Origin of the sequence: Actinokineospora fastidiosa (assembly GCF_014648415.1) — a bacterium.
Lineage (GTDB): Bacteria > Actinomycetota > Actinomycetes > Mycobacteriales > Pseudonocardiaceae > Actinokineospora > Actinokineospora fastidiosa.
On the sequence record NZ_BMRB01000001.1, the window covers coordinates 1,753,655 to 1,980,231 of the forward strand.

228 protein-coding genes (2 of these 228 running past the window's edge) are annotated in these 226,577 nt (G+C 72.7%); 131 read left to right on the plus strand and 97 right to left on the minus strand.

What is annotated here, in order from left to right; all coding sequences use genetic code 11:
* Positions 1-190: the 5' end (the start) of a MarR family winged helix-turn-helix transcriptional regulator gene (locus tag IEY98_RS08435; protein WP_189209645.1), read on the minus strand. The gene continues 251 nt to the left of window position 1, outside the view; only the first 190 of its 441 coding nucleotides appear in the window; its start codon is at positions 188-190; its stop codon lies beyond the left edge, outside the window.
* A 561-nt stretch (positions 191-751) separates the two neighbouring features.
* On the opposite strand from IEY98_RS08435, the gene IEY98_RS08440 reads away from it, so the two are divergent.
* The 4 genes from IEY98_RS08440 to IEY98_RS08455 are packed head-to-tail and all read left to right on the plus strand — an operon-like array spanning position 752 to position 5,134.
* Positions 752-1,555, plus strand: coding sequence for an AfsA-related hotdog domain-containing protein (locus IEY98_RS08440; RefSeq protein WP_189209646.1), 804 nt, complete (start codon positions 752-754; stop codon positions 1,553-1,555).
* A 5-nt stretch (positions 1,556-1,560) separates the two neighbouring features.
* Entirely contained in the window at positions 1,561-3,261 is a 1,701-nt protein-coding gene (locus tag IEY98_RS08445) for an acetyl-CoA carboxylase carboxyltransferase subunit alpha (protein WP_189210143.1), read from the plus strand.
* Positions 3,262-3,264: 3 nt separating this feature from the next.
* A complete protein-coding gene (locus tag IEY98_RS08450; RefSeq protein ID WP_189209647.1) occupies positions 3,265-3,756 on the plus strand; it encodes an acetyl-CoA carboxylase biotin carboxyl carrier protein in 492 nt (163 codons plus the stop codon).
* Between the two features lie 7 nt (positions 3,757-3,763).
* Positions 3,764-5,134, plus strand: a complete 1,371-nt coding sequence (locus tag IEY98_RS08455; protein WP_189209648.1) for an acetyl-CoA carboxylase biotin carboxylase subunit — start codon at positions 3,764-3,766, stop codon at positions 5,132-5,134.
* A 62-nt stretch (positions 5,135-5,196) separates the two neighbouring features.
* On the opposite strand, the gene IEY98_RS08460 is transcribed toward IEY98_RS08455, so the two are convergent.
* Positions 5,197-5,538 (minus strand): DUF1801 domain-containing protein, encoded by a 342-nt coding sequence (locus IEY98_RS08460; protein ID WP_189209649.1) that lies wholly within the window; start codon positions 5,536-5,538, stop codon positions 5,197-5,199.
* Between the two features lie 28 nt (positions 5,539-5,566).
* Complete coding sequence (locus IEY98_RS08465) at positions 5,567-5,959, minus strand: VOC family protein (protein ID WP_189209650.1); 393 nt, start codon at positions 5,957-5,959, stop codon at positions 5,567-5,569.
* Positions 5,960-6,042: 83 nt separating this feature from the next.
* On the opposite strand from IEY98_RS08465, the gene IEY98_RS08470 reads away from it, so the two are divergent.
* Complete coding sequence (locus tag IEY98_RS08470; protein WP_189209651.1) at positions 6,043-6,492, plus strand: MarR family winged helix-turn-helix transcriptional regulator; 450 nt, start codon at positions 6,043-6,045, stop codon at positions 6,490-6,492.
* 363 nt (positions 6,493-6,855) lie between these two features.
* Here IEY98_RS08470 and IEY98_RS08475 read toward each other — a convergent pair whose 3' ends face one another.
* Positions 6,856-7,647: an AfsR/SARP family transcriptional regulator gene (locus IEY98_RS08475; RefSeq protein WP_189209652.1), complete on the minus strand. Its 792-nt coding sequence runs from the start codon at positions 7,645-7,647 to the stop codon at positions 6,856-6,858.
* 230 nt (positions 7,648-7,877) lie between these two features.
* Here IEY98_RS08475 and fabI point away from each other — a divergent pair, with 230 nt between their 5' ends.
* The 5 genes from fabI to IEY98_RS08500 all read left to right on the plus strand — a co-directional run bounded on the left by fabI (position 7,878) and on the right by IEY98_RS08500 (position 12,026).
* Positions 7,878-8,690: an enoyl-ACP reductase FabI gene (gene fabI / locus IEY98_RS08480; RefSeq protein WP_189209653.1), complete on the plus strand. Its 813-nt coding sequence runs from the start codon at positions 7,878-7,880 to the stop codon at positions 8,688-8,690.
* Complete coding sequence (locus IEY98_RS08485) at positions 8,687-9,145, plus strand: MaoC family dehydratase (protein WP_189209654.1); 459 nt, start codon at positions 8,687-8,689, stop codon at positions 9,143-9,145. Before fabI ends, IEY98_RS08485 begins: the two co-directional genes overlap by 4 nt.
* Positions 9,142-9,690 carry a flavin reductase family protein gene (locus IEY98_RS08490; RefSeq protein ID WP_189209655.1) on the plus strand — a complete coding sequence of 183 codons (549 nt, stop codon included), beginning with the start codon at positions 9,142-9,144 and terminating at the stop codon, positions 9,688-9,690. The genes IEY98_RS08485 and IEY98_RS08490 overlap by 4 nt, the downstream gene beginning before the upstream one ends.
* Entirely contained in the window at positions 9,687-10,724 is a 1,038-nt protein-coding gene (locus IEY98_RS08495; RefSeq protein ID WP_189209656.1) for a beta-ketoacyl-ACP synthase III, read from the plus strand. The genes IEY98_RS08490 and IEY98_RS08495 overlap by 4 nt, the downstream gene beginning before the upstream one ends.
* Before the next feature lie 156 nt (positions 10,725-10,880).
* The gene (locus IEY98_RS08500) at positions 10,881-12,026 is read left to right on the plus strand and encodes an ROK family transcriptional regulator (protein ID WP_189210144.1); all 1,146 of its coding nucleotides are present in this window, start codon (positions 10,881-10,883) and stop codon (positions 12,024-12,026) included.
* Here the strand turns inward: IEY98_RS08500 and IEY98_RS08505 are convergent.
* Positions 12,010-12,267 (minus strand): hypothetical protein, encoded by a 258-nt coding sequence (locus tag IEY98_RS08505; RefSeq protein WP_189209657.1) that lies wholly within the window; start codon positions 12,265-12,267, stop codon positions 12,010-12,012. The genes IEY98_RS08500 and IEY98_RS08505 overlap by 17 nt on opposite strands.
* Before the next feature lie 360 nt (positions 12,268-12,627).
* On the opposite strand from IEY98_RS08505, the gene IEY98_RS08510 reads away from it, so the two are divergent.
* From IEY98_RS08510 to IEY98_RS08570, 13 genes are all read left to right on the plus strand, one after another.
* Entirely contained in the window at positions 12,628-14,151 is a 1,524-nt protein-coding gene (locus tag IEY98_RS08510; protein WP_189210145.1) for a sugar ABC transporter ATP-binding protein, read from the plus strand.
* On the plus strand, positions 14,151-15,161 hold the full coding sequence (locus IEY98_RS08515) for an ABC transporter permease (protein WP_189209658.1): 1,011 nt from the start codon (positions 14,151-14,153) through the stop codon (positions 15,159-15,161). Before IEY98_RS08510 ends, IEY98_RS08515 begins: the two co-directional genes overlap by 1 nt.
* 49 nt (positions 15,162-15,210) lie before the next feature.
* Entirely contained in the window at positions 15,211-16,260 is a 1,050-nt protein-coding gene (locus tag IEY98_RS08520; protein WP_189209659.1) for a substrate-binding domain-containing protein, read from the plus strand.
* A gap of 46 nt (positions 16,261-16,306) precedes the next feature.
* A complete protein-coding gene (locus IEY98_RS08525; protein WP_229786684.1) occupies positions 16,307-17,494 on the plus strand; it encodes a Gfo/Idh/MocA family protein in 1,188 nt (395 codons plus the stop codon).
* Positions 17,495-17,685: 191 nt separating this feature from the next.
* On the plus strand, positions 17,686-22,821 hold the full coding sequence (locus tag IEY98_RS08530) for a ThuA domain-containing protein (protein WP_189209660.1): 5,136 nt from the start codon (positions 17,686-17,688) through the stop codon (positions 22,819-22,821).
* A 62-nt stretch (positions 22,822-22,883) separates the two neighbouring features.
* Positions 22,884-24,044 (plus strand): inositol-3-phosphate synthase, encoded by a 1,161-nt coding sequence (locus tag IEY98_RS08535; protein ID WP_189209661.1) that lies wholly within the window; start codon positions 22,884-22,886, stop codon positions 24,042-24,044.
* Positions 24,041-24,871, plus strand: a complete 831-nt coding sequence (locus IEY98_RS08540; protein WP_189209662.1) for an SCO3242 family prenyltransferase — start codon at positions 24,041-24,043, stop codon at positions 24,869-24,871. Before IEY98_RS08535 ends, IEY98_RS08540 begins: the two co-directional genes overlap by 4 nt.
* A complete protein-coding gene (locus tag IEY98_RS08545; RefSeq protein ID WP_189209663.1) occupies positions 24,868-26,244 on the plus strand; it encodes an EboA domain-containing protein in 1,377 nt (458 codons plus the stop codon). The genes IEY98_RS08540 and IEY98_RS08545 overlap by 4 nt, the downstream gene beginning before the upstream one ends.
* Positions 26,241-27,104: a TatD family hydrolase gene (locus IEY98_RS08550; RefSeq protein WP_189209664.1), complete on the plus strand. Its 864-nt coding sequence runs from the start codon at positions 26,241-26,243 to the stop codon at positions 27,102-27,104. The genes IEY98_RS08545 and IEY98_RS08550 overlap by 4 nt, the downstream gene beginning before the upstream one ends.
* Positions 27,101-28,174 (plus strand): metabolite traffic protein EboE, encoded by a 1,074-nt coding sequence (gene eboE, locus IEY98_RS08555; protein ID WP_189209665.1) that lies wholly within the window; start codon positions 27,101-27,103, stop codon positions 28,172-28,174. The genes IEY98_RS08550 and eboE overlap by 4 nt, the downstream gene beginning before the upstream one ends.
* On the plus strand, positions 28,171-29,520 hold the full coding sequence (locus IEY98_RS08560; RefSeq protein ID WP_189209666.1) for an alkaline phosphatase family protein: 1,350 nt from the start codon (positions 28,171-28,173) through the stop codon (positions 29,518-29,520). Before eboE ends, IEY98_RS08560 begins: the two co-directional genes overlap by 4 nt.
* On the plus strand, positions 29,517-30,521 hold the full coding sequence (locus IEY98_RS08565; RefSeq protein ID WP_189209667.1) for a sugar phosphate isomerase/epimerase family protein: 1,005 nt from the start codon (positions 29,517-29,519) through the stop codon (positions 30,519-30,521). Before IEY98_RS08560 ends, IEY98_RS08565 begins: the two co-directional genes overlap by 4 nt.
* A gap of 9 nt (positions 30,522-30,530) precedes the next feature.
* The gene (locus tag IEY98_RS08570) at positions 30,531-31,376 is read left to right on the plus strand and encodes a sugar phosphate isomerase/epimerase family protein (protein ID WP_189209668.1); all 846 of its coding nucleotides are present in this window, start codon (positions 30,531-30,533) and stop codon (positions 31,374-31,376) included.
* Positions 31,377-31,567: 191 nt separating this feature from the next.
* On the opposite strand, the gene IEY98_RS08575 is transcribed toward IEY98_RS08570, so the two are convergent.
* The 8 genes from IEY98_RS08575 to IEY98_RS08610 form a co-directional block, all read right to left on the minus strand.
* Positions 31,568-32,212 carry a Tat pathway signal sequence domain protein gene (locus IEY98_RS08575; protein WP_189209669.1) on the minus strand — a complete coding sequence of 215 codons (645 nt, stop codon included), beginning with the start codon at positions 32,210-32,212 and terminating at the stop codon, positions 31,568-31,570.
* Between the two features lie 139 nt (positions 32,213-32,351).
* Positions 32,352-34,373, minus strand: a complete 2,022-nt coding sequence (locus IEY98_RS08580; RefSeq protein WP_189209670.1) for a hypothetical protein — start codon at positions 34,371-34,373, stop codon at positions 32,352-32,354.
* Entirely contained in the window at positions 34,373-35,746 is a 1,374-nt protein-coding gene (locus IEY98_RS08585; protein WP_189209671.1) for a hypothetical protein, read from the minus strand. The genes IEY98_RS08580 and IEY98_RS08585 overlap by 1 nt, the downstream gene beginning before the upstream one ends.
* A 274-nt stretch (positions 35,747-36,020) precedes the next feature.
* Entirely contained in the window at positions 36,021-36,800 is a 780-nt protein-coding gene (locus IEY98_RS08590; RefSeq protein ID WP_189209672.1) for a succinate dehydrogenase iron-sulfur subunit, read from the minus strand.
* On the minus strand, positions 36,800-38,551 hold the full coding sequence (gene sdhA, locus IEY98_RS08595; RefSeq protein ID WP_189209673.1) for a succinate dehydrogenase flavoprotein subunit: 1,752 nt from the start codon (positions 38,549-38,551) through the stop codon (positions 36,800-36,802). Before sdhA ends, IEY98_RS08590 begins: the two co-directional genes overlap by 1 nt.
* 10 nt (positions 38,552-38,561) lie before the next feature.
* Complete coding sequence (locus IEY98_RS08600; protein WP_189209674.1) at positions 38,562-38,972, minus strand: succinate dehydrogenase hydrophobic membrane anchor subunit; 411 nt, start codon at positions 38,970-38,972, stop codon at positions 38,562-38,564.
* A gap of 5 nt (positions 38,973-38,977) precedes the next feature.
* On the minus strand, positions 38,978-39,391 hold the full coding sequence (sdhC, locus tag IEY98_RS08605; protein WP_189209675.1) for a succinate dehydrogenase, cytochrome b556 subunit: 414 nt from the start codon (positions 39,389-39,391) through the stop codon (positions 38,978-38,980).
* Between the two features lie 151 nt (positions 39,392-39,542).
* Entirely contained in the window at positions 39,543-40,001 is a 459-nt protein-coding gene (locus IEY98_RS08610) for a MarR family winged helix-turn-helix transcriptional regulator (RefSeq protein WP_189209676.1), read from the minus strand.
* 76 nt (positions 40,002-40,077) lie between these two features.
* Between IEY98_RS08610 and IEY98_RS08615 the strand changes: the two genes are divergently transcribed.
* From IEY98_RS08615 to IEY98_RS08645, 7 genes are all read left to right on the plus strand, one after another.
* Positions 40,078-40,443, plus strand: coding sequence for a cupin domain-containing protein (locus IEY98_RS08615; protein ID WP_189209677.1), 366 nt, complete (start codon positions 40,078-40,080; stop codon positions 40,441-40,443).
* A 203-nt stretch (positions 40,444-40,646) separates the two neighbouring features.
* Entirely contained in the window at positions 40,647-41,693 is a 1,047-nt protein-coding gene (locus IEY98_RS08620; protein ID WP_189209678.1) for a BMP family lipoprotein, read from the plus strand.
* Positions 41,694-41,766: 73 nt separating this feature from the next.
* Positions 41,767-43,311 carry an ABC transporter ATP-binding protein gene (locus tag IEY98_RS08625; protein WP_189209679.1) on the plus strand — a complete coding sequence of 515 codons (1,545 nt, stop codon included), beginning with the start codon at positions 41,767-41,769 and terminating at the stop codon, positions 43,309-43,311.
* Complete coding sequence (locus IEY98_RS08630; RefSeq protein WP_189209680.1) at positions 43,308-44,426, plus strand: ABC transporter permease; 1,119 nt, start codon at positions 43,308-43,310, stop codon at positions 44,424-44,426. Before IEY98_RS08625 ends, IEY98_RS08630 begins: the two co-directional genes overlap by 4 nt.
* A 62-nt stretch (positions 44,427-44,488) precedes the next feature.
* Positions 44,489-45,676, plus strand: coding sequence for an ABC transporter permease (locus IEY98_RS08635; RefSeq protein ID WP_189210147.1), 1,188 nt, complete (start codon positions 44,489-44,491; stop codon positions 45,674-45,676).
* Positions 45,673-46,056: a cytidine deaminase gene (locus IEY98_RS08640; RefSeq protein ID WP_189209681.1), complete on the plus strand. Its 384-nt coding sequence runs from the start codon at positions 45,673-45,675 to the stop codon at positions 46,054-46,056. The genes IEY98_RS08635 and IEY98_RS08640 overlap by 4 nt, the downstream gene beginning before the upstream one ends.
* 5 nt (positions 46,057-46,061) lie before the next feature.
* Positions 46,062-47,336 (plus strand): thymidine phosphorylase, encoded by a 1,275-nt coding sequence (locus IEY98_RS08645; protein ID WP_189209682.1) that lies wholly within the window; start codon positions 46,062-46,064, stop codon positions 47,334-47,336.
* A 550-nt stretch (positions 47,337-47,886) separates the two neighbouring features.
* Here the strand turns inward: IEY98_RS08645 and IEY98_RS08650 are convergent.
* Positions 47,887-48,549 carry a DUF429 domain-containing protein gene (locus tag IEY98_RS08650; protein ID WP_189209683.1) on the minus strand — a complete coding sequence of 221 codons (663 nt, stop codon included), beginning with the start codon at positions 48,547-48,549 and terminating at the stop codon, positions 47,887-47,889.
* A gap of 78 nt (positions 48,550-48,627) precedes the next feature.
* Here IEY98_RS08650 and IEY98_RS08655 point away from each other — a divergent pair, with 78 nt between their 5' ends.
* Entirely contained in the window at positions 48,628-49,161 is a 534-nt protein-coding gene (locus IEY98_RS08655) for a D-alanyl-D-alanine carboxypeptidase family protein (RefSeq protein ID WP_189209684.1), read from the plus strand.
* A gap of 4 nt (positions 49,162-49,165) precedes the next feature.
* Positions 49,166-49,792 carry a TetR family transcriptional regulator gene (locus tag IEY98_RS08660; protein WP_189209685.1) on the plus strand — a complete coding sequence of 209 codons (627 nt, stop codon included), beginning with the start codon at positions 49,166-49,168 and terminating at the stop codon, positions 49,790-49,792.
* Here the strand turns inward: IEY98_RS08660 and IEY98_RS08665 are convergent, their stop codons facing one another.
* Entirely contained in the window at positions 49,793-50,530 is a 738-nt protein-coding gene (locus IEY98_RS08665) for a TetR/AcrR family transcriptional regulator (protein ID WP_229786686.1), read from the minus strand.
* Between the two features lie 66 nt (positions 50,531-50,596).
* On the opposite strand from IEY98_RS08665, the gene IEY98_RS08670 reads away from it, so the two are divergent.
* The gene (locus IEY98_RS08670) at positions 50,597-52,105 is read left to right on the plus strand and encodes an MFS transporter (RefSeq protein ID WP_189209686.1); all 1,509 of its coding nucleotides are present in this window, start codon (positions 50,597-50,599) and stop codon (positions 52,103-52,105) included.
* A 939-nt stretch (positions 52,106-53,044) separates the two neighbouring features.
* Here the strand turns inward: IEY98_RS08670 and IEY98_RS08675 are convergent.
* Positions 53,045-54,334, minus strand: a complete 1,290-nt coding sequence (locus IEY98_RS08675; protein ID WP_189210149.1) for a hypothetical protein — start codon at positions 54,332-54,334, stop codon at positions 53,045-53,047.
* A gap of 235 nt (positions 54,335-54,569) precedes the next feature.
* On the opposite strand from IEY98_RS08675, the gene IEY98_RS08680 reads away from it, so the two are divergent.
* On the plus strand, positions 54,570-55,658 hold the full coding sequence (locus IEY98_RS08680) for an adenosine deaminase (RefSeq protein WP_373292343.1): 1,089 nt from the start codon (positions 54,570-54,572) through the stop codon (positions 55,656-55,658).
* Here the strand turns inward: IEY98_RS08680 and IEY98_RS08685 are convergent.
* The 19 genes from IEY98_RS08685 to IEY98_RS08770 all read right to left on the minus strand — a co-directional run bounded on the left by IEY98_RS08685 (position 55,648) and on the right by IEY98_RS08770 (position 74,306).
* Positions 55,648-56,877 (minus strand): SatS C-terminal domain-containing protein, encoded by a 1,230-nt coding sequence (locus IEY98_RS08685; protein ID WP_189209688.1) that lies wholly within the window; start codon positions 56,875-56,877, stop codon positions 55,648-55,650. The two genes, IEY98_RS08680 and IEY98_RS08685, sit on opposite strands and share 11 nt — an antisense overlap.
* A gap of 91 nt (positions 56,878-56,968) precedes the next feature.
* Complete coding sequence (locus IEY98_RS08690; RefSeq protein WP_189209689.1) at positions 56,969-57,478, minus strand: YbaB/EbfC family nucleoid-associated protein; 510 nt, start codon at positions 57,476-57,478, stop codon at positions 56,969-56,971.
* Positions 57,475-57,885 (minus strand): YbaB/EbfC family nucleoid-associated protein, encoded by a 411-nt coding sequence (locus IEY98_RS08695; RefSeq protein WP_189209690.1) that lies wholly within the window; start codon positions 57,883-57,885, stop codon positions 57,475-57,477. Before IEY98_RS08695 ends, IEY98_RS08690 begins: the two co-directional genes overlap by 4 nt.
* 41 nt (positions 57,886-57,926) lie before the next feature.
* A complete protein-coding gene (locus tag IEY98_RS08700) occupies positions 57,927-58,466 on the minus strand; it encodes an MOSC domain-containing protein (protein ID WP_189209691.1) in 540 nt (179 codons plus the stop codon).
* Positions 58,463-59,560: a bifunctional WXG100 family type VII secretion target/C40 family peptidase gene (locus IEY98_RS32455; RefSeq protein WP_229786687.1), complete on the minus strand. Its 1,098-nt coding sequence runs from the start codon at positions 59,558-59,560 to the stop codon at positions 58,463-58,465. Before IEY98_RS32455 ends, IEY98_RS08700 begins: the two co-directional genes overlap by 4 nt.
* Complete coding sequence (locus IEY98_RS08710; protein WP_189209692.1) at positions 59,557-59,880, minus strand: hypothetical protein; 324 nt, start codon at positions 59,878-59,880, stop codon at positions 59,557-59,559. The genes IEY98_RS32455 and IEY98_RS08710 overlap by 4 nt, the downstream gene beginning before the upstream one ends.
* Positions 59,881-59,941: 61 nt before the next feature.
* On the minus strand, positions 59,942-60,784 hold the full coding sequence (locus IEY98_RS08715) for a class I SAM-dependent methyltransferase (protein WP_189209693.1): 843 nt from the start codon (positions 60,782-60,784) through the stop codon (positions 59,942-59,944).
* The gene (locus tag IEY98_RS08720; RefSeq protein WP_189209694.1) at positions 60,760-61,815 is read right to left on the minus strand and encodes a zinc metalloprotease; all 1,056 of its coding nucleotides are present in this window, start codon (positions 61,813-61,815) and stop codon (positions 60,760-60,762) included. The genes IEY98_RS08715 and IEY98_RS08720 overlap by 25 nt, the downstream gene beginning before the upstream one ends.
* A gap of 12 nt (positions 61,816-61,827) precedes the next feature.
* Positions 61,828-63,930 (minus strand): lantibiotic dehydratase, encoded by a 2,103-nt coding sequence (locus IEY98_RS08725; RefSeq protein WP_189209695.1) that lies wholly within the window; start codon positions 63,928-63,930, stop codon positions 61,828-61,830.
* Positions 63,931-64,728 carry a hypothetical protein gene (locus IEY98_RS08730; protein WP_189209696.1) on the minus strand — a complete coding sequence of 266 codons (798 nt, stop codon included), beginning with the start codon at positions 64,726-64,728 and terminating at the stop codon, positions 63,931-63,933. It lies immediately after the preceding gene.
* A complete protein-coding gene (locus IEY98_RS08735) occupies positions 64,728-65,621 on the minus strand; it encodes an MbnB/TglH/ChrH family RiPP precursor modification enzyme (RefSeq protein ID WP_189209697.1) in 894 nt (297 codons plus the stop codon). The genes IEY98_RS08730 and IEY98_RS08735 overlap by 1 nt, the downstream gene beginning before the upstream one ends.
* A 15-nt stretch (positions 65,622-65,636) precedes the next feature.
* Positions 65,637-66,239, minus strand: a complete 603-nt coding sequence (locus IEY98_RS08740) for a LysE family translocator (protein WP_189209698.1) — start codon at positions 66,237-66,239, stop codon at positions 65,637-65,639.
* 25 nt (positions 66,240-66,264) lie between these two features.
* Positions 66,265-68,295 (minus strand): B12-binding domain-containing radical SAM protein, encoded by a 2,031-nt coding sequence (locus IEY98_RS08745; protein WP_189209699.1) that lies wholly within the window; start codon positions 68,293-68,295, stop codon positions 66,265-66,267.
* Positions 68,296-68,363: 68 nt separating this feature from the next.
* Positions 68,364-68,495: a TglA family RiPP precursor gene (locus tag IEY98_RS32460; RefSeq protein ID WP_229786688.1), complete on the minus strand. Its 132-nt coding sequence runs from the start codon at positions 68,493-68,495 to the stop codon at positions 68,364-68,366.
* A gap of 267 nt (positions 68,496-68,762) precedes the next feature.
* Positions 68,763-70,217 carry a peptide ligase PGM1-related protein gene (locus IEY98_RS08750; RefSeq protein ID WP_189209700.1) on the minus strand — a complete coding sequence of 485 codons (1,455 nt, stop codon included), beginning with the start codon at positions 70,215-70,217 and terminating at the stop codon, positions 68,763-68,765.
* Between the two features lie 155 nt (positions 70,218-70,372).
* Positions 70,373-71,233 carry an aldehyde dehydrogenase family protein gene (locus tag IEY98_RS08755; RefSeq protein ID WP_189209701.1) on the minus strand — a complete coding sequence of 287 codons (861 nt, stop codon included), beginning with the start codon at positions 71,231-71,233 and terminating at the stop codon, positions 70,373-70,375.
* The gene (locus tag IEY98_RS08760; protein WP_189209702.1) at positions 71,226-72,656 is read right to left on the minus strand and encodes an aldehyde dehydrogenase family protein; all 1,431 of its coding nucleotides are present in this window, start codon (positions 72,654-72,656) and stop codon (positions 71,226-71,228) included. The genes IEY98_RS08755 and IEY98_RS08760 overlap by 8 nt, the downstream gene beginning before the upstream one ends.
* Before the next feature lie 3 nt (positions 72,657-72,659).
* The gene (gene deoC / locus IEY98_RS08765; protein ID WP_189209703.1) at positions 72,660-73,622 is read right to left on the minus strand and encodes a deoxyribose-phosphate aldolase; all 963 of its coding nucleotides are present in this window, start codon (positions 73,620-73,622) and stop codon (positions 72,660-72,662) included.
* 42 nt (positions 73,623-73,664) lie between these two features.
* Positions 73,665-74,306 carry a DUF1707 SHOCT-like domain-containing protein gene (locus tag IEY98_RS08770; protein WP_229786689.1) on the minus strand — a complete coding sequence of 214 codons (642 nt, stop codon included), beginning with the start codon at positions 74,304-74,306 and terminating at the stop codon, positions 73,665-73,667.
* A 42-nt stretch (positions 74,307-74,348) separates the two neighbouring features.
* Here IEY98_RS08770 and IEY98_RS08775 point away from each other — a divergent pair, with 42 nt between their 5' ends.
* The 6 genes from IEY98_RS08775 to IEY98_RS08800 all read left to right on the plus strand — a co-directional run bounded on the left by IEY98_RS08775 (position 74,349) and on the right by IEY98_RS08800 (position 77,778).
* Positions 74,349-75,125 carry a methyltransferase domain-containing protein gene (locus tag IEY98_RS08775; RefSeq protein ID WP_189209704.1) on the plus strand — a complete coding sequence of 259 codons (777 nt, stop codon included), beginning with the start codon at positions 74,349-74,351 and terminating at the stop codon, positions 75,123-75,125.
* 10 nt (positions 75,126-75,135) lie between these two features.
* Positions 75,136-75,759 carry a uracil phosphoribosyltransferase gene (gene upp / locus IEY98_RS08780; RefSeq protein WP_189209705.1) on the plus strand — a complete coding sequence of 208 codons (624 nt, stop codon included), beginning with the start codon at positions 75,136-75,138 and terminating at the stop codon, positions 75,757-75,759.
* A gap of 172 nt (positions 75,760-75,931) precedes the next feature.
* Positions 75,932-76,471, plus strand: coding sequence for a DUF3558 family protein (locus IEY98_RS08785; RefSeq protein WP_189209706.1), 540 nt, complete (start codon positions 75,932-75,934; stop codon positions 76,469-76,471).
* Between the two features lie 207 nt (positions 76,472-76,678).
* Entirely contained in the window at positions 76,679-77,167 is a 489-nt protein-coding gene (locus tag IEY98_RS08790; protein WP_189209707.1) for a DUF3558 family protein, read from the plus strand.
* 27 nt (positions 77,168-77,194) lie between these two features.
* Complete coding sequence (locus IEY98_RS08795) at positions 77,195-77,401, plus strand: ribbon-helix-helix protein, CopG family (RefSeq protein ID WP_189209708.1); 207 nt, start codon at positions 77,195-77,197, stop codon at positions 77,399-77,401.
* Positions 77,398-77,778 carry a type II toxin-antitoxin system death-on-curing family toxin gene (locus IEY98_RS08800; RefSeq protein ID WP_189209709.1) on the plus strand — a complete coding sequence of 127 codons (381 nt, stop codon included), beginning with the start codon at positions 77,398-77,400 and terminating at the stop codon, positions 77,776-77,778. Before IEY98_RS08795 ends, IEY98_RS08800 begins: the two co-directional genes overlap by 4 nt.
* Here the strand turns inward: IEY98_RS08800 and IEY98_RS08805 are convergent.
* Together IEY98_RS08805 and IEY98_RS08810 are read right to left on the minus strand one after the other, a co-directional pair.
* Positions 77,775-79,013 carry an extracellular catalytic domain type 1 short-chain-length polyhydroxyalkanoate depolymerase gene (locus IEY98_RS08805; protein WP_189209710.1) on the minus strand — a complete coding sequence of 413 codons (1,239 nt, stop codon included), beginning with the start codon at positions 79,011-79,013 and terminating at the stop codon, positions 77,775-77,777. The genes IEY98_RS08800 and IEY98_RS08805 overlap by 4 nt on opposite strands.
* Entirely contained in the window at positions 79,010-79,684 is a 675-nt protein-coding gene (locus IEY98_RS08810; protein WP_189209711.1) for a polysaccharide deacetylase family protein, read from the minus strand. The genes IEY98_RS08805 and IEY98_RS08810 overlap by 4 nt, the downstream gene beginning before the upstream one ends.
* Before the next feature lie 136 nt (positions 79,685-79,820).
* Here IEY98_RS08810 and IEY98_RS08815 point away from each other — a divergent pair, with 136 nt between their 5' ends.
* From IEY98_RS08815 to IEY98_RS08825, 3 genes are read left to right on the plus strand one after another with little or no spacing between them, the layout of a single operon-like run.
* Positions 79,821-80,240, plus strand: coding sequence for a MerR family transcriptional regulator (locus IEY98_RS08815; protein WP_189209712.1), 420 nt, complete (start codon positions 79,821-79,823; stop codon positions 80,238-80,240).
* A complete protein-coding gene (locus IEY98_RS08820; RefSeq protein WP_189209713.1) occupies positions 80,213-81,199 on the plus strand; it encodes an aldo/keto reductase in 987 nt (328 codons plus the stop codon). The genes IEY98_RS08815 and IEY98_RS08820 overlap by 28 nt, the downstream gene beginning before the upstream one ends.
* A 51-nt stretch (positions 81,200-81,250) precedes the next feature.
* Complete coding sequence (locus IEY98_RS08825) at positions 81,251-81,670, plus strand: nuclear transport factor 2 family protein (protein ID WP_229786690.1); 420 nt, start codon at positions 81,251-81,253, stop codon at positions 81,668-81,670.
* Positions 81,671-81,765: 95 nt separating this feature from the next.
* On the opposite strand, the gene IEY98_RS08830 is transcribed toward IEY98_RS08825, so the two are convergent.
* The 3 genes from IEY98_RS08830 to IEY98_RS08840 form a co-directional block, all read right to left on the minus strand.
* Positions 81,766-83,262, minus strand: a complete 1,497-nt coding sequence (locus IEY98_RS08830) for an FG-GAP-like repeat-containing protein (RefSeq protein WP_189209714.1) — start codon at positions 83,260-83,262, stop codon at positions 81,766-81,768.
* Between the two features lie 112 nt (positions 83,263-83,374).
* Positions 83,375-83,824 (minus strand): flavodoxin family protein, encoded by a 450-nt coding sequence (locus IEY98_RS08835; protein ID WP_189209715.1) that lies wholly within the window; start codon positions 83,822-83,824, stop codon positions 83,375-83,377.
* A gap of 5 nt (positions 83,825-83,829) precedes the next feature.
* Complete coding sequence (locus IEY98_RS08840; protein ID WP_189209716.1) at positions 83,830-84,255, minus strand: hypothetical protein; 426 nt, start codon at positions 84,253-84,255, stop codon at positions 83,830-83,832.
* Positions 84,256-84,319: 64 nt separating this feature from the next.
* Here IEY98_RS08840 and IEY98_RS08845 point away from each other — a divergent pair, with 64 nt between their 5' ends.
* The 3 genes from IEY98_RS08845 to IEY98_RS08855 all read left to right on the plus strand — a co-directional run bounded on the left by IEY98_RS08845 (position 84,320) and on the right by IEY98_RS08855 (position 85,574).
* Positions 84,320-85,147 carry a helix-turn-helix domain-containing protein gene (locus tag IEY98_RS08845; RefSeq protein ID WP_189209717.1) on the plus strand — a complete coding sequence of 276 codons (828 nt, stop codon included), beginning with the start codon at positions 84,320-84,322 and terminating at the stop codon, positions 85,145-85,147.
* Positions 85,148-85,149: 2 nt separating this feature from the next.
* On the plus strand, positions 85,150-85,302 hold the full coding sequence (locus tag IEY98_RS08850; protein WP_189209718.1) for a DUF397 domain-containing protein: 153 nt from the start codon (positions 85,150-85,152) through the stop codon (positions 85,300-85,302).
* Between the two features lie 119 nt (positions 85,303-85,421).
* Entirely contained in the window at positions 85,422-85,574 is a 153-nt protein-coding gene (locus tag IEY98_RS08855) for a DUF397 domain-containing protein (protein WP_189209719.1), read from the plus strand.
* An 18-nt stretch (positions 85,575-85,592) separates the two neighbouring features.
* Here the strand turns inward: IEY98_RS08855 and IEY98_RS08860 are convergent, their stop codons facing one another.
* Entirely contained in the window at positions 85,593-85,979 is a 387-nt protein-coding gene (locus IEY98_RS08860; RefSeq protein ID WP_373292344.1) for a winged helix-turn-helix transcriptional regulator, read from the minus strand.
* An 85-nt stretch (positions 85,980-86,064) separates the two neighbouring features.
* On the opposite strand from IEY98_RS08860, the gene IEY98_RS08865 reads away from it, so the two are divergent.
* Positions 86,065-86,853, plus strand: coding sequence for an NAD(P)H-binding protein (locus tag IEY98_RS08865; RefSeq protein WP_189209720.1), 789 nt, complete (start codon positions 86,065-86,067; stop codon positions 86,851-86,853).
* A gap of 100 nt (positions 86,854-86,953) precedes the next feature.
* Entirely contained in the window at positions 86,954-88,015 is a 1,062-nt protein-coding gene (locus IEY98_RS08870; RefSeq protein ID WP_189209721.1) for a cobalamin-independent methionine synthase II family protein, read from the plus strand.
* On the opposite strand, the gene IEY98_RS08875 is transcribed toward IEY98_RS08870, so the two are convergent.
* Genes IEY98_RS08875 through IEY98_RS08890 form a run of 4 tightly spaced genes read right to left on the minus strand, consistent with a single transcriptional unit; the run spans position 88,008 to position 91,786 of the window.
* On the minus strand, positions 88,008-89,621 hold the full coding sequence (locus IEY98_RS08875; RefSeq protein WP_189209722.1) for a phospho-sugar mutase: 1,614 nt from the start codon (positions 89,619-89,621) through the stop codon (positions 88,008-88,010). The genes IEY98_RS08870 and IEY98_RS08875 overlap by 8 nt on opposite strands.
* Positions 89,618-90,436, minus strand: a complete 819-nt coding sequence (locus IEY98_RS08880; RefSeq protein WP_229786691.1) for a purine-nucleoside phosphorylase — start codon at positions 90,434-90,436, stop codon at positions 89,618-89,620. The genes IEY98_RS08875 and IEY98_RS08880 overlap by 4 nt, the downstream gene beginning before the upstream one ends.
* A gap of 10 nt (positions 90,437-90,446) precedes the next feature.
* Complete coding sequence (locus tag IEY98_RS08885; RefSeq protein ID WP_189209723.1) at positions 90,447-90,875, minus strand: ABA4-like family protein; 429 nt, start codon at positions 90,873-90,875, stop codon at positions 90,447-90,449.
* Positions 90,872-91,786, minus strand: coding sequence for a hypothetical protein (locus tag IEY98_RS08890; RefSeq protein ID WP_189209724.1), 915 nt, complete (start codon positions 91,784-91,786; stop codon positions 90,872-90,874). Before IEY98_RS08890 ends, IEY98_RS08885 begins: the two co-directional genes overlap by 4 nt.
* 112 nt (positions 91,787-91,898) lie before the next feature.
* Between IEY98_RS08890 and IEY98_RS08895 the strand changes: the two genes are divergently transcribed.
* Positions 91,899-92,534 (plus strand): MerR family transcriptional regulator, encoded by a 636-nt coding sequence (locus IEY98_RS08895; RefSeq protein ID WP_189209725.1) that lies wholly within the window; start codon positions 91,899-91,901, stop codon positions 92,532-92,534.
* Positions 92,509-92,961 carry a GNAT family N-acetyltransferase gene (locus IEY98_RS08900; protein WP_189209726.1) on the plus strand — a complete coding sequence of 151 codons (453 nt, stop codon included), beginning with the start codon at positions 92,509-92,511 and terminating at the stop codon, positions 92,959-92,961. The genes IEY98_RS08895 and IEY98_RS08900 overlap by 26 nt, the downstream gene beginning before the upstream one ends.
* A 37-nt stretch (positions 92,962-92,998) precedes the next feature.
* Here the strand turns inward: IEY98_RS08900 and IEY98_RS32465 are convergent, their stop codons facing one another.
* On the minus strand, positions 92,999-93,514 hold the full coding sequence (locus tag IEY98_RS32465) for a helix-turn-helix domain-containing protein (RefSeq protein ID WP_229786692.1): 516 nt from the start codon (positions 93,512-93,514) through the stop codon (positions 92,999-93,001).
* A 180-nt stretch (positions 93,515-93,694) separates the two neighbouring features.
* Here IEY98_RS32465 and IEY98_RS08910 point away from each other — a divergent pair, with 180 nt between their 5' ends.
* A complete protein-coding gene (locus IEY98_RS08910; protein WP_189209727.1) occupies positions 93,695-93,868 on the plus strand; it encodes a hypothetical protein in 174 nt (57 codons plus the stop codon).
* 91 nt (positions 93,869-93,959) lie between these two features.
* On the opposite strand, the gene IEY98_RS08915 is transcribed toward IEY98_RS08910, so the two are convergent.
* Positions 93,960-95,696 (minus strand): glycerol-3-phosphate dehydrogenase/oxidase, encoded by a 1,737-nt coding sequence (locus tag IEY98_RS08915; protein WP_189209728.1) that lies wholly within the window; start codon positions 95,694-95,696, stop codon positions 93,960-93,962.
* A 221-nt stretch (positions 95,697-95,917) separates the two neighbouring features.
* Between IEY98_RS08915 and IEY98_RS08920 the strand changes: the two genes are divergently transcribed.
* Positions 95,918-96,658, plus strand: a complete 741-nt coding sequence (locus IEY98_RS08920) for an MIP/aquaporin family protein (RefSeq protein ID WP_189210156.1) — start codon at positions 95,918-95,920, stop codon at positions 96,656-96,658.
* 18 nt (positions 96,659-96,676) lie between these two features.
* Positions 96,677-98,191, plus strand: coding sequence for a glycerol kinase GlpK (glpK, locus tag IEY98_RS08925; RefSeq protein WP_189209729.1), 1,515 nt, complete (start codon positions 96,677-96,679; stop codon positions 98,189-98,191).
* Positions 98,192-98,709: 518 nt separating this feature from the next.
* Here glpK and IEY98_RS33060 read toward each other — a convergent pair.
* The gene (locus IEY98_RS33060; RefSeq protein ID WP_258904903.1) at positions 98,710-98,835 is read right to left on the minus strand and encodes a hypothetical protein; all 126 of its coding nucleotides are present in this window, start codon (positions 98,833-98,835) and stop codon (positions 98,710-98,712) included.
* Positions 98,836-98,994: 159 nt separating this feature from the next.
* Entirely contained in the window at positions 98,995-100,398 is a 1,404-nt protein-coding gene (locus tag IEY98_RS08930; RefSeq protein ID WP_189209730.1) for an NAD(P)H-quinone dehydrogenase, read from the minus strand.
* Between the two features lie 116 nt (positions 100,399-100,514).
* Here IEY98_RS08930 and IEY98_RS08935 point away from each other — a divergent pair, with 116 nt between their 5' ends.
* Positions 100,515-100,979 (plus strand): gamma-glutamylcyclotransferase, encoded by a 465-nt coding sequence (locus tag IEY98_RS08935; protein WP_189209731.1) that lies wholly within the window; start codon positions 100,515-100,517, stop codon positions 100,977-100,979.
* 77 nt (positions 100,980-101,056) lie between these two features.
* Positions 101,057-101,626: an AMIN-like domain-containing (lipo)protein gene (locus IEY98_RS08940; RefSeq protein WP_229786693.1), complete on the plus strand. Its 570-nt coding sequence runs from the start codon at positions 101,057-101,059 to the stop codon at positions 101,624-101,626.
* A 4-nt stretch (positions 101,627-101,630) separates the two neighbouring features.
* Here the strand turns inward: IEY98_RS08940 and IEY98_RS08945 are convergent, their stop codons facing one another.
* From IEY98_RS08945 to IEY98_RS08955, 3 genes are read right to left on the minus strand one after another with little or no spacing between them, the layout of a single operon-like run.
* On the minus strand, positions 101,631-102,569 hold the full coding sequence (locus IEY98_RS08945; RefSeq protein ID WP_189209732.1) for a hydroxymethylglutaryl-CoA lyase: 939 nt from the start codon (positions 102,567-102,569) through the stop codon (positions 101,631-101,633).
* Complete coding sequence (locus IEY98_RS08950) at positions 102,556-103,074, minus strand: PH domain-containing protein (RefSeq protein ID WP_189209733.1); 519 nt, start codon at positions 103,072-103,074, stop codon at positions 102,556-102,558. The genes IEY98_RS08945 and IEY98_RS08950 overlap by 14 nt, the downstream gene beginning before the upstream one ends.
* A 48-nt stretch (positions 103,075-103,122) precedes the next feature.
* Positions 103,123-103,935, minus strand: a complete 813-nt coding sequence (locus IEY98_RS08955; RefSeq protein ID WP_189209734.1) for a biotin--[acetyl-CoA-carboxylase] ligase — start codon at positions 103,933-103,935, stop codon at positions 103,123-103,125.
* Between the two features lie 173 nt (positions 103,936-104,108).
* Here IEY98_RS08955 and IEY98_RS08960 point away from each other — a divergent pair, with 173 nt between their 5' ends.
* From IEY98_RS08960 to IEY98_RS08985, 7 genes are all read left to right on the plus strand, one after another.
* Positions 104,109-104,303 (plus strand): hypothetical protein, encoded by a 195-nt coding sequence (locus IEY98_RS08960; RefSeq protein ID WP_189209735.1) that lies wholly within the window; start codon positions 104,109-104,111, stop codon positions 104,301-104,303.
* 37 nt (positions 104,304-104,340) lie between these two features.
* On the plus strand, positions 104,341-105,978 hold the full coding sequence (locus IEY98_RS08965; RefSeq protein ID WP_189209736.1) for an acyl-CoA carboxylase subunit beta: 1,638 nt from the start codon (positions 104,341-104,343) through the stop codon (positions 105,976-105,978).
* Positions 105,975-106,181, plus strand: coding sequence for an acyl-CoA carboxylase subunit epsilon (locus IEY98_RS08970; protein WP_229786694.1), 207 nt, complete (start codon positions 105,975-105,977; stop codon positions 106,179-106,181). Before IEY98_RS08965 ends, IEY98_RS08970 begins: the two co-directional genes overlap by 4 nt.
* A gap of 488 nt (positions 106,182-106,669) precedes the next feature.
* On the plus strand, positions 106,670-108,226 hold the full coding sequence (locus IEY98_RS08975) for a DHA2 family efflux MFS transporter permease subunit (RefSeq protein WP_189209737.1): 1,557 nt from the start codon (positions 106,670-106,672) through the stop codon (positions 108,224-108,226).
* Between the two features lie 11 nt (positions 108,227-108,237).
* The gene (locus tag IEY98_RS08980; RefSeq protein ID WP_189209738.1) at positions 108,238-108,849 is read left to right on the plus strand and encodes a Maf family protein; all 612 of its coding nucleotides are present in this window, start codon (positions 108,238-108,240) and stop codon (positions 108,847-108,849) included.
* A 105-nt stretch (positions 108,850-108,954) separates the two neighbouring features.
* Complete coding sequence (locus IEY98_RS33360; RefSeq protein ID WP_373292360.1) at positions 108,955-109,038, plus strand: putative leader peptide; 84 nt, start codon at positions 108,955-108,957, stop codon at positions 109,036-109,038.
* Positions 109,039-109,087: 49 nt separating this feature from the next.
* The gene (locus IEY98_RS08985) at positions 109,088-110,428 is read left to right on the plus strand and encodes a dicarboxylate/amino acid:cation symporter (protein WP_189209739.1); all 1,341 of its coding nucleotides are present in this window, start codon (positions 109,088-109,090) and stop codon (positions 110,426-110,428) included.
* A 46-nt stretch (positions 110,429-110,474) separates the two neighbouring features.
* On the opposite strand, the gene IEY98_RS08990 is transcribed toward IEY98_RS08985, so the two are convergent.
* Positions 110,475-111,161 carry a hypothetical protein gene (locus IEY98_RS08990; protein WP_189209740.1) on the minus strand — a complete coding sequence of 229 codons (687 nt, stop codon included), beginning with the start codon at positions 111,159-111,161 and terminating at the stop codon, positions 110,475-110,477.
* 136 nt (positions 111,162-111,297) lie between these two features.
* On the opposite strand from IEY98_RS08990, the gene IEY98_RS08995 reads away from it, so the two are divergent.
* Positions 111,298-113,058 (plus strand): acetyl/propionyl/methylcrotonyl-CoA carboxylase subunit alpha, encoded by a 1,761-nt coding sequence (locus IEY98_RS08995; protein ID WP_189209741.1) that lies wholly within the window; start codon positions 111,298-111,300, stop codon positions 113,056-113,058.
* A 37-nt stretch (positions 113,059-113,095) separates the two neighbouring features.
* On the plus strand, positions 113,096-113,488 hold the full coding sequence (locus IEY98_RS09000; RefSeq protein WP_189209742.1) for a DUF1707 SHOCT-like domain-containing protein: 393 nt from the start codon (positions 113,096-113,098) through the stop codon (positions 113,486-113,488).
* 3 nt (positions 113,489-113,491) lie between these two features.
* Here the strand turns inward: IEY98_RS09000 and IEY98_RS09005 are convergent, their stop codons facing one another.
* Positions 113,492-115,402 (minus strand): SpoIIE family protein phosphatase, encoded by a 1,911-nt coding sequence (locus IEY98_RS09005; RefSeq protein ID WP_229786695.1) that lies wholly within the window; start codon positions 115,400-115,402, stop codon positions 113,492-113,494.
* A 61-nt stretch (positions 115,403-115,463) separates the two neighbouring features.
* Between IEY98_RS09005 and IEY98_RS09010 the strand changes: the two genes are divergently transcribed.
* The 4 genes from IEY98_RS09010 to IEY98_RS09025 all read left to right on the plus strand — a co-directional run bounded on the left by IEY98_RS09010 (position 115,464) and on the right by IEY98_RS09025 (position 118,411).
* On the plus strand, positions 115,464-115,976 hold the full coding sequence (locus tag IEY98_RS09010; RefSeq protein WP_189209744.1) for a GNAT family N-acetyltransferase: 513 nt from the start codon (positions 115,464-115,466) through the stop codon (positions 115,974-115,976).
* 130 nt (positions 115,977-116,106) lie between these two features.
* Positions 116,107-116,445 carry a transcriptional regulator gene (locus IEY98_RS09015; RefSeq protein ID WP_189209745.1) on the plus strand — a complete coding sequence of 113 codons (339 nt, stop codon included), beginning with the start codon at positions 116,107-116,109 and terminating at the stop codon, positions 116,443-116,445.
* A complete protein-coding gene (locus tag IEY98_RS09020; RefSeq protein WP_189209746.1) occupies positions 116,442-117,641 on the plus strand; it encodes a PPE domain-containing protein in 1,200 nt (399 codons plus the stop codon). Before IEY98_RS09015 ends, IEY98_RS09020 begins: the two co-directional genes overlap by 4 nt.
* A gap of 17 nt (positions 117,642-117,658) precedes the next feature.
* Positions 117,659-118,411, plus strand: a complete 753-nt coding sequence (locus IEY98_RS09025; protein WP_229786696.1) for an ESX secretion-associated protein EspG — start codon at positions 117,659-117,661, stop codon at positions 118,409-118,411.
* 183 nt (positions 118,412-118,594) lie between these two features.
* On the opposite strand, the gene IEY98_RS09030 is transcribed toward IEY98_RS09025, so the two are convergent.
* On the minus strand, positions 118,595-120,253 hold the full coding sequence (locus IEY98_RS09030) for a serine/threonine-protein kinase (RefSeq protein ID WP_189209748.1): 1,659 nt from the start codon (positions 120,251-120,253) through the stop codon (positions 118,595-118,597).
* A 248-nt stretch (positions 120,254-120,501) separates the two neighbouring features.
* On the opposite strand from IEY98_RS09030, the gene IEY98_RS09035 reads away from it, so the two are divergent.
* From IEY98_RS09035 to IEY98_RS09080, 10 genes are all read left to right on the plus strand, one after another.
* On the plus strand, positions 120,502-120,684 hold the full coding sequence (locus tag IEY98_RS09035; RefSeq protein ID WP_189209749.1) for a hypothetical protein: 183 nt from the start codon (positions 120,502-120,504) through the stop codon (positions 120,682-120,684).
* A gap of 90 nt (positions 120,685-120,774) precedes the next feature.
* A complete protein-coding gene (locus IEY98_RS09040) occupies positions 120,775-122,601 on the plus strand; it encodes a methylmalonyl-CoA mutase subunit beta (RefSeq protein WP_189209750.1) in 1,827 nt (608 codons plus the stop codon).
* Entirely contained in the window at positions 122,598-124,781 is a 2,184-nt protein-coding gene (scpA, locus tag IEY98_RS09045) for a methylmalonyl-CoA mutase (RefSeq protein WP_189209751.1), read from the plus strand. Before IEY98_RS09040 ends, scpA begins: the two co-directional genes overlap by 4 nt.
* Positions 124,774-125,757, plus strand: a complete 984-nt coding sequence (meaB, locus tag IEY98_RS09050; protein WP_189209752.1) for a methylmalonyl Co-A mutase-associated GTPase MeaB — start codon at positions 124,774-124,776, stop codon at positions 125,755-125,757. The genes scpA and meaB overlap by 8 nt, the downstream gene beginning before the upstream one ends.
* An 89-nt stretch (positions 125,758-125,846) precedes the next feature.
* Complete coding sequence (locus IEY98_RS09055; protein WP_189209753.1) at positions 125,847-126,095, plus strand: hypothetical protein; 249 nt, start codon at positions 125,847-125,849, stop codon at positions 126,093-126,095.
* A gap of 258 nt (positions 126,096-126,353) precedes the next feature.
* A complete protein-coding gene (locus tag IEY98_RS09060) occupies positions 126,354-127,673 on the plus strand; it encodes a M20 family metallopeptidase (protein ID WP_189209754.1) in 1,320 nt (439 codons plus the stop codon).
* A 79-nt stretch (positions 127,674-127,752) separates the two neighbouring features.
* Positions 127,753-128,187: a YbaB/EbfC family nucleoid-associated protein gene (locus IEY98_RS09065; protein WP_189209755.1), complete on the plus strand. Its 435-nt coding sequence runs from the start codon at positions 127,753-127,755 to the stop codon at positions 128,185-128,187.
* Positions 128,184-128,492: a WXG100 family type VII secretion target gene (locus IEY98_RS09070; RefSeq protein ID WP_189209756.1), complete on the plus strand. Its 309-nt coding sequence runs from the start codon at positions 128,184-128,186 to the stop codon at positions 128,490-128,492. The genes IEY98_RS09065 and IEY98_RS09070 overlap by 4 nt, the downstream gene beginning before the upstream one ends.
* A gap of 2 nt (positions 128,493-128,494) precedes the next feature.
* Positions 128,495-131,347: a glycohydrolase toxin TNT-related protein gene (locus IEY98_RS09075; protein WP_189209757.1), complete on the plus strand. Its 2,853-nt coding sequence runs from the start codon at positions 128,495-128,497 to the stop codon at positions 131,345-131,347.
* Complete coding sequence (locus tag IEY98_RS09080; protein WP_189209758.1) at positions 131,344-131,613, plus strand: hypothetical protein; 270 nt, start codon at positions 131,344-131,346, stop codon at positions 131,611-131,613. The genes IEY98_RS09075 and IEY98_RS09080 overlap by 4 nt, the downstream gene beginning before the upstream one ends.
* Here the strand turns inward: IEY98_RS09080 and hisN are convergent.
* On the minus strand, positions 131,599-132,369 hold the full coding sequence (gene hisN / locus IEY98_RS09085) for a histidinol-phosphatase (protein WP_189209759.1): 771 nt from the start codon (positions 132,367-132,369) through the stop codon (positions 131,599-131,601). The genes IEY98_RS09080 and hisN overlap by 15 nt on opposite strands.
* Positions 132,370-132,402: 33 nt before the next feature.
* Here hisN and IEY98_RS09090 point away from each other — a divergent pair, with 33 nt between their 5' ends.
* Entirely contained in the window at positions 132,403-133,077 is a 675-nt protein-coding gene (locus IEY98_RS09090) for a response regulator transcription factor (protein ID WP_189209760.1), read from the plus strand.
* 1 nt (position 133,078) lies between these two features.
* Positions 133,079-134,356 (plus strand): sensor histidine kinase, encoded by a 1,278-nt coding sequence (locus tag IEY98_RS09095; RefSeq protein ID WP_189209761.1) that lies wholly within the window; start codon positions 133,079-133,081, stop codon positions 134,354-134,356.
* Here the strand turns inward: IEY98_RS09095 and IEY98_RS09100 are convergent.
* Genes IEY98_RS09100 through IEY98_RS09110 form a run of 3 tightly spaced genes read right to left on the minus strand, consistent with a single transcriptional unit; the run spans position 134,353 to position 137,773 of the window.
* Positions 134,353-134,859, minus strand: coding sequence for a GtrA family protein (locus IEY98_RS09100; protein WP_189209762.1), 507 nt, complete (start codon positions 134,857-134,859; stop codon positions 134,353-134,355). The genes IEY98_RS09095 and IEY98_RS09100 overlap by 4 nt on opposite strands.
* A gap of 26 nt (positions 134,860-134,885) precedes the next feature.
* Positions 134,886-135,422, minus strand: a complete 537-nt coding sequence (locus IEY98_RS09105; RefSeq protein ID WP_189209763.1) for a GtrA family protein — start codon at positions 135,420-135,422, stop codon at positions 134,886-134,888.
* A gap of 56 nt (positions 135,423-135,478) precedes the next feature.
* Positions 135,479-137,773 carry a sigma-70 family RNA polymerase sigma factor gene (locus tag IEY98_RS09110; protein WP_189209764.1) on the minus strand — a complete coding sequence of 765 codons (2,295 nt, stop codon included), beginning with the start codon at positions 137,771-137,773 and terminating at the stop codon, positions 135,479-135,481.
* Between the two features lie 157 nt (positions 137,774-137,930).
* Here IEY98_RS09110 and IEY98_RS09115 point away from each other — a divergent pair, with 157 nt between their 5' ends.
* The 4 genes from IEY98_RS09115 to IEY98_RS09130 are packed head-to-tail and all read left to right on the plus strand — an operon-like array spanning position 137,931 to position 141,673.
* On the plus strand, positions 137,931-138,752 hold the full coding sequence (locus IEY98_RS09115; RefSeq protein ID WP_189209765.1) for a GGDEF domain-containing protein: 822 nt from the start codon (positions 137,931-137,933) through the stop codon (positions 138,750-138,752).
* A gap of 17 nt (positions 138,753-138,769) precedes the next feature.
* The gene (locus tag IEY98_RS09120; RefSeq protein WP_189209766.1) at positions 138,770-139,948 is read left to right on the plus strand and encodes a 5-(carboxyamino)imidazole ribonucleotide synthase; all 1,179 of its coding nucleotides are present in this window, start codon (positions 138,770-138,772) and stop codon (positions 139,946-139,948) included.
* Positions 139,949-139,978: 30 nt separating this feature from the next.
* Complete coding sequence (purE, locus tag IEY98_RS09125; protein WP_189210159.1) at positions 139,979-140,467, plus strand: 5-(carboxyamino)imidazole ribonucleotide mutase; 489 nt, start codon at positions 139,979-139,981, stop codon at positions 140,465-140,467.
* A gap of 51 nt (positions 140,468-140,518) precedes the next feature.
* Entirely contained in the window at positions 140,519-141,673 is a 1,155-nt protein-coding gene (locus IEY98_RS09130; protein ID WP_189209767.1) for an acyl-CoA dehydrogenase family protein, read from the plus strand.
* 212 nt (positions 141,674-141,885) lie between these two features.
* Here IEY98_RS09130 and IEY98_RS09135 read toward each other — a convergent pair whose 3' ends face one another.
* Entirely contained in the window at positions 141,886-144,177 is a 2,292-nt protein-coding gene (locus tag IEY98_RS09135) for an NACHT domain-containing protein (protein WP_189209768.1), read from the minus strand.
* A gap of 436 nt (positions 144,178-144,613) precedes the next feature.
* Here IEY98_RS09135 and IEY98_RS09140 point away from each other — a divergent pair, with 436 nt between their 5' ends.
* Entirely contained in the window at positions 144,614-145,609 is a 996-nt protein-coding gene (locus IEY98_RS09140; protein WP_189209769.1) for a right-handed parallel beta-helix repeat-containing protein, read from the plus strand.
* Here IEY98_RS09140 and IEY98_RS09145 read toward each other — a convergent pair.
* Genes IEY98_RS09145 through IEY98_RS09155 form a run of 3 tightly spaced genes read right to left on the minus strand, consistent with a single transcriptional unit; the run spans position 145,599 to position 147,840 of the window.
* A complete protein-coding gene (locus tag IEY98_RS09145) occupies positions 145,599-146,312 on the minus strand; it encodes an SAM-dependent methyltransferase (RefSeq protein ID WP_189210160.1) in 714 nt (237 codons plus the stop codon). The two genes, IEY98_RS09140 and IEY98_RS09145, sit on opposite strands and share 11 nt — an antisense overlap.
* 44 nt (positions 146,313-146,356) lie before the next feature.
* Positions 146,357-146,851, minus strand: a complete 495-nt coding sequence (locus tag IEY98_RS09150) for a type II toxin-antitoxin system death-on-curing family toxin (RefSeq protein WP_229786697.1) — start codon at positions 146,849-146,851, stop codon at positions 146,357-146,359.
* Positions 146,848-147,840: a toll/interleukin-1 receptor domain-containing protein gene (locus IEY98_RS09155; RefSeq protein ID WP_189209770.1), complete on the minus strand. Its 993-nt coding sequence runs from the start codon at positions 147,838-147,840 to the stop codon at positions 146,848-146,850. Before IEY98_RS09155 ends, IEY98_RS09150 begins: the two co-directional genes overlap by 4 nt.
* Positions 147,841-147,954: 114 nt before the next feature.
* On the opposite strand from IEY98_RS09155, the gene IEY98_RS09160 reads away from it, so the two are divergent.
* Complete coding sequence (locus IEY98_RS09160) at positions 147,955-148,464, plus strand: DinB family protein (RefSeq protein WP_189209771.1); 510 nt, start codon at positions 147,955-147,957, stop codon at positions 148,462-148,464.
* 119 nt (positions 148,465-148,583) lie between these two features.
* Positions 148,584-148,811 carry a hypothetical protein gene (locus tag IEY98_RS09165; RefSeq protein ID WP_189209772.1) on the plus strand — a complete coding sequence of 76 codons (228 nt, stop codon included), beginning with the start codon at positions 148,584-148,586 and terminating at the stop codon, positions 148,809-148,811.
* Here IEY98_RS09165 and IEY98_RS09170 read toward each other — a convergent pair.
* From IEY98_RS09170 to IEY98_RS09185, 4 genes are all read right to left on the minus strand, one after another.
* Positions 148,752-149,531 (minus strand): SDR family NAD(P)-dependent oxidoreductase, encoded by a 780-nt coding sequence (locus tag IEY98_RS09170; protein WP_189209773.1) that lies wholly within the window; start codon positions 149,529-149,531, stop codon positions 148,752-148,754. The two genes, IEY98_RS09165 and IEY98_RS09170, sit on opposite strands and share 60 nt — an antisense overlap.
* The gene (locus IEY98_RS09175; RefSeq protein ID WP_189209774.1) at positions 149,528-150,190 is read right to left on the minus strand and encodes a TIGR03089 family protein; all 663 of its coding nucleotides are present in this window, start codon (positions 150,188-150,190) and stop codon (positions 149,528-149,530) included. Before IEY98_RS09175 ends, IEY98_RS09170 begins: the two co-directional genes overlap by 4 nt.
* Positions 150,191-150,199: 9 nt before the next feature.
* Positions 150,200-151,375, minus strand: coding sequence for an LCP family protein (locus IEY98_RS09180; protein WP_229786698.1), 1,176 nt, complete (start codon positions 151,373-151,375; stop codon positions 150,200-150,202).
* A gap of 103 nt (positions 151,376-151,478) precedes the next feature.
* Positions 151,479-153,002 carry an LCP family protein gene (locus IEY98_RS09185; protein ID WP_189209775.1) on the minus strand — a complete coding sequence of 508 codons (1,524 nt, stop codon included), beginning with the start codon at positions 153,000-153,002 and terminating at the stop codon, positions 151,479-151,481.
* 162 nt (positions 153,003-153,164) lie between these two features.
* Here IEY98_RS09185 and rfbB point away from each other — a divergent pair, with 162 nt between their 5' ends.
* Positions 153,165-154,148 carry a dTDP-glucose 4,6-dehydratase gene (gene rfbB, locus IEY98_RS09190; RefSeq protein ID WP_189209776.1) on the plus strand — a complete coding sequence of 328 codons (984 nt, stop codon included), beginning with the start codon at positions 153,165-153,167 and terminating at the stop codon, positions 154,146-154,148.
* Positions 154,145-155,026 carry a dTDP-4-dehydrorhamnose reductase gene (gene rfbD, locus IEY98_RS09195; protein ID WP_189209777.1) on the plus strand — a complete coding sequence of 294 codons (882 nt, stop codon included), beginning with the start codon at positions 154,145-154,147 and terminating at the stop codon, positions 155,024-155,026. The genes rfbB and rfbD overlap by 4 nt, the downstream gene beginning before the upstream one ends.
* Here rfbD and IEY98_RS09200 read toward each other — a convergent pair.
* Both IEY98_RS09200 and IEY98_RS09205 read right to left on the minus strand, forming a co-directional pair.
* Positions 155,016-156,095, minus strand: coding sequence for a glycosyltransferase family 4 protein (locus tag IEY98_RS09200; RefSeq protein ID WP_189209778.1), 1,080 nt, complete (start codon positions 156,093-156,095; stop codon positions 155,016-155,018). The two genes, rfbD and IEY98_RS09200, sit on opposite strands and share 11 nt — an antisense overlap.
* 44 nt (positions 156,096-156,139) lie before the next feature.
* Positions 156,140-158,629 (minus strand): glycosyltransferase, encoded by a 2,490-nt coding sequence (locus IEY98_RS09205; protein WP_189209779.1) that lies wholly within the window; start codon positions 158,627-158,629, stop codon positions 156,140-156,142.
* Between the two features lie 96 nt (positions 158,630-158,725).
* Between IEY98_RS09205 and IEY98_RS09210 the strand changes: the two genes are divergently transcribed.
* The 4 genes from IEY98_RS09210 to IEY98_RS09225 are packed head-to-tail and all read left to right on the plus strand — an operon-like array spanning position 158,726 to position 160,887.
* A complete protein-coding gene (locus IEY98_RS09210) occupies positions 158,726-159,181 on the plus strand; it encodes a DUF6346 domain-containing protein (protein WP_189209780.1) in 456 nt (151 codons plus the stop codon).
* Between the two features lie 58 nt (positions 159,182-159,239).
* Positions 159,240-159,665, plus strand: coding sequence for a YbaB/EbfC family nucleoid-associated protein (locus IEY98_RS09215; RefSeq protein WP_189209781.1), 426 nt, complete (start codon positions 159,240-159,242; stop codon positions 159,663-159,665).
* A gap of 12 nt (positions 159,666-159,677) precedes the next feature.
* Positions 159,678-160,004: a type VII secretion target gene (locus IEY98_RS09220; RefSeq protein WP_189209782.1), complete on the plus strand. Its 327-nt coding sequence runs from the start codon at positions 159,678-159,680 to the stop codon at positions 160,002-160,004.
* Position 160,005: 1 nt separating this feature from the next.
* A complete protein-coding gene (locus IEY98_RS09225; RefSeq protein WP_189209783.1) occupies positions 160,006-160,887 on the plus strand; it encodes a hypothetical protein in 882 nt (293 codons plus the stop codon).
* Here the strand turns inward: IEY98_RS09225 and IEY98_RS09230 are convergent.
* Entirely contained in the window at positions 160,884-161,747 is an 864-nt protein-coding gene (locus tag IEY98_RS09230; RefSeq protein ID WP_189209784.1) for a glycosyltransferase family 2 protein, read from the minus strand. The genes IEY98_RS09225 and IEY98_RS09230 overlap by 4 nt on opposite strands.
* Positions 161,748-161,770: 23 nt before the next feature.
* On the opposite strand from IEY98_RS09230, the gene IEY98_RS09235 reads away from it, so the two are divergent.
* The 3 genes from IEY98_RS09235 to IEY98_RS09245 all read left to right on the plus strand — a co-directional run bounded on the left by IEY98_RS09235 (position 161,771) and on the right by IEY98_RS09245 (position 164,890).
* Entirely contained in the window at positions 161,771-162,799 is a 1,029-nt protein-coding gene (locus IEY98_RS09235) for a glycosyltransferase family 4 protein (protein ID WP_189209785.1), read from the plus strand.
* 61 nt (positions 162,800-162,860) lie between these two features.
* Positions 162,861-164,012, plus strand: coding sequence for a glycosyltransferase family 4 protein (locus tag IEY98_RS09240; RefSeq protein WP_229786699.1), 1,152 nt, complete (start codon positions 162,861-162,863; stop codon positions 164,010-164,012).
* A gap of 20 nt (positions 164,013-164,032) precedes the next feature.
* A complete protein-coding gene (locus IEY98_RS09245) occupies positions 164,033-164,890 on the plus strand; it encodes a glycosyltransferase family 2 protein (RefSeq protein WP_189209787.1) in 858 nt (285 codons plus the stop codon).
* Here IEY98_RS09245 and IEY98_RS09250 read toward each other — a convergent pair.
* The gene (locus IEY98_RS09250) at positions 164,887-165,249 is read right to left on the minus strand and encodes a hypothetical protein (RefSeq protein WP_189209788.1); all 363 of its coding nucleotides are present in this window, start codon (positions 165,247-165,249) and stop codon (positions 164,887-164,889) included. The two genes, IEY98_RS09245 and IEY98_RS09250, sit on opposite strands and share 4 nt — an antisense overlap.
* 82 nt (positions 165,250-165,331) lie before the next feature.
* Positions 165,332-166,426 (minus strand): mannose-1-phosphate guanylyltransferase, encoded by a 1,095-nt coding sequence (locus IEY98_RS09255; RefSeq protein WP_189209789.1) that lies wholly within the window; start codon positions 166,424-166,426, stop codon positions 165,332-165,334.
* 54 nt (positions 166,427-166,480) lie between these two features.
* Here IEY98_RS09255 and IEY98_RS09260 point away from each other — a divergent pair, with 54 nt between their 5' ends.
* Positions 166,481-167,380 (plus strand): DNA-3-methyladenine glycosylase family protein, encoded by a 900-nt coding sequence (locus IEY98_RS09260; RefSeq protein ID WP_373292362.1) that lies wholly within the window; start codon positions 166,481-166,483, stop codon positions 167,378-167,380.
* Between the two features lies 1 nt (position 167,381).
* Here the strand turns inward: IEY98_RS09260 and IEY98_RS09265 are convergent, their stop codons facing one another.
* The 6 genes from IEY98_RS09265 to IEY98_RS09290 form a co-directional block, all read right to left on the minus strand.
* On the minus strand, positions 167,382-167,702 hold the full coding sequence (locus IEY98_RS09265) for a hypothetical protein (protein ID WP_189209791.1): 321 nt from the start codon (positions 167,700-167,702) through the stop codon (positions 167,382-167,384).
* A gap of 90 nt (positions 167,703-167,792) precedes the next feature.
* Positions 167,793-168,155, minus strand: coding sequence for a GntR family transcriptional regulator (locus tag IEY98_RS09270; RefSeq protein WP_189209792.1), 363 nt, complete (start codon positions 168,153-168,155; stop codon positions 167,793-167,795).
* Complete coding sequence (locus IEY98_RS09275; protein WP_189209793.1) at positions 168,152-168,688, minus strand: NUDIX hydrolase; 537 nt, start codon at positions 168,686-168,688, stop codon at positions 168,152-168,154. Before IEY98_RS09275 ends, IEY98_RS09270 begins: the two co-directional genes overlap by 4 nt.
* Complete coding sequence (locus IEY98_RS09280; protein WP_189209794.1) at positions 168,685-170,013, minus strand: coenzyme F420-0:L-glutamate ligase; 1,329 nt, start codon at positions 170,011-170,013, stop codon at positions 168,685-168,687. The genes IEY98_RS09275 and IEY98_RS09280 overlap by 4 nt, the downstream gene beginning before the upstream one ends.
* Complete coding sequence (gene cofD, locus IEY98_RS09285; protein ID WP_189209795.1) at positions 170,006-171,004, minus strand: 2-phospho-L-lactate transferase; 999 nt, start codon at positions 171,002-171,004, stop codon at positions 170,006-170,008. Before cofD ends, IEY98_RS09280 begins: the two co-directional genes overlap by 8 nt.
* A 35-nt stretch (positions 171,005-171,039) precedes the next feature.
* The gene (locus IEY98_RS09290; protein WP_189209796.1) at positions 171,040-171,789 is read right to left on the minus strand and encodes a site-2 protease family protein; all 750 of its coding nucleotides are present in this window, start codon (positions 171,787-171,789) and stop codon (positions 171,040-171,042) included.
* Positions 171,790-171,945: 156 nt separating this feature from the next.
* Here IEY98_RS09290 and IEY98_RS09295 point away from each other — a divergent pair, with 156 nt between their 5' ends.
* Together IEY98_RS09295 and IEY98_RS09300 are read left to right on the plus strand one after the other, a co-directional pair.
* Positions 171,946-172,329, plus strand: a complete 384-nt coding sequence (locus IEY98_RS09295) for a WhiB family transcriptional regulator (protein ID WP_373292345.1) — start codon at positions 171,946-171,948, stop codon at positions 172,327-172,329.
* 85 nt (positions 172,330-172,414) lie between these two features.
* Positions 172,415-175,756, plus strand: a complete 3,342-nt coding sequence (locus tag IEY98_RS09300; protein ID WP_189209797.1) for a glycosyltransferase family 2 protein — start codon at positions 172,415-172,417, stop codon at positions 175,754-175,756.
* Here IEY98_RS09300 and IEY98_RS09305 read toward each other — a convergent pair.
* A complete protein-coding gene (locus IEY98_RS09305) occupies positions 175,753-176,217 on the minus strand; it encodes a metallopeptidase family protein (protein WP_189209798.1) in 465 nt (154 codons plus the stop codon). The two genes, IEY98_RS09300 and IEY98_RS09305, sit on opposite strands and share 4 nt — an antisense overlap.
* Before the next feature lie 108 nt (positions 176,218-176,325).
* Between IEY98_RS09305 and IEY98_RS09310 the strand changes: the two genes are divergently transcribed.
* The 8 genes from IEY98_RS09310 (at position 176,326) to IEY98_RS09345 (ending at position 183,272) form a co-directional block, all read left to right on the plus strand.
* The gene (locus tag IEY98_RS09310) at positions 176,326-176,685 is read left to right on the plus strand and encodes a DUF3499 domain-containing protein (RefSeq protein ID WP_189209799.1); all 360 of its coding nucleotides are present in this window, start codon (positions 176,326-176,328) and stop codon (positions 176,683-176,685) included.
* Positions 176,686-176,743: 58 nt separating this feature from the next.
* Positions 176,744-178,093, plus strand: a complete 1,350-nt coding sequence (locus IEY98_RS09315; protein ID WP_189209800.1) for a phosphomannomutase/phosphoglucomutase — start codon at positions 176,744-176,746, stop codon at positions 178,091-178,093.
* Positions 178,094-178,202: 109 nt separating this feature from the next.
* Complete coding sequence (locus tag IEY98_RS09320; RefSeq protein ID WP_189209801.1) at positions 178,203-178,400, plus strand: Trm112 family protein; 198 nt, start codon at positions 178,203-178,205, stop codon at positions 178,398-178,400.
* The gene (locus tag IEY98_RS09325; RefSeq protein ID WP_189209802.1) at positions 178,397-179,494 is read left to right on the plus strand and encodes an SIS domain-containing protein; all 1,098 of its coding nucleotides are present in this window, start codon (positions 178,397-178,399) and stop codon (positions 179,492-179,494) included. Before IEY98_RS09320 ends, IEY98_RS09325 begins: the two co-directional genes overlap by 4 nt.
* A gap of 16 nt (positions 179,495-179,510) precedes the next feature.
* Entirely contained in the window at positions 179,511-180,719 is a 1,209-nt protein-coding gene (gene manA / locus IEY98_RS09330) for a mannose-6-phosphate isomerase, class I (protein ID WP_189209803.1), read from the plus strand.
* A gap of 67 nt (positions 180,720-180,786) precedes the next feature.
* The gene (locus IEY98_RS09335; protein WP_189209804.1) at positions 180,787-181,713 is read left to right on the plus strand and encodes a cation diffusion facilitator family transporter; all 927 of its coding nucleotides are present in this window, start codon (positions 180,787-180,789) and stop codon (positions 181,711-181,713) included.
* 53 nt (positions 181,714-181,766) lie between these two features.
* Complete coding sequence (locus IEY98_RS09340) at positions 181,767-181,982, plus strand: hypothetical protein (RefSeq protein WP_189209805.1); 216 nt, start codon at positions 181,767-181,769, stop codon at positions 181,980-181,982.
* Between the two features lie 21 nt (positions 181,983-182,003).
* Positions 182,004-183,272 carry a glutamate mutase L gene (locus IEY98_RS09345; protein ID WP_189209806.1) on the plus strand — a complete coding sequence of 423 codons (1,269 nt, stop codon included), beginning with the start codon at positions 182,004-182,006 and terminating at the stop codon, positions 183,270-183,272.
* Here the strand turns inward: IEY98_RS09345 and IEY98_RS09350 are convergent.
* Entirely contained in the window at positions 183,269-185,587 is a 2,319-nt protein-coding gene (locus tag IEY98_RS09350) for a hypothetical protein (protein WP_229786700.1), read from the minus strand. The genes IEY98_RS09345 and IEY98_RS09350 overlap by 4 nt on opposite strands.
* A 108-nt stretch (positions 185,588-185,695) precedes the next feature.
* Between IEY98_RS09350 and ahcY the strand changes: the two genes are divergently transcribed.
* The 6 genes from ahcY to IEY98_RS09380 all read left to right on the plus strand — a co-directional run bounded on the left by ahcY (position 185,696) and on the right by IEY98_RS09380 (position 193,065).
* On the plus strand, positions 185,696-187,174 hold the full coding sequence (ahcY, locus tag IEY98_RS09355) for an adenosylhomocysteinase (RefSeq protein ID WP_189209807.1): 1,479 nt from the start codon (positions 185,696-185,698) through the stop codon (positions 187,172-187,174).
* 357 nt (positions 187,175-187,531) lie between these two features.
* Positions 187,532-188,287: a lantibiotic dehydratase C-terminal domain-containing protein gene (locus IEY98_RS09360; RefSeq protein WP_189209808.1), complete on the plus strand. Its 756-nt coding sequence runs from the start codon at positions 187,532-187,534 to the stop codon at positions 188,285-188,287.
* 42 nt (positions 188,288-188,329) lie between these two features.
* A complete protein-coding gene (locus IEY98_RS09365; RefSeq protein ID WP_189209809.1) occupies positions 188,330-188,959 on the plus strand; it encodes a dTMP kinase in 630 nt (209 codons plus the stop codon).
* A gap of 50 nt (positions 188,960-189,009) precedes the next feature.
* A complete protein-coding gene (gene mtrA, locus IEY98_RS09370) occupies positions 189,010-189,687 on the plus strand; it encodes an MtrAB system response regulator MtrA (RefSeq protein WP_189209810.1) in 678 nt (225 codons plus the stop codon).
* Positions 189,688-189,694: 7 nt separating this feature from the next.
* Complete coding sequence (gene mtrB / locus IEY98_RS09375; protein ID WP_189209811.1) at positions 189,695-191,341, plus strand: MtrAB system histidine kinase MtrB; 1,647 nt, start codon at positions 189,695-189,697, stop codon at positions 191,339-191,341.
* Positions 191,338-193,065: an LpqB family beta-propeller domain-containing protein gene (locus IEY98_RS09380; RefSeq protein ID WP_189209812.1), complete on the plus strand. Its 1,728-nt coding sequence runs from the start codon at positions 191,338-191,340 to the stop codon at positions 193,063-193,065. The genes mtrB and IEY98_RS09380 overlap by 4 nt, the downstream gene beginning before the upstream one ends.
* Before the next feature lie 49 nt (positions 193,066-193,114).
* On the opposite strand, the gene hpf is transcribed toward IEY98_RS09380, so the two are convergent.
* Together hpf and IEY98_RS09390 are read right to left on the minus strand one after the other, a co-directional pair.
* Positions 193,115-193,738 (minus strand): ribosome hibernation-promoting factor, HPF/YfiA family, encoded by a 624-nt coding sequence (gene hpf / locus IEY98_RS09385; RefSeq protein ID WP_189209813.1) that lies wholly within the window; start codon positions 193,736-193,738, stop codon positions 193,115-193,117.
* A gap of 1,513 nt (positions 193,739-195,251) precedes the next feature.
* Complete coding sequence (locus IEY98_RS09390; RefSeq protein WP_189209814.1) at positions 195,252-195,911, minus strand: ComF family protein; 660 nt, start codon at positions 195,909-195,911, stop codon at positions 195,252-195,254.
* A 232-nt stretch (positions 195,912-196,143) separates the two neighbouring features.
* On the opposite strand from IEY98_RS09390, the gene secA reads away from it, so the two are divergent.
* The gene (gene secA / locus IEY98_RS09395) at positions 196,144-199,023 is read left to right on the plus strand and encodes a preprotein translocase subunit SecA (RefSeq protein ID WP_189209815.1); all 2,880 of its coding nucleotides are present in this window, start codon (positions 196,144-196,146) and stop codon (positions 199,021-199,023) included.
* A gap of 73 nt (positions 199,024-199,096) precedes the next feature.
* A complete protein-coding gene (locus IEY98_RS09400) occupies positions 199,097-199,465 on the plus strand; it encodes an HAD-IA family hydrolase (RefSeq protein ID WP_268244571.1) in 369 nt (122 codons plus the stop codon).
* Here the strand turns inward: IEY98_RS09400 and IEY98_RS09405 are convergent.
* Positions 199,442-200,200 (minus strand): TrmH family RNA methyltransferase, encoded by a 759-nt coding sequence (locus tag IEY98_RS09405; RefSeq protein WP_229786701.1) that lies wholly within the window; start codon positions 200,198-200,200, stop codon positions 199,442-199,444. The two genes, IEY98_RS09400 and IEY98_RS09405, sit on opposite strands and share 24 nt — an antisense overlap.
* Positions 200,201-200,234: 34 nt before the next feature.
* Here IEY98_RS09405 and IEY98_RS09410 point away from each other — a divergent pair, with 34 nt between their 5' ends.
* The 3 genes from IEY98_RS09410 to pruA are packed head-to-tail and all read left to right on the plus strand — an operon-like array spanning position 200,235 to position 203,718.
* Positions 200,235-201,524 (plus strand): wax ester/triacylglycerol synthase family O-acyltransferase, encoded by a 1,290-nt coding sequence (locus IEY98_RS09410; RefSeq protein WP_189209818.1) that lies wholly within the window; start codon positions 200,235-200,237, stop codon positions 201,522-201,524.
* A 4-nt stretch (positions 201,525-201,528) separates the two neighbouring features.
* Positions 201,529-202,032 (plus strand): DUF6912 family protein, encoded by a 504-nt coding sequence (locus IEY98_RS09415; protein ID WP_189209819.1) that lies wholly within the window; start codon positions 201,529-201,531, stop codon positions 202,030-202,032.
* 57 nt (positions 202,033-202,089) lie between these two features.
* The gene (gene pruA, locus IEY98_RS09420) at positions 202,090-203,718 is read left to right on the plus strand and encodes an L-glutamate gamma-semialdehyde dehydrogenase (RefSeq protein WP_189209820.1); all 1,629 of its coding nucleotides are present in this window, start codon (positions 202,090-202,092) and stop codon (positions 203,716-203,718) included.
* 59 nt (positions 203,719-203,777) lie between these two features.
* On the opposite strand, the gene IEY98_RS09425 is transcribed toward pruA, so the two are convergent.
* A complete protein-coding gene (locus IEY98_RS09425; protein WP_189209821.1) occupies positions 203,778-204,623 on the minus strand; it encodes an SCO4651 family lipoprotein in 846 nt (281 codons plus the stop codon).
* A gap of 173 nt (positions 204,624-204,796) precedes the next feature.
* Here IEY98_RS09425 and IEY98_RS09430 point away from each other — a divergent pair, with 173 nt between their 5' ends.
* On the plus strand, positions 204,797-205,525 hold the full coding sequence (locus IEY98_RS09430) for a helix-turn-helix domain-containing protein (RefSeq protein ID WP_189209822.1): 729 nt from the start codon (positions 204,797-204,799) through the stop codon (positions 205,523-205,525).
* A 295-nt stretch (positions 205,526-205,820) separates the two neighbouring features.
* Here IEY98_RS09430 and rsgA read toward each other — a convergent pair whose 3' ends face one another.
* Together rsgA and aroA are read right to left on the minus strand one after the other, a co-directional pair.
* Positions 205,821-206,855 carry a ribosome small subunit-dependent GTPase A gene (rsgA, locus tag IEY98_RS09435; protein WP_189209823.1) on the minus strand — a complete coding sequence of 345 codons (1,035 nt, stop codon included), beginning with the start codon at positions 206,853-206,855 and terminating at the stop codon, positions 205,821-205,823.
* Between the two features lie 2 nt (positions 206,856-206,857).
* Positions 206,858-208,120 carry a 3-phosphoshikimate 1-carboxyvinyltransferase gene (aroA, locus tag IEY98_RS09440; RefSeq protein ID WP_189209824.1) on the minus strand — a complete coding sequence of 421 codons (1,263 nt, stop codon included), beginning with the start codon at positions 208,118-208,120 and terminating at the stop codon, positions 206,858-206,860.
* 104 nt (positions 208,121-208,224) lie between these two features.
* On the opposite strand from aroA, the gene IEY98_RS09445 reads away from it, so the two are divergent.
* Together IEY98_RS09445 and IEY98_RS09450 are read left to right on the plus strand one after the other, a co-directional pair.
* Positions 208,225-208,983 carry an SOS response-associated peptidase gene (locus IEY98_RS09445; RefSeq protein WP_189209825.1) on the plus strand — a complete coding sequence of 253 codons (759 nt, stop codon included), beginning with the start codon at positions 208,225-208,227 and terminating at the stop codon, positions 208,981-208,983.
* A complete protein-coding gene (locus IEY98_RS09450) occupies positions 208,980-209,591 on the plus strand; it encodes an alpha/beta hydrolase family protein (protein WP_189209826.1) in 612 nt (203 codons plus the stop codon). The genes IEY98_RS09445 and IEY98_RS09450 overlap by 4 nt, the downstream gene beginning before the upstream one ends.
* A gap of 1 nt (position 209,592) precedes the next feature.
* On the opposite strand, the gene IEY98_RS09455 is transcribed toward IEY98_RS09450, so the two are convergent.
* A complete protein-coding gene (locus IEY98_RS09455; RefSeq protein ID WP_189209827.1) occupies positions 209,593-210,522 on the minus strand; it encodes a pentapeptide repeat-containing protein in 930 nt (309 codons plus the stop codon).
* Positions 210,523-210,561: 39 nt separating this feature from the next.
* A complete protein-coding gene (gene ybaK / locus IEY98_RS09460) occupies positions 210,562-211,038 on the minus strand; it encodes a Cys-tRNA(Pro) deacylase (RefSeq protein ID WP_189209828.1) in 477 nt (158 codons plus the stop codon).
* A gap of 179 nt (positions 211,039-211,217) precedes the next feature.
* Here ybaK and IEY98_RS09465 point away from each other — a divergent pair, with 179 nt between their 5' ends.
* Positions 211,218-211,826: a sigma-70 family RNA polymerase sigma factor gene (locus IEY98_RS09465; protein ID WP_308425862.1), complete on the plus strand. Its 609-nt coding sequence runs from the start codon at positions 211,218-211,220 to the stop codon at positions 211,824-211,826.
* Between the two features lie 35 nt (positions 211,827-211,861).
* Positions 211,862-212,107 (plus strand): mycothiol system anti-sigma-R factor, encoded by a 246-nt coding sequence (gene rsrA / locus IEY98_RS09470; RefSeq protein ID WP_373292346.1) that lies wholly within the window; start codon positions 211,862-211,864, stop codon positions 212,105-212,107.
* Positions 212,108-212,148: 41 nt separating this feature from the next.
* Here rsrA and IEY98_RS33365 read toward each other — a convergent pair whose 3' ends face one another.
* Positions 212,149-212,223 carry a 50S ribosomal protein bL37 gene (locus IEY98_RS33365; RefSeq protein ID WP_096498094.1) on the minus strand — a complete coding sequence of 25 codons (75 nt, stop codon included), beginning with the start codon at positions 212,221-212,223 and terminating at the stop codon, positions 212,149-212,151.
* A 115-nt stretch (positions 212,224-212,338) separates the two neighbouring features.
* On the opposite strand from IEY98_RS33365, the gene IEY98_RS09475 reads away from it, so the two are divergent.
* Positions 212,339-213,814, plus strand: coding sequence for a sensor histidine kinase (locus IEY98_RS09475; RefSeq protein WP_189210166.1), 1,476 nt, complete (start codon positions 212,339-212,341; stop codon positions 213,812-213,814).
* A gap of 80 nt (positions 213,815-213,894) precedes the next feature.
* Here the strand turns inward: IEY98_RS09475 and IEY98_RS09480 are convergent, their stop codons facing one another.
* Together IEY98_RS09480 and IEY98_RS09485 are read right to left on the minus strand one after the other, a co-directional pair.
* Positions 213,895-214,149 carry a WhiB family transcriptional regulator gene (locus tag IEY98_RS09480; protein ID WP_189209830.1) on the minus strand — a complete coding sequence of 85 codons (255 nt, stop codon included), beginning with the start codon at positions 214,147-214,149 and terminating at the stop codon, positions 213,895-213,897.
* 221 nt (positions 214,150-214,370) lie between these two features.
* The gene (locus IEY98_RS09485) at positions 214,371-215,285 is read right to left on the minus strand and encodes a diacylglycerol/lipid kinase family protein (protein ID WP_189209831.1); all 915 of its coding nucleotides are present in this window, start codon (positions 215,283-215,285) and stop codon (positions 214,371-214,373) included.
* Positions 215,286-215,573: 288 nt separating this feature from the next.
* On the opposite strand from IEY98_RS09485, the gene IEY98_RS09490 reads away from it, so the two are divergent.
* Positions 215,574-215,966 carry a hypothetical protein gene (locus IEY98_RS09490; RefSeq protein WP_229786702.1) on the plus strand — a complete coding sequence of 131 codons (393 nt, stop codon included), beginning with the start codon at positions 215,574-215,576 and terminating at the stop codon, positions 215,964-215,966.
* Here the strand turns inward: IEY98_RS09490 and IEY98_RS09495 are convergent.
* A complete protein-coding gene (locus IEY98_RS09495; RefSeq protein WP_189209833.1) occupies positions 215,957-216,427 on the minus strand; it encodes a GNAT family N-acetyltransferase in 471 nt (156 codons plus the stop codon). The genes IEY98_RS09490 and IEY98_RS09495 overlap by 10 nt on opposite strands.
* A 12-nt stretch (positions 216,428-216,439) precedes the next feature.
* Positions 216,440-216,994, minus strand: coding sequence for a histidine phosphatase family protein (locus IEY98_RS09500; RefSeq protein WP_189209834.1), 555 nt, complete (start codon positions 216,992-216,994; stop codon positions 216,440-216,442).
* Between the two features lie 38 nt (positions 216,995-217,032).
* On the opposite strand from IEY98_RS09500, the gene IEY98_RS09505 reads away from it, so the two are divergent.
* Positions 217,033-217,494 carry a hotdog fold domain-containing protein gene (locus IEY98_RS09505; protein WP_189209835.1) on the plus strand — a complete coding sequence of 154 codons (462 nt, stop codon included), beginning with the start codon at positions 217,033-217,035 and terminating at the stop codon, positions 217,492-217,494.
* On the opposite strand, the gene IEY98_RS09510 is transcribed toward IEY98_RS09505, so the two are convergent.
* Entirely contained in the window at positions 217,491-217,760 is a 270-nt protein-coding gene (locus tag IEY98_RS09510; RefSeq protein ID WP_189209836.1) for a hypothetical protein, read from the minus strand. The genes IEY98_RS09505 and IEY98_RS09510 overlap by 4 nt on opposite strands.
* An 81-nt stretch (positions 217,761-217,841) precedes the next feature.
* On the minus strand, positions 217,842-218,249 hold the full coding sequence (gene sodN / locus IEY98_RS09515) for a superoxide dismutase, Ni (RefSeq protein ID WP_189209837.1): 408 nt from the start codon (positions 218,247-218,249) through the stop codon (positions 217,842-217,844).
* 138 nt (positions 218,250-218,387) lie between these two features.
* Here sodN and IEY98_RS09520 point away from each other — a divergent pair, with 138 nt between their 5' ends.
* Positions 218,388-218,642 (plus strand): S26 family signal peptidase, encoded by a 255-nt coding sequence (locus IEY98_RS09520; RefSeq protein ID WP_189209838.1) that lies wholly within the window; start codon positions 218,388-218,390, stop codon positions 218,640-218,642.
* Here IEY98_RS09520 and IEY98_RS09525 read toward each other — a convergent pair.
* On the minus strand, positions 218,639-219,232 hold the full coding sequence (locus IEY98_RS09525) for a dTDP-4-dehydrorhamnose 3,5-epimerase family protein (RefSeq protein ID WP_189209839.1): 594 nt from the start codon (positions 219,230-219,232) through the stop codon (positions 218,639-218,641). The two genes, IEY98_RS09520 and IEY98_RS09525, sit on opposite strands and share 4 nt — an antisense overlap.
* 359 nt (positions 219,233-219,591) lie before the next feature.
* On the opposite strand from IEY98_RS09525, the gene IEY98_RS09530 reads away from it, so the two are divergent.
* The 3 genes from IEY98_RS09530 (at position 219,592) to IEY98_RS09540 (ending at position 223,936) form a co-directional block, all read left to right on the plus strand.
* The gene (locus tag IEY98_RS09530) at positions 219,592-220,776 is read left to right on the plus strand and encodes an NAD(P)-dependent malic enzyme (protein WP_189209840.1); all 1,185 of its coding nucleotides are present in this window, start codon (positions 219,592-219,594) and stop codon (positions 220,774-220,776) included.
* 63 nt (positions 220,777-220,839) lie between these two features.
* On the plus strand, positions 220,840-223,377 hold the full coding sequence (locus IEY98_RS09535) for a bifunctional diguanylate cyclase/phosphodiesterase (protein ID WP_189209841.1): 2,538 nt from the start codon (positions 220,840-220,842) through the stop codon (positions 223,375-223,377).
* 73 nt (positions 223,378-223,450) lie between these two features.
* On the plus strand, positions 223,451-223,936 hold the full coding sequence (locus tag IEY98_RS09540) for an SRPBCC family protein (RefSeq protein WP_189209842.1): 486 nt from the start codon (positions 223,451-223,453) through the stop codon (positions 223,934-223,936).
* 153 nt (positions 223,937-224,089) lie between these two features.
* On the opposite strand, the gene IEY98_RS09545 is transcribed toward IEY98_RS09540, so the two are convergent.
* Positions 224,090-225,517: a bis-aminopropyl spermidine synthase family protein gene (locus tag IEY98_RS09545; RefSeq protein WP_189209843.1), complete on the minus strand. Its 1,428-nt coding sequence runs from the start codon at positions 225,515-225,517 to the stop codon at positions 224,090-224,092.
* A gap of 144 nt (positions 225,518-225,661) precedes the next feature.
* Here IEY98_RS09545 and IEY98_RS09550 point away from each other — a divergent pair, with 144 nt between their 5' ends.
* Positions 225,662-226,577: the 5' portion of an ABC transporter ATP-binding protein gene (locus IEY98_RS09550; RefSeq protein WP_189209844.1), read on the plus strand. Its footprint extends 224 nt past the window's final position; only the first 916 of its 1,140 coding nucleotides appear in the window; it begins with the start codon at positions 225,662-225,664; its stop codon lies beyond the right edge, outside the window.

Consider the following 226,577-nt stretch of genomic DNA (forward strand, 5'->3'; position numbering starts at 1 on the left):
CCGCGCAGATCCTCGCCAGTTGCGCCCCGGACGCGCCGGGGAGGTAGGAGAGGACCAGCAGTCCCGCGTACTGCGGCACAGTGAGGTCGAACGCGCGCAGAGCCGCGGCCTTGGCCGTGGTCAGCGCCTGCTCGGCACGCTTGATGGCGTGACCGGGGCGACGGGCGATCTCCGCCTCCAGGTCCGCCATGCCAGACCGTGTATTCAAGCCAGCCTCCTGTTACGAATCTGACTTATGATAGGGCGCTGTCGATTGCGGCCACAACCGCGCCCGAGGGTGTTCCCCGGATGGCGTAGATCAAGTAAGGTCCCTGGCGTCGCTGCGGCGCGGGCGCCGCTGTGTCCGGACAACGTGAAGGACGCTCATGAACAAGCGATCGACCGGGCGGCGCAGGCGCCCCCGATTACCGGCCGTCGGGCCTATCGTCCGACGATTCCCTGTCTCCGCCATGACCGCGGTCCTATCGCTGCGCGCGTCCACGACGTTAGCGGCTACCCGAGGGTGCCGCCGAACGGGGTAGCGTCAGTCGGCTGTCGGATGGCTGTCATTCAGTGGTTTGTCAGCGCTTTGTCCAGGCGCTAACGATAGTAAAAGCCTTGTCCGACAACGTATGTGGGGGCTCGGAGCGCGGTCTGGACGTGCTTGACTTCGGGTACGCAGCGTGGTCATCATTCTGATGGGACTCAGCCATACGAAGACAAGTTCGTATCCTGATACAGCGCAGAGGTTTAACACGAGGGGACCGCAGACATGGACGTGCAGCACAGGCCAACGATCCACCTTGTCGGGGAGCGCTTCTCGGCCTTCGCCGCCAACGACGGCGTGGCCACCGTCAACCGGTTCATCGGAAACATCCGCGGTGGTTTATATGACGATCTGCCCCATCCCGTGCGGCTCGGCGCCGGTCAGGGCGTGGACGCGTCCGACTGGGAGGTCGTGGCCGCGGAGCTGGCCAGGCGGGGGCTGCTGAGCGGGTTCCACCTGCCCGCGGTCCCGGTCGTCGTGCCCGCCGACCTGGTGCACAAGCGCAGCCAGGAGAACGTGATGCTGGCCGACGCCCGCCGCAGGGGCCCGTCGCGGCTGGCCGCGCGGCTGAACCTGTCCGACATGAACGAACTGGTCCTCGACCACGTGACCGGCCAGCACGTCGCGGGCATGGTCCTGATCGAGGCGGCCCGCCAGCTCATGCACCTGGCCAACCACGAGCTCGTCGTCGACGGCGACGCCCACTCCTTCGTGCTGTGCTCGCTGGCCGCGGGCTTCGAGGGCTACGTGTTCCCGCTGGGCGTGGACCTGGAGTGCGCGCTGACCCGGCTGGACACCTCCAAGCCCGCCCGGCAGGACTACAGCGCCGAGGTGCTCATCAGCCAGGGCGGGCAGACCCGGGCGCGGGTGCGCGCGGAGTACCAGATCGTGCGGACCCGCTCGCTGACCCGGCAGGAGGCCATGCTGGCCGCCAAGGCCGCCGCGTCGGCCGAGCCGGACGTCCCGCCCCGCGTCTGCGCGGCCCCGGTGGCCCTGCGCGGCGAGCGCGTCCCCACCACCGCGTCATGACCGACATGCTCAGCCGCGCCGAGGAGATCCGCGCGCGCATCCGCGACGTCCCCGCCGGGACCTGGGTCAAGTGCCCCGGCTGCCGGGCAGGCGCGCACCGCGACCGGCTCGCGCGGCACCAGAACACCTGCCCCGAGTGCGGCCACCACTACCCGCTGACCGCGGGCGAGCGCGTCGACCTGCTGGTGGACACCTTCACCGAGCACGACGCCGACCTGCGCCCGCTGGACCCGCTGGAGTTCGTCGACAGCAAGCCGTACCCGGCCCGGGTGCGCGACGCCGCCCGCAAGACCGGCCGCCAGGACGCCGCGGTGTGGGGCGTCGGCTCGGTGCTGGGCCACCCGGTCGTGCTGTGCGTGCTGGACTTCGGCTTCATGGGCGGCAGCATGGGCGCGGTCGTGGGCGAGAAGGTCAGCCGCGCTGCCGAGCACGCGCTGGCCACGCGGACCCCGCTGGTCGTCTGCTCGGCCTCCGGCGGCGCGCGCATGCAGGAGGGCGTGTTCTCCCTGCTGCAGATGGCCAAGACCGCCGCCGCCCTCCGCAGGCTGTCCGACGCTGGCGTGCCGTACGTGTCCGTCCTGTGCGACCCGGTCTACGGCGGCGTGAGCGCGTCGTTCGCCAGCCTGGGCGACATCATCATCGCCGAGCGCGGCGCCCGCGCGGGCTTCGCCGGGCCGACGGTCATCGAGCAGACCATCCGGCAGAAGCTCCCGCCCGGCTTCCAGACCGCCGAGTTCCTCCTGGAGAACGGCCACATCGACGCCGTCGTCGGCCGCGCCGAACTCCGCCTGACCATCGCGCGCGTCCTGCGCTGGCACGCCGCGGCGACGTCCCCGCCCGAGCCGTCCGACACCGCCCACACTGCGGGAACCCCCGTCTCCGGTGCTCCCGCCGGGAGCGCGTGGGACGTGGTTCGGCTGGCGAGGGAAGGTCGCAGGCCGCACTTCGCCGAGTACGCCGCCGGGGTGTTCGACGACTTCCTCGAACTGCGCGGCGACCGGTCCAAGGAGGACGATCCGTCCGTCGTGGGCGGACTGGCCCTGTTCGACGGGGCCGCCGTCGTCGCCATCGGGCACCGCAAGGGCAGGGGGACCGCCGAGGGCGTCGCCCGGAACTTCGGGATGCCGCACCCCTCCGGCTACCGCAAGGCCGCCCGGCTGATGCGGCTCGCCGAGCGGGTCGGCGCGCCGCTGGTGACGTTCGTGGACACCCCCGGGGCCTACCCCGGCATCCGCGCCGAGCAGGAGAACCAGAGCGGCGCCATCGCCGACAACCTCGCGCTGCTGGCCGGGCTGCGCACGCCGGTCGTGTCCATCGTGGTGGGCGAGGGCGGCAGCGGCGGCGCGCTCGCGCTCGGTGTCGCCGACCGGCTGGTCATGCTGGAGAACACGATCTACTCCGTGATCAGCCCGGAGGGGTGCGCGTCCATCCTGTTCAAGGACGCGGGCCGCGCGCCGGAGGCCGCCGAGGCGTTGCGGCTGACCGCGGCGCACCTGCACGCCGCGGGCGTGGCCGACCGGATCGTGCCCGAGCCGCCCGGCGGCGCGCACACCGACCACGAGGCGACGTTCGCGGCCGTGCGCGCCGCGCTGAGCGCGGAACTGGCCCCGCTGCGGCAGGTCCCGCTCGCGGAGCTGCTGGACCGCAGGTACCGCAGGCTGCGCTCGGCGGGCACCTTCGCCGACGCCGACACCGAAAGGCTGTAGATCATGTCACCTCTGGACGCGGCCCAGCTCAGCGAGGTCCCCCGGCTGAACCGGCGCACCGCGCAGACCGACGAGGTCGCCGCCGCGCTCGCCGGGGCGGGGCAACTCGCGGAGATCCTGCGCCGCACCGGCGCTGCCCGGATCGCGGTGACCGTCGGCGACATCCAGTGGGAGGTCGAGGCGCCCACGGCCGAGACGACCGTGGTGGCCGCCGCCGCGCCCGCGCCGGAGCCCGTCGCCGACGCGGTGGCGCTCGGCCACGACCTGACCGCCCCGCTCGTCGGCGTGTTCTACCGCCAGCCCGGGCCGGGCAAGGCCCCGTACGTCGAGGTGGGCGACCGGGTCGAGACCGGGCAGCAGGTGGCCATCGTCGAGGCCATGAAGATGCTCAACGAGGTCGTCGCCGACCGGCCCGGCGTCATCGGGGCGGTGTACCCGGCCGACGGCGACGTCGTCGAGTTCGGGCAGCCGCTGTTCCGCATCGACCCGGCGTGAGGCGGACATGGTCGACAAGATCCTGGTCTGCAACCGCGGCGAGATCGCCGTCCGGGTCATCCGGGCCTGCCGCGAGCTGGGCATCCCCAGCGTCATCGCCTACTCCGCCGCCGACCGCGACTCCCGGGCCGTCGCCCTGGCCGACGAGGCCGTGTGCGTCGGGCCGGGCCCGTCGCCGCGCAGCTACCTGAACGTGCCCGCGCTGATCCACGCCGCGGAGAAGACCGGGGCCGACGCCGTGCACCCCGGCTACGGGTTCCTGTCCGAGGACGCCCAGTTCGCGTCCGTGTGCCAGGACCTGGGCATCACCTTCATCGGCCCGCCGCCGGACGTCATCACCGCGATGGGCGACAAGACCAACGCCCGCCGGGCCATGGCCGCCGCCGGGCTGCCGCTGCCCTCGGGCAGCGAGGAGCCGCTGTCGGGCGCGACCGAGGCGCTGGAGCGCGCCGCGGCCGTGGGCTACCCGGTCATCCTCAAGGCCGCCGCCGGGGGCGGCGGCAAGGGGATGCAGGTCGTCCACCGCGCCGACGACCTGCCCGCCGCGCTCGCCGAGGTGCAGCAGACGGCGCGCACGATCTTCCTCGACGACCGGGTCTACCTGGAGCGGTTCGTGACGGGCGCCCGGCACGTGGAGGTCCAGGTCCTCGGCGACAACCACGGCACCATCGTCCACCTGGGCGAGCGCGACTGCTCGATCCAGCGCCGCCAGCAGAAGCTGGTGGAGGAGTCGCCGTCCACCGTGCTCAGCGAGTCGATGCGCGCGGAGATCTGCGCCGCCGCGGTGACCGGCGCGGCCGCGGCCGGGTACCGCAGCGCCGGGACGGTGGAGTTCCTGGTCGCGGGCGACGAGTTCTACTTCATGGAGATGAACAGCCGCATCCAGGTCGAGCACCCGGTGACCGAGGTCCGCAGCGGCATCGACCTGGTGGCGTGGATGATCCGGGTGGCATCGGGCGAGCGATTGGCGTTCACCCAGGACGACATCGCGCTGTCCGGCCACGCGATCGAGTGCCGGATCAACTCCGAGGACGCCGCCCGGGACTGGGCGGGCTCCTTCGGCCGCCTGGAGCGGTTCGTCCCGCCCGCCGGGCCCGGGGTGCGCGTGGACACGCACGGGTTCCCGGGGTACAAGATCCCGCCGTACTACGACTCCCTGCTGGCGAAGGTGATCGTGCACGCCGACTCGCGCGAGGAGGCGCTGGCCCGCATGGACCGCGCCCTCGCCGAGTTCGACTGCGCCGGTGTGTCGACGACCATCGGCTTCCACCGTGAGCTCATGTCCCACGCGACGTTCCGCGCTGGCACGCACCGGCTCGATTTCGTCGACCGGTTCCTGACCGAGTCCGGGACCCTGCGGGAGGCGCCTGTGGAGTGAATCCGATCGCCGGAATCATGGGTGGCCAGGGCGCGGGAGTCTCTCCCGCGCCCTGGTCTTCTTCACTGCCTGTCCAGCTCGACGGCCTGCGTGATGTAGTCGCCCAGCGCGGCGCGGTCGATGTCGTCGGGCTTCTTGAGCTTGACGTGCCTCGTCTTCTTGCCGACGCCGTCGAGCAGGCCGTGGGCGTCGGTGAACTCGGCGCCGCGGTCGAAGGCGAAGGTGATGTGCGTCTTGGCGGCGCTGACGATCGCCAGGTTCTTGGCGCCCCGCCAGGCGAGGGACCCATAGGCGATCACCTCCTGGGCGTCGGGGGCGTGCTGCTTCATCAGCTCGCGAAGGATGGCCACGGTGGGCCGGTGGGCGGGCGCTACGCGCGTCTCGATGTACTCGTCGACGGTCATGGCGGTCTCCGTTCAGGCGGTTTCCGGTTCAGTTGGCGGGCATGGCCATGTGCATGGCCTCCCAGAGGTGTCCGTCGAGGTCGGTGAAGGCGCGGCGGTAGAGGAAGCCGAGGTCGGTGGGCTCGCCTGCGGCCTGGCCGCCCGCGGCGACGGCGGCGTCGGCCAGCTCGTCGACCCGCTCGCGGCTCTCGGCGCCGACGGCCAGGACCACCTCGGCGCCCGCCTCGGCGATGTCCTTGTTCGTGAAGGACTTGAAGTAGGGCTCGGTGAGGAGCAGGACGGATGTGTGGTCGTTGACGACCATGGCCTCCATGTTCTCGTCGGCGAACATCGGGTTGAAGGCGAAGCCGAGCGCGGTGAAGAAGCCCTTCGCGGCGGCCAGGTCGCGCACGGGGAGGTTGACGAACAGCTGCGTGGTCATGGGGGTTCCTTTCGCGATCACTGGAACCGAGGCTATAGTCATGGGTGTTGATAGTCAAGGATCGTGACTAATTGGAGCCGCCCATGACCCGCGAGCCCGACCTGGCCATGCTCGCAGGCAAGCTGCTGTTCTCCCTGCAACAGGAACTCTTCGACACCCTCGCCGAGCAGGGCCACCCGGACGTGCGCCCCCGCCACGGCGCCGTGCTGGCCTACCTGGACCCCGAGGGCGCCCGCGCGACAGACCTGGCCCAGCGCTCCGGCCAGCACAAGCAGATCGTCGGCACGATCGTCGACGAACTGGAGAAACTCGGCTACGTCCGCCGCGCCCCCGACCCGGCCGACCGCCGCGCGAAACTCGTCGTCCCCACCGAGCACGGGATCGACGAGATCACCAAGGCCCGCGCCATCCTGGCCGCCATCGAGAACCGCCACCGCGAGGAGATGGGAGGGGAGGCGTACGCGGCCTTCAAGGAGGCCTTCCACCAGTTGGTCCGCCGCCAACGGGGGTGGCGGGACGCGGAGGGGAAGTAGGCCGGGCGGCGTGGTGGCTCGCCGGTCCGTTTCGGTGCGGAAGGCGAGCCGACTCATCGGGTCACGCTCGACATGGTCGGGCACGAAGTGCTGCGGGCGACCCGGTGAACCGCCCGTGCCAGGGCGCGATGGGCCTGCTTCGGCGAAGGAGCGCCGTTGTGGGCTCGGGCGGGGCCGTGTTGTCGGAGGCGGGGAGGTGTCGCCGCGGGCCCGTCGGCGGCCGTCGTGCCGGAGGGCCTGCTTTCGGCGAGGGAATGCCGCCGCCTGCTCATCGGGCGGGGTTCGCCTGGGGCCGACTTCTGGGAGGGCGTCGGTCCGGAAGAACGCCGCCGACGAGCGTTGGCGCTCGTCGGCGGGGGTGGGTCAGGAGTTGGTGTGGGCCGGGACCGGTCGGGGTTGGAGGGCGGGGTCGTGGGCGAGGATGGCCATCTGGCACTTCTGCAGCACCGGGGACGGCTCCACGCCCAGTTCGTCCATGAGGCGGTTGCGCATGCGCTGGTACGCCGCGAGCGCGTCGCGCTGGCGGCCGCCTCGGTAGAGGGCGACCATGAGTTGCTGGCACAGCCGCTCGTTCAGCGACTCGCTCTCCACCAGTTCGCTCAGTTCGGCGACGATCTCGTTGTGGCGGCCGATCTTCAGCTCCGCCTCGAACAGCCGCTCCAGCGCCGCGGCGCGGTACTCCTTGTAGCGCACGGCCGCTGCCTGGCAGATGAAGCCGCCGAGGTTGCCGCCGAAGGTCGGGCCGCGCCACAGCGTCAGGGCGTCGCGCAGCTTGGTGATCATCTCGTACGGGCTCAGCGCCGTGTTCGCCCGCACGTCCAGCAGGGCGTGGGTGAAGATGTCGGCGTCGAAGGTGTCGTCGTTGAGGCAGAGGCGGTATCCCGACGGCATGCTCAGGAACCGGGGCGCGGTCTCGTCCGGGTCGACGGACCGCAGCCGCCTGCGCAACCGGCTGATATGCGCCTGTAACGCGTTCTCCGCGTTGCGCGGGGGGTTGTGTTCCCACAGCTCCCCGATGAGCGAGTCGGTCAGGACCAGGCGGTCGTGGTTGACCAGCAGGGCGGCCAGCAGCGTGCGCTGGAACGTCCCGTTGATCTCGACGGGTTCCCCCTCTGCCTGAACCTCGATCGGACCGAGGATTCGGTAGGTCAGCATGGTCAACTCCTGTGGCTGGTCGGGCGACGGCCGGACCGCTGGTACCTTCGAATGCTTCCATGTATCAGGACTCTGATGCAAGGCGTATCCCGATGGTAAACGGATTCGCCGGTGCGGTGCGCGAGGTTTGGGCCGATGTGTCCGCCCTGGTCAGTCCGGCATCAACTCCCCGTCAGGCCGGACGTTGAGCATCGGTGCCGTGCCGAACCGTCAACCCCGATGAGGTAGCGATGTTCCTTCACGGAAAGCGATTGCTCGTCACCGGCGTGGTGTCGACCAAGTCCATCGCCTACGCCGCGGCGCGGCTGGCGATCGAGCAGGGCGCGCAGGTCACGCTGACCGGGTTCGGCCGAGGACTGCGGATCACCCAGCGGCTCGGCGACGACCTCGGCGCCGAGGTGCTGGAGCTCGACGTCACCCAGCCCGACCACATCACCGCGGCCGTGCGGCGGATCGAGGAGAAGTGGGGCGGCCTCGACGGCATCCTGCACTCCATCGCCTACGCCCCCGGTGACGCCCTCGACGGCGGCTTCCTCACCGCCGAGTGGGAGCACGTCGCCACCGCGCTGCACGTGTCGACCTACTCCTACGCGGCGCTGGCCAGGGCGTTCGCCCCGCTGATGCCCGGCGGCTCGATCGTCGGCCTCGACTTCGACGCCAGCGTCGTCTGGCCGGGCTACGACTGGATGGGCGTGGCGAAGGCGGGCCTGGAGAGCGCCAACCGCTACCTCGCCCACGCGCTCGGCCCGCAGGGCATCCGGGTGAACCTCATCGCCTCCGGCCCGCTGCGCACGATCGCGGCGAACGCGATCAAGAGCTTCGGGGTGTTCGAGACCGTCTGGCGCGAGCGGGCCCCGCTGGGCTGGGACGAGGAGGACGCCACGCCCGTCGGCCGCGCGGTCTGCGCGCTCTGGTCGGACTGGCTGCCCGCGGTGACCGGCGAGGTCATCCACGTCGACGGCGGCGTGCACGCCGTCGGCGGGACCGTGCCCGCCGCGGCGGCCGCGCCCGAGCAGCAGCACGAGATAGCCGCGGTCCGATGAGCATCCCGCTGAGCGAGCTGGAGTCCCACGCGGGCCGCGAGCTGGGCGTGTCGGACTGGTACCCGCTGACGCAGGAGGTCGTCGACCAGTTCGCCGAGGCGACCCGCGACTTCCAGTGGATCCACGTGGACCCGGTGCGCGCCGCGGACGGCCCGTTCGGCGGGCCGATCGCGCACGGGATGCTGACGCTGTCGATGCTGCCCGCGATGGTCACCGACACCTTCGCCGTCGACGGCGCTGACCTGATCATCAACAAGGGCTTCGACAAGGTGCGCCTCGGCAAGCCGGTGCCCGTCGGCTCGCGGGTGCGGGGCGCGGTCCGGTTGACCGGGGTCCGGCCAAGGCCCAAGGGCTACACCGAGGTGACCCTCGGCGTCTCCGTCGAGGTCGAGTCCGCCGAGGGCGCTGCCCTCACCGCCGAGATGATTTTCCTGTACCACGCGGAGGCGGCATGATCCCCCAGGCCAGGGCCGCGCTGCGCAAGCTCGCCTCCGGCGTCGCCGTGCTGACCTACCGCGACGGCGAGCACGCCCACGGGGCCACCGTCAGCTCGGTGAGCGCCGTGTCGCGCGACCCGCTGCTGCTGGCGATCTGCCTCGGCACCGGCTCCCGCTTCGGCGAGCTCGTCGGCACGCCCGGCGCGCGCTTCGCGGTCAACATCCTCGGCGCGGGGCAGGCCAGGCTGGCGGGCTGGTTCGCCGACCCGCGCCGCCCGCTCGGCCTGGTCCAGTTCGACTGCGTCGACTGGCTGCCCGACGGGTTCAGCGGCGCGCCGCTCATCGACGGCTCGCTGGCGCGGCTGGGCTGCGAGGTCCGGTCGGTCACGCTCGCGGGCGACCACCACCTGGTCGTCGCCGAGGTCGTCACCGGCGTCCCCGGGGACGGGCCGCCGCTGCTCAGCTTCGCCGGACAACTGCACGACGGGGATCTGCGCAGCCTGCCGGAGCGGCAGGCCCACCCGTACGCCCTTGAGGAGGAACCCATGGGAGCCGCCCGATGACCGCCGCCGTCGTGACCGGGGTGGGCGCCGCCATCCCGCCGCGCGTCGTCACCAACGACGACCTCGCTGGCTACCTCGACACCTCCGACGAGTGGATCCGCTCGCGGACCGGCATCGCGTCCCGGCGCTGGGTCGACCCCGGGATGTCCACCGGCGACCTGGCCGTCGCCGCGGGCGAGCTGGCCCTGCGCTCGGCGGGCATCGATCGGGTGGACGCGGTCGTCGTCGCCACGACCACGCCCGACCGGCTGTGCCCGGCGACCGCGCCGGAGGTGGCGACCCGGCTGGGCATGACGGGTGTCTCCGCGCACGACGTCAACGCCGTCTGCACCGGCTTCCTGTACGGCCTGGCCAGCGCGGTGGGCCTCATCGCCGCGGGCAACGCCCAGACCGTGCTGATGATCGGCGCGGAGGCGTTCTCGACCATCCTCGACCCGCAGGACCGCAGCACCGCGGTGATCTTCGCCGACGGCGCGGGCGCGGTCGTGCTGCGCGCGGGCTCCCCGGACGAGCCGGGTGCGGTCGGCCCGATCGTGCTGGGCAGCGACGGCAGCCTGTCGGACCTGATCCAGATCCCGGCGGGCGGCTCCCGCCAGCGCTCGGCGGGCACGCTCGCGCCGCCGGAGGACCACTTCTTCCAGATGCGCGGCCGCGAGGTGTACCGGCACGCGGTGGAGCGCATGGCGGCCTCGGCGCAGGAGGCGATGGTCAAGGCCGGGCTGTCGATGGCCGATGTGGACAAATTCGTCCCGCACCAGGCCAACAACCGCATCTCGGTCGCCGTCGGCGAACGCCTCGGCCTCGTGCCCGCGCAGACCGTGTCCAATGTGGACCACATGGGCAACACGGCGGCGGCCTCGATCGGCGTCCTGCTCGCGGAGGCGTCGGTGGACGGCGAACTCCACGCGGGCGAACGCCTCCTGCTGACGGCGTTCGGCGGCGGTCTGACCTGGGGCGCCACGACGTTGGTCTGGCCCGCTTTGACCGCCCACATGACGGTCCTGCCGCGTCCGGTCAGCGCGGTGGCGGTGTAGCCACGCGACTCCTCGCCGCGGCAGGCAACGGCGCCCGTTCATCAACCCGAACGGCGGATCCTCCCATCCGGCTGCTGTGCCGGTGTTCAATAAGCGGCACGGGAGGTGGGCGTGGACGGACAGGCGCCGCGGGCGGGGTCGCGGGAGCAGGGGCGCATGCTGGGGGTGCTGCGGGACGAGGGCGCGTTGTCGAGGGTGGCGCTCGGGGAGCGGTTGGAGTTGCCCCGGGCTCGGTTGGCCGCGGAGTTGGGCAGGCTGATCGACGACGGGCTCGTGGAGGTCGGGGGTCCGGCCGCGAGTCGGGGCGGGCGGCGGTCCACGCTGGTGCACCTCGCGGATGACCTGCGGGTGATCGGGATCGACGTGGGGGCGACCTCCATCACCGCGGCCGTCACAGACGGGCGGTGCGAGGTGTTGGCCTCCGCGAGCGAGGAGTGCGACGTCCGGCTCGGGCCCGTCGAGGTGTTGCGGCGCGCCCGCGAGCTGGCCGCGCGCACCGCAGCGCGGGCGCCGGGGCGGCTCATCGGGGCGGGGATCGGGCTTCCCGGGCCGGTCAGCTTCCGGGACGGCATGCCGGTCGCGCCGCCGATCATGCCCGGGTGGGACCGCTATCCGGTGCGCGACGAGCTGGCGAGCGCGCTCGGATGTCCGGTCACCGTGGACAACGACGTCAACGTCATGGCGCTCGGCGAGCGGCACGCCGGGGTGGCGCGCAGCCTGGACGACCTGATCTTCGTCAAGGTGGGCACCGGCATCGGCTGCGGCATCGTCCTCGGCGGACGGGTCTACCGCGGCGTCGCTGGCACCGCGGGCGACATCGGGCACGTGCGGCTCGACGACTTCGGCCCGCCCTGCGCGTGCGGGGAGGTCGGCTGCCTCGAGGCGTACTTCGGCGGCGCGGCCCTGGCCCGCGACGGCCTGACCCTCGCCCGCACCGGCCGCTCGCCCGTGCTGGCCGAGACCCTGGCCGCCACCGGCTCGCTCACCGCGCGCGACGTCGGCACCGCGGCCGCGTCCGGCGACTTCGCCGCGGCCAGCCTGGTCCGCGAGGGCGGGCGCAGGCTGGGGCAGGTCGTCGCCTCGCTGGTCAGCTTCCTCAACCCCGGGATGGTCGTCATCGGCGGCGGCGTCTCCCGGCTCGGCCACGCCCTGCTCGCCGAGGTCCGCAGCGCGGTCTACCGGCGCTCGCTCCCGCTGGCCACCGGCAACCTCCCCATCGTCCTCTCCGAACTCGGCGACGACGCGGGCGTCATCGGCGCTGCCTGGTCGGCGACCGAGCGCGCCTTCATGAGCCCGGCGTGAGGTGCACCGCCCAGTCGCCGGTGGACCGCTGGGCCTCGACGGACACCGTCACCCGCTGACCGGGCCGCACATGCGGCACGTCGATCCCGCCCAGGACGTGGGGCGTGTAGTCCAGGTCATGTGTCTGACACCGGGACCGCCTGCCCGCCCGCAGCCGGGCGCGCACCGCGTCGAACCGCGCCGCCGCGCCGGGGTCCTCGGGCAGCCGCGAGCGCTCGTCCGGCAACTCCGCCAGGTTCACCGGACCACCGCCACGGCTCAGGGTCACCGTGCACCGGCGCCACACCGGCCACGCCTTCGCCAGCGCCCGTCTGCACCAAGTCCTCGCTCGCGCGCCCTGTGGCCTCCTTCGACAGTGACCTCCCCTCGGTCGCAGCCGATGGTTGCGTGGCACAGAAGTGACTGTCACAAACTCGCCATCGGCGAGGATTCGGCAATGTGAAAGACAGGTTTCGGCTGTTAGGCGCACACTTTTGCTGATCATCAGCAAAAGTTGCGCCGGAACGCTGCTCTCTTCGGACTATTGCGAGCGATATCGCTGGTGAATCAGGCTGCCGCCTGTGAGGTCAGCCACCAGGAGGAGGCCGATTTGCTGCTGGCGATGACGGGGATCGGCAAGAGCTTCCCCGGCGTGCGCGCGCTCGACGGGGTCGACCTGGTGGTCGAGCCCGGGGAGGTGCACTGCCTGCTGGGCCAGAACGGCGCGGGGAAGTCGACCCTGATCAAGGTGCTGGCCGGGGCCCACCAGCCCGACGAGGGCGAGATCCGGTGGCAGGGCGAGCCGGTCCGGCTGTCGTCGCCGGTCGCGGCGCTGCGGCTGGGGGTGGCCACCATGTACCAGGAGCTGGACCTGGTGCCCGGCGTCTCGGTCGCGGAGAACATCTTCCTCGGCCACGAGCCCGCCCGGTTCGGCTTCGCGCGCAAGGCCGCGGCGCGCACCGCGACCGCGGCCCTCATGCGCAGGCTCGGCCACCCGGAGATCCACCCCGACCGCGAGGTCGGCACCCTCTCGGCCGCGGGCCAGCAGCTGGTCTCCATGGCCCGCGCCCTGGCCCACGACGCCCGGCTGATCGTCATGGACGAGCCCACCGCCGCGCTGGCCTCCGACGAGGTGGACAACCTCTTCCGCATCGTCGCCGAGCTGACCGCCGACGGCGTCGCCATCGTCTACATCTCCCACCGCCTCGAGGAGATCCGCCGCATCGGCAGCCGGGTCACCGTGATCAAGGACGGCCGCACGGTCGCCACCGGCCTGCCCGCCGACACGCCCACCGCCGAGCTGGTCGACCTGATGTCCGGCCGCAAGGTCGAGACCGTGTTCCCGCACCGCGATGAGACCACTGTGGACCCCACCACCGAGGTGCTGCGGGTGGAAGGACTCAGCCGCAGGGGCGAGTTCGCCGACGTGGGCTTCACCGTGCACGCCGGGGAGATCGTCGGCATCGCGGGCCTGGTCGGCGCGGGCCGCAGCGAGATCCTGGAGACGATCGCGGGCGCCCGCAGGCCCGACAAGGGCACGGTCACCGTCGACGGCAAGCGGCTGCGGCCCGGCAGCGTCGGCGCCGCTGTCCGCGCGGGCGTCGGCCTGGCGCCCGAGGAGCGCAAGAGCCAGGCCCTGCTGCTCGACCTGCCGCTGGCGCACAACGTGACCCTGGCGAGCCTGCCCGCCTACAGCACCGCCGGTTACCTCGACCGCGCGCGCGAGCACCGCGACGCCAAGGCGACCCTGGAGCGCCTCGAGCTGCGCCCCGCCGACCCGCGCAGGCTGGTCGGCACCTTCTCCGGCGGCAACCAGCAGAAGGCCGTCGTGGCCCGCTGGCTGGTGCACGGCTGCCGGGTCCTGCTGCTGGACGAGCCGACCCGGGGCGTCGACGTCGGCGCGCGCGCCGAGCTCTACCGGCTCATCCGCGAACTGGCCGCGTCCGGCGTCGCCGTGGTCCTGGTGTCCAGCGAGGTGCCCGAGGTGCTCGGCCTCGCCGACCGGGTGCTGGTGCTGCGCGAGGGCCACGTGGTCGCCGACCGACCCGCCGACGACCTCACCGAGGCCGCGGTTCTCGACTGTGTCATGGAAGGGCATGTCATGACAGGCAGCGCGCATGCCCTCGACCCCGAGGAGGCGATCTGATGGCCGCGCCGGAGCAGACGGCGGTGCGGGCGGAGACCCCCGCGCCCCTGGCGCCGACCAAGTCCGCGAGCAGGCTCGACCTGCGGCTGGCCGGGCTGCTGGGCGTGTTGGTCCTCCTGTGCGTCGTCGGGTACGTCACCCGACCGGAGAGCTTCCTCACCGAGGCCAACATCTCCACCATGCTGCGCTTGGCCGCCGCCATCGGCGTGGTCAGCGTCGGCATGACGTTCGTGATCATCAGCGGCGGCATCGACCTGTCGGTCGGCTCGATCGTCGCGCTGGCCAGCGTCTGGGCGACCACGCTGGCCACCCAGGCCTACGGCCCGGTCGTGATGGTGCTGTGCGCGCTGCTCGTCGGGCTCGCCTGCGGCATGGTCAACGGGGTCCTGATCTCCTACGGGAAGATAGTCCCGTTCATCGCGACCCTGGCGATGTACGCCTCCGCGCGCGGCCTGGCCGAGCGGATCTCCGGGCGGCGCACGCAGGTCGTCAGCGAGACCGGGTTCACCGACTTCTTCCGCGGCGACTTCCTCGGCGTGCCGATCCTGATCTGGATGCTGGCGCTGGTGTTCGCCGTCGGGTGGGTCCTGCTCAACCGCACCACCTTCGGCAGGCGCACCTTCGCCGTCGGCGGCAACGCCGAGGCCGCCCGGCTCGCGGGCATCGACGTCAAGCGGCACACCGCGCTGGTCTACGGCATCGCCGGGCTCTGCTGCGGCATCGCCGCGATCATGGTCATCGCCCGCACCACCTCCGGCGCGTCCACCAACGGCCTGTTCTACGAGCTGGACGCGATCGCCGCGGTCGTCATCGGCGGCACGCTGCTCAGCGGCGGGCGCGGCACGCTGATCGGCACGCTGATCGGCGTCCTGATCTTCACCGTGCTCAACAGCATCTTCACCCAGAACAACCTCGACACCGACATCCAGAACATCGCCAAGGGCGTGATCATCGTCGCCGCGGTGCTGCTGCAGCGCACGACCTCCCGGCGCAACGCCGACAAGACCTGACCTTCCCCGCACCATCCACTCCACCCGCACACACCGCTGGAGATTCGCCATGCCCTCATTCGACCGCCGCAAGTTCCTGTGGGGCTCCACCGCCGTCGGCGCGTCCGCGGTCCTGGTCGGCTGCACCTCCAACGAGGCGCCCGGCAGCACGAACACCGCCGCCGTCGCGGGCCAGACGGGGGAGAACAGCGCCCCCGGCGCGCCCGTGACCATCGGCTTCTCCGCCCCCGCCGCCGACCACGGCTGGATGGCGGCCATGACGAAGAACGCCCGCGCCCAGGCCGAGCAGTTCTCCGAGGTCACCTTCAAGGCCACCGAGGGCACCAACGACGTCAACCAGCAGATCGCCCAGGTCGAGACGCTGATCAACGAGGCCGTCGACGTGCTGGTGATCCTGCCCTTCGACGGCAAGGCGCTCACCGCCGTGGGCAAGCAGGCGATGGACGCGGGCATCCCCGTGATCAACGTGGACCGGGTGTTCGACACCGCGCTCGCGTACCGGACCTGGATCGGCGGCGACAACTACCGCATGGGCGTCAACGCGGGCAACTACATCGGCCAGCAGATGAAGGCCAAGAACATCGCCAACCCGGTGATCGGCGAGGTCGCGGGCATCGACTCGCTGCCGCTGACCCAGCAGCGCAGCAAGGGCTTCGCCGACGCGCTGGCCGGGCACGGCTTCAAGGTCGGGCCGAGGGTGTCGGCGCAGTTCACCCCGGAGTCCGGCGAGCAGCAGACGGCGAACCTGCTGCAGGGCGCGCCCAAGCTGGACGCGCTGTGGAACCACGACGACGACCAGGGCATCGGCGTGCTGGCCGCGATCGACAGCGCCAGCCGCAGCGAGTTCATCATGGTCGGCGGCGCGGGCTCGAAGAACATGATGGACCTGATCAAGGCCGACTCCGGCGTGGTCAAGGCGACCGTGCTCTACAGCCCCTCGATGGCGTCGTCGGCGATCGCGCTGGCCCGCCTGCTGGGCCAGAGCAAGGGGCTGGGCGACCTCGCCGAGCACGAGGTCCCCGCGTCCATCACCACGTATTCCGCGGTGGTCACCAAGGAGAACGTCGACCAGTACATGGACGTGGGCTTCGATTCCTAAGCAGACCGAACGTCGGAGTGCGCGAGACAGTGACGGAGGGCGAGGGATGGTAGGGGAAATCGGCGTCGGGATGATCGGGCACGCGTTCATGGGCGCCGTGCACTCCCAGGCGTGGCGCAGCGTGCACCGGTTCTTCCCGGTGGCGCTGACGCCTCGGCTGGCGGTGCTGTGCGGCCGGGACGCGGCCCGGACCCGGGACGCGGCGGCCAGACTGGGCTGGGCGGCGGTGGAGACCGACTGGCGGGCGGCGGTCGCGCGGGAGGACGTGCAGCTGGTCGACATCTGCACGCCGGGGGACACCCACGCCGAGATCGCGCTGGCCGCGCTGGCCGCGGGCAAGCACGTGCTGTGCGAGAAGCCGCTGGCCAACTCCGTCGCCGAGGCCGAGGCGATGGCCGCCGCGGCGGAGGCGGCCGCGGCCAAGGGCGTGCGGTCGATGGTGGCGTTCAACTACCGCCGGGTCCCCGCGCTCGGCCTGGCGCGGCGGCTGGTGGCCGAGGGGCGGCTCGGCGACATCCGGCACGTGCGCGCGGTGTACCTGCAGGACTGGCTCTCCGACGAGACCGCGCCGATGACCTGGCGGCTGCGCAAGGACAAGGCGGGCTCGGGCTCCCTCGGCGACCTCGGCGCGCACATCGTCGACGCCGCCCAGTGGGTCACCGGCCAGAACGTCAGCGGCGTCTCGGCGATCTCGGAGACGTTCGTCCGCAACCGCCCGTCGGACGAGGGCAGCGGCGAGGTGACCGTGGACGACGCCGCGCTGTTCCTCGCCCGCTTCTCCGGCGGCGCCATCGGCTCCTTCGAGGCCACCCGGTACGCGCTCGGGCGCAAGAACGCGATGCGGCTGGAGATCAACGGCAGCCGGGGCAGCATCGCGTTCGACTTCGAGTCCATGAACGAGCTGCGGTTCTTCGACGGCGACGACGCGGGCGCCGAGGCCGGGTTCCGCCGGATCCTGGTGACCGAGCCCGAGCACCCGTACGTCGGCGCGTGGTGGCCGCCGGGCCACCTGCTCGGCTACGAGCACACCTTCACCCACGAGGTCTCCGACCTGCTGGAGGCGATCGCGACCGGGAGCGATCCCGCGCCCGGGTTCGCCGAGGGGCTGCAGGTGCAGCGGGTGCTCGCGGCGGTGGAGGACAGCGCGGCCGCCGGTTCGGTGTGGACTCCCGTCGGGACGGCCGGCCCGTCGGGCAACGGCCGGGCGGAGATGACGGGGGCGGCGGTCAGCTGACCCTCGGGGCGCCGCAGCCCCCGGCGTGCGGGCCGGGGGCTGCGGCAGAGGACGGAAAGGAGTCGAAGCCCTTCCCGGCGTTCCCACCAGTGGTGTCGCGATCCCCGCCGGACAACAGGACCGGCGCATGAGATTCACCGGAGAACGAGGAGATCGTACCTGTGCGAGGCAAGAGAAGTCGCAGTCAACCGTTGCGGGCGGGCATAGCCGCGCTCGCTTTCGCCACAGGGCTGAGCGGGTTGGTGCTCACCGCGGCCCCGGCATCGGCCCACGGCGCCCACGTGCTGGTCTTCTCCAAGACCGCCGGGTTCCGCCACGACTCCATCCCCGACGGCGTCGCCGCCATCACCGAGCTCGGCGCCGAGAACGGCATCGAGGTCGAGGCTACCGAGGACGCTGCCGCGTTCACCGACGAGAACCTGGCGAAGTACGCCGCCGTCATCTGGCTGTCCACGACCGGCGACGTGCTGAACGACGAGCAGCAGGCGGCCTTCGAGCGCTACATCGAGGGCGGCGGCGGGTACGCGGGCGTGCACGCCGCGGCCGACACCGAGTACACCTGGCCGTGGTACGGCGAGCTCGTCGGCTCCTACTTCAAGTCCCACCCGCACATCCAGGAAGCCGACGTGCTGGTCGAGGACCACGACCACGCCTCGACCGCGCACCTGCCGGACACCTGGACCCGCACCGACGAGTGGTACAGCTACCAGTCCAACCCGCGCGGCCGGGTGAAGGTCCTCGCCGCGCTGGACGAGACCAGCTACACCCCGACGGACCCCAGCGGCGACCACCCGATCGTGTGGTGCCACGGGATGGGCGAGGGCCGCTCCTGGTACACCGGCATGGGCCACACCAAGGAGTCCTACGCCGACGCCGACTTCCGCGCGCACCTGCTCGGCGGCATCCGCTACGCCGCGGGCCTGGCCGCGGCCGACTGCGCCCCCGACCCGGACGCCCCGCCGACCGACGCCGACTTCGACCAGGTGACCCTGGCCCGCGGCGAGGAGAAGACCGGCGAGCCGATCGCGCTGGCCGTGCTGCCCGACCGCAAGGTCCTGCACACCTCCCGCGACGGCCGCGTCTGGCTGACCACCCCCGAGGCCACGACCACGCTGGCCGGGCGCATCCCGGTCTACAACCACGACGAGGACGGCCTGCAGGGCGTCGCCGTCGACCCCGACTTCGAGACCAACCGCTGGGTGTACCTCTACTACGCCCCGCCGCTGGACACCCCGGCAGGCGACGCGCCCACCGACGGCACCGCGGCGGACTTCGCGCCGTTCAAGGGCCACAACCTGCTCTCCCGGTTCAAGCTGAGCACCGAGGGCGTCCTGGACGTCGCCAGCGAGCAGCAGATCCTGCAGGTGCCCGCCGACCGCGGCATCTGCTGCCACGCGGGCGGCGAGATCGACTTCGACGCGCAGGGCAACCTGTACCTGTCCACCGGCGACGACAGCAACCCGTTCGCCTCCGACGGCTACACCCCGATCGACGAGCGCGCGACCCGCAACCCGGCCTACGACGCGCAGCGCACCTCGGGCAACACCAACGACCTGCGCGGCAAGATCCTGCGCATCAAGGTGCAGGAGGACGGCGGCTACACCGTCCCGGACGGCAACCTGTTCGCGCCCGGCACGGAGAAGACCCGGCCCGAGATCTACGCCATGGGCTTCCGCAACCCGTTCCGGTTCGCCGTGGACAAGGCGACCGGGTGGATCCACCTGGGCGACTACGGCCCGGACGCCGGGTCGCCGAACCCCGCCCGCGGCCCCGGCGGCACCGTCGAGTTCAACCTGGTGAAGGGCCCGGGCAACTTCGGGTGGCCGTACTGCGTCGGTGACAACCAGCCGTTCGTGGACTACGACTTCGCCACCGGGACCTCCGGGCAGCCGTTCGACTGCGCTGCCCCGAAGAACACCAGCCCGAACAACACCGGCCTGGTCGACCTGCCGCCTGCCCAGCCTGCCTGGATCCCCTACGACGGCGGTTCGGTGCCGGAGTTCGGCACCGGCGGCGAGTCGCCGATGGGCGGCCCGACCTACCACTTCGACCCGGCGAACGAGACGGTCACGAAGTTCCCCGAGTTCTACGACGGCAAGAACTTCGCCTACGAGTGGGACCGCGGCTGGATCAAGACCATCGACGTCGGCCCGGAGGGGGAGCGCGGCGCCATCGCGCCGTTCTTCGACTCCATGCAGCTGACCCGGCCGATGAACCTGGAGTTCGGCCCCGACGGCTCGCTGTACGTGCTCGACTACGGCAGCGGCTACTTCGGCGGCGCGCCGGACTCGGCCGTCTACCGCATCGACTACACCCGGGGCAACCACACCCCGGTCGCCCAGCTGAGCGCCGACAAGACCAGCGGCCCCGCGCCGCTGACGGTGACCTTCGACCCGGCGGGCACGTCCGACGAGGACGGTCACGAGCTGACCTACGCCTGGGACCTCGACGGCGACGGCACGACCGACTCGACCGAGGCCGGTCCGGTGACGCACACCTACGACGCCATCGGCCAGTACAGCGCCAAGCTGTCGGTCACCGACCCGACCGGGCTCACCGGCTCGGCCAGCGTGGTGATCAACGTGGGCAACACGGCGCCCACGGTGAAGATCAACGCGCCCGCCGACGGCACGGTGTTCTCCTTCGGCGACGAGGTGCCGTTCTCGGTGACCGTGACCGACCCCGAGGACGGGGAGATCGACTGCTCGAAGGTGACCGTGGAGTACATCCTCGGCCACGACAGCCACGGCCACCCGCTGTCGCGGGAGACCGGCTGCGAGGGCACGATCGCCACGCCGTCCGACGGCGGCCACGGCGCGGACGCCAACATCTTCGGCGTCATCAACGCCTCCTACACCGACGGCGGCGGCGACTCCGGCGCGGCGCCGCTCACCGGCTCCGACGAGATCGTCCTGCAGCCCAAGACCAAGCAGGCGGAGTTCTTCACCACGCACACCGGGGTCCAGGTCGTCGAGGCGGGCGGCGCGGCGGGCAACAAGCGCGTCGGCTACATCGACAACGGCGACTGGATCATGTTCGACCCGGTGAACCTCGCCGGGGTCGGCGGCATCGGCTACCGGGTGTCCTCCGGCGGCGCGGGCGGGATCATGGAGGTGCGCTCCGGCTCGCCCGACGGCCCGCTGGTGCAGTCGGTCTCGGTGGGCAACACCGGCGGCTGGGACACCTACGCCGACATCCCGGTCGCGCCGATCACCGACCCGGGCGGCACGCACCCGCTGTACCTGGTGTTCAAGGGCTCGGGCACGGGCGGGCTGTTCGACGTCGACGAGATCCGCTTCGAGACCGGCGACGTCGCCCCGCGCACGTCGCTGCCCGCTGAGTCGTTCGACGAGGCCGCCGGAATCAGCATGATCGAGGATGCGGCGGCCCAGGACGGTCGACAGGTTGGCGATGTGCACAACGGTGACTGGATCGCCTTCGACGGGATGGACCTGTCGCAGGTGACCGGCATCGGGTACCGGGTCGCGTCCGACACCGCGGGCGGCGTCATCGAGGTCCGCGCCGACGCGCCGGACGGCGAGCTGCTGCAGACCGTCACGGTGGGCAACACCGGCGGCTGGCGCAGCTACGCCACGCTGCCGCCCGCCCCGGTGACCGACCCGGGCGGCGCGCACCGGCTGTACTTCGTGTTCCGCGGCGGCGACGGCCCGCTGTTCGACGTGGACACGATCACCTTCGACGGCACCCTCGTGCGCTCCTGCCAGCCGCAGACGCCGGAGGAGGGCTACCGCAGCCTCTACAACGGCACCGCGGAGTCCCTTGAGGGATGGCGGATGGCCGGGCCGGGCTCCTTCGCGCAGGAGAACTGCTCGATGCGGTCCGTCGGCGGCATGGGCCTGCTCTGGTTCCCGGAGGAGTTCACCGCCTACAGCCTGCGCATGGACTGGAAGATGGCCGGGGACGACAACTCCGGGGTGTTCATCGGCTTCCCCGACCCGGGCGACGACCCGTGGGTCGCGGTGGACACCGGCTACGAGATCCAGATCGACCCGACCGACGCGCCCGACCGCACGACCGGCGCCGTCTACTCCTTCCAGAGCGCCGACATCCCCGCACGGGACGCCGCGCTCAAGCCCGCGGGCCAGTGGAACGCCTACGAGATCACCGTGACCGGCCAGACGATCAAGGTGTTCCTCAACGGCGCGCTGATCAACGAGTTCACCAGCACCGACCCGGCCCGTGACCTCACCCAGGGGCACATCGGCCTGCAGAACCACGGCAACGGCGACGACGTGTGGTTCCGCAACGTGCGCATCAAGGAACTCGACGTCACCGCGCCCACCACCACGGCGACGACCGACCCGGCGCCCGCCGCGTCCGGCTGGCACACCGCCGCGCCGGTCACGGTGACGCTGACCGCGAACGAGGACGGCGCCACCGAGTACCGCACCGGCGCGGAGTGGACGGCCTACACCGGCCCGTTCGCGCTCGGTGAGGGCGTGCACACGGTGGAGTACCGCTCGACCGACGCGTCCGGCAACGTCGAGCAGACCAGGACCCTTGAGGTCAAGGTCGACGCCACCGCCCCGCTGACGACCGCGGGCGCGGGCCCGGAGTGGAACGACGGCGACGTCTCGGTGGCGCTGAGCGCCGCAGACGAGGTCTCCGGCGTGGCGGGCACGGAGTGGAGCCTCGACGGCGGCCCGTGGACGGCCTACACCGGACCGGTCCCGGTCTCCGGCGACGGCGAGCACACGCTGCTCTACCGCAGCCGCGACACCGCGGGCAACGTCGAGACCGACAAGGCAGCGACCATCAAGATCGACGCCACCGCGCCGACCCTGCTGGTCTCCGGCGTGGCGGAGGGCCGGGTCTACGGCGACTCCGCCGACGTGGTGGTCACCTGGTCCGGCGCGGACGAGACCTCCGGGCTGCGCTCGGTCACCGGCAGGCTCGACGGCGCCGCGCTCGCCTCCGGCGATTTGGTCGCGCTGCACACGCTGCCGCTGGGCACGCACGAGCTGGTGGTCACGGCCGTCGACAACGCGGGAAACCGCACCGTCAGCCGAATCCCGTTCGCCACGACCACGTCCCTGCGGGACATGGGCCTGCTCCTCGACCGGTTCCTGGCCACCGGCCGCATCTCCGCGGTGGAGTACCAGGACCTGTCGAAGCAGCTCGCCAAGGCCCGCAAGGCCGAGGCCCGGGGCGACGACCGCAAGGCCGCGCGCGAGCTGGAGAAGTTCAAGCAGCGGGTGGCGACGGTAACGGACCAGGCGGTTCGAGCGGTCCTCACTCGGGACGCCGACCACGTGATCGGCGTCGTGACCGGCGCCGCCGACGGCAGGAGGTCCGGCCGCCGGTAGTCATGGCAGGGTCGGGGGGAGCGGACGGCTCTCCCCCGACCCCCAACGGAAAGGGGAAGGCGATGACCTCGCAGCGCGTTGGCCTCTGGCTGGTCGGCGCCCGCGGTTCGGTCGCGACGACGGCGGTGTGCGGCCTTGCCGCGCTGCGCGCCGGGCTCGCGCCGCCCACGGGCTGTGTGACCGAGCGGCTGGAGGGCGTGTCACTGCCCGCTTGGGACGACATCGTCGTCGGCGGCCACGACCTGGTGTCCACGCCGTACGAGAAGCGGGCCGAGCACCTCGCGCGGGCCGGTCTCCTTCCCCACCACCTGTTGGCCCCCATCGTTCCCGCCCTCCGCGACGCCGACGCGGAGGTGCGGGACGGCTACCACCCGACGACGCACCGCGGGCCGCAGGAGCTCGCGGTGCGCCGTCTGGCCGCCGACCTGGAGACCTTCCGGTTCAAGCACGACCTGGCGCGGGTGGTCGTGGTCAACGTGGCCTCGACGGAGCCGCCGGTGCCGGTGGTGCCGGAGTTCGCGTCGCTGGAGTCGCTGCGCGCGGCGCTGGCCGACCCGGCCAGGGCGGTGCTGCCCGCGAGCAGCGTCGCGGCCTGCGCCGCGCTGCTCGCCGGGTGCTCCTATGTGGACTTCACCCCGTCGACCGGGGTCGCGCTGCCCGCGCTGGACGAGCTGGCGCTGGCCCAGCGCGTCCCGTACGCCGGGCGGGACGGGAAGACGGGGGAGACCCTGCTGCGCACCGTCCTCGCCCCGATGTTCACCGACCGCGCGCTGAAGGTGCTGTCCTGGTCGGGCACGAACCTGCTGGGCGGCGGCGACGGGGCGACGCTGTCGGACCCGGCGCGCGCGGCGAGCAAGCTGCGGTCGAAGTCCGACGGCCTGGCCAGCCTGCTGGGCGGCCCGGTCACCGCGCCGCTGCACATCGACAACGTGCCGGACCTGGGCGAGCAGAAGATCGCCTGGGACCACGTGTCGTTCGAGGGCTTCCTCGGGGCGCGGATGAGCCTGCAGTTCACCTGGACCGGGCTGGACTCGGCGCTGGCCGCACCGCTGGTGCTGGACCTGGCCCGGCTGATGGCGGCCGCGCACGCGGCCGGGATCGCCGGGGTCGTCCCGGAGCTGGGCTTCTTCTTCAAGGACCCGCTGGGCTGGGACGAGCACCGCTTCGACCGGCAGAGCGCCGAGCTGGTGTCGTGGGCGCGCTCGCTGGACGGCCGGCGATGAGGGCCTACGTCGAACTGGTGCGCGCCCCCGCCGCGCTGACCGTGCTCGGGGACACCGTCGCGGGCGCGGCGTTCGGGCCGGGCCTGGGCGGCAGGCGGCTGGCGCTGCCCGCCGCCTCGGTCGCGTTCTACTGGGCCGGGATGGCCCTCAACGACTGGTCGGACCGGACCCTCGACGCCGTCGAGCGCCCGGAGCGGCCGATCCCGTCGGGCCGGGTGTCGCCCGCGGCGGCCCTGGGGGTGGCCGTGGGCCTCACCGCGACAGGCCTCGCGCTGGCGGCCGCGGCAGGCCGTCTGAAGGCCGCGGTGCCGCTGGCCGCGGCGGTCTGGGCCTACGACACCGTGCTCAAGCAGACGCCCGCGGGACCGGCGGCCATGGCCGCCTGCCGGGGGCTGGACGTGCTCATGGGCGGCGGCCGCGCCGCGCTGCCCGCCGCGCTCGCGCTCGGCGGGCACACGCTGGGCGTCACCGTGCTGTCCAAGGGCGAGGTGCACGGCGGCTCGTCCTCGGTGGCCAAGGGCGTCCTCGCCGGGACGGTCGCCTCGGCGCTGGCCGCGACGGCCGGGCGGGCGCGCTCGGTCCGGCACCGGCTGCTGGGCGCGGCGGGCGCCGCCGCGTACGCCGGTCTCGTCGGCAGGGCGCAGCTGGCCGCGGCGAGGGAGCCCACCGCGGCCGCGGTGCGCGGCGCGACCAAGGCGGGCATCCACGGCATGGTGCCGCTGCAGTCCGCGTTGGCCGCCCGTGCCGGGTCCGTCAGGTCCGCGCTGCTCGTGGCGGGCGCGCTGCCGCTGGCCCGCAGGCTGTCCAGGAAGGTGGGGCCGACATGACGTTCGAGCTGGGCTACGGCACCAACGGCTTCGCCAACCACCGCCTGCACGACGCGCTGGCCGTCATCGCCGACCTCGGGTACACCGGCGTCGCGCTGACCCTCGACCACCACCACCTCGACCCCTACGGCCCGAACGTGGCCGCCGAGACCGAGCGGGTCGCCGCCCGGCTGGACGCGCTGGGCCTGCGCGTCGTGGTCGAGACCGGCGCCCGCTACCTGCTCGACCCCACCCGCAAGCACCACCCCACGCTGGTCAGCGACGACCAGGACACCCGCGTCGACTTCCTGCTCCGGGCCGCCGACATCGCCGCCGACCTCGGCGCGGACTGCGTGTCGTTCTGGTCCGGCGTGTCCGATGTGGACGAGGCGACGGCGTGGAAGCGGCTGCGCGACGGCGTCGCCCGGCTGCTCGACGCCTGCCCGAGGGTGCCCTTCGGCCTGGAGCCGGAGCCCGGCATGGCCGTGCAGCACCTGACCGAGGCGCTCACCCTGCGCACCGAGCTCGGCGAGCCGGAGATGCTGGGCATCACCCTCGACGTGGGGCACTGCGTCGCCGTCGAGCCCGACGACGCGGCCACCTGCGTGCGGCAGGCGGGCGAGCTGCTGGTCAACGTGCAGCTCGACGACATGGTGCACGGCGTCCACGAGCACCTGGAGTTCGGCGCGGGGACCCTCGACCTCGCCGCGACCCTGGCCGCGCTGACCGAGGTCGGCTACACCGGCCTGGCCGCGGTCGAGCTGCCCCGGCACTCGCACGCCGCCCCGGACGTGGCGCGCCGGTCGATGGCGGCCCTGCGCGCGGCCATGGACCCGCCGTGGCTGGTGGAGGCGGAGGCGCGGGTGCGCGCCGACGCCGCGGCGATCCGGTCGCTGTTCCCCGCCGTCGGCCGCCACGTCGGCCGCGACGCGGTCCGGCCGAGGGTGGACGCGCGGGGCTGGGTGCACGGCACCGCGGACGACCTGGCGCGGGCCCGGTTGATCGCGGCCCTGCCGGACGCGAGCGAGCTGCCCGACCTGTACCGCTACGGCGACGACGCGGAGAAGCGGGGCGTCCTGCGCGGGCTGCGGCCCTCGACCGACCCGTCGGTGGGCGTGCCGATCGTCCAGGACGCGCTGCGCACCAACGACCCCCGGCTCGTCGCCGCCGCGATGGGCCCGTTCGCCGCGGCGCACCTCGACCGGCACGCCTGGCGGCACGGGGTGCTCAAGTGCCTGTTCATGGGCATCCCGCTGGGCGCGGTGTCGCGGTTGGACGACCTCGCCGACGCCGAGCTCGCCCGCATGGTGGCCGACTTCGCCGCCGAACGCCAGGCCGCCGGGCGCGCTGTCCCGGTCGACGCCACCGACCTGCTGCGAAAGGCCCGCGCATGAGGATCTTCGACCCGCACATCCACATGACCTCCCGCACCACCGACGACTACGAGGCGATGTACGCCGCGGGCGTGCGCGCGCTCGTCGAGCCGGCGTTCTGGCTGGGCCAGCCGCGCACGAGCGCGGCGTCGTTCGCCGACTACTTCGACGCGCTGATCGGCTGGGAGCGGTTCCGCGCCGCGCAGTTCGGCATCCGCCACCACTGCACGATCGCGCTGAACCCCAAGGAGGCCAACGACCCGCGCTGCACGCCGGTGCTGGACCTGCTGCCGCGCTACCTGGGCAAGGACGGCGTGGTCGCCGTCGGCGAGGTCGGCTACGACTCGATGACCCCGGAGGAGGACGCGGCGTTCGCCCGCCAGCTGGAGCTGGCGGTGGAGTTCGAGTTACCCGCGCTCGTGCACACCCCGCACCGGGACAAGGCCTCCGGGACGAGCCGCACGCTGGCCGTGGTCCGCGAGTCGGGCCTGCCGCCGGAGCGGGTGGTCGTAGACCACCTCAACGAGGTGACCGTCCGCGAGGTCAAGGACTCCGGGTGCTGGATGGGCTTCTCCATCTACCCCGACACCAAGATGGACGAGGACCGCATGGTCGCCATCCTCCAGGAGTACGGCACCGACCGGATGCTGGTGAACTCCGCGGCCGACTGGGGCCGCTCGGACCCGCTGAAGACGGTCAAGACCGCCCGGGCGATGCTGGCCAGCGGCTTCACCGAGTCCGATGTGGACAAGGTGCTGTGGCAGAACCCCGTGGAGTTCTACGGCCAGAGCGGCAGGCTGGTCCTCGACGACCTGCCCGGGTTCAGCCCGTCGCCGGAGACGTTCTCCGGCAACTCGGTGCTCAGAGGCGGTGGGCAGTGACCATCTCCTACTGCACCAACGTCCACCCCGCCGAGACGGTCGCGGGCATCATCGAGCAGTTGGACCGCTTCAGCGTCCCGATCCGCGAGGAGCTGGGCGCCGACGTCCTCGGCCTCGGACTCTGGCTGTCCGCGCCCGCCGCCCGCCAGCTGGCCGCCGACCCGGCCGTCCGGCGCGGGCTCCGCCGCGAGCTGGACGCACGCGGGCTGGTCGTGCACACGCTCAACGCCTTCCCCTACCGCGGTTTCCACGAGCCGGTGGTCAAGCACTCGGTGTACCACCCGCGCTGGACCGAGAAGGCCCGGCTCGACTACACCCGCGACTGCGCCACCGTCCTGGCCACGCTGCTGCCGGACGACGCCGAGCACGGCAGCATCAGCACGCTGCCGCTCGGCTGGCGCACCGAGTGGACGCCCGCCGACGACAGCCGCGCCACCGCGGCCCTGGCCGAGCTGACCGAGTACCTGGCCCGGCTGTCCCGCCCGATCCGGCTGGCCGTGGAGCCCGAGCCCGGCTGCGTGCTCGACACCATGGCCGACGCCGTCGGCTGGCTCGCGGGCCGCGTCGACCCCGAGCACATCGGGGTGTGCCTGGACACCTGCCACCTGGCGGTCTCCTTCGCCGACCCGGCCGAGACGGTCCGCCTGATCGCCGAGGCGGGCCTGCGGGTCTACAAGGTCCAGGCGTCGGCCGCCCTGGAGGCACCCGCGGGCCACGCCGACGCGCTGGCCCGCTTCATCGAGCCGCGCTACCTCCACCAGGTGCGCGCGCTCAAGGACGGCGTCGTCCACGCCGCCGACGACCTCCCGGCCGCCTACGGCGCCCTCCCCGCCGACGCCCCCTGGCGCGTGCACTTCCACGTCCCCCTCCACGCCGAGCCCGACGCGCCGCTCGCCACCACGACCGGCGTCCTCCGCGAGGCCGTCGCCGCGCTCGACACCCCGGCCCACATCGAGGTCGAGACCTACACCTGGACCGTCCTGCCGGACTTCCGCGACCACCGGCTGGTCGAGGGGATCGCGGCAGAACTGCGCTGGGCGGCGCACCACCTGGAAGGAGTGCGGGCGTGAAGCCGCTCGTGGTCATAGACGTCGTCGGGCTGACACCCGCGCTGCTGCCGCACATGCCGAACCTGCGCGGGCTGCAGCACCGCGCCGAGCTGCGCACCGTGCTGCCCGCCGTCACGTGCAGCGTGCAGTCGACGTTCCTCACCGGGCTCATGCCCAACCAGCACGGCATCGTCGGCAACGGCTGGTACTTCCGCGACCTCGGCGAGGTCTTCCTCTGGCGCCAGCACAACAAGCTCGTCCACGGCGAGAAGCTGTGGGAGACCGCCCGCCGCCAGCGGCCCGACTACAAGGCCGCCAACATCTGCTGGTGGTACGCGATGGGCGCGAGCACCGACATCACCGTCACCCCGCGCCCGATCTACCACGCCGACGGCCGCAAGTCGCCCGACGCCTACGTCCGGCCGCCGGAGTACCACGACCGGCTCGTCGCCGAGCTCGGCGAGTTCCCGCTGTTCCAGTACTGGGGCCCGACGGCGGCGCTGGCCTCCAGCGAGTGGATCGTCAAGGCGGCCGTCAAGACGCTCGCCGAGCACCGGCCGGACCTGCTGCTGGTCTACGTCCCGCACCTCGACTACGACCTGCAGCGGTTCGGGCCGAACTCGCCGGAGGCCAGGATCGCCGCGCGCGAGGTCGACCAGGCGCTCAAGCCGCTGCTGGACCAGGACGCCACCATCGTCGCCCTGTCCGAGTACGGCATCACCCAGGCGGACACGCCGGTGGACATCAACCGGGCGCTGCGCGAGGCCGGGCACCTGGAGGTCTACACCCAGGCGGGCATGGAGTACCTGGACCCGTGGACGTCGAAAGCGTTTGCGGTCGCCGACCACCAGGTCGCCCACGTCTACACCGACGAGCCAGCCAAGATCAAGGATTTGCTGCGGCAGCTGCCCGGCGTCGACGAGGTCCTCGACCGCGACGAGCAGGCCCGCTACGGCATCGACCACGAGCGCTCCGGCGACCTCGTGGCGATCGCCGAGCCCACCGCGTGGTTCACCTACTACTACTGGCTCGACGACGCCAGGGCCCCGGACTTCGCCCGCGGCGTCGAGATCCACCGCAAGCCCGGCTACGACCCCGCCGAGCTGTTCTTCAACCCGGCCGACCCGTTCGTTAAGGCCAAGGCCGCTGCCAACCTGGCCCGCAAGAAGCTCGGCCTGCGCTACGCGATGAACGTCGTCCCGCTCGACCCCGCGCCCGTGCGCGGCACGCACGGACGGCTGCCCGATCGGCCCGAGGACGGGCCCGTCCTGCTCTGCACCGACGACATCGGCGCCGACCGCGTCGACGCGACCGAGGTGCGCGACCTGCTGCTCACCCTCCAGGGCCTGAAAGGAAACCCGCGATGAGCCGACCCGTCACCCTGTTCACCGGCCAGTGGGCCGACCTGCCGTTCGCGGAGGTCTGCGCGCTGGCCGAGCGGTGGGGCTACGACGGCCTGGAGATCGCCTGCTCCGGCGACCACTTCGAGGTCGACAAGGCCCTCGCCGACGACTCCTACGTCCCGGCCAAGCTCGCCCAGCTCGAGAAGCACGGCCTCAAGGTGTGGACGATCTCCAACCACCTGGTCGGCCAGGCCGTCTGCGACGACCCGATCGACTTCCGCCACCGCGACATCCTGCCCGCCCGGGTCTGGGGCGACGGCGAGCCCGAGGGCGTGCGGCAGCGGGCGGCCCAGGAGATGGCCGACACCGCGCGGGCCGCGCGCAAGCTGGGCGTGGACACCGTCGTCGGGTTCACCGGGTCCAAGACCTGGAAGTACGTGGCGATGTTCCCGCCGGTCTCGCAGGCGGTCATCGACGACGGCTACGCCGACTTCGCCGAGCGCTGGAACCCGATCCTCGACGTGTTCGACGAGGTCGGCGTCCGGTTCGCGCACGAGGTGCACCCGTCGGAGATCGCCTACGACTACTGGACCACCCGCAAGGCGCTCGACGCGGTCGGCAACCGGCCCGCGTTCGGGCTCAACTGGGACCCGTCCCACTTCATCTGGCAGGACCTCGACCCGGTCGGCTTCATCCTCGACTTCGCCGACCGCATCTACCACGTCGACTGCAAGGACACCAAGAAGCGCCTCGACGGCCGCAACGGCCGTCTCGGCTCCCACCTGGCCTGGGCCGATCCCCGGCGGGGCTGGGACTTCGTCTCCACAGGACACGGCGACGTCCCCTGGGAGCAGTGCTTCCGCGCGCTGAACGCCATCGGCTACTCCGGCCCCATCTCGGTGGAGTGGGAGGACGCGGGCATGGACCGCCTGCGCGGGGCCGAGGAGGCCGTCCGGTTCATCCGCGACCTGCAGTTCGACCCGCCGACGGCCTCGTTCGACGCCGCCTTCTCCACCGAACGCTGAAGGAGAGACATGACCACTCGCCGCACATTCCTCCGGGGCGCCGCCGCCAGCGCGGCCACTGTCGGGATAGGCGCCGTCGGGGTGGGCGCCGCCCTGCCCGGGATCGCGAGCGCCCACAGCGGCCGCTCGGGCCGGGTCCCGCGCAACGCCATCAGCATCCAGCTCTACACGCTGCGCGGCATCATGGGCGACGACCCGGAGCCGGTGCTGTCCGCGCTGGCCGACATCGGCTACCGCAGGGTCGAGATGGCGGGCCTCTACGGCCGCTCGGCCGAGGAGATGGCCCGCATGCTGCGCCGCCACCACCTGCACGCCACCTCGACCCACACCGGCCTCGACGGCGACCTCGACCAGGTCATCGCCGACGCCCGCACCCTGGGCCACCGCTACGTGGTCGTCCCGTGGGCCAACTACTCCACGATCGCCCAGTGGGAGTCCTTCGCCGACCGCCTGGAGAACGCGGGCAAGGTCCTGCGCCGCTCGGGCTTCAAGGCGGGCTACCATAACCACGCCCACGAGTTCGCCCTCATCGAGGGCAAGCGCCCGTTCGACGTCATCGCGTCCCGCACGACCGCCCGCAACGTCCACTTCGAACTGGACCTCTACTGGGCCGTCGTGGGCGGGGTGGACCCGGTGGCGTTCTTCCGCCAGCACCACCCGAGGGTCCGCCAGTACCACGTGAAGGACCGCGCCGCCGACGGCGGCTTCGCCGACCTCGGCACGGGGAACATCGACTTCGCCCGCATCTTCACCAGCACCGCGGTGGAGGAGTACATCGTCGAGAACGACCAGCCCGCCGACGCCCTGGTCACCGCCCAGGTGGGCTACGACTACCTGCGCAACCTGCGCTGGTAGCGCCCGGGCGGCCGCGTCGTGAGGTCGTGGCCGCCCACGGCAGGCAGGCAGCGCCGGACACGCGACCGTCCGGGCGGCCCGGTCGCGTCGACCGTGTGCGCACCGCCGCCCGCCAGGCGTCCCCGATGGCGTGGACCCCGTTCGGCCCGATGATCAGGTCCCGATCCTCGGCCGAGGGCGGGTCCACGCCATCACCGCGTCCACTGGTACGCCCGCAGGTCCCTGATCTCCAGGTGGCAGTCCGGAAGCGGGCCCTTCCTGAGCGAGCGGTAGATCCCCCACTTCGGCCGCACCTGGTCGGGCAGCCAGGTGTCCACCCCGGACCTCTCCACGTCGATCACGGCCCGCGCGTCGTCGTGAATCCGCCACCGCACCCACCCGTTCTCCGCCAACCGCATCTCCAGGTCGACGTCCACCCAGCGCTCATACAGCGGGTCAAGCCCCGTCTCGCCGACGAGTTCCCCGCCCACCTTGAGCTCGATCAGCGCAACCCCACGCCGAAGCCGCAGCGACATCACGACCATCGGCAACGTCCCCTTGCCCGGCGCCTTGGTCTGGAAGACATGGGTGAACCCGGTGGTCGCCGCCAGGCCGCGCGGGATGCGCATGCGATAGCTCAACCACCAGGTCTCCCCGTGCCCCAACACCAGCTGCGGCCCACCCGAGGGCGCCCGCATCCCCTTGACCTCCTGCCGCTGCCGATCCCCGGCCCGATCCCGATCCCCGGCGTGCATGGTGAAGCGGTAGACGTCCCCAACCACGGCGATATGCCGCACGCCGGGGTGCGACCCGGCCCGATCGTCCTCGACACCCTCGAAGGCCCCCAACCCGTCCACGGCGGGGGATGGAGACCAGCGCAGCCGCCAGGTCACTAGGTCATCACCACCCGTCGTCCCGCACGTCCCTGCGGACCTCGATCGGTCGCGCAGCCCACCGGCGAGCCCGCACCCTGGGGTGCGGGCTCGCCTTCGGGGGCTACTCCACGGTGAACGGGTAGTACGCCTGGTCGGTCGCCAGCCCGTCACCGGCCACCGCGCGGACCAGCAGGGTGTGGTAGCCCGTGCGGGTCGGGGTGAACGGCAGTTCGGCACGGCCGTCGACGGCCGCGACCACGCCCTCCACACCGTCGAGGACGTACCGGAACTCGGCGGTGCCCGCGAGGACGGAGGAGAACCGGAACACCCCGGCTCCGGACCCGGTGCCGTACCTCGGGTACTCCGCGCTCGTCACCTCCGGCGCGACCCCGTCGACGAAGTAGGACGTCCAGCCCTCTCCCGACCGGGTCCCGTCGGCCGTCGTGGCCTGGGCGACGACCGTCCGCGAACCCGACGTCGTGGCGCGCAGGGTGATCCGGGCGCGGCCGTCGGCGTCCGCCGCTACCTCGAACGGTCCCGTCTCGTCCAGCCAGTACGTGTACGACACGACGTCCGGCAGCGCCGACTCGAACAGCACCTCGTGCTCCGACCCCAGCACCACGTAATCGGGCGCGACCGTGATGATCGGCTCGCCGAGGCTGATGTAGACGTAGGTCGCGGTCACCGGCGAGCGGCGCCCGTCCGCGGTCGTGGTCCACACCTCGATCGAGGCGAACTGGTGGGCGGGGTCGGTGACGCGCAGGGTCGTCTCCGCCGTGCCGTCCGCGCCGACCGGCAGCGTGGTCTCCGGACCGCCGAGGAACCGGTAGGTGAACGTGGCCGCGCCTTCCTGCCGGGCGGTGAACCGCACGGGGAAGTCGGCGCCGATCAGCGCGGGCTCGGCCGTCACCGACGGCGCGATGGACGGCACGAAGAAGTAGTACCTGGCCCAGGTGGAGCCGTTGCCCGCGGCGTCGAGCGCACGCACCTCGAGGTAGGAGGGCCCCGACGACTGCGGGGTGATCGTGACCGTCGCCGACCCGGAGGCGTCCGCGGCGACCCGTGCGCGCGACGCGCCGATGACGCCGTACTCGAACGTCACGACGTCGTCGGACCCCGCCACGGAGAAGGTGAACTCGCCCGGGATGCCCTCGCCGCCCGCCGTTCCGTCCGGGGTGTAGACCGAAGACGTCACCGTGGGCGCGTCGGGACGGACCCAGTCGGTGTGGAACCGGCAGGGCGCCGACCACGCGGAGGTCGCGAGCCCGTCCTCGGCCCGGACCGCCCACGCGAAGGTCGTGCCGTCGCGGAGCATGTCCTCCGGGAACATCACGGAGGCGAACCCGGAGCTGACGTAGGCGGTCTCCTCCCGGCGGCTGTCCGGGTCGTCCTCGGCCCAGAAGGCGAAGCGGGCGTCCATGCCGGAGACCCCGGCCGGGTCCGGGTCGGACACCGCGGCGCGCACCGGCAGCGCGGTGCGGGCGAACAGCAGTGTGTCGTCACAGGGGATACGCCCGTAACCCATGGTCAGGTCGGTGGGCGTGTTCGGCGGCGTGTTGTAGGCGACGGCGACCCACGGCCTGGTCCAGTACGTCCGCCCGTACGCCACGTCGCCCTCGTGGGCCGCGGAGATCCGCACGGCGAACGTCAGGCTGGTCCGCCCGTCCGCGAGCGCCTGCCGCGCGAGGTCGGCGACATCCCGGCGGAGCGCGCCGCTGACGCAGTCCCGGCCGTCCTCGGACCCGGCGACCCTGACCTGCTCGACCGGCTGGTCCGCCCAGGTCGGGCTCCCGCCCGAGGCCACGAGCCCCACCTCGGTCGCCCGCGGCGCAGCGCAGTCGTTGGCCGCCTGCTCGCGCAGCCGCAGCTGTGCGCTGTAGACGGTCGCCTCCGCGAAGCGGCCGATGTCGAAGGTGAAGTACGCCTTGGCGATGTGGTGCTTCCCCGCCTCATCCCGCCACGCCCCGACCCGCGCGATCTCCCCGCCACTCATACCCTCATGCGGCGTCCTCGAGTCGGTCTGCACCCACCCGGTGGGGTAGACGTCGACCGCCGACGGCACCGTGGCCGCCGCGGCAGGCGGGGCGAGCGCCACCAACCCGGCGCCGGTGGCCACCGCGACCAGGACAGTTCTCAGCTTCATCACAACTCCTCGACAGGGCCTGCGAAGTCCAGTGCGGCGACCTGGGACGCGGTTCCGTCCGCGGTCGTGGTCCATGCCCGGAGCACCGGGCCGGGTGGGGCGGGGAACTCCAGCTCGACGACCGCGGTCCCGTCTTCAGCCAGTGGTGCGGTGAGGATGTCTCCGCCGACGGTGTAGTGCACCGTCTTGGCGTTCTCCTGGTTCGCCCTGAACGTCACGGCGAACGGCTCGCCGAAGATCTCGAAGGGCGCCTCGACCGTGGGGCGGGTGTCGCGGACCCAGTGCTGGTAGATCCGCTCCGGGGAGCGGTGGCCCGCCGCGTCCAGGGAGACCACGGAGAGGTGACCGGGGCCGTCCCTGGTGGGGGTCACCGTGACGGTCGCCGTGCCGTCGACGGCGTCGACAGCGCCGTGGGAGACGTTCGTGCCCCAGTACTCGAACCGGACGACGTCGGCCACCCCGTTCGCGGTGAACGTGAACTCGCCTGGGACGCCGACACCGCCGTCGCCCGGGTAACCGGAGGACTCCCGGTACAGGTCCGACGTCACGGTCGGCGCTCGGTCGGGAGCGATCAGGTCCGTGGTGAAGACGCACGTCGCCGACCACGCGGACGCCGTGTGGCCGTCCTCGGCGCGCACCTCGAACGCGTAGGCGCCGCCGTGCTCGACCAGCTCCGCCGGAATGGGCTGGATGAACGGGCCTCCGGGCTCGGGGCTGGTCACCAGCTCCACCCGCGCCGACGGGTCGGCCACCGGCCAGAACGCGGTCCGCGTGCTCACCCAGGTGCCGTCCGGATCGCTGACCCGGCCGACGACACTCAGTGCGCGGCTGCCGGTCAGCAGCGGCTCAGCGCCGCACGGGGTGTCCCGTGAACCGCTGCGCAGGCTCACGCCGGTCGGCACGCCGGGCGGGGTGTTGTAGTCGACAGTGAGCCACGGGTCGACGGCCACCGTCCGTCCGAACGCGACATCGCCCTGGTGCGCGTCGGAGATCCGCACGGCCAGCGTCAGGGTGTCCCGGCCCGCCGCGACCGCCTCCGCCACCGCGGGCCCCACATCCCAGCCGGACCGGCCGCCGCACGTCGGCGAGCTGTCCCGAACCGGCAGCCGACCGCGCTCCTCGGGCTGGGCAGCCCAGGTGACCGGCCCTTCGGGGGTGACGACCCACACCTCGGTCGCGCGCGGCGCCGTGCAGTCGGCGACCGACTCCTCGGTCAGCACGAACGACCCGCCGAACACCGACGTCCCGGCGAACCGCGTGACGTCGAAGGTGAAGTACGCCTTGCCCAGGTGGTGCTTGCCGTGCTCATCCCGCCAAGCGCCGACGCGCGCGTCGCCCTCGGTCACCGTCGCGTGCGGCTGGCGTGAGTCCACGCCCGACCACGACGCAACAGGCACTGACGTGCGTGTCGGTGTGGCCTCTGCGGCGGGTGCGGCGACGACCGCCGCACCCGCGACGAGCGCGACGACGAGTGCGCCGCGCAATGGTCTTTCCGGCACCGGAATCCCCTCGGAGATCGGGCGCGGCCCCAGTCCGCGCCTCAGCAGGCGGATTGTGCCAGTCGGAGCCGGTCACGTCACTCGGATTCGGACAAAAAGAAAACCGTGCCTCCCGAAGCGGGAGGCACGGTTTCCGGCAGGACTGCGGTCAGCGGCGGAACAGCAGGGCGCGCTTGACTTCCTGGATGGCCTTGGTGACCTGGATGCCGCGCGGGCACGCGTCCGTGCAGTTGAAGGTGGTGCGGCAGCGCCACACGCCCTCCGCGTCGTTGAGGATGTCCAGGCGTTCCTGGGCGCCCTCGTCGCGGCTGTCGAAGATGAAGCGGTGGGCGTTGACGATGGCGGCCGGGCCGAAGTAGCTGCCCTCGGTCCAGAACACCGGGCACGACGTGGTGCAGCAGGCGCACAGGATGCACTTGGTCGTGTCGTCGAAGCGCTCGCGGTCGGCGACGGACTGGATGCGCTCGCGGGTGGGCTCGTTGCCGTAGGTGATCAGGAACGGCTTGACCGCGCGGAACGCCTCCATGAAGGGCTCCATGTCCACCAGGAGGTCCTTGTGGACGGGCAGGCCCTTGATCGGCGCGATGGTGATCGTGGTCTGCTTGCCCTTGCGCGCCATCAGGTCCTTCACCAGGACCTTGCACGCCAGCCGGTTCACGCCGTTGATCTGCATGGCGTCCGAGCCGCAGATGCCGTGGGCGCAGGACCGGCGGAACGTCATCGTGCCGTCGATGTACCACTTGATGTAGTGCAGCAGGTTCAGCACGCGGTCGGTCGGGAGCGCGGGCACGCCGAAGGACTGCCAGTTCGGCTCGCTGTCGGTCTCCGGGTTGTACCGCAGCACCTTGACGGTGACGGTGACGGCGCCCTCGGGCACCGGCGGCATCGTGCCGCGGGTCCCGGTCTGCTCAGCTGTCGCAGCGGTCATCAGTACTTGCGCTCCATCGGCTTGTACCGGGTGAAGGTCACCGGCTTGTAGTCAAGGCGGATGTCCGACTTCAGGCCCTCGCCCTGCTTGTAGAACATGCTGTGGCGCATGTAGTTCGTGTCGTCGCGGTTGGGGTAGTCCTCGCGGGCGTGCCCGCCCCGGGACTCCTTGCGCTCCAGGGCGCCCACGACCAGGACCTCGGCCAGCTCCAGCAGGAAGCCCAGCTCGACGGCCTCCAGCAGGTCGGTGTTGAACCGCTTGCCCTTGTCCTGCACGGCGACGTGCTCGTAGCGGTCCTTGAGCGCCTGCACGTCGTGCAGGGCCTGCTTCAGCGTCTCCTCGGTCCGGTACACCGAGGCGTTGGCGTCCATCGTGGCCTGCAGCTCGGTGCGGATGTCGGCGACGCGCTCGCGGCCGTGGTCGGACAGCAGGTGCGACACCTGCTCCTCCACCACAGCGGCCGGGGCGTCGGGCAGGTCCACGAAGGAGCGCCCGGCGGCGTACTCCGCGGCGGCGATGCCCGCGCGGCGGCCGAAGACGTTGATGTCCAGCAGCGAGTTCGTGCCCAGCCGGTTCGCGCCGTGCACCGACACGCACGCGCACTCGCCCGCGGCGTAGAGGCCGGGGACGACGTGGTCGTTGTCCCGCAGGACCTCGCCGTGCACGTTGGTGGGGATGCCGCCCATGGCGTAGTGCGCCGTCGGGTACACCGGCACCGGCTCCTTCACCGGGTCGACCGCGAGGTACGTGCGGGCGAACTCGGTGATGTCGGGCAGCTTGGTCTCCAGGACCTCCGCGCCCAGGTGCGTGCAGTCCAGCAGCACGTAGTCCTTGTTCGGGCCTGCGCCGCGGCCTTCCAGCACCTCGAGGGCCATCGAGCGGGCGACGATGTCGCGTGGCGCGAGGTCCTTGATGGTGGGCGCGTAGCGCTCCATGAACCGCTCGCCGGAGGCGTTGCGCAGGATCGCGCCCTCGCCCCGGGCGCCCTCGGTCAGCAGGATGCCCAGGCCCGCGAGGCCGGTCGGGTGGAACTGGTAGAACTCCATGTCCTCCAGCGGCAGGCCCTTGCGGAACACGATGCCCATGCCGTCGCCGGTCAGGGTGTGCGCGTTGGAGGTGGTCTTGAAGACCTTGCCGAAGCCGCCGGTGGCGAACACGACGGCCTTGGCCTGGAAGACGTGGATCTCGCCGGTCGCCAGCTCGTAGGCCACCGCGCCGGTGCAGACCGGGCCGTTCTCCGTCTCGGTGAGGCAGATGTCGAGCACGTAGAACTCGTTGAAGAACTCGATGCCGTGCTTGACGCAGTTCTGGTACAGCGTCTGCAGGATCATGTGGCCGGTGCGGTCGGCGGCGTAGCAGGCGCGGCGCACAGCGGCCTCGCCGTGGTTGCGGGTGTGCCCGCCGAAGCGCCGCTGGTCGATCTTGCCGTCCGGGGTCCGGTTGAACGGCAGGCCCATCTTCTCCAGGTCGAGGACGGCGTCGATGGCCTCCTTCGCCATGATCTCGGCGGCGTCCTGGTCGACCAGGTAGTCACCGCCCTTGATCGTGTCGAAGGTGTGCCACTCCCAGTTGTCCTCCTCGACGTTGGCCAGCGCGGCGCACATGCCGCCCTGCGCCGCCCCGGTGTGCGAGCGCGTCGGGTAGAGCTTGGTGAGCACGGCGGTGCGGGTCCGCTGCCCCGCCTCGATGGCCGCGCGCATGCCCGCGCCACCCGCGCCGACGATCACGACGTCGTACTTGTGGAACTGCATGTCGGCTTCCCTAATCCGCGCTGATGTTCGGGTCGAAGGTGAAGATCACGTACGTGCCCAGGAGCAGGATCAGCACCATGGAGACGTAGAGCATCATCTTCAGCCAGAACCGCGTCGAGTCCTTGCGGGCGTAGTCGTTGATGATCGTGCGCAGGCCGTTGCCGCCGTGGATCTGCGCCAGCCAGAGCATCGCCAGGTCCCAGACCTGCCAGAACGGGTCGGCCCAGCGTCCGGCCACGAACGCGAAGTTGATGCGGTGCACGCCGCCGTCGAGGATGTTCATGATGAACAGGTGCCCGAGCACCAGCACGACGAGCGCGATCCCGGAGATCCGCATGAACAGCCAGGACGCCAGCTCGAAGTTGCTGCGCCGGGCCGCGGGGCGGCGGGGGCTGCGGGGCTTGTCCAGTGCCATGGTCATCGTGGTCAGCCCCCGAACATCTCGGTGACGGTGCGCTGCATCATGAAGTAGGTGCCGGGGATCATCACCAGCACCCAGACGCCGAGGATCGCCCACAGCATCGGCCGCTGGTAGCGGGCGCCCTTCTCCCAGAAGTCCACGAGCATGACGCGGATGCCGTTGAGCGCGTGGTACAGCACGGCCCCGACGAGGCCGACCTCCAACAGGTTCACCAGCGGCGTCTTGTAGGTCTCGATGATCTCGTCGTACGCGCTCGGCGACACCCGCACCAGCGCGGTGTCGAGCACGTGCGCGAACAGGAAGAAGAAGGTCGCCACACCGGTGATCCGGTGGGCCACCCATGACCACATGCCGGGGTCGCCGCGGTAGAGCGTGCCGCGCGCACCGGTCTTCCCGGTGGTGATGGCCGTGTCGGACATCGGGTACCGGCCCTCCAACGTCGCTGATGGACTCTCGGCCTGTCCGGATGCCTCACGAACCCGGCCTTGACCTGTCGGATGCTAGACCTGTCCGACACCGCGCACCCAACGCGCCGATCCCGTCTGTGACCGACGAGACACGCGCGCGGAGTCACCAGATCGGGCGCAGCGGCGGCGGCGCGTCCCCGGCCAGGGCGCGGATCACCCTGGTCAGGTCGTGCCTGAGTCCTCCGAGATCGTCACCGACACGGGCGGCCAGCTCCGCCTCCAGGGTCCGCATGGTGTGACCGGCCACCATCAGGTGATCCTCGGCACGCCCGGTCAGCACGACCAGTTTCCGCCGCCCGCCCGCCGGGTGCGGCACGCGCCGGACGTAGCCCTTGCTGTCGAGTTCGTCGACGAGCTGCCCGGCCGCCTGTTTGGTGACGCCGAGGACGTCGGCGAGCTCGGTGGCGGTCAGCCCGCCGTGCCGCAGCGCCTGGAAGGCCAGGCCGTGGACCGGCCGCAGGTCGGCGGCGTCGAGCCGGGCGAGGAACTCCCCGAGCACGAGCTGGAAGGCCATCCCGAGCAGGAAGGTCAGCTCGGTGCGCGCCAGCGGGTCCTCGGTCATGCCCCCATCTTGACGGACCGTGTGACAAGTCGCTTTACTCGGATATGAGTAAAGCGACTTTACATAGGAGGACCCGATGATCGTCACGACGACCGAGGACCGGATCACCGCCACCCCGAACGCCACGATGTACGGCCTGGCCGCCCCCAGTGTCGGGTCGGCCGAGCTGAGCACCTGGCGCGTGCGGATGCCCGCTGGCAACGCCGGGCCCGAGCACGTCGTCGACCGCGAGCAGGTGTTCATGCCGGTCAGCGGCTCGGTGGAGATCACCGTGGACGGCGTGGCCGAGGTGTGCGGACCCGGCCAGGCCGCGGTCCTGCCCGCCGGGTCGACGCGGCGGATCGCGGCGCTGGAGGACGTGGAGGCGCTGGTGGCCATGCCCGCGGGCGCGACCGTCACCGCGGATGGCCGCGAGCCCGGCCCGCTCCCGTGGGCGGTGTAGCGGCCCCACCGACGTGGTGGGCGCGGTCGTCCCGTCACGCGCTGTGTCCGGGCGGGCGGGGGATTTGTATTCATCGTCAACGATTGGGTCACGGCGGGCGTTCGGCGCGAGGAGCCTTCGTACCAGCGGGTACGGTTCCGCGAATAGCCAAGTCTCGACCCGGTTACCCCCGGGCGTCTCGGAAGGAGAAAGCCTTGCGCCGAATGCGAGGAGTTCGACTCGCCGCCGGGCTGTTCGCGCTGGGCATCGGCCTGGCGTCCTGCGCGTCGGACACCCAGCCCGGTGGGGACGGGGGCACGTCGGGCGCGCCTGCGCCCTCGACCGTCAAGGTCGGCCTGGCCTACGACATCGGCGGCCGCGGCGACCAGTCCTTCAACGACTCCGCGGCCCGCGGCCTGGACAAGGCCAAGTCCGAGTTCGGCGTCGAGGTGACCGAGCTGGAGGCCGCGCAGGGCGAGACCGACGCGCAGAAGGAAGACCGCCTGCGCCAGCTGGCCGAGAGCGGCCACAACGTGATCATCGCCGTCGGGTTCGCCTACGAGAAGGCGCTGTCGGCGGCCGCCGCCGACTACCCCGAGGCGAAGTTCGCGATCATCGACAGCGCGGCGCCGGAGGCGGCCAACGTCGCCAACCTGACCTTCGCCGAGCACGAGGGCTCGTTCCTGGTCGGCGTCGTCGCGGGCCTGAAGAGCAAGACCGGCAACGTCGGCTTCATCGGCGGCGTCAACACCCCGCTGATCCAGAAGTTCGAGGTCGGCTTCGAGCAGGGCGTCAAGGCCGTCAAGCCGGACGCGACCGTGCAGGTCAAGTACCTGACCCAGCCGCCGGACTTCACCGGCTTCAACGACCCGGCCAAGGGCACCACGGCGGCCAACGGCATGCTCGACGCGGGCGCCGACGTGATCTACCCGGCCGCGGGCGGCTCGGGCGCGGGCGCCTTCGAGGCGGCCAAGGCCAAGGGCGCGATGGGCATCGGCGTCGACTCCGACCAGTACAACCTGCCCGCGCTGGCCAACGTCAAGGACGTCATCATCACCTCGATGGTCAAGAACGTCGACGTGGCGGTCTACGACTTCATCAAGGCGGTCAAGGACGGCCAGTTCAAGTCCGGCCTGCAGGTCTACGACCTCGCCTCCGGCGGTGTCTCCTTCGCCACGAGCGGCGGCAAGATCGACGACATCGTGCCGCAGGTCGAGGAGTACAAGGAGAAGATCGTCTCCGGCGAGATCCAGGTCAAGGACACGAAGTAGGCACCGACCGCGACGGACCCGGGTACTCTGCCCGGGTCCGTTCGGCTTTCCCTGCAATGACAAGGATGCGGCCGTGTCAACCGAGCCACCGGGCGGCGAACCCGCCCTCGCCGTCGAGCTGACCGGGATCACCAAGCGCTTTCCCGGCGTCGTCGCGAACTCCGATGTGAACATCGCCGTCCGTCCCGGCACAGTGCACGCGCTGGTGGGGGAGAACGGGGCGGGCAAGTCCACGCTCATGAAGATCCTCTACGGCATGCAGCGCCCGGATGAGGGCGCCATCGCCGTGAACGGGTCCCCAGTGGACTTCCACTCGCCCGCGGACGCGATCCGGGCGGGCATCGGCATGGTGCACCAGCACTTCATGCTCGCCGACAACCTGACCGTGCTGGAGAACGTCGTCCTCGGCGACGAGCCGCGCGGCGGTCTCGGCCTGGACTTCGCCGCGGCGCGCAGGCGGATCAGGGAGATCTCCGAGGCCTACGGCCTCGGCGTCCGGCCGGACCGCCTGGTCGACGAGCTGGGCGTCGGCGAGCGCCAGCGGGTGGAGATCCTCAAGGTCCTCTACCGGGGCGCGCGCATCCTGATCCTCGACGAGCCGACCGCGGTGCTGGTGCCGCAGGAGGTCGACGAGCTGTTCGGCAACCTGCGCGACCTCAAGGCCGAGGGCCTGACCATCCTGTTCATCTCGCACAAGCTCGACGAGGTGCTCTCCGTCGCCGACGACATCACCGTCATGCGCCGGGGCACCACCGTCGCCAGCGTCGCGCCGGAGGAGACGACCGCGCGCAAGCTCGCCGAGCTGATGGTCGGCAGCGCGCTGCCGGTGCCGGAGCTGCGCGAGTCGACCGTCACCGACCGTCCGGTGCTGACCGTCGCGAACCTGACGCTGGCCGACGCCGACGGCCGCAAGGTCCTCGACGACATCTCCTTCACCATCCACGCGGGCGAGGTCCTGGGCATCGCGGGCGTGGAGGGCAACGGGCAGGCCGAGCTGGTGGAGGCCCTGATGGGCATCCGCAAGCCGGACTCGGGCTCGGTGCACCTCGCGGGCGAGGACATCTCGCGGCTGTCGACCCGCGCGCGGCGCGAGTCGGGCATGGGCTACATCCCCGAGGACCGGCACCGCCAGGGCGTCCTGCTGGAGGCCACGCTCTGGGAGAACCGCGTGCTCGGCCACCAGAGCCGCAGGCCCAGCGCGCGCGGCCCGCTGATCGACCGGCGCTCGGCCAGGGCCGACACCCAGCGCATCGTCGAGACCTACGACGTGCGCACCCCCGGCATCGACGTGCACGCCTCCGCGCTGTCCGGCGGCAACCAGCAGAAGCTGATCGTCGGCCGGGAGATGTCGGGCAACCCGGTCGTGCTGATCGCCTCCCACCCGACCCGCGGCGTCGACGTCGGCGCGCAGGCGGCCATCTGGGACCACATCCGCCGAGCCCGCGCCGAGCACCTCGCGGTGCTGCTCATCTCCGCCGACCTCGACGAGCTGATCGGCATGTCCGACACCCTGGCCGTGATCCTGCGCGGCCGCCTCGTCGCCGACTACGACCCCGGGACCGTCACGCCCCAGGACCTGGGCTCGGCGATGACCGGCGCCGGGAGGGATGCCGAATGAGGACCCTGTCCGCGCGGTCGGTCCTGCTGGGCCTGGCCGCCCCGCTCGGGGCGCTGCTGTTCGCGGTGCTCGTGTGCGCGCTCATCCTGATCGTCTCCGGGCACTCCCCGGTGACCGCGGTCGATTCGCTGCTCACCTCGGCGAGCAGGCCGCGCACCACGGTCAACTCCATCAATAGCGCGATCGGGTACTACCTGGCCGCCGTCGCGGTGGCCATCGGCTTCCGGATGAAGTTGTTCAACATCGGCGTCGACGGCCAGTACCGGCTCGCGGCGATGCTGTCGGCGGCGCTGGCGGGCGCGGCGTTCATGGAGTCGCTGCCCTCGTTCCTGCGGGTGACCATGACGGTCGTGGCGGCCATGCTGGTCGGCGCGGTGTGGGCCGGGATCGCGGCGCTGCTGAAGGTGACCCGCGGCGTCAGCGAGGTCATCACCACGATCATGCTCAACGCCATCGCCACGAACCTGGTGGCCTACCTGCTCAACCCGGACCGGCTGGCCGAGGCGGTGCCCGGGTCGAACAACATCAGCACCCGGCCCATCACCGAGGGCGGGCAGGTGCCCGGCATCGCGATCCCGGGCTCGACCTCGGCGCTGTTCGGGCTGGTCTTCCTGGCCGTCGCCGTGGGCGTGGGCTACTGGTTCCTGTTCGGCCGCACCCGGCTCGGCTTCGAGATCAAGGCGACCGGCCTGAGCGAGTCGGCGGCGGTCGCCAGCGGCGTCAGCGTGAAGAAGATGGTGCTGCTGTCGATGCTGCTGTCCGGGGCGGTCGCCGGACTGATCGGCCTGCCGCAGCTGCTGGGCTCGTCGCACTCCTACGCGCTGGACTTCCCGCCGGGCCTGGGCTTCATCGGCATCGCGGTCGCGCTGCTGGGCCGCAACCACCCCATCGGCATGGCCTTCGCCGCGCTGCTGTGGGGCTTCCTGGACAACTCGTCCACCTCGCTGGACATCGCGGGCGTGCCGCGCGAGATCGTGCTGATCATGCAGGGCGTGATCGTGCTGTCGGTCGTCGTCGCCTACGAACTGGTGCGCCGGTACCGCGTCCGCGCCGAGCAGCGCGACGTCGGACGCGCGCTGGCCATCCAGAAGTCGCCTGAGGAGGTGTCGGTGTGAGCGGCGGACTGGCAGTCGGGCAGCAGACCGCGCCCGCGGCGCGGCGGTCGAGGCTCTCGCCGATGACGTACGCGCTGATCGCGCTGGGCGCCCTGCTGGTGCTCTCCGCGGTCAGGGTGATCACCGGCGCGGGGGACCTGACCTCCACCGGAAGCGTGCAGGCCGCGCTGACCGCGGCCGTGCCGATCGCGATGGCCGCGCTGGCGGGCCTGTGGGCCGAGCGCGCGGGCGTGATCAACATCGGCCTCGAGGGCATGATGGTGCTGGGCACGTTCGGCGCCGGGTACGCGGGCTACCAGTGGGGCCCGTGGGCGGGCGTGGTGTTCGGCCTGCTCCTCGGCGTGCTCGGCGGGCTGCTGCACGCGGTGGCCACGGTGACCTTCGGCGTCGACCACATCATCTCCGGTGTCGCGATCAACCTGCTGGCCCCGGGCGCGGCGCTGTTCCTGTCCAAGCAGTTCTTCGCCGACGCCGCGGGCGGCGGGCAGAAGCAGTCGCCGCGAATCCAGGACGCGGAGAAGGTGTCCGTCCCCGGGCTGCCGGACCTGCTCGGGTCCATCGAGGACAAGCGCTGGTTCTTCGTCTCCGACCTCGCGGGCATCCTGCGCGGCCTGACCACCCAGGTGTCGCTGCTGACGGTGCTCGCCGCCGTGCTGATCGCCGGGTCGGCGTTCGTGCTGTGGAAGACGCCGCTGGGCCTGCGGCTGCGCTCCTGCGGCGAGGCGCCGGTCGCGGCGGAGTCGCTGGGCGTCAACGTCTACAAGTACAAGTACCTCGCGGTCACCGCCTCCGGCGCGTTCGCCGGGCTGGGCGGGGCGATCCTGGCGGTCACCTCCGGGCAGTTCCGGGACGGGCAGACGGGCGGTCGCGGCTTCATCGGCCTGGCCGCGATGATCTTCGGCAACTGGCGGCCCGGCGGCCTGGCCACCGGCGCGGGCCTGTTCGGCTACACCGACGCGCTGGCGCTGCGCGGCTCGCTCGCGGTGCACGCGCTGCTGCTGTTGCTGGCGATCGCGCTGGTCGTGGTCGCGGTGTGGCAGTACCGGGAGGGCGCGCCCGTGTTGTCGGCGGTGTCGGCGGCCATCGGCGTGCTGTTCGCCTGGTGGTACTTCACCAGCGACGGCATCCCGCCCGAGCTGGTGGGCGCGGCGCCGTACGTGGTGACGATCCTGGTCCTGGCGCTGGCGTCGCAACGGCTGCGCGCCCCGCGCGCCGTGGGCGAGGTCTACCGCCGGGGTGAGGGCAAGTGACCGACTGGGACGCGCTGCGCGCCGCGGCCGTCGAGGCGGCCGCGCTGGCCTACTGCCCGTACTCCGGGCTGCAGGTCGGCGCGGCGGCCCTGGTCGACGACGGACGCGTCATCACCGGGTGCAACGTGGAGAACGCGGCCTACGGCGTGGGCCTGTGCGCGGAGTGCACGCTGGCCGGTCAGCTGCGGCTGACCGGCGGTGGCAGGCTGGTGGCCCTGGCCTGCCGCAGCGGCACGGGCGAGCTGCTGATGCCGTGCGGCCGCTGCCGTCAGGTGATCTACGAGCTCGGCGGCCCGGAGTGCCTGGTCGACACCCCGCGCGGCCCGCTGCCGATGACGGCCGTGCTGCCGGACGCGTTCGGCCCGGAACAGCTACCGTGAGCGGCATGCACACCGCCGTGGACGTCATCCGCGCCAAGCGCGACGGGCACAGGCTGACCGACGACCAGATCGACTGGGTCGTCGACGCCTACACCCGGGGCGAGGTTGCCGATGAGCAGATGTCGGCCCTGGCCATGGCGGTGTTCCTCAACGGGATGGACGCCGCCGAGACCGCGCGCTGGACGGCAGCGATGATCGCCTCGGGGTCCACTCTGGACCTCAGGGTGGACCGGCCGACGGTCGACAAGCACTCCACCGGCGGCGTGGGCGACAAGATCACCCTGCCGCTGGCGCCGCTGGTCGCGGCCTGCGGCGCGGCGGTGCCGCAGCTGTCCGGCCGCGGCCTCGGGCACACCGGCGGCACGCTCGACAAGCTGGAGGCGATCCCCGGCTGGCGGGCCCGCCTGTCCGACGCCGAGATCATGGCGCAGCTGGCCGACGTGGGCGCGGTGGTCTGCGCCGCGACGGAGGGCCTGGCGCCCGCCGACCGCAAGCTGTACGCCCTGCGGGACGTGACCGGCACGGTCGAGTCGATCCCGCTGATCGCCAGCTCGATCATGTCCAAGAAGATCGCCGAGGGCGCCGACGCCCTGGTCCTGGACGTCAAGTGCGGCTCGGGCGCGTTCATGAAGACCCCGGCCGACGCCCGCGCGCTGGCCGAGGCGCTGGTCGAGATCGGCGTCGCGCACGGGCGCAGGGTGTCCGCGCTGATCACCGACATGTCCGTGCCCCTCGGCCGGGCGGTCGGCAACGCGCTGGAGGTCGCCGAGTCCGTCGACGTCCTGCGCGGCGGCGGCCCCGAGGACGTGGTGGCCCTGACGGTCGCGCTCGCCCGCGAGATGCTGTCCGTGGCCGGTCTGTCTGATGTGGACCCGGCGGAGGTGCTGGCCTCCGGCCGCGCGTACGACGTGTGGGACCGGATGATCCGCGCCCAGGGCGGCGACCCCGACGCGCCGCTGCCGACGGCCGAGCACGTCCACACCGTGACCGCCGACCGCCCGGGCGTGCTGGCCGCCCTCGACGCCTACGCCGTCGGCGTCGCCGCATGGCGCCTGGGCGCCGGGCGGGCCCGCAAGGAAGACCCGGTCCAGGCCGCCGCGGGCGTGCTGTGCCTGGCCAAACCGGGCGATGTGGTCGGCGAGGGCGCGCCCCTGCTGGAACTCCACACCGACACCCCCGACGCCATCCCCGCCGCCCTGGCGGCGCTGGAGGACGCCGTGCACATCGCCGCCGACGCCCCCGCCCCCGGCCCGCTGGTGCTGGACACCCTGCGCGGCTGAGCCCTCGAGCCGTCCCCGCCGCGCTGTGTCGCGGTGGCGCTGCCGGGCCCGGTCTGTCGGCGGTGGCTGCCCTGAGTCGGAGCGGGCGGCCTCGGGCAAGGTGGCCGTCCTGCGTCTCGCGGCCGACGCCCCGCCCCGGCTCGCTGGTGCTGGACACCCTGCGCGGCTGAGTCCTCGAGCCGTCCCCGCCGCGCTGTGTCGCGGTGGCGCTGCCGGGCCCGGTCTGTCGGTGGTGGCTGCCCTGAGTTGGAGCGGGTGGTCCCGGGCAAGGTGGCCGTCCTGCGTCTCGCGGCCGACGCCCCGCCCCGGCTCGCTGGTGCTGGACACCCTGCGCGGCTGAGTCCTCGAGCCGTTCCCGCCGCGCTGTGTGTGTTGCGGTGGCGCTGCCGGGCCCGGTCTGTCGGTGGTGGCTGCCCTGAGTTGGAGCGGGTGGTCCCGGGCAAGGTGGCCGCCGTGCGTCTCGCGGCCGATGACCCGCCCCTGGTCCTGAAGACCTGCCGCTGGGCGCATGAGCAGTCGGCCGGTTCGGCGTCGTCGTATCCCCGTTGGGCTAGACCCAGATCGCGCAGGGCAGGCCGTCGTCGAAGATCTCGGGCTCCTCGGGGAGCGAGTACGCCTCGCCATCGACCACGCGGCGGGCGGTCCAGGTCAGGATGGCGGCGTCGATGACGTCGGCGACGGTGGCCGTGCGGCCCGGTTCGCCGAGGTCGTCGGGGAGGTGGATGCCCGCCCGGGTGAGGAGCTTGTGCCTGCGGCGGGCGCCCGCCCAGGTGTCCTTGCGGGCGACCAGGGGCTCGCCGTTGAGCGCGGCGAAGCTCACCTCCGGGTGGGCCTCCACCACCTCGTGCGGCGTCTCGCGGACCCACCGGTCGACTTCGAGGATTCTCGGCCGCAGGTCGTAGGCCTGCTTGGAGATGGCGCCGCCGTCCAGGTCGCGGTTGATCGCGGCGGCGGTGGCGCGGTCGGCCGCGGTCAGGGCCCGGCGGGTCGGGGCGATCACGACCGCGGCGCCCAGCGCCTGCGCGGCGCGGACGTCGGCCTCGCGGTGACCGCGGTCCGGCAGGCCGATGGGCATCGCGACGGCCACGACGCGCGGGCCGTCGGCGGCGTCGACCAGTTCCCCGATCGTCGGCGCGTGGTAGGCGGAGACCGTCTCCTCCCAGGCGATGCCGACCCAGCCCGCCGCGCCCGCGGCCACTCCCAGGACCCGCATGCCCCCAGGGTACTTGAGCAGTTGCTCAAACCGCCGCTATGCTCGCTGTTGAGCGGTCGCTCAACATGGGGGTGGGGGATGACCGAAAGACGGCGGGATCGCGTGTACCGCCAGGTGACACGCGCGCTGGCGGTAGCGCTGCTGCCGATCGCCTGGCTGGTCGCGCCCGGCCGGGAGCGGGAGGCGGCCGGGCAGTGGGCGCTGGCGGCCCGGTACCCGGCCGAGGACCTGACGGGCCTGACGGCGGCGACCCGCGCGGCGATCGTGGCGGCGCGGACGCAGGCGCTGTGGCGGGACGGGGTGCTGATCGGGGTCACGTCGGGCTTCCGCGACGCGCAGGCGCAGGAGCGGCTGTACGCCGCGGAGGTGCGCCTGCGCGGCTCGGCGGAACTGGCCCGGCGGCGGGTGCTGCCCGCCGCCCACTCCCGCCACGTCGCCGGGACCGCGGTCGACGTGCGGCCCGACGAGGCCGCCCGGTGGCTGGAGCGCAGGGGCGGGCGCTTCGGCCTCTATCGGGTCTACGACAACGAGTGGTGGCACTTCGAGTACCACCCGGACGGTCCGCCGCGCCGCCTGCCGGATCCGGGAGCGTCCTTCGTGGAGCTACGGTGATGGGGTGGTCGACACCCGCCAACGCCTGATCGACGGCGCCATCGAGGCGATCCGCACCCAGGGCCTCACCGGCGCGACCGCGCGCACCATCGCGGCGACCGCGGGCGTCAACCAGGCGTTGGTCTTCTACCACTTCGGCAGCGTCCACGACCTCCTCAAGGCCGCCTGCCTCGCCGCGACCCGGGCCAGGGTCGAGCCGTTCGCCCGCCGCCTCGACGGGGTCGACGACCTGCGCGGCCTCCTCGCCGTCGGGCGCGCCCTGCACGACGAGGAGCACGCCAGGGGCAACGTGATGGTGCTCGCGCAGATGCTGGCGGGCGCCCAGGCCGATCCCCGCGTCGCCGACGCCGCGGCCGAGGCGCTGCGGCTGTGGATCGGCCCGATCGAGCACGTGCTGGCCCGCCTGCTCGCGGACTCCCCGGTGGCCGACGCGCTCGACATCCCCGGCCTGGCCAGGGCGGTCGGCGCGGCCTTCATCGGCATCGAGCTCTACGACGGCGTCGACCCCGACGGCGCGCGCTCGGCGCTGGACGCGCTGGACCGCATGGCGGTGCTCATCGAGGTCATCGACGACCTCGGGCCCGTCGCCCGCCGGGCGCTGCGCGGCAAGGTGCGCAGGTCCGCGCGCTGATCAGCCCGCGATCCGGGCGACGCCGTCGAGGATGCGCTCCAGGCCGAAGACGAAGTCGGCGTCGGGCTCCTCGTCGGGGTTGTGGTCGAAGGCGCCCGCCGCGATCACCTTGGCCAGCTCGGGGAACTCGGCGGCGTCCACGAGCGCGCGCAGCATGTTGCCGTAGTCGACCATCATCTCGTCGGGGTCGGCGTTGGCTTCCTGGATGTCCGCGGTGAGCATCGCGTAGCTGCGCACGTAGCCGCTCAGGAGCAGCATGGTGCCCATCTTGTGGTCGGAGGTGAACTCCTTCAGCACGCGCAGGCCGGACTCCAGCCACCGCAGCTGCTTCGGCGTCGACGGCGGCCGGTGGATCGGCACGCGCATGATCCACGGGTGGGCGCGCAGCTGGTCGAGGTAGGCCCACGACCACTCGGTCAGGCCCGCGCGCCAGTCGGGCGCGTCGATCTCGGGGGCGGGCCCGCCAGCGTGGTCGATCATCAGCACGAGCAGGTCGTCCTTGGAGTCGACGTAGCGGTACAGCGACATCGGCTTGGCGCCCACCTCGGCGGCGACCCGGCTCATCGAGACCGCGGCCAGGCCCTCCGCGTCGGCCAGCGCGACGCCCGCGGCGACGATGCGGTCGAGGCTCAAAGCGGGCTTCGGTCCGCGGCTGGGGCGCTCCTGTTTGCCCCAGGCGGCGGCCAGATAGCTCGGTAGCTCGGTCATCGTCTCCCGCTCGACGTGGTTGACGTCCATCCTATCTACTGCGTATAACTTACGCAGTAGCGCGTATGACGTACGCAGTTAGAGGGGGTAGTTCCCATGTCCGACCGCCGAGCATGGGCCGGGCTCGCCGTCCTGGTCCTGCCGTGCCTGCTGATCTCCATGGACATCAGCGTTCTGTTCTTCGCCTTGCCCTTCATCAGCGCCGATCTCGGTCCGACCGGGCCCGAGCAGCTGTGGATCATGGACGCCTACGGCTTCACGCTGGCGGGCGGGCTGATCACGATGGGCGCCGTCGGCGACCGCATCGGCCGCCGCAGGCTGCTGTTCATCGGCGCTGCCGCGTTCAGCGCCGCGTCCGTGGCCGCGGCCTTCGCCCCGACGGCCGAGCTGCTGATCCTGACCCGCGCCCTGCTGGGCGTGGCGGGCGCGACGCTGATGCCGTCGACGCTGTCGCTGATCAGGACGCTGTTCCCGGACGACGCCAAGCGCAAGGCCGCGATCGCGGTGTGGAGCGCGGGCCTGACCTCCGGCGCGTTCCTCGGCCCGATCGTCGGCGGGCTGCTGCTGGAGTTCTTCTGGTGGGGGTCGGTGTTCCTGATCAACCTGCCCGCCATGGTCCTGCTGCTCATCCTCGGGCCGATCCTGCTGCCGGAGTCGAAGGGCGCGCCCCGCGGCCGCTTCGACTACCTCGGCGCGGTGCTGTCGGCGGTGGCGGTGCTGAGCGCGGTGTACGGGATGAAGAAGATCGCGGTGGAGGGCTTCTCCGTCGTGCCGCTGGTCGCGCTGGTGGCGGGTCTGGCCATGGTGGTGGTGTTCATCGGGCACCTGCGCCGGTTCCCGAACCCGCTGCTGGACACGACGCTGTTCCGCGAGCGCACCTTCAGCGCGTCCATCGGGATCAACCTGGTCGCGATGTTCTGCTTCATCGGGTCGTCGCTGTTCACCAACCAGTACATCCAGCTGGTGCTCGACATGAGCCCGTTCCAGGCCGCGCTGTGGTCGCTGGCGGTCGTGCCGATCATCGGGGTGGGGATGACGGCATCGGGGATCCTGTCGCAGCGGATGCGGGTGGCCCCGCTCATCGTCGCCGGGCTGCTGGTGCTGGCCGCGGGCTTCACCGTGATGGCCCTCATCGAGGTCGACTCGGGCCTGCTGCTGATCCTGCTCGCCGCGGGCCTGGTGGGCGCCGGTGTCCTGATGACGACCATGCTCACCGGCGACCGCATCCTCGCGGCCGTCCCGGAGTCCCAGACCGGCTCGGCGTCGGCCATCGCCGAGACCGGCAGCGAACTGGGCGCCGCCCTGGGCATGGCCGTCCTCGGCACAGTCGGCGCGGCCGTCTACCACCGCCAGATGACCGACGCGGTCACCGGCCTGCCTGCCGAAGCCGCCACCACAGCCCAGGACACCCTCGGCGGAGCGGTGGCGGTAGCAGCCGCGGTACCTGACGGAGGTGCGCTGCTGTCGGCGGCCAAGGAGGCCTTCGTCAACGGCCTCACCGCAACCGCCGTCGTGGGCGCGGCCTTGGTCCTCCTCCTGACAATCCCCGCCTACCGAGCCCTCCGCGCCGTCCCGGCCCCGGAACGCACCCCAGCAGGCGTGTAGCGGAGGACAGGCCGCAGCCGAGAAGGGAATCCGGCGGCGGCCCGGCCCGGATTCCAGCCAGCGGGGATGATCGGTTGCGACAGCCCTGGCGGCAACGGACCGACCCCCGCTGGCTGGGACGACCGGTCGGCAGCCCTGGCAGATGTGGCAGCGGACCCGGCCCCGCTGGCCGGGACGGCCGGTGCACCGCAGTCCGGAACGCAGCCCTGGCGAACGCGGCGGCCCAGCCCAGACCCGCCGGCTGGGACGAGCGGTGGGCGGTAGGCCACGCGACGTGGCAGCGACTGACCCCACCGGCCGGGTCGGCCGGTGGACCGCAGCCTTCGCGAGCGCGGCGGCGGCCCGGCCGGGACGAGCGGCAGGCCGCGCCCCTTGGCGGATGTGGCAGCTAAGCCTGCCTCCGGCAGCCGGGGCGGCCGGGTGCACCGCCGCCCTGCCGAGTGCGGCGGCGGCCCGGCCGGGGCGGTCGGCGGGCCGCAGCCTTGGTGTTGTGGCAGCGGACCCGGGCCCCGCTGACCGGAACGGCCGGTGCACCGCAGCCCTGGCGGCCGCGACGGTAGTCGGAGCCAGACTCCACCAGCCGGACGGTCGGTGGGCGGCAGCCCTGGCGGCTGCGACCGGCAGGGTCCGGCGCCGGACCCTGCCACCAGTCAGCCGGTGAGCGGCTCCCCTGGCGGCCGCGACGGCAGTCGGAGCGAGATCTCACCCGCCGGGCGGGCGGTGGGCCGCAGTCCTGGCGGCGGCGGTGGTCCGGCCCTGCCACCACGCAAACCCACACCACCACCACCACCACGCAAGCCCACACCACCACCACGCAAGCCCACACCGCAACGCAAGCCCCACCGCCACGGAACCCCACATCAGGCAGAGCTGGCCCCGAAAAGCCGCGCGGGCCGCGTCCCCGGAGGGATGCGGCCCGCGCGGGCTGTCTCCTGCTGGTTACGCGCCTGCGGCGACGTCGTTGTCCTCGGTGTCGTCCTCGCGCTTCTCGATGGCCTTGGTGGGCTTGGCGCCGTTGGTGCGGCGGCGGGGGTTCTGGCGGGGGAGGGTGGTCGGCGGGGGCGGGGTGGGCTGGCTGCCGCCGAGCATGAGTTCGGCGAAGGTGGCCATGGCCTCGTCCAGGTGGCCGCCGATGCGGCGGACCGACTCCTCGTTGCTCTTGCGGACCAGGGACTCCACCGACGTCGCGTCCGGCTGCTTGGTCAGGGTCGCGTCCACCTTGCTGAACTCGGACTTGATGGCCCCGCTCAGCTCGCTGATCCGGCCCGTGAACCCGTCCTCGACCGCGTCGAGGCGGGTGGCCATGTCGTCGAGGCGGGTGGTGACCTTCTCCAGCCGCTCGGCCAGGGACTCCAGGCGGTCGCTGGCGTCCACGGTCTCCTGGGTCTCGCGCAGCGCCTCGCGCAGGGCGGTGGTGGCCTCGTCGAGCTTGCCGTGGACGGCGGCGCCGGTCTCGCCGAGGGACGCGCCCAGCGCCTCGCGAGTCTCGGCCAGCGCGGCGGCGGCGGTGTCGAGCTTGGCGTGCAGCGCGTCGCCGGTCTTGCCGACGCGCTCGCCGACGCCCGTCACCGCGTCGGTCAGCTTGGTCTGGGCGTCGGACACGCGCGCGCCCACGGTCTCGGCGGAAGCGGTCACCTTGCCCGCCACCGCGTCCGAGGTCTCGGCGATCTGGCGGGCCAGCGCGTCCTTGGTCCCGTCGAGGTGCTCGTGCACGCCCTCGTCGACCTCGTCCAGCCGCCCGCGCAGCGCGGTCTCCATGATCTCCACGCGCTCGCGGACCGGGCCGTGCACGTTGCCGGGCAGCGCTTCGAGCCTGCCGTCCTGCTTGTCCAGGTGGTGGTCCAGCTCATCGATGCGGCGGTGGATGTTGGCCAGCTTGTCCTCCAGCCCGTCCATCCGGCCCGCCACGCCCTCGAAGCGGCCAGCGACGCCGTCGAGGCGGCCGTCGAGCTGGGCGAACGGGGTCGCGAGCTTGTCGACGATGCCCTCAACCGCCCGCGAGAGCGCCGCGATCGCGGTGTCCTGGGCCTCCAGCTTGCGCAGCGCGGCGTCCAGCCGCTCGGCCAGCACGGCGGTCTCGGACCGGTCCGGCATCTCCGACAGGCGCTTGCGCACCGCCCCGATCGACTCCAGCGGCGACAGACGCGCGTGGATCTCGTCCAGGGCGTCGAAGATCTGCTGCTGTTCGCTCTCACGGATCTCGGCCGCGCGCGTGAGCATGTTGCGCATCCGGTCGAACGACACCGTGTGGTTGTTTTCGTTCACGGAGGTGACCTTCGTCCTGGGGAGGGGATGTGGAGACGGGAAGGAGCCTAACCACTGCCGGAAGCCGCTCCTACACCACCCGTTGCTATCGGCACTGTCATAACACGCCCGGTTGGACCTTTCGGCGGATCTTGCCATCACCGGAAGTGATCATGCCGTTACCCATCCGAGTGAGCCCTGGCCTGAGTACCGTATGGCCATGTCGACCCCGCTCACCGCGGACACGATCCGCCAAGCCCCCAAGGTCCTGCTGCACGACCACCTCGACGGCGGCCTGCGCCCCGCCACCGTCCTGGAACTCGCCGACGCGGGCGGCTACCGCGACCTCCCGCACGACGACGCCGCCGCGCTCGGCGCCTGGTTCCGCGAGTCGGCCGACTCCGGCTCGCTGGTGCGCTACCTGGAGGGGTTCGCCCACACCTGCGGCGTGATGCAGACCGAGGACGCCCTGGTCAGGGTGGCCGCCGAGTGCGTGGAGGACCTGGCGGCCGACGGCGTCGTCTACGCCGAGGTCCGCTACGCCCCCGAGCTGTTCACCGAGGGCGGGCTCGGCCTCGACCCGATCGTGGAGGCCGTGCAGGCGGGCTTCCGCGAGGGCGAGCGCCGCGCCGCCGCCGCGGGCCGGACCATCCGCGTCGGCACGCTGCTGTGCGCGATGCGCCAGAACGCCCGCTCGCTGGAGATCGCCGAGCTGGCCGTGCGCTACCGCGACTCCGGCGTCGTCGGCTTCGACATCGCGGGTCCGGAGGCCGGCTTCCCGCCCACCCGCAACCTCGACGCCTTCGAGTACCTGCGCCAGCAGAACGCGCACTTCACGATCCACGCGGGCGAGGCGTTCGGCCTGCCGTCGATCTGGGAGGCCATCCAGCACTGCGGCGCCGAGCGGCTGGGCCACGGCGTGCGGATCGTCGACGACATCAAGATCGACGCAGACGGCCGCGCGCACCTGGGCAGGCTCGCGTCGTACGTGCGCGACCGGCGCATCCCGCTGGAGATGTGCCCGACGTCCAACATCCAGACCGGCGCGGCGACCGCCATCGAAAACCACCCGATCGGGCTACTGGCCCGGCTGCGGTTCCGGGTCACGGTCAACACCGACAACCGCCTGATGAGCGGGTGCACGGTGTCGAGCGAGATGGCCGCGCTGGTGGACGCCTTCGGCTACGGCTGGCCGGACCTGCAGTGGTTCACGGTGAACGCGATGAAGTCGGCGTTCATCGACTTCGAGGACCGCCTGGAGATCATCAACACCGTGATCAAGCCCGGTTACGCCGCCCTCATCGGGTGACGAGCCGGTCCTCGAAGTCCTGGACCAGCTTCGACCAGGCCGCGGACTCGGCGTCGAACGGCGCGCTGGGGGCGAGCCGGGTCGGGTCCGGGGCGAGGATGAAGGAGACCAGCCAGCCCAGGCTCTCCGACTGGCTGAGCGCGGTGTCGACGCTGTCGTCCCCGGCCCACTCCGCGGCGTCGGTGAGCAGTTCGACGGCCAGGTCCAGCTGTACGGGGTCGACGGCGTCCATGCCCTCGCCGAGGTCGTCGGCCAGGCCCTGCAGCACGTAGGTGTTGTCCTCGTCGACGTCGATCTCGATGTCGCCGTCGGTGGCCTTGGCCGAGACCTCGTCCCAGGTGGAGACCTTCGCCAGGTCGTTGTCGGAGAAGTCGCCGACGGCGAGGTACTTGGCCAGCGAGCGGGCCGAGGTGGTGACGTCGATCTTGCCGTCGGCGCCGAGGAAGATCGGCTTGTCGTCGAGGTAGCAGCGCAGGGTGTAGTACTCGGACCCGTCGGTGATGATCTTCACGGGGTCGATGCCGACCTCGGCCCAGAAGCCGACCGGGGCCGCGGCGTCGGCCTCGTCCTCGGTCTCCTCGGCGTCGGCGTCCTCCTCGGCCTCGGCCTCCTGCTCGGCCTGGAAGGCGGCCAGCTCCTCGGCGGCCTTGTCCAGCTCCGGCCCGGTGACCTCGGGGATGGTGACGACCTCGTCGAGCGCGTCGAGCAGGTCGTCCCACTTGTCGACGACGGTCTTGGCCAGGTCGTTCCACAGCCGCTCGCCCTCGCGGCCGGTGAACGGGTAGGTGCCCTGGTCGAGCACGGCGAACCCGTCGGCGGAGTCGAGGATCTCGTGCACGTCGTCGAGCTCGCACACGTCGGCCAGCGAGCGGATGATCGAGACGATCTCGGCCAGCTCGCCGATGGTCCAGGTGTCGGGTTCCTCGGCGACCAGCTCGGGCACGCCGACGAGGTCGTACTGGTGGGCCTCGGCGGGCATCAGCTCGGCCACGCCGAGGGCGGGCACGTGGTTCCACGCCGGGTGGTCGATGAGGTCGTGGTCCTCCGCGGTGCGCACGAAGGCGGCCAGGTGGGCGGTGTCCGGGAAGGCGTAGAGGTCCTCGTCGTGGCCGAGGAAGGCCTCCCACTCCTCGCCGTCCTCACGCCAGCGCGGGGCCCACAGGGTGACGAGGTCGCCTTTGGGCAACCCCAGCTCAATGGGGACGATGTCCTGAGCCATGGAAGGTCCTCCTGGTCGGGCAGCGCTCGGGTGCGTCGGCAGCCTACGGGGTAAGGATCACACGGACGAACCTAGGCTCCCACCTGGTTTCTCAGCGGTCCGAGCGCAGGAACGACAGGTCCAGCGACAGCGGGTCGTCGTCGTCGTCGGGGTCCGCCGCGGCCGGGCCGGGTCGCCGCTGGTCGGCGAGCCGCTCGTCGCGGCGGCGCTGGAACTCCTCCGCGGTGATGCTCGGCCGCGCGCCCCTGCGGGCGGGGGCGGCGTGCCCGGAGATCAGCTCGACGGCGTAGGTAAGGTTGTCGCCCAGCAGCGGGGCCAGGCGGTTGTACCCGGCCTGCGTGGCGTCGTCCATGGCCGCGTGCGCGACCTGGACGATCAGCCTGCCCAGCTCCGGGCCCCACCGCACGGCGTCCTGGCGCAGCCAGAGGTCGAGCATCCGGCCGCGGCCGTCGACGGTGACCCGCACGGTCTGGTACTGGTCCTGGGCGGTGCCCTGGACCTCGGCGAGCACCTTCTCGACCGTGGCCAGCGCCTCCTGGCGCGCCCTGCCGTCCTCGATGACCTGGCGCGTGCTGCGCTCAACCGGTTCGCGCGCGGTCATCGCGGCCTGTGCCCGAGCGGATTGTGCCCGAGCGGGTTGTCGTAGTCGGCGTCGTCGTCATCGTCGAGGGGCTCGTAGCCGAGGTCGGCGAGGTGCTTCTCGCCGCCGGGCCCGAGGACGGGCGCGAGCGCGGCGTGCATGGCCCCGCCCGCGCGCCGGGTGGCGTGCGCGGCAACGGACATGATCTGCGCGGCCAGCGCGTCGGCCCCCAGTTGCAGCCCGCGCGGGGTGATGACGATCTCCGTGGGCAGTCCGCCCGGCTTGACCTCGACGGTCACCGAGCCGTCCCCGCTGCTCGCCCGCCCGCTGATCGGTCCGACCCTGGCGGTCCGCTCGGCCGCGTCGGCCCTGGTCCGCTCGACCTTGCGGGCAACCGAGTCCAGCTCGCGGTCGATGTCGATGTCCACGCCCGGAATTTTACGCGCGGTGACCGCCCCGCGACGGCGGTTCAGACGCGTCCGAGGGGCGAGTGCGGCGGCGGCGGGAGGTCGACGGTGATCCGGTCGCCCGGCGCGACGCGCCCGCCCGTGCGGACGACGCCCATGATCCCGGCCTTGCGGACCAGTCGGTCGCCGTCGCGGTGCACGACCTGTTTGAGCAGCCCCGGCTGGAAGGCGTCGATCTGGGCGCAGGGGTTGCGCAGCCCGGTCACCTCGATCACGGCGTCGGCGCCCACGCGCAGGAGGGTTCCGGTCGGCAGCGCGAGCAGGTCGATGCCGACGGTGGTGACGTTCTCGCCCATCTCGCCCGGCCGGACCGTGAACCCGGCGGCGGCCAGCTCGGCGAACAGCTCCTCGTGGATGAGGTGGACCTGCCGCAGGTTGGGCTGGGTCGGGTCGGCCGCGACCCGCGACCGGTGCTTCACCGTGACGCCCGCGTGCGCGTCGCCCTCCACGCCGAGCCCCGCGAGCAGCGTGATCGCGGGGACGGCCTGCTTGCTGAAGCGGTGCTCGCCGTCGCGGCAGACGGCGGTGACGGTCCCGCTCATCCGGTCGGCCGGTAGAAGCCGACGAACGGCATGCCGGAGTTGGTGGTGCGCAGCGGGCCGATCTGGACCGGGTCGCCAGCCTCGATGATCTGCCCGTTGCCGATGTACATCGCCACGTGGCCCTCCCAGCAGACCAGGTCGCCGGGCAGCAGCTGGTCGGCGGAGGGGACCTCGGCGCCGATGTCCTGCTCCCGGGACGTCCTCGGGATGTCGAGTCCGCCCTCGCCGTAGGCGTACTGGGTCAGCCCCGAGCAGTCGAGCCCCACGCCCGGCGACGTGCCGCCCCAGACGTAGGGCACGCCCAGCTGGGAGATCGCCGCCCGCACCGCCCGCGCCGCGGTCTCGTTCGGCGCCTCGACCACGCTGCCGTCCGGCAGGTTGATCTTGACGCCGGTCCCGGGCTGCGGCGGGATGGCCACCGGCAGCCTGCGCTTGGTGACGACGCCGCCGCCCCCGCCGCCGGAGTAGTCCCCGCCGCCGCCTCCGCCACCTCCGCCGCCCCCACCGGAGCGGTCGTTGTACGCGGCGGGCGGCGCGGACGCCGATGAGGTCGTCGTGGAGCCCGAGTCCCCGGTGAGCTTCGTGACGACGCCGCTCAGCTGGGTCATCACGTTCTCGAGGTTCATCGACGTGTCGCCGGTCAGCTGGGCGGCGTACCGGGCGAGTTCGGTGAGCTTGCGCTGCGCGCCCGCGGTGTCGCCCGCCTGCCGCAGCGCGGCCGCGGCGGACAGCAGCTCGGCGGCCTTGCTGTTGAACTCGTCGATCTGCGCCTGGTTGACGCGCTGGCCCACCTTGAGGATCTCGCCCGCCTCGCGCACGGCGGCCTGCACGTCGGCGCTGTAGGTCGACAGCGCCCGGCTGGTCGACGCCTGGGCGGCGACGTCCTGCTCGTAGCGCACGGCGCCCTGGCCGCTCCAGCCGCCGCGCAGCGCGGCGGCGCGCCGGTCGGCGTCGTAACCCGCGGTGTCCACAGTGGAGGCCACGGTCCCGTGCCTGGCGCCGACCCTGTCGATGGCGGCGTCGTCGGTGGCCAGGTGGCGCTGGGCGGTCGCGGCGGGCTGGATCATCGGCTCCAGCAGGTCCCGGGCGGTCACGGCTCACCCGCAGCGCGGCGCAGGTTGCGGGCCTCGTCGTCCTCGACGGCCTCGAAGTTGGTCCACGTGTTGGCCACGGCCTCCACGATGCCGCCGTAGGAGTCGGCCAGCCCGCGCACCCCGGTGGCCTGGCGCTCGCCCGCCGCGCGCAGCGCCGCCGTCAGGCCGACCTCGTCGCCGATCTTGGAGAACGCGCCGTCGGCGACGTCCAGCCCGTCCGCGACACCGCGCAGGTCGTCGGCCAGCGGCCGCATGCCAGCGGTGTAGGCGTGGAAGGCGTCCGCTTCCCCGCGGTAGCCCCCGATATCCGATTCGCTCATCGCATCCCCCTCGACCCGTCTGACGCACGCCGAGCCGCGCTCGCTCCCGCGGATTCCCACCCTAGGACACCGCGCCGCGACTGTCCGCGAAACGGGCCGGGACCGGTCGTTTCCGCGCCACGACCAGGTTCCAGGCCAGACTGAGGTCGGCGACGCCGTCCCGGCGCAGCCGCAGCAGGAGTCCGTCGAGCAGGCGCCGGACCCGCGCGCGGGCGTCGGGCGCGGCGTCGCGGAACGCGGCGTGCGATGTGGGGGCGAGGTGGGCGAACTCGGCCCAGTAGTCGTCGGCGGCGCCGAGCGGCCACGAATGGCCGAACGCGTGCGCGGCGATGTCGTCGAGACCGGCGTCCCGCAGCACGGCCGCGACCTCGCCGACGGTCGACTCGAACGGGCCACGCACCCCGGGCGGCCGGAACATCGACGGGATCGCCGTCGCCACGCAGGACGCGCCCACCGTGATCAGCCTGCACCGCTCGGCCGGTCCCCAGATGTGCACCAGCAGCGCCCCGCCCGGCCGCAGGACGCGGGCGGCCTCGGCGACGACGCGGTCGATGTCGGGCATCGCCCACCACGCCGACAACAGCGTCGCCGCGTCCGCGCTGCCGGTGCGCAGCGGCAGGGCCAGCGCGTCGCCGCAGACGCCGGTGCCCGCCCGCAGCGGGCCGAGCGCGAAGTCGACGCGCACCCCGACCGCCGCGCGCGGCAGCGCCCGCAGGAAGGGCCCGCTGCCGCCCGCGATGTCCACGACCACCGCGCCGGGGCCGAGGGCCAGCAGGCGCGCGGCCGACCGCGCCACGGCCGCCGCGGCGACGCCCGCGCCGTCCCCGACCACCGAATGAACGGTGTCCCAGTGTTCCCTGCCGTGGTAGTCCATCCGCGTCACCCGGCCAGGACGCAGACCCACACCAGCCACAGGACGAACGCGGCCACCGCGGCCCGTCCGAGCACCGTGATCAGCGCGAACGCCGCGTAGCCGAGGGTGGGAAGGCTCCAGCGGGGCGACCGCAGCGCCGCGAAGGAGCGGCTGCGCAGGTTCGCCATGCCGGGCAGGCAGGTGAGCAGCAGGTAGGCGTCGCCGTCGAAACTCGGGATCAGGGTCGGGACGACGCAGACGGTGCCCGCCAGCACCAGCCACACGCCCAGCGTCGCGAGCGGGCCGGACAGCCACAGGGCGACGCCCACTGCCGCGTAGACCAGGCTGCCCAGCAGGCCCGCGGCCACCGTGACCAGCCGGGGCCGCCACGGCAGCGCCGACCACACCCGCTCGTCCGGCTCGGTCCAGGCGAACACGGCCAGGGACCGCAGCCCGATGCCGACCCGGCGCACCGGCACGCCGTAGGCGCGGCAGGCGAGCGCGTGGCCGCCCTCGTGGAACACCGAGGACAGCACGGTCACGACCAGGACGCCGAGCAGGCCCCACCCGCGCAGGGCGTCGGGCACCGCGGCGGCGAACTCGGCGAAGCGCGCCAGGAGCGCCACGACGGCCGCCAGCGACACCAGGCAGGCGAGCACGGCGACACCGCGTCCGGCCAGCCAGGGAGCCCGGCGCAGCAGGGCGTCGAGCACCCGCGTGGGATCGGCAGCGCCGACGTCGACGCGCTCGACCGCGGTGAGCACGCGCAGGGCGCGGCGGGCGGGCGACGGCCGGGCCGTGTCGTCGAGCACGCCGAGGGCGAGGAGCTTGGCCTCGAAGGCACGCATGGACTGCGCCGTCGCCGTGCGCAGCCCGGCGCTCCGGGCGGCCTCGGCCACCTCGGCATACGTCCCGTCACCGGTGAACAGCCGGGCGACGTCCAGCACCGGCCCGCCGAGCACCCAGCGCGCGCGGGCGCGCGGGTCGGTGACGGCGAAGCGGCCGTCGTCGGCGGGCTCGACCACCAGCCGGGCGGGGAACCGGGCGCGCACGGACTCCGCCGCCGTCGCCCGCCCGGTCACGTCGTCCCCCGGTCAGACCACATAGGTCATGCGCAGCTCGCTGGTGTGGACGCCGAGGTCGTCGGCGAACCACAGCCGGTCCGGCCGGGGCGAGAACTCGGTGACGCGCAGCGCGGTCGCCGAGCGCGCCAGCTTGGCGAAGGTGTCGACGGCGATCGGCGACGCCCAGTCGAGGTAGACCGGCTTGGGCTCGGTGTCGACGCGGAAGAAGGCCCGCCGGGGCAGGCCGTGCTCCCCGGCCCAGGCGCGCAGCGCGCGGAAGTCGGCGAAGTCCTCGGCGGGCCGCGGCGCGTCCGGCAGCCCACCGGGGTCCGGCGACCACGAGCGGCGGCGCGCCACGACCCCGCGGTAGGTCAGCCGGGCGGTGGAGTCCCCGCCCAGGACCGCGCCCGCGACCCGGAACATCACCTGCTGCAGATCCGTGGACAGCACGCTGACCATGTCCTCCGTCCGCCCGCTCTCCCGGTCGACGAACCGCACCATCCCGTCCACCCGCCGCACCCGCCCCCGCCCGGCCGGGACGGTCCGCTCCGGCGGACACCGACTGGTCGCCCCGGGAAACACGACCTCGGTCAGCGACGTGCCGACCGGCCAGGCGAACTGGGACCGGTGATAGGCGGAGTCCGTGCCCGCCAAGACGACCCGGCCACCGCAGAACACCCGATCGGCCAACTCCAGTGCGGCGTCGGCTTCGTCGAGGAAGGGAAGGGCGACCGGCTGCACGGCCGCCGCCACGCACGGGTGCACCTCCCCGAGCACCACGTCGCGCCCGGCGACGAGCACGTCCGGCGACATCACCCCGACGCCCAGCACCCCGGCGAACCGCCCGTGATCGGGGAACCGGGCGGCCAGCGCCGCGGCCACCGCGGCCAGGTCGTCGTCCGCGATGTGGTCGGGGCTCTGGGCGGTCGCGGCGACCTCGGCCCACGCGGCGTTGAGGAGCGTCCGCAGGGTCTCGGCGATCCGGCCGCGGACCGGCTCGATCGCTCCCGAGGCGCGCACCGCTTGCAGATAGGCCGGGAAATCGGTGTCCGACGTGCCCTCCGCCGCCTCGCGTTCGGCCGCCACGGCGGCGTAGTGCGCGTGCAGTCCGCTTGCCGCGCACTCGGCGACCAGGCGGTACAGGCGGAGCAGCGGGGGCAGGTCGTCGCGGAGGACGCGGGCGAGGCGGCCGCCCACCCGGAAGCGGACGTTGCGCTCGCAGTCCTCGTACACCGGCAGCCTGCCCGCGTACATGGTCCCCTTGCGCCGCGCGGTCTCCACGCCCGCCGCCGTGAGCACCGCCCGCATGCGGTCGAGCAGTTCCCGCTGCGCCAGTCCCGAGGTCTCCCGCTCGAAGCGGGCGCGCAGGGCCTCCAGCTCAGCGGTCACGGGCGTACGCCCAAGCGCGTGCTCGACAGCGTCTATGCCGCTCCCGGGCGGGATCGACACCTCCCGGCGCAGGACGCCCGCGGCGACCAGGCGGGCGACGCCGTTCTCCTCGGGCGGCGGCGCGCCGTCCCGCACCGCGCGCACGTACCGGGCCGCGGACACCGGCAGCGCGACGCGCTTGCCCACTGGCACGCGCAGGCAGTCGCCGTCGAGGTCGCAGGCCGGGTTCAGCCGGTACGGCGCCGCGGGGGCGGTCGCGGCCAGGGCGTCGGCCACCCCGCGCAGCACCCAGTGCTCGAACCGCACCGAGCGGCGCCGCAGCCTGCCCGCCGCCGGATCGAGGACGTCCAGCGCGATCCCCTCCGGCGCGTCCGGGTCGACCGTTCCCCAGGCGAGCGGGCCGAAGAAGCTGCACGTCTCGTTCTTGGCGCACAACCGCTGCAGGTACGACCACCCCACGCGCAGCCGCTGCCGGGTGCGCACGGTCGGCTTCGCCAGGTCGGCCTCCGCCAGCGCGGCCATCCGGTCGACCACGTCCGCGTTGGACAGGACGAGGGCCTCGGTGACCGCGGGCTCGGTCATCCTGGCCGCCAGCGCGGTCCGCGCCGCGAGGACCGCGCGCCCGAACGCCGCCGGGTCGTCGTACTCGGCGGACCCCGGCTCGGCCAGCCCCGGGCAGGCGAGGTCGTCCAGCCACGAGAACGGGAACCCGGTCGAGCGCAGCCATGACCACGGGTAGAGCATCTAGTCGCTCCCGGGAGCGATCACGACCCCCAGCGCCACCAGCTTCTCCACCAGCCGCCCAGCGGGCATCTCCCCGGCCGCCCTCGGCACGGCCAACCCGCGCACCAGCGCGACAGCCGACTCCGGCACGGCGACGATCCGCCTGCGCAGGTCCGGCGGCGACAGGTACACCAGGAACGTGCGCGGTCCTGCGGGCAGGACGCCCACGCCCGGCTGGCCGCCGCGCAGCCACCCCGAGACGTCCAGCTCGGTCGTCACCGAGGTCACCGCGTCGTTGGCCGCGTACACGCCCGGCCGCGGGGTGAAGTCCGGCGGCGAGTGGGCGGCCCGGACCGTCACCGCCACCGCGGCCGACTCCAGCGCCGCCAGGTCGGCCAGCCCGTGCAGCCCGCCCACCTCCGGGTGCGCGCGCAGGAACTCCAGCACCCGTCCCCCGTAGGTGTAGACGTACGGGCCGAAGTCCCGCCAGCCCACCGAGTCGAGGAACCGCTCGGCCAAGGCGTCGATGTCCACGCCGTTCGCGCGCAGCAGCCGGTGCGTCAGCGGCGCGGCGGTCTCCAGCGCGTTGATGAACGAGCTGGTCATCCGGTAGCGGTAGTTCGCGATGAAGAACCGGGTCCCCGCCGGGGTCTCCGCGTACCGCTCGATGACCTCGCGGTCGGCCGGGCTGAGGCCCAGGGCGTCGGCGCGCTCGGCCAGCGTGCCCGCGAACATCGCCTCCCGCACCGCCTCCTCGCGCATCACCCGGCGCCACGCGTGCCACACGGTCCGGGCGTCGAGCTCGGCTCCGTCGGCCATCACACCGCGCCCCGGACGGCGGTCGCCTTGTCCCAGGCCGCCCGCGCCCTGGCCAGGTCCCGCACGATCATCGGCTCGTCGCCGGTGTCGAGCAGCCGGGTGCTCTCGTGGTGGCAGCGGCCCTGGTACTCCAGGATCACCGCGCCGGGCGTCACCCGCGCCAGCAGCCAGTCCAGCAGCTCCCACACCGGCTCGGGGACCGGGCTGTCGTGCCAGTCGTGGTAAAGCCCGTCGTGCCAGCTCCCGCCCGCCAGGTGCACCGCGATGACGCGGTCGAGGGGGATGGTGTCGAGGTAGTCCTCGATGTCGAAGTCGGCCAGGTTGAGCGAGTTGGCGTAGATGTTGTGCAGGTCCAGGTGCAGGAACGTGCCGGACGCCGCGACCAGCTCCGCCATGAACTCCGCCTCGCGCATGGTCGAGCCCGGGGTCCGCAGGTAGTAGGCGGCGTTCTCGTGCGCGAGCGGCACGCCGTAGAGCTCCTGGAGTCTGCGCGCGCGGTCGGCGACCCGCCGGACCTCGCGCGGGGAGAACTGGAGCGGGCTGCTCCAGATGTCCAGCCAGGAGTCGTCGCCGTAGAAGCTGTGGTTGGCCACCCACGGGCTGCCGATCGCCCTGGTCATCGGCACGTGCCTGCGCACGGCCGGGGTGTCGGCCAGCTCGCCGAAGCCGAAGTCGCAGCCGTAGTTGGAGTGCGCCAGCAGCAGGTGGCGGCTCCTGAGGTCCATCAGCCGCTCGCGGGCGCCGGGCAGGAACACCGTCGGGCCGTCGAGCGGGCCCATGAACGGGTCCAGCAGCACCTCGAACAGGTCGACCCGCAGCGACTCGAACGGGAACCAGTCCAAGATCTCGGGGTTGTACTGGATCCCCACCCCGATCGGGGCCGGTCTGTCCACCTCGTTCCCCTCCCGCTATGCGACCCAGGTCAGCGCGATCGAGACCGCCAGGGCCGCTCCCATCCCGACCTTGAACACCAGCAACCGGCCCGGCGAGGTCAGCCAGTGCCGGATCCCCGAGCCGAACAGCGTCCACGCGCCGACCGCGGGCACGCAGACCACCGCGAACACCGCGCCGACCGACAGCGCCCCGACGACCGGCCCGCCGTCCACGCCGTAGGCCCCGACGGCGCCCACGGCCATCGTCCACACCTTCGGGTTCACCCACTGCAGCGCGGCCGCCTGCCAGGCCGAGACCGGCCGCGCCGCCTGCTGCGCGGGGTCGCCGGGCGAGCCCATCCGCAGGATCTGCCAGCCCAGCCATCCGATGTAGACGGTGGCGAGCACGTGCAGCGCGACCTGCAGCCAGGGCAGCGCCGCGAACGCGCCGCCGAGGCCCGCGCCGACCACGACGATCACCGACGGGATGCCCACGGCGACGCCGACCGCGGCGGGCACGGCGGGCCGCAGCCCGAACCGCGCCGCGACCGACAGCAGCAACAGCGCGTTCGGACCCGGGGTGAACGTCGCGACCACCGCGAACAGCCCTAGTCGCAGCGCCCAGTCCCAGGCGAACACCGCAGTCGTGCCCCTCTTCGTTGTCCTAGGCAAGCAGGCCGACGTCGACCAGGCGGTCGATCGCCCGCCTGCTCACCGCAGGCGCGGCCGGTTGGCCGCGCAGGCGGTCGAGCAGGTCCGCGGTCCGCTCGCTGATCCGGTAGGAGACCGGGACCCGCACGTCCTGGTGGCCCGCCTTGACGGTGAGCGCGATGTGCGTGTCCGCCGTCCGCAGGTCGGCGATGTCGACCTCGGTGCGGCCCCGGTTGGCGATGATGAAGCTGGGCAGGTCGTAGCGGGACCGCATCAGCTCGGCGTGCAGGACCGGGCCGCCGTTCGACCGCGGCGCGGGCGGCAGGCCCTCGATCGCGATCCGGCCCATCCTGGTCTCGTACCGGATCAGCTCGGCCAGCTTGTCGAGCAGCTCCGGGTCGGACGCGGAGATCCGGGGCAGCAGCTCGTCGAAGGTGAAGTTCTCGAACAGCGTGCTGAGGTTGATCGCGCGCCAGCGGCCGTCCGGGGCGTGCCCGTTGTACGAGGTGGCCATGACCCGGTCGCGGCCAGCCCAGTCGACGAACTCGGTCACCAGGTCGCTGAACCGCATCACCGCCGCGCCCGGCAGGCCGAGCAGGCAGCGGATGGTGGTGCCGTGGAAGTGGTACAGGTCGGCCACCGCGAAGCCGAACGTCTCCAGCCAGGCCATCTCCCGCAGGCTGAGCCACGCCGTCTGGTGGACCATGTGGTCGGGCTCGCGGGCGAACTTGATGTCGTGGGCGTCCGCCTGCCGCTCGAACTCCGAGCCCGGCAGGATCGACAGCCGGAAGCACTGCATCCGGTGCGGGGCCAGCGAGTACGCGAAGTCGACGGTGGTCTTGAACTGCGCGACGCCGTCGCCGGGCAGGCCGTAGATGCAGTCGATCACCGCGGAGGACTGCAACTTCGGCGTCAGCCGCGCCCAGGCCGCCCGGTACTTGTCCTCCTTGAACGGCCTGCGCATCAGCTCGGCCGCCTCCTGGGTCGCGCTCTGCATCCCGAACTCGACGGTCACCAGCGGGTTGAGCCGGACCAGCTCGTCGAGGATCGCGGCCAGCGCGTCGTCGATCAGCTCCAGCTTCAGCTCCAGCAGGAGGCTGAACGGCCGCACCCGGCCGTCGCGCAGGTGGTCGTTGAGGATGCCGAGGATCTCCGCGGCCCTGGCCTTGCGCATGTTGAACGTGCCGTCGCAGAACATGATGTGCGAGGGCTGGTGGCGCAGGATCGTGGTCAGCTCCTCGCGCACCCGGTCCATCGGGTACTCGCGCACGCCCTTGGACTCGCCCCAGATGCAGAACGAGCAGGAGTAGGGGCAGCCGCGCGAGGCCTCGTAGAGGAACGCGCCGCCGACGGGCAGCCGCGCGTCGGCCAGGTACGGCGAGGGGATGGCGTCGAGGTTGTCGACCAGCTCGGCGTTCCCGGTCTCGTGGTAGGCGAAGCCCGATGGCAGCACGCCGGTGCCGTCGAAGCGGTACAGCGTGTCGGCGTCGTCCACGGCCGCCCAGTAGGCCAGGCCGGGAATGCGCGACAGCGCGGGGGACCCGACGACCAGGTGGCGCAGCAGCCGCTGGAAGGTGATCTCGGCCTCGTTCACCACGCAGATGTCGACGCAGCGCTCGCGCTCGAACACCTGCGGGACGTAGAAGCCGCGGATCTGCTGGCCGCCGTAGACGACGGTGATGTGCGGCCACAGCTCCTTGATGGCCTGGGCAAGCCGGTTGACGAACTTGATGTTCCAGATGTAGCAGGAGAACCCGACCACGTCGAACCCGTGCTCGTGCACCCAGTCCAGGACCCGGAACAGCTCGTCCTTCTCCGCCGCCGCCGTCTTCGGCGTCGCGGCGCAGTGCTGGTCGAACCGGACGTGCTCGGCCACCAGGTCGTCCCGGCGCGCGTAGTTGATGAGGTTCCACAGCGCCAGCGAGGTGTCGGCCTCCCAGTTGTAGGCCACCAGGCCGACCCGGAGCGACCTGGTCTCGCCGTCCTCGTCGGCGGGCGCGTCGTCGCACGCGCGGCGGGGGGTGATCGACAGGTACTGCACCATGTGGCCCTCCACGGGGCTCGCCGAAGACGGCCCGTCGCCCCCCGCGGGGGCGCGGCGGGCGGGACCGGTCAGCCGAAGACCTTGCTCTCGATCACCTCGATGTCGTCGAGGTCGAACTCCTCGATCTCGCCGTCCACGAGGTCGGCGCCCTCGCCCACCGGGTGGTCGGTGGAGTCCACGCCCGCGGAATTCTCGCTCACGGAATTACCCCCTGAATTGCGCGGAAGGAATGCTCTCGGCAACGCGTCGTCGTTGTCGCCGTGCGTGATCGTCTAACTTGGGAAGATATGGCGTCGCCTGGGGGCTGTCAAGAAGCCTAAGGGGTCACGCGGTGACCGAGGGTGAGGCTGAGTTCTACTCAGTTCCCGTTGTCCCGCCGGGAATCCGCGAGTCCACATCGGACTCTAACGACTGCGGAGATAGGCCGTTCCGGTGGCCGCCGATCGGGCGTATCGGACCCGTTCGGCCTAGGCCTTTTCGACAGTGACGACCAGTTCCAGCAGTTCCCGCATCATCCGATCGGCCGCCGAGCGGTCGGGGGCGATACACACCGCGCCGAACTTGCCGTATTCGTACAGCGCGCTCAGCAGGTGCAGGACGACGCCGGTCTTGGTGCGATGGTCGTAGTGCAGCGGCGACTCGCGCAGCGCCGCGATGAGCTGCCGGGGCCGGAGCCCGACCAGCCGGGGGTCGGAGATGCCGTCGGAGGCCTCGTAGACCCGCTCGACGCCGTCGACCATGAGCCTGCCGTCGGCGTCGGGCAGGACGTCGAGCAGGCTCGTGGCCATGACGAACCCGTGCTTGGTGCCGGTCGAGCGCAGGTTCAGCTCGCACCCGACGAGCCGCCAGCCGGTCGCGTCGGGGACGGCGAGGAAGTCCACGCCGTAGTCGCCGCGGCGCACGCCCCGCTCGACCAGCTGCTTGCCGACCCGGACGCCGAGGTCCATCACCGCGGCGCGGTAGGCCGCGTCGGCGGGGAACGAGCTGCCGACGTAGGTCTGGCCGCCGCCGAGGACCTGGTCGTGGGTCGAGACCGCCACCACCTCGTCGCCGACGATCGTGCCCTGGAAGCTGGGGCTGCGCAGGTCGGCGTCGGCCAGCATCTCCTCGGCGATGGCCCCGGAGCGCCCGATCGCTTCGACGAACTGGTCCCAGGTGAGCTTGGGGTCGACGAGCGCCGCGGTGGGCAACGCGGCGAGCACGCCCGCGCGGTCGAGCGGGCCGTCCAGGCGCAGCAGGGCGTTCCCCATGCCCGCGCCGTACTCGGTGCTGCTGAGCTTGAGCACGAAGTCCCGGTGCCCGCGCTCGGCCAGGGCCGCGACGCCCTCGGCGAGGTCTTCGAGCGTGCGGCACTCCTCCGTGCCCTCGGCGACCGGCACCCCGGCCGCCTCGAGCAGCCGCCTGCCCTCGGCCTTGGTGCCGAGCGGGATGAATTGCGGCTCGGCCTGGTCGGTGTCCACGCCGAGCCGCGCGGCCAGCTGCTCAAGGTTCTCGGACGGCTCGAAGGCGCTCAACCAGACCCGCGCGCCCGCCGCGCGCTCGCGCTCGACGAACTCCGCGATCCGCGCGCGCAGCGCGGCGGCCTCGGCGCTGTCCTCGTCGAGCAGCTTGTCGCTGAGCCACCGGGACGACCGGTCGGCGAGCCCGCCCACGACGACCCGGTCCTTAGCGGGCTTCACCCGCCCGTCGTCCTCGTCGGGCAGCAGCCGCAGGAAGTAGTCGACCTGCTCGTCGGCGTCGAGCAGCCCCGGGGCGGTGACGGTGAACAGCGCGCCGCCGCCGCGGGCGACCACGGACACGATCGCCGCGCCGACGGGCCGTTCCGGGAAGAGGGTGGCGCCGCTGAGCCGCTCCAGCAACGCGGGGCTGCATTCCCTGCTCTGCACGGAGACGACCGCTGGGTAACCGCTGACGGGAGACATCGGGCTCACGTCCCTTCGCCGAGGATCTGCCGTGGGTCATCAGATCGACACGGAACGTTATCAGCCCTGGCGAGCGGCCTGTGACGCGCGCCCCAATTGGTCTCTCCCCGCTGCTGGCGGCCTCTTCGTGACGAGAAGTCACGTCGCCCGGACAGCTACACGCCCATCGGGTGCCAGACGGTCTTGGTCTCCAGGAACGCGCGCAGGCGGGTGATCCCGGGCTCGGCGGTCCAGTCCGGCTCGGCCGAGCGCAGCACGCGCTTCACCGACCCCGCCGCGGCCCGCTCCAGCTCCGCCCGCAGCTCCTGCGGCGCGCCCACCAGGTCGACGGCATTGACGTCGGCGTGCGCGGCCAGCCAGGGGGCCAGCTCCGCGGTGTGTCCGGTGAGGACGTTCACCACGCCACCCGGGACGTCCGATGTGGCCAGCACCTCCGCCAGCGTCACCGCGGGCAGCGGCCGGTCCTGGCTCGTCACCACGACCGCCGTGTTGCCGGTCGCGATCACCGGGGCCAGCACGCTCACCAGCCCCAGCAGCGACGAGCCCTGCGGCGCCAGCACGCCCACCACGCCGGTCGGCTCGGGCAGGGAGAAGGAGAAGTACGGGCCCGCCACCGGGTTCGCCGCGCCCAGCACGGTCGCGACCTTGTCGGTCCAGCCCGCGTACCAGACCCAGCGGTCGATCGCCGCGTCCACCAGCGCTGCCGCCCGCTTGGCAGGCACGCCCTCGCCCGCGGCGACCTCGGCGCAGAACTGCTCGCGCCTGCCCTCCAGCATCTCGGCGACCCGGTAGAGCACCTGGCCCCGGTTGTACGCCGTCGCCCGCGACCACTTGCCGAACGCGGCCCGCGCGGCCACGACCGCCTCGCGGACGTCCTTGCGCGACGCCTGCGCCGCGTTGGCCAGGAACCGGCCCCTGGCGTCGGTCACCGGGTAGGTCCGGCCGGACTCCGAGCGCGGGAACGCCCCGCCGAGGTACAGCTTGTACGTCTTGGACACCGTCAGCCGATCAGACATCTAGGTACGCCTCCAGACCCGCGCGGCCGCCCTCGCGGCCGAAGCCCGACTCCTGGTACCCGCCGAACGGCGCGGTCGGGTCGAACCGGTTGAACGTGTTGGCCCACACCACGCCCGCGCGCATGCGGTCGGCCATCCACAGGATGCGCGAGCCCTTCTCCGTCCAGATGCCCGCGGACAGCCCGTACGGGGTGTTGTTGGCCTTGGCGACGGCCTCGTCCGGGGTGCGGAAGGTCAGCACGGACAGCACCGGGCCGAAGATCTCCTCGCGGGCGATCCGCATGGCCTGGCTGACGTTGGCGAACACCGTCGGGGCGAAGAAGTAGCCCTTCTCCGGCACCGGGCACGGCGAGGTCCAGCGCTCGGCGCCCTCGGACTCACCGGAGGCGACCAGCTCCTTGATCCTGGCGAGCTGCTCGCCGGAGTTGATCGCGCCGACGTCGGTGTTCTTGTCCAACGGGTCGCCGACGCGCAGCGTGGACACCCGCGTGCGCAGCTTGGCCAGCAGCTCGTCGGCCACCGACTCCTGCACCAGCAGGCGGGACCCGGCGCAGCAGACGTGGCCCTGGTTGAAGAAGATCCCGTTGACGATGCCCTCGACGGCCTGGTCGAGCGGCGCGTCGTCGAAGACAACGTTGGCCGCCTTGCCGCCCAGCTCCAGCGTCAGCTTCTTGCCCGTGCCCGCCAGCGACCGCTGGATGACCTTGCCGACCTCGGTCGACCCGGTGAACGCGACCTTGTCGACGCCCGGGTGGTTGACCAGCTCGGCGCCGACATCGCCCGCGCCGGGCAGGATGTTGACCACGCCCGGCGGCAGCTCGGCCTGCTGGATGATCTCGGCGAGCACCAGCGCCGTCAGCGGGGTGGTCTCGGCAGGCTTGAGCACGACGGTGTTCCCGCAGGCCAGCGCGGGCGCGATCTTCCACGCCGCCATCAGCAGCGGGAAGTTCCACGGGATGACCTGGCCCGCGACGCCCAGCGGCCGGGGGCCGGGGCCGTAGCCCGCGTAGTCGAGCTTGTCGGCCCAGCCCGCGTGGTAGAAGAAGTGCGCCGAGGCGGTCGGCACGTCGACGTCGCGCGACTCCTTGATCGGCTTGCCGTTGTCCAGGCTCTCCAGCACGGCCAGCTCGCGGGCGCGCTCGGCGATCATCCGGGCGATCCGGTAGATGTACTTGGCGCGCTCGGCCCCGGGCATGCGGCCCCAGACCTTGTCGTAGGCGCGGCGCGCTGCCTTCACGGCCCGGTCGACATCGGCGGCGCTCGCGGTGGAGACCTCGGCGAGCACCTCCTCGGTGGCCGGGTTGACCGACTTCAGCGGCTCGCCCCCGCCCTCGACGAACTGCCCGTCGAGGAACATCCGGTAGCTCGGCTTGAGGTTGGCGATGGCCCGCGACTCGGGCGCGGGCGCGTAGTCCCAGGTCATGGTTCAGTCCACCGTCACGTAGTCGGGGCCGCTGTAGTGGCCCGCCAGTTGGGTGCGCCGCTGCATCAGCAGGTCGTTGAGCAGGCTGGAGGCGCCGAAGCGGAACAGGTGCGGGTCCAGCCACGCCGGGCCTGCGACCTCGTGCACGGCCACCAGGTAGCGGATCGCGTCCTTGGTCGTGCGGATGCCGCCCGCGGGCTTCACGCCCCGGTGCTCGCCGGTCGCGGCGTGCCAGTCGTGGACGGCCTGCAGCATCACGTGCGTCACCGGCAGCGTCGCCGCCGGCGACACCTTGCCGGTGGAGGTCTTGATGAAGTCGCCGCCCGCGAGCAGCGCCAGCCAGGACGCGCGGCGGACGTTGTCGTAGGTGGCCAGCTCGCCGGTCTCCAGGATGACCTTGAGGTGGGCGGACCCGCAGGCCGCCTTGACCGCCCGGATCTCCTCGAAGACCCGCATGTACTTCCCGGAGAGGAACGCGCCCCGGTCGATGACCATGTCGATCTCGGTGGCCCCGGCCTCGACGGCCATCCGGGTGTCCTCGAGCTTGATCGACAGGCTGGAGCGGCCGGAGGGGAAGGCGGTGGCGACGCTGGCGATGCCGATGTCGGCGCCGTCGAGCGCCTTGACCGCGGTGGCGACCATGTCCGGGTAGACGCAGACCGCGCCGACCTGCGGGACGTCCGGGAAATCGGGGTCGGGCCTGCGCGCCTTGGCGCAGAGCGAGCGCACCTTGCCCTCGGTGTCGGCGCCCTCCAGGGTCGTCAGGTCGACCATGGAGATCGCGGTGTCGATCGCCCAGAGCTTGCTGTCCTTCTTGATGCTGCGCGTGGCCAGCCCGGCGGCGCGCTGCTCGACCCCCACCTGGTCGACCCCCGGCAGCCCGTGCAGGAAGCGCCGCAACGCGGTGTCGTCGCGGGTGGCGTCGGCGAACTCGGGTGGAGCGGCCGTGGTCTGGACGTCGGACATACCGACGAGTCTAGGCCGCGATTACCCGTGCGTAGCGCGGGCTCAGTCCTCGATCTCCTCGACGTCGCCGTGCTTGCGCCGCTTCGGCTTGCGCGTCGGCTTGACCTCGACGCCGCCCATCATGGCGAACCCGGTGACGCGCACGACCGGCGCGCCGGGCGGGCCCTGGGTGTAGACCTTGTTCTCGAACCCGCCCATGAAGCCCGCGCCCGTGACGTGCACGGTGACGCCCTCCGGCACCCGGACCTCGACCCCGCCCATCAGGGCGAACGCCTGGATGACGGTCTCCTGCGCCTCGAAGCTGGCGTGCGTGAGGTCGATCTCCACCCCGCCCATGATGGCCACGGCGCTGAAGGTGGGCGGGATGGTCCACGGGCCGTTGCGCTCGGAGCCGGACATGATCGCGATGGCGCTGGAGGACGTGCCGCGCCCGCCGATGCGCGGGGACGTCGCCGGGGCGGCCGCGGGGACGGGCCGGACGTGCGTGCCGGGCAGGTCGCGGATCAGCGGGACGAGGTCGCCGTAGGTCTTGGCCGCGTACACCTGGTCGAGGCGTTCCTCCAGCTCACCGACCGTCAGCCTGCCCTCGGCCATCGCGTCGTGCAGGATCTTCGCGAAGCGTTCCCGGTCGGCGTTGGACGCGCGCATCTCGTGCGGACCGGGGACGGCGGGCAGGTCACTCACGGGGGTGAGCCTAGCGGCTCCGCCGCCGATACAGTCGCGTTCATGACGCAGCCGCCGTCCTTCCGCGCGGAGAAGACCGACGACGCCCAGCTCGCCCGGCTCGTGGAGGTGCTCGACCGGCAGGCGGCGACGCCCGGCGTGACCCGCCTGCGGGCGTGGGCGCAGGACGCCCTCGCGGTGCGTCCGGGCGAGCGCGCGCTGGACATCGGCTCGGGCACGGGCTCGGAGGTCGCCGCCCTGCGTGCGGCCGGGGCGGACGCGGTCGGCGTGGAGCCGAACGCGGGCATGCGCGCGGTCGCGGCGGCCCGCCACGGCGACCACTTCGTCGACGGCGACGCCCTCGCCCTCCCGTTCGCCGACGCGTCGTTCGACGTGGTCCGCTGCGAGCGCGTGTTCCAGCACCTCGCGGACCCGGCGGGGGCGGCGCGCGAGATCGCCCGCGTCCTGCGTCCCGGCGGGCGGACCGCGGTCCTCGACAGCGACTGGGCCACGGCCATCACCCATCCCGGCGACCCGGAGGTGGTGGCCGCGTTCATGGGCACGATGCTGGGGTTCAGCGCCAACCCGTACGCCGCTCGGCGGCTGCCGGGCCAGCTGACGGCGGCGGGCCTGCGGGTGACCGACATCGGCTCCCAGGCCCTCATCCAGCCGGGCATCGACACCGAACTGCTCGCGATGGCCCTCGGCGCGGCGATCGCCCAGGGCGCCATCACCGAGCCCCAGCGCGACCGCTTCCTGGAAGACCTGCGCGCGGGCGAGGCCGCTGGCGACTTCCACATGTCCGTGACCATGTTCGCGGTCATCGCCGTCCGCGACTAGATTCCCGCGGATGGACGTCCGCACAGTCGACCACCCCCTGGCCAAATCCCGCCTCACCGTGATGCGCGACGCGCGGACCGACAACGCCACCTTCCGCGCGGCCCTGCACGAACTCACGGTCATGCTGGTCTACGAGGCCACCCGCGACGCCCCCCTGCGCAGCGAGCGCATCCACACCCCCGTGGCGCGCACGGAGGGCTACTGGCTGGCCAACCCGCCGCTGCTGGTCCCGGTCCTGCGCGCGGGCCTGGGCATGGCCGACCAGGCCCACCGGCTGATCCCGGAGGCCCAGATGGGCTTCGTCGGCCTGGCGCGCGACGAGGAGACCCTGCAGCCGACGCCGTACATGGAGTCATTGCCGGAATCCCTCGCGAATCGCCCGGTATTCGTGCTGGACCCGATGTTGGCAACCGGCGGTTCAATGGCTTACACGATTCGTCTGTTGGTCGAACGCGGCGCCGTCGACGTAACCGCCATCTGTGTTCTCGCGGCCCCGGAGGGGGTTCAGCACCTGGCGGACTCGGGTCTTCCGGTGCGGCTGGTGACGGCGAGCATCGATGAGCGGCTGAACGACTCCGGCTTCATCGTCCCGGGCCTGGGCGACGCCGGTGACCGCCAGTACGGAGCGGTTTAGCGAGTCGATTCCTCTCCTCGGGTGACCAGCGGGAGCTGCCTGCCGGGGTCTTCCGCCCGTCCGCGGTGACCGAATCCCTGGCGGTTAGTCCGTTGATGGTCGGTGATCCCCGCAAGAACCGGCTCGAGGCTCTTGGCGCGGGCGTTCGCCTCGGTCAGCGCTAGAGTGCGGCGTGCGCCTCATCGTTCTCGCCCTGGCTGCCCTGGCCGTCACCGCAGGCTGCTCGGCGTCGCCCGAAGTCGAGCCGACCAGGGAGGCGCCGCAGTCCACCGCTATGACCACCACGACCACCACGGCGCCGACGAGTGCAGCACCGGTCGAGATCGTGTCGTTCGCGGGCAAGGGGTGCGAACTGATCGGCCCGGACCTGCTCGCCGAACTCGATATCAACGTCAGTGGCGCGTCCAAGGGTGTGGCCGTCTGCATGTGGGACGACCCGGAGACCAAGCGGCGGCTGATGGTGCGGCTGATCGGCGACCATGACCCGCTTCTGGAGGTGCGCGGCGCCCCCAATCCCGTCGACTCCGCCGTCGGCGGCTTCCCGGCCAAGCACGTGCCCGAAGGCCGGGACAACCTCTGCGACATCTACGTCCGCACCGCCCCCGAACAGGGCTTCGCCGCGGCCTACGGAATCATGGACGGCACCGTTGACGACCTGTGCGCGGGCGCGGTCAGGGCGGCGGAACAGGTGGCCGAGAAGATCAAGGGGTGACGGCCTGCTCCGGGTCGCCGACCACGGCGCCCCCTGCCGGCACGACGCCTGCCACCGAGACGACGACCACCGCGGGTCCGGCTGCATGTCTCGGGGGTGCCTGACTGCACCCGATCCGGTTGTTTCACGGAGCGGAGGACCGCGTTGGGGCCGGTGCGCGCTTCGCGAACGCGGTGACCCCCGCCCCAGGCCGGTATAACACCAAGGGTGTCACGAATCCTTCTCGCTGTCGCGGCCATGACCGTCGTCGCGGGTTGCTCGTCCGAGCAGCAGGCCGCCGCCCCGCCGCCGAGCACGGCCAGTCCCGTCGAGGTCGCGTCGATGGCGGGCAAGGAGTGCGACCTTGTCAGCAAGGACCTGCTGAGCGAGGTCGACATCGCCGTCGCGGGCCAGCGCCAGGATTCCGTCTGCTTGTGGGACGACGCGATGACCAGGCGCACGCTGGGACTCCGGCTCATCGCCGACCACGACCCGCACATGGAGGTTCAGGAGCCCAACGCCGTCACCACCGACATCGCGGGCTTCTCCGCCAGGCACATCGCTGAAGGCCGGGACCGGATGTGCGATGTCTACGTCCGCACCGCCCCCGAACAGGGCTTCAGCGTGAGCTACGGGGTCATGGACGGCGCCGCCGACGACCTCTGCGCGGGCGCGCTCAAGGTGGCCGAGCACTTCGCTCGGCAGATCCAGGGCTGACTGGTACCAAACTGGTACCATCCCTCCATGGCCATGACCCTGCGGCTGACCGATGAGGAGAACGCGCGCCTCGATGAGCTCGCCGCCGCTGAGGGGCGGTCCAAGCAGGAGGTGCTCAGGCTCGCGCTCAACGACCGGTGGGCGCGGATGCACAAGGAGGAGCAGCTCGGCGAGGTCCTGGGCCGGGTGCTCCCGCGGTACCGCGCCCTCCTCGACCGGATCGGCACGGTTTGACGGCGTATCTGGACGCGGGCGACCTTCTGGTGTTGGCCGCCGCGGTGACCGGGGGCGACCTCGTCGTGCGGGATCTCGGGTTGCTCGACGCCGCCGCGCACCGGCCGCGGGCGACGGTGCTCGGGGTGGAGGCCTACGACTCGCTCTGGCTCAAGGCGGCGGCGCTGCTCGACTCGGTCGTGCGGACGCGGCCGCTGGCGCAGGGGAACTGGCGGCTCGGCTGGGTCGCCGCCGTCACGATGTGCGACCTCAACGGCTACTGGATCGACGCGGACACCGACGCCGCGCTCGACCTCGTGCGCGAGGTCGGGCGCGGCGCCGTCGAGGTGCGCAAGCTGGCCGAGCACCTGCAGGCCTGGGCGCTGCCCAAGGGCTAGCTGCACGGCGTCCCGTTCAGGCTGAACGACGCGGGCCGCGCGGTGTTGCCGTTGTGCGTCGCCTGGAACCCGAACGACGCCGAGCCGCCCGCCGGGATCGCGCCGTTCCACTGCACGTTCCTGGCCTGCACCGCGCCGCTGGCAGGCGTGATGGTCGCGTTCCAGCCGCTCGTCACCGTCTGCCCGGACGGCAGCGTGAACGCCAGCGTCCACCCGTTCACCGCCGACGTGCTCGACACCGTCACCGACGCGGTGAACCCGGTGTTCCACGTGTTCATCGTGTACGTCACCGTGCACCCCGACGCGGGCGGCGGCGTGGTCGTCACCGGCGGCTGGCCCGTGGTCAGCCCGAGGAACTCCAGCGCCCGCGACGCCATCCCGTTCGTCAGCAGGTTGTGCCCGGTGCCCTGCATGCTGATCGCCTCGACCTTGTCGGAGTACCGCGTCCGGGTCCAGTTCGCGGCCGGGTAGTCCGTCGACGTCGGCGTCTGGGAGAGGCCGTGGACGTCGGTCCACTGCTTGATCTCCTCGCCCAGGTTCGGGTACCGCAGCGTGTCGTCCTGGGTGCCGTGCCACAGCTGCATCCTCGGCCGCGCCCCGGTGTACCCCGGGTACGCGCCGCGCACCAGGTCGCCCCACTGCTGCGCGGTCCGGATGACCTGGCCCTGCGCGCACTGGCTGTTCCACGACGACCCGTCCGTGGTCGCGAAGCACGCGAACGGCACCCCGGCGAACGCGACGCCGCCCGCGAACACGTCCGGGTACGCCCCCAGCAGCACGTTGGTCATCATCGCCCCGGACGACACCCCCGTCGCGTACACGCGGGCCGGGTCGGCCCCGTGCCGGGCGATCACGTGGCGCACCATCGACACGATCCCGAGCGAGTCACTGCCGCCGTTGTGCCGCAATGTCGCCTGCGACGAGACGTCGAAGCAGTTGCCGCTGCGGTTGGCCGACGGGTAGATGACGATGAACCCGTGCTGGTCGGCCAGCCGCGCGAACTCGGTCCCGGAGTAGAACGCCGGACCCGTGCCCGTGCAGTAGTGCGAGGCCACCAGCACCGCGGGCCGCTCCCGCACCGTGTCCGGCACGTACAGGTGCATCCGCAGGTTGCTGGGGTTCGCGCCGAAGTCGGTGACCTCGACCAGCGACGCGGCCTGCGCGCTCGGCGCGGCCACGACCAGCGCCGCCGCCGTCGCCGCGGCGGCCACCGCCGCCCAGATCCGCTGCCTCATGGCGCCACCGCCACCGGCTGCCCGTCGCGCACGCCGACCCGACCGGCGCACAGGCCGCGCTCGGCCAGGTCGGACACGATCAGCGGCACCGCGTCGATCGTGTTCTGGATGCCGTCGTGCAGCAGGATGATCCCGCCCGGTTGCAACGCGGCCGCGCGCGAGCGGATTTCCTCGCTCGGCACGCCCGCCCAGTCGCGGGAGTCGACCGTCCACAGCACCTCGGTCATCCCCAGCCGCTTCGCCATGGCCTTGATCTCGGCGTTCGTCGCGCCGTAGGGCGGGCGGAACAGCGTCGGCCAGGTCCGGTTCACCCGGACGGTGGCCACCTGGGTCTTCACCAGCTCGGAGAACACCTCCTGCCGGGACAGCTCCGTCAGGTTCGGATGCGTGTAGGTGTGGTTGGCGATCCACATTCCCGCGCCCTGGGTGACCCGCTGCAGGTGCGGGTTCGCGTCGATATTCCGGCCGACGGTGAAAAAGGTCGCGCGCGCGTCGGCGTCCTCCAGCGCGGCCAGCAGGCGCAGGGTCGTGGCCGGATTAGGGCCGTCGTCGAAAGTGAGCGCGACATAGCCGTTTGCGCAGCTCTTAGCGGCTGCCTGGGCGGGATAGGCGAGCGCGGCCATTGCCAGGAAAGCGACGGCGAGCGCTTTGCGAAATTGTTTCCGGGGCATTCATTCACTATCACTTGGCGCTTGTGTGATGGGCAACACCGGCGAATATCTTTCGCGCCGAACGCCCGCCCCCGGCGGATGAACGGCGCACGAGCGGCTTGACCTGGAGTGCGCTCCAGCACCTACCGTCGACGCCGTGACCTACTCGATCGCCGAGGCAGCCCACCGCAGCGGGCTGTCGATCGACACCCTCCGGTACTACGAACGCATCGATCTGATCGACCCGCCCGCGCGCGACTCCGGGGGGCGACGGGTCTACACCGACGACGACCTGGGCTGGCTGGTCTTCCTGACCAAGCTGCGGACCACCGGCATGCCCATCAAGCTCATGCGCGAGTACGCCCGGCTGCGCCGCCTCGGCGAGGGCACCGCGGGTGAGCGCAAGCGCATCCTCGAGGACCACCGCGCCGACGTCCTCGCCCGCATCGACGAGCTGCGGTCGTGCGTCGACGTCCTCGACTACAAGATCGACAACTACGAACGCGTCGTGGCGGGCGCCTGCCCGCCCGAGACAGGGGAAACCACACCATGGACACTCGCGCACTCGGCGGGCTGACCTCGTCGGCCCAGGGCCTGGGCTGCATGGGGATGAGCGACTTCTACGGCCCCGGCGACGACGCCGAGTCGATCGCGGTCATCCACCGCGCGCTGGACCTGGGCGTCACCCACCTCGACACCTCCGACATGTACGGCCCGCACACCAACGAGCGGTTGGTCGGCCGCGCCATCGCCGACCGGCGCGACCGCGTCCTGCTGGCCACGAAGTTCGGCGTCGTGCGGGACCCGGCCGACGAGACCGCGCGCGGCATCCGCGGCGACGCCGCCTACGTCCGCCAGGCCTGCGACGCTTCGCTGGAGCGGCTGGGCGTCGACCACATCGACCTGTACTACCTGCACCGCGTGGACCCGACCGTCCCGATCGAGGAGACCGTCGGCGCGATGGCCGAGCTGGTGGCCGCGGGCAAGGTCCGGCACCTGGGCCTGTCCGAGGCGAGCGCGGCGACCCTGCGCAGGGCGGCCGCCGTGCACCCGATCGCGGCGCTGCAGACCGAGTGGTCGCTGTGGACGCGCGACATCGAGGCCGAGATCCTGCCGACGGCCCGCGAGCTGGGCGTCGGGATCGTGGCCTACTCGCCGCTGGGCCGCGGCTTCCTCACCGGACGGTTCGCCCAGCGCTCGGACCTGCCCGAGGGCGACTTCCGCGCGGTCGGCCAGCCGCGCTTCCAGGACGGCAACTTCGAGCGGAACCTGGCCATTGTGGACGCCCTGCGCAAGCTGGCAGCCGAGCGGGACGTCACGCCGGGCCAGCTCGCCCTGGCCTGGGTGCACAGCCGGGGCGGGGACGTCGTGCCGATCCCGGGCACCAAGCGGATCAAGTACCTGGAGGAGAACGCCGCCGCGGCGGGGATCCGGCTCTCCGAGTCCGACATCGCCGCCATCGAGGCGGCCGTCCCGGCGGACGCCGTGGCGGGCGACCGCTACGCGCCCGGCGGGATGGCGACCATCGACAATTAGCGGGCCCATTCCCGCCGGCGGCGCCCGCCACGCGCCCCGAGAGTGGGGCGCATGACGATCACCCCCACCGACGTGCTGGAAGGCATGTACGCCGCCGAGGCCGACTACCTCGCCGCGGGCGGCCCCGGCTCGGCGTCGTTCGCGCCGCTGGCCCCGTTCTTCGCCCCGGACGTGACCCTGCACCAGGCCGACGGCCTGCCCTACGGCGGCATCTGGCGCGGCCACGACGGCCTCGCGCGCTTCTTCACCACGATGAGCGCGGTCTGGGAGCGCTTCGACCTGGCGGACCGGACGTATCTGTCGCGGACCAGCCCGCTGGTCGTGCGCTTCCGGATCCACGCCCGCGCCCGCGCGACGGGCCGCGACCTCGACTTCCCCATCCTGCAGACGGTGGACGTCGAGGACGGCCTGATCACCGAGCTCCGCCCGTTCTACTGGGACACTGCCGAGATCGCGGCCGCCTGCACCTGACCACTCAGGTGCAGGCGGTCCGCCTGGGCGCACGCAAGCGGATCAACCGTCCTGACGGTCGGCCGAGGGGAAGCCAGCCCCTCGGCCGACCGGTGTCAGCGGCAGGCGACCAGGACGATGCCGAAGATCGCGCACTCCGAGCGGGACTTGTCGTTGGCCGGGTTGGAGTCGGCCGGGGTGCTGGCGGTGCGCTCGGCGGTGAGGGTGAGGGTGCCGACGGCCAGCGGGTTGACCGGGTGGGCGAACTTGCGGATCACCGAGCCGTCGACGGCGAGGGGGCCGGTCGAGCAGGTGAGGACGCCCTCGGCGAGCGAGCAGCCGGTGCCGGGGGTGATGCGGGCGTAGCGCGGGATGGCGACCGTCACCGAGCCGGACTCCAGGGCGTCGGGGCCGGAGTTGCGGATGGTCAGCGTGTAGTTGATCTGCGAGACGAACAGCCCGATGTACGGGCGCGCGGTCAGCTTCACCGACACGTCGGCCGTCGGCGGCACGGGCGGGACCGTGCGGTTGAGCAGGACCGAGACGCCGTCGGCGTGGCGGTTGGTGGTGACCAGGTCGGTGCGGCCGTCCACGTCGAGGTCGGCGGCGTGGATCTCGGTCGGCCAGGTGTTGACGCCCAGCGTCGTGGCGGGGGTGAAGGTGCCGTCGCCGTTGCCCAGGACGGCCACCGAGTCCGCGCCCGCGACGGTGGCGGCGAGGTCGGCGTCGCCGTCGCCGTCGAGGTCGGCCACCGCGACGCCGTAGGGGTTCGGGCCGACCGGGATGGCGACGGGCGAGGCGTAGGACGGCCCGGACAGGACCGTGACGGTGCCGCTGCCGTGGTCGGCGGTCGCCAGGTCGATGACGCCGTCGCGGTCGAAGTCGCCCGCGGCGACGTCGATGGGGTTGGTGCCCGCCGGGAAGGCCAGCGGGGCGGCGAACGTGCCGTCACCGGCCCCCTTGTAGACCGACACGGTGCCCGCGAAGAAGCCTGCGGTGGCGATGTCGGCGGCGCCGTCGCCGTCGAGGTCGGCCAGCACGACGCCGCGCGAGTAGCCGCCGCCCGCGATGTCGGTCCCGGCCGCCAGCGTGCCGTCGCCGTTGCCCAGCAGGACGGTGATGCCCTCAGGCCGGGAGACGACGACGTCGGCCCGGTCGTCGCCGTTCAGGTCGCCCGCCGCCACGCCCTCGGCGCCGCCGGAGACGGCGTGGCCCACGCGCTGGGCGAACGTGCCGTCGCCGTTGCCGAGCAGGACCGACACCTCGCCGGTCGTGGACACGGCCAGGTCGGTCCGGCCGTCGCCGTTGAGGTCGGCCGCGGCCAGGCCGGTCGGCTCCGGCCCCGGGTAGACCGAGCTGGCTGACCCGAACGCGCCCGCGCCCGTGCCCAGCAGGACGCTCAGCGCGTGCTGGTAGCGGTCGGCGGTGATGATGTCGGGTCTGCCGTCGCCGTTGACGTCGGCGGAGAACACGGACTCGGGGTGGTTGCCGGTCGGGTAGTCGACCCGGGGAGCGAACGTGATGGGGTTCTCCGCCGCCGCGGACGGCGCGATGACCACGGCGGCGGCCGTGACCAGGGTGAGCGCGGCGGCCAGCCGGGCACGCTTGGGCATCGGACTACCTCTCGACGGGGAACGCGGGCGTCGCTGCCCACATCGCTCGCGGGCGGCTGTCCGTTTCTCCCGGTTCGCTGCGTGTCCTGTCCCGTTCGGACCGTGACCGGGGTCAGCCGAGCCCGGCGGCCACCGTCGCGCCCAGCTCCCAGCAGCGTTCGAGGTCGGGTTTGCCGGGCGTGCCGAGCACGGTGACGGGCTCGAAGACGCGCTTCCAGCCCAGTCCCGTGGTCACCCTGTCGATGCTGGCGACCGCGCCCTCGACGCCCTCGTTGCCGTGCACGTAGCAGCCGAACGGCATCCCGCGCTTCTCGTCCAGCGTCGGGTAGTAGACGGTGTCGAAGAAGTGTTTGAGAGCGCCGCTCATGTAGCCGATGTTGGCGGGCGTGCCCAGCACGACCCCGTCGGCGGCGAGCACGTCGACGGCGGTCGCTGACAAAGCGGCCTTGCGCACGACGGTGACGCCTTCCAACTCCGGGTCGGTGGCACCGGACACGACTGCCTCAAACAACGCCTGCATAGCGGGCGAAGGCGTGTGGTGCACTATCAAGAGCGTCGGCATGAGGGCTAGCTTAGGCGCAATTCCCTTTGCTCGTGCGGAAAATCATCCCCTTCGGGTGGCGTCCGGTGCCGGATCGGCCGGATGATCGTCGGACGGCGTAGGTTCCGGGGAATCGAGAAGTCGGCGGGAACCGGCCGCAGCGGCGGGAACACCGGGCCGGGCGGAGGCAGGGTCATGATCCAGCGGATCGTCCAGACGGCGGGCCCGGCGTAGCAGTCGACGATGTACTCGGGGTCGAAGGGGTCGAGATCAGGTGCGCGCGGGGTGCGGTAGGCGAGGGAATGCTGCTCGGCCACGAGGACCAGGACGTCCCAGACGCCCGGCCACGTGAGCACGGCGCCGATCTCCGACCGCCGCTCGTGGAAGTGGAGCAGCCACCGGCGCTCCCGGAGCCGGTCGAGCCAGTAGTCGATGTCCTGAGTGGAATCCATATGCACCAACATAAGTCGGTGGCCGATTGTCGACTTTTGCTTGGCAGTGCAGAAAAGGAGTGGAATGTCCGGGAAGCGGAAGCCCCCGCAAGCCCGCGACCGCACCTTGGGTGCGCAGTTGCGGGCACTCCGGCAGCAGGCGGGCCTGAATCTGGAACAGGCGGCCGAGATAGCCCAGATTTCGGTTCCGACGCTCAGTCGGACGGAGAACGGCAAGCGCCACGTGACGAGTGAGGACGTGGCGTTGTTGTGTGGGCTCTATGGAGCGCCTGCTATCCATCGAGCGGCGCTGATCGAGGCGGCGAAGGCGTCGGACCAGGCGGGGTGGTGGGAGCACCCGTTGCCCGGGGTGCCGATCAACGTGGGAACCCTCGCGAGTCACGAATCCATTGCCCGCGCCCTCACCGACTGGTCGATCACGCTGATCCCAGGACTGCTGCAGACTCGCGCGTACGCGATCGGGTACTTCCAAGCCAATGGGCTCGAACCGCCCGCGACCGACGATCTGTGGGAGGCACGAAAGCGCCGTCAGGCTGTGCTGCCGAGGGTCGAGTACACCGCCTTTATCCACGAGATGGCGCTGCGGACGCCATTCGGGGGTGTCGATGCCCTAAAGGAACAGCTTCTGCACCTACACCGCGCCCCCGAGCGCGGCTGGGGTGTTCGAGTCGTGCGGGCGTGCGTTCCGTTGGCGGCGCTGATGCACTCCTGGATGCTCCTGGAGTTCCCCCGCGACCAACCGATCCTGCACGTGGAGCTCATGAGGAGTGCTGTGTACCTCCACACGCCCGCCGTGGAGGTGTACGAGAGCGCCCGTCGGGAGTTGTTCCGAGCGGCCCTTCCGAGTGCGGAAAGCAGCAGTATGATCGAGGGCCTGGCGAGGAGGTTGTGATCATGGACTGGCGCAAGTCGTCTCGGTCGGGGGTCGAGAGCAACTGTGTTGAGGTTCGGCAGGACTTGGCGGCCTTGCGGGACAGCAAGCGCCCAGGCGTGGAGCTGCCCATCCCGATCTCCGCACTGCGTGATCTGCTCGCCCGCCTGACGTAACCGGCTACACCCAGCAGGAGTCAGCCCGGGAATCGCCTCGCCTGCTACGGCGGGCGGTTCCCCGCTCCTGCCCACCACGTTCCAACCGCGCCCAGGTCCTGGCCAGGAGGTTGTGAATCATGGAATGGCGCAAGTCGTCTCGGTCCGCTGCCGGTAGCAACTGTGTCGAGGTTCGGCAGGACTTGGCGGCCCTGCGGGACAGCAAACGTCCAGGCGTGGAGCTGCCCATCACGGTCTCCGCGTTTCGTGACCTGCTCGCTCGCGTGAGGTAACAGGCCCAGCCGAGTCCGTCAGCGGGGAGCCCTACGGTCCCCTGGGCGGGTGCGGGCGTCGTACTCCGCTCTGGCCCCTTCCACCTCCACCAGGTTCACCGACCACTCCGCCAGTGAGGCGAACAGCGGGGAGAGGCTTCTGCCCAGGTCGCTGATCTCGTACTCGACCCGGGGTGGGACCTCCGCGTGGTACGTGCGCACCACCAGCCCGTCCCGTTCGAGCTGTCGTAGGCGCTGGGTCAGCACCTTCGGGGTGATCGTGGTGATCCGCCGCTCCAGCTCGCCGAAGCGCTGCCTGCCGTACTCGTGGAGGCACCACAGGATCGGTGTGGTCCAGCGGCTGAACACCACGTCGATCACCGGGGCGATGGGGCAGGCCAGCTCCGGGTCGGTGTCCTCGATCACGTCGCCCTTACTTTCCTCTAGGTACCTACTATCCCCACGACAGTAGCGTCGCTCCCGTCCTCAACGAGTGAACGGAGAGCGAAACATGATCGTGGTGACCGGGGCGACGGGCAATGTCGGGCGGACGCTGGTGCGGGCGCTGACCCAGGCGGGGGAGCAGGTCACGGGCGCGTCCCGCGCGTCCGGGGCCGACCTCACCAGGCCGGAGACCCTCAAGCCCGCCTTCGACGGCGCCGACGCCGTCTTCCTCATGACCCCCGCCGCGTTCCTCCCCGACGGGGACCTCGACGCCGTCGTCGACGTCGCCCGCGCCAGCGGTGTGCGGCGGCTGGTCCTGCTGTCCTCCCAGGGCGTCGGCACCGGCAGGCACCCGGCGAACCTGGAGGCCGCCGTGACCGGCTCCGGTCTGGAATGGACCCTCCTGCGCCCGGGCAACTTCGCCTCCAACACCTACGCCTGGGCCGACGGCGTCCGCGTCGCCCGCGAGGTGTCCGCGCCCTTCGTCGACGTCGCCCTCCCGGTGATCGATCCCGACGACATCGCCGAGGTCGCGGCCGTCGTCCTGCGCGAGCCCGGCCACGCGGGCGCCACCTACGAACTGACCGGCCCGGCCCCGATCTCGCCGCGCGGGCAGGTCGCCGCGCTCGCCGACGCCCTCGGCGAGCCGGTCCGCCTCACCGAGCTCTCCCGCGACGAGGCCCGCGCCCGCATGACGCGGTTCATGCCCGCGCCCGTCGTCGAGAGCACGCTCGACATCCTCGGCTCGCCCACCGACCGCGAGCAGCGCGTCAGCCCTGACGTCGAGCGGGTGCTCGGTCGTGCGCCCCGGCCGTACTCCGACTGGGTGGCACGTTCGCTCGCCGCATTCCGCTGAGGAACGGTCCACGCCCGTTCGGGCTGAATCCACGCGCGTTCGGGCGATGTTCCCGTCGCGTCCCTGCTGGGCGCGCGCCCGGTGTCCTACTGTCCGGCTCATGATCATCCCGACCGAGCCGATCGGCAGCATCCCGCGTCCGCCAGCCTTGCAGCAGGCGCTTTCGGCACACGCGAACGGGCGGCTCGACGACCAGGAACTCGCGCGGTTCCAGCAGGCCGCGATCGCCGACACCATGGCGCGGCTGGCGGAGCTGGGCTGCCCGGTCCTGGTCGACGGGGAGCAGAGCAAGCCCAGCTTCCTCACCTACCCGCTCGCGGGGCTCGCCGGGCTGGACCCGCACGGCGCGGTGATCCCCTTCGCCGACGGGCACACCCGGCAGCTCCCGCGCCTGACCATGGGGCCGTTCCGCTACCAGGCCCACGCGGCCGACTACCTGCGCGCGGCCCAGCGGCACACCGACCGTCCGGTCAAGCAGGCCGTCATCGCGCCGTCCGCGCTGAGCCTGCTCTACCCGGCCGAGCCGATCCCGGCCTACACCCGCGAGGAGTTCCTGCGCGACCTCGCCGACGAGGCCGAGGCCGACATCCGCGGCTGCCTGGACGCGGGCGCGCACGCGGTGCAGCTCGACTTCACCGAGGGCCGCCTCTCGCTCAAGCTGGACCCCTCCGGCGGGCTGCTCAAGGACCTCGTCGCCGTCAACAACGAGGTGCTGGGCCGGTTCGGCCGGGCGGACCGGGCCCGGCTCGGCGTGCACACCTGCCCGGGCGGCGACCAGGACTCCACCCACAGCCTCGACGTGGACTACGCCGACCTCCTGCCCACCCTGTTCGAGCTGAACGTGGGCAACTTCTACGTCCAGCTCGCGGGCGAGCCCGACCCCGAGCGGGTGCTGCGCGTCATCGCCGAGCACCTGCGGCCGGACGTGCGGGTGTTCGTCGGCGTGACCGACCCGATCAACCCGGTCGTCGAGACGGCAGAGGAGGTGCGCGACCGCGTGCTGGCCGCCGCCCGCCACATCCCGGTCGACCAGCTCGGCACCTGCGACGACTGCGGCTTCGCGCCGTTCGCCGACGACACCTCCACCCCGCGCGAGGTCGCCTTCGCCAAGATCGAGGCGCGGGTGCGCGGGACCGGGCTCGCGGCGGCGGCGCTCAGCTGAGCAGCGCGGCCACCTCGTCGGCGAGCGCGCCGAGCCGGGCGGTGGCCGCGTCCCGCTCCGCCACCGGGGCGACGACCTCCAGGTACGCCTTCACCTTCGGCTCGGTGCCCGACGGCCGCACGATCACCCGCAGGCCGTCGCCGCGCAGGCGCAGCACGTCGGCGTCGGGCAGCAGGTCCTCGACGGTCACGGGCACCCCGGCCAGCTCCGTCGGCGGGTTCGACCGCAGCGCGGCCATGAGCGAGCCGATCCGGTCCAGGTCGGTCACCCTGACCGACACCTGGCGGGTCAGGTGCAGGCCGTGCTCGCGGGCGAGGTCGTCCAGCGCGTCCAGGAGCGTGCGGCCGGACGCCTTGAGCGTGGCCGCGAGGTCGCAGGCCAGGACCGCGGCCGAGATGCCGTCCTTGTCGCGCACGAAGTCCGGGTCGCAGCAGTGGCCCAGGGCCTCCTCGTAGGCGTAGACCAGGCCGGTGCCCCGGCCGTCGCCCGCGCGGACCAGCCACTTGAAGCCGGTGAGGGTGGCGTCGTAGCGGACGCCCCGCGCGCGGGCGATGGACTCCAGCAGCGACGACGACACGATCGTGTTGGCCACCAGGGCGTCCGGCGGGGCGTCGGCGATGAGGTGCGCGCCGAGCAGGGCGCCGGTCTCGTCGCCGGAGAGCATGCGCCAGCCGTCCGGGGTGGGCACGCCCAGCGCGCAGCGGTCGGCGTCGGGGTCGAGCGCGATCGCGAGGTCGGCGTCGACCTCGGCGGCGCGGGCCAGCAGCAGGTCGGTCGCGCCCGGCTCCTCGGGGTTCGGGAAGCCGACGGTGGGGAAGTCCGGGTCGGGCTCGGTCTGCTCGGCCACCATCGTCACGTCGGTGAAGCCCGCGCGGTGCAGGGCCAGCGACAGCGGGCCCGCGCCGACGCCGTGCAGGGCCGTCGCGACGACCCGCAGCGCGCGGGCGCTGCCCCGGGGCAGCGTGACGACGCGGTCCAGGTACTCGTCCAACATGTCCACAGAGGACGAGCGACTGACCCGGGGCACCGACACGGCGGCGGGCGCGGCGGCGATGGCCGCCTCGATCTCGCGGTCGGCGGGCGGCACGATCTGGGTGCCGTCGCCGAGGTAGAGCTTGTAGCCGTTGTCCTGGGGCGGGTTGTGCGACGCCGTGATCTGCACGCCCGCGACCGCGCCGAGCCGCCGGACCGCGAAGGCCAGCACCGGGGTCGGCAGCGGCCCGGGCAGCACCCGCACGGCGAACCCGGCCGCGGCCAGCACGTCGGCCACGTCGACGGCGAACGCGGCCGAGCCGTGCCGGGCGTCGCGGCCGACGACCACGGTCCCGGTCCGGCCCTGCCGGGTCAGCCAGTCGGCCAGGCCCGCCGTGGTGCGGATGACCACCGCGCGGTTCATCCCGTTCGGGCCCGCGCGCACCGGGCCGCGCAGGCCCGCGGTGCCGAAGGTCAGCGGCCCCGCCATCCGGTCGGCGAGGTCGGCGACGGCGGCGGCGTCCCCGCCCATGGCCGCTGCCAGGACGGCCTGCAGCTCGGCGCGGTCGGCATCGGACGGGTCGTCGGCGATCCAGCGGAAGGCGCGGTCGCGCAGATCCGGCGTCAGCCTCATGCGCGGGCGATCAGGTCGCGGAGGAACCCGCCGAGCGCGGTGGCCGACTTGCGGCCCGCCTCCAGCACCTCCAGGTGGTCCAGCGGCTCGCCGGTCATGCCCGCCGCCAGGTTCGTCACCATCGACAGGCCGAAGACCTCCACGCCCAGCGCGCGGGCGGCGATGGCCTCCAGCACTGTCGACATGCCGACCAGGTCCGCGCCCCAGCCGCGGAGCATCCGGATCTCGGCCGGGGTCTCGAAGTGCGGGCCGGGCAGGCCGACGTAGACGCCCTCGACCAGGCTCGGGTCGATCTCCTTGGCCAGCGCGCGCAGGCGGGGGGAGTAGAGGTCGGTCAGGTCGACGAACTCCGCGCCGACCAGCGGGGAGCGGGCGGTCATGTTGATGTGGTCGCTGATCAGCACGGGCTGGCCGATCCGGGCGTCCGGCATCAGGCAGCCCGCGGCGTTGGTCAGGATGACCGTCTTGACGCCCGCCGCCGCGACGGTCCGCACGCCGTGCACGACGCGGCTCATGGGGACGCCCTCGTACAGGTGCGTGCGGCCGAGCGTGATCAGCACCTTGCGGCCGTCGACGTCGACCGAGCGCACGGTCCCGCCGTGCCCGGTGACGGTCGGGGCCAGGAAGCCGGGCAGCTCGGCCAGCGGCACCTCGGCGACCGGCTCGCCGAGCACGTCGGCCGCCGGTCGCCAGCCCGAGCCCAGGACGAGCGCCAGGTCGTGGCGCTCGATCCCGGTCCGCTCGGCCAGTGCCCGCGCCGCCTGCGCGGCGACGCCCAAGGGGTCGGTCTCAGGGTCAATAACGCTGTCGGTCACGGCCGGGAGCCTACGCGGGCGCCCTCTCGCGTGCGCGTGCGCGCAAGAGCAGGAAGACCGGCAGCACCAGCGGGGAGAGCAGGATCAGCGCGACGAGCAGCGGACCCATCAGCAGCGGGTGCATGTCCAGCCTGCGCGACTCCAGGTAGACCCAGCGGCCGACGAACAGGTCCCAGGCCAGGACCTGCGCCCACAGCAGCGTGATCGCCCGGTCGTCGGCCAGCAGCTCGCGCAGCCCGTCCAGCGACGGGCTGGACACCGCCGACCACAGCTCCGGGAAGATCGGCGCCGCCAGCGCGATCCAGATCGCCACGCCGGGCAGCACGATCGCCGGGCTCGCGATGACCCGCTCGGTCAGCGACCAGCGCGGGGCGAAGATCATCATGGCCCAGAACGGGACGGCGACGTAGAAGGAGAGGTCGAACAGGAACGACGTCACGCGGTCACCAGTTCCTTCCGCCCCGCCTTGGCCCAGGAGACGCCCGCCGCGCCCGCGCCGATGAGCACCGCGAGGGCCGCCAGGGTCAGCCAGTCGGGCCGCAGCAGCGGCTGGCCGCGGAACGCCTGCCAGGTGACCAGGGCGATCAGGCCCGCGTAGACGACGCCCGCGGTCCACACCATCCGGTAGCGGACCTCCTCGGCGCGCAGGACGGCGTAGCGGGCGGCGAGCACGGTGAGCGCGAGCGCGATCAGCGGCAGGACCTGCAGGGCGTGCAGGCCGACGAAGTGCGGGATGCGCAGGTCGCCGCCGGTGGTGCTCCACGCGGTCAGCGGCATGCCCGGGCCGCCCTCGACCACGCCGACGGAGTGGGTGCCGGAGAAGCCCTCGCGCATGCTGTCGCGGGTGGTCATCGGGATGCCCAGCAGCATGCCGACCAGCGAGATCCCCAGGCCGAGCCGGATGGCCAGGTTCTCCGGCCTCGGCGCGATCCGGCGCGCGCCGATGACGACCGAGCCGACCAGGGTGGCGACCCAGAAGACGGCGATGGTGATGCCCATGAGCTCGAACAGCATCGCGTCGGTCTCGGTGGTGCTGTTGAAGTGGCTCTCCCGGCCGCGCACGGTCTGGGTCAGCAGGATGGCCATCTCGACGATGGAGGTGAGGATGATGACGGCCGACGCCGCCTGCAGCGTGCGCGACCGCTTGGGCATCAGCGCGATCAGCCAGGCCCACGCCACGCCGTAGAGCATGAACGACAGGGCGAACTTCAGCGGCTTGAGCCAGATGGGCGCGCCGACGAGCACCCGGTCGTCGAGGATCAGGCCACCCACGGAGACGGCGGCGACGGCCGCCATGGCTACGGTGAAGATGATGAACGGACGGTTCCAAGTGGCTAACGCGGTGCGCATGGTGGTTGCCCCCGTGAATGGATAGCGGAACTTTCTACTTTCGATAGTTACACTATCCACTCGGGGAGGGCAACCCCGAGGAACCCTGACTTCGCCCGGAGGAGGACACGCGGTGCGGATCGCCGAACTGAGCAGGGCGACCGGCGTCCCGGTGCCGACCATCAAGTTCTACCTGCGGGAAGGCGTCCTTCCGGCCGGTGAGCGCACGGGCCGCAACCAGGCCCGCTACGACGACGGCCACGTCCGTCGGCTGCGCCTGATCCGGGCCATGGTCGACTTGGGCGGGCTGTCCCTGGCCACCGTCGGCGAGATCATCGCCGCCGTCGACTCCCCGGACGAGGACCGCGACCACCTGATGGGCCAGGTCTCCAAGAGCCTGATCAACGCCCCCGACGAGGTCGACCCGGACGCCCAGGCCGAGGCCGAGGGCGTGCTGGCCAGGCTCGGCTGGACCGACGCGTGCCAGCACCCGTCCGTGCGCACCCTGGCCGCGGTGATCGCCGCCGCCCGCGACCTCGGCCACGACCTGACGCCCAACCTCATCGAGTACGGCCACGCCTGCGAGGCGGTGGCCGCCGCCGACCTGGACTACGTGTCCGGGATGGACGTCGACCGCATGCTGGAGAGCGTCGTCGTCGGGACACTGTTGGGGGACACGGCCCTGCTGGCGCTGCGGCGGCTCGCGCAGACTGTGGAGTCGCACAAGCGATATGGGGGAACGGATGATCAGCCTGCGGGAGATCACTGACGAGAACACCGCCGCCGTCACAGCCCTGCGCGTGCGGCCCGACCAGGAACGCTTCGTCGCGTCCGTGGCGGCGTCCCTGGAGGAGGCGGCGCGCACCCCCGAGGGCGCCCCCTGGTACCGCGCGATCTACTCAGACGACGAGCCGGTCGGCTTCGTGATGCTCAGCTGGAACGCCCCACCCGGCCCGGGCATCACCGGCCCGTACTTCCTGTGGCGGCTGCTGATCGACGAACACCACCAGGGCCACGGCCACGGCCGCGCCGCACTCACCCTGGTCATCGCCCTCCTCCGCGCCGAGGGCGTCGCCGAACTGATCACCAGTTACGTCCCCGGCGATGGCGAGCCGTGGCCGTTCTACCGCAGCCTCGGCTTCGAGCCGACGGGCGAGGTGGAGGACGGCGAGATCGTTCTACGGCTACGCCTCTGACGTTCCCGTTGCCCGCGCCGCTGGCACCGGTTGCCCGTCACTCCGCCAGATCGAGAAGCCGCCGCACGGCGCGCCGGAATTCGAGGGAGGCGGGCCGCATGCCGTTCTCGATCTTCGACAGGTAGCCCTTGCTGTAGTTCAGCTCCCGCGCCAGGGCGGTCAGGCTCATCCCGCGCTCCTGCCGCCGATGCTTCAGCCGGAGTCCGTAGCCGTCCACCAGGACCGGCCGGTCGGACGGGGCCTGCTCGGGCCGGTGTCCCCCCAGTTCCCGCTCGCACGCGGCCCGCCGGGCCATCCAGTGCGGCAGATCGCGCTCACCGTTCGGCGCCCACGCCGTGACGATCAACTGGAGCGTGTTCCGCGACGGCAGCGCCCGCCCCGACAGGGCCGCGTAGACCGCCGCCCTGGTCACCCCCTTCCCGCAGGACCTGATGGCCTCATCAACCGACCACGGCCGCCCGGCGGGGGCGGATTCGCGCAGGTCCCGCAGCGCCTCGGCGAAACGACGCACCGCTGGCCGGTCCCCGCGGACAGGCTTCGTGAGAGCGGGCACGGGTCTCCTCGATGTTTTGAGATGTCTTGACATGTATGTCGTTGTTTCGACCCATTGTGCAGGTCAGACGACACAGGTTGAACTAGTCAACGAAGGAAACAGCAACCAGGCTTCGCAGCGCAGGGCCCGCCGTTCACGGCGGCGGGCGGTCGCGAGGCCACAAGGCGGAAGGCCAGTCGGATGACCATCTACCCGGGCTCCGGGGTCAGTGTGCCCGATCTTCCCGGCACGCGGAAGCTCCGCGCCGTCCTGATCGTCGTCGTGGTGTTGGCGACGGCGGGATGGAGCGCCGATCAGATCCTGGCCGTGCTGGTGGCGCTCCTCGGCGTCATCGTGTTGGGCGTCGTCGTCTAGGGAAGGGACCGGAGGTGGCCCGCGGGACCTCGGATCGACCTGGGGTCCCGGCGGGGCGCCGATCTGGGTAACCGGAACGGCGTCCGTCCGGTCAGGGCAGTTCGGCCAGGGCTGGGCGGGCCTCCGGGGCGGCCACGCGGCTGGCGTCGGCGGCCTCGTCGTCGGATTGGGTCTGGGAGGCGCGTTCGGCGGCGACCCTGGCCAGGTAGATCTCGACCTCCCGGACGCGCGTCGCCTCGTCCCAGCCCAGGACGTCGCCCATGAGGTCGGCCACCTGGCGGGCCGTGTCGACGCCGCGGTGGGGGTACTCGATGCTCACCCGGGTGCGGCGGGCCAGGACGTCCTCCAGGTGCAGGGCGCCCTCGTGGCTGGCGGCGTAGACGGCCTCCACGCGCAGGTAGTCCGGCGCGGCGTCCAGCGGCTTGAGCAGGTCGGGACGGTCGGCGGCCAGTTCGAGGACCTCGTGCAGCAGTGAGCCGTAGCGGTCCAGCAGGTGGCGGACGCGGTACGGGTGCAGCGAGTGCCGGGCGGCCAGCAGGTCGGCCTGGTTGACCAGGGCGTGGTAGCCGTCGGCGCCCAGCAGCGGGACCTGGTCGGTGATGCTCGGCTGCAGCCGCCCGGGCAGGTCGACGGCGGCGGCGTCCACCGCGTCGGCGGCCATCACCCGGTACGTCGTGTACTTGCCGCCCGCGATGGCCACCAGCCCCGGGGCGACCCGGGCGACGGCGTGCTCGCGGGAGAGCTTGGAGGTCTCCTCGCTCTCGCCCGCCAGCAGCGGCCGCAGCCCGGCGTAGACGCCCTCGATGTCGTCGTGGGTCAGCGGGCGGGCCAGGACCGTGTTGACGTGGTCGAGGATGTAGTCGATGTCGCCCCGGGTGGCGGCCGGGTGGGCGAGGTCGAGCTCCCAGTCGGTGTCGGTGGTGCCGACGATCCAGTGGTTGCGCCACGGGATCACGAACAGCACCGACTTCTCCGTGCGCAGGATCAGCCCCGACTCGGAGATGATGCGGTCGCGCGGCACCACGATGTGCACGCCCTTGCTCGCGCGCACCCGGAACCGGCCCCGGCTGCCGGAGACCCGCTGCAGCTCGTCGGTCCACACGCCGGTGCAGTTGATCACCGCCTCGGCGCGCACGTCGGTCTCCCTGCCGTCCTCGACATCGCGCACGCGCACGCCGCTGACCCGGTCGGCCTCGCGGAGGAACCCGACGACCTGCGTCGAGGTGCGCACGACGGCGCCGTAGTGCGCGGCCGTGCGGGCGACGGTCATGGTGTGGCGCGCGTCGTCGGCCTGGGCGTCGAAGTACCGGATGCCGCCGATGAGGGCGTCGCGCTTGAGTCCGGGCACGAGCCGCAGCGCGCCCGCCCGCGTCAGGTGCTTCTGCCCGGGCACGCTGCGCGCGCCGCCCATGGTGTCGTAGAGGAACAGCCCGGCGGCGGTGTAGGGGCGCTCCCAGACGCGGTTGGTCAGCGGGTACAGGAAGCTGACCGGCTTCACCAGGTGCGGCGCCAGCCGGGTGAGCATCAGCTCCCGCTCCCGCAGCGCCTCCCGCACGAGGCCGAACTCCAACTGCTCCAGATAGCGCAGTCCGCCGTGGAAAAGCTTGCTGGACCGGCTTGACGTCCCCGAGGCGAGATCCCGCGCCTCCACCAACGCCACCCGCAGCCCGCGCGTCGCCGCGTCCAACGCCGTGCCGGTCCCGACGACCCCGCCGCCGACCACCACCACATCGAACCGCTGGGACCCCAGATCCGCCCACGCCCGCTCCCGCTGCGCGGGCCCGAGCACCCCGCCGAACCGGTCCGCTGTGGAGTGTTCCCCGGCCACGTTCGCACCTCCGGTCGTCACCCGTCCACGCTACCTCCGGATGCCCACATCGGCCCAAGACCGGGAGAACATCGAGGAACGATCCCGTGCCGCCGCGGCTCGGGGAAGCGGGATTTACAGCACGTCCAGGGGGAGGTAGCGTCCCAGATCACTCTGGGTAGGCACCGTCGCCTCGCCCGCGCGGGAGCTTGCCCACCAGGTGAGGGGAGACCGGCGTGGACCTGACCTTCGGCGAGATCCTGCTCTGGGAACTACTGGGCACCGCGGCCCTGATCCTGCTCGGCTGCGGTGTCGTCGCCAACACCGTCCTGCGGCGGTCGCTGGGCTTCAACGGCGGCTGGCTGCTGATCAACTTCGGCTGGGGCTTCGCGGTCTTCGTGGGCGCCAGCATCGCAGCGCCGTCGGGGGCGCACATCAACCCGGCGGTGACGGTCGGACTGCTGGCGGCCGGTGACCTGGAATGGTCGCTCGTGCCCGCGTACTTCATCGGCCAGTTCGCGGGTGCGTTCATCGGCGCCGTGCTGGCGTGGGTCACCTACAAGCTCCAGTTCGACACGCACGACGAGCCGCAGAACACGCGGGGCATCTTCTGCACCGCGCCGACGGTGCCCAACAAGCTGTGGAACACGCTCACCGAGGTCATCGGCACCTTCATCCTCGTGCTGTGGATCCTGACCTCGCCCACCGTCACCGCCGACCAGGAAGGGCTGCCCAACTTCGGCAACTCCGCGCTCGGGTACGCCGCGGTGATGTTCGTCGTCGTCGGCATCGGCAACTCGCTCGGCGGGCCCACCGGCTACGCCATCAACCCCGCCCGCGACCTCGGCCCCCGCATCGCCTACGCGGTGCTGCCGATCAAGGGCAAGGGCAGCGCGGAGTGGGGCTACTCCTGGGTGCCCGTCGTCGGCCCGCTGATCGGCGCCATCCTGGCCGGTCTCCTGTCGCAGGTCCTGCCCGGCTGATCCAAGAGAGGCGAACACATGACGAAGTACGTGGCGGCGATCGATCAGGGCACCACGTCCACCCGGTGCATGATCTTCTCCCACGGCGGCCAGGTGGTCGCGATCGATCAGCGTGAGCACAAGCAGATCTTCCCGCGCGCCGGTTGGGTCGAGCACGACCCGAAGGAGGTGTGGGAGAACACCCGCGCGGTCGCGGCGGGCGCGCTGGCCAAGGCGGACCTGCACATCACCGACATCGCCGCGGTCGGCATCACCAACCAGCGCGAGACGGCCGTGGTGTGGGACCGCCGCACCGGCGAGCCGGTCTACAACGCCATTGTCTGGCAGGACACCCGCACCGACCGCATCGCGAACAGCCTGGGAGAGCTGGGCGGCGGGCAGGAGCGCTACCGGTCGAAGACGGGCCTGCCGCTGGCGACCTACTTCTCCGGCCCCAAGATCCGCTGGATCCTGGACACTGTGGACGGAGCCCGGGAGCGCGCCGAGGCGGGCGACCTCCTGTTCGGCAACATGGACACCTGGGTGCTGTGGAACATGACGGGCGGGGTGGACGGCGGCGTCCACGTCACCGACCCGACGAACGCCTCCCGCACGCTGCTGATGGACCTGTCTACTTTGGATTGGGACGCCGACATCGCCGCGGAGATGGGTGTCCCGCTGTCGATGCTGCCGCAGATCCGGTCGTCGTCGGAGGTGTACGGGAAGGTCCGCGAGCGCGGGGCGCTGGCGGGCGTGCCCATCGCGGGCATCCTCGGCGACCAGCAGGCGGCGACGTTCGGGCAGGCGTGCCTGTCCCCGGGCGAGGCGAAGAACACCTACGGCACCGGCAACTTCGTGCTGCTCAACACCGGGACCGAGCAGGTGATGAGCGAGAACGGCCTGCTCACCACCGTCTGCTACAAGATCGGCTCGAACGACCCGGTGTACGCGCTGGAGGGCTCGATCGCCGTCACCGGCTCGCTGGTGCAGTGGATCAGGGACAACCTGGGCATGATCAGCAACGCCGCGGAGATCGAGGAGCACGCGCGCCAGGTCGAGGACAACGGCGGGTGCTACTTCGTCCCCGCCTTCTCCGGCCTGTTCGCCCCCTACTGGCGCTCGGACGCCCGCGGCGCGATCGTCGGCCTGACCCGCTTCGTCAACAAGGGCCACCTGGCCCGCGCGGTCCTGGAGGCCACGGCGTTCCAGACCCGCGAGGTCATCGACGCCATGAACGCCGACTCGGGCGTCCCCCTGACCGCCCTGAAGGTCGACGGCGGCATGGTCGCCAACGAACTCCTGATGCAGTTCCAGGCCGACATCCTCGGCGTCCCGGTCATCCGCCCGGTGGTGGCCGAGACGACCGCCCTGGGCGCCGCCTACGCCGCGGGCCTTGCCGTCGGCTTCTGGGAGTCGGAGGACGACATCAGGTCCAACTGGGCCCAAGACAAGGAGTGGACACCGGCGCTCTCCGAGGACCAGCGGGAGCGCACGTACCGCAAGTGGAAGAAGGCGGTGACCCGCACCTTCGACTGGGTGGATGACGAGGACTGACCACCCTCGCCCGCGACGCCCCCGCAGCCGCGCCCTGTGGGGGCGTCGCCACGCGCGGGGCGACCGCTCACCCCGCCGCCCGCGCACTCGGCCCGGGCACTGATATGGGTTACGTATGGCCGATGTGGGGGCACCGCCGGGCTGACGCCAGGTGTCGAAATCGGAGGCCGAAGCGGACACCGGGGCAGCCAGCGCTGCGCTATCGACGACTGGCCTGGACTACGCCGGTCGACGCGGATCCCGCCTGGTCGACGCGGACCCCGGCCGACCTGGCCCCCGAGACGCCAGTGCATCCCGCACGCTGATCGCGGAGCGCGACTTCCGATGATGTCATCATCGGAACGGGGTTCAGATGTTCCGATCATCCGGGAGGGCGAGTTCGTAGCCTGCAGATGATGACATCATCCGGATCGGGAATCGCTTCCAGATGATGACATCATCAAGCCTCCTTTGAGATGATGGCATCATCTGGATTTCGGATGATGACGTCATCTGGATGGGCTGGGCTCGGGGGTGGGTCAGGCCCTGGCGGGGTGGCGGAGGCGGGGGATCTGGCCGATGCCGCCGCAGCGGCGGCAGAAGTCCTTGCGGTTCGGGGCGAGGCCGGAGCCGAGGCATTCGGGGCATTCGGTGCGACGGGACATGTTCGCCTCCATCACGGGTCGGTTGGATCAGGGGTACCGGCAATCGCCAGTTGCGGGGAAGGGCGTTGAGCGCCTTCACCCATCCTCGCGACATATCGATCACGGATCGCATGTCGCTACCCCGGGCGGTAAGACGGAAAACCGCTCGATAGTGGGAACTCAGTCCAGGTCGTCGTGGCGCATCAGCCTGCGGCCCGCTTCGGTGATCGAGCCGGACAGGGACGGGTAGACGGAGAACGTCAGCGCCAGGTCGTCCACCGTCAGCTGGTTCTGCACCGCCAGCGCGATCGGCAGGATCAGCTCGCTCGCGCTCGGCGCCACGATCACCCCGCCGATCACCACGCCCGTCGCCGGGCGGCAGAACAGCTTGACGAAGCCGCGGCGCAGGCCCTCCATCTTCGCCCGCGCGTTCGTCGCCAGCGGGAGCATGATCGTGCGCGCGGGCACCTCGCCGGAGTCGATCGCCTGCTGGCTGATGCCCACCGTCGCGATCTCCGGGTGGGTGAAGACGTTCGCCGCGACCGTCTTCAGCTTGATCGGCGCCACACCCTCGCCCAGCGCGTGCCACATCGCGATGCGGCCCTGCATCGCCGCCACCGACGCCAGCATCAGCACGCCCGTGCAGTCCCCGGCCGCGTAGATGCCCGGCACCGACGTCCTCGACACCCGGTCCACCGGGATGAACCCGCCCGGGCCAGGCGTGATGCCCACCCGCTCCAGCCCGATGTCGGTCGTGTTCGGCACCGACCCGACGGTCATCAGCGCGTGGCTGGCCCGCACGGTGTCCCCGCCCTTGAGGTGCACGACCACGCCGTCGCGGTCGCGGTCGATGCGCTCGGCCCTGGCGTGCTTGACCAGCGTCGTCCCGCGCTCGGCGAAGACGTCCTCCAGCACGACCGCGGCGTCGGCGTCCTCGTGCGGCAGCACCCGGTCGCGGCTGGAGATGACCGTGACCTTCACGCCCATCTCGATGAACGCCGAGGCGAACTCCGCCCCGGTCACGCCCGACCCGACCACCACCAGGTGCTCGGGCAGCTCCTCCAGGTCGTAGATCTGGCGCCAGTCCAGCACGCGCTTGCCGTCGGGCTCCGCGCCCGGGATGACCCGGGGCGTCGCTCCGGTCGCGACCAGCACGACGTCGGCGTCGAGCACCTCGGTCTCGCCGCCGAGGGTCTGCACGGCGACCCGGTGCGAGGCCATGCCCGCCCGGTCGTCGCAGAAGCGGGCGGTGCCGGTCAGCAGCCGGATGCCCTCGCGCTGGAGGCGGTTGCGGATGTCGGCGGACTGGGCCAGCGCCAGCCCGCGCACCCGGCCCCGCACGACCGGCAGGTGCACGGTCGAGTCCACGTCGTCGGTGCCGATGCCCAGTTCGTCGGCGTCGCGGAAGGCGGAGCGGGCCGCGGCGGAGGCGATGAAGGTCTTCGACGGGACGCAGTCGTAGAGCACGCACGCGCCGCCGAGGCCGTCGCGCTCGACCACGGTGACCTCGGCTCCGTGCTGCGCGGCGACCAGGGCGGCCTCGTAGCCCGCCGGTCCTCCACCCATGATCACGATGCTGGTCACAAGGCCCTCCAAGCTGGTCGTGTCCCGCGCACACCCTATGCGTCCGCGCACGCGACACGAACGCCAACCCGCGAGCCCGCCTGCCCGCACCGCTCACACTCGCTAGGCTGTCCCGCGTGCCGCTCTACGCCGCCTACGGGTCGAACATGGACCCGGCCCAGATGATGAAGCGCGCCCCGCACTCGCCGATGGTGGGCTCCGGGTGGCTGGTCGGCTGGCGCCTGACCTTCGGCGGGGAGGACCTCGGCTGGGAGGGCGCGCTCTCCACGATCGTCGAGGACCCCGACTCCCAGGTGTTCGTCGTCATCTACGACGTGGTCGAGGACGACGAGAACAACCTGGACCAGTGGGAGGGGGCCGAGATGGGCTTCCACTCCAAGATCAGGCTGCGCGTGCAGACCATGGAGGGCTCGGTCCTGGCCTGGCTCTACGTCCTGAACGACTACGAGGGCGGCCTGCCCTCGGCGCGCTACCTCGGCGTGATCGCCGACGCCGCCGAGGCCGCGGGCGCGCCCAGCGACTACGTGGCCGACCTCAGGACACGGCCGTGCAACGGAATCGGGCCCGCCCCCACCAGCTGACAACCGGCGGGGCGCCCGCACGTCTCCTCCTACGTGACAGCAGTCACGAACCCATCAATCCCAGGGAGGGGATTGTGATGCGAGGTACCTGGGCCAGACGGGCCGCCGCCATGCTGGCGGCCTTCGGCGTGGCCGCGACGCTGACGGTGGCGGGCTCGTCCGCCGCGACGGCGACGCAGGGCTACTGCGGCATCTCCTGGGGCTCGCTGCCCAAGACGGCGGCGCCCACCGAGACCGCCGCGCTCACCAACGTCCGGGGCGGCAGGCACCAGTGCTGGGACCGCCTGGTGATCGACATCCGCTCGCCGGGCGCGGACGGCTTCAACGTCCGCTACGTCGACGAGGTGACCGAGGACGGCTCCGGAGCCGTCGTCCCGCTGCGCGGCGGCGCGAAACTGCAGGTCGTCGCCATCGCGCCCGCCTACGACAGCGCGGGCAACCCGACCTACACCCCGGCCAACCGCCGCGAGCTGGTCAACGTCGCCGGGTGGGACACCTTCCGCCAGGTGGCGTGGGCCGGGTCGTTCGAGGGCCAGACCACGATCGGGCTGGGCGTGCGCGCCCGGCTGCCGTTCCGGGTGTTCGTCCTCGACGGCCCGGGCAGCGGCTCGCGCATCGTCGTCGACGTCGCGCACCGCTGGTCGTAACCGCTCACCCGCGCAGCGCGCGGACCACCCGTGACGGGCTGGGGCGCCCCAGCACCGTCGCCATCCACGCACTGGTGTCGGCCAGCCTGTCGAGGTCGACACCGGTGTGAATTCCCAGGCCGTCGAGCATCCACACCAGATCCTCGGTGGCCAGGTTGCCGGTCGCGGACTCGGCGTAGGGGCAGCCGCCGAGCCCGCCTGCACTGGAGTCCACTGTGGTCACCCCGAGGCGCAGCGCGGCCAGCGTGTTCGACAGCGCCTGCCCGTAGGTGTCGTGGAAGTGGACGGCGACCGCGTCGATCGGGGTGCCGACCTCGGTCACCGCGCGCAGCACGGCCTCGACGTGGCCGGGGGTGGCCACCCCGATCGTGTCGCCGAGGGACAGCTGCGAGCAGCCCATCGCCATCAGCCGCGCGCCCACCGCGGCGACCTGGGCGGGCTGGACCGGGCCCTCCCACGGGTCGCCGAAGCACATCGAGACGTAGGCGCGCACGTCGAGGCCCTCGGCGACCGCGCGGGCCACGACCGGCTCGAACATCGCGAACTGCTCGTCCAGCGAGCGGTTGAGGTTGCGCTGGGCGAAGGTCTCGGTGGCGCTGCCGAAGACGGCGATGTGCCGGACCCCGGCCTCGAGCGCGCGGTCGAGGCCCTTCTCGTTGGGCACGAGCACCGGGTAGCGCACACCGTCCACAGGGGACAGCCGCGCCAGCACGTCGGCGGCGTCGGCCAGCTGCGGCACCCACTTCGGGTGCACGAAGCTGGTCGCCTCCAAGGTGGTCAGGCCCGCGTCGGCCAGCCGGGCGAGGAACTCGACCTTGACGTCGACGGGCACGACCGCCTGCTCGTTCTGCAGGCCGTCGCGGGCCCCGACCTCCCAGATCGTGACCCGCTCCGGCAGGTCCGCGGCGACGACCTGGGGAAGCCCGACCTCACGCGCGCCCATCGATGGCCTTGTGGTCGTCGTAGGGGTTGTCGTTGACCTCGCGGTAGAGCAGCGTGTGCACCTTCTCCACGTTCGGGATGTCGTCGAACTCCAGCGGCTCCTGCGCGCTCGACTCGATGATCAGCGTCCCGCAGCCCACGACGCGGTCGATCAGGCCGTGCTCGAAGCGGACGCTGGAGATGCGCGAGAGCGGGATGTCGATGCCCGTCCGGGTGACGATGCCCTCGCGGGCCATCACCCGATCGGTGGTCACGATGAAGTGGGTCGTGCGCCAGCGCAGGAACGGCACGATGAACAGCCAGATGGTGAGGATCAGCGCCAGCGCGCCGATGATGATCCACGCGATCATGGCCCAGGACAGGTCCTGCACCAGGATGGCGCCCCAGATGCCCAGGCCGAGGATGACGACCAGGGCGAGGTAGGGCACCAGCAGCATCTTCCAGTGCGGGTGCTTGTGCAGCACGACCGCCTCGCCGTCGCTGAGCAGGTCGTCGGGGTAGGCCACGGTGGTCCCTCCGTTCGCGGCTTGACGGAGTAACCGTACCGCTGCCGACTACGCCAGAGCGCGAAGATGGACGACGTCCCCGGCCGAGATCGTCCGGGCCGTGCCGTCCACGTCGACCACGAGCTGTCCGTCGCCGTCGACCTCGACGGCGAGGCCCTGCCGCGCGGAGTCCTGGGGCAGCTCGACGCGCACGCGCTGGCCGAGCGTGGCGCAGTTGGCGCGGTACTCCGCGAGCAGCCCGGAGGTGGCCAGGTCGCCGCCCGCGCCGCGCCAGGACCGCTCGACCTCGGCGAAGCAGCGCAGCAGCGCGACGGCGACCTCGGCGCGGTCGGCGGTCGCGCCCTCCTGCTGGAAGGACGTGGCGGGCAGCCCGCCCGCCCCCGGCGGCACCTCGCGCGGCAGCCGCCCGACGTTGACCCCGACCCCCACCACGACGGCGGGCGGCTCGGTGGCGGCCACCTCGGCGAGGATGCCAGCCGCCTTGGCCATGGACGCGCCGATGAGCAGGTCGTTGGGCCACTTCAGGGCGGCCATCACGCCCATGTGCCTGGCCATGCGGATGAGCGCGACGCCTGCGACCAGCGACAGCGCGCCGAGCTTCGGCGTCGGCACGCCGTCCGGGCGCAGCAGGACGCTGACGTAGAGCCCGGACTCCGGCGGGGAGACCCACTCCCGGCCGCGGCGGCCGCGGCCGTCGGTCTGCTCCTCGGCGATGAGGACCGTCCGGTCGGCGGCCTCGCCCGCCCGCGCCATCAGGTCGGCGTTGGTGGAGCCGGTCGTGGGGACGACGTCGAGGGCGGCATACGGCCCGTCGTGGTCGACCAGGGCGGCGCGCAGGGCGTCGGCGTCGAGAGCGGCCATGGGGCCAGGGTAGAGGTGCGGGTGCCCGGCGGCCGGTCGGAGCTGTGAACGGCGCGCCGGGCGCGGTCAGCGTGCTACCTCCAGTGCGCTGGAGGTCAACCGTCACCCGAAGGAACTTCACCAATGGCGTGGATACGGTCACGCCGGGACAACACGGGAGGGAAGGGGACGGCATGGCCGACGAGATCGAGGTGGGGAGCCGGGTCATCGCCCCGCTCGGGTGCGGGGAGGTGGCGGGGACGGTCGTCCGCGTCGCCGACGGGATCACGGTGGACCTGGAGGTCGACGGCGTCGACGGGCCGTTCCTCGTGACGTTCGGGCGCGCCGACATCACCGCTGTTTCACCCGGTGATGTGAGCTACGCCTAAGCCCCTGATCGGCGTCGCGTCGCTAGGGTGTCCACCCATGAGCAGCGCGACCGAGCCGATTGGGCGGGTGCAGGCCGAGGAGCCGGACCTCCACACCACGGCGGGAAAGCTGGCGGACCTGTACCGCCGCTACGACGAGGCCGTGCACGCAGGTTCCGCGCGTGCGGTGGAGAAGCAGCACGCCAAGGGCAAGATGACCGCACGCGAGCGGATCGACCTGCTGCTCGACCCCGGGTCGTTCGTCGAGCTCGACGAGCTCGCGCGCCACCGGTCGACCAACTTCGGGCTGGAGAAGAACCGGCCCTACGGCGACGGCGTCGTGACCGGCTACGGCACGGTCGACGGGCGCCCGGTGTGCGTGTTCAGCCAGGACGTCACCGTGTTCGGCGGCTCGCTGGGCCAGGTCTACGGCGAGAAGATCGTCAAGGTCATGGACCTGGCCATCAAGACCGGCCGCCCGATCATCGGCATCAACGAGGGCGGCGGCGCGCGCATCCAGGAGGGCGTGGTCTCCCTCGGCCTCTACGGCGAGATCTTCACCCGCAACGTGCGCGCCTCCGGTGTGGTGCCGCAGATCTCCTTGATCATGGGCGCCAACGCGGGCGGGCACGTTTACTCACCCGCGCTCACGGATTTCATCGTGATGGTCGACAAGACCTCGCAGATGTTCATCACCGGGCCCGACGTCGTGAAGACGGTGACGGGCGAGGAGGTGACGCTGGAGGAGCTGGGCGGCGCGCGCACGCACAACACCAAGTCCGGCGTCGCGCACTACATGGGCGCCGACGAGGAGGACGCGATCTCCTACGTCAAGGAGCTGCTGTCCTTCCTGCCGTCGAACAACCTCTCCGAGGCCCCGGTCTTCCCCGGGTTCGCCGAGGAGGGCTCGGTCGCGGAGAACGTGCAGGCGACCGACCTCGAACTCGACGCGCTCATCCCGGACTCGGCGAACCAGCCCTACGACATGCACGAGGTCATCACCCGCGTCGTCGACGAGGGCGAGTTCCTCGAGGTGCACCCGCTGTTCGCGCCGAACATCGTCGTCGGCTTCGGCCGGGTCGAGGGCCGCAGCGTGGGCGTCGTGGCCAACCAGCCGACCCAGTTCGCGGGCTGCCTGGACATCGACGCCTCGGAGAAGGCAGCGCGGTTCGTGCGCACCTGCGACGCGTTCAACATCCCGGTCCTGACCTTCGTGGACGTGCCCGGCTTCCTGCCCGGCACCGACCAGGAGTTCGGCGGCATCATCCGGCGCGGCGCCAAGCTGATCTACGCCTACGCCGAGGCGACCGTCCCCCTGGTCACCGTCATCACCCGCAAGGCCTACGGCGGCGCGTACGACGTGATGGGCTCCAAGCACCTCGGGGCGGACGTCAACCTGGCCTGGCCGACCGCCCAGATCGCGGTCATGGGCGCGTCGGGCGCCTCGAACATCCTGCACCGCAGGACCCTGCAGGCGGCCATGGAAGCGGGCGAGGACGTCGACGCCCTGCGCGCGAAGCTCGACCGCGAGTACGAGGAGACACTGCTCAACCCGTACGTCGCCGCCGAGCGCGGTTACGTGGACTCGGTCATCCCCCCGTCCCACACCCGCGGCTACGTCGCCCGCGCCCTGCGCATGCTCAGCGACAAGCGCGAGAACCTGCCGCCCAAGAAGCATGGGAACATCCCGCTGTGACCGAACCCCTGTTCCGGGTGGTGCGCGGCACCCCGTCCCCGGAGGAACTGGCCGCCCTCACCGCCGTCATCCTGGCGGCCGCCTCCGGAGACGGCGACTCGGCACCCACCCCAGCGTCCCCGTGGTCGGCCCGCGTCACCCAAACCCGCCGCCCCCTCGACCCAGGCCCCGGCGCCTGGCGCGCCTCCGGCCTACCGCACTAACCACGCCACTGACGGGATGGTGTTAAGGGGCACAGGGTCCGCTGGAGCGCGAACACCATGCTCCCCCCTCCAGTCGACCGCTCTTCCCCCTTGCCCCCCTCGTCCTGGCCGTCTTTAACCCTGGGAGGGCGGTGTCAAGGGCAGGCGAAGCCTGTCGCGCAGCGACGCCGAAGGCGCCCTTTACTCCGCCCTCCCAGGGTTAAAGACGGCCAGGACGAGGGGAGCGCACCCCCGCCAGCAACGCAACGCCCCGAGGGCCTAGACCAAGCCGGATACCAACGGGCACCACATCCCCTGGTCACCCCACAGCCGCCCGCCGCGCCCCGTACCCTCCCAGCCGTGCGTCCACCGCGGACAGACCCCGAGGCAGACACCAAGACACAACCCCGCCCACCCGGGGGCGAGCCCCCACAACACAACGCTATCGAACACGCGTTCAGAGTGTCCACCGAATATTCCACCGCCACGAAAGGCGCTGGTCAGCGGTGATGGCGCGGGAGCGGCCGTGGGTGGGGTTGGCGGCGTTGTGCGCCTGCTTCTTCCTGGTGATGCTGGACTCCACGATCGTCACCGTCGCGGTCCCGGCGATCCTGACCGGGTTGGACGCGACGTTGAACCAGGTCATCTGGGTCAACAGCGTCTACCTGCTGGCCAACACCGTCCCCCTGCTGATCACCGGCCGCCTGGGGGATCGGTATGGGCCCAAGCGGGTCCTGCTCGTCGGGCTCGGGCTGTTCCTGGCCGCGTCGCTGTGGTGCGGGCTGGCGACGTCGGCGGGCTCGCTTATCGCGGCGCGGGCGGTGCAGGGGCTCGGGGCCGCGCTGATGACGCCGCAGACGCTGGCGTTCATCACCCGGCTGTTCCCGCCCGAGCGGCGCGCGGTGCCGATCGCGGTGTGGGGCGCGGTGTCCGGGGTCGCCACGATCGCCGGGCCGGTCGCGGGCGGGCTGCTGGTGCAGCACGCGGGCTGGGAGTGGATCTTCCTGCTCAACCTGCCCATCGGCGTCGCCGGGCTGCTGGTCGGCGCGCTGATGCTGCCCGACTGGCGGCCCGACAGCCGGATGCGGTTCGACACCCTCGGCGCCGTGCTCGCCTCAGCCGGGCTCGCCGCCCTCGTGTTCGGCGTGCAGAACGGCCAGCACTACCAGTGGGCCAGCGGCATCGTGTACGTCATCGCGATCGGGCTGCTGCTGCTCGGCGGGTTCCTCATCCACCAGCGGCGGGCGCCCGCGCCGCTGGTGCCGATGCGGCTGTTCGACAACCGCGTCTTCGGCGCTGCCAACCTGACGCACGCCGCGCTGGGGTTCGCCACCACCGGCATGTTCCTGCCGCTGGTCATCTACGTGCAGACCGTGCTCGGAATGGATCCGCTGGCCTCCAGCCTGCTGTGCGCGCCGATGGCCGTCGGCGCGGGCCTCGCGGCGATCGCGGCGGGGAAGCTGGTCGCCCGGGTGGGCGCCCGGCCGCTGGTGACGTCCGGGCTGGCCGCGCTCGCCGCCGGGGTCGTCGTGCTGGCGGTCCAGGCCGAGCCGGACACCGCCCCGCTCGCGCTGGTCCCCGGGCTGGTCGTGGCCGGGACGGGCATCGGGCTGGTGTTCTCGCCGCTGACCGCCGCCGCGACGTTCGGCCTCTCGCCCGAGCTGGCGGGCGCGGCCTCCGGGGTGTTCAACACCTCCCGCCAGGTCGGCGGCGTGCTCGGGTCCGCGTCGACCGGGGTGCTGCTGCAGCTGGGCCTGAGCCTCACGGTGCCCGCGGCGGCGCGCGAGTACGCCGAGCTGCTGCCCAGCCGCTACGCCGACGAGTTCGTCCGGCGGATCAGCGAGGCGGCCAACACCGCCAGCCAGTTCGGCGGGGAGGGCCCGCCGGTCCCGGCCGACTGGTCGCCCTCGATCGCCGAACGCGTGCGCGACCTGGCCACCGACGCGTTCAACCTCGGGTTCACCAACGCGGCGAAGGCGACGCTGGTGCTGCCGGTCGTCGTGCTGGTCCTGGGCATGGTCGCCGCGTCGGGCCTGCGGACGCCCGTGCTGAGCCGCAGACCTTAGGATTGCCGACCGTGCTGCTCGTACTCGCCTCCCAGTCCCCCGCCCGCCTCGGCGTCCTGCGCGCCGCGGGCGCCGATCCCGAGGTGCGCGTCTCCGGGGTGGACGAGGACGCGATCATCGCCAGCCTCGGCGACGCCAAGCCCGACACCGTGGTGACCGCCCTGGCCGAGGCGAAGGCCCGCGAGGTCGCGGGGGAGTTCGCCGACGCGCTGGTCATCGGCTGCGACTCGATGCTGCACTTCGACGGCGAGCTGGTCGGCAAGCCCGGCACCGCCGAGATCGCCCGGCAGCGCTGGGCCAGGATGGCGGGCGGCACCGGCGACCTGCTCACCGGCCACGCCCTGCTCCGCGTCCGCGACGGCGCGGTGACCGCGACCGCCACCGGCGCCGAGCGCACCCTGATCCGCTTCGGCCGCCCGACCCAGGACGAGATCGACGCCTACATCGCCACCGGCGAGCCGCTCAAGGTCGCGGGCGCCTTCACCCTCGACGCGCTCGGCGGCTGGTTCGTCGACGGCATCGACGGCGACCCCTCCAGCGTGGTCGGCATCAGCCTGCCCCTGGTCCGCCGCCTGCTCGCCGACCTCGGCGTCTCCGTCACGTCCCTGTGGACGGCCAGGTGAGCGGGCTCACCCCGCTGCTCCCGGCATGTGGACACCCGGCCGGGTAACCCCGGTCACCCGTTCGGCGGGGAAGGATTCGCGCAGGTCGCTGGTTGGATGCAGGTGATGAGGTCCATTCGTGTCACCGCGCTGACCGAGCGCCTGCACGTCGATCTGCGGCGGCAGGCCAGCTCGCTGTGTCGGCGCTGAGCCCTGCCCACAACCGCACCGGCCCTCGCGCATCCCCTGGAGTATCGACATGTCCACAGCCGCCCCGCCGCGATCCGGCAACCGGCGCACCCTGTACTTCGGCCTGGCCGTGCTGGCCGGTCTCGTCATCGGCGCCGTGCTCGGCGTCGTCGCCAAGGCGACCGAGGCCGAGTGGCTGGTCACCACGCTCGACACCATCGGCTCGGTCTTCACGTCCCTGCTGCAGTTCACCGTCATCCCGCTGGTCTTCACCGCCATCGTGGTCGGCTTCACCAGCCTGCGCGGTCTCGGCGGGGCGCGGACGGCGACGCGGCTGGGCGGCAAGACGCTGATGTGGTTCGGGATCACCTCGCTGATCGCGGTGCTCCTGGGCATCGCCATCGGGCTGATCTCCGGCGCGGGCAGCGGCGTGACCGTCACCCCCAGCGCCGAGGCGGTGGAGAAGCTGGCCGCGCGCGACCAGGGCGACTGGCTGACCATCCTCAACGGACTCGTGCCGAGCAACATCTTCGCCGCGTTCTCCGAGGGCGAGGTGCTCCAGGTGGTGTTCGTCGCCGTGCTGGTGGGCATGGCGACCTTCGCGCTCGGCGACCGCGCCGCGCCGTTCGTCTCGGTCAACCGCGCGGTGTTCGACATCATCCAGAAGCTGCTGGGCTGGATCATCCGGCTGGCGCCGATCGGCGTCCTCGGCCTGATCGGCAACGCGTTCGCCACCTACGGCAACGAGTTCGTCAAGCCGCTGCTGTCGCTGATCGCGGTCATCTACATCGGCTGCGCGGTGATCCTCTTCGTCGTGTACCCGATCCTGCTGAAGTTCGTCGGCCGGGTGAGCCCGCTCGCCTTCTACGGCAAGGCGTGGACGGCGCTGCAGTTCGCGTTCGTGTCCCGGTCATCGGGCGCGACGCTGCCGCTGAGCCGCCAGACCGCCGTCAACCTCGGCGTCGAGCCGGGCTACGCCGGTTTCGCGGTCCCGCTGGGCACGACGACCAAGATGGACGGTTGCGCCGCGCTGTACCCGGCCATCGCGACCATCTTCATCGCCAACATCTTCGGGTACTCGCTGAGCTTCTGGCAGTACGTCGGCATCGTCGCCGTCGCCGTGTTCGGCGCCTTCGCCACGGCGGGCACCACCGGCTGGTTCACCATGCTGACGCTCACCCTGAGCACCATCGGCCTGCCGCCGGAGCTGATCGCGACCGGCGTGGCGATCGTCTTCGGCATCGACCCGATCCTGGACATGATCCGCACCGCGACCAACGTCGCCGGGCAGATCACGGTCCCGGTCCTGGTCGCCAGGGGCGAGGGGATGCTCGACGACGACGTGCTCAACGAGCCGAGCGAGCCGCCGCTGCTGGAGGAGCACCAGGCGCGGACCCCGGTCCCGGCCTGACCTGATCGCGACGGCCGCCCCTTCTCCACGGGAGGGGCGGCCGTTCTCACGCGCAGGGCCGCAGCCTGCTCGCCGCGACCTCGACCGCCGGGTACCCCGGCAGCGCCTCCACCGACGAGTACCCCCGCGTGCAGCCCACCGTCGACCCGACCAACGTGAACACCTGCGCGTGCACTGTGCCGCACGACTCCGACGAGCACTGCGCCGTGACGACCTCCGGGCCCGAGTCGGCCACGATGTTGTTCAGCACGATGTAACCCGCGGTCGACAGATAGGCGCGCTCCAACGAGCTCCACTTGCCGGACCGTCCTACCACGACTTTCCCCGTCTGACCCCGGGTGCCCTCCGCGCGCACCAGACATGCCGAGATCGACGCCGGGTAGCACTGCAGCGCTCCCTCGGGCAGCAGCACGCCGATCTCGCCGATCTCGATCACCCTGCTCGTCCCCGGCCCGCCGATGCGCAGCCGCCCCGTCTTGGCGCCGGAGTCGGCGACCAGTTCGACGCGGGTGTCGCCCAGCGTCGCCGTTCGCAGCACGCGGCAGGGTTCGCGCAGGCAGCCGTCGGCCCTCGGGTCGGACGTCGTCGCGGGCGCGGTGGTCCCCGCGGCCGAGGGCGGGGGCGTGGGCGCGGGGTCCGTCCGGGTCAGGGCGGCGCCCGCCACCGCGCCCGCGAAGACGAGCGCGCCGAGCGTCGCCGTCACCAGGACGGTCCGGGGCGTGCGCCTCGCCACAGCCGGGTCACCTCCCCTCGGGGCACTACTCCGTAAGAGGGACATTACTTGCCGAGTGTGGGGTTGCTCTCGGTTCCCGGAAGGGCGCAGGTCCGTAAACTGCCCCACAGCCCGCGCGACATCTAGGAGGAACGGCGTGTCCAAGGCCCTGACCAAGGTCCTCATCGCGAACCGGGGCGAGATCGCCGTCCGGGTCATCCGGGCCTGCCGGGACGCCGGGCTGACCAGTGTCGCCGTCTACGCCGACCCCGACCGCGACGCGGTGTTCGTGCGGCTGGCCGACGAGGCGTTCGCCCTGGGCGGCAGCACGCCGGGCGAGAGCTACCTGTCCATCGACAAGGTGCTCGCCGCCGCCAAGCAGTCCGGGGCCGACGCCGTCCACCCCGGCTACGGCTTCCTCTCCGAGAACGCCGAGTTCGCCCAGGCCGTGATCGACGCCGGGCTGGTGTGGGTCGGTCCCGACCCGCAGGCCATCCGCGACCTCGGCGACAAGGTGACCGCGCGGCACATCGCGACGCGCGCGGGCGCGCCGCTGGTGCCCGGCACCAAGGAGCCGGTCGGCGGCGCCGACGAGATCATCGCCTTCGCCCAGGAGCACGGGCTGCCGGTGGCGATCAAGGCGGCGTTCGGCGGCGGCGGGCGCGGGCTCAAGGTCGCCCGCACGATCGAGGAGATCCCGGAGCTGTTCGACTCCGCGGTGCGCGAGGCGGTCACCGCGTTCGGCCGGGGCGAGTGCTTCGTCGAGCGGTACCTGGACAAGCCGCGCCACGTCGAGGCGCAGGTGCTGGCCGACAAGCACGGCAACGTGATCGTCGTCGGCACCCGCGACTGCTCCCTGCAGCGCCGTCACCAGAAGCTGGTCGAGGAGGCCCCCGCGCCGTTCCTCACCGACGAGCAGCGCGCCTCGATCCACGCCTCCGCCAAGGCGATCTGCAAGGAGGCCGGGTACTCCGGCGCGGGCACCGTCGAGTACCTCGTCGGCCTCGACGGGACGATCTCGTTCCTGGAGGTCAACACCCGGCTGCAGGTCGAGCACCCGGTCTCGGAGGAGACCACCGGCATCGACCTCGTCCGCGAGCAGTTCCGCATCGCCGCTGGCGAGAAGCTGCGCTTCACCGAGGACCCGACGCCGCGCGGGCACTCCATCGAGTTCCGGATCAACGGCGAGGACGCCGGTCGCGGCTTCCTGCCCGCGCCCGGCACCGTGACCCGGTGGGTCGCGCCCGAGGGCCCCGGCGTGCGGGTGGACTCCGGGGTGGAGTCCGGCACCGTCATCGGCGGGCAGTTCGACTCGCTGCTGGCCAAGCTGATCGTCACCGGGGCCGACCGGGACGAGGCGCTGGCGCGGGCCCGGCGCGCGCTGGACGAGCTGGTGGTCGAGGGCATGGCCACGGTCACCCCGTTCCACCGGGCGATCGTGCGCGACCCGGCCTTCGCCGAGGACTTCACCGTCCACACCCGGTGGATCGAGACCGAGTGGGACAACACCGTCGAGCCGTTCACCGGCGGCGCTGACGCCGCCGAGGCCGAGCCGAGGCAGAACATCGTCGTCGAGGTCGGCGGCAGGCGGCTGGAGGTCAGCCTGCCGGGCACGCTCTCGCTGGGCGGCTCCGGCGGCGGCGCCGCGGCCAAGGCCAAGCCGCGCAGGCGCGCGGGCGGCAAGGGCGGCGTCGCGGCGTCCGGCGACGCGGTGGCCGCGCCGATGCAGGGCACCATCGTCAAGGTCGCGGTGGAGGACGGCGCGCAGGTCGCCCAGGGCGACCTGATCGTCGTGCTGGAGGCGATGAAGATGGAGAACCCCGTCACCGCGCACAAGGCGGGCACCGTGACCGGCCTCGGCGTCGCCGCGGGCGACTCGGTGACCACCGGAACCGTGATCTGCGAGATCAAGGACTGAGAGGGATCTCAGCGTCCGGTTCCGTACGATCGGGGACGTGAGCCCCACTCCGTGGCAGGACCTGCGCGTCGGCGACGCCGAGCGCGAGTCCGCGCTGCGCTCGCTGGGCGACCACATGGCCGCGGGCAGGCTCTCCGTCGACGAGTACGGCGAGCGCTCCGCGCACGTGGCCACGGCCAGGACCCGGGGCGACATCGCCGCGCTGTTCGCCGACCTGCCCGAGCCCCGGCCGCTGTTCGGCCAGGCCCCGGCCCCGCTCGCGCCGCCCCCGCCGCCGCCCGCGCGGCGGGCGTCCGACCTCGTGCTGCCGGTCGTCGCGGTGGGGCTGGTGCTGGTCGGCGCGCTCGTGTTCCGGTTCTTCCCGCCGTTCCTGCTGATCCCGCTGGTCATCTTCCTGGTGGCGCGCGGGCGCAGCCAGCGCTGGCGCTGACGCTCAGCCCTCGGACGTGCTGTGGTCGAGCGCGACCACGGCGAGGACGTGCTGGGCGACGCTGCCCGCGGGCGCGTAGATCCGCAGCGGCACGTCGTTGGCCGCGTTGCGGGCGACGGCCACGTGCAGCACCGACACCCCGGCGCTCGCCAGGTGCGTCACCCCGGACAGGTCGACGGTGACCGAGCGCGTGCCGCCGCTGGTGTGCCTGCGCAGTCCCACATCCAGTTCCGAGGCCGTGCGCGCGTCCACAGGGCCGGTGACGACGACCCGGCCGTCGTGGCGGGCCAGGCCCAGCCGGTCGGACGGGGGCGGGCGCCGGGGCACGCCGGAGGCGACCTCGTCGGCGGTCAGCAGCCGGGCCGGGCGGGTGAGCCGGTGCCGGACGGTGGCCGTGGTCCCGGTCTCGGTCCGCTCGACGCGCAGCTCGTCGACCAGCTCGGCGGTCATGGTCAGGCCGAGGCCCCGGGCGCCCTCCGGCGGCCGGTCGCGCCAGCGGCCCGCGTCGGCGACCTCGATCTCGGCGACGCCGTCGCCGCCGAGCCCGGTCCGCACCCGCACCGGGCCGGTCCCGGAGTGCTCGACGGCGTTGGTCACCAGTTCCCCGATCGCGTGCTGCACGGCGGAGGCGGCGGCCGAGCCCGCGCCCACCCGGGCGAGCCAGCCCGCCAGCGCCTGCCGGACCGCGCGCAGCGTGGCCGGCTCGGCGGGCAGCTCCACGCGCACGTCCTCGGCGGGCGCGACGCGCTGGGCGGCCAGGAGCGTGATGTCGTCGGTGTGCCCGGTGGCGCGCACCAGCAGCTCCACCGGGTGCGCGCACGCCCGCTCCGCAGCGGAGAGCACCGAGCCCAGCCGCTCCCAGTCGGCCACCGCCGCGCCCGCGACCTGGGTCAGCTCGACGGTCGCCGCGGCGGGCGCGCGGCCGGGGCGCTCGACGATGCCGTCGCTGTAGAGCAGCAGGACCTCGCCGACCTCGACGCGGTCGCGGCGCATCGGGAAGCCAGCGCCCGCGCCCAGCGGGCCCGCCCCCGTCATCGGCAGGTACCGCGTGCTGCCGTCCGGGGCGATCAGCAGCGGCGGCGGGTGGCCAGCGGTGCAGTAGACGAGCGAGCCGTCGGCCGGGTCGAGCACGGCCACGCACACCGTCGCCGCGCGGGCGTCGGGGAGGCGGCGGGCCGTCCGGTCGAGCGCGGCCAGCGCCAGGCCCGCGTCGCCCGTGCCGTCCAGCCGGTCGAGCAGGACCGCGCGCAGCTGGCCCATGGTCGCCGACGCGGCCATCCCGTGGCCCACGACGTCGCCGACGACCAGCGCCACCCGGCCGTCGAACAGCGGCACGGCGTCGAACCAGTCCCCGCCCGCGGCGTCCGCCGCGTCGGCGAGCAGGTAGCTGGCGGCGACCTGCACGGTCGGCAGCACCGGCAGACCGGCGGGCAGGAGGTGCCGCTGCAGCGACCGGACCAGGTCGTGGGCAGGCTCGTGCTCGGCCGGTGCCGCCCTGGCGGCCTGCCGCTCGCGCACCCGGGCGGTGACGTCGACGGCGGAGGCGATGAGCCCGGCGACCGCACCGTCCCGGGCGCGCCGGGGCTCGACCGCGAAGTCCAGGAAGACCTCCTCCGGCGCGGCGTCCCGGCCGCGCCGCAGCAGGACCCGCCACTCGCCGCCTGCCTCGGCGATGCCGGTCTCGCGGACCCGGTCCAGCAGCTCGACCAGGTGCTGGCCGCGCAGCTCAGGGAGCACGTCGCGGACGGGCCTGCCGATCGGGTCGTCCACGCCGATGAACCGCCGGTACAGCCCGGACGCCGCGGTGACCACGTGGTCCGGCCCGTCGAGGCCGATGACCATGACCGGCATCTCGTCGAAGGTCCGCACCACCGTGTCGGCGTCGCCGACGCGGGAAGCCAGGTCGTCGGCCACATGTCCTCCAACCCGGCCGGGGATCGCGAACATCCTCCCCCAGCGCCGGTAGGTTGGCCGGGTGGAACCGGTGGAGATCAACGCGGGGAAGTACTACCTGCGCGCGCTGCGCGCCGACGACCGCATCGACGACCGGCCCGCCGTGCTGGCGGGCTTCACCGACCCGATCAGCAGGCGCTGGCTGTCCCACATCGCGGTCCACGACCTGGCGACGGCGGGCGCCTACATCGCCCAGCGCGCCCGCGACTGGGAGAACGAGACCCGGTTCTCCTGGGCCGTCGCCGACCAGCTGACCGGCGCGCTGCTCGGCGAGGTCCTGCTCAAGGAGGTCGACCTGGCCGCGGGGGTGGCCGAGGCGGGCTGCTGGACGCACCCGGACGCGCGCGGGCAGGGCCTGGCGACCGACGCGCTGGCCGCGGTGATCCGGTTCGGCTTCGGCGCGCTGGGCCTCACCCGGATCCTCTACCGGCACGAGACGGCCAACACCGCCTCGGCCAGGGTGGCGGCCAAACTCGGGTTCACGCAGGTGGACGCGATCGACGGGACCACGACGCTGGTGCTGCGTAACGACTGAGCCACGGCCGCGATCAAGAGGGAGCCGGGGCCGACGGGCAAGCGTCAGGAAAACAGTGGGCCAACGGTCGAATCCGAGCGTCGCCACTCGATAGAGTGACGACACCACGGAAGGTGACGGGGGAGGCGGCATGCCAGAGCACCACCTGCTGTCGGTCGAGCCGGGCGCTGTGCCCGAGCTGCGCCGCGCGTTCCTGTCCGCGTTGACGGCGCTCGACCGGCAGATCGAGCTGGTGCGGGCCGAGATCCGGACGACGCCGTGGGCGGCCGACCCGGTGAGCGCGGACGCGGCGCGCGCGGTCAACGCCCTCTCGGCCGAGGTCGACGGCGCGGCGCTGGAGGCGCTGCTGGCCTACCGCGAGCAGTTGGACGCCGCGGTCGAGAACCTCGACAAGACCGCGGAGCAGTACCAGGGCCTGGAAGAGGACAACCGGGCGAGGGTGACCCACAACACCGGGGGCGGAGCATGAGCGAGGACCCGGCCCGCTGGCGGGGCTTCACGCACGAGGAGCTGTACCGGATGCTGCACGACGGGCCGGGCCCGTCGGCCTCCGCGGGACCGTCTCGGCGCTGGGCCGAGCTGACCTCGGCCCTCGACGAGGTCGGCCACCAGCTGGAGAGCGCGCTCGGCGCGGCGGGCACGGCGTGGACCGGGCGCGCTGCGGGCGCTGCCCACGACCGGCTCGCGCCGCTGGCCGGATGGGCGAAGACCACGTCCGAGGGCGCGGCCGCGATGCGGACGGCCGTGGAGACCCAGGGCAGCCTGATCGCGAAGGCCCGCGCGGACATGCCGGTGCCCTCCGAGACGCCCGCGATGGCGCCGGACCCGAGCGTCCCGCCCGCGGTGCAGGTCGTGGGCGTGCAGGACGACGCCGAGCCCGCGGAGACCGCCAAGGCGGCGGGCGAACAGCGCGCGGTCGAGGTCATGGCCGCCTACGAGACGGCCACCAAGGAGAACCTCGCGCCGCTGACCCCGTTCGTCGGGCCGGGGCCGCTGCTGCGCGACGGCAAGGTCCACCGCGGCCAGGGCCACGGCGTCCGGACGGGCACGACGGCGTCGCTCGCCGTCGGCGGCGGCCCGGACGGCGGCCGGGGCGGCGGCGACCACCAGCAGCACCACCGGCCGTCCGGGCCGCACCGCGACTTCAGCGCGCCGTTCACCCACAGCTCGGGCGCCGCGTCGGCAGCGCCGCCCCGCCCGCTGCCGCCGGTCGCCGCGCCGCTGGCCGCCTCGGCCCCCGCGCAGCAGCCGACGCCCCTGGTGGCCGCGCCGATCTCCACGGGCGCGCGGCCCGAGGAGGACCGGCCCCGCGAGCGCCGCGCGCCCGCCGTCGCCGCCGCCATCGGCGCGGCGCCGCCGGAGCCGCACGCCCCGGCGTCGTCGTCGTCCTCGGTGCCCCCCGCGCCGCTGTCGCCGAACCCCGGCGCCGCGGGCGCCCCGGTCGGCGGCGCGGGCGCGCCCGTCGGCTCGGCGGACAAGGTGGCGGTGCGCCGGTTCGGGCCGGAGGTCATCGGCTCCAGCCAGTGGTTCGCCGACGGCGAGGTCGCCCCGGCGCGCGCGGTCAGCGGGCGCAGGCGCGACCTCGGCTCGACGGACACCGTGACCGAGAACGTCAGCGTGGACGGCGAGGACCACCAGCTCCCGCCGCCGGTCATCGGGGGCTAGTCGGCACGGTGTCCACTGTGGAGCTGTCCGCTGTGGAGTTCGACGTCCTCCGCGAACACCTCGGCGTCGAGGAGTTCCCCGTCGTGCTGCGGGTCCCGTCGCCGGGCCGCACGGAGGCCGAGCGCGCCCGCCTGGTGCGCGCGGCCTGGGCGACCCTGTCCCGGCGCGGGGTGGCGGACTACCCCGAGGTCGATCCCCGGTTGGCGGCGATGCTGGCCGTGCTCGCGCGTCCGCAGTCCTCTGTGGACGTCCGGGTGTGGGGCGAGGGCGCCGCCCGCGCGCTGGCCGCGATCGCCGACGGCACAGCGGTGCTGGCCGTCCTGGCGGGCACCACGCTCACCCTGTCCGCGATCGACGACGGCCTGCCTCGGCACGCCCTGTCGGTGCTGCCCAGACTCCCCGCGGGCCCGGGCCGCTCGGTCACCCTGCCCTCCGCCGATCTGGCGGCCGCCGCTCCCGCCCCCGACCTGGCCGCCGCCCTGCGCGCCCGAGGCGTCCGCGCCGACGACGCCACCCACCTGGCCGAGATGATCGCTCCCCTGACGGCTCAGGGCCAGTTCGGCGCGGCCCACCGCGACCGCTACGGCAAACGCCACCGCACCCCGTGCACCGTCAGCTTCTTCGACACCGCGGCGGGCCGCTACCTGCAGCTCCGCACCCCCAACCCCGACGGCGAGCACTGGACGACGGTCAGCCCCGCCGACCACCGCGCCCTCCTGCGCCACCTCGACGAGCTCTTCACCGCCCGCCCGCCCGGCTTCCGCCCCTGACCCCGCCGCCGACCGCGGTCTCCTTGCTGGGAGGAAGTGAGACGCCGCAGCTCAGATGATGTCATCATCTCGATCGCAGATGATGTGGCCATCTGAATGGCGGCTCAGATGATGTCATCATCTGGGATCTGGGCGGGCGCGGTGGTCCGGATGGCGTGGTCATCCGGGTGGGTGCGGCGCCGGTCAGGCCGAGCCGACCTGGAAGCCCGCGACGACGTCGGCGAAGAGGCCGGAGCGGGCCGAGTCCTCCTGCTCGATCGGGACCGTCAGCGAGACCACCCACAGGTCGGCCCCGCGGGGTTGGACGTCGGCGAAGGTGACCCTGGTCAGGTCTGGGGCGGGGCCGCCGGGGGCGTTCGGGAAGGACTCGACCGTGCGGTAGGTCAGGCGGAGGCCGCCGTCGTCCAGAGGCGTCTCGCCGACCGGGCGGTACGCGGGCACCCGCGAGGCCAGATAGGACAGATAGTCCTCGATCGTGTGCTTCGCGGTGTACTCCGGGAACCGCTCGACGACCAGTTCCGCTGTGCCCGTGGGCGCGACCCAGTGCACCCGGGTGCTGTTGGGCAGCGTCTCCGGGGTGCGCTGTTCGACGAACTTCACCCAGTCCTCGGGCACCGGGACGGAGAACGCGCCGCCCTGCTCGCCCGCGAGGGTGGACGCGTCGGCGCTGCGGACGACCAGCTCGGTCACCGGCGAGTCGGGGACGGGCACGGTCGTCGTCGTGGCCCGGGGCAGCACCGGCTCGCCGCCGACCACCCTGGCCAGGGCGAAGCCGCCCGCCGCGCCGCCTGCGAACAGCAGCGCGGCCACCAGGGTCAGCACGGCGGCCGCGACCGCCCCCCGCGTCCGCACGGCGGGGGCGAAGGGCAGCGGGCCGGGGGCGAGCGCGAGCGGCGCGCTCGTCTCGCCCGGCGGCTCGGGCGCGGGCTCCGGGGCGGGCGCTGGCCGGGTGACGACGGTGGCGGCGTCCTCGGCCGAGGTCTTCAGGTCGGCGAACACCGACCGGCCGGGCGCGGGGAGCAGGGGGTGCAGCAGCTCGCGGACCTCCTGCAGCGACATCCGCGCCTCGGGGTCCTTGACCATCAGCCCGGTGATCACCGCGCGCAGCGGGCCGTCGTGCTCGGGGACCGGGACCTCGCCGTCGACGACGCGGTGCAGGGTCTCCAGCACGGGCGCGTCCGGGTCATACGGCGCGCGGCCGTCGACGGCGGCGAAGAGGGTCGCGCCGAGGCCCCAGAGGTCGGCGGCCGGGGTGACCCGTCCGCCGGAGACGACCTCGGGGGAGATGTAGGCGGGGGAGCCGAGCATCACGCCGCTGCGGGTCAGGGTGCGCTCGGAGACGTTGCGGGCGATCCCGAAGTCGGTGAGCTTGACCGTGCCGTCCGTCCCGACCAGCACGTTCCCCGGCTTCACGTCGCGGTGGGTGATCCCGGCGGCGTGCGCGGCCAGCAGCCCGGCGGCCACGGCCGACCCGATGACCGCGGCCTGCACGTCCGTGCACGCGCCGTTGAGCCGCAGCAGCTGCGCCAGACTCGGCGCCTGCACGTACTCCATGACCACGAACGGCTCGTCGCCGTCGCTGACGACGTCGTGCAGCGTGACGACGTTCGGGTGGGCCAGCACGGCGATGGCGCGGGCCTCGCGCAGCGTCCGCTCCCGCAGCTCGGCGGCCTCGGCGTCGGTCACCCCCGGCTGCCGCCGCACCTCCTTGACCGCGACCGGACGGCGCAGGTGCTCGTCGTAGGCCGACCACACCACACCCATCGCCCCTTGCCCGATCAGCCCGCGCACGCGGTACCGCCCGGCGATGAGGCGCTGTTCCGAGGTCGACACGGCCGCCATTGTCCCTGATGGGACCACCTTGACGGGGAGTCGCCACCACCTCTGCCCGGTTACTCCGAACGGATGAGCCTGGAAACGGTCGCCCGCCGTGTCTCGACCCTTCGGAGGTAGGTGCACAGCCTTTCCCCCCGTTGGGAGGCGGACATGTCGCAACAGGCCCAGCCGGTCGCGAAGGAGCGCCCGAAGCGGAAGAAGTGGCCCTGGGTGCTCGGCGCAGCCCTCGTGCTGATCGGGATCGCGTTCGCGTCGTGTGTGATCTGCGGTGGCGCAAAGAGGTGACCGTCGAGGGCTTCGCCAAGGGCGGCAGTCTCACGGTGATCACCCCGATGGAGGGTGGCGACGTGCAGTGCTCGGTGACCGTGGACGGCGCCGCTCCCCAGACCGCCAGGGCCAGCGGCAAGAGTGCGGCGGCCAGTTGCACCGGGTTCTGATCGACGCCGTGGCGGCGGCCACAACCGTCCTCGTTAATCGGGATTAGCGTCACAGCCCGGATCCCGCTGGTTTCCGTAGCATTGCGGGGCATGACATCCGATGGCCTCGTCCTCGCCGGTGAGCATCCGGCGGCGACCCGGGAGCAGTGGCGGGAGCTGGTCGCGGGCGTGCTGCGCAAGTCCGGCGCGGTCCCCGACGACCAGGCGGTCGAGGCGCTGCTCGCGAGCCGGACCTATGACGGCATCGAGATCGCCCCGCTCTACACCGCCGACGACGCCGCGCCCGGCGCCGGGCTGCCCGGGCTGCCGCCCTACACCCGCGGAGCGCGGCCCGACGGGCACGTCCGCGGCGGATGGGACGTGCGCCAGCGGCACGCCGACCCCGCGACCACCGGCGCCGCCGTGCTGGCCGACCTGGAGAACGGCGTCACCTCGCTGTGGCTGGTCGCGGGCGCGTCCGGCATCCCGGTGGGCCGCATCGCCGACGTCCTCGCCGACGTCCACCTCGACCTCGCCCCGGTCACCCTCGACGCGGGCGCGGAGTTCGCCGACGCCGCCGCCGAGCTGCTGCGCGTGCACGCCGAGAAGGGCGTCCCCGCCGCCGAGACCCGAGGCAGCCTGGGCGCGGACCCGATCGGCCACCAGGCGCGCACCGCGGCGGACCCCGACCTCGCCGCCGTCGCCGCGCTGGCCGCCGACGCCGCCGAGTACCCCAACCTGCGCGTGATCACCGTGGACGGCCTGCCGTACCACGACGCAGGCGGGTCCGACGCCCAGGAGCTGGGCGCCGCCGTCGCCGCGGGTGTCGCCTACCTGCGCGTGCTCACCGACGCCGGGCTGGACGCCGCGCACGCCGCGCGGCTGCTGGAGTTCCGCTTCGCCGCCACGGCCGACCAGTTCCTCACCATCGCCAAGCTGCGCGCCGCGCGCAGGCTGTGGGCGCGCGTGGCCGAGGTCAGCGGGTTCGCCGTGCCGCAGCGCCAGCACGCCGTCACCGCCACGGCCATGCTCAGCCGCCGCGACCCGTGGGTGAACATGCTGCGCGCGACCCTGGGCTGCTTCGGCGCCGGGGTCGGCGGCGCGGACGCGGTCACCGTGCTGCCCTTCGACGCCGCCATCGGCCTGCCCGACGCCTTCGCCAGGCGCATCGCCCGCAACACCCAGTCGGTGCTGCTGGAGGAGTCGCGGCTGGCCGGGGTGATCGACCCGGCGGGCGGCTCCTGGTACGTCGAGCGCCTCACCGACGACCTCGCGCGCGCCGCGTGGGCGTGGTTCACCGAGATCGAGCGCGCGGGCGGCATCGTGTCCGCGCTGCGCTCCGGGCTGGTCGCCGACCGGCTCGCCGCCACCTGGGCCGCGCGGCAGGACAACCTCGCCCACCGCAGGGACGCGCTGACCGGCGTCAGCGAGTTCCCGAACCTGGCCGAGAAGCCGGTCGAGCGCGCCCCCGCGCCCGCCGCGCCGAGCGGCGGGCTGCCCGTGCACCGCTACGCCGAGGACTTCGAGGACCTGCGCGACCGCGCCGACCGCGCGCTGGCCGCGACGGGCGCGCGCCCGAGGGTCTTCCTCGCCACCCTCGGCCCGGTCGCCGCGCACACCGCGCGCGCCACCTTCGCGGCCAACCTGTTCCAGGCGGGCGGCATCGAGACCCCGGACGCCGGGGCCGCCGACGCCGCGACCGCCGCCGAGCGGTTCGCCGCCAGCGGCGCGCGGATCGCCTGCCTGTGCGCGTCCGACAAAATCTACGCTGAGCACGCTGCCGACGCGATCGCCGCGTTGCGCGCGGCGGGAGCGAGCACGGTCCTGCTCGCGGGCAAACCGTCGGACGAGTACGAAGTGGACGGTTTCGTGTTCACGGGCTGCGACGCGCTCGGCGTCCTCCGGCGGATCCACGACGACCTGGGAGTGTCGGCATGACGAGCATCCCCGACTTCGGCGCCGTCGAGCTCGGCGAGCCCGGCCCGGTCGACCTGGCAGCGTGGGCGGCCGCGCTGCAGGAGGCCACCGGCAAGGGCGCGGACGCGCTGGCCTGGGAGACCCCCGAGGGCATCCCGGTCAAGCCCGTCTACACCGCGGAGGACCTCGCTGGCCTGGACTTCCTGGACACCTACCCGGGCATCGCGCCGTTCCTGCGCGGCCCGTACCCGACGATGTACGTCAACCAGCCGTGGACCATCCGGCAGTACGCCGGGTTCTCCACCGCCGAGGAGTCCAACGCCTTCTACCGCCGCAACCTCGCCGCGGGCCAGAAGGGCCTGTCGGTCGCCTTCGACCTGGCGACCCACCGCGGCTACGACTCCGACCACCCGAGGGTGGCCGGTGACGTCGGCATGGCGGGCGTGGCCATCGACTCCATCTACGACATGCGCACCCTCTTCGACGGCATCCCGCTCGACCGGATGAGCGTGTCGATGACCATGAACGGCGCCGTGCTGCCGGTGCTGGCGCTCTACGTCGTGGCGGCCGAGGAGCAGGGGGTGGCGCCCGAGCAGCTGGCCGGGACCATCCAGAACGACATCCTCAAGGAGTTCATGGTCCGCAACACCTACATCTACCCGCCGCGGCCGTCGATGCGGATCATCTCCGACATCTTCGCCTACACCTCGCAGCACATGCCCAAGTACAACTCCATCTCGATCTCCGGCTACCACATGCAGGAGGCCGGGGCGACCGCCGACCTGGAGCTGGCCTACACGCTGGCCGACGGCGTGGAGTACATCCGGGCCGGTCGCGGCGCGGGGCTGGACGTGGACCGGTTCGCGCCCCGGCTGTCGTTCTTCTGGGCGATCGGGATGAACTTCTTCATGGAGGTCGCCAAGATGCGCGCGGCCCGCCTGCTGTGGGCCAAGCTGGTCAAGGGCTTCGAGCCGAAGTCGGCGAAGTCGCTGTCGCTGCGCACGCACTGCCAGACCTCCGGCTGGTCGCTGACCGCGCAGGACGTCTACAACAACGTCATCAGGACGTGCGTGGAGGCGATGGCCGCCACCCAGGGCCACACGCAGTCCCTGCACACCAACGCCCTCGACGAGGCGCTGGCGCTGCCCACGGACTTCTCCGCGCGCATCGCCCGCAACACCCAGCTGGTGCTGCAGCAGGAATCCGGCACCACGCGGGTGATCGACCCGTGGGGCGGCAGCGCGTTCGTCGAGCGGCTGACCGCCGACCTCGCTGCCAAGGCGTGGGCGCACATCACCGAGGTCGAGGCCGCGGGCGGCATGGCGCAGGCGATCGACGCGGGCATCCCCAAGCTGCGCATCGAGGAGGCCGCGGCCCGCACCCAGGCCCGGATCGACTCCGGGCGGCAGCCGGTCATCGGGGTCAACAAGTACCGGTTGGCCGAGGACGAGCAGATCGACGTGCTCAAGGTCGACAACGCCGGCGTGCGCGCGCAGCAGATCGCCAAGCTGGAGCGGCTGCGCGCGGAACGGGACCCCGCTGCCGTCGAGTCCGCCCTGCACGCGCTGACCAGGGCCGCGGACGGCGACGGCAACCTGCTGGAGCTCGCGATCGACGCCGCGCGCGCCAAGGCGACCGTCGGCGAGATCTCCGACGCGCTCGGCAAGGTGTGGGGGCGGCACTCCGCGCAGATCCGTACCATCTCCGGGGTGTACCGGGACGAGGTCGGCCGCTCCTCCACTGTGGACTCCGCGCGCGCCGTCGTGGACGCCTTCGCCGAGGCCGAGGGGCGCCGCCCGCGCATCCTGGTGGCCAAGATGGGCCAGGACGGCCACGACCGCGGCCAGAAGGTCATCGCCACCGCGTTCGCCGACCTCGGCTTCGACGTCGACGTGGGCCCGCTGTTCTCCACACCCGCCGAGGTGGCGCGGCAGGCGGTCGAGGCCGACGTGCACATCGTCGGGGTCAACTCGCTGGCCGCCGGTCACCTCACGCTGGTGCCCGCGCTGCGGTCGGAGCTGGCGGAGCTGGGGCGCGACGACATCATGATCGTCGTCGGCGGCGTCATCCCGCCCCAGGACTACGACGACCTGCGCGCCGCGGGCGCCTCGGCGATCTTCCCGCCCGGCACCGTGATCGCCGACGCGGCCGCCGAGCTGCTGGAGAAGCTCGCCGAGCAGCACGGGCACTCGCTTGGCTAGGACGGTGGACGTCGGCGAGTACGCCGAGGGCGTGCTCGCGGGCGACCGCGGCCTGCTGTCGCGGGCGATCACCCTGGTCGAGTCCCGCAGGCCCGACCACAGGGCGCTGGCGCAGCGGCTGCTGGTGGAGCTCCTGCCGCACGCGGGCGGCGCGCACCGGGTCGGGATCACCGGCGTGCCCGGGGTGGGCAAGTCGACGTTCATCGACACCCTGGGCTCGAACCTGACGGCAGCGGGCCGCCGCGTCGCCGTGCTGGCGGTGGACCCGTCGTCGACCAGGACCGGCGGCTCGATCCTGGGCGACAAGACGCGGATGGCGCGGCTCGCGGTGGACCCGGCCGCGTTCATCCGCCCGTCACCGACCTCCGGCACGCTCGGCGGCGTCGCCAAGGCGACCCGGGAGACCATCGTCCTGATGGAGGCGGCCGGGTACGACACCGTGCTGGTCGAGACGGTTGGCGTCGGGCAGTCGGAGACGACCGTGGCGAACATGGTCGACTGCTTCCTGTTCCTCACCCTCGCCCGCACCGGCGACCAGCTGCAGGGCATCAAGAAGGGCGTGCTGGAGCTGGCCGACGTGATCGCCGTGAACAAGGCCGACGGCGACCACAAGCGCGAGGCCCAGCGCGCGGCCCGCGAACTGGCCTCCGCCCTGCGCCTGATGCGCGACCCCGCCGCGTCGTGGCACGCCCCGGTGCTGACCTGCAGCGGGGCGGAGAACCTGGGCCTGGACACCCTCTGGGAGCAGGTCGAACTCCACCACCGCACGCTCTCGGAGTCCGGCGAGCTGGCCGAGAAGCGCCGCCGCCAGCAGGTCGACTGGACCTGGGCGATGGTCAAGGACACCCTGCTGACCCGCCTGCGCGAGCACCCCGCCGTCCGCGCCGAGGCCCCCGACCTGGAGCGCCGCGTCCGCGCTGGCGAGCTGACCGCCACCCTGGCCGCCGAGCGGATCCTGGACCTGTTCGGCACGTGAGCGGCAGCAGATCATGCGGTCGGCCTACCCGCGTGGCCGTGGTGTCCCGGCTAGGCTTGGCGTGATCACCGCCGTCACCTGGAGGTCGCGTGTCCCGGCTGCTGACCGGAGTGCTTCTCGGCGTCACCCTGCTCGGCGCCATCGCGCTCGGCCCGAGCGCGCCCGCCGCGTTCGCCCAGGAGACGACCGCGCCGTCGGGGCCGACGCTGAACCCGCCGACCGAGGAGGAGGCTGCCGACAGCAGGCAGAAGCTCGTCATCACGGTGACCGCGCTCGTCCTGCTGGGGCTCGTCGTCTACGGCAACCGCGTCCGCCGCAAGCGGGTCAAGAAGAAGTAGCCGGGGTCTCGCCGGGCAGGTGGACCGCCGCGGAGCGGAGTGTCCCCTTCGTCCCGTCCCCGGCTCGTCCCGGGGCCGGGACCGATCGTCTTGATCACCAGACCAGTCGGGGCGAAGTGACCGTCGCCGTTCACCGCTTCGGCGGTGCCGTCTAGCCTGCGATCGTGCAAACCGGCGGCGGTGTCAGCGGCTCATGGTGCACTATTGACCGCAAATGAGCACCGGAAGCAAGTTTCAGCAGGTCAGTGGAGGGGTCGCGTGACAGTGTTGGATTCGCGGCCCGACATGCCCGCCGAGCCCGGCCGGGGACCCCGAGGGGCCCGGGGCGGTCAATCCACCGTGCTGATCACGCCGACGGGCGTCAGTATGCCCGGTGTGGACGATCTCGGTGCTGGGCGCGGACCGGTGTGGCTGGACGACTGGCTGACGGCCAACACCGCCGACGTGCTCGCCTGGTTCCGGCACATCCACGCCCACCCCGAGCTGTCCCGCCGCGAGTTCGCCACCACCGAGCTGGTCGCGGGCCTGCTGAAGTCCTACGGCCTCGAGCCCCGCCTGATGCCCGGCAACACCGGCCTCATCTGCGACATCGGCGAGGGCGACCGCTGCGTGGCGCTGCGCGCCGACCTCGACGCGCTGCCGATGACCGAGGACACCGGCCTGCCCTACGCCTCGACCGCCCCCGGCGCCGCGCACTCCTGCGGCCACGACGCGCACACCGCGATCCTGCTGGCCACCGGCATCGCGCTGGCCTCCGGCCCGCCGTTGCCCGGCCGCATCCGGCTGATCTTCCAGCCCGCCGAGGAGGTCATGCCCGGCGGCGCGCTGGAGGTCATCGACGCGGGCGGCCTCGACGGCGTCGAGCGCATCTTCGGCCTGCACTGCGACCCGCGGGTCGAGGTCGGCCGGGTCGGCACCCGGGTGGGCGCCATCACCTCGGCCGCCGACCTGCTGGAGCTGCGGCTCACCTCGCCCGGCGGGCACACCTCGCGCCCGCACCTGACCGCCGACCTGGTGCACGCGCTCGGCAGCGTCATCACCGGCCTGCCCGCGCTGCTGTCCCGCCGCGTCGACCCGCGCTCGGGCACCGTCCTGGTGTGGGGCGCGGTGCACGCGGGCGAGGCGCCCAACGCCGTGCCGCAGGAGGGTGTGCTGCGCGGCACGCTGCGCACCGCCAACCACGACGTCTGGGTGGACCTGGAGCCGCTGGTCGCGGGCCTGGTGCAGGCGCTGCTCGCGCCCACCGGCGTCGGCTTCGAGCTGCAGCACCGCCGCGGCGTCCCGCCGGTCATCAACGAGCGCGAGAGCACCCAGATGCTGCGCGCGGCCATCGAGACCGCGCTCGGGGAGGACGCGCTCGCCGGGACCAAGCAGTCCTCCGGCGGCGAGGACTTCGGCTGGTACCTCGAACACGTCCCCGGCAGCTTCATGCGCCTGGGCGTCTGGGACGGCGAGGGCCCCATGCGCGACCTGCACCAGCCCACCTTCCAGCTCGACGAGCGGGCGCTGCTGACCGGCATCCGCGTCATGACCCACACCGCGATCACCGCGCTGAACTGGACCCCGCAGGCGGACTGAAAAACCCGCGGAACCGGCGCGCCCCGCGACCCGTCGAACGGGCGACCGGAGTCTGTCCGGCTGATCCGCGGAGGTGGCGATGGGTACCGATCACCGGGCCCAGGTCGACGAGCTGCTCGCGGGCTACCGGCGCAGCCGCGACCAGTTGGCCGAGGTGCACCGGGCCCTGGGCGCGGTCGCGAAGTCGGCGACCAGCGCGTGCGGGACGGTGACCGCCACCGTGTCGGCGTACGGGGCACTGGTCGCGTTGGACATCCGTCCGGACGCCTACCGCGTGCACCAGCCCTCCGCGCTGGGCGGCGTCGTCGTGGGCGTGGTCGAGGCCGCCGCCGGGCTCGCCGCCCGCGCGGCCGACGAGATCATGGCGCCCGTGCTGCCCGCCGGGACCGACCCGGCCGCGCTGCGCCTCGGCACCGCCGACCTCACCCCGGCCGAGGTGGCCCCGCAGGCCGATGAGTTCGACTTCGAGCGCGCCACCTGGCTGGAGTCCGACGAGCGGGGGGACCAGCGATGACCGACGGCTTCCGCGCGGACACCGACGCCCTCGCCCGGCGCGCTGGCGAGTTCGGCGACCTCGCCGCCCGCGCCGGGGCGATCCACCGCGACCTCGCCGACCGGCTCAGCGCCCTGGGCGGGTGCTGGGGCGGCGACGCCGTCGGCGCGAGCTTCGCCGCCGCGCACGCGCCGGGCGCCGATGCCACCCTGGGCGACCTGGGCGCGCTGCCCGGCAGGCTCGACGAGGTGGGCGGCCGGTTCGCCGACACCGCCTCGGGGTACGCCGCCACGGAGTCCGACAACGTCCAGGCGCTCGGGGAGTAGCGATGGGTATCGAACTGCCCCCCGAACTCGCCGAGGTGGCCGCCGCGACCGGCGTCGCGTGGCCGGAGGCCGACGAGGACCGCATGCGCGAGGCCGCCGCGGCCTGGCGCGAGGCGGCGACCCGGATGACCACGCTCACCGGCGAGGCCGACGCCGCCGCCAGCGCCGCCCTGGGCACGTTCTCCGGCGAGGCGGCCGACGCCGCCCGGGCGCAGTGGTCCGGCTTCGTCGGGGCCGACTCGGGGCACCTGACGGTGACCGCGCGCGGCTGCCTGGCCGCCGCCGACCGCCTGGAGCGCGCTGCCGACCAGGTCGGCGCCGCGAAGGTCGAGATCGTCCGCCACCTCGTCGACCTGGCCCGCAACACCGAGGCCGCGACCGCTGCGGGCAGCCCGACGGCCCTGCTGGGCATCGACACGGCGGTCGCCGCCACGTCGGCCAACCTCTCGGCGGTGACCGAGACCCTGGTGAGCGCGGTCGCGCCCAACGGCCCGGACATGACCTCGGTCCGCCAGGTCGCCAACGCCAACCCGGGCGCCCGACTGACCGGCGTGGTGGGAACCTCGGCCCCCGGTCGCGGCCTGCTGGACGTCGTCGGCGGCGTCACCGGCGGCGTCACGACGGCGGTGGGCAACGCGGTCGCGGGCCCGGGCGGCGTGACGGACCTGGTCGGCGGCACGACCCGCGGCTTCACCGACGCCGTCGGGAACGCGGTGGCGGGCCCCGACGGCCTGACCGCCGCCGTGGGCGGCGCGACGCGCGGATTCACGGACGCGGTGGGCACTGCCGTGCCCGGCGCCAGCGGGTTGACCAACGCCGTGGGCGGCGCGACAGGCGGGCTGACCGACGCCGTCGGCGGCGCGGCCCGCGGGTTCACCGACGCCGTGGGCAACGCGGCGGCCGGTCCAGGCGGGCTGACCGACGCGGTCGCCGGGGCGACGCGGGGTTTCACCGATGCCGTGGGCAACGCCGGGGCGGGACCCAGCGGGCTGATCAATGCCGTCGGCAACGCGGCGGGTGGGTTGACCGAGGCGGTCGGTGGTGCGGCGCGGGGTTTCACCGATGCTGTGGGCAACGCGGCGGCGGGCCCTGGTGGGCTGACCGATGCTGTGGGCACCACGGTGCGCGGGGCGTCCGACGTCGTCGGCGGCGTGACCGGGGCCGTGGGGGAGACGGCCCGTGGAGTGAGCGACAGCGTCGGGAGCGTGGCCGCGGGGCCCGGCGGCGGGGTCGCTGACACCGTCGGCGCGGCGCGGGGAGTGGCCGAGGGCGTCGGGAACGCCGGGGGCGGGTTCGGGGACGGCCGGGGTGTCGTGCTGGGGCCCAACGACGAGTGGGCCATGGACCTGCCCACCCCGCCCGCCGGGATGCCGGTGGTCGACACGGTGCACGCCTCCGCTGCGGCCGTCCTCGACGCCCCGCAGGCGGCCGGGGCCGCGCAGAACCCGATCGCCCAGGCGGCGCCGCCCGGCGCTGCCGCGCCGGGGCAGGCCCCCGTCGGCGGAGCGCCGTTCGGCGGGTCCCCGGGCGGGCCCGCGCCGGTCGGCGGGCCATCGGCGGGCGGAGCGGCCGGTCCCGTGCTGCCCGGACCCCGCGCCCAGGCGGGCGGCGGCGCCCCCATCCGCGCCGACCTGCCGCACACCGACACCCGCACAGGCGACACCCGCGACCACCGCGCAGGCGACCAGCGGGCAGGCGACACCCGCGACCAACGCGACCAGCGCGCGGGCGAGCAGCGCGACCAGCGCGCGGGCGACCAACGCGACCAGCGCGCGAGCGAGCAGCGCGACCAGCGCGCGGGCGACACCCGCGACCAGCGCTCGGGCGAGCGGGCCGGGTCCGCTGACGCCGAGGCCGCGCAGTCCGAAGTAGACGAGCCGAGCGCCGACACCCCCGAGTCCGGCTTTATCGCGCCCATCGGCGGCGCGCTCCTCGGGTTCGCGGGCGGAACCGCCGTCGCCCCCCGGCCTGCCCCCGGTCACCAGGCCCTCGGCCAGCAGCCCCAAGGCCAGGCCCCCGGGCAGCAGGTCCCCGGCGCCGGTCAGCAGGCTCCCGGCCAGGCCCCGGTGCCCGGCCACCTCCCCACCGGCAGGCGGCCCGACGGCGGGCCGGTCCTCGGCTTCCCGCTCGCCCCGCCGAGCGAGTCGGGGGCGCAACTCGCGCGGCTGCCAGGGGTGTTCGCGGGCGCCTCCATCGGCGAGGCCGACCGGGACGCGTTGTCGCTGTTCCTGCTGCACCTGTTCCCCATCGGATACCTCCCGCAGGTCGCCGATGAGCCGGAGACGCAACTGCCCGCGCCGCAGGCCGAGGTCGACTACGCCGCGGGCCTGCGCTTCCCGCCGGACGACCACCCCGAGGCCCACCTCGTCGACGCCACCACGCCCGCCCCGGTCACCCGCACCGACGGCGTGAGCGCCGACCACCTCGCCCAGGGCTACGACCCGCTCGGCGGCCTGCACGAGCGCGACTGGGACCGCCGGTTCCTGGTCAAGCCCGCCGACGGCACCAGCAGGGCCGAGTACGCGTGGCCGCCCGGCGAGCAGTACCCCGAGGGCGGCGCTGCCGAGGGCGAGCCCGACGTGCTCAAGCCGGGCACCACCATCGACCGGCTCGGCACCCCCGAGGGCCGCGTCTTCGCCCCTGACGGCACCCCCTTCGCCGCGCGCTCGCTGCCGCCGGACCACCTGCGGGCGCTGCGCCGGTACCGGGTCGTGCGGCCCCTGCCGGTGTGGCGGGCGGCGTCGGCGCCCTGGTTCGCCCAGCACGGCGGCGGGATCCGGCTGCGGGCCACCCGCTCGGCGGTCGAGCTCGTCGCGCTGGGCTATCTGGTCGAGATCACGGAGGACGGGCAGTGAACGCCGAATCCATCGCCGAGTGGCTGCGCGCGGTCGGCGTGCCCGAGCAGGTCGTCTCGATCGGCGCGGAGGTGGACAACACCTGGTGCCTGCTGCGCGACCCGGCGGGCGACGCCTGGGAGGTGTTCTGGCGCGAGCAGGGCAACCGCTACGACTGGGCGCGGTTCAGCAGCGAGCAGGTCGCCTGCCACTACCTGTTCGGCCGCCTGGTGTGGTCGCAGGTCGTGCGCGGCGCGGTCGGCGTGCTGCCGTCAGCGGCGAAGTAGGCCCAGCACGGCGTCGTGCAGCAGCCCGTTCGTCGACAGCGCCGAGCCGCCGTCGAAGCGGGCCGCCCCGCCCAGGTCGGTGAAGCGCCCGCCCGCCTCCTCGACGACGACCTGGATGGCGGCGACGTCCCACGGGTTGACGACGGCCTCCGCGGCGACGTCGATGGCGCCCTCGGCGACCAGGCAGTGCGACCAGAAGTCGCCGAAGGCCCGGTTCTCCCAGCAGGCGTCCACCAGGTCGAGGTACCGCTCGCGCGAGTGGTACTCGACCCACGTGCCCAGGTGCGTGGTCGACAGGTAGGCGTCCGACAGCGACGCCACGCCCGACACCGACATCCGCACGGCCTCGCCGCCCGCCGCCACCCAGGCGCCGTGGTCGCGCGCGGCGAACCAGCGGCGGCCCAGCGCGGGCGCGCTCACCACGCCCACCGTCGGCACACCGTCCTCGACCAGCGCGATGAGCGTTGCCCACGCGGGCACGCCGCGCAGGAAGTTCTTGGTCCCGTCGATCGGGTCGAGCACCCAGGTGCGGCCCGCGCCCACCGAGCCGCCGCGCTCCTCGCCAGCGACCGTGTCGTCGGGGAACTCGGCGGCGATCAGGGCGCGGACGGCGTCCTCGACGGCGGTGTCGGCGTCGGTGACCGGGGTGCGGTCCGGCTTCCTGGTGACGACCAGATCGCGCGCCTGGAAGCGGTTCACGGTGATCTCGTCGGCCGCGGCGGCCAGTCGGATGGCGAAGTTGAGGTCGCGGGACACGCCGGAGATCGTGTCACGCCTACGCTGAGGGGCGTGAGCGTGGTGCTACTGGCCGAGGACGACTCGGCCATCGCCGAACCGCTGTCCCGCGCGCTGCACCGGGAGGGCTATGACGTGGTGGTGGTCGGCGACGGCCACCGCGCGCTGGACCTGGCCAGCGCGGGCGGCCCCGACCTGCTGGTGCTCGACCTCGGCCTGCCCGGACTCGACGGCCTCGACGTGTGCAGACGGCTGCGCGCGGCGGGCCGGAGCATCCCGGTGCTGATGCTGACCGCCCGCGCCGACGAGGTCGATTTCGTCGTCGGCCTGGACGCGGGCGCCGACGACTACGTCGCCAAGCCGTTCCGGCTGGCCGAGCTGCTGGCCCGCATCCGCGCGCTGCTGCGCCGCCAGGCCCCGGGCGCGGTCGAGGTGAACGGCGTGCGGATGGACCTCGCCGCGCGGGTGGTCACCGTGGACGGCGTCGAGATCAACCTGGCCAACAAGGAGTTCGAGCTGCTGCGCGTGCTGATCCAGCGGGCGGGCCAGGTCGTCACCCGCGAGGAGATCCTCTCCGAGGTGTGGAGCGACCCCGAGCTCAAGGGCAGCAAGACGCTGGACATGCACATGTCGTGGCTGCGCCGCAAGCTCGGCGACGTGGGCCCGCGCGCCGCGGAGCGGCGGATCGCGACCGTGCGCGGCGTCGGCTTCCGGTTCAACGCGGACTGACGTGCGCCGCCGCATCCTCCTGGCGATCATGCTCGCGGTGCTGGTGACCGCGTGCTCCCTCGGCATCCCGCTCGGCTACACCGCGCTGCAGATCGTCGAGCAGATCACCCGCGACGACCTGGCCGCCCGCGCGCAGGGCATCGCCGCGCGGCTGGACGACGAGATCGCCAACGGCCGCCAGGTCGAACTGCGCCGGGTCGCCGTCGCGGTGCCCGTCGACGGGCTGCTCGAGGTGACCCTGCCGAGCCAGCCGGTGCGGACCATCGGCACGGAGATCACCGAGGAGGCCGTCACCGAGGAGGTGCCGATGGTGCAGCAGGGCACCGTGCGGCTGTCCGTGCCCGCGGGGCCCATGCGCACCCGGCAGACCCAGGTCGCGCTGCTGGTCGCGCTGGTCATCATCACCACCGTGGGCATCGGCGCGGTCGTGGCGATGGTCACCGCGCGGCGCATCGCCCGGCCGCTGCGGCACGTGGCCGACCGGGCCAGCAGGCTCGGCGCTGGCGACTTCCGGCTCGACAGCACCCGCTACGACCTCGCCGAGCTGGACTCCGTCGCCGAGGCGCTCGACGCCTCGGCCACCGCGCTCGCCCACCTCATCCAGCGCGAGCGCGACCTGGTCGGCGACGTGTCCCACCAGCTGCGCAGCAGGCTGACGGCGCTGCAACTGCGCCTGGAGACGCTGGCGAGCGTGCCGGACGAGGAGACCGCGTCCGAGGCCAGGGCAGGCCTGGCCCAGGCCGACCGGCTGGCCGAGGTGCTCGACGAGCTCCTCGCCGCCGCCCGGGTCGCCCGCGCGGGCGGCGCGGAGCCGGTCGACCTGGCCCGCGAGCTGACCGCCATCGCCGAGGAGTGGCGCAAGCCGCTGCGCGCCGACGGCCGCACGCTGCGCCTGCGGCTGCAGCCCAACCTCATCGTCCGCGCCACGCCGGGCAGGCTCCGCGAGGCCATCGGCGTGCTGCTGGACAACGCGCACCGCCACGGCGGCGGCACGGTCACCCTGACCGCGCGGGTCAGCGGGGAGACGGTGGTGGTGGAGGTGGCCGACAACGGCCCCGGCGTGCCCGACGAGCTGGCCCCGCACATCTTCGACCGGGGCGTCTCCGGGGCCGGGTCGACCGGTCTCGGCCTCGCGCTGGCCCGCGCCCTGGTCGACTCCGACGGCGGCCGGATGGAGCTGTCCACTGCCAAGCCCGCGACGTTCTCGGTGTTCCTGCGGATGCCGCGCGCGGGGGATGTCACCGGCGTGCGCTGGCCCGCGGAGAAGTCCCCGCGCTAGTCGTAGCTGCGGTGTTCGCGCAGCTGGTCGGGGAAGACCCACTTGCGGAAGCCCCAGAACCGGAAGCCGGTGGCCAGCAGCATGCCGATGATGGAGCCGCTGACGAAGTCCGCCGTCTCCTGCACCAGCAGGCTCACGTGCGGGGTCTCCAGGTCCAGCACATAGCGGGAGACGTAGGGCGGGATCAGGTTGATGACCACGCCGCAGCCGCTGATCAGGAAGAACAGCGCGGCCTCGTGGTGGCGCTCGCGGCCGCCCCGGGAGCGGAAGGACCACTCGCGGTTGAGCACGTAGGACACGATCGTGGCGATGATGACGGCGATCGCCTTCGCGGTGACCGGCTTGGCCTCCAGCACCGTGAACTTCAGCAGGTACCAGATGGCGTTGTCGATGACGAACGTCGTGCCGCCGACAATCCCGAACTTGAGCAGCTCGCGGTGCTTGAGCAGGACCCGGCGCAGCGGCTCGGGCACCCTCGCGAGCACGGATTCGACTACGGACACCGCAGCAGTCTACGGAAAACCGCTTGTCAGGCGGCGCGCTCCGTGGGCCCGGTCACCGCGCGCAGCCTGCGCACCCGGGCGTCGGCCTGCGGGAACACCCACTTCTTGAACGCCCACCAGCGGAACACCATCGCCACCAGCGTGCCCAGCACGATGCCGGAGACGAAGTCGGCGACCTCCTGGGTCAGCCGCGACACCTCGGGCACCTGCAGGTGCAGCAGGTAGCGCGACACCGCCAGCGGCGCGGAGTTGATCGCCACGCCGATGCCGCTGATCAGGAAGAACAGCGCCGCCTCGTGCGGGCGCTCGCGGCCGCCCCTGGTGCTGAACGACCACTCGCGGTTGAGCACGTAGGACACGATGGTCGCGATGATCACCGCGATCGCCAGCGCGGTCACCGGGTTGTCGGTGAGCACCGTCAGCTTGAGGGTGTAGTTCACCGCGTTGGTCACCACGAAGCACACGGCCCCGACCGTGGCGAAGCGCAACAGCTCGCGGTGCTTGGTCAGAGCGGCCCGGACCGGCTCCGGCAAGCGGGCCAGCACGGTCTCGACGACGGCCATGTGGCCGGAGTCTAACTACTGCCGATCACCGCTCGTGATCGAGGGCCGCCCCAGGGTCAGCAGGGCGGCCCCGAACGGCCGCCGCCCTGCCGCCCTCTGCAGTCGCGGGCGGGCCGGACGGACCGCTGTTCCGTCGTCTGGGTGGTGGTCGTGGCGGTCGTGGTGGTGGGCGCTGGCGTGGGCGCCGTGGTCGTGGGCACTGTGGTCGACTCCGCGTCCGGGTCGTCGGCCGGGGGCGGCGGCGCGGACGTGACGGGCGGCGGGGTCGGCGACGGCGCGGTGGGGGACTCGATCACCTGCGGCGTGGTCGGCGCCTGCTCGACCGGCTCGGTCGGGATCGACGGCGGCTCCGGCGGCTGCAGCCCCGGCCACCACGGGCCGAACGCGGGGACCTTGACCTTGACGCTCTCCACCGCCTTGCCGAGAGTCGCCGTCACGGTGATCTTGCGCCACGTGATGTCGTGCGGGTGGTCGCGGTGGCGCGTGACCCGGAGTTCCAGCGCCACGGTCTCGCCGGGCGCGACGGACTTGTGGGTGCGGCAGGTCGTGCGGCCGCGGTCGGCGGTGCAGCCGACCTTGCCCGCTCCCGCCGTCTGCCTGCCCGGCTCGTCCACGGTGATCGCGATCGGCTTGGTGCTCTCGCCGGTGTTGCGGACCGTCACCGTGAGCAGCACGTCGCGCTCCCACGGCCAGAGCGTGTCGAACCAGCCGATCCCGTGGGCCTCGGCGTGCAGGTGGAGGCCGTCCGGCTTCTCCCGCACGTCGATCGGCACCGAGATATTCACCCGGATGGAGGACCCGGCGGTGACCGATCCGGTGATCGTGCTGCCCGCCGAGCCGGGAGTGGCGACCAGTCGGAACACCAGCGTGACCGACTCGCCGGGGCGCAGGCCCTCGCCGCTGGTGCAGGTGACGGTGCCCGTGCCGCCGGGGCAGGCCACCGTGCCGGTCTGCGGGGCCGCCCCGTTGAGCAGCAGCCCCGGCGGGGTGGCGAGCCGCTGGGACTCGACCGCGCGCACGCCGCGCGGCAGGGCCAGCGTCGCCACCACGGGCTCGGACACGCTGCCGCCGGTGTTGCGCACGGTGATCGGCAGTTCGGTCGGCCCGCCGTCGACGACGAGCGCCACCGGGTCCAGCGGGTCGGCCGCCAGGCTCGGCGGGCCGGGCGTCGGCTCCGGCGCGGGCTCCGGCGGCGGCTGCACCGGGGCGGGCGCGGGCGGGGGCTGCGCAGGCGGCTCGGGCGAGCTCTGCGCGGGCGGCTCAGCGGCAGGGGGCGGGGACGACGACGGCCTGGGCGGTGGGGGCATCGGCGACGCGGGCGGGTCCTGCGTGGACACCGTCGACGGGGGCGGGGGCGCCGCCGCGGGCATGCGCTCCTGCGGCCCCGACGACACCCCGACCGCGATCACCGCGGCCAGCGCGACGCCGGACGCGGCCACGCCGAGGAACTGCCGGGGCGCGTCGGCGATGGCCCCGGCGACCCCGCCAGCGGACACCCCCGCCGCGGTCCCGGCGGCGGCCGCCGTGCCCGCCGCGGTCGCCTTGGCCGCGGCCAGGTAGGCCGCGACGGCGCCCGAGCCGAGCACCAGCGGCGCGATGAACACCCGCAGCCCGCCGTTGATGTCGGCCAGCTCGGCGGCCAGCGCGCGGCAGCGGTCGCACTGGTCGAGGTGGGACTCCACCTGCGCGGTCTCCCGCTTGGCCAGCCCGCCGCGCACCCACGCGCCGAGCCGCTCGGCGGCGGCGCGGCAGTTCTGCGCGTCGGTCTCGGCCAGGTGCACCTGCAGGTACGCCTGGCGCAGGCCCTCGCGCGCCCGGTAGGCCAGCGCGGACACCCCGTTGGGCGTCAGGCCGAGCAGCGGGGCGACCTGGGCGGGGGACTGGCCCTCGATCTCGGTGTGCCAGAGCACGGCCTGCCAGCGCTCGGGCAGCTTGGCGAACGCGCGCGCGGCCAGCGTGCGGTCGAGGCCCGCGACCGCGGTGTCGGTGAACGGCACGCTCACCGCGGCCGGGTCGACGCCGCTGACCTGGCTGACGTCGTCGGAGAACTCCACGCGGCGGTCGCGGCGGGTCTTGTCGTACGCGGTGTGGCGCAGCGCGGTCAGCAGGTAGGCGCGGAAGGCGGAGTCGGGGCCGCGGCCCTGGCGGAGCGTGTCGAGCACCTTGGCGAACGCCTCGGAGACCAGGTCGTCGGCCTCGGCGGGGGAGCGCGTGAGCTGTCTGGCGAGGTTGTACGCCGCGGCGACGTGCCGCTCGTACAGGGTGCCGTAATCGGCGACGGCGCCACCGCGCACCGACACGATCAGTTCGGCGTCGCTGGGGCCCTCGACGTCCGCCGGAACGGTCGACACGATCCTCCCCTCCGGCCGGGACTTCCCCGCCTGGCCGCGCACGGATGCTTAGTGTGACGGATCGGTGTGGAGCCGTCACGTTTTCCCGGGGGAGCCGCGTCACGACTGCCTCCTGCCGCCGTCACCCTTCCGGGCGTCCGACGAGAGGACAGAGCGCGTGGCCGTACGTGAGGCGGGCTCCTTATGGCGCGGTGACGCCGAGGGGGCCGATCGCCTGTTGCGTGAGCTGCGGGCGCGCTGGCGCTCCGCGAGCCTGGCGGCGGGCTGGCGGTTCCCCAGCGACTGGGGACTGCCGGAGGTCGACGAGGTGTGCCTCAGCGTGGTGTCGGGGGCCGATCCGACCACCGCGCTCGACGGCCTCGGCCGGGCGCGGGCGCGCTCGGGCGCCGGGCTGGACGAGACCCTGACGGACCTGGCCGCCCTGCACGCGGTGCTGGAGGGGACCACGGGCCGTCGGGCCGCCGTCGACGCCACGCCCGCGCCGCTGCTCCGCGCGGTCGCCCTGGCGTGGGCGGACGCCGCCATGGGCGAGTTCGGCGCGGTCGCGGCCACGGAGAACCTGACCGGGCTGGCGACGCCGGAGTACCTGCGGGTGCGCCTCGGCGAGGTGTACCGGGCGGGGCGGCGCTCGGGGACCGCGCCCGCCGACACCCACGTGCTGATCGTGGTCACCGTCGACCTGTCGCGGACCGCGGGCTGGCCCCGGCTCATGGCGATGGCGCTGGTCGGGGACGTGCTGCGGGAGGTGTTCGACGGCGGGGAGAGCCTGGCCGTGCTGGGGCCGTCGGTCGCGGCGGTGCTGGCCGAGCGCGGGCGCGGCCTGGCCGAGCGGGCGGCCCGCACCAGGGCGCTCATCGCCGAGCGGTTCGAGGTGGACAGCGCCCTGCGCGTGCTGCGCAGACCCGAGCTGCGGGTGGAGCGGCTGCCCTGCTCCGAGGACGCGGCACAGGCCATGGTGGACGGGCTCGGCCGGGCGTGACGTAGGCTCCCCGGACCGTGGACGCACGCACCGGATTGCCCGTTGTCGGGATGGTCGGCGGCGGTCAGCTGGCGCGGATGACGCACCAGGCCGCGGTCGCCCTCGGCCAGACCCTGCACGTGTTGGCCGTCTCGGCCGACGACCCCGCCGCCCTGGTCTCCCCGGCGATCACGCTGGGCCACCACACCGACCTCGCCGCGCTGCGCTCGTTCGCGGCCGGGTGCGACGTGCTGACCTTCGACCACGAGCACGTGCCGACCGAGCACCTGCGGACGCTGGCCGCCGAGGGCGTCGCCGTCCGGCCGGGCCCCGGCGCCCTGGTCCACGCGCAGGACAAGCTGGTCATGCGGCGCAGGCTGGCCGACATGGGCGCGCCGGTCCCGGAGTTCGCCGAGGTCGCCGCCGTCGAGGACGTGGTCAGGTTCGGCGACGCGCACGGGTGGCCGGTCGTGCTGAAGACCGCCCGCGGCGGGTACGACGGGCGCGGCGTGTGGATGCTGGACTCGCCGGAGGCCGCCGCCGAGGTCGTGGCGTCGCTGGCGGGCAGGCCGCTGCTGGTCGAGCGGAAGGTGGCCATGCGCCGGGAGCTGTCGGCGCTGGTGGCCCGGTCCCCGTTCGGCCAGGGCGCGTGCTGGCCGGTGGTGGAGACCGTGCAGGTGGACGGCATCTGCGTGGAGACGCTGGCCCCCGCGCCGGGGCTCTCCGACGAGCTGGAGCAGCAGGCCCAGGAGCTGGCCCTGCGGGTGGCCCGCGAGCTGGACGTGGTCGGCGTGCTGGCCGTCGAGCTGTTCGAGACCGAGGACGGCATCGTCGTCAACGAGCTGGCGATGCGCGCCCACAACTCCGGGCACTGGACCATCGAGGGCGCGCGGACCTCGCAGTTCGAGCAGCACCTGCGGGCGGTGCTGGACTACCCGCTGGGCGCCACCGACCTGGTCGCGCCCGCCGTCGTCATGGCGAACGTGCTGGGCGCGCCGTCGACGCCGTCGATGGGCATGGACGAGCGCATTCACCACCTGTTCGCCCGCTTCCGCGACGCCCACGTGCACTACTACGGCAAGCAGGAGCGGCCCGGGCGCAAGATCGGGCACGTGACGCTGCTCGGCGCCGACCTGGCGGACGTGCGCTCCCGGGCCCGGCTCGCCGCCCACTGGCTGTCCCACGCCGTCTGGCTCGACGGCTACGAGATCCACTAGGAGCGCGCGGTGACTGTCGTCGGGATCATCATGGGCAGCGACTCGGACTGGCCGGTCATGTCGGCCGCCGCCGAGGCGCTGGACGAGTTCGGGGTGGCCTACGAGGTCGGCGTGTACTCCGCGCACCGGACGCCGCGGCGGATGATGGACTACGCCGAGTCGGCGGCCGGGCGCGGCCTGCGCGCGATCATCGCCGGGGCGGGCGGGGCGGCGCACCTGCCCGGCATGGTCGCCTCGGCGACCACGCTGCCGGTGATCGGGGTGCCGGTGCCGCTGAAGTACCTCGACGGGATGGACTCGCTGCTGTCGATCGTGCAGATGCCCGCGGGCATCCCGGTGGCCACGGTGTCGATCGGCGGGGCGCGCAACGCTGGCCTGCTGGCGGTGCGGATGCTGGCGGCGTTCGACGAGGGCCTGGCGGCCCGGGTGGCGGAGTTCCAGTCGTCGCTGGAGCGGATGGTGCTCGACAAGGACGCGGCATTGCGGGCGTCGGTGCGTCAGAACACAAGGACATCCTAGTAAACGGTTGCTAACCTGGTGGGCAGACTTTGTGCCTACCGGGAGGTAACTGTGGACGCCGGTCTCTACCAGCTCAGCGACGAGCACAACGCGCTGCGCGAGGCCGTGCGCGACCTCGCCGAGAAGGAGATCGCCCCGCACGCCGCCGACGTCGACGAGCAGGAGCGCTACCCGGTCGAGGCGTCCGCCGCCCTGGCCAAGGCGGGCTTCGCCGCCCCGCACATCCCCGAGGCCTACGACGGCCAGGGCGCCGACTCGGTGGCGACCAACATCGTCATCGAGGAGGTGGCGCGGGTCTGCGCGTCCTCGTCGCTGATCCCGGCGGTCAACAAGCTCGGCACCATGAACCTGATCCTCGGCGGGTCGGAGGCGCTGAAGAAGCAGGTCCTCCCGGCCATCGCCGCCGGTGAGATGGCCTCCTACGCCCTCTCCGAGCGCGAGGCGGGCTCCGACACGGCGTCCATGCGCACCCGCGCCCGCCTGGACGGCTCGTCCTGGGTGCTGAACGGCACCAAGTGCTGGATCACCAACGCGGGCGAGTCGTCCTGGTACACGGTCATGGCGGTGTCCGACCCGACGGCCGCCAAGCCGGCGGACGGCATCTCGGCGTTCATGGTCCACAAGGACGACCCCGGGTTCGTGGTGGGCCCCAAGGAGCGCAAGCTCGGCATCAAGGGCTCCCCGACCAGGGAGATCTACTTCGAGGACTGCACGATCCCGGCCGACCGCGTCATCGGCGAGCCCGGCCAGGGCCTGCGCCTGGCGTTCAAGACCCTCGACCACACCCGCCACTCCATCGGCGCCCAGGCCCTCGGCATCGCCCAGGGCGCCCTGGACGCGTCGGTGGCGTACGTGAAGGAACGCAAGCAGTTCGGCCGCGCGATCGCCGACTTCCAGGGAATCCAGTTCATGCTGGCGGACATGGCCATGAAGATCGAGGCCGCCCGCCACCTGGTCTACGCCGCCGCCGCCAAGGTCGAACGCGGCGAGAAGGACGCCAGCTTCGTCTCCAGCGCCGCCAAGACCTTCGCCTCCGACACGGCAATGGACGTCACCACCAACGCGGTCCAGTTGTTTGGTGGGGCTGGCTATACGCGTGACTTCCCAGTCGAGCGCATGATGCGCGACGCGAAGATCACCCAGATCTACGAGGGCACCAACCAAATCCAGCGCATGGTGATGGCCCGAGCGCTGTTGAAGGGATAGGCACCTCGGGGAACTGACGTCCTTAGGCCGCTTTGCTGCCAGCGCGAGCGGCCCAAGGACGTACTCGCCAGTCACCGTTATTGCGTCATCGAATAGGGTTTGCTAACACCGCTTGCCGGTTGATGCTTCCTCCACGCTCAGACTCGAGAAGTCGATCGTGTGACCTCCGCGGGCGGACAAACAGGACACCGTGGGGCAGGCGTAAATAAGTGTCACTCGATGTTACTTAGCCGCTCTGGAAGGTCCTCGCTTGAGGGCCAATCGCCACGCGATGCGGCATCGATGAAGGTGGAGACCCGGGATCGCTGCGCGCGAACCGGCACCCACACCTTTGTGGCGCTGCGTCGACTCGACACCATTAAACCTGACCGGACTAGCTCTCCGATCACTGGATCTACAAGTCGGTAGAAGGCAGGCGGAAGTCCTCGGCGTAGTGCGCTGTCCTTGCGTCCGGTACCCTGCTGTGCGTAAAGCTTCTTAAGGATAGTAAGGGCAACAAGGATTGCTGGGGAGTGGGGAAGGTCCATTAATGAGTCGGTGGTCGTATCGAGCTTTGTAATGTCTCCGAAGTCGCAGTCGGTGAAGGACTCGACAGGAAGCTCTTCCTTAGATCGAAGGCCCTCAATCTGCAGAAAATCGCACCGGTAGAATCTCGGGAGATGTTGCAATTCCCCCCCGATGTCAAGGCGGCCGAAGAAGCAGTCTTGGAACTCGACGGACGACAAGTCTACGCCACTAGGCGTGTGCAACTCGCTGATGGTTAGATTGCTCACATAAATGCGCTCGATGATTGGGACGCGAAGTTCAAGCGCGATAGACAAGAGGTCCACGGCTAGAGGTGGGGAAGCTTCACTACGTTTAACGGTTTGGGCGAGAGCGGTCTTAACGAGGCCTCCAGCTGCTCCCCCGTGGGTGTGCAGCTTGTGTGCAGCGGATTCTATGCCCACGCCCTCGAGGAGTTGCTGCCAATCGTCAGATGGCAGGTTTGTACTATAAGGATCTTCGATGTATCTGACGACATCTCCGGCACGTGCTACATCTGCGAGTACTGGATCTATAATTTTTCGTGCCTCAGTTCGTGGGTCGTCCGTAGCCAGGAGAGGCAATCTTCGGAGGAGCACTTCCTGTCGCTCATCTGGTGGAAATCCGACGACTTCCCGAAATGACTGGCGTACATCCTCCATGTAGACCGGGCCTACGCCGCTGCCGGTTCTCCTGGCTTTGGTTGCTACCCTCTCCAAGATCTCCCGCAGCTGTATTCCTGATACGTTTCCTTCAATCTGCGCCTCCCGGTCGAACGTGAGCGATAGTAGCAGATCCCATCCCTCTGGGGCTGCCAGAGTCGAGTCAACAACCTCTCCCAGGACGTTCTTCACAGCGAGATATCCAAGGAGGAGCGGCCGGGGAGGAAGCCACTGGGGGATATCGACGCTCCACCCTTGTCTGCGCAGGTAACGGGTGACTTGCTCATCGGTGAAGTCGGTGGCGCTCACGAGAAGAGCGTCGTCGGGTAGGCCCATGGAGTCTCTGAGGTCTTCAGCCCGATGAAAGAAATTTCGACGTCCAGCGATTGCGACACCGACGCTCTGAGGTGTTTCTCTGACGAACCTTCGCACAAGTTCCACGCTCGCGCGCTTTGCCGATCTTTCGTTGGTGAGGTAGCCACCACCGACGTTCGCAGGTGCAATCTCGTCAAATCCATCGAGAATGATGTGGGCATATCCGGCTCGCCATGCGCGTACGAGTTGATCAGATCGGTAGAAGCCGACATTCCTGGCGTGGCGTTCAAGGGCTTCGACGGGGTCTACCTGACCATGGTGGTCCCGGAGGCTTATATGCACTGGGAAAGTTATTGCACCGCCGATCTGGTACTCTTGGGCGAGATCAAGAAAGATCTGACGTAAAGTCATACTCTTGCCAGCGCCGTAGTCCCCGAGAACTATCACGCGGCGACACTCTTTAATTGATCGCAACAGATGTTTGTATCGAGTTATTTGGTTCTCCTTCTCGAAGGCGACGAAGTCCATTGGAAAGTATTCGCCCAGATCTGTTGCGGAGCCGCTCGCGAGATTCTTTGCACTGCCGAATGCCATGTCGCGTCGGGCGATCAAGTAGTTGTGCGCCTGTATCAACCGACCTCTGAACGTGGAATACGATAATGCGCTGACGAGCGGATTGCCAATCCGTTCAATCATTGTGCGCTGTTCGGGCGTCGGTTCGTCTCTCGTGATGAAATATCCGCTAACCTCCTTGCTGGGGTGGAGCTCCTTTAGTTTTCTGCATAGATTGTCCAGCTTCTTGCCGTCGCTTAGCGCTTTATTGGGACGTGAGCTTACGGTGCATTCTATTGCGACAGCCACGTCGTCATTCACGAAAACGCCGTCACGCTCGCGACCTTCGATAATGACCGGCCCGCCTCGATCCGTCCCGGGGTACATCCAGCGGGCTATACGGATCACCTCGTTCTCGAAGGCGCTTTCGGCCGCTCGTTCTTGACTTGCCATCCATCGCTCCCTATGTACGCAGCGTCGCGTACCAGTGCATAGCCAGTCACTGCTCAGGTGTTACAGGAGATCGTCCGGGCATCAGGAGCCGGCCAGCACCTGGGCGCAGCTACCGTCGCTCAGTCGGTTCTGCTGGGCCAAGAAACCAAGCTCACGTGGTTCGTGGTGACGTGCGGTCAGATCCCCTGCCGCTCAGGCCCGATGCGAGGAAGATGGCTCCATGAGCGGATGTGCCGAGTCTCCATTCCTCCCTCACCGGGGTGTCTATACAACTGTTACCAATGAGGCAGAGCTTCGAGCGGCACTGCGGAACGGCGGCGACATCTCCGCGGACCTCACCGTCGAGCTGAGCGCGCCGTTGGAGGTGAGTGTGCCGGGGACCCGGGTGCGCGGCGGTCGGTACCGCATCGAGTCGGGACCCGCGTGGGTTGGAACTGTGTCGGACATCGAGTTGGGCGAGCTGCGCATCGAGGGCGGACGGCGAGGCGCTCCGGTGTACGACAAGGAGCAGCGGCTGGTTCATCTGGTGGGGACTGAGGCTGCGCCGCTCGCCGGGGTTGTGGTTCAGGACTGCCGGATTGGGGAGTCGCGGGGGGACGCGGTCAGGTTGGAGTGGTGTGTCGACTCGCAGGTGCGGGGGGTGGTCGCGCGTGGGCTGCTCTACGCCGGGGTGATGGTGATCTCCGGGGAGCGGGTGGTCGTCGAGGGCTGCACCGTCACGGATGCCCCGCTGACTCCCGGGGTGGTCAACACCTACGGCATCGCGGTCACCGATTACGCCAACACCGAGCAGGCGCGGTCGCGGGATTGTGCGGTTGTGGGCAATACCGTCAGCCTGATCGACTGGGAGGGGATCGACACGCACGGTGGGGACGGGATTCTGGTCGCGGGCAACACCGTGCAGGGGTGTGCGCGGGGTGTCGCGTTGGTGGTGGGCAACGAGACCCGGACCACCGCGCCCACCCGGTGCACCGTGACCGGGAACAGCATCAGCGCTCGCGGCATGCGGGTCGCGCAGCGGGAGGGGATTGTCCTAGGTGGACTTCCCGGGCGGGCCGCGAGCGCGGTGGTCAGCGGGAATCGGATCGACGGTTACCGGCGGCCTTACCTCTGGGGCGACTACATCGGCGAGCTCGTCGTCAGCGGCAACAACCACCCGATGATCCCCTGGTCCGCGCTCGACCTGACCGGCAGCGACTTCAGCGAGGACCCGCGTGACCCGCTGCGGTACATGGTCGACGGCGGCGAGGCCCGGCTTCGGGGCGCGGTGGTCGGCGAGGGCTCTTATGTCGGACGCATCCCGTCGCCGCACGGTAGGCCGTTGGTGGCCACCCGGGTGTCGGACGCGCTCGTCGTGTTCCCGGATGGCGCTGTGCGGGTGTCCGAAGAGGACGTTCTGCCCGTCGTGGGCACGTGGCGGGTCAGGGCTTGAGGAGGGTCAGGTAGGCCATGCCCAGCACCTCGCGCCAGCCGCGCAGCCAGGCGGTGCGGTGTGCGGCGGCTCGGGCGGCCACGTCCGTCGCGTCGGGGTTGGCCTGGAGCCAGCGCTGCCTGCCGAGCGCGTGACGGGACTCGAAGTCGTCCCACTCGTCGAGAGTGGCCTGGGAGAGGTGCAGCAGCTGGTAGCCGTGGTCGAGGGCGAGGTCGACCAACTCGGCCATGCTCCGGTACTCCTCGCGCACCATGGGCATCACGGCAAGGCGCTCGGCGGACGGCGGGACCTGCCAGAAGCCCTCACCGAGCAGGAGCCGACCGCCGGGCCGCAACAGCTCATGCACGGCCCGCAACGCGTTCGCCGTGTGGTCGACCGGATCGCCGCCCCAGACGTGGGTCGCGCCGTTGACGATCACGACGTCCGCACTGCCCGTCCACGCCCCGGCGTCGCCGACCTCCAGGGTCACCGCCAGCCCCCGCGCCTCGGCGGTGGCCCGCCCATGCTCGATCGCCGCCGCGTCCAGGTCGACCCCGTGCCCGACGGCCCCGCGAGCCACCGCGCGCAGAAGCAGTTCGCCCCACCCACACCCCAGATCGACGACCCGCCGCCCCTCCAACGGCCCGAGCGTCGTGAGCAGCTGGTCGGCCCGCGCGGAGGACAGCGGACCGTTGAAGTCGAGGTCTTCGAAGAGAGGTGGCATCACCGTTGGCAGGGTGGTCCGCCGCCGCTGCCGAGGCAATCGAATTACCCCCGCTCAACGCCCGCCCAGTCCTGGAGCCGCTCGGCAAGGGTGCGGATGTCCACCATTCCGGCCGCCACCTCCCGCACGAGGTCCAGTGCCTCGTCCATCGGTGTGTCCAGGCGGTGGCCGTTGAGGTCGCAGAAGGTGACTGCGGCGATCCAGGCCAAGCGCCAGTTGCCCTCGCGCAGGGGCTTTCCGCGGACGATCGCCTCCAGCAGTGCCGCCGCCTTCAGCCACAGCGTGTCGTAAGCGGGCATGCCCATCACGACAGCCTGGGGCCGGAGGACGGCTGTGTAGATCACGCCCAGGTCGTCGACCACCAAGTCCTCCGACACCACGGCCGACACGAGCACCAGCAGGTCGTCGGCGTCCAGATAGCGGATCGCGTTCGGGCGGAGGTGGGCCAGGAGGGACTGGTCCGTCTCCTCGATCCGCCCGCGCAGCGCGCGCAGGTGTTCGCCGAGGGAGCCGAACGCGTCGGCGAGGTCGTCGGTCATGGGGTCACCCAGCCCGCGAAGACGCGTTCGGCGTCGGTGAACTTCATGAGGGCGCCCTCGGCTCGGGTGAGGACGTCGCGGAGGGTGGGGGTTCGGGCGCGGATGTCGCCCAGGGTGGTCGTCAGGCGGGTGATCGCCGAGGACAGGGCGGCAGTCTCCGCGGCGATCTCGGTGACGCGCTCGCGGAAGCGCTGCCGCCCGGACAGGGCGGCGGTGTCCAAACCGGAATCCGGCCAGCCCAGCACGGCCCGCACGTCGGTGTCCACCCGGACGACGTCCTCGGCGAAGCGGGTGGCGTGGGTGTCCAGGCGGGCCGTCAGGGGGATGAGGTCGGTCGGCGGACCGGGCACGGTGGTGACCAGCAGGCTGGACGTGATCGGCGCCTGCAGCGCCACCAGCTCGGTGTGGAAGCCCGCCAGGCTCGACGCCAGCCTCGGCACCGCCGCCGAGGCCGACCGGATGAGGGCGTCGTACGCGCCCGGGTCCGCCCCGGAGGGCGCCGCGGCGCGGCTGAGGTCCAGCAGGGACCGGGCCAGCGCGCGGACCGTGGCGCGGAACTCGCGGTCGTGCGGCTCGGCGGCGCGCAGGGCGGTGATGTCCTGGTGCTGGTAGCGCGCGGCCAGCGCCATCAGTGCGTCCGGGGCGTCGCACGAGAGGTCCGGGACCGGGACGTACAGCAGGGACAGCACGCGGTCGGCCAGCCCGATCCGCTTGGCCTTGGACACGAACGCCAGGAACTCCTCCCGGCAGAACGTGCTCTGGAAGTACCGCGGCGTCAGCACCGGGATGAAGAACGCCGCCGAGGCCACCGCAGCCTCGATCCGGTCGCGCCAGTCGTCGCCCCAGGCCAGGTCGGTGTCGATGAACAGCTCCAGCTCGGCCCCGGCGATCATCGCGAACTCGTCGCGCACGGCCTGGGCGAGGGTGGTGAGCATGCCGCGGTCGTGGCGGTCGTCGTCGATCCGGTACGACCAGAAGGCGCGGACCATGCGGCTCCTCCAAGCGCGGTGATCGGGAAAAGAGGCTACCGGGTTCGTCGTTGAGGACCGAACCTGTCCGGAACCCGCCATACAGTGGTCCCAGACACCGAGAGGGGAACCACGATGACCACCACCGAGACCGTCCTGACCGGCGAGCGGGCCGACATCCTGGAGTCGCTGGCCAAGGCCCGCCACTTCCTGCGCCACACCGTCCGCGGCCTGACCGACGAGCAGGCGCGCGCCCGCACCACCGAGAGCGAGCTGACCCTCGGCGGTCTCATCAAGCACGTGGCCGCCACCGAGCTGCAGTGGCGCCGGTTCATCACCGACGGACCCAGGGCCATGGACTTCTCCAGCGACGCCGTCGAGGGCTGGCTGGACAACTTCCGGCTCACCGGCACGCTGGAGGAGGTCCTCGACAGCTACGCCGAGGTCGCCAGCGAGACCGACGAGCTGGTCAAGACCGTCGACCTCGACCTCGCCCACCCGCTGCCCACGGCGCCCTGGTTCGAGGCGGACGTGAGCTGGACGGCCCGCCGCGCCCTGCTGCACATCGTCGCCGAGACCGCGCAGCACGCGGGCCACGCCGACATCATCCGCGAGTCCCTCGACGGCCAGAAGTCCATGGGCTGACCCATGTGGACCACCGGCGTCCCGCCGTCCGACGCCGGTGGCCGCCCGTTCGCCGCTCACCCCGTCCGCCTGGCGGGACGCCCTTGCGGGGCGGATGATCCACTGTGACCCTGACGGGTGTGACCGATCGCACCTGCCCGCACTGCGAGGGCCTGGGCCTGTTGCGGTGGCAGCAGGCGATCCCCACCGAGGACGGGTTCGTGCTGCGCGAGATGGAGCACCCCTGCCCCAAGGGCTGCGGCGGGCACTGGCGGCATCCCGCCGCCGAGGCCGACCTGGTGATCGACTTAGGACTGCCCGGCGCGGAAGAGCCGGTTCACGAGCGGTTGGTAGAGCGACCCGAGTAGCCGGGGCAGCAGGTCGATCGCGTAGGCGTCCGGCCCGACGAGCACCCGCGCCTTGTCCTTCCGCGCCCCGTCGAGGATCCGGCGGGCCGCCGCGTCCGGGGACGTGATGGCGACCTTGTCGAGGGAGCGGTTGAAATCCGCCTTCTCGCTGGGGTCGGACGTGCGGCCCTTGCGCGCGATGTTGGTCTTGATCCCGCCCGGGTGCACGCACGTCACCCCGACCCCGGTGCCCGCCATCTCCTGGCGTAGCGCCTCGGTGAACCCGCGCACCGCGAACTTCGAGGCGTTGTACGCGCTCAGCGACGGCACCGCGATCAGCCCGAACGCGCTGGAGATGTTGACCACCGACCCGCGCGCGGCGACCAGGTGCGGCAGGAACGCCCGGGTGCCGTGCACGACGCCCCAGAAGTTGACGTCCATGACCCAGCGCAGCTCCTCGTCGGACATCTGCGCCACGGTGCCCTTCAGCGCCACGCCCGCGTTGTTGACCACCAGGTCGACCCGGCCGAACTCGGCGGCGACCGCCGCGGCGTGGGCGTGGACCGCGTCGCGGTCGGCGACGTCGAGCCGGTAGCGGCGAGCGCCGGTCTCGGGGAGCTCGTCGATGTCGGACGCGGCCACCCGCGCGCCCTCGGCGAGCAGCCGCCGCACGAGCGCCGCGCCGATGCCCGACGCCGCGCCCGTCACCACGGCCACCTTGTCGGCGAACGATCGGGTCACAGGTCGACGGTAGTGCGCTCGGCGGCCCGGTGCGCGTCCAGCCGCGCGGGGTTGCTCACCTGCACCACGGACCCGCCCGCGGCCAGCGGCGCGACCAGCGCGGCCAGCACGCCGTCCGGGACCGTCCAGTCCCGTGTGGACAGCACGCGGGCGCCACGCGGCAGATCGAGGGCGCGGGCGGCGGCCAGCACCTCGTCGACCGTCATCCCGGCCAGCGCGGGCGTGTCGCCGGGCAGCGGGCCGCCCAGGAAGTCGTCGCCGCACAGCCGCGCCTCGCCGACGAAGTCCGCCGCGCCGTCGACCGGGCCGCCGAGGTCGCGGCCCATCGGGTCCAGCGACACCGCGGCGAGCACGCCGGGTCCGGTCTCGCCGGGGACCACGAAGGTCACCCGCGCGTCGCCGTCGGCGACCACGTGCGCGCCGCACCACCACGCGCCCAACAGCACCCCGGCGGTCTGCCAGTGCGCGGGAAGCCGCACCGCCACCGGGTCGCCCGGCTCGACGTCGTGCTCGTCGACCAGCCAGTTCGCGGTCTTGGCCGCCCAGTTCGCCAGCGTCGCCGCCGACAGTTCGACGCGGGTGCCCGCGGCGTCGTCGTAGTGGGTGACGGCGGGCCGCGCGGGCGGCAGGGGGCTCAGCAGGTGCTCGGTCAGGCTCACGGGGCTTCCTCAGTCGACGCAGGGGACGGCGGCGCGGGCGCGCGCGTTGAGGGTCAACAGCCTGCCGCCCATCAGGCCGTCGCCCACCACGGGCGGCGGCGCGGGCTTCGGCGGCGGCGCGTCGGAGACCAGCGCGGCCACGTACGCGCGCACGGCGGGCACGTCGACGGTGATGATGCTCTGCCCCCGGTCGTTGCGCGCGCCGACGCCGGTCACCGGGATGGTGACGAACTCGACCTGCCCCGACGCCAGCGCCCGCGCCTGGTTGACCAGGTCGAGGAAGTGCAGGCCCGGGTCCATCACGACGGTCCTGGACACCGCGTCCTCCAGCGCGCCCAGCCGCCGGGGGTCGGTCAGCGTGCCGCCGCTGAGCACCTTGTTCATCGCCGAGGCCAGGAACGTCTGCTGGCGCACGATCCGGTCGAGGTCCCCGCGCGGCAGGCCCTTGCGCTGGCGCACGAACGCCACGGCGTCGCCGCCGCGCACCGTCTGCGGGCCCGCGCGGAAGCTGGCCCCGGAGTCGGGGTCGCTGGTGCCGTGGTTGAGGCAGACGTCCACGCCGTCGATGGCCTCGGTGAGCAGATAGAACCCGTACAGGGTGATCTCGGCGTAGTGGTCGACGCGCACGCCGGTCAGGCCCTGCACGGCCTGGATGAGCGCCGTGCGGCCCGCGCTGTCGGACTCGCGCTCGATCCGCTCCCGGTCGGCCTCCCCGGCGTCGACCATGGCCTGCGCCTTGAGCGCCTTCACCACGCCGAACGCGCCGTTGATCTTCTCGTCGCGGTGCCCGGGGACGGCCACGTAGGTGTCGCGCGGGATGGACACCGCGTAGCCCTTGCCGCCGCTCTTGGGCAGGCGCAGCAGGATGAGCGTGTCGGTGTTGACCGTGTCGGTGGCCTCGGTGCGCAGTTGGCGCAGCACCTCGGCCGACAGCGGCCTGCCCTGCAGGTCGGTGCGGGTGTCGCTGCCGACGAGGAGGATGTCGTTGGCGCCGTCGTCCGCTGGCGGGGCGTCCGGGCCCTCCTGGGCGACGACGAGCGCGTCGGTCGTGGTCACCTTCTCCTGGAAGGTGTCGATCCGCGCCCACACCACCGCCATGGCCGCGACCACGGCGGCCGACACCAGCGTGACCACGCCGCGCCCGGTCCACAGCAGGCCGCGGCGCACCCCCGTCTTCTCCGTCACGATCCCCTCCCTCGCCCCCGGTGAAGCCTAGACAACCGGGGACGGTGGACGCGCGCGTTCCCGGCCGCTCGCGCCCACCGATCACCGATCGTGATCAGGGGCGTCAGTTCACGCAGGGGACCGAGCCCGCGGCGACCGTCGGCCGGGTCGGCGCGGTGGGGGGCTGCATGCGCAGGATCTCCCGGCCGCCGAGCCCACTGGTCTGGAAGCTGGTGCCCAGCACGACCCGGACGTGCCCGGTGGCCACGGACGCGTCGGCGACGAAGGTGAAGTCCCCGCCCAGCGACGCCGCCACTGTCCTGGCCTTGTCCTGCTCGTCCTCGGCGTGGCGGATCACCGACCCGGACTGGACGCGCTCGTCGCCGACGCCGCCGGGCAGGTAGCCCAGGGCCGTCAGGGCCTTCAGCACGTCACCGGCGAGGCCGATCGTGTTGGAGGCGTTGCGCACCTCGACGGTGATGTCCTCGACCGCGGTGGTGGTGGGCGCGGTCGTCGAGGCGCCGGTCGTCGAGGTCGTCGTCGGGCTGACAGTGCCGGTGGCCGCCTGGTCGACGACGCCGGTGACCTGCTCGACGTAGGCGCGCACCTCGTCCGGGTCGACCTGCAGCACGGCGGCGCCGCCGATGGTGGCGTCGCCCTGGGTGGGGATCGTGTGGAACTCGATGTTGCCGCTGACCAGCCCCGACATCTGCGCGGCGAACCGCGAGAGGTTCCAGCCGTTGGACAGCACGACCGAGCGCTGCACCGCCGAGATGAGCTCGCGGGCCTTCGTCGGGCTGGTCAGCATCTCCGCGGAGAGCACCTTGTCGGCCAGCGCGCCGAGGAACACCTGCTGGCGCACGATCCGGTCGAGGTCGCCGTTGGGCAGGCCGTAGCGCTGGCGCACGAACGCCAGCGCCTCCCGCCCGGAGATCGTCTGCCTGCCCGCCCGGAACCGCGCGCCGGAGCGCCAGTCGTCCACCGGCTCGTTCAGGCACACCTCGACCCCGCCGATGGCCTTGGTGACCTCGTAGAAGCTGGCCAGGTTGACCTCGGCGTAGCGCTCGATGGTCAGCTCGGGGCCGACCAGCCGCTCGATGGCGGCGATGAGGTTCTTGCGGCCCGCGACCGTGGCCCGCCGGTCCAGCTCGTCGGGGTCGTCGACGCCCTCGTCCAGCAGGGTGGCGCGGGTGTCGTTGTAGGCGTGGGCGAACGCGGAGTTGAGCCGGGCCTTGCCGAAGCCCTCGCCGATGTCGACCCAGGAGTCGCGGGGGAAGGAGAAGGCCACCGCGCGCCTGCCGTCGACCGGGATGTGCACCAGGATCATGGTGTCGGTGTTGCGCTCGCCCTCGGCCTCCCCGGCGTTGAGCATGTCCAGCACCTCGCGCGGCAGCGGGTTGCCGTAGGCGTCGGTGCGGCTGTCGATGCCGACCAGCAGCAGGTCGACCGCGCCGTCGAGGGGCTCGGGACCGGACTCGGCCACCTCGACCGGGATGACGTCGGTGGTGACGGTGTCGGCGTCGACGTCGCCGAAGGTCACCCACCCGTAGGCGGCAGCGGCCAGGACGCTGACCGAGGCGAGGGCGGCCACGGTGCGCACCAGCGCCCGGCCCCCGCGTAACCACGCCTCCTGGGCACGCTCGTCCACGCGCGTCCTCCCCGTTCCCCCACCGGCCCGTCCACCGCCAATTTACCGAGACTCCACCCGTAAGTGTTCGCTCGCCGGTATCGATAACACGCAGTGACAGGGCTCGCGGTTGCCTCGCGTGCGAGGATCGGTGCGCCCAGGACGACGATCGATGGGACGGACATGCGGGTTTTGGTCACTGGCGGTGCGGGCTTCATCGGCTCGCACTACGTGCGGCAGGCCGTCGGCGGGGCGTACCCGAGCCTGGCCGACGCCGAGGTCGTGGTGCTCGACCTGCTCACCTACGCGGGCAACCGGGCCAACCTCGACCCGGTCGCCGACAGCCCCCGGCTGCGCTTCGTGCAGGGCGACATCTGCGACGCGGAGCTGGTGTCCTCGCTGATGGCGGGCACCGACCTGGTCGTGCACTTCGCCGCGGAGTCCCATGTCGACCGCTCGATCGCCGGGTCGGCCGAGTTCATCCGCACCAACGTGCTGGGCACGCAGACGCTGCTGCAGGCCGCCCTCGACGCCGACGTGCGCAAGTTCGTGCACGTCTCGACCGACGAGGTGTACGGCTCGATCGAGGTCGGGTCGTGGCCGGAGACCCACCCCCTGGAGCCGAACTCGCCGTACAGCGCGTCCAAGGCGTCCTCGGACCTGATCGCCCGCTCGTACTACCGCACCCACGGACTCCCCGTCTGTGTCACGCGGTGCTCGAACAACTACGGTCCGTACCAGTTCCCCGAGAAGGTCATCCCGCTGTTCACCACCAACCTGTTGGACGGCAAGAAGGTCCCGCTCTACGGCGACGGGCTGAACGTGCGCGACTGGCTGCACGTCGACGACCACTGCCACGGCATCCAGCTGGTCGCCGACGGCGGCAGGCCGGGGGAGGTCTACAACATCGGCGGCGGCACCGAGCTGACCAACCGCGAGCTGACCTCGCTGCTGCTGGAGGCGACCGGCGCGGACGAGTCCATGGTGCAGCCGGTGATCGACCGCAAGGCCCACGACCGGCGCTACTCCGTCGACATCACCAAGATCTCCACCGAGCTCGGCTACGCCCCGCGCGTGCCGTTCGAGACCGGTCTGGCCGAGACCGTGGCCTGGTACCGGGACAACCGGGCGTGGTGGGAGCCGCTGCGCGCGCGGGCCGGGGTGTGACCGTGCTGAACCTGCTGGTGACCGGGGGCGGCGGGCAGCTCGGCCGCTCCCTGGCCGAGGTGCCCGGCGTGGCCGTCCACGCGCCCACCTCGGCCGAGCTGGACGTGACCTCGGCGGGCGCGGTCATCGAGGCGGTGTCCTCGCTGGCCGCCCCCGCGGTGGTGATCAACGCGGCGGCGTACACCGCGGTGGACAAGGCCGAGTCCGAGCCTGCCAGGGCGTTCGCGGTCAACGCCGACGCGCCCCGGGTGCTCGCCGCTGCCTGCTCGTCGCGCAATGTGCCGCTGATCCACGTGTCGACGGACTACGTCTTCGCGGGCGACGCCACCACGCCGTACGACGTGGACTCGCCGGTCGGTCCACAAGGGACCTACGGGGTGACGAAGCTGGCGGGCGAGGACGCCGTGCTCGGCTCCGGGGCCCGATCCTGGGTCGTGCGGACGTCGTGGGTCTACAGCGCTTACGGCTCGAACTTCGTGAAGACCATGGCCCGACTGGAGTCCTCGCGGGAGACGCTGTCCGTTGTGGACGATCAGCGCGGCGCGCCGACCTGGGCGGCCGACCTGGCCGCCGGGCTGGTGGAGCTGGCGAACCGGATCGCCGAGGGCGCGGCGCCCGCGTCCCGGATCCTGCACTGCACGGGCGGTGGCGAGACGACGTGGTTCGAGTTCGCCCGGGCCGTCTTCACCGAGCTGGGCGCGGACCCGGACCGCGTCTCGCCCTGCACCACGGCGGACTACCCCACGCCCGCGAAGCGCCCGGCGTACTCCGTGCTGTCGAACGCCTCGTGGGTCGAGGCGGGCCTGACCCCGCTGCGGCCGTGGCGGGAGGCCCTGTCGGCGGCGTTCGCCGCGCACGACTTCCGGGTCAGTTCGTGAGCGCCTTGCGGTAGGCCGCGATGGTGAGCTCGGCGCAGCGCCGCCAGGTGTGGCTGGCCGCGTGCGTGCGCCGGGTCGCCAGGGTCGCCGGTGACGGCGGGTTCTCCAGGGCCGCGGTCAGGGCCGTGGCCATGGCCTCGGTGTCCTCGTACGGCACGAGCGTGGCGTGCCCGCCAGCGACCTCGCGCAGCGCGGGCACGTCCGTGCACACCACCGGCACGTCGCAGGCCATGGCCTCCAACACCGGGAGCCCGAAGCCCTCGTCCCGGGAGGGCAGGACCAGCGCCGAGGCCCCGGCGACCACAGCGCGCAGGTCCACCTCGGACAGGTAGCCGGTGGACAGCACGCGCGCGGACGCGGTCTCGTGGCCCGGTCCGGCCAGCACCAGCGGCGGCAGCGACGGGGTGGCGGCGTGGGCGTCGAGCAGCCAGTGCAGCGCCTTGCGCGGGCCCGCGCCGCCGACGAACAGCAGGTACTCCGACGGCAGGCCGAGCCGCTCGGTGAGCGCGTCGTTCGGCGGCCGGGCGGTGAACCAGGCCAGGTCGACGCCCAGCGGGGTCACCGCGATCCGCTCCGCCGGGACGGCGAGGCGCTCGGTGACCCGGTCGGCGACGGCCTGGGTCGGCACGCAGATCATCCGCGCGCGGCGGGCCGAGATCGCCACCAGCTCCGGCAGCGTGGCGTCGCTGGGCGGCAGCTCGTCGGGCGCGTCGAGGAAGGCCAGGTCGTGGATGGTGAGCACGCCGCGCGCGCGGAGGGCGGCGGGCAGGACGAAGTTGGTCCCGTGCACGATGTCGGCGAGCCCGGCGAACAGCTCGACCGGCGGGAACGGCGCGCGCAGCCACGCCTTGCGCAGCAGCCGGGCCGGGACGGGCATGCCGCGCGCCTGCGAGCCGTGCGGGAGGACGCGCCGCAGCGCCCGCCACCCGCGCAGGGTGAACGCCACCGCGCGCATGGACACCCCGGCCGCGGCGGCCAGCTCCTCGGCCAGCGCGGCGGTGTAGCGCCCGACGCCGGTCCGCGCGCCGAGCAGGGGCGTGCCGTCGATGAGTACCCGCAGGTCAGCCATGGGCCCTTCCCAGCATGATGAGCGCGACGGGTCCGGTGCGCCGGTCAGCCATCGGTCCGGCCCCCCAACCGCTCCCTGGCCACCCTGCGGACCCGGCCCGCGGCGCGGCGGGCCAGTTCCCCCGCGCCGCCCGCGTCCAGGTACTCGCGGACCAGCCCCAGGTCGCGGCGCACGCGGTCGGCCACGCCCATGGCTGGCCGGGTGACCAGCGGCGACGCGCCGGGCAGCCGGTCGGCGGCCGGGCGCGGGTCGCGGCAGAAGGCGGTCAGCGGGGCCAGGACGTTCTCCCAGGTGAAGCTCTCCCGGACCGCGGCGATCCGGTCCCGGCAGGCGGTGGCGAAATCGGTGTCGTACAGCACCTTCTCCAGCGCGTCGGCCAGCGCGTGCGGGTCCTCGGACGGGACGACCACGCCCAGGCCCTCCCGCCGCACCAGCGAGGCGAAGGAGTCGCCGTCGGTGGTGACGATCGGCAGGCCCGCCCACAGGTAGTCCAGGACCCGGGTCCGGAACGCGAAGGTCGTCTCGACGTGCTCGAAGTGGGTGGTCACCCCGCAGTCGGCGTCGAGCAGCCAGTTCTGCCGCTCCTCGTAGGGCACCCACGTCTCGTTGAAGAACACCGACGAGCCGGTCAGCCCCAGCCGCGCCGACAGCGCCCGCACCCGCGCGCCGATGTCCATCTCCGGCACCTCGGGGTTCGGGTGCTTCATCCCCAGGAACACCAGCCGCGCGTCCTTGCGGCGGGTCGCCAGCTCGCCCATCGCCTCGACCAGGGTCAGCGGGTCGAACCACGAGTAGACCCCGCCCGCCCACAGCACGACCCGGTCGGACCCGCCCACCAGCCTGCCCTTGATCGGCGAGCTGGTCTGCTGCGGCGGCTTGCCGGACAGGCCGAAGGGCACCACGTCCAGCAGCGAGCGCAGGGTCGGGTCGGTGTCGTAGATGTCGGGGGTGAGCCTGCCCAGCGCCATCAGGTGGCCGAGCCAGAAGTGCCGCTGGCGCTCGCTGGCGCAGATGAAGAAGTCGCCGCGCTCCAGCTGGGCGTTGAGCACCTTCGTCACGCCGATGAGGTCCAGCTCGCGCTGCTCGGCGACGGTGTCCTTGCCCTGCTCCAGCAGTTCCAGGTGCATCGGGTCGTAGACGTCGCAGACCACGATCTTGGTCGAGCTGGTCTTCTTCAGCTCGGGGGCCAGCTCCAGCGCGTGCCCCTGCAGCACCACGATGTCGGCCCAGTCGACCTGCGCGGGCAGCTCGCGGCGGCGCACGCCCAGCACGGGGAAGGCCGCCTCCGGGGGAGCGCAGACCGGGTTGACGGTGACCAGCCGCACGTCGTGCTCGGCGGCCAGGACGTCGGCCATGTTCCAGGCGCGGATCGCCGGACCGGCCATCCGCTCGGAGATCGCGTCGCCGGTGACGACCAGCACCCTGCGCCTGCCGCCGAAGGCCGCCTCCAACCCGAACGCCTCGACGAGGATGTCGTGCGCGGCCAGGTAGCGCGGCAGCGGGTAGGCGGGCTCCATCGCCTTGCGCATCAGCGGGACCAGGTCGGCGTCCGACCGCACCCGCGCTGCCTGCTCGGCCTCCCGTGACGCGCTCAGCGACGGCAGCAGCTCCACGAACTGGTCGATGGCGAGCACCCCGGCCAGCGTGGCCGCCGGGATGGACGTCTGGATCGGCTGGTCGCGGATCTCCAGCTGGGTCGGGTCGACCTCCCCGCGCGCGGTCGCCCTGCGGATGGCCAGCGCCATCGCGGCGGGCAGCGCCTTGGCGAGCGTGTCGTCGGAGAGGTTCTTGTAGAGCGCGGCGAGGGCGTTCCGCTCCAACAGGTACAGCTCGCGCGCCTCAGCGTCCTCCACTTTGGACATCGAGGCGTGGTGGCGGTGGAAGGCCAGGGAGTCGGGCTGGTAGCGCACCCGCCAGCCGCGCAGGTTCAGCCGCCAGCCGAGGTCGACGTCCTCGTAGAACATGAAGAACCGCTCGTCGAACCCGCCCAGCTCGGCGAAGACGCTCGTGCGCACGAACATGGCCGACCCGGTGGCGAACAACACGTCCCGGGGAGCGTCGTGCCTGCCGTCGTCGGGCTGACCGGCGTGGCGCTTGTAGCCCATGCCGAACCAGGTCATGCCGCCGTCGACGAAGTCGATGCGCTCCCCGTCCCAGTCCAGCACCTTGCTGGCCACGCACGCGACGTCGGGGTGCTCGGCCAGCGTGCGCACGGCCGCCTTCGCCCAGTCCTCGTGCGGGCGGGCGTCGTTGTTGAGGAAGGCGAGCACCTGGCCGCGGGCGTGCGCGGCGCCGAGGTTGCAGCCCCCCGCGAACCCCAGGTTCTCGTCACTGCGCACCAGCTCGACCCCGTCGACAGCCGCGATCCGGTCGGCGTCATCGCCCCCGGAGGCGTTGTCGACGCAGATCACCTGCAGCCGATCGGCCGGGTAGTCGAGGTCGGACCGCAGCGCCCGCAGACACGCGACGGTGTCCTCGGCCCCCCGGTAGTTGACCACCACCACCGACAGTTCGGGCAGCACCCCCTGAGCCAACGCCTGCCTCCTCACGCCTCACCCACGCTTTGCTAGGCACAGCGTGCCTCATCGCAGGCAGTGATGGCGTGCCGACGCCTCTGGTTGGCTGTCGGCATGGGTATGGGGAAGCTCGCGGCACTGATCACGACACCGGTCGGACTGGCGATCGCGCTCGCCGGGCTGAACGCGGCCGACCGGATGGGCGCGTTCGTGCTGGGCACCGAGATCACCGACCGGGGCGTCGCGACCGTCCTGGGCTGCCAGGACGAGGGTGTGATCGACGGGCTCACCGTCGGCGACCTCTGGCGGTGCGACCTGGACGTGCGCTGGGACAGCGGTCGGGTGGAGCGGGTGCGGCCCGACGACCCGCTGCAGTTCGGCCCGGAGGACGGGCAGGTCGCCGTGGTCGAGCGGGCGGTGCCGCAGGGCAACCGGACGGGGGCGCGCGCCGCGCAGGTCTACCGGGCCGACTTCGAGCCCCGGCCGCTGTGGCTGATCGCGCTGGTCGGCGGGGGTCTGGGCGTGCTCGGGGCACTGGTGGCCCTCTCGCCCATCGCGAGGAAATCGTGATCGGGCGGAACCGGACGGAACCGGCTCCCGTCGGAGCCGGTGGAGACGGAGGTGCGGGATGAGTTCTCCCGAGTCGATGCTGGCCGGGTTCCAGGCGCAGATCGAGGCGAAGCTGCGCCAGGCCGACGAACTGCGGGCGGTGACCGAGCGGCTGCGCGTGACCGAGACGAGCGCCGACTCGTCGGTGACGGTGGTGGTGGACGCGACGGGCAACGTGGCCGACCTGCGGCTGACCCACGCCGCGCTGGACAAGGCCCCCGACGAGGTCGCCGCGTCGATCCTGACCGTGCTCAGGACCGCGCAGGCCAAGGTCGGCGATCGGGTCCGCGAGTCGGTCGCCCCGCTGATCGGCGGCGACTCCGAGACGATGGGGATGCTCATGGCCGGGTACGACGACCGGTTCGGGCGGGCCGAGCCGCAGACCCCGCCCGCGCGCCCCCGCGACGACGACGACTTCGACCAGCGCGACAGCTGGCTCGACTGAGGGGACAGGGACATGCCCGACGGGTACGACGTCCACACCGACGCCATGCGCGCCCACGCGGGCAGGCTGGACGGGATCAGCGGCCGGCTGGCCACCGCGCAGGACGCCGCGAGCCAGGTCTCGCTGAACGGCACCGACGCCTACGGCATCCTGTGCAGCCCCATCCTCACCCCGCTGATCGGGGCCATCGAGGTGCTGGGCATGGGCGCGATCGCCGCCACCCAGGGCGCCGTGGGCGCCACCGCGGGCGGCGTCCGGGCGATGGCCGACTCCTACGACTTCGCCGAACAGGCGGCGAAGGACATGTTCGACGCGATCGACGACCTGCTGGGGAACTGACATGACCAATCCGCTCGTCGCCCCCGTGACCCCGCTGACCAGCCCGGAAGACGGCATGGTCGTCTACGACTTCGCGGTCGACGCCAAGAAGGCCATCGACAACGGCGACTACCTCGAGGCCGGGATCGCGGGCGGGGCGGCCGCGCTGGACGCCCTCGCGGTGATCGCCGACCCGTTCGGCGCGCTGCTCTCCGGGGCGTTCGCCTGGGCGATGGAGCACGTCGATCCGCTGCCGGAGATGCTGAACAGCCTCGCTGGCAACCCCGACATCGTGCAGTCCAACGCCACGACCTGGGCCAACGTCGCCAACCACCTGCGCACCACCGGGGCGGACATGACCAGGGTCGTCACCGAGGACACCGCGCCCTGGCGCGGGCCTGCGGTCGACGCCTACACCCCGGTCGCCCTCGGCGAGGCCAAGCTGATCGAGGCCGCCGCGGTCGCCGCCGACGCCGTCTCCGCCGCGGTGTCCGGCGCGGGCATCGCGGTCTCCGTCGTGCGCACCACGGTGCGAGACCTGATCGCCGACGCGTGCGCGGAGATCGTCAAGTGGCTGGCCAAGGCCGCGCTCGCCGCGGTCGTCACGGTCGGGCTGGCCACCCCCGCGCTGGTCGCCGACATCATCCGGATCGTGGCCAAGTGGTCGAAGCGGGTCTCGGACTGGCTGCAGAAGATCGTCAACACCATGAAGAAGCTGGCCGACATCGTCAGCCGGGTGAAGCCGGTGCTGGAGAAGGTCAAGACCACGATGGAGCCGATCAAGCGGATCTCCGACCGGGTCGGGGACCTGCCGATCGCCAACCTGACCCAGACCCAGAAGATCATCCGCAACACCGCGGTCACCGGCAGCACCTACGACGACCAGGAGTTCGCCCGGACCTAGGTCCACTCCCGCCACACCCTGGCCCGGCTCGCGCGGTCCGCGCGCGGGCGGGGCACCCTGGCCAGCACCTCGGCCAGGACCCGCACCCGCAGGCGGAACCGGAAGTTGGGGGCGTCCGGCTTGGCGCGGCGCAGGGGAAGCACGGCGGTCAGCGCGGCGAAGCGGGCGAGCTGGGTCCACGCGACGCGGCGGGGGGCGCAGCGGAAGAGGGTGCGGAGGCGGTTGCGTTCGTTCCACAGGTGGAAACGCTCCGACCCGATCGCCGTGCTCGCGCCGTGGGCGTGGGTCACCCGCGCCTCGGGGACGCTGATGACGTCCCAGCCCGCCAGGCGCATGCGCCACGCGGTGTCGGTGTCCTCGTAGTAGCAGAAGTAGTCCGCCGGGATCTCGCCCACGGCCTCGGTGCGCAGCAGGGCCGCGCCGCCGCAGAAGCCGAAGACGGGGGTCTCGTCGCTGTCGTAGCCGTGGCCGTCGGCGGTCAGGCGCACGCCCAGGGACTGGGTGGCGCCGTCCGGCCGCAGCAGGTGCGCGCTCGCCGCCGCCGCGTCGGGGCGCGCGTCGAGGGCGTCCTCCAGCCGGGCCAGCCAGTCCGGCTCGGGGACGGCGTCGTCGTTCAGCCAGGCGGTGTACGGCGTCGTGGGGCGCACCGCGGCGAGTCCGCCCGCGTAACCCGCGTTGACCGGCAGCCGCAGCACCTCGACGCCCGCGTCCGCCAGGATCTCGGCGGTGCCGTCGTCGGAGGCGTTGTCCACCACGACCGTCCGGTGTGGACGGGTCTGGGCCGCCAGCGCGGCCAGGCAGGCGGCGATGTGGTCGCGGCCCCGCCAGGTGACCACGACGACCGTCGTGCGGGCATCCACGGCGACGACCGTACCCTGGGCCGGTGCCCGCGCTCGCCGTGCTCACCGAGCAGCTCGTCGCCCCCGTGCCCGGCGGAACCGGCCGCTACACCCGCGAGCTGACCGCCGCGCTCGCCGCCGCCGCCCCCGAGGGCTGGCGCGTCGAGGGCCGCACCGCGTGGCGCCGCGACACCCGACCCGCCGCCATCCCCGGTATCCGCACCCGCAGGCTCCCCCTGCCCCGCCGGGCGCTCGCGCTGGCCTGGGAACGCGGCCTCCCGCCCCGCCCGCGCGCGGACAGCCTGCACGCCCCCACCCCGCTGGCCCCGGACGGCGCGGTCGTCACCATCCACGACACCGTGCCCTACACCCATCCCGAGACGCTGACCCCGCGCGGCGTGGTCTGGCACCGCCGCATGATCGAGCGGGCCGTGACGCGCGCCCGCGCCGTCGTCGTGCCCACACATGCCGTCGCGGAGGAACTGGCCCGCTTCGCCCCCGGGCCCGCCCCGGTCCACGTGATCGGGCACGGCGTCACCGCGCTGCCCACCGCCGACGTCGATCTCGGCCTGCCGCGCGAGTACGTGCTGGCCATCGGCACCGTCGAACCGCGCAAGGGGCTCGACGTTCTGGTCGAGGCCATGCCCGCCGTCGGCCTGCCCCTCGTGGTCGCGGGCCCGCCGGGCTGGGGGAACGTCGACCTGCGCGCGCTGGCCGCCCGCAGCGGCGCGGAGGTCCACGTGCTCGGCCGCGTCACCGACGCCGAACTGGGCGCCGCGCTGCGCGGCGCCGCGGTCCTCGCCGTGCCCAGCCGGGCCGAGGGGTTCGGGCTGCCGCTGCTGGAGGCGATGGCCGAGGGCGTGCCGGTCGTGCACTCCGACGCCCCCGCCCTGGTCGAGGTGGCCGCCGGTACCGGCGTCGTCGCCCGCCGTGACGACCCGCACGACCTGGCCCGCGCGGTGCGCGCCGCGCTGGAGTCCCCCGACGAGCGCGTGACCAGGGCGCGGGCGCGGGCAGCTGAGTTCACCTGGACGCGCGCCGCGGCCCGGGTGTGGGCGGTCCACCTGGAGTGACATGGGGAGCAATTCCCCCGTTCGGGAGATCCCCGCCCGGTCACGCCGTACGCTAGCCCGCGTGTCTACGGCCGACCCGCGTGTCCTCATCGACGCGACCGCCGTGCCCGCCGACCGGGGCGGCGTGGGCCGTTACGTCGACTCCCTCGCCGCCGCCCTGGACGCCGACGGCGCCGCGCTGAGCATCGTCTGCCAGCCCCGCGACGCCGTCCTCTACAGCAAACTGGCCCCGCACTCCCGGATCGTGCCCGCCGCCGAGGCGGTCACCGCCCGCACCGCGCGGCTCACCTGGGAGCAGACGACCCTGCCCCGGCTGGCCCGCAGGCTCGGCGCGCAGGTGCTGCACTCCCCGCACTACACGATGCCGCTCGCCGGTCCGGCCGCGTCCGTGGTCACCTTGCACGACGCCACGTTCTTCACCGACCCGGTGCTGCACCACTCGATCAAGGCCCGGTTCTTCCGGGCGTGGACCAAGGCCGCGCTGCTGCGCGCGGGCCGCTGCGTCGTGCCCAGCGTGGCGACGGCCGACGAGCTGACCCGCGTCGCGGGCGCGTCCCGCGACCGCATGGAGATCATCCAGCACGGCGTCGACACCGACCGCTTCCACCCGCCGTCGCCGTCGGAGGTGGCCGCGGCGCGCGCCGCGATCGGCCTGGGGGACCAGGAGTACGTGGCGTTCCTGGGCGCGCTGGAGCCGCGCAAGAACGTGCCAGCGCTGATCCGCGGCTTCGCCGCCGCGTGCCGGGGCCGCGTGGACCCGCCCGCGCTGGTGCTGGCCGGGCAGCCCGGCTGGGACCACCAGATCGAGCGCGCCCTGGACGCCGTGCCGCACCGGCTGCGCGTGATCCGCGCCGGGTACCTGCCCTTCGACAGCCTGGCCGGGTTCCTCGGCGGGGCGGCGCTGGTGGCCTATCCGTCGCTGGGCGAGGGGTTCGGGCTGCCGGTGCTGGAGGCCATGGCCTGCGGGGCGTGCGTGCTCACCACGCGCCGGTTGTCGCTGCCCGAGGTCGGCGGGGACGCGGTCGCGTACTGCGGGGTCGGCGCGGGCGACATCGCCGCCGCCATCACCGACCTGCTCGACGACCCCACCCGGCGCGCGGTGCTCGCGGCCGCGGCGCAGGAGCGGGCCAAGGAGTTCAGCTGGGGCGCGTCCGCCGAGCGGCACCGGGAGGTCTACGGGCGCGCGTACGCCGCGCACCGCCGCTCGCGCTGAGCCTGGCAGGATGTCCGACTGTGACCGAGACCAGCTACGGGGACGCGCTCGCCGTGGTCACCGTGACGTACTCGCCCGGCCCGACGCTGCCGAGGTTCCTGGAGACGCTGACCAAGGCGACCACCCGTCCCGTGCACGTGGTGTTGGCGGACAACGGTTCCACCGACGGCGCGCCCGAGGCCGCCGCGGCCGAGTGGGACAACGTCGAGCTGGTGCGCACCGGCGGCAACCTCGGCTACGGCGGCGGCGCGAACCGCGGGGTCGCCGCGCTGCCGGATGAGTACGGCTGGATCGTGGTGTGCAACCCGGACCTGGAGTGGCGGCCGGGCTCGCTCGACGAACTGCTCGCCGCGGCGAAGCGCTGGCCGAGGGGCGGCTCGTTCGGGCCGCTGATCACCGGCCAATCCGGCGAGGTCTACCCGTCAGCGCGCGAGGTCCCGTCCCTGGGCCGCGGGATCGGGCACGGCCTGCTGGGCATGGTGTGGCCGTCGAACCCGTGGACGCGGGAGTACAAGCAGCTCGGCAAGGCCCCGCGCGAGCGGGAGGCGGGCTGGCTGTCCGGCTCCTGCCTGCTGCTGCGGCGCACGGCGTGGGACTCCGTCGACGGCTTCGATTCCCGCTACTTCATGTACTTCGAGGACGTCGACCTCGGCGAGCGCCTGTCCCGCGCGGGCTGGCAGAACGTGTACGTGCCCTCCGCCGAGGTCATGCACATCCAGGGCGTCTCCACGGCGAAGGCGTCCGCGCGCATGCTGGCCGCCCACCACGAGAGCGCCTACCGGTTCATCGCCGACCGCCACCGGGGTCCGCTGTGGGCCCCGGTCCGCGGCGCGGTGCGCGCGGGCCTGGCCCTGCGGCTGAAGGCGCAGTCGCGCTAGAGGCCGCCGTCGAGGCGGCGGCTGAGGGTGGAGCGGTCGGCGCCCGGCTGCTTGGTGGTGGGCAGGATCCCGTCGAGCTCCTCCGGCGGCGGGGCCTGCCTCGGCAGCCGCTCGGTCGGGCGCGGCGGGGAGGCCAGCGACTGGGTCGCCGCCTCCTGCGCGATCGCGGGCAGCTCGTCGGCCACCGGGAAGACCGAGGTCACCTCGGGGTCGTTGTCGGCGTTGCGCACGACCATCCTCGGGATCTGCACCGTGGCGGCGGCGTCCATCGGGCTGGTGGCGCTGTCGGGGGTGACGACGTACGCGCCGCGTGCGCGGGCCCTCGCCAGGATGGCTTCGGCTCGCTCGCGGGGGTCCATGCGCCGCCCTTCCTGCCGACCGGGAGTGCTGCTGTCAGGGTAGCCCGATCGCCACGCGGCGTCAGCGGGACTTCCCGGGAAATCAGAGGAAATCGCTGTCTCCGCGGGCGCGCAGGAGCTCGGTCAGTCGCTTGATGTCCTGCGCGCGGTCGCGGCGGCACACCAGCACGGCGTCCTCGGTGTCGACCACGATCACGTCCTCCACGCCCAGCGTCGCCACGAGCCTGTCGGACGGGACGATGACCGTGCGCGCGCTGTCGACAGCGACGACCCGCGCGGTGTCGCCCACCACGCTCGCGCCGTCGACGTCCTCGCCGAGCAGGTCGCCGAGGGTGTCGAAGTCGCCGATGTCGCTCCAGCCGAAGTCGCCCGGCACGGTGGCCACCAGGCCCTCCTCGGCAGCGGGCTCCATCACCGCGTACTCGACGGCCACCTTCGGGATGGTCGGCCACAGCTCGCCGAGCACCGCGTCCTGGTCGTCGGTGTCCCACGCCGCGGCGATCGCGTCGATCGGCGCGGCCACGTCCGGGCGGCGGGCGCGCAGCTGCTCGAGGAAGACGTCGGTCCGCCAGACGAACATGCTGGCGTTCCACAGGTAGCTGCCCGACTCCACGTAGCGGGTGGCCACGTCCAGCGCGGGCTTCTCCTTGAACTCCAGCACCCGCTGGATCACCGACCGCCGAGCCTGCTCGCTGCACCGGAGGTAGCCGTAGCCGGTCTCCGGGCGGGTGGGCGTGATGCCGATGGTCATGAGCAGGCCGTCGCGGGCGCCGTCCACGGCCCGCCCGACGGTGTGGGCGAACTCCTCGGTGTCGGCGATGAGGTGGTCGGCGGCGAAGGAGGCCATGACCCCGCCCGGGCTGCGCCGCTCGATCACGGCCGCGGCCAGCGCGATCGCCGCGCACGAGTCGCGGGCCAGCGGCTCGACCAGGATGTTGCGCTCGGGCAGCGCGGGCAGCTGCCGGGAGACGGCGGCGGCGTGCGCGGTCCCGGTGACGACGTAGAGCCGCTCGGGCGCGGCGATGGGGGCGAGCCGGTCGAAGGTCGCCTGCAGCAGCGAGCGGTCGGTGCCGGTGAGCGGGTGCAGGAACTTCGGGTGCCCGGCGCGCGACAGCGGCCACAGGCGGGTGCCGCTCCCTCCGGCGGGCACGACGACGTGCAGGTCGGTCACGGCCATCCTCTCGGTGCTGTGCGGGCAACTCTAACGGGTAGCCTCCGGCTGGTGACCGCCATCCTCGAACGCCGGTGGACGCCGGAAGGCGCGCTGGACCTCCCCGCGCTCGTGCGTCCGCTGCGCAGGGGACCCGGCGATCCGGCGTTCCAGGTGGACGCGCGGGGCACGTGGCTGGCGGGCAACACCGCCGCGGGCCCCGGGACGCTGTGCCTGCGCGTGGCCGCGGGCGAGGTGCTGGCCTCGGCGTGGGGACCCGGCGCGGACGTCCTGCTGGACGGCGTTCCCGCGCTGCTCGGCGCGCGGGACGACGACGCCGGGTTCGTCGCGCACCACCCGATCGTCGCCGAGGTGCGCCGCCGCCGTCCCGGCCTGCGGCTGGGGTCGACCGGCCGGGTGTGGGACGTGCTGCTGGCGGCCATCCTGGAGCAGAAGGTCACCGGGACCGAGGCGCACCGCTCGTGGCGGCACCTGGCCCGGCGGCACGGGGTCGCGGCCCCCGGTCCGGTTCCGGACGGGATGGTCGTGCCGCCGACGCCCGCCGCGGTGCTGGGCATCGCGGACTGGCAGTGGCACAAGGCGGGCGTCGACGGCGGGCGAAGGCGCGCGATCATCGCCGCCGCCCAGGTGGCGGGCAGGCTGGAGCGCGCTGCGGAACTGGGCGGCGCCGAGGGCAGGCTGTGGCTGCGCAAGGTCCCCGGCATCGGCGTCTGGACCGCTGCCGAGACCGCCCAGCGCGCCTGGGGCGACCCGGACGCGGTCAGCATCGGCGACTTCCACCTGCCGGGCATCGTCGGCCACGCGCTGGTGGACCGCAGGCTCGACGACGCGGCGATGCTGGAGGTCCTGGCCCCCTACGCGCCCCAGCGCCACCGCGCCGTCTGCTACATCACCGCCGCCGGTCTCGGCAAACCCCGCTACGGGCCGCGGTTCTCACCGCGCGACTACCGGGCGATCTGAGCTAGGCCGCGAACTTCACGAACCTGACCAGTTCGGTGACCGCCCCCTCGGAACCCGCCGCCACGACGGCGTCCGGCTCGCCCTCGCACCCCTCGTCGCCGAAGAAACCGGCCTCCCGCTGGGACGGGTTCTCGGCCGCCAGCACGAGGTGGGCGCCGTCCAGGGGGCCGTCGACCGGCGCGCACTCGCCAGGCTCGGCCTCGACGGTCACCTCGCCCGCCGCGGTGATCAGGGTGAGCCGGTCGGGCTCGGCGACGGCAGGGCTCGCCGACAGAGCGGCGAAGGAGATGGCGGCGAGCATCGCGCTGGCAGCGGTACGCATAAGGGCTCCTCGGGTCCGGCTGCTGAACCCGTCGGGGGTTGCACCCCCGACCCGATCGCATACCCAAACCACCCGAACCGGCGAAAACGATCAGGGCCGGTTCGCGTCCAGCGCCGCCCGGACGATGGCGATCGCCTCGTCCGGCGGGATCGTGTAGCGGCGGCAGACGACGGCGTACGCCTCGGCGGCCTCGCGCACCAGCTCCCTGGGCCGGTCGCCCGCCGACGCGACGAACGTGCCCGCGCGGCCCCGGGTCTCCACCAGTCCCGCTTCCTCCAGCTCGCGGTAGGCCCGCGCGACCGTGTTCGCCGCCAGCCCGAGATCGGCCGCGAGCGCCCGCACGGTCGGCAGCTTCGTGCCCACCGCCAGCGTCCGCTCCGTGATGCGCCGCGCCAGACCCGCCCGCACCTGCTCGAACGGCGGGACCGGCGAGGCGGGGTCGACGGGGATCACCGCAGCGCCGCGAGCATCCGGCCGATGCCCGCGACGCCGTCCGGGTCGTCGGGCAGGCCGTCGACCGGCCACCAGCGCAGGTCCACCGACTCCGCGGATTGCACGGCCGCCGCGCCCGCGGGCGCGTGCACCACGAACCGCACGTCGAAGTGCCGGGTCGGCACGCCGAGCGAGCACGTGATCGGGTGCACGTCGAGGTGCAGCGGCACCGGGTCGATCGTCAGGCCGATGATGCCCGACTCCTCCTCGGCCTCCCGCAGCGCAGCGCCCACCAGGGACGTGTCGGTCGGCTCGCAGTGGCCGCCGAGCTGCAGCCACCGGCCCACCCTGGGGTGCAGCGTCAGCAGCACCTCCGTCCCCGTGTGGTCGAACACCAGCGCCGACGCGGTGATGTGCCCGGACGCGCACGAGCGCGAGCACGCGTCCGGCAGCCCGGCCAGGTATCCCAGGTACGCCTGCCGCAGCGACTCCTGCGCGGGATCCGCTGGCGTCCACGAGTCCAACGTGGACACCGCGTCGGCGTGCAGCGTCACAGCTCGACCCAGCCGGAGTCGGTGCGCGGCTCGCGCGGGCTCAGCGGCTCCGGCGGGTGGCCGACGGCCACCGCGCCCAGCGGCTCCCAGTCCGACGGCACGTCCAGCACCTCGCGGACCACGTCGGCGCAGAACATCGTCGACGACACCCAGCACGACGCCAGGCCCTCGGCCGCCAGCGCGACGAGGAACCCCTGCACGGCGGCCCCGCCAGCGACCATGAACATCGACCGCTCGGCCGAGGAGCGCCGCTCGTCGGGGTAGCTGTGCGCGCCCTCGCGCACGAGGAACGGCACCACGATCTCCGGCGCGTGGTACAGCAGGTCGCCGCGCGCCACCCTGCGGTCGATCCGCTCCGGCGTCCAGCCGTCGGCGGCGAGGTCGGCCCGCCACGCCGAGCGCATGGCGTCCAGGAGGAGTTCGCGCTTGGTCGTCACGTGCGCGAACCGCACCGGGCGGGTGTGGTGCGGGGCGGGCGCGGTCAGCCCGACGGCCGCGGCCCGCCGCAGGACGGCGTGGTCGACCGGCTCGCCTGCGAACGCGCGCACCGACCGGCGCACCAGCACGGCCTCCCTGCGGCCCTGCTCGACGGCCAGGTTCGTGCCCAGCCGGAAGAGGTCGTGGTCGATCGGGCGCAGCAGGTCGCGGGCCGAGCCCGCGCCGCCGATCTCCAGCCCGCGCACCACCGCGACCGGGATGCCGCCCAGCTTGCCCTTGACCAGGTCGGCGGCCGCGGCGATCTCGTCGGCCACCGCGATCAGCGTCACCGCCAGCTCGTTGCCCTGGCTGTCGACCTCGCCGGCGTACGGGGCCAGCGGGGCCAGCCCGGCCACGCCGATCGCCGCGTCGGTCTGGCCCATCCGCCAGGCCCGGCCCATCGTGTCGGTCACCACGACGGCGACCTCGACGCCCAGCCGCTCGCGCAGCCCGCCGCGCAGGGCATCGGCGCTGGCGTCCGGGTCGGCGGGCAGCAGCGCGACCTCGCCGCGCGCCACGTTCGAGTTGTCCACGCCCGAGGCCGCCTGCACGATGCCCAGCCGGTTCTCGGTGATCACGGTGTTCTTCACCCTGGCCACCACCCGCCGCGCCTCGCTCATGACCAGCTCGCGCCTGCGCAGCTCCCGGGCCGAGGGGTCGGCGGGCACGGCCACCAGCTGACCCTCCACCTTGGACACGACCTTGCTGGTGACCACCACGACGTCGCCGGAGCGCAGCCACGGCGCTGCCGAGGCGATCGCCCCGGTCAGGTCGTCGCCGGGGCGGAACTCCGGCAGCCCGGGCACCGGGATGACCTCGACCTTCCCGCGCGCGCCGTGCTCAGCCAATGTCGACTCCTCCCAGGTCGAACGCCGCCCGCGCCATCGCGGCCGTGGCGTCCACATCGGACATCATCAGCGGGACGGCGCGCACGGCGACGTTCGGCACGTCGGCAGCGTCCCCGGAGTGCACCAGCCAGCCGTCCAGGATGCCCTGGTCCGAGCAGGCGCGCGAGCCGTAGTGGCGGCCGACGGCCTCGGCGGTCGTGGGCACGCCGATCGCGGTCAGGCACGCCTCCGCCATGCCGCGCACGGCCTTGTCCCGCACGATCGGCGACAGGCCGATCACCGGGGCCTCGGTCTTGCGCAGCGCCGAGCGCACGCCCGGCACCGCCAGCACCGAGCCGATGCTGACCACCGGGTTCGACGGCGCGATCAGCACGATGTCGGCCTCGGCGATCGCCTCGACCACGCCGGGGCCCGCGGTCGCCTCGTCAGCGCCGACCGGCACGATCGACTCCGCGTGCGGCTCGGCCCGGTAACGCACCCACCACTCCTGGAAGTGCACGGCCTTGCGCTCGCCGGTCTCCGGCTCGTCGATCACCACGTGCGTCTCGACCCGGTCGTCGGTCATCGGCAGCAGCCGCACGCCCGGCTTCCAGCGCTGGCACAGCGCCGCGGTGATGTCGGAGAGGTCGTAGCCCGCCCGCATCATCCGGGTGCGCACGAGGTGGGTCGCGATGTCGCGGTCACCGAGGTTGAACCAGGTGCCCTCGGTGCCGTACGCGGCCAGCTCGGCGCCCACCGTCCACGTCTCGGCGGCCCGGCCCCACCCGCGCTCGGTGTCGATGCCGCCGCCGAGGGTGTACATGCAACTGTCCAGGTCGGGGCAGACGCGCAGCCCGTGCAGCCACATATCGTCCGCGGTGTTCACGATCGCGGTGATCTCGTGCGCGGACGGCTCCGGCGGCTCGCCGACGGCGGGCAGCCCCAACAGGTGTTTGACGCCGAGCAGGAACCGGGCTCCGCCGACCCCGCCGACGACTGCGACAACCTTCACGCGCGCGATCCTTCCACGATGGGGTGAAACCCCGGTCAGCGCCAGAAGAAGAACAGGCCGGAGCCGAGTGCCGCGGCGTACTCGTCCCCGCCGACCAGCCCGTACACCGAATAGACGACGTCGAAGAACACGGCCGCCGCCCCCGGGATGCCGATGAGCACGGCGAACAGGATCAACGGCGCCCACGGCCGGGCCTTGGCGCCGATCCGGCGCGCGTCGTGGGACAGGTACGGCTCCAGCGCTCCCCAGCCGTCGAGGCCGGGGACGGGCAGCATGTTGAGCACGAACGCGGCCATCTGCAGCAGCGCGAGGAACGACAGCCCGGCCGCGAGCGCGGCGGGCGGCTGGAGCACCGCGACGACGACGGCCAGCAGGATCGCGAGGACGAGGTTGGCGAACGGCCCGGCGAGCGAGACGCGTGATTCCACCGCTCGGGAGCGCAGCGCGTAGTGGTTGATCCAGACGGCGCCGCCGGGCAGCGGGATGCCGCCGATGGCGAGCAGGAGCAGCGGCAGCAGCAGGCTCAGCACCGGGTCGGTGTAGCGGCGCGGGTCCAGCGTCAGGTAGCCCTTGAAGTAGACCTCGCGGTCGCCGCCGCGGAAGGCGACGATCGCGTGGCCGAACTCGTGCAGGCACAGCGACACCGCCCAGCCGCCCAGGACGAGCAGGAAGACGCCCGCGCTGCGCGCGGTGTCGTCGTCGATGAGCGTGAGCAGCCCGCCCCCGACGGTGACCGCGAGTAGGCCGAGGAACACGGGCGAGGGACGAATTGCTGATCTCTGCACGGCTCCAGTGTGGCAAGTTTCGCGAAACTGGGGCCGCCCGCCTGGTATCTGGGCGTGTTTCCGCTGGTACCCGAATGGGTGTAGCCCGCGCATACATCATCACCCGGCTGGGGGCTTCGCTTGACCCGCCGCCGCGACACGGGTGTAATCACATCGATGTCATTCGCCACGGGGACGGCCTATGGCATCCGCCAGCCGGGGAGTGCGGAAGGCGAGGAGGCGGGCGATATGCAGGGATTCGAAGACAGGGGCAACGTCGTGCAGCCGGCGGAGTGGGAACGCCCGGAGGCCGGACTGCCCGGCTTCGGCGACGAGGCCGAAGAACAGGAGTGGCAGGAGCGCGCCCTGTGCGCGCAGACCGATCCGGAGGCGTTCTTCCCGGAGAAGGGCGGCTCGACCCGCGAGGCTAAGCGGATCTGCCTCGGCTGCGAGGTGCGCGCCGAGTGCCTTGAGTACGCCCTGGCGCACGACGAGCGCTTCGGCATCTGGGGCGGGCTGTCCGAACGGGAGCGCCGCAAGCTCAAGAAGCGCGCAGTTTAACTGGTGGTTAACGCGATCGGGGTGGCGGCCCGGATCGCGCACCTCACATCGCCACGGGCGCGCGGCGGCATCTAGAGTTCCCGCGATGGCGAGCGGTCGTGGTGCGGTCGGGAGGACCAGGGAGTCCGCGGGCGCTGCCCATCCTCGGAATCTGACGACCGTGCCCGTGCTGGCCGTGCTCGTCTGCCACGACGGCGCGGAGTGGCTGCGGCTGGCGCTCTCGGCGCTGCGCCACGCCACCCCCCGGCCCCGGCACGTCATCGCCGTCGACACCGGGTCCGCCGACGACACCCCCGGCCTGCTAGCCGCCGCGGCTACCGGCGACGACCGGGTGCTCGACGGCGTGCTCACCCTGGACCGGTCCACCGGCTACACCGACGCGGTGCACGCCGCCGTCGACCACGCCGTCGAGCGCTGGGGCGATCCCGGCGGCTGGATCTGGCTGCTGCACGACGATTCCGCGCCCGACCCGGACTGCCTGGCCAACCTGCTCAACGCAGCCGACCTCGCCCCGTCCGCCGCCGTGCTCGGCCCGCTGGCCGTCGACTGGCGCGACCCGAGGATGGTCGTCGGCGCGGGCCTGTCCACCGACGCCTCCGGCCACCGGCAGACCGGCATCGGACCATCCGAACTGGACTGGACGCGGCTGGGCCGGGAGTTCGAGCAGAGCACCGAGGTGCTCGCGGTGTCCTCGGCCGGGATGCTCGTGCGGCGCGCGGTCTGGCAGGAGCTCGGCGGGTTCGACCGCGCGGTGCCGGTGCTGCGCGAGGACATCGACTTCGGCTGGCGGGTCAACCGGTCCGGGCGGATCGTCCTCTGTGTCCCATCCGCGCGCGTGCGGCACGCCCGCGCGATGACCACCGAGCTGCGCGGCGTCGACGTCGCGGTGGACGGGCTGGCCGGGCAGGCCGCGCTGGACCGGGCGATGGGCCTGCGCACGTTCCTGGTCAACTGCGGGCTGGTCTCGTTCCTGCTCGGCGTGCCCCGGCTGGCGGCGCTGTGCCTGCTGCGCTCGCTCGGCTTCGCCATGCAGCGACGGCTGACCGAGAGCGCCGCCGAACTGCGCGCGCTGTCCTATGTGCTGAGCGGACGCGCCGGGCTGTGGGCGGGCCGCAGGGCGCGGGCCGTCAGCGGCGGGCCCGGGCCGGTGCGCGGGCTGTTCACCAGCCGCACGACCAGGCTGCGCAACGTGGTGCGCGGCGCGGTCTCCGCGCTCGTGCGCAGGCGCGTGGCCGCCGACGCCGCGCTGGGCAGGCTGCCCGTCGAGTACGACCCCGCCACCGTCTGGCTGCCGCCGACGCCCGGGACGCGCAGGCCGCTCGCGGGCCCGGAGGCGCTGCCCGCGGGCGCGGCCGGGCGCCCGCGGCGGGCCGGGCTGCGGCGGCCGAGCAGCGCCGTCGCCGTCTCCATCCCGGTCGAGGAGACGCCCGGGCTGCGGCCGAGCCCGCAGCCGCGGCCGTCCCCGGTGCCCCGCGACGGCAGCGGGCCCCCGCCGGAGCCGGACCTGGTGCTGGTGTCGGTCGACCGGGGCCGGGTCGTCCGCCAGCTGCTGCTGTCCCCGCCGCTGCTGCTCGCCGTCGGGCTGCTCGCGCTCGCCGTCGTGGTCAACATCGACCGCGCGGGCCTGGCCTTGGCAGGCGGGCGGCTGCTCCCGGTCGGCGACCTGGGCGCGGTGTGGGCGGAGTACCTGGCGGCCTGGCACGGCGTCGCGGGCGGGACCGCCGCGCCCACGCCTGCGGCCATGGCCGTGATCGGCACGCTCGGCCTGGTCCTCGCGCCCGTCGGCGGCACCCAGGCCGCGGTGGCGCTGCTGCTGCTCGCCGACCTGCCGCTGGCCGGGCTCTCGGCCTACCTGGCCACCCGGCGCGCGCCCGTGCGCCGCTGGGTGCGGGCCCTGCTGGCCACCGGCTACGCGCTGCTGCCCACCGCGTCCGCCGCCGTCGCCCAGGGCAGACTCGACGCCGTCGTCGTGCACATCCTGCTGCCGCTGGTCACCGCCGGGGTGATCGCGCTGCTCGCCCGGACCGGGGCGACCCGCCGGTGGCTGTCGACCGCGGCCGGGACTGCCTTCGGGCTGGCCGTGATCGGCGCGTTCGCGCCGCTGGCGCACGTGGTGCTGGTCATCGTCGCGCTGGGCGGGTTCGTCCTCGTGCCCGGCGACGGGCGCCGCCGGGGCGCGGCGCTGTTCATGCTCGTGCTGATGCCGCTCGCGCTGCTGCTGCCGTGGCCCGCGGTGGTCATCCAGCACCCGGGCGTGGTCGTGCACGGCCTCGGCGCCCCGCTCCCGACGCCCCCGGTGGGCGTGCCCGAGCTGCTGGCGCTGGACGCGGGCGGGCCGGGCGCGTGGCCGTACCTGGGCGCGCTGCTCGTCATCGCGGTGCTGGTCGGCGTGGTGCTCCGGCCCTACCGGGGCGTGCTGCCGGGGCTGGGCTTCGCCCTGTTGGGCGCGCTCGCCGTGGCGTTCGTCCAGCTGGTGCCGATGACCCCGCTGGGCGGGCTGACCCCGTCGCACGGCTGGGCGGGCACACCGCTGCTGATCGTCGGCTGGGGCCTGGTGTGGGCGCTGATGGGCCTGTGCCGCACCGGGGGACGCGTTTCGCTGGTGCGCCCGGTGGCCGTCGCGGGCGTCGCGGCGCTGGGCGCGCTCGCCGCCGGGGTCGTCGTCGCCGGACCCGTCGGGCCGCTGGACGACGACGGCGGGCCCCGCCTGGCGAGTTCGCTCACCGCCGAACTCGCCCAGACCCGCCGCTGGGTGCTGACCCTCGACGGCCACCCCAGGCTGACCGCGGGCAGGCTCCCCGCCCTGGGTGACGACGACCTCGCGCCGCCCGCCGCCGCCGTGGACCGGCTCGCGCGCTGGGCCGACGACCTGCGCAGCGGCGACGGCGCCCGGGTGCGCCCCGCCGTCGCCAGGGCGGCGGCCGCTGGTGTGCTGTTCATCGTCCTGCCCGAGGACGCCGGGTTCGCCGCCGCGGCGGGCGACCTCGTGGCCGCCGCCCCGCCGACCACCGACGGGCTGCCGGTCTTCCGCGTCCAGCTCACCGCCGGGCCGTCGACGCTGCTGTCGCCCGAGCTGGCCCGCACCGCCGTGACCGGCGGCGTCCCGCCGACCTCGCTCGCCGCCGAGGGCGTCGTCCCGGTCGACGCCACCCCGCCCGCGGCCGCCGCCCGCGTCTCCGACGGCCCGGAGGGCAGGCTGCTGGTGGTGGGCGCCAACGAGGAACCCGGCTGGACCGCCACCGTCGACGGCAGGCAGGTCCCGGTGGTCCGCGCCTGGGACCACCAGGTCGCCGTCTCCCTGCCCACCCGCGCCGCCGAGGTCCGCGTCGAGCAGCCCACCGCCCTGCGCGGCGTCCTGCTCCTGGTCCAGGGCGCGATGGTCCTGTTCACCGTCCTGACGTCGATCCCGGGACGGCGGCCGGACTAGTCCCCGCCCTCGACCACCCCGGGGTCAAGGCCCAGGTACGCCGCGATCTGCTCGACCAGGACGTCGTGGACCAGGTCGGCGAGGTCGGCGCCGTCCTTGGCGCGGGCCTCCAGCGGGCGGCGGTAGAGCACCACGCGCGCCCTGGTGGGCTGGCCCCTGCGGTCGACGCCCGCGCGCACCAGGCGGGACAGCGGGACGCCCGCGTCGGCGATCACGCCGTCCGGGGTCTCCCCGGCGGGGACCTCCGGCACGTCGTCCACGGCGACGTCGAGTTTCGTCAGCTCGGTGCGCCAGCGGGCCTCGATCGGCTCCAGGGCCTCCAGCACCACCGTGTCGAACTTCTCCGCGCGCGTGCTCGCCGCGGGCAGCGAGGACGGGATCAGCGGGCCGCGCAGGCCGCGCCCGTGCCGATCGCGGTGTCGGCGGCCGCGGGAGCGGCGGGAACGTCGGGCGGTGACCACGTCGAGAAGGGTAGCGGCCGCCCCCGACTGCCCCGGATGGCCGCATCGGGGCGTGTCGCGGGAGCTATTGCGGCGCGGCGCACCCCCGAAGCGCTATCGTCAGCGATCGTGCGGAGCGTGCGTCGGTGTTCGCGAACCGGGTGTATCAACCCGGCCGTCGCGACGTTGACCTATGCCTACGCCGACTCGACCGCCGTCGTCGGCCCGCTGGCCACCTACGCCGAGCCGCACAGCTACGACCTCTGCGAGGAACACGCCCTGCGGCTCACCGTGCCGCGCGGCTGGGAGGTCGTGCGCCACGACGGCGAGTTCGCGATGCCCGAGCCCAGCGTCGACGACCTGACCGCGCTGGCCGAGGCCGTGCGCGAGGCGGGCCGGGTCGACCGCCCGGTGCCGGAGCCGGAACCGGGCCCCAGCGGGCCGCGCCGGGGCCACTTGCGGGTGCTCCCCGACCCGGTATCGGACTGACGGGTAGCGAAATCGGTAGGCTCCATGCGGCACACGCAGCCGACCATGGGAGAACCACGTGCGCGACCTGTCCGGCGTCTTCAAGGCATACGACGTCCGCGGTGTGGTGGGTGAGCAGATCGACGCCGAGCTGGTGCGGGCCACCGGCGCGGCCTTCGCCCGACTGGTCGGCGGCCCCGCCGTCGTCATCGGCCACGACATGCGCGACTCATCGCCCGGCCTGGCCGCCGCCTTCGCCGAGGGCGTGACCGCCCAGGGCGTCGACGTCGTGGCGATCGGCCTGGCCAGCACCGACATGCTCTACTTCGCCTCCGGCAAGCTCGACCTGCCCGGCGCGATGTTCACCGCCAGCCACAACCCGGCCAAGTACAACGGCATCAAGCTCTGCCGCGCTGGCGCTGCCCCGGTCGGCCAGGACTCCGGCCTTGCCCAGGTCCGCGCCGACGTCGAGGCGGGCACCCCGGACGCCGACGGCCCGCAGGGCAAGGTCACCGAGCAGGACATGCTCGCCGACTACGCCGCCTACCTGCGCACCCTGGTCGACCTCTCCGGCTCGCGGCCGCTGCGGATCGTGGTCGACGCGGGCAACGGCATGGGCGGCCACACGGTCCCGTCGGTGTTCGACGGCCTGCCCATCGACGTCACCCCGATGTACTTCGAGCTCGACGGCACGTTCCCCAACCACGAGGCCAACCCGCTCGACCCGAAGAACCTCGTCGACCTGCAGGCCAAGGTCCGCGAGACCGGCGCGGACGCGGGCGTGGCCTTCGACGGCGACGCCGACCGCTGCTTCATCATCGACGAGCGCGGCGAGGCCGTCTCGCCCAGCGCGATCACCGCCCTGGTCGCCGTGCGCGAGCTGGCCAAGGACCCCGGCGGCACGATCATCCACAACCTGATCACCTCCCGCGCGGTGCCCGAGATCGTCCGCGAGCACGGCGGCGTCCCGGTCCGCACCCGCGTCGGGCACTCCTTCATCAAGGAGGAGATGGCCCGCACCGGCGCGATCTTCGGCGGCGAGCACTCCGCGCACTACTACTTCCGCGACTTCTGGCGCGCCGACACCGGCATGCTCGCCGCGCTGCACGTGCTGGCCGCCCTCGGCGAGCAGGACGGGCCGCTGTCCGAGCTGACCCGCGACTACGCCCGCTACGCCGCCTCCGGCGAGATCAACTCCACGGTGGCCGACCAGCAGGACCGCATCGACGCGATCAAGGCCGAGTTCGGCTCCCGCGACGGCGTCGAGCTCGACGAGCTGGACGGGCTCACCGTCGCGCTGCCGGACGGGTCGTGGTTCAACCTGCGGGCCTCCAACACCGAGCCGCTGCTGCGGCTCAACGTCGAGGCCGGGGACGACGCCGCGGTCGCCGCGCTGCGCGACGAGGTGCTCGCGATCGTCCGCGCCTGAGGCGGGGGACGACACCGCGCCGATCCGCACCCGCCGATCCGCACCCGCTGATCGACACCGCGCCGAGAACGCCGTGCCTGAGACACTGGACATCGAGGAGGAGACCGCGATGGCAGTCGAACTTGACCCGCAGCTGCTGGACATCCTGGCGTGCCCGTCCGACGACCACGCCGCGCTGGTCGTCGGACGCCCGGACGACCCCGACGCCGACGCGCTGACCTGCACCGAGTGCGGCCGGGTCTACCCCGTCGACGACGGGGTGCCGGTGCTGCTGCTCGACGCGGCTGAGCAGCCCGCAGACCGGTGACCTCCCTCCCGGACGACACCCTGCTGGACGACGCGGTCCGGCTCGGTGATGCCGACCCCGACGGGCTGCTGCGCGCCGCCGCCCGCGCGGGCGCCCAGGTGCGCGCGACCGTCGAGGCGGCCGCCGACGCCGGGCTGTCCCGGCTGGAGGGCGAGCGCCCGCGCGCCGTCGTGCTGATCTGCAGGCCCGGCCTGTCGCCCGCGGTGTGCGAGCTGCTGAGCGCGCTGACCGGCCCGGCGTGCCCGGTCCCCCTCGTGGTGGCCGAGCGCGTCCCGGTCTGGGTGAACGCGCTGGACGTCGTCATCGCGCACACCGACGACCCGGGCGACACCGTGCTGGCCGAGTCCGTCGACCGCGCCTGCCGCCGCGGCGCGACCGTCGTGCTGACCGCGCCCGCCGACGGGCCGGTGGCCGCCGCCGCCGCGGGCCAGGCCGTGCACCTGCGGCCCAGGGTGACCGTGCCGCCCGGCTTCTCCTTCGCCGCCGCCTACACCGCGGGCCTGCTCGCCCTGCGCGCGCTCGGCCTGCTCCAGGTCGACACCGACGCGCTGGCCGACGAACTCGACCGCGAGGCCGAGCGCTGCCACATGCAGCACGAGACGTTCGTCAACCCGGCCAAGTCGCTGGCGCTGCGGGTGGCCGAGCACATCCCGCTGCTGTGGGGGCTGGACGAGGTCGCCACCGGCGTCGCCCGGCACGCCGCGCAGGTGCTGTCCACGCACACCGACCTGCCCTGCGACGTGGCCGACTACCAGCAGGCGGCCAGCCGCACAGCGCTGCACCGCGCCGCCGTGCGCGCCGCGGCGGGCCGCGACATCTTCGCCGACCCCGACGACGGCGACGGCTTCCCCGCCGTCGTCGCGCCGCGCACACTGCTGTTGGCGGTGCGCAGCACCCCCGGCGACCCGGTGCGCCACCAGGCCGCCCAGGTGCTGCCCGCCGTCGACGTGCTCGCTCCCGGGCAGGAGCTCGGCGTCCCCGAGCCGATCGGGGCCGCGGTGCTGGCGCTGCGCTTTGAACTGGCCGCCCTGTACCTGGGGTTGGCAGCGGGCACCACGGGGGGCTCGGGGCGCTACGCCCCGGCGAACGCGTGAGTTAGGGAGTAGGCAAGTGGAGTTGTTGCGCAATGCGGTGCGCCCGTATGCCTGGGGGTCGCGCACGACCATCGCCGAGCTGCTCGGCCTGCCCGTGCCCGCCCCGCACCCGCAGGCGGAGCTGTGGATGGGCAGCCACCCCGGCGACCCGTCGGTGCTGATCGACGCCGGGTGCACGCTGCTGGAGCGCATCGACGCCGACCCCGAGGGCCAGCTCGGCGCCCCGACCGCGCGGCGCTGGGGCAACCGCCTGCCGTTCCTGCTCAAGATCCTCGCCGCCGAGGAGCCGCTGAGCATGCAGGCCCACCCGTCGGCCGAGCAGGCAGCCGAGGGCTGGGCGCGCGAGGAGGCGCTGGGCATCCCGCGCGACGCCGCGCACCGCAACTACCCGGACCCCACGGCCAAGCCCGAGCTGGTCTGCGCCCTGACGGAGTTCCACGCGCTGGCCGGGTTCCGCGACCCGCACCGCACGGTCGAGCTGCTCGACGCCGTGCGCACGCCCGGCCTGTCCCCGCACATCGACCTGCTCGCGGGCCAGCCGGACAGCGACGGCCTCCGCGCGCTGTTCACCACCTGGATCACGCTGCCGTCCACGGCGCTGCAGGCGCTCATGCCCGACCTGCTCGAGGCGTGCGTGCTGCACGTCAAGGACCACGGCGAGTTCAGCCTGGAGTGCCGCACGGTCCTGGAGCTGGCCGAGCGCTACCCCGGGGACGCTGGCGTGCTGGCCGCGCTGCTGCTCAACCGGCTGGTCCTCGGCCCCGGCGAGGCGATCTACCTGCCCGCGGGCAACCTGCACGCCTACCTGCACGGCACGGCCGTGGAGATCCTGGCCAACTCCGACAACATCCTGCGCGGCGGGCTCACCCCCAAGCACGTGGATGTGCCGGAGCTGCTGCGCGTGCTCGACTTCCGCTGCGGCCCCATGCCGGTGAACTCCGGCACGGCGTCCGGGCGCGTGCGGGTGTACCGCACGGACGCGCCCGAGTTCGAGCTGTCCCGCGTGGACTGGGCCGAGGGCGAGGACGAGACCGTGGCCCTGGGCGGGCCCGCGCCGCGCATCCTGGTGTGCACCGACGGAGCCGTCGAGGTCGAGTGCGGCGGGACCACGCTCATCGTCACCCGCGGCTCGTCGGCCTGGCTGTGCGCCGCCGACCCCGCGCCGCTCGCGCGCCCGGTGTCGGGCACGGCCTGCCAGGTGTTCGTCGCGACCGTAGGTTCGTAGCACGCGGCGGGCCGTGAACCTCTAGGCTTCCGTCCGATAAGTCGGCTCCAGTCCCTTAGGAGTAGCCGTGGCCGCAGGGGGAAGCACCAAGGCGATCCTCGCCGCGTTGTTCGCCAACGCCGGTATCGCCGTGTCCAAGTTCATCGGCTTCCTGATCACCGGGTCGTCGTCGATGCTGGCCGAGTCGGTGCACTCGGTGGCCGACACGTCGAACCAGGGGCTGCTGCTGCTGGGCCAGAAGACCTCGCAGCGCAAGGCCACCAAGGAGCACCCGTTCGGCTTCGGCCGCGACCGGTACTTCTGGTCGTTCGTCGTCGCGCTGCTGCTGTTCAGCCTCGGCTCGGTCTTCGCGCTGTACGAGGGCATCCACAAGCTCACCCACCCGGAGGACCTGAAGTCCCCGCTGGTGGCGGTCGTCATCCTGGTGGTGGCGATCGTGCTGGAGACCTTCTCCTTCCGCACTGCCATCATCGAGTCGAGGAAGGTCAAGGGCGACGCCACCTGGTGGGGCTTCATCCGCCACTCCCGCACCCCGGAGCTGCCGGTCGTGCTGCTGGAGGACGCGGGCGCGCTGTTCGGCCTGGTCTTCGCCCTCGTGGGCGTCGGATTGGCCACGATCACCGGCGACCCGGTGTGGGACTCGATCGGCACCCTGGCCATCGGCGTGCTGCTGGGCATCATCGCAATCATCCTCATCATCGAGATGAAGTCGCTGCTGATCGGCGAGGGCGCGACCGAGGCCGAGCTGCGCACCATCACCGACAAGCTGGCCACCGGCAAGGTGCAGCGGGTCATCCACATCCGCACGCAGTACGTCGGCCCGGAGGAGCTGCTGGTCGCGGCGAAGGTCGAGCTGGTGTCCGGTTTGGACGTGGGCGGGGTGGCCGAGGCGATCGACGACGCCGAGGCGCGGGTGCGCGCGGCCGTTCCCGCCGCGCGGCTGATCTACCTGGAGCCGGACCTGTACCGGGAGTCATCGGTCGTCACCGATTAGGGTCACCTTATCGATGAATTGTTCGATGGACAGCAGTTCGACAGACTTCGGCCATGATCCCCCTGATGGTCTCCTTCGGCGTCCTGTCCATCGTCTTCGCCATCGCGCACCTGATGCGCTACTCCCGGGCGATGGCCGACGACGTGCCCAGGCCCGTTCCGAAGCCAGCCCCGCACCGCTGCCGGTGGTGCGGGTTCTCCGACGAGATCCGCTTCTCCGACGAGCTCGAGTTCCCGCCGTCGCTGGTGCGCCCGTACGTGACAGCGTGAGCGGGCGCTAGCCTCTGCTGCGTGTCGTGGCTGTGCGTTGACGTCGGGTCCACTTGGACGAAGGGCGCCCTGGTGTCGTCCGACGGCGTCCTGCTGGGCACGGCGCAGCACCGCACGACCCCGCCGGAGGTGCTCGACGGCATCGGCGCGGTCGCGGCCGCGCTGGGCGACGCCCCGATCCTGGCCTGCTCGTCGGCGGGCGGCGGGCTCCGCCTTGCCGTGGTCGGCCACGAACGGCTGGTGAGCGCGGAGGCGGGCCACCGGGTGGCGCTGTCGGCCGGGGCGAAGGTCGTGCACGTCTCGTCCGGGATGCTCGACGGGTCCGGGGTGCGCGACCTGCGCGCGGCCCGACCGGATGTCGTGCTGCTGGTCGGCGGCACCGACGGCGGCGACGAGCGCGTCCTGCTGCACAACGCCCGCAGGCTCGGGGCCAACCGCATCCGGGTGCCGATCGTGCTGGCGGGCAACAGCGCTGCCCGTCCGTCCGCACTGGACCTGCTGGCGGGCCGGGTGGTCGTCCCGACGGCCAACGTCCTGCCCGACGTCGGCGAACTGGCCCCGGCCCCGGCCCGCGCGGCGATCCGGTCGGTGTTCCTCGATCACGTCATCGGCGGCAAGGGCCTCTCCCGGGGTCCGCGCTTCCGCAGGCTGGTCCGCACGGTCACCCCCGACGCGGTCCTCGCCGGGGTGACCCGGCTGGCCGCCGTCCGCGCCTCGGAGGAGGCGGGCGCGGTCGTCGTGGTGGACGTGGGCGGGGCGACGACGGACGTGTACTCGGCGGTGTCCGATGTGGACGGCTCGGGGCGCACGGTGGCCCTGCCGTCCGACCGGCGCACGGTGGAGGGCGACATCGGCATGCGCTGGTCGGCACCCGGCGTGGTCGCCGAGGCGCTGGCGGAGCGGCTTCCCGTCGGCGACCTGGAGGCCTACGCCCGGCGGTGCGCGTCCGATGTGGACTACGTCCCGGACGCGCCCGCCGAGGCCGAGGCCGACCTGCGCCTGGCGTCCCTGGCCGCGATCCTGGCCGTCCGCCGCCATCTGCGCCTGGTCGACAACGACTTCGGTCCCCGAGGCGTCGGCGTCCTGGTCCTCTCCGGCGGCGTCTTCCGCCACGCGCCCGACCTCGCCCCGGTCGAGGCCGCCCTCCGCGACGACCCGGTGGTGCGCCCGGTGCTGCGCAACGCCACGGTGACGGTCGACCGCGACTACGTCCTCGCCCCCGCGGGCCTGCTGGCCGACGCGGGCCACGTCGCCGCGGCGGACGCCCTGGTCGGGCGGGTGGCGGGCTAGACGAGCCTGCGGGTCGGCCAGGGGAGGCCGCCGACGTCGTCCGGGTCGAGGCCAGCGGCCATGGCCACGGCGCGGTCCCATTCCGGGTCGGCGGTGTAGTTCTTGCCCGCCTGCACCCCCGGCGACCAGCGGCGGCCGGGGAACGGGCCGTGCATCGGGTCGGGAAGCCAGTGGTCGGCGCCGAGGACCAGGGCGTCGGTGGGGGAGCGGACGGCGGCGGGCAGCGGGCCGACGGTGCCGTCCGGGCGCAGGCCGGTGCCCAGCAGTTTGCCGTCGACCGCCTGCCGATTCCAGGTGAGGACCGCGCCGCCCATCGGGTCCGTGCCCCGGCAGAGCGAGCGCCAGCGGGTGCCGAAGCCCGCCGCCGTCGCGGCCAGGGCCGGGAACGGCACCACCGACGGGAACGCGCGCAGGTACGCCCACTGGACCTGCGAGCCCACGGTCACCAGGCCCAGCCGCAGCCGCTCCGGCTCGTTCACCGAGTCCAGCATCCGCGCCGCGGCCACGACGACCAGCAGGCTGCCCTGGCTGTGCCCGGTCAGCACGACGCGCGTCTGCGGGTCGCGCAGGTGCTCCGCGGCGCGCGTCGCCAGCTCCGGGACGACCTTCAGCGCGTAGCACGGCGGCACCGCCGGATGCGCCTCGCGCGGCCAGAAGCACGCCAGGTCCGCCAGGATCCCCAGCCGCCTGCCTGCCTCCGGTTCGCGCGCGGCGTTCTGCACCGCCCGCAGCAGCGAGCCCGCCAGCAGGCCCAGTGCGAGCACGCCCATGGCGCTGAACGGCGCCAGCCACGGCGCGACCTCCCGGCCGAGCAGGCGCATCGTGACCGCGACCACCGTGCCCGCTGCCAGGAACGCCGCCGAGGCCAGCACGATCCGGTGCAGGTTGCGGCGCTGCCAGTCGGCCAGCCGCCACGCCCGGCGCGCCTCGTCGTCCGCGCCGAGCAGGTCGGCCTCCGCGGTGTGCCCGCCGCGCAGCAGCCGCACGGCGGCGACGGCCAGGCTCGGGATCGCGACGGCGATGGCCAGCACCCCGCCCGCGCCCCACAGCAGGGTCACCGACGTGTACCCCGGCGGCAGGTTCATCGCGTCGAACCCGATCACCGTCCGCAGCGTGATCGCCAGGCCGGCGCCGAAGCCGCCGCCCAGCAGGCCTGCGACCGCGATCACGGGCGCGGCCATCCACCCGCCCGCCCACGGCCGCAGCCCGCGCGGCAGCTCCCGCCAGGTGCGCCGGGCGAACAGCGCCGCGGGCGCCAGCAGCACCCCGAACAGCACGATCACCACGATCAACGCCGCCGCGACCGTGTCCACGGTGATGCCGGTGCCCCTCGGCACGGCGGGCACGGGGTCCACCGCGCCCGCGGCGGCCAGCACCGCGAGCACGCCGAGCACTTCGAGCACGCGCCCGGGCACGTGCCCGAACGCCGCGCGCAGCCACCGCCCGCCGCGGCCGGGCGTCACGCCGCGCGGGTCGTCGAGCAGCAGCGTCCCCGCCACGCACACGCCCAACAGCGCCAACGCGACCACCCACGGCACGAACGCGCGCACCGGGTCCGGGGCGGCGAACGGCCCGCCCAGCGCGAGCGCCACCGCCGCCAGCGCTGCGACCAGGTGCAGCGTGCGCAGCGCCGGGGTGTCCGGGTCGGCGACGAGGTTGCGCCCGGGCAGGTCGACCCGGACGTTCGGCGGCGCCTCCGGCGGGTTCGGCACCGACGGCGTCTCCCACGCCACGCACGACACCCGGTGCAACACCAGGACCAGCAGCAGCACCGGCACCACGGACACCGCCTGCCGGAACGGGTACGCCCGGCGCAGCCAGTCCGGCACCCAGCCGAGGCAGTCCGCCCCGGGCGCGAGGCACTGCACCGCCAGCAGGTCATAGGTGACGACCGTCGCCTGCACCACGAACAACACTGTCAACAGCAGCGCCGCCAGCCGCAGCAGCGCGCGCAGCACGCCACCGAGCAGCCGTGCGGGCCGGTGCCCCCGGGGGACCGGCGGCAGCATCCAGTGCGCCATGTTGGCCAGGGCGAACGGGAACAGCAGCGCCCAGGTCGCCTTCGCCCAGCCGCCGGAGGTCATCGCGCCCCACACGTAGCCCTCGACCACGCGCGGCACCGAGCGGCCCTCCGCGCGCAGCACGGGCCCGGGAGCGGGCCGCAGCAGCCGGTCGGCGGGGCGCACCACGCGGCCCAGGCCGTCGCCCGCGACATCCACCGCGGCCACCGCGGAGACCAGCGACTCGGGGGTCGTGCCCATCATCCCGTGCACGCGCAGCTCGACCACGCGCGTGTCCGAACCGGTGGGCAGCACGGCATCTCCGATCGTGTCCCCTCGGCGAATCCGCCCGTTCGGCGAGGTCCGTCGGGCATCCGCGGCGGTACTGTCTCCCAGGGAACCACAGTCTGGAGGAATCACCTGATGACCGCTGAAGACACGCGGGAGCGCTTCAAGCAGACCCGCAATGGCATCGATTTCGCGGTGGCGGACCTGACCCTGGCCGAGTTCGGCCGCAAGGAGATCCGGCTGGCCGAGCACGAGATGCCGGGTCTGATGGCGCTGCGCCGCGAGTACGCCGAGGTCTACCCGCTCAGGGGCGCGCGCATCTCCGGATCGCTGCACATGACCGTGCAGACCGCGGTGCTGATCGAGACCCTGGTCGCGCTCGGCGCCGAGGTGCGCTGGTGTTCCTGCAACATCTTCTCCACCCAGGACCACGCGGCCGCCGCCGTGGTCGTGGGCCCGCACGGCACCGAGGAGGAGCCCAAGGGCGTCCCGGTGTTCGCGTGGAAGGGCGAGACGCTCGAGGAGTACTGGTGGGCCACCGAGCAGATGATGACCTGGCCCGACGGCGCGGGCCCGAACATGATCCTCGACGACGGCGGTGACGCCACGCTGCTGGTCCACAAGGGCGTGCAGTACGAGAAGGCCGGTGTCGTGCCGTCGCCGGAGGACAACGACTCCGAGGAGTGGAAGATCATCCTGGAGACGCTGCGGGCCTCGCTCGCCGCCGATTCGGGCAAGTGGACCAAGGTCGCCGACAACATCCGCGGCGTCACCGAGGAGACCACGACCGGCGTGCTGCGGCTGTACCAGCTCGCCGCCGCTGGCGAGCTGCTGTTCCCGGCGATCAACGTCAACGACTCGGTCACCAAGTCGAAGTTCGACAACCGCTACGGGATCCGGCACTCGCTCATCGACGGCATCAACCGGGGCACCGACGTGCTCATCGCGGGCAAGGTCGCGGTGGTGTGCGGCTACGGCGACGTCGGCAAGGGCTCGGCTGAGTCGCTGCGCGGGCAGGGCGGGCGCGTCGTCGTCACCGAGATCGACCCGATCTGCGCGCTGCAGGCCCAGATGGACGGCTACGAGGTGCGCTCGCTCGACGAGATCATCGAGCAGGCCGACATCGTCATCACCACCACGGGCAACAAGGACGTGGTGACCGCCGACCACATGGCCCGCATGAAGCACCAGGCGATCCTGGGCAACGTCGGCCACTTCGACAACGAGCTGGACATGGCGGGCCTGGCCCGCGTGCCCGGCATCCGGCGGATCAACATCAAGCCGCAGGTCGACGAGTGGGTGTTCCCGGACGGGCACTCGATCATCGTGCTGTCCGAGGGCCGCCTGATGAACCTGGGCAACGCCACCGGCCACCCGTCGTTCGTGATGTCGAACAGCTTCTCCAACCAGGTCATCGCCCAGGTGGAGCTGTTCACCAAGCACGAGGAGTACGACAACGAGGTCTACCGCCTGCCCAAGAAGCTGGACGAGAAGGTCGCCCGCATCCACGTGGAGGCGCTCGGCGGCACGATCACCAAGCTGAGCAAGGACCAGGCGGAGTACATCGGCGTGGACCCGGAGGGTCCGTTCAAGCCGGAGCACTACCGGTACTGACCCGCACGAACCCGAGACGGCCCCGCTCCGGCGGGGCCGTTTTGTTTGTGATGTACGTCTCATACTGGTAACAAGATCGGTCTTATGGGCGAACTTGCATAGTTCCGGTGCGCGCAGGGGCGTGCCGGACCGCGGACCGCCCCGGGGGGTGGGCTGCCGCCGCGGGCGACGGTTGGGGGAGCCGCCGCCCGCGGCGGGGTTGCGCATGCCGGGAGATGTGACGGCGGGCACATCGATGTGATGGTTCGGTCCTGTCCCGGCGTGAGTCAGGTGCCCGTCAGCCCGGGGGGACATCATGGCTGGGGTACCGCTCCGTGCGTCCGTCCCAACTGGACGGACGGTGAAGGAGGAGATCGGATGACCCGCACCGCAGCACCCCTGCCGCGCACCCGGTCATGGTCCGCCGTGCAGTGCCGCGCCGACGACCTCGACCGCTTCATCGTCGACCACGCCCGTCCCCTGCTCGACGGCAGGCGCATGGCGGGCCACCTCGCCGACTGGTACTACCAGCGCGCCGACGACGTCCTGGTCGTGGGCCTGCGCGGGGCCGACTGGTGCGCCGTCCAGTCGCTGCGCGCCGACCTCGCCCGGGTGGCCGCCGACGTCGCCGAGGCCGAGCACGGCGTCGACCAGGACCGGCTCGGCCCGGCCGCCCCCGCCGAGGACGTGTTCTGCCGGGGCACCGAGCTGGCCGTGACCACCCTGGCTGCCGGGGACGCCAAGCTCACCGCCGCGACCGAGCTGATCATGGCCACCGCGCACGCCCTGCGCATGGACCGCCCGGCCACCGCGGCGTGGCTCGGCGGCGGCCCGCCCGCCGGGGCCGCGCTGGACGTGCGCTGGGACCGCCTGGCCCGCACCCGCGACCACGCCATCGTCCGCTGGACCAACGCCGTGCGCCGCGCCCGGCGCGCGGCCGAGGGGCAGGCCGAGGCCGCGCCCACCGGCGACTGGCTCGGCGTGTGGCGCGAGCAGCTGGCCCGCCTGCTCAACCGGCTCGGCCTCACGCCCGCCGAGATCCGCGCCCTGTGCGCCCGCACCGCGGGCGCCCTGGCCGTCCGCGACCCGTTCGCCGCCGACCCGCTGTACCTGGACCTGGCGACGGCGGTCTAGCCGCCGAGGAACACGCCCGTGTCGGGACACTAGGGTTGCGGCGTGGGTCGACTCATCGTGATCGAGGGGCTGGACGGCGCGGGCAAGCGCACGCTGTCGGACAAGCTCGTCGCCGCGTTCGCCGACCACGGCGCGAGCGTCGTGGTGCACGCCTTCCCCCGGTACGGCCGCTCGGTGACCGCCGACCTGGTGCGCGACGGCCTCTACGGCAGGCTCGGCGGCCTCGGCGACGAGGTCTACGGCATGGGCGTGCTCTACGCCCTCGACCGCCTCGGCGCCCGCGACGACCTGCTGGCCGACCTCGGGGCCCACGACGTCGTCCTGCTCGACCGCTACGTCGCCTCCAACGCCGCCTACGGAGCCGCCCGGCTGCACGAGGACGCCCACGGCGCCTTCGTCGAGTGGGTCCGCGCCATCGAGATCGAGCGGTTCGGCCTGCCCGTGCCCACCGCCCAGGTGCTGCTGCGCGTGGCCCCCGAGGTGGCCGCCGAGCGCACCCAGGGCCGGGAGAGCACCGAGGCGCAGACCCGCGACACCTGGGAGGTCGACGGCGGCCTGCAGGCCCGCTGCGCGGCCGTCTACGACCAGCTCGCGGCCGAGCACTGGCTGTCGCCGTGGCACGCGGTGGACGGGGCCGACGCCGTCGCGCTCGCCGCGGCCCTGCTGGGCTGATCCGCACGGGCGGTCGACACGCCCGCGCCCACCAGTGCGAATATGTCTCCATGAAGGCACGTGTGCTGGTTGTGGACGACGACCCCGCCCTGGCCGAGATGCTGACCATCGTGCTGCGCGGCGAAGGCTTCGACACCGCGGTGGTGGGCGACGGCTCCCGGGCGCTGCCCGCGCTGCGCGAGCTGAAACCGGATCTGGTCCTGCTGGACCTGATGCTGCCCGGGATGAACGGCATCGACGTCTGCAAGGCCATCCGGGGCGAGTCCGGCGTGCCGATCGTCATGCTGACGGCCAAGAGCGACACCGTCGACATCGTGCTGGGCCTGGAGTCCGGCGCGGACGACTACGTGGTCAAGCCGTTCAAGCCCAAGGAGCTCGTCGCCCGCGTGCGCGCCCGGCTGCGCCGCACCGAGTCCGAGCCCGCCGAGGTGCTGGCCATCGGCGACCTCACCATCGACGTGCCCGGGCACGAGGTCACCCGCGACGGCAAGGCCATCCAGCTCACCCCGCTGGAGTTCGACCTGCTGGTCGCGCTGGCCCGCAAGCCGCGCCAGGTGTTCACCCGCGAGGTGCTGCTGGAGCAGGTCTGGGGCTACCGCCACGCGGCCGACACCCGGCTGGTCAACGTGCACGTGCAGCGGCTGCGGTCCAAGGTCGAGCGCGACCCCGAGCACCCCGAGGTGGTGCTGACGGTCCGCGGGGTCGGGTACAAGGCGGGCCCGCCGTGATGGGGCGGTGACCGCTTTCCTGGAGCGGCGGGCGCGGGCCTCGGTCGCGGCTGTGGCCCGGCTCGTCGCCGCTGCCAGGCGGCGTTCGGTCACCTTCGGCCTGCTCTGGCGCCGGTCGCTGCAACTGCGGGTGGTGGTCAGCACGCTCGCGCTGGGCTCGGCGGTGATCTTCGTGCTCGGCATGGTCCTGCAGAGCCAGATCACCCTGCAGCTCGTCGCGGTCAAGGAGAGCGCGGCCTCGCAGCAGACCCGCAACCTGGCCCAGACCGCGGAGCGCGAGCTGGCCGGGCTCACCCCCACCACCTCGGACCTGGGCAGCAAGCTGCAGAGCGCGCTGAACAAGCTCACCAGCTCCGCGCCGGACGAGTCCGGCGGCAGCACGGGCTCCGCGGGCGCGTTCGAGCCGGTCCTGGCCAGCCACGCCGCCGACGGGACGGTCGCGAAGGCGGGCACCTACGAGGACGTGCCCGAGGAGATGCGCCGGTTCGTGCGCAACGCGCAGGGCCAGATCATCGGGCAGAACCACACCGTCATGCGCGACGGCGCCCCGGTCACCTACCTGATCATGGGCACGACCGTCACGTCGTCGCCGCCGTCCGTGCAGCTCTACATGCTCTACCCGCTCGACAGCGAGCAGAGCACGGTCAACGTCGTGCAGAACACCCTGATCGTCGGCGGGCTAGTGCTGCTGGCGCTGCTGGCGGGCATCACCAACCTGGTCACCCGCCAGGTCGTCATGCCGGTGCGACGCGCGGCCAGGGCCGCCGAGCGCTTCGCCGACGGCGAGCTGGACGAGCGCATGGTCGTCGTCGGCGAGGACGACGTGGCCCGGCTGGCGCAGTCCTACAACGAGATGGCCGAGAGCATCGAGCGCCAGATCCGCCAGCTGGAGGAGTTCGGCCAGCTGCAGCGCCGGTTCACCTCCGACGTCTCCCACGAGCTGCGCACCCCGCTGACCACCGTGCGGATGGCCGCCGACGTGCTCCACGCCTCGCGCAAGCAGTTCCCCGCGGGCCTGGCCCGCTCCACCGAGCTGCTGGTCGACGAGCTGGACCGGTTCGAGACGCTGCTGGCCGACCTGCTGGAGATCTCCCGGCTCGACGCGGGCGTCGAGGAACTCGTCGCCGACGAGACCGACCTGCGCGACATCGTCCGCCGGGCGGTCGACTCCGTCCGCGTCATCGCCCGCAACACCGGCACCGAACTGGTCCTCGACCTGCCCGACGAGCGCGTCGTCGCCGAGGTCGAGCCGCGGCGCATCGAGCGCATCCTGCGCAACCTGCTCGGCAACGCCGTCGACCACGCCGACGGCAAGCCCGTCGAGCTGCGCATGGCCGCCGACGACGACGCGGTGGCCGTGACCGTGCGCGACCACGGCGTCGGCCTGCGGCCGGGCGAGGCCGAGCTGGTGTTCAACCGGTTCTGGCGCGCCGACGCCTCGCGCAACCGGCAGACCGGCGGCACCGGGCTGGGCCTGGCCATCAGCCTGGAGGACGCCCGGCTGCACGGCGGCGGGCTGGACGCGTGGGGCGAGCCGGGCGAGGGCGCCTGCTTCCGCCTCACCGTCCCCCGACGCCAGGGCGGGGAGTATGCGCGGAGCCCGCTGCCGCTGCCGCCCGCCGAGGCCCCCGTCGTTGAGGAGGCGCTGCCGTGACCCGTGCCGTGCTGGCCCTGCTCGTCCTCGCGTCGCTCGCGAGCTGCGCGACCATCCCGGCCGACACCCCGCCGAGGGTGATGCTGGAGAACCCGGGCGAGGCGCCCGACCGCATCAGCGGCCCGCGCGCGGGAGTGGACCCGTTCACCCTGGTGCAGGACTTCCTGGACGCGGCCGACAACATCGCCGCGGCCAAGACCTACCTCACCGAGGAGGCCGCGGCCACCTGGCCGAGCCACGACCAGCCCATCATCGTCCAGAACAACCCCACCTACCGCCCGGAGATCGACCGGGGGCCCTCCCCGGACGGCCCCAACCCCGACGTCCTGCACCTGACCCTGGGCACCACCCAGATCGGCGAGCTGAAGCCCGACGGCAGCTTCTACCCGCAGGTGCAGCCGCGCGAGGACAAGCTGGTCGTGCGCCGCCAGGCCGACCAGCAGTGGCGCATCGCCCAGCCGCCGCCGTACCAGCTGCTCACCAAGATCCGGTTCGAGGCCGCGTACCGGCGGGTCAACCTGCAGTTCTTCGACCCGGCGCGGCGGGTGCTCGTGCCGGACCCGAGGTGGGTGGCCAACGAGCCGAGCGAGAGCATGGAGGCCCGGGTCGTCGAGCTGCTGCTCGCGGGCCCGTCGGACGGCCTGAAGGACGCGGTGGTGTCCACGCTGGAGGGCGTGCAGCTGCACACCAACGTCGTGCAGGACAGCGACGGCGCGATCCGGATCAACCTGACCAATGTGGAGGAGAGATCGCCGGAGGAGCACAAGCAGATGGTCGCCCAGATCGTCAACTCGCTCAGCGGCGTCACCCTCAACAAGCTGCGGATCCTCGACACCGGCAGCGCGCTCATCCCGGACCGGCAGGACTGGCAGGCCGCGGACGTGCCCACCTATGACGGGCTCGCCAGCCCCAAGCCCGAGCTGACCGGCCTGGCCGTGGACAACCGCAGGGTGATCACCCTGGCCGACGGGCGGCCCATCGAGGGCCCGGCGGGGGCGGGCGCCTACAACCTGGTCAGCGGCGCGCAGTCGCTCGACGGCAGCCACCTCGCGGTGGTGGAGCACGTGCCCGGCGGGGCGCGGCTGCGGATCGGGCCGATCAACCGGGAGCTGCAGGAGATCCCGCTGGACGACGCCACCTCGCTCACCCGTCCGACCTGGATGCCCGGCAACTCGCGCGACGAGAGCGGCAACGAGGTGTGGACGGTGGTCAACGAGACCCTGGTGGTCCGCGCCGTCCGCGCGGCCGACAACCGCTGGACCGTGTTCGCCGTCGACGCCTCCGACCTGACCAGGGACCGCGGCCGCATCACCGAGCTGCGCCTGTCCCGCGACGGCGTCCGGCTGGCCGCGGTCGTCAACGGCGAGGTCAAGGTGGCGTCCATCGTGCGCTCGGAGGAGTCGGTGACGATCCGCGCGCCCCGCACCCTGCAGCTCGGCACCGTCCGCAGCGTCGTCGGGCTGGACTGGAGCGAGCGCACCGTCCTGGTCGCTGCCACCCACCTGCCGTCGCTGCCGGTGGTGTCGATGCCGCTGGACGGCTTCGACTACACGCCGTACATGAGCTCGACGCTGTCGCCGCCGGTCACCTCGATCACCGCCGCGCCGAGCCGCCCGGTCATCGTCACCGACAAGGCGGGCATCTGGTCGACGGCCGACCCGGGCAAGGTCTGGCTCAGCGATCGGGCGGGCGGGCCGGACTCGCGGCCGTTCTATCCCGGGTAGCGCGGATCCCGGGGTCGGGCGCCGACCCCGGGACCCGCGCTCGCGGAGGTCAGACCAGCTTGATGACGCCGTAGTCGAAGCCCTTGCGGCGGTACACGACGCAGGGCTGGCCGGAGTCGGCGTCGGCGAAGAGGTAGAAGTCGTGGCCCACGAGTTCCATCTCGTAGAGGGCCTGGTCAACGGTCATGGGCTTGGCGGGGTGCTCCTTCTCCCGCACCACCCGCCCGGGGAGGTTCTCATTCGCCTCGTCGAAGCGCTGCTCGGGCACGTCGGCGGCGCTCTCGTAGGTCGGCGCGTCGAGCACGGCGACGCGCTTGCCGTTGATCTCGGACGTCGCCTCGGCCACCGAGGCCGGGCTGCGGCGCCCGTAGTGCACGCGCCTGCGGTCGTGCAGGCGTCGCATCCGGTTCTCCAGCTTGGTGACGGCCATGTCCAACGCGGCGTAGAAATCGCCCGCGCAGGCCTCGGCCCGGACGGCAGGGCCCCTGCCCTTGCCGGTGATCTCGACGCGCTGGCAGTTCTTGTGCTGCCTGCGGTTGGGCTCGTGGTACAGCTCGACATCGAAGCGGATGACCTTGCGGTCATACCGTTCCATCCGGCTGAGCTTGTCCTCGACGTGCACCCGGTAGTGATCGGGCACCTCGACGTTACGACCTTTAACCACGATGTCCATACACGACCTCCCTCGCTGGGATTGATCAGAGCCGATTGTCGTGAAGCGGCGCCGGACATGTTCTGGATCGGACTCCAGACGGGCGGTCACACCACCTCCGGCGCCAGGGTCATGGGCTCCTCGCCTCCTCCCCGCCAACCGGGAACGCTGATAGCGCACGACGGTAGCCCGGGTTTCGGTTCAGCAACAGCCCCCTCGGCGGGGGACATCCCCGGCAACCGAAAAGTCACGCGCCGCAACAACCCCGCAGCTCCCCAAGGCCCTCCCGCCAGCGACGACGCCGGACGGGTGTATCCCCGTTCACCACGATGGCCCCTGGCACAGCGCGCTCCGATGTAGTACCACCCACCCCCGAACGACCCGCGCGGCCCATCCACCGGCCCCACGCCCAAACCCATTCGGCGGCTCATAACCGGCCAACGGACGGCACGCCCAGAAGGTTCCCGCCCTGGGTTCACTCTTGTGGGTGCATGGCCGATTCCCGGCATGTGGGAGCACTCCCGCATTGCAGATACGGACGGACCGAAGTGGAGTGGGCGAATCCGCCCGCCTTTCCCCTTTTCGCACCGGTTTCACACCACAACCCGCCCCACGCCTACCTCAGACCGCCCGCCCGGCACCGTGCGGAAGGAGCCCCGCCCTCGCCTCCACCCAGCACCACCCACGACTGTCCAGCCGAGCCAGACGAGGCCAAGCCAGCCCGCAGCTCATGTCCGCGCCCAGCCCTGCAGCACGCAGCCCACGCCCCCGCTGGCAGCCCGCTCACGTGGCAGCCCAGCCAGCCACATGGCAGACCCGCTCACGTGGCAGCCCGGCCCGCAGCCGCCCTCCAGGCAGCCCGGGTGCACCAGGCAGCCCGAGGGCACCAGGCAGCCCCAGGGCACCAGGCAGCCCGACGACACCGCGCAGCTCGAGGTCGCCACGCAACTTGGCGTCGCGAGGTCGGCTGGCGTCGCCAGCAAACCCGAGGTGGGGAGGTCGCTCGGGGTCGCAAGGTCGTGGACCTTTGGCCGCCCGGGCACCGCCTGGGCCGTTCGGGAACCCAGCCAGTCGGACCTCCCGGGTCGCCAGCAACTCGGGCGGCGGCCAGGCTGGCCCTGGCCCTGGCCCTGGCCCGGCGGGCGCCGGGCCATCCGGGCCGCTCAGGTCGGCCAGTCAACCGCGCTGGCCCCGCTGGCCCTGCTGGCCGCGCTGGCCGCCTGCGCTGGTCCGCTGGCCGCGCTGGCCGCCTGCGCTGGTCCGCTGGCCGCGCTGGCCCCGCTGGCCGCCCGCGCTGGTCCGCCGGCCCGCTGGCCGCAGTGACCCGCTGGCCCACCGGCTGCCGTGACCCAATGGCTCGCTGGTCGTGCCGTCTGGGCCCTGGGCCGCTCCGGCTGGCGTCGCATGCGCCTGTTTTCTGTTGTGCCCGCTTTCGCTGGGCGGTGGGTTCGTCGAGGGTGCCTCCTTTCGTGTGGAGATTGGGGCTAGGGGTTGGTGGGCGGGTGGGGCTAGCGGGGTGGGCTCGCGGCCGGGGTTAGACGGTGGCGGTGAGGGTGAGGGTGGCGGCTACCTGGGCTCCTGCGGCGCGTAGGGCGGAGACGCAGGTGGCGGCGGTTGCGCCGGTGGTGATGACGTCGTCGATGAACAGGACGGGGGTGTCGGGGGGTGGGAGGGGGCCGCGGACCCGGACGCGGTGGCGGAGGTTGGACAAGCGGGCCTCCGGGGTCAGGCCCACCGAGTCGCGGGTGCCTCGGCGGAGGTGGAGGACCGGGGCCACCTCGACGGACAGGCCGCGGGTGCGGAGGCTGCGCGCCGTGTGGGCCGCCGCCAGGGTGACGTGGTTGCCGCCGCGTTTGCGCAGGGCGGCCGGGCGGGAGGGGGCCGGGACCAGCCAGCAGCGGGAGCCCAGGCCCTCGCGGGCCAGGACGCGGGGGACGGCGTCGGCCAGGATCAGGCCGATGGGTCTGGCCAGCTCGCGGCGGCGGCGCTCCTTGTACGCCACCACCAGCCTGCGGGCCGGGCCCGTGTACGCCGTCGCCGCGTACGCGCGGGTGCCCGCCAGGAGCGTCCGGTGGACAGCCACCAGCCCGGCCGTGCCTGCATGGCAGGTCGGGCACCACGCCGTCCCGCGGCGGGAGCAGCCCGCGCAGCGGCGGGGAAACAGCAGGTCAAGCACCAGGAGCACGATGTTCATGGCTCCAGATTGCCCCCGCCCGCGACCCGCCCGAGCAAGTTATCCACAGGTCAGGCCCTTATCCACAGTGTTGGAACCCGAGTGGTAAACGGACCGCGGAACCATGTGCGTGCTCGGACCGTTGGTCCCAGGAGAGCGGCCTGCGCGTCGAGCTGCGGGTTGCCTACGATGGCGGACAGGAGCGCTCCGTGTGAGCGGGCGCACGAAACGAACTACGAGCGAGGTCGACCGGATGGTGCTGTCCCGAATCCTGCGCGCTGGCGAGGGCAAGATGCTCAAGCGGCTGCGCACCATCGCAGCGCACATCAACTCGCTGGAGGACGACTTCGTCGGCCTGACCGACGAGGAGCTGGCCGCCAAGACCGAGGAGTTCCGCCAGCGCCACGAGGCGGGCGAGGACCTCGACGACCTGCTGCCCGAGGCGTTCGCCACGGCGCGCGAGGCGGCCAGGCGCGTGCTCAACCAGCGCCCGTTCGAGGTCCAGCTCATGGGCGGGGCCGCGCTCCACCTCGGCCAGGTCGCCGAGATGAAGACCGGTGAGGGCAAGACCCTGACCTGTGTCCTGCCCGCCTACCTCAACGCCATCTCCGGCAAGGGCGTGCACGTCGTCACGACCAACGACTACCTCGCCCGCCGTGACGCCGAGTGGATGGGCCGCGTGCACCGCTTCCTCGGCCTCAAGGTCGGCGTCATCCTCAACGACATGACGCCCGACCAGCGCCGGGCCGCGTACAACTGCGACGTCACCTACGGCACCAACAACGAGTTCGGCTTCGACTACCTGCGCGACAACATGGCGCACAACCTGGACGACATGGTCCAGCGCGAGCACAACTTCGCCATCGTCGACGAGGTCGACTCGATCCTCATCGACGAGGCCCGCACGCCGCTGATCATCTCCGGCCCGGCCGACCAGTCCAGCCGCTGGTACCAGGAGTTCGCCCGGCTGATCCCGATGATGAAGCGCGACGTCCACTACGAGGTCGACGAGCGCAAGCGCACGGTCGGCGTCAGCGAGAAGGGCGTCGCCTTCATCGAGGACCAGCTCGGCATCGAGAACCTCTACGACGCCTCCAACACCCCGCTGGTCGGCTACCTGAACAACGCCCTCAAGGCCAAGGAGCTCTACAAGCGCGACAAGGACTACGTCGTCCGCGACGGCGAGGTCCTCATCGTCGACGAGTTCACCGGCCGCATCCTCGCGGGCCGCCGCTACAACGAGGGCATGCACCAGGCCATCGAGGCCAAGGAGAAGGTGGAGATCAAGGCCGAGAACCAGACGCTGGCCACGATCACCCTGCAGAACTACTTCCGCCTCTACAACAAGCTCGCGGGCATGACCGGCACCGCCGAGACCGAGGCCGCGGAGTTCCACAACACCTACAAGCTCGGCGTGGTGCCCATCCCCACCAACAAGCCGATGATCCGCGTCGACCAGGCCGACCTGATCTACAAGACCGAAGAGGCCAAGTTCCTCGCGGTCGCCGAGGACATCGCCGAGCGGCACGAGAAGGGCCAGCCGGTCCTGGTCGGCACCACCAGCGTCGAGCGCTCGGAGTACCTGTCCAAGCTGCTGACGAAGATGTCCATCCCGCACAACGTCCTCAACGCCAAGCACCACGCGCGGGAGTCGTCGATCGTCGCGCTGGCAGGCCACAAGGGCGCGGTCACCGTCGCCACCAACATGGCCGGTCGAGGCACCGACATCATGCTCGGCGGCAACCCGCAGCACCTGGCCGAGGAGGAGCTGCGCAACCGCGGCCTCGAGCCGGACTCCGAGGAGTGGCGCGCCGCGCTGCCCGCCGCGCTGGAGAAGGCGGAGAAGGAGGTCGAGGCCGAGCGCGAGGCGGTCCGCGAGGCGGGCGGGCTCTACGTGCTGGGCACCGAGCGCCACGAGTCGCGCCGCATCGACAACCAGCTGCGCGGCCGCTCCGGCCGCCAGGGCGACCCGGGCGAGTCCCGGTTCTACCTGTCCCTGGGCGACGAGCTCATGCGCCGGTTCAACGCCGCGATGGTCGAGCGGGTCATGACCATGCTCAACGTGCCCGACGACCAGCCCATCGAGGCCAAGATGGTCACCCGCGCGATCAAGAGCGCGCAGACCCAGGTCGAGCAGCAGAACTACGAGATCCGCAAGAACGTCCTCAAGTACGACGAGGTCATGAACAAGCAGCGCAAGGTGATCTACGCCGAGCGCCTGCGGATCCTCAAGGGCGAGGACATGCACGACCAGGTCGAGCACATGATCACCGACGTGGTCGGCGCGTACGTCACGGGCGCGACCGCGGAGGGCTACGCCGAGGACTGGGACCACGGCAAGCTGTGGACCGCGCTCAAGGCCCTCTACCCGATCACCCTCACCTGGGAGGGCCTGGTCGACCAGGCCGAGAGCGACGGCCGCGACCTCGACCACGAGTACCTGCACGAGGTCCTCACCAAGGATGCGCTGGAGGCCTACCGGGCCCGCGAGGCCGACATCGACGGCCGCGTCGGCCCCGGCGCCATGCGCGAGCTGGAGCGCCGGGTCATGCTCTCGGTGCTGGACCGCAAGTGGCGCGAGCACCTCTACGAGATGGACTACCTCAAGGAGGGCATCGGCCTGCGCGCGATGGCCCAGCGCGACCCGCTCATCGAGTACCAGCGCGAGGGCTACGAGATGTTCGGGACGATGCTGGAGGCCCTCAAGGAGGAGACGGTCACCTTCCTGTTCAACGTGAAGGTGGAGGCCCAGGAGCAGGCGCCGCCGCCGAACGTGCAGCTCACGACCGCCCCGAGCGCCCTGCCGCAGGTCCGCCAGGACCCGGCCGCCGCGGCAAGGCAGGCCGAGCTGGCCGCCCGCCAGGCCCGCGCCCAGGCCGCCGCCGAGGCCGCTGCCGCCCAGCGCGCCGCGGCCTCGACCAACACCGACCAGGTGCCCGCGGCCCTGCGCAACCTCGGCGGCGCCCCGCAGGCCCCCCAGCGGCTGAGCTACTCCGGCCCGGCCGAGGGCGGCGGCGTGGTCTCCCACAGCGAGGGCAACGGCGCGGCAGCGGCCTCGGCGGCGGGCACCCGCCGCGAGCGCCGTCAGGCCGCCCGCGAGCAGGCCAAGAAGGGCGGCAAGAAGCGCCGCTGACCGACGTCGGCGGACCGGGTGGACGGCGGGACACGCCGTCCACCCGGTCTCGGTTCAGGCCCCGGAAGGTCAGCTGATGTACGAGGCGTTGGTGGTCGACTACGCGGGCACGTACACCGATCCCGGGGTCGCCGCAGTCGTGGATGTGGTGCGTGCCAAAGGTCTGCGCGTGGCGCTGCTGTCCAATGCGGACTATGTTCCCCGCGGGCTTCCGGCGGTGTTCGACGCCGTGGTCGTGTCCGGCGAGGTCGGGTTCGGCAAGCCCGACCCGCGGATCTACGAGCTTGCCGCTAACCGGATTCGAGTAGCCCCCAGCAGATGCGTGTACGTCGATGACGTGGCCGCGTACGTGCGCGGAGCCGTCGCCGTGGGCATGACCGGCGTGCACCACACCGCGGTCGAGTCCACTGTGGAGGAGCTAGCGGTCCTGCTCGACCTGTGACCGCCGCACCAGCTCGAAGCACAGGACCGCCGCGGCGCTGGCCACGTTCAGCGACTCCACCCCGCCCGCCATGGGGATCGACACCCAGTCGGTCACCAGGTCGCGGACCTCGGGGGACACGCCGTGGGTCTCCCCGCCCAGCACGTACGCGCACCGGGACGGCAGGTCCGCGGCGAACACCGTCCTGCGCGCGTCGGCGGCCAGGCCCACCAGCGGATAGCCCGCCGAGCGCAACGACGTCGCCGCCTCGACGGCCGTGTAGCAGCGCAGCACCGGCGCGGTGAACGCCACGCCCGCCGACGCCTTCACCACCAGCGGGTCCAGGCCCGCCACCCCGCGCCGGGGCACGACGATGCCGCCCACGCCCGCCGCCGTGGCCGTGCGCAGGATCATCCCGACGTTGGCGGGCGTGGTGATGCCGTCCAGCAGCAGCACGGTGCGCGGCAGCGAGCCCAGCGCCGAGGACAGCGACCGCATCCTCGGGGCCACGACGTCGGCCAGCACGCCCTGGTCCTGCTTGCCGTTGCCCGCCAGCACCTTCACCCGCTGCGCCGTCGCCCGGTGCACAGCCACCCCGCGGTCGCGGGCGGCGCGCAGGATCTCGGGCGCGCGGGCGTTGTCGGCGAGCAGCACCTTGTCGATCGTCAGCGACGGGTCGGCGAGCGCTTCCAGCACGGGCTTGCGCCCGTACACGGTCAGGAAACGATCTTTCGGCGATGCGGTGTCGGAGGCCACAGCCGACAAGGATCGCATGTGCCAGGATCGGCGCATGCCCGACCGCCTGTCCGCAGCCGACGCCGCGCTCCTCGCGCTGGAGGACCCGGCGACGCCGCGGCACGTCGGGTCGGTCGCGGTGTTCCGGCGGCCCAGGTCCGGCTTCGACTACCCGGGGCTCCTCGCGCTCGTCGAGCGCCGCCTGCCGCTGGCGCCGCACTACCGGCAGCGCGTCGCCGCGGTCCCGGGGCGGCTGGCCCGGCCGGTCTGGGTGGACGACCCCGACTTCGACGTCACCCACCACGTGCGCCGCTCCGCGCTGCCCCGCCCGGGCGGCGACGAGCAGCTGTTCGACCTCGTCGCCCGGCTCATGGCCCGCCCGCTGGACCGCTCCCGGCCGCTGTGGGAGGCCTACCTGGTCGAGGGCCTGGCGGGCGGGCGCGTCGCGCTGGTCACCAAGTCCCACCAGGCCCTGGTCGACGGCGTGCGCACCGTCGACTTCGCCACCGTCCTGCTCGACGGCACGCCCGGCGCGGTCGAGGAGCCCGACGAGCCGTGGACCCCGCGCACGCCCCCCGGCGCCGTGCGGCTGCTGACCGACGCCGTCACCGACACCCTGCGCAGCCCCGCCGAGCTGGTGGAGAACGCCCGCGCCACCGTCACCGACGTGGTCGCCGCGGGCGCCCGGGTGGCCGACGCGCTGGGCCTGCGCCCGAGCGGCCCGCTGCGGGCGAGCGGCGGCCGGGCGCGCCGCTTCGCCGTCGCGCGGGCCCGGCTGGGCGACTTGCGCGACATCCGCGCCGCCCACGGCGGTACCGTCAACGACGTGGTGCTCGCGGTGGTCGCCGGGGCGCTGCGGGGCTGGTTGCGGACCCGCGGCGAGCCGCTGACCGCCGTGCGCGCCCTGGTGCCGGTCGCGGTCAGCGACACCCCGAGCGCTGACGCGCGCCTGGTCGACCTGCCGGTGGCCGAGCCCGACCCGCTCGCCCGGCTCCGACGGGTCAGCGCGGCCATGCGCGGCCACGGCGGCGTGCCCGCCGCGGTGCTGCGCGGCATGGGCGGGCTGCACTCGCTAGGAGCGAGGACGGCGGCGTGGGGACGCGGCGCTGGCCTCGTGGTGACCAACGTGCCCGGTCCGCAGGCCCCGCTGTACGCGGGACGGGCGCGCATGACCGAGGTGTTCCCGGTCATGCCCCTGGCCAGGGGACACGCCCTTGCCGTCGGGGTCACCTCCTACGACGGCGGGGTCTACTTCGGCCTCACCGCCGACCGGGCCTCGGTGTCCGATGTGGACGTGCTGGCCGGGGAACTGGGGGAATCCGTGGCGGAACTAGTGAAAGCGTGATCAGGTGAGGGTCTACATCCCGGCGACGGTGGCCATGCTCAAGGCGCTCAACGCCGACGGCGAGCTGACCGCGGTCGGCAACACCGCGTTCGCGCTGACCCCGGCGCTGCGCGAGTCGTACGCCAGCGGCGGCGACGAGGAGCTGGAGTACGCGGCGATGCTCGACGCCGCCCGCGCGTCACTGCGCCTGCTCAACGCCGAGCTGGAGGCCGACCCGGAGACCGCGGTCCGGCGGGCCGTCGTCTCCGCCGACGTCGACGGCGCCGAGCTGCGCCCCGACCTGGACCACGCCGTGGTCAAGCTGGCCGGGCCGGTGCCGCTCAAGGTCGTGGCCGCCGTCCACCTGGACACCCCGGACGCCGAGGACGCCGTGCGGGCCGCCGCGGCCGTCGTCGACGCCGCCGACCTCGGCGATCCCGACGCCGAGTTCACCCTGGGCGATGCCGAGGACCACGAACTGGCCTGGTACGCCCCGCAGGAGCTGCCGTTCCTGCTGGAACTGATGTAGACATCCCATGACAGGATGTAGCTGCCGCACACCCGCGATAAGGAGGCGACCCACACAATGGACGCCGTTTCGTCCGTTCCCGCCCCGGCCAACGAGCCGGTCGACCCCTACCTCCCCGGCAGCGCCCGTCGCGAGTCGCTGAGCAGGCGCGTCACCGAGCTGGCAGGCGAGCGGGCCGAGTTGACCATGACCATCGGCGGCGAGCAGCGGATGGCGGGCGGTGACCGCGTCGACGTCGTGCAGCCGCACAACCACGCGCACGTCCTGGGCGTCACCGCGCAGTCCACCCACGCCGACGTGGCCGACGCGGTCGCCGCGGCCAAGAAGGCCGCCCCCGCCTGGCGCGCCCTGCCCTTCGACGAGCGCGCCGCCATCCTGCTGCGCGCCGCCGACCTGCTCGCGGGCCCCTGGCGCGACACCCTCAACGCCGCGACGATGCTCGGTCAGTCCAAGACCGTGCAGCAGGCCGAGATCGACAGCGCCTGCGAGCTGATCGACTTCTGGCGGTTCAACGTCGCCTTCGCCCGCCGGATCCTGGAGGAGCAGCCGCAGTCCTCCCCGGGCTTCTGGAACCGGTTCGACCACCGCCCGCTCGACGGGTTCGTCACCGCGATCACGCCGTTCAACTTCACCGCCATCGCGGGCAACCTCCCGACCGCGCCCGCGCTGATGGGCAACACCGTCGTGTGGAAGCCGTCGCCCACGCAGGGCCTGGCCGCGCACTACACGATGCGCCTGCTGGAGGCCGCGGGCCTGCCCCCCGGCGTGATCAACCTCGTCACCGGCGACGGCAAGGCCGTCAGCGAGGTCGCCATGACCGACCCCGAGTTCGCGGGCCTGCACTTCACCGGCTCGACGGCGACGTTCAAGCACCTGTGGCGGATGATCGCCGAGAACCTCGACACCTACCGCTCCTACCCGAGGATCGTCGGGGAGACCGGCGGCAAGGACTTCGTCGTCGCCCACCCGTCGGCGGACCCGGCCGCGGTCGTCACCGGGCTCGTGCGCGGCGCGTTCGAGTACCAGGGCCAGAAGTGCTCCGCGGCCTCGCGCGCCTACATCGCCCGCTCGCTGTGGGACGGCGGCCTGCGCGAGCAACTGGTCGACACGGTCAAGACCCTGTCCTACGGCGACGTCACCGACTTCTCGCACTTCGGCGGCGCGGTCATCGACGCGCGCGCGTTCGCCAAGCACAAGAAGGCCCTGGACGCCGCCGCGGCGAACAGCTCCATCGAGGTGCTGGCGGGCGGCGCCGCGGACGACTCGGTCGGCTACTTCGTGCAGCCCACGGTCCTGCTGGGCAGCGACCCGCTGCAGGAGCCGTTCACCACCGAGTACTTCGGCCCCATCCTTGCCGTCCACGTCTACGACGACGCCGAGTACGCCAAGGTGCTGGAGCTGGTCGACACGTCCAGCCCGTACGCGCTCACCGGCGCGGTGTTCGCCACCGACCGCGCGGCCGTCGAGCAGGCCCACCAGGCGCTGCGATTCAGCGCGGGCAACTTCTACGTCAACGACAAGCCGACCGGCGCCGTCGTCGGCCAGCAGCCCTTCGGCGGCTCCCGCGCGTCGGGCACCAACGACAAGGCGGGCTCCATCTACAACCTGCAGCGCTGGGTGAGCCCGCGCTCGGTCAAGGAGACGTTCGTCCCGCCGACGGACCACCGCTACCCGCACATGGGCTGAGCAGTGAAAACGCCCCGCACTCGAACCGAGTGCGGGGCGTTTCGCCGTTCAGCGGGGTGTCAGTTGCCCGGGAACTCGCCGATCTCGCTGGCGGCGGGGGCCTCGACGTCGACCGGGACGCCCCAGTCGCTGTAGTCGACCTGGACCTTGACGTCCTGGTTCTGCACGGTCATCTCGGAGACGATGCGGACCGGCAGGTTGTCGTCGTTGACCCACACGTCGTAGACGATGGTCTTCATCCCGGCCTTCTCCAGCTCGGCCGCGGTCGCCTTGTCGATGCCGAGGTTGTTGTCCTCGGCCAGCTTGGCCAGCTCGAGCTCGATGGTGTACTTCTGGGTGTCCTGGCCGTCGATCGTGTCGGACTTGACGTCCTTGATCTCGCCGACCTTGGCGAACTCCTCCAGCATGTTGCGCGGGTCGGCCTTCTCGGCCGTGTCCAGCAGGCTGCCCATCTGCGCGGCCATCGGGTTGCTGGAGTCGCTCGGGTCGATCTTCAGCCACGGCTTGGTCGAGTCCGGCGCCGAACCGGCGGGCATCTTGATGTACATGATGCCCTCGACCAGGCGCATCTCCATCTCGCCGAAGCCGGGGACCTCCATGGTCATGTTCATGACGGTGTCGGCGCCCGCGAACCGGAACTCGCCCTCGGCGTTGATGTTCTGGCCCGCCGCGGACGTCTTCATCGTCATCTTCGCGCTCTGCGCGTCGGAGCTCTTCGCGGTGACCGCGTCGCTGAGCGCCTTGATGCTGTCGAACGCGCCCGTGCCCGCGTCACCCGCCGCGGTGGTGGTCACGTTGCCCGGGTTGGGCGTGCCCGCGACGCCCGGCGTCTCCCCGCCGCCACAGCCCGCCAGTGTCAGACCTGCCAGCGCCAGTCCGGCGACGAGCAGCTTCGTCTTGCCCATGGGATCCCCTCGGTTCATTTCGGTGTATCGAAACCAGGACGCCGTCCGGGGCGTGCCGGTTCCACTGACGGGGACTTTACGTAACCCCATTCGGCCGAATGCCCGCAGCCCTCGCCGCTCGTTGGTCCTGGGGAAGGGCGGTGCCGATGACACCTGCTGGCGATGCCCGGGGATTGCCCGTCGACTCCCTGGGTGACCTGCGAAGACGGGTCGTCGCGTCGGTGGAGTCCGGCCTGGCCCAGGTCGAGGCGGCCCGCCGCTTCGGCGTGTCCCGCCAGACCGTCGGCGTGTGGGTGCGCGACTACCGCAACCGCGGCGAGGGCGCGTTCCGCCCGAACCGCCGCGGCCGCAAGCCGGGGGAGCGTCTGGCGCTGACCGACGCCCAGCAGCTGGACATCGCCCGCGCCGTCCAATCGGGCTCCCCGGAATCGGCCGGTCTGGACTGTCTCGTGTGGAACCGCCAGGCGGTGACCGACCTGGTCCACACCCGCTTCGCCATGCCGCTGGGCATGACCACCGTGGGCAACTACCTGGTGCGGTGGGGCTTCCCCCTGCCCCAGGACCTCCTGCGCGCCCTCCGCGCCGCCGCGTGCGGCCCGATGGAGTCGCCGTGGCTGCCGGGCGCGGAGGTGGTGTGGGTCGGCCACGGCGTCCCCACCTGGTGCCCGGACGCGCCGCGCACCCCCGTCCTGCAGGCGGTGTCCAACCGAGGGGCCCTGTCGTTCCTGGCAGGCGACCCCCGCTCGGCCGAGGCGGTCGCGGACTTCGTCGCCCGCCTGGTCCGCCAGTCCCGACGCCGACTCAACCTGGTCGTCACCTGGCCCCCCACCACCCCCGACCGCATCCCCCGCCTCCTGACCTTCGACGACTGCGCCGCCGCAATCACCGTCCCCCGCAGCTGATGCGACCGCCCAGATCACGCGACCATCCAGACGACGCGACCATCCAGATGATCTCAACATCCAGATGATGTGATCATCCGAATGGTGACATCATCATGCGAACCGGGCGAGTGGCCGGATGTCGTCACCATCTGGCTGTTGCGATCATCTGCACGCGACGCTCATCCAGATGACCTGATCATCTGGACGGAAGAGCCGCCGCTTCGGATGGTGGGCGCATCTGGGGGATGGTCAGCTGGATGGCCTCATCATCCGAATGATGCCGTCATATGACGTGAACATCTGGATGTTCTGATCATATGGTCTGATCATCTGAGTTGCGGTCGGGGGCGTCGTCGGCGCCTGCGCGGGAGGCCAGGAGGCGGCGCAGGGAGGCGAGGCGGCCGGGGCGGGCGTCGCCGGACTCCACGACCGTGTCGAGGTAGCAGTCGGGGTCGTCGGGGGCGCCGCGGTGGCCGCAGCCGGGTGGGCACTCCTCGGCGGCGGCGACGAACTCGCCGAAGGCCGCCACGATGTCGTCCGGCTCGATGTGGGCAAGGCCGAACGAGCGGATGCCCGGGGTGTCCACCACCCAGCCGCCGTCGGGCAGCGGCAGGGCCACGGCCGTCACCGACGTGTGCTTGCCCTTCCCGACCGCGCTCACCTCGCCCGTGCGGCGGAACGCGTCCGGCACGAGGCGGTTGACCAGGGTCGATTTGCCCACGCCCGAGTGGCCCACCAGCGCCGACACGCGGTCGGTCAGCCGCTCCCGCAGCTCGGCCGGGTCGGCGTCGTGCCGGGTGACCACCACCGGCAGGTCCAGGTCGGCGTACCCCGCCAGCAGCGGGGCCGGGTCGGCCAGGTCGGCCTTCGTCAGGCACAGCACCGGCTCCAGCCCGCCCGCGTACGCCGCCACCAGGCACCGGTCGATGAACCCCGAGCGCGGCGGCGGGTCGGCCAGCGCGCACACGATCAGCAGCTGCGCGGCGTTGGCCACGACCACCCGCTCGAACGGGTCGGTGTCGTCGGCCGTGCGCCGCAGCACGCTCGTGCGGTCGGCGACGCGCACGATCCTGGCGAGGGTGTCCACCGCGCCCGTGGTGTCGCCGACCAGGTCGACGATGTCCCCGACCACCACCGGGGTGCGGCCCAGCTCGCGGGCGCGCATCGCCACCACGATCCGGTCGGGGTCGGCCTCCACCGCGCACGTCCACCGGCCGCGGTCCTTGCCGACGACCATCGCGGTGACCGCGTCGGAGTGTGCGGGCCTGCGCTTGGACCGAGGGCGGGTGCCCTTGCCGGGACGCACCCGCACGTCGCTCTCGTCGAGCTTGCGCCAGTCGCGGGCCACGGTTACGCGCCCAGCATCCGGGCCCACATCTCCGGGAAGTCGGGCAGGGTCTTCGCCGTGGTGCCGATGTCGTCCACCGTCACCCCTTCCACGCGCAGCCCGACGATCGCGCCCGCAGTCGCCATCCGGTGGTCGGCGTAGGCGCGCCACTGTCCGCCGCGCAGCGGGACCGGCCGGATCACCAGGCCGTCGTCGGTCTCGGCAGCGTCGCCGCCCAGGCCGTTGATCTCGGCGGCCAGCGCGGCCAGCCGGTCGGTCTCGTGGCCGCGCAGGTGCGCGATGCCGCGCAGCCGCGACGGCCCCTCCGCCAGCGCGGCCAGCGCGGCCACGGTCGGGGTCAGCTCGCCCTCGTCGCGCAGGTCGATGTCGATCCCGGCGAGCGCGGCGGGCCCGCGCACGGTCAGCGCGTCCCCTTCCAGCGTCACCTCCGCGCCCATGTCCGTCAGGATCCGGCGGATCGCGTCGCCGGGCTGCGTGGTCGTGGCGGGCCAGTCCGTCACGGTGACGGAGCCGCCGGTCACCGCGGCGGCGGCGAGGAACGGCGTCGCGTTGGACAGGTCCGGCTCCACGGCCCAGTCGCGCACCGCGATCGGACCGGGCTCCACGCGCCAGGTGTTGGGCTCGCTGTCGTCCACGGCCACCCCGGCCTCGCGCAGCATGGCCACGGTCATGTCGATGTGCGGCATAGAGGGCACCGGCTCGCCGTCGTGGTGGACCGTCAGGCCCTTGTCGTAGCGGGCGCCGGAGAGCAGCAGGCCGCTGACGAACTGCGACGACGCCGACGCGTCGATGGTCACCGCGCCGCCGGGCAGCGCGCCCGTGCCCGCCAGGGTGAACGGCAGGGAGTCGCCGTCGACGGTCGCGCCGAGCGCGCGCAGCGCGTCCAGGATCGTGCCCATCGGCCGCTCCCTGGCCCGCGGGTCGCCGTCGAAGCGCACCTCGCCGTCGGCCAGCGCCGCCGCGGGCGGGACGAACCGCATCACCGTGCCCGCCAGGCCGCAGTCGACCACGGCCGGGCCGCGCAGCCCCTCGTGCGCGCCCAGCACGACCGTGTCGCCGTCGACCTCCACCGGGACGCCCAGCGCGCGCAGCGCGCCGGTCATCAGGTCGGCGTCGCGCCCGCGCAGGGCGTTGGTGACGCGCGCCGGACCGCCGCTGAGCGCGGCCAGGACCAGGGCGCGGTTGGTGATCGACTTGGAGCCGGGAATCGCTACCGTGGCGTGGACGGGCGTCGCGGCGAGCGGTGCTGACCAGGGCTGCGGCATGGGTCCATCCTCGCGTATCCGGCGCCCGACGAGGTCATCGGCTCGCCACTGTCGGCGGGCCGTGTCACGATGCGGGCTGGCGAGGCGGAAGGTGGGCAGCAGGAGTGTGCGGGAGGTACGCGGCCACGAAGGACCCGGCCGCGCTGGCGGCCGAGTTCGACGCGATCGACGCCATCGGCGCCGACGCGCCCGGCGCCGACTACAACGTCGCCCCGACCAAGAACATCGTCGCCGTGGTGCAGCGCCACCCGCGCGACGCCGACGGCACCGTCGACGAGTCCACCACCGAGCGCACGCTGCGCCTGATGAAGTGGGGCCTGGTCCCGCACTGGGCGAAGGACGCGTCCGGCGGCGCCAAGATGATCAACACCAGGTCGGAGAGCGCTGCCGAGAAGCCCGCGTTCAAGCAGTCCCTGGCCCGCCGCCGCTGCATCATCCCCGCCGACGGCTGGTACGAGTGGAAGCGCGAGGGCAAGGTCAAGCAGCCCTTCTACACCACTCCCAAGGACGGCTCCAGCCTGGCGATGGCCGGGCTCTGGTCCACCTGGCACGACAAGTCCGACCCGGACGCGGGCGTCCTCATCACCTGCTCGGTGCTGACCACCGACGCCGTCGGCCCGCTCGCCGAGATCCACCACCGGATGCCGCTGCTGCTCACCCCCGACGAGTGGAACACCTGGCTGGACCCCGACCGCACCGACGTCTCCACGCTGCTGCGCCCGGTCGCGGAGGACGTGGTGGCAGGCCTGGAGCTGCGGCCCATCTCCGACGCGGTCAACAGCGTCCGCAACAACGGCCCGGAACTGCTGGAGCGCGTCGACCCCCCGGCGGTCGACATCGACCTGTTCGGCGCGCCGCGATGACCAGCGCGAAGATCGCCACCCCGCACGGCCCGGCCAGGGCCGAGCTGCACTGCGCCGCGGAGGGCCGCGCCGCCCTGCTGCTCGGCCACGGCGCGGGCGGCGGCATCGGCGCCCCCGACCTCGTCGCCGCCACCCGAGGCGCCACGGCAGCAGGCGTGCACGTCGCCCTGGTCGAGCAGCCCTACCGCGTCGCGGGCCGCCGCGCGCCCGCGCCCGCCGCCCAGCTCGACACCGCGTGGCTGGCCGTGGCCGACCACCTGTCCAAGATCTGGTTCGCCGACCTGCCGCTCCTCTTCGGCGGCCGCTCGTCCGGCGCCCGGGTGGCCTGCCGCACGTGCGAGGCCGGGGACGCCGTCGGCGTCGTCTGCCTGGCCTTCCCCGTGCACCCGCCGGGCAAGCCGGAGAAGACCCGCCAGCCCGAACTGGACGCCGTCCGCATCCCCACCCTGGTCATCCAGGGCGAGAGCGACCCGTTCGGCCAGCCCGCCCCCGCCCACCACCGCGAGATCGTCCCGGTGCCCGGCGACCACTCCCTCAAGCGCGAGCTGGGCACGATCTCCCGCGCGGTCGAGGAGTGGCTGCACCGCATCCTGCGCCCGCTGGACTAGCTCACCACCACGCGCCGACCGTGGTGGAGTCCGTCACCGCGGTGGAGACCTTCGTGCCGGGGCTGTGCTTGGCGCCGGTGAGGTCGGCGCCGGAGAGGTTCACCCCCGACAGGTCGAGCCCCGACAGATCCGTGCGGGTGAGGTCGGCCCGGCTGAGGTCGGCCCCGTGGACGAAGGCGAACGAGGCGAACGACACGTCCGCGAACCGGACGCCCACCAGGGTCGCGTCCGCGAACGAGGTGAGCCCGAGGGTCGCCTGGTAGAGGTTCGCGCCCGTCAGGTCCGAGCGCACGAGCGACACCCTGCGCAGGTCCGCCCTCGGGGCGCTGACCCCGACCAGGCAGGTCTCCCGCAGGTCGATGGGGTGCACCGACTCGCTGGGCGGGCGGCGGGCCAGGACCCGGAACGCGGCGTCGACGTCCATCGGGGTCGGCGGGCAGGTGCCGTCGGCGGGCCTGCGGCTGCGGTCGCGGATGAAGGCGGCGAGCAGTTCCTCGACCGTCGGCCGGTCCCGCGCGGAGTCGACCGCGACCCGTTCCAGGGCGAAGATCCCGCCGATGCGCAGGTGGACCTGGTCATCGCCCGGGCTGGCCAGCTGCTCGACGGCGCGCAGGAAGCGGTCGGTGACCTGGGTCTGCTCGCCCACCATGGTCTGCTGGCGCGTCGCCTGCAGGGACAGGCCCGTGAAGACCAGCGCGCCGACCGCGGTGAGCGCGGTGATCAGCCCCGTCGTGCGGTTCCAGTCATGCGTCCCGGCCCGCTCCCGACCCCCGCCCGCCGCCAGGACCACGGCGGCGGCCACCGCGACCACGCCCGCGACCGCCGGCCACCAGTCCGCCAGCCAGCCCAGGCCGACGCGCACGACGACCTGATACGCCAGCAGCGCCAGCCCGGCCGACACCAGCGCGATGACGACCACCCGTGGTCTCATACCGGCTGTATCGCCCGACCCGGGCCCTCGGTTAGGCCGTCACCACGCCGCGATCGCCGCCACGGTCGCCGAGAGCAGCGCCACCAGGTCGGTCGCCGCCACCTCGATCTCCAGGCCCCGCCGCCCGCCCGAGCAGAACATCGTCGGGAACCCCAGCGCGGAGGAGTCCAGCACCGTCGGCAGCCGCTTCTTCTGCCCCAACGGCGAGATCCCGCCCGCGACGTACCCGGTGACCCGCTCGGCCACGGCGACCTCGGCCATCCGCGCCTTCTTGCCGCCCACCGCCGCGGCCAGCGCCTTCAGGTCCAGCTGCGCGGCCACCGGCACCACCCCCACCGCCAGCGCGCCGTCGACCTCGGCGAGCAGGGTCTTGAACACCCGCTCCGGGGACACGCCCATCGCCGCGGCCGCCTCCATGCCGAACGGCTGGCGCGGGTCGTGCTCGTAGGCGTGCACGGTGTGCGGAATCTTGCGTTTGACCAGCAGAGCCGTCGCCGGTGTGCCTCGTCCTGCCACGGGGTACCACCCTAGGGAATGCGCGCGCCCGCCACGGCGTTGCTGACGACGTGTCCACCGAACTGCTTGTCGAGCGCCCCACGTCACGTCGCGCGGGTGGCTCGGCTCACAGCCGCGCAGGGCGGCTCCGGGTAACCTCGGGGGCGCCCCATGCGCACCTGAACACCGAAGGGAGCGCGGTGTCCCGCACGCAGGCAGAGACCGCGGCCGAGCTGGGCGAACGCTTCGAGCGCGACGCCATGCCGCTGCTCGACCAGCTGTACTCGGCCGCCCTGCGGATGACCCGCAACCCCGCCGACGCCGAGGACCTCGTCCAGGAGACGTTCCTCAAGGCGTACTCGGCGTTCGGCTCGTTCCGCGAGGGGACCAACCTCAAGGCGTGGATGTACCGCATCCTGACCAACACCTACATCAACAGCTACCGCAAGAAGCAGCGCCAGCCCGCGCAGTCGCCCACCGACGAGATCGCGGACTGGCAGCTCGCCCGCGCAGAGCAGCACACCTCGACCGGACTGCGCAGCGCCGAGATGGACGCGCTCGACCAGCTGCCGGACAGTGACGTCAAGTCCGCGCTCCAGCAGCTGCCCGAGGAGTTCCGGCTCGCGGTGTACCTGGCCGACGTCGAGGGGTTCGCGTACAAGGAGATCGCCGAGATCATGGGCACGCCGATCGGTACGGTGATGTCCCGCCTGCACCGCGGACGCCGCCAGCTGCGCGAGCTGCTGGCCGACGTCGCGCGCGAGCGCGGGTTCCTTCGTACGGCGAAACAGGAGGTGGCGGGGCCGTGAGCTGCGGAAACCATCACGAGACGCCCTGCTCTGACGTGCTCAACGAGGTCTGGCTGTTCCTCGACGCCGAGTGCGACCCCAAGCGCCGCGCCGCGCTGCAGCAGCACCTCGACGAGTGCAGCCCCTGCCTGGAGGAGTACGGCCTGGAGGAGCACCTCAAGCTCCTGCTGGCCCGCAAGTGCGGCGGCGACTCCGCGACGATGGAGTTCAAGGAGCGGCTGCGCGCCTCCATCCGGGCGACGGTGATCGAGTACAAGGGCGGACCACCGGTCCAGGAGTGAACGAGGGCCCCCGCTGGCGAGCGGGGGCCTTCGTCGTCACGTCAGGCGTTGGGGCGCTTGCCGTGGTTGGCGCCGCCCTTCTTGCGGTCACGACGCTTGCGAGCGCGCTTCGACATCGGATCTCCTCTTGCTGCGTCGGGGGCGCGTTGGCACAGACGGCAACGCATGTTCGGCCCGATTCTGCCATGGTTGGATTGGCGGGGAGCACCCCAGCCACCCGAGGAGGACACCCTGTCCACCCTCTCCGACCTGCTCGCCGAGCACACCAACCTGCCCGGCGCGGCCGTCGACCACCTGCAGTTGGTCGTCGCCGAGTGGCAGCTGCTCTCCGACCTCTCCTTCGCCGACTTCCTGCTCTGGGTGCCGGTGGACGACACCCGCTTCGTCTGCGTCGCCCAGGCCCGCCCGACGACCGCGCCGACCGCGCACCCCGACGACGTGGTGTCCTCGTTCATCGAGCGCGCCGAGCACCCGCAGCTGCGCCGCGCCGCCGTCGAGCGGCGCATCTGCCGCGAGGAGGACCCGCGCTGGTACCTCGGGGTGCCGGTGCGCCGCGAGGCCATCCCGGTGTCCTTCCGCGGCGACGTCATCGCCGTGCTGTCCCGGGAGACCAACCTCGCCGTGCCGCGCGTGCCCAGCGGCCTGGAGATCGCCTACCTCGGCATCGCGGGTGACCTGTGCCAGATGGTCGCCGACGGCTCGTTCCCGACCCCGGAGCCGTCCCCCGACGTGCACACCAGCCCCCGCGTCGGCGACGGGCTGATCCGGCTGGACACCGCGGGCGCGGTCGTCTTCGCCAGCCCGAACGCGCTGAGCGCCTACCACCGCATGGGCCACGCGGCCGACCTCGTCGGCACCCGGCTCGCCCCGCTGACCCGCTCGCTGATCTCCGACCCGTTCGACGCCACCGAGATCGCCCAGCGCATCCTGCTCGCCCTCGATGGCAAGCCCAGCATGCGCGCCGAGGCCGAGTCCCGGCGCGGCGCCGCGGTGCTGTTCCGGGCCCTGCCGCTGCGCCCCGGCGGCAAGGCGGCGGGCGCGCTCGTGCTCTGCCGCGACGTGACCGAGGTGCGCCGCCGCGACCGGGCGCTGATGTCCAAGGACGCCACGATCCGCGAGATCCACCACCGGGTGAAGAACAACCTGCAGACGGTGGCGGCCCTGCTGCGGCTGCAGTCGCGGCGCACGAGCAGCCCGGAGGCCAGGGAGGCGCTGGCGGAGTCCGTGCGCCGGGTCGCGGCGATCGCCCTAGTGCACGAGACGCTGTCGACGTCGGTGGACGAGCGGGTGGACCTCGACGCGCTGGTCGACCGGGTCATCCCGGTGGTCGGCGACGTCGCCGTTGCCGAGAACCACGTCAAGGTGCGCAAGACCGGCCAGTTCGGCGTCGTGCAGGCCGAGGTCGCCACCCCGCTGGTGATGGTGCTCACAGAGCTGGTGCAGAACGCCGTCGAGCACGCCTATCCGACGGGCCGCTCCGGCGAGGTCGTCGTCTCCGCGGACCGCTCGGCGCGCTGGCTGGACGTGGTCGTCTCCGACGACGGCCGCGGCCTGCCGCGCGGGTTCTCGCTGGAGCGCGCTAACGGGCTCGGATTGCAGATCGTGCGCACGCTCGTCGAGTCGGAGTTGCGCGGCTCACTGTCGCTGCGGAGTCGTTCGAACGGCACCGAAGCCGTTCTCCGCGTTCCTTTGTCACATCGGCGATGAGAATTGCCGTGATAAACGCGCAGAAGCCCGGCGCCGTAATTCGGCGGCGGGCTTCCGTGCGTCTCTGCGGTGCTCCGAGCTCAGGCGTTGCTGCGTGCCCTCGTGCGAGCGTTGCGGCGCTTGAGTGCGCGGCGCTCGTCTTCGCTCATCCCGCCCCAGACACCTGCGTCCTGACCGCTTTCCAGCGCCCAGGCCAGGCACGAGGCGGCGACGGGGCAGCGGGCGCAAACGGCCTTCGCCTGTTCGACCTGCGACAGGGCGGGACCGCTTGTTCCCACGGGGAAGAACAGCTCGGGGTCCTCGTCTCGGCAGGCCGCGCGGTGGCGCCAGTCCATTGCTGATTGCTCCTCGCTACGGGCGCGTGCAGACGCGCCACTAGTTCGTCATCCGGTCGTCGGGGTGCTTGTGAATGGTTTCACGAACTGGCGGGATGTCAAGGGTTCACCCCGACCCGGTGAGTGAACTCACCCGTTAGATCGACGTCCGGATGTATCCGCTGCGCACTGCAACGATCGGGTCTCGACGGCCGGGTCTTCGACCGCAGCAGGCACAACCGTCACACCACGACGGTTACCGCCTTCTCCACGCCCCGGAAACGCACGGTGGAAAACTCCCCGATGAGATCTCCGTCACACTGAAGCTTGACCGGTTCCTGGGCGCTGACCAGCAGGGTGTCGACATCGTCGCGGCGGACGAGGTGGCGGCCGGAGCGCACCCCGGACGCGCTGAGCGCCTGGCTCGCGTGCCGCAGCACGGTGCCCATGCCGAGCCTGCGCAGGGCGAAGACGCCCAGGCCGTCGTCGAACGTCGCGGCCGGGTTGAGCCGGACCGGGCGGGGACCGAGATAGGTCCACGGGTCGGTGTTGGAGACGAAGACCAGCCGCAGGTCCTCGATCGGCTCGTCGCCGGGGAACTCGACGGTCAGCCGGTGGTGCTCGCCCTTGAGGTAGCGCGCCAGCGCTGTGCGCGCGTACAGGCCAGGACCGGTGCGCTTGCCGCGCTTGCGGTCGACGTCGGCCACGACGTCCGCGTCCCAGCCCATGCCCGCGTTGAACGTGAACCAGCGCCCGCCCGCCTCGGTCTCCACCCGGCCGAGGCCGACATCGCGGCCGCGGCCCTCCTCCAGCGCGGTCAGCAGCCGGTGGGTGGCCTCCACGGGATCCCTGGGCAGACCGAGGGCGCGCGCGAAGACGTTGGCCGACCCGCCGGGCACCACGCCCAGCATCGGGCCGCCGGGACCGTCCTGGAGCAGGCCGTTGACGACCTCGTTGACCGTCCCGTCACCGCCGTGCGCGACGACGAGGTCGACGCCGTCGGTGCGGGCCTGCGCGGCCGCGATCAGCGCGTGGCCCCGGTAGTCGGTCTCGACCACGTCGAGCTTGACCTGGCTGGCCAGGGCGTGCGCCAGCACGTCGCGACCCGCCGGGGAGGTGGCGGTCGCCTGCGGGTTCACCACGAGGACAGCGCGCATTACCGCAGCGTATGCCACCTGGTCCAGTTGCCACGCCGTTGACCCACCGGAACGGGGACGATCCATGCAGTTGGGCTTACCCGCTCCCTCCGGTCGCCGAATCCCCGATCGGCGAGCCGCACCCAGACGACCGTCTGAACCCGTCGATCACGAGGAAGTTGACGGTTCGATCATTCACTGCCAGTTGCCGCAGCGGGACCGGCCGTCCGGGTGGCATACGATCGGGTCCCGTGCACGGAACGTCATCACGTGCACGAAAACGCTTCGGGAAGGCCATCGGTCGTGCGTGTGGAGTCTCCCCGGACCGTCCTCGGCGCGGGGCTGCTGGTGTCCCTGCAGGGCGTGTCCGGCCTGGTGTTCGCGGTGCTGGCGCTGGTCAGGGCGCTCGGCGGCACGTCGTCGGCGGGGAACAACGTCTACGGGCAGGCGGCCTACTTCGCCGTGCTGGCCGGGGGCGTGCTCGCCTGCGGGATCGGGCTCGTGCTGGGACGGCACTGGGCGCGCGGGCCCGCCATCGTGCTCCAGCTGCTCCTGCTGGGCGTCTCCTGGTACGTGATCGGCCCGTCCGGGCAGGCGGCCTACGGCATCCCGATCGCCGTGCTGTGCGTCGTCGCACTGGTGCTGCTGTTCCTGCCGTCGTCGGTGGCGTGGGCGCAGGGGCAGGGGCAGGATCAGGACTGACCGAGCGCGGCCAGCGCGTCGTCGGTCATGCGGAAGACGGTCCACTCGTCCATCGGGACGGCGCCGAGGGACTTGTAGAAGCCGATGCTCGGCTCGTTCCAGTCCAGCACCCACCACTCCAGCCGGTGGTAGCCGCGCTTGACGCACTCGCGCGCCAGCTCGGTCAGCAGCGCCTTGCCCAGGCCGGAGCCGCGCATCTCCGGACGCACGTAGAGGTCTTCCAGGTAGATGCCGTGCGTGCCGCGCCAGGTGGAGAAGTTGAGGAACCACAGGGCGAACCCGACGACCTCACCGTCCACTTCGGCCACATGGCCGAACAGCGCCGGGTGCTCGGCGAACAGCGCGGCGCGCAACTGCTCGTCGGTGAGGCGGCACTCGTGGGCGGAGCGCTCGTACTCGGCCAGCTCGTGCACCAGCTTCACGACCGCGGCCACATCGGACTCGGCGACCCGCCTGATCATGCTGCTCCCCGGTTAGCTCAGGTTGAGCGCCCTGATCTGCGGGACGCCCCGTTCGTCAGCGAGCACGGTAACCGCCCCGGCGGCCAGCGCGAAGCGCACCCCGAACGCGGCGGGCTGCCCGATCCACGCGGCGGTGAGCACCCGGCTGAAGTGCCCGTGCCCGATGATCACCGTGGTCGCGGCTATGCGCCCGAGCACGTCCCTGGCCCGCTCCCCGACCTCCTCGGCGGTCTCCCCGTTCGGGCAGGGGTGGGTCCAGACGGTCCAGCCGGGGACGGTCTCGCGGATCTGCGGCGTGGTGAGGCCCTCGTAGTCGCCGTAGTCCCACTCGCGGACGTCCTCGGTGACCTCGTCGATGGCCAGGCCCGCGAGTTCGGCGGTGTGCGTGGCGCGCCGCCTCGGGCTGCTGATGATGTACGGGGTGTCGTCGAGGAGTTCCTTGAGCCGGGCGCCCGCCCGCCGCGCCCCCGCCTCACCGGCCTCGGTGAGCGGGACGTCTGTGCGCGAGGTGTGCCGCCCGGTCGCCGACCACTCGGTCTCGCCGTGTCGGAGCAGGTAGAGGACCATCTGTTGCCTTTCTTGTTACCGACGGGTAGCTTCCGGCCGTGACCCCGACGTACCGCCTCTGGCAGCGCCTGACCGGCCTGCCGTTCGGCAACCGCCTGTTCTCCCTCGGCATGGTCCTCCGCGTGCCGTACTTCGGCACGATCCTGCCGACGGTGACCGCGCTGCGCCCGGGCCACTGCGAGGTGTCGGCCCCGAAGTGGTGGGGCGTGCACAACCACATCAAGACCTTCCACGCCATCGCCGCGTGCAACCTCGCGGAAATCGCCATGGGGATGCTGGCGGAGGCGACGGTTCCGCCCACCCACCGGTGGATCCCGAAGGGGATGACGGTCTCGTACCTGTCGAAGGCCCGCACGGGCCTCTACGCGGTAGCCCGCCTGGACGGCATCCCCGACTTCCCACCCGAGCCCCTCGACGTCCCGGTACCGGTGTCGATCAGGGACAAGTCCGGCATCGAGGTCGTCACCGCGACCATCACGATCCGGGTGTCCCCGGCCTAGCAGGCAGCGTCGAAGCGCCGGGCGAGTTCGAGGTACCGCCCACCCCAACCACTGCTCAACGCCACTTCCTGCAGCGCCCCGGTGGGCGCGAACAACCGCCTCAGCGCAGGCAACCCGGACGCGTCCCCCACCCGCAGCCGCGCGAGATGCCCCCGCAACTCGGCCACCATCTCGTCCCCACCACCCCACCCGCTCCACCCCGTGTCCTGTTCGGACCCGCTGACCACGGCGAGCAGGTCCTCCAGCACACCCGCCACCCCCTCCACGCCACCTCCCCGACGCGCAGAAACGGCGCTGCCCAACGGAAGATGAACCCGCTGGTCAGCGCCGTCTCAGAGGCGTCTAGCTCAGGCCTGCTTGGTCTCCCAGAAGATCTTGTCGATCTCCGCGATCAGCTCCAGCAGGGTCGCGCCGGTGGCGGGGTCCATCGAACCCTTGGTGCCGGAGGCGCCCGCGGCCTTGGTGGCGCGGTTGAACAGGTCGTGGAGCTGGGGGTACTTCTCGAAGTGCGGGGGCTTGAAGTAGTCGGTCCAGAGCACCCACAGGTGGTGCTTGACCAGGTCGCTGCGCTGTTCGCAGATGAGGACGGCCCGGGTGCGGAACTCCGGGTCCTCGTTCTGCTGGTACTTCTCCTGGATCGCCTTCACGGACTCGGCCTCGATGCGGGCCTGGGCCGGGTCGTAGACGCCGCAGGGGAGGTCGCAGTGCGCGGTCGCCTCCAGGCGGGGGGAGAAGAGGCGCGACAGCAGTCGCATTGTTCCTCCAGGGTCAAACGAGGGATGCTCCGACGCGGTCGACCCTACTCCGGGCATGCTGGTGGGGCAGGTGGAGGTGATCGATTGCAACCGCTGGGCCGGTGGCCCGCGCGCCGGGTGCTGGTGCGGGGGCCCTCGATGTCACCCACGCTTCAGCACGGGGACACCGTGATCGCGGTGCGGGGAGCGCCGAGGGAGGGTGACGTCGTGCTGGTGTCCTGGGCGTCACGGCCGCGTCAGCTCAGCGTCAAGCGGGCCGTGCGGCCGGAGCCGGGCGGCTGGCACGTGCGGGGGGACAACCGGTTCGGCTCCACCGACTCCCGCGAACTCGGCCCCGCCACCGTCCACGCCGTGGTGCGGTGGCGGCTGTGGCCCAGGCCGCGCAGGCTCTAGGAGCGCAGCTTCTCGTAGAACGCCAGGCAGTCCGAGTACGTCGGCAGGATGTCGGTCGCCTCGGCCAGCGTCGGCGCGGCGAGGTCCTTGGGGGAGAGCACGGGCTCGATGGACGCGGGCCACGGCAGCCCCAGCGCCGGGTCCATCGGGTTGATGCCGTGCTCGCCGGTTGGGTTGTAAGGCGTCGAGCAGAGGTAATTCATCGCAGTGTCGTCCTCCAAGGCGATGAACGCGTGCCCGAGCCCCTCGGGCACGTACACCGCCTTGCACTCCACCGCGTCCAGGCGCACGGCGTCCCACTGGCCGAACGTGGGCGAGCCCACGCGGATGTCGACGACCACGTCCAGCAGCGCGCCGCGCGGGCAGTACACGTACTTCGCCTGCGAGGGCGGCACGTCCGCGAAGTGCACGCCGCGGATGGTGCCGCGCCGGGACACGCTGTGGTTCGTCTGCGCGACGGTCATCCGGTGGCCGACGGCCTCGAAGACGGCGTCACTTTGGTACGGGGAGACGAACATCCCGCGGTCGTCGGGGAAGGTGCGCGGGGTGAACTCGAAGGCCCCGGCGATGGCAAGTTCGCGTGCGTGCACGCCGAGCAGGGTAGTCGGCAACCGCGAAAGAGCTGATCAGTCACGCTCCGAACACGTTAACCAGCACTCGCAAACCGGACGGACGTCTTGCGAAACGGCCTCTGACCTGCGAAAAAGCTCTCCCATTTGTGATCCCCGCCGCAGACAAGGCCGGACCGGACTGCCACACTGTGCAGACCGCGGCGCCCCGAGGGCGCCACCCTCACGGGCCCACACCCCAGGGTCCTTCGCACCCCCAAAGCCGTGAACGCGCCCTGAGAAACGCCAGGCTGATGTCAGCACCCAGGGCTACTTTCCGGCGACACCCCGTTTCCGCGCCACGCAGTCAGGGACCACGGCGCGCGACAGGAGGGACGCCAATGACCGCACTGAACGAGGACACCGTGACCGCACCCGTCACCGACGAGGAGATCTTCACCGCGCACGAGGGCGGCAAGCTCGGTGTGGCGGTGACCAAGCCCCTCGCCGACCCGCGTTCGCTGGCGATCGCCTACACCCCCGGGGTGGCCAAGGTGAGCAGCGCGATCGCCCGCGACCCCCGGCTGGCCGCGCGCTACACCTGGGCGTCGCGCCTGGTCGCCGTGGTCTCCGACGGCACAGCGGTCCTCGGTCTCGGCGACATCGGCGCGGCCGCCTCGCTGCCGGTCATGGAGGGCAAGGCCGCGCTGTTCAAGACCTTCGGCGAGCTCGACTCCATCCCGCTGGTGCTGAACACCACCGACGTCGACGAGATCGTCGAGACGCTCGTGCGCCTGCGCCCCTCCTTCGGCGCGGTCAACCTCGAGGACGTCGCCGCGCCCCGCTGCTTCGAGCTGGAGGCCAAGCTCATCGAGGCGCTGGACTGCCCGGTGATGCACGACGACCAGCACGGCACCGCCATCGTGCTGCTCGCCGCCCTGCGCGGCGCCAACCTGGTCCTCAACCGCGATCTGGGCAACCAGCGGGTGGTCATCGCGGGCGCGGGCGCTGCCGGTGTGGCGTGCGCCAAGATCCTGCTCGCCGCGGGCGTGGGCGACATCACGCTGCTCGATTCCAAGGGCATCGTGCACGCCGACCGCGACGGGCTGAACTCCATCAAGCAGGAGATGGCCCAGGTCACCAACAAGGCCGGGCTGCGCGGCGGCCAGGCCGAGGCGCTCGACGGCGCCGACGTGTTCGTCGGGCTGTCCGCGGGCAAGCTGCCGGTCGAGCTGGTCGGCGCCATGGCCAAGGACCCGATCGTGTTCGCCCTGTCCAACCCCGACCCGGAGATCCACCCCGAGGTCGCCGCCCGGCACGCGGCCATCGTCGCCACCGGCCGCAGCGACTTCCCCAACCAGATCAACAACGTGCTCGCCTTCCCGGGCATCTTCCGGGGCGCGCTGGACTCCGGCGCCCGGCGCATCACCGAGCGCATGAAGCTCGCCGCCGCGGACGCCATCCTGGGAGTTGCCGAAGAGGACCTGGCGGCCGACAGGATCGTCCCGAGCGCCCTCGACCCGCGCGTCGCCCCCGAGGTGGCGGCGGCGGTCGCGCGGGCGGCGAAGGAAGACGGGGTAGCCTGAGGGCCGGCGGGATGCTCGGCAGCGGTGCCCCACCCGCCTACTCGAGGGTGGAGGGAACGCGCCGTGGCCGAGCATGTCGTGCGCGGCGGACTGCCCCGGGTCGCGGTCCCGGCCACCGGGTATGACGGCGGTGGCCCGGCCCAGACCCCGGAGGTCGTCCAGCCCGCCGTCGTCGACCTCGACGACGATCCCGGGGCCGAGCGCGCCCTGCTGCTCGAGGCCCAGCGCATCGCCAAGCTCGGCTCCTGGATGCTCGACCTGGAGTCCGGCGAGCTGTACCTGTCCGAGGGACTGCGCACGCTCGCCGGGCTGACCGGGGACGCCACGATCGCCCAGCTGGTCGACATGGTCTTCGCCGACGACCGGGAGCGGCTGGCCGACTTCCGGGCCAAGCTGGCCGGGCACCGCTCCACCCAGCCCATCGAGGTCGAGCTGCGCGACATCACCGGCGAGCGCGTCTACCTCGTGCGGGCCCGCATGGTGCGCGACGAGCACGAGCGCATCCACGGCACGGTCCAGGACGTCACCAAGGTGCGGCACCTGGAGCGGCTGCTGAGCCAGGAGAGCAGGCTGTTCCGCGAGGCGCAGCGGGTGGCCCGGCTGGGCACGTGGGAGTGGAACACCGAGACCAACGAGTGCCTGTGGTCGTCCATGCTCTACGAGCTGGGCGGGATCGAGCCGGGCACGCCCATCCATTACGCGGACTACTTGCGGCTGGTGCACCCCGACGACCGCGGCTGGGTCGACCAGCGCTGGCAGGAGCTGGCGACGACGCACCGCCCGGTCGAGTGCGAGCACCGGGTCATCCGCCCGGACGGCAAGCGCAGGGTGTTCCGCATCCGCGGCGAGGCGGCCGGGCCGGACGGCGACCCGAGGGTCATGATCGGCACCGCGCAGGACGTCACCGAGCAGCGCTCGACCGAGACGCGCATGCAGCGCTCCAGCAAGCGCTTCACCGACCTGGTGGCCATCACCCCGGTCGGCATCGGCCTGTTCGACGACGAGGGCAGGCTGGTCGACGCCAACGAGGCGCTGTGCACGCTGCTGGGCACCGACCTGGACCGCCTGCGCGGGCTGACCGCCGACCAGCTCACCCATCCGGATGACCGCGAGCCGCGCCGGGGACGGCCGTTCCAGAGCGGCCAGTGCGTGCTGATGGCAGCGGCGGGCAAGCCGGTGTACTGCGAGCTGACCTCGACGGTCTCGGTGTCCGACGACGGCCAGCGCTACTGGCTGGTGGTCTTCGCCGACGTCACCGACCGGCGCAGGGCCGCCGAGCGGCTGCGCTACCAGGCCACCCACGACGAGCTGACCGGCCTGCCGGGGCGCGCGGCGGTCAAGGAGCTGCTGGGCAAGCTGCTCGGCGGCCCCGACTTCGACCGGATCGCCCTGCTGTTCTGCGACGTCGACAACTTCAAGCGGGTCAACGACTCGCTCGGCCACGACGTGGGCGACGAGCTCATCACCGCGCTGGCCAGGCGGCTGGAGCGCGGTCTGCCGCCGTCGTGCACGGTCGCGCGCATGTCCGGCGACGAGTACGTGGTCATCTGCTCCGACGTCACCGAGGCGGGCGGGGTGGAGGCGCTGGCGAACACCGCGGCGGGGCTGCTGCGCACGGCGGTGCCGGTGCGCGGGCAGCTGCTGCGCGTGTCGGCGTGCATCGGCGCGGCGGTGCCCAGCGGCCCGGAGACGACCGGCGCCGACCTGCTGCGCTACGCCGACGCGGCGATGTTCGCGGCCAAGGAGCGCGGCACCGGGCGGGTGTCGCTGGCCAGCGCGGCGCTGATCGCCTCGGCCAACAGCCAGATGCTGCTGGAGGGCCAGCTGCGCGAGGCCATCGCCAACGACCAGCTGGTCCTGCACTACCAGCCGGTCGTCGGGTCGGACGGCACGGTGCTCAGCGCCGAGGCGCTGGTGCGCTGGCCGCACCCCGAGCGCGGCCTGCTCATGCCCGGGGACTTCCTGCCCGTCGCCGAGCAGGGCGACCTGCTGGGCGAGCTGGACCGCTGGGTGCTGCGCACGGCGTTCGCCGAGGCGTCCGACTGGCCCCAGCTCGCGGGCGGCACGCTCGGCGGCGGCGTCGGGATCGCGGTCAACCTCGGCGGCCTGGTGCCCGGCGATCCGGAGTTCGTCGACACGGTGGCGAACGCGGTGGCCACGACCGGGCTGGCCTGGGACCGGGTGGTGCTGGAGCTGGTCGAGACCAGCCTGATCGACCTGCCCTCGCGCAGCCGCGAGGCCATGGACGAGCTGGTCGAGCGCGGCGTGCGGTTCGCGGTGGACGACTTCGGGACCGGCTACTCGTCGCTGGCGCGGCTCAAGGAGCTGCCCGCGCAGATCATCAAGATCGACCGCCGGTTCGTCTCCGGCGTGGCCACGGACGCCTCGGACTTCGCCGTCGCCCGCGCCCTGGTCGACATGGCCCGCGCGATGGGCAGGCGGTGCGTGGCCGAGGGCGTGGAGAACGCGACCCAGTTCCACGTCCTGCGCGGCGTGGGCGTGGACGCCTACCAGGGCTGGCTGATGTCGCGGCCGCTGCCCGCGGACCGTTTTCGTGATCTCCTCAAGCAGGGACCGGTAAGAATTCCTAACGGGGCATGAGCTTTCTTCCGGACTTGCCCGCTCGCACGTTCGGATGTTGTTCCCGGCCTTGCGCGCTGGTGTGATCTACTACATGACCGCTATCGCAGTTGAGCCGACCGCCCGCGGACAGGTGACGATCGATGCCACCGCGGAAGAGGTCTGGGACTACATCAGCGACCCCGTCCGCATGGCCGACTTCGCCGCGGAGCTGGTGAGCTGCCGCTGGCTGGACGGCACCACGAGGGCGGAGGTCGGCAGCCGCTTCGCGGGCGCCAACCGCAACGGCTGGCGGCGCTGGACGACCATCTGCAGCGTCACGGAGGTCGAGCCGGGCCGCCGTTTCGCCTACGAGGTCCACACCCCGTTCAAGACCCCGATCTCGCGCTGGGAGTACGAGATCGAGGAGACCGAGCGCGGCTGCCGCGTCACGGAGTCCAACTGGCTGCTGGTGCCCCAGTGGTTCATCCCGTTCGCCATCATGATCACCGGCGAGCCGGACCGGGTGGGCCTGAACATGGCCAACATCGCCACGACGCTGCAGAACCTCAAGCTGCACCTGGAACTGGGCCGACTGTGATGGCGGGCGTCCCCCGGCCCGGCCGGGGGAGCGCTCACGCGGTCAGGCAGGGATGTTTCCACTCCCCGTGACCGCTCTTCACTCCATCGTGTCCTGTCGAACGGGCGTTCGACTGGGCAATATGGAGTCATGACTCCACTTACCTTCTCGTTCTCAGCCCAGCAGTGCCGCCACGCGGTGGCGCGGAAGATCGATCAGCCGCTCGTCCCGCAGGTCCGGGGCCAGCTCGGCGACCCGGGCGCGCGCCTCGCGCTTGGTGAGCGCGCCCGCCGAGTCCTGGATCAGCGCTTCCCGCCAGATGTTGGCGAGCTTGCCGTGCGGGCGGTCCAGCAGAGCGCCCGCGACGCCCCGGCCGTCGACCGGGGTGGCGGTCACGACGGCGTGCCTGCCGTCGGCGACGCTGCGGCGGAACGTCAGCCGGAACTTGGCCTCGACCAGGGACGACAGCGCCTGCTGACCCGCCTGGTCGGCGATGTCCGGGTGGTTGTTCACCACCAGCGCGGCCACCGGCGTGCGGGGGGCGGCGATGAGGACGCGGGCCAGCCACGGTCCGGGATCGGCGGTCAGGTCGAAGGCGAGCGGGCCGCGGCCGGGGTAGGGCGCGGTCCAGTCGGGCGGGGTCAGCGAGCCTGCGTCGGAGAGGTCGAGCAGGGCGGCGACGGCCTCGGGCGGGGCGCCCGCGGACTCGACCGACTGGGGGCCGTGGGTGTAGATCGCGGTCGCCGCGCCGCGGACGGCCGCGGCGGCCTGGTTCGCCGAGCCGCTGGTGGGCTGCAGCACGTACAGGTCGGCGGCGCTGCCCACCGCCTGCGCGCCGTGGTAGCGGTTGAAGCCGGGCAGGACGGCCTCGGCGACCAGGCCCAGCCCCAGGATCTCCTTCTGCACCTTCAATCCCAGCGCGGGCGCGAGGGGGCTGTAGCCGTACGCGGCGATGATCCGGCCGTCGGCGCGCAGGGACTGGATCGCGCGGGCCAGGAACAGGCGCATGCCCTCAGGGGTGTACGGCGGGTCGGTGAACACCAGGTCGGCGTCGAGGGCCGGGACGCCGAAGCGGAAGTCGGCGTGCAGGCAGCGCACGGACAGGTTCCGCGCGCGGGCGACCTCGTCGACGTACGCCAGCAGCCGCTCGTCCACGTCGACGACGGTCGCGGTGAGCGACGGACGGACCATGCAGGCCGCCAGCGCCGTCAGGTCGTGGTCGCCGACGCACACCAGGTGCGCGCCCGCGAGCTCGTAGGTCTCGTCCAGCCACCGGGCCCGCTGCCGCATCGTGGCGAGGTCGGCCTGGACGTGGTCGAGGGCGCGCAGCGGCCGGGGCACGCCCGCCAGCACGTCCGCCAGGCCGTCGAGGTCCCCGGCAGGCTCGCGGGTGGGCGGCGTCACCCCGGGGCGCAGCCGCCAGGTCTGCTCCCGGCGCTCGACGTCATCGGTGGCCAGCAGGTCCTCGATCGTGCGCCGGGGCACGCCGGTCGCGCGGACCAGGGCGTCCAGCGGCTGCCAGCCCGCCGCCAGCAGGTCGACGGCGGGACGCAGCGCACGCGCGTGGACACCGCGCGCGGCCAGGAAGGAGGTCAGGGACACCCCGCCGAGCTTACGGAGATTGCGCCGGTTGGCCGATCATGGCCTACCGGACTGCGGGATGGCCTGCCTCTGTCATCCCCACGCGTTAGGGTCGGGCGTCGCGTGCACGGCCGGCAAGGTGCCGTCCCGACCCGAGGGGCCCGGGTGATCGAGTTCCAAGCCGTGTCCAAACGCTATCCGGACGGCACGGTCGCGGTGGACGAGCTGACCCTGACGGCCGAGGACGGCCGGGTGACCGTCTTGGTCGGACCGTCCGGGTGTGGCAAGACCACCTCGCTGCGCATGATCAACCGGATGATCGAGGCCACCTCCGGCACGATCCGGCTGATGGGCGAGGACATCCGCGAGAAGGACCCGGCGCTGCTGCGCCGCGGCATCGGCTACGTCATCCAGCACGCGGGGCTGTTCCCGCACCGCACGGTGATCGACAACATCGCCACCGTCCCGGTGCTGACCGGCGCGACCCGCCGCGCCGCGCGCAAGCGGGCCGAGGACCTGCTCACCACCGTCGGACTGCCCGCCGAACTGGGCCGCCGCTACCCCAAGCAGCTCTCCGGCGGGCAGCAGCAGCGCGTCGGCGTCGCCCGCGCGTTGGCCGCGGACCCGCCGGTGCTGCTGATGGACGAGCCGTTCAGCGCCGTCGACCCGATCGTGCGCGAGGACCTGCAGGACGAGCTGCTGCGGCTGCAGTCCGAGCTGGGCAAGACCATCGTGTTCGTCACCCACGACATCGACGAGGCGGTCAAGCTCGGCGACAAGGTCGCGGTGATGCGGGTGGGCGGTCGGCTGGCCCAGTTCGACACGCCCGCCGCGCTGCTGGCCGCGCCGGTCGACGACTTCGTCAGCTCGTTCGTCGGCCGCGACCGCGGCTACCGCGGGCTCGGCTTCCTCGACGCGGCGGAGATTCCCCTCGGCCCGGTGTCCACCGTCCCGGTCGGCACCGCCGTCGCCGAGGCGCGGGGGATGCTCTCGCAGGCGGGCTGGGCGGTGGTGGTCGACGGCGAGAACCGCCCGCTCGGCTGGGTTTCCGCCGACCTTCTCGCCACAATGGACGGTGAGA

Coding starts and splice junctions, on each gene's coding strand:
- IEY98_RS08805 (WP_189209710.1), bottom strand. CDS start 79,013: ATGAGGCAGCGGATCTGGGCGGCGGTGGCCGCCGCGGCGACGGCGGCG.
- IEY98_RS08710 (WP_189209692.1), bottom strand. CDS start 59,880: ATGAGCGAATCGGATATCGGGGGCTACCGCGGGGAAGCGGACGCCTTC.
- IEY98_RS09250 (WP_189209788.1), bottom strand. CDS start 165,249: ATGGACCCCCGCGAGCGAGCCGAAGCCATCCTGGCGAGGGCCCGCGCA.
- IEY98_RS09040 (WP_189209750.1), top strand. CDS start 120,775: ATGACATCCGATGGCCTCGTCCTCGCCGGTGAGCATCCGGCGGCGACC.
- IEY98_RS08850 (WP_189209718.1), top strand. CDS start 85,150: ATGGACTGGCGCAAGTCGTCTCGGTCGGGGGTCGAGAGCAACTGTGTT.
- IEY98_RS08795 (WP_189209708.1), top strand. CDS start 77,195: ATGGCCATGACCCTGCGGCTGACCGATGAGGAGAACGCGCGCCTCGAT.
- IEY98_RS09480 (WP_189209830.1), bottom strand. CDS start 214,149: ATGGACTGGCGCCACCGCGCGGCCTGCCGAGACGAGGACCCCGAGCTG.
- IEY98_RS08840 (WP_189209716.1), bottom strand. CDS start 84,255: ATGGATTCCACTCAGGACATCGACTACTGGCTCGACCGGCTCCGGGAG.
- IEY98_RS09160 (WP_189209771.1), top strand. CDS start 147,955: ATGACCACCACCGAGACCGTCCTGACCGGCGAGCGGGCCGACATCCTG.
- IEY98_RS08600 (WP_189209674.1), bottom strand. CDS start 38,972: ATGACCATGGCACTGGACAAGCCCCGCAGCCCCCGCCGCCCCGCGGCC.
- IEY98_RS08610 (WP_189209676.1), bottom strand. CDS start 40,001: ATGACCGAGGACCCGCTGGCGCGCACCGAGCTGACCTTCCTGCTCGGG.
- mtrA (WP_189209810.1), top strand. CDS start 189,010: ATGAAGGCACGTGTGCTGGTTGTGGACGACGACCCCGCCCTGGCCGAG.
- IEY98_RS09075 (WP_189209757.1), top strand. CDS start 128,495: ATGGGTATCGAACTGCCCCCCGAACTCGCCGAGGTGGCCGCCGCGACC.
- sdhC (WP_189209675.1), bottom strand. CDS start 39,391: ATGTCCGACACGGCCATCACCACCGGGAAGACCGGTGCGCGCGGCACG.
- IEY98_RS08985 (WP_189209739.1), top strand. CDS start 109,088: ATGTCCACAGCCGCCCCGCCGCGATCCGGCAACCGGCGCACCCTGTAC.
- IEY98_RS08470 (WP_189209651.1), top strand. CDS start 6,043: ATGACCCGCGAGCCCGACCTGGCCATGCTCGCAGGCAAGCTGCTGTTC.
- IEY98_RS08490 (WP_189209655.1), top strand. CDS start 9,142: ATGATCCCCCAGGCCAGGGCCGCGCTGCGCAAGCTCGCCTCCGGCGTC.
- IEY98_RS08730 (WP_189209696.1), bottom strand. CDS start 64,728: ATGGCCGACGGAGCCGAGCTCGACGCCCGGACCGTGTGGCACGCGTGG.
- IEY98_RS08855 (WP_189209719.1), top strand. CDS start 85,422: ATGGAATGGCGCAAGTCGTCTCGGTCCGCTGCCGGTAGCAACTGTGTC.
- IEY98_RS08540 (WP_189209662.1), top strand. CDS start 24,041: ATGAGGGCCTACGTCGAACTGGTGCGCGCCCCCGCCGCGCTGACCGTG.
- IEY98_RS08450 (WP_189209647.1), top strand. CDS start 3,265: ATGTCACCTCTGGACGCGGCCCAGCTCAGCGAGGTCCCCCGGCTGAAC.
- IEY98_RS08975 (WP_189209737.1), top strand. CDS start 106,670: ATGGCGCGGGAGCGGCCGTGGGTGGGGTTGGCGGCGTTGTGCGCCTGC.
- IEY98_RS08750 (WP_189209700.1), bottom strand. CDS start 70,217: ATGTCTCCCGTCAGCGGTTACCCAGCGGTCGTCTCCGTGCAGAGCAGG.
- IEY98_RS09030 (WP_189209748.1), bottom strand. CDS start 120,253: ATGGCGGCCGTGTCGACCTCGGAACAGCGCCTCATCGCCGGGCGGTAC.
- upp (WP_189209705.1), top strand. CDS start 75,136: ATGGACGTCCGCACAGTCGACCACCCCCTGGCCAAATCCCGCCTCACC.
- ahcY (WP_189209807.1), top strand. CDS start 185,696: ATGACCGCTGAAGACACGCGGGAGCGCTTCAAGCAGACCCGCAATGGC.
- IEY98_RS09450 (WP_189209826.1), top strand. CDS start 208,980: ATGACCAGCGCGAAGATCGCCACCCCGCACGGCCCGGCCAGGGCCGAG.
- IEY98_RS08865 (WP_189209720.1), top strand. CDS start 86,065: ATGATCGTGGTGACCGGGGCGACGGGCAATGTCGGGCGGACGCTGGTG.
- IEY98_RS09360 (WP_189209808.1), top strand. CDS start 187,532: ATGACCCGCACCGCAGCACCCCTGCCGCGCACCCGGTCATGGTCCGCC.
- IEY98_RS09410 (WP_189209818.1), top strand. CDS start 200,235: ATGCCCGACCGCCTGTCCGCAGCCGACGCCGCGCTCCTCGCGCTGGAG.
- sdhA (WP_189209673.1), bottom strand. CDS start 38,551: ATGCAGTTCCACAAGTACGACGTCGTGATCGTCGGCGCGGGTGGCGCG.
- IEY98_RS08760 (WP_189209702.1), bottom strand. CDS start 72,656: ATGACCTGGGACTACGCGCCCGCGCCCGAGTCGCGGGCCATCGCCAAC.
- IEY98_RS09020 (WP_189209746.1), top strand. CDS start 116,442: ATGAGCGAGGACCCGGCCCGCTGGCGGGGCTTCACGCACGAGGAGCTG.
- IEY98_RS08965 (WP_189209736.1), top strand. CDS start 104,341: ATGAGCAGCGCGACCGAGCCGATTGGGCGGGTGCAGGCCGAGGAGCCG.
- IEY98_RS09200 (WP_189209778.1), bottom strand. CDS start 156,095: ATGGCTGACCTGCGGGTACTCATCGACGGCACGCCCCTGCTCGGCGCG.
- IEY98_RS08455 (WP_189209648.1), top strand. CDS start 3,764: ATGGTCGACAAGATCCTGGTCTGCAACCGCGGCGAGATCGCCGTCCGG.
- IEY98_RS09265 (WP_189209791.1), bottom strand. CDS start 167,702: ATGCGTACCGCTGCCAGCGCGATGCTCGCCGCCATCTCCTTCGCCGCT.
- IEY98_RS09300 (WP_189209797.1), top strand. CDS start 172,415: ATGGCGAGCGGTCGTGGTGCGGTCGGGAGGACCAGGGAGTCCGCGGGC.
- IEY98_RS08565 (WP_189209667.1), top strand. CDS start 29,517: ATGAGCCGACCCGTCACCCTGTTCACCGGCCAGTGGGCCGACCTGCCG.
- IEY98_RS09425 (WP_189209821.1), bottom strand. CDS start 204,623: ATGGGCAAGACGAAGCTGCTCGTCGCCGGACTGGCGCTGGCAGGTCTG.
- IEY98_RS08745 (WP_189209699.1), bottom strand. CDS start 68,295: ATGGTGCAGTACCTGTCGATCACCCCCCGCCGCGCGTGCGACGACGCG.
- IEY98_RS08570 (WP_189209668.1), top strand. CDS start 30,531: ATGACCACTCGCCGCACATTCCTCCGGGGCGCCGCCGCCAGCGCGGCC.
- IEY98_RS09215 (WP_189209781.1), top strand. CDS start 159,240: ATGAGTTCTCCCGAGTCGATGCTGGCCGGGTTCCAGGCGCAGATCGAG.
- IEY98_RS08520 (WP_189209659.1), top strand. CDS start 15,211: ATGCCCTCATTCGACCGCCGCAAGTTCCTGTGGGGCTCCACCGCCGTC.
- IEY98_RS33360 (WP_373292360.1), top strand. CDS start 108,955: ATGAGGTCCATTCGTGTCACCGCGCTGACCGAGCGCCTGCACGTCGAT.
- IEY98_RS09295 (WP_373292345.1), top strand. CDS start 171,946: ATGTCATTCGCCACGGGGACGGCCTATGGCATCCGCCAGCCGGGGAGT.
- IEY98_RS08890 (WP_189209724.1), bottom strand. CDS start 91,786: ATGCGCACCGCGTTAGCCACTTGGAACCGTCCGTTCATCATCTTCACC.
- aroA (WP_189209824.1), bottom strand. CDS start 208,120: ATGCCGCAGCCCTGGTCAGCACCGCTCGCCGCGACGCCCGTCCACGCC.
- IEY98_RS09145 (WP_189210160.1), bottom strand. CDS start 146,312: ATGCCACCTCTCTTCGAAGACCTCGACTTCAACGGTCCGCTGTCCTCC.
- IEY98_RS08945 (WP_189209732.1), bottom strand. CDS start 102,569: ATGGGCGCGCGTGAGGTCGGGCTTCCCCAGGTCGTCGCCGCGGACCTG.
- IEY98_RS08545 (WP_189209663.1), top strand. CDS start 24,868: ATGACGTTCGAGCTGGGCTACGGCACCAACGGCTTCGCCAACCACCGC.
- IEY98_RS08465 (WP_189209650.1), bottom strand. CDS start 5,959: ATGACCACGCAGCTGTTCGTCAACCTCCCCGTGCGCGACCTGGCCGCC.
- IEY98_RS08615 (WP_189209677.1), top strand. CDS start 40,078: ATGATCGTCACGACGACCGAGGACCGGATCACCGCCACCCCGAACGCC.
- IEY98_RS08960 (WP_189209735.1), top strand. CDS start 104,109: ATGGCCGACGAGATCGAGGTGGGGAGCCGGGTCATCGCCCCGCTCGGG.
- IEY98_RS08510 (WP_189210145.1), top strand. CDS start 12,628: ATGACGGGGATCGGCAAGAGCTTCCCCGGCGTGCGCGCGCTCGACGGG.
- rfbB (WP_189209776.1), top strand. CDS start 153,165: ATGCGGGTTTTGGTCACTGGCGGTGCGGGCTTCATCGGCTCGCACTAC.
- IEY98_RS08675 (WP_189210149.1), bottom strand. CDS start 54,334: ATGCGCAACATGCTCACGCGCGCGGCCGAGATCCGTGAGAGCGAACAG.
- IEY98_RS09320 (WP_189209801.1), top strand. CDS start 178,203: ATGGCAGTCGAACTTGACCCGCAGCTGCTGGACATCCTGGCGTGCCCG.
- IEY98_RS08475 (WP_189209652.1), bottom strand. CDS start 7,647: ATGCTGACCTACCGAATCCTCGGTCCGATCGAGGTTCAGGCAGAGGGG.
- scpA (WP_189209751.1), top strand. CDS start 122,598: ATGACGAGCATCCCCGACTTCGGCGCCGTCGAGCTCGGCGAGCCCGGC.
- IEY98_RS09210 (WP_189209780.1), top strand. CDS start 158,726: ATGGGTATGGGGAAGCTCGCGGCACTGATCACGACACCGGTCGGACTG.
- IEY98_RS08825 (WP_229786690.1), top strand. CDS start 81,251: ATGACGATCACCCCCACCGACGTGCTGGAAGGCATGTACGCCGCCGAG.
- IEY98_RS08700 (WP_189209691.1), bottom strand. CDS start 58,466: ATGAGCGGGACCGTCACCGCCGTCTGCCGCGACGGCGAGCACCGCTTC.
- IEY98_RS08440 (WP_189209646.1), top strand. CDS start 752: ATGGACGTGCAGCACAGGCCAACGATCCACCTTGTCGGGGAGCGCTTC.
- IEY98_RS08655 (WP_189209684.1), top strand. CDS start 48,628: ATGACCGAAAGACGGCGGGATCGCGTGTACCGCCAGGTGACACGCGCG.
- IEY98_RS08755 (WP_189209701.1), bottom strand. CDS start 71,233: ATGTCTGATCGGCTGACGGTGTCCAAGACGTACAAGCTGTACCTCGGC.
- IEY98_RS08590 (WP_189209672.1), bottom strand. CDS start 36,800: ATGACCGCTGCGACAGCTGAGCAGACCGGGACCCGCGGCACGATGCCG.
- IEY98_RS08645 (WP_189209682.1), top strand. CDS start 46,062: ATGCACACCGCCGTGGACGTCATCCGCGCCAAGCGCGACGGGCACAGG.
- IEY98_RS09150 (WP_229786697.1), bottom strand. CDS start 146,851: ATGACCGACGACCTCGCCGACGCGTTCGGCTCCCTCGGCGAACACCTG.
- IEY98_RS08485 (WP_189209654.1), top strand. CDS start 8,687: ATGAGCATCCCGCTGAGCGAGCTGGAGTCCCACGCGGGCCGCGAGCTG.
- IEY98_RS08955 (WP_189209734.1), bottom strand. CDS start 103,935: ATGGCCGCTCTCGACGCCGACGCCCTGCGCGCCGCCCTGGTCGACCAC.
- IEY98_RS09530 (WP_189209840.1), top strand. CDS start 219,592: ATGACCGCACTGAACGAGGACACCGTGACCGCACCCGTCACCGACGAG.
- IEY98_RS33060 (WP_258904903.1), bottom strand. CDS start 98,835: ATGTCCCGTCGCACCGAATGCCCCGAATGCCTCGGCTCCGGCCTCGCC.
- IEY98_RS08620 (WP_189209678.1), top strand. CDS start 40,647: ATGCGAGGAGTTCGACTCGCCGCCGGGCTGTTCGCGCTGGGCATCGGC.
- glpK (WP_189209729.1), top strand. CDS start 96,677: ATGACGAAGTACGTGGCGGCGATCGATCAGGGCACCACGTCCACCCGG.
- IEY98_RS08580 (WP_189209670.1), bottom strand. CDS start 34,373: ATGAAGCTGAGAACTGTCCTGGTCGCGGTGGCCACCGGCGCCGGGTTG.
- IEY98_RS08670 (WP_189209686.1), top strand. CDS start 50,597: ATGTCCGACCGCCGAGCATGGGCCGGGCTCGCCGTCCTGGTCCTGCCG.
- IEY98_RS08525 (WP_229786684.1), top strand. CDS start 16,307: ATGGTAGGGGAAATCGGCGTCGGGATGATCGGGCACGCGTTCATGGGC.
- IEY98_RS08870 (WP_189209721.1), top strand. CDS start 86,954: ATGATCATCCCGACCGAGCCGATCGGCAGCATCCCGCGTCCGCCAGCC.
- IEY98_RS08810 (WP_189209711.1), bottom strand. CDS start 79,684: ATGCCCCGGAAACAATTTCGCAAAGCGCTCGCCGTCGCTTTCCTGGCA.
- IEY98_RS09495 (WP_189209833.1), bottom strand. CDS start 216,427: ATGATCAGGCGGGTCGCCGAGTCCGATGTGGCCGCGGTCGTGAAGCTG.
- IEY98_RS08460 (WP_189209649.1), bottom strand. CDS start 5,538: ATGACCGTCGACGAGTACATCGAGACGCGCGTAGCGCCCGCCCACCGG.
- IEY98_RS08775 (WP_189209704.1), top strand. CDS start 74,349: ATGACGCAGCCGCCGTCCTTCCGCGCGGAGAAGACCGACGACGCCCAG.
- IEY98_RS08900 (WP_189209726.1), top strand. CDS start 92,509: ATGATCAGCCTGCGGGAGATCACTGACGAGAACACCGCCGCCGTCACA.
- sodN (WP_189209837.1), bottom strand. CDS start 218,249: ATGCGACTGCTGTCGCGCCTCTTCTCCCCCCGCCTGGAGGCGACCGCG.
- IEY98_RS09135 (WP_189209768.1), bottom strand. CDS start 144,177: ATGGCAAGTCAAGAACGAGCGGCCGAAAGCGCCTTCGAGAACGAGGTG.
- IEY98_RS09390 (WP_189209814.1), bottom strand. CDS start 195,911: ATGAACATCGTGCTCCTGGTGCTTGACCTGCTGTTTCCCCGCCGCTGC.
- IEY98_RS09455 (WP_189209827.1), bottom strand. CDS start 210,522: ATGAGACCACGGGTGGTCGTCATCGCGCTGGTGTCGGCCGGGCTGGCG.
- IEY98_RS09520 (WP_189209838.1), top strand. CDS start 218,388: ATGTCACCCACGCTTCAGCACGGGGACACCGTGATCGCGGTGCGGGGA.
- IEY98_RS09070 (WP_189209756.1), top strand. CDS start 128,184: ATGACCGACGGCTTCCGCGCGGACACCGACGCCCTCGCCCGGCGCGCT.
- IEY98_RS09340 (WP_189209805.1), top strand. CDS start 181,767: ATGATCCCCCTGATGGTCTCCTTCGGCGTCCTGTCCATCGTCTTCGCC.
- IEY98_RS08820 (WP_189209713.1), top strand. CDS start 80,213: ATGGACACTCGCGCACTCGGCGGGCTGACCTCGTCGGCCCAGGGCCTG.
- hpf (WP_189209813.1), bottom strand. CDS start 193,738: ATGGACATCGTGGTTAAAGGTCGTAACGTCGAGGTGCCCGATCACTAC.
- IEY98_RS08845 (WP_189209717.1), top strand. CDS start 84,320: ATGTCCGGGAAGCGGAAGCCCCCGCAAGCCCGCGACCGCACCTTGGGT.
- IEY98_RS08515 (WP_189209658.1), top strand. CDS start 14,151: ATGGCCGCGCCGGAGCAGACGGCGGTGCGGGCGGAGACCCCCGCGCCC.
- IEY98_RS09065 (WP_189209755.1), top strand. CDS start 127,753: ATGGGTACCGATCACCGGGCCCAGGTCGACGAGCTGCTCGCGGGCTAC.
- IEY98_RS08910 (WP_189209727.1), top strand. CDS start 93,695: ATGACCATCTACCCGGGCTCCGGGGTCAGTGTGCCCGATCTTCCCGGC.
- IEY98_RS09540 (WP_189209842.1), top strand. CDS start 223,451: ATGACCGCTATCGCAGTTGAGCCGACCGCCCGCGGACAGGTGACGATC.
- IEY98_RS08690 (WP_189209689.1), bottom strand. CDS start 57,478: ATGACCGCGCGCGAACCGGTTGAGCGCAGCACGCGCCAGGTCATCGAG.
- IEY98_RS08835 (WP_189209715.1), bottom strand. CDS start 83,824: ATGCCGACGCTCTTGATAGTGCACCACACGCCTTCGCCCGCTATGCAG.
- IEY98_RS09255 (WP_189209789.1), bottom strand. CDS start 166,426: ATGGCCGTGACCGACCTGCACGTCGTCGTGCCCGCCGGAGGGAGCGGC.
- deoC (WP_189209703.1), bottom strand. CDS start 73,622: ATGTCCGACGTCCAGACCACGGCCGCTCCACCCGAGTTCGCCGACGCC.
- IEY98_RS08725 (WP_189209695.1), bottom strand. CDS start 63,930: ATGCTCTACCCGTGGTCATGGCTGCGCTCGACCGGGTTCCCGTTCTCG.
- IEY98_RS08635 (WP_189210147.1), top strand. CDS start 44,489: ATGACGTACGCGCTGATCGCGCTGGGCGCCCTGCTGGTGCTCTCCGCG.
- IEY98_RS08830 (WP_189209714.1), bottom strand. CDS start 83,262: ATGCCCAAGCGTGCCCGGCTGGCCGCCGCGCTCACCCTGGTCACGGCC.
- IEY98_RS09500 (WP_189209834.1), bottom strand. CDS start 216,994: ATGGTCCTCTACCTGCTCCGACACGGCGAGACCGAGTGGTCGGCGACC.
- purE (WP_189210159.1), top strand. CDS start 139,979: ATGGGCAGCGACTCGGACTGGCCGGTCATGTCGGCCGCCGCCGAGGCG.
- IEY98_RS08550 (WP_189209664.1), top strand. CDS start 26,241: ATGAGGATCTTCGACCCGCACATCCACATGACCTCCCGCACCACCGAC.
- IEY98_RS09220 (WP_189209782.1), top strand. CDS start 159,678: ATGCCCGACGGGTACGACGTCCACACCGACGCCATGCGCGCCCACGCG.
- IEY98_RS09225 (WP_189209783.1), top strand. CDS start 160,006: ATGACCAATCCGCTCGTCGCCCCCGTGACCCCGCTGACCAGCCCGGAA.
- IEY98_RS08535 (WP_189209661.1), top strand. CDS start 22,884: ATGACCTCGCAGCGCGTTGGCCTCTGGCTGGTCGGCGCCCGCGGTTCG.
- IEY98_RS09485 (WP_189209831.1), bottom strand. CDS start 215,285: ATGCGCGCTGTCCTCGTGGTGAACCCGCAGGCGACCGCCACCTCCCCG.
- IEY98_RS09105 (WP_189209763.1), bottom strand. CDS start 135,422: ATGGCCGTCGTCGAGACCGTGCTGGCCCGCTTGCCGGAGCCGGTCCGG.
- IEY98_RS08940 (WP_229786693.1), top strand. CDS start 101,057: ATGCGAGGTACCTGGGCCAGACGGGCCGCCGCCATGCTGGCGGCCTTC.
- pruA (WP_189209820.1), top strand. CDS start 202,090: ATGGACGCCGTTTCGTCCGTTCCCGCCCCGGCCAACGAGCCGGTCGAC.
- IEY98_RS08630 (WP_189209680.1), top strand. CDS start 43,308: ATGAGGACCCTGTCCGCGCGGTCGGTCCTGCTGGGCCTGGCCGCCCCG.
- IEY98_RS08875 (WP_189209722.1), bottom strand. CDS start 89,621: ATGAGGCTGACGCCGGATCTGCGCGACCGCGCCTTCCGCTGGATCGCC.
- IEY98_RS08650 (WP_189209683.1), bottom strand. CDS start 48,549: ATGCGGGTCCTGGGAGTGGCCGCGGGCGCGGCGGGCTGGGTCGGCATC.
- IEY98_RS09015 (WP_189209745.1), top strand. CDS start 116,107: ATGCCAGAGCACCACCTGCTGTCGGTCGAGCCGGGCGCTGTGCCCGAG.
- IEY98_RS08680 (WP_373292343.1), top strand. CDS start 54,570: ATGTCGACCCCGCTCACCGCGGACACGATCCGCCAAGCCCCCAAGGTC.
- fabI (WP_189209653.1), top strand. CDS start 7,878: ATGTTCCTTCACGGAAAGCGATTGCTCGTCACCGGCGTGGTGTCGACC.
- IEY98_RS08445 (WP_189210143.1), top strand. CDS start 1,561: ATGCTCAGCCGCGCCGAGGAGATCCGCGCGCGCATCCGCGACGTCCCC.
- IEY98_RS08665 (WP_229786686.1), bottom strand. CDS start 50,530: ATGGACGTCAACCACGTCGAGCGGGAGACGATGACCGAGCTACCGAGC.
- IEY98_RS08500 (WP_189210144.1), top strand. CDS start 10,881: ATGCTGGGGGTGCTGCGGGACGAGGGCGCGTTGTCGAGGGTGGCGCTC.
- IEY98_RS09155 (WP_189209770.1), bottom strand. CDS start 147,840: ATGGTCCGCGCCTTCTGGTCGTACCGGATCGACGACGACCGCCACGAC.
- secA (WP_189209815.1), top strand. CDS start 196,144: ATGGTGCTGTCCCGAATCCTGCGCGCTGGCGAGGGCAAGATGCTCAAG.
- IEY98_RS08495 (WP_189209656.1), top strand. CDS start 9,687: ATGACCGCCGCCGTCGTGACCGGGGTGGGCGCCGCCATCCCGCCGCGC.
- IEY98_RS08685 (WP_189209688.1), bottom strand. CDS start 56,877: ATGGCTCAGGACATCGTCCCCATTGAGCTGGGGTTGCCCAAAGGCGAC.